Source organism: Nonomuraea roseoviolacea subsp. carminata (assembly GCF_024172185.1).
Lineage (GTDB): Bacteria > Actinomycetota > Actinomycetes > Streptosporangiales > Streptosporangiaceae > Nonomuraea > Nonomuraea roseoviolacea.
The window spans coordinates 6,444,270-6,672,794 of sequence record NZ_JAMZEC010000001.1; the positions used below are offsets into that span (position 1 = coordinate 6,444,270).

General features: G+C 73.2%; 208 protein-coding genes and 1 riboswitch. Of the genes, 114 read left to right on the forward strand and 94 right to left on the reverse strand.

From position 1 onward, the window contains the following. Positions 1-18: 18 nt before the first annotated feature. Positions 19-1,062, reverse strand: a complete 1,044-nt coding sequence (locus tag HD595_RS29805; protein WP_253774756.1) for a S8 family serine peptidase — start codon at positions 1,060-1,062, stop codon at positions 19-21. 222 nt (positions 1,063-1,284) lie between these two features. Here HD595_RS29805 and HD595_RS29810 point away from each other — a divergent pair, with 222 nt between their 5' ends. Further along, positions 1,285-2,469 (forward strand): hypothetical protein, encoded by a 1,185-nt coding sequence (locus HD595_RS29810; protein WP_253774757.1) that lies wholly within the window; start codon positions 1,285-1,287, stop codon positions 2,467-2,469. A gap of 3 nt (positions 2,470-2,472) precedes the next feature. On the opposite strand, the gene HD595_RS29815 is transcribed toward HD595_RS29810, so the two are convergent. From HD595_RS29815 to HD595_RS29825, 3 genes are read right to left on the reverse strand one after another with little or no spacing between them, the layout of a single operon-like run. Then, positions 2,473-3,753, reverse strand: coding sequence for a D-arabinono-1,4-lactone oxidase (locus tag HD595_RS29815; protein ID WP_253774758.1), 1,281 nt, complete (start codon positions 3,751-3,753; stop codon positions 2,473-2,475). A 42-nt stretch (positions 3,754-3,795) separates the two neighbouring features. Next, positions 3,796-4,569: a polysaccharide deacetylase family protein gene (locus HD595_RS29820; RefSeq protein WP_253774759.1), complete on the reverse strand. Its 774-nt coding sequence runs from the start codon at positions 4,567-4,569 to the stop codon at positions 3,796-3,798. Positions 4,570-4,624: 55 nt separating this feature from the next. After that, a complete protein-coding gene (locus HD595_RS29825) occupies positions 4,625-5,827 on the reverse strand; it encodes an MFS transporter (RefSeq protein WP_253774760.1) in 1,203 nt (400 codons plus the stop codon). A 91-nt stretch (positions 5,828-5,918) separates the two neighbouring features. On the opposite strand from HD595_RS29825, the gene HD595_RS29830 reads away from it, so the two are divergent. Further along, positions 5,919-7,118 carry a lytic transglycosylase domain-containing protein gene (locus tag HD595_RS29830; RefSeq protein ID WP_253774761.1) on the forward strand — a complete coding sequence of 400 codons (1,200 nt, stop codon included), beginning with the start codon at positions 5,919-5,921 and terminating at the stop codon, positions 7,116-7,118. A 22-nt stretch (positions 7,119-7,140) separates the two neighbouring features. Here the strand turns inward: HD595_RS29830 and HD595_RS29835 are convergent, their stop codons facing one another. Further along, complete coding sequence (locus tag HD595_RS29835; RefSeq protein WP_253774762.1) at positions 7,141-8,097, reverse strand: ferrochelatase; 957 nt, start codon at positions 8,095-8,097, stop codon at positions 7,141-7,143. Positions 8,098-8,211: 114 nt separating this feature from the next. Between HD595_RS29835 and HD595_RS29840 the strand changes: the two genes are divergently transcribed. Then, positions 8,212-10,200, forward strand: coding sequence for a S9 family peptidase (locus tag HD595_RS29840; protein WP_253774764.1), 1,989 nt, complete (start codon positions 8,212-8,214; stop codon positions 10,198-10,200). Beyond that, entirely contained in the window at positions 10,200-10,988 is a 789-nt protein-coding gene (locus HD595_RS29845) for an inositol monophosphatase family protein (protein ID WP_253774766.1), read from the forward strand. The genes HD595_RS29840 and HD595_RS29845 overlap by 1 nt, the downstream gene beginning before the upstream one ends. 87 nt (positions 10,989-11,075) lie before the next feature. On the opposite strand, the gene HD595_RS29850 is transcribed toward HD595_RS29845, so the two are convergent. Next, a complete protein-coding gene (locus HD595_RS29850) occupies positions 11,076-11,240 on the reverse strand; it encodes a hypothetical protein (protein ID WP_253774768.1) in 165 nt (54 codons plus the stop codon). A gap of 232 nt (positions 11,241-11,472) precedes the next feature. On the opposite strand from HD595_RS29850, the gene HD595_RS29855 reads away from it, so the two are divergent. From HD595_RS29855 to HD595_RS29875, 5 genes are all read left to right on the forward strand, one after another. Next, positions 11,473-12,126, forward strand: a complete 654-nt coding sequence (locus tag HD595_RS29855) for a response regulator transcription factor (RefSeq protein ID WP_253774770.1) — start codon at positions 11,473-11,475, stop codon at positions 12,124-12,126. 88 nt (positions 12,127-12,214) lie between these two features. After that, positions 12,215-13,483 carry a sensor histidine kinase gene (locus HD595_RS29860; protein ID WP_253781361.1) on the forward strand — a complete coding sequence of 423 codons (1,269 nt, stop codon included), beginning with the start codon at positions 12,215-12,217 and terminating at the stop codon, positions 13,481-13,483. A gap of 283 nt (positions 13,484-13,766) precedes the next feature. After that, on the forward strand, positions 13,767-14,066 hold the full coding sequence (locus tag HD595_RS29865; protein ID WP_020542847.1) for a DUF4193 domain-containing protein: 300 nt from the start codon (positions 13,767-13,769) through the stop codon (positions 14,064-14,066). Between the two features lie 88 nt (positions 14,067-14,154). After that, a complete protein-coding gene (locus HD595_RS29870; protein ID WP_308211268.1) occupies positions 14,155-15,087 on the forward strand; it encodes a hypothetical protein in 933 nt (310 codons plus the stop codon). Positions 15,088-15,323: 236 nt separating this feature from the next. Then, positions 15,324-16,760, forward strand: coding sequence for an alpha,alpha-trehalose-phosphate synthase (UDP-forming) (locus tag HD595_RS29875; RefSeq protein WP_253774772.1), 1,437 nt, complete (start codon positions 15,324-15,326; stop codon positions 16,758-16,760). On the opposite strand, the gene HD595_RS29880 is transcribed toward HD595_RS29875, so the two are convergent. Next, positions 16,690-16,977, reverse strand: coding sequence for a DUF4235 domain-containing protein (locus HD595_RS29880; RefSeq protein WP_253774774.1), 288 nt, complete (start codon positions 16,975-16,977; stop codon positions 16,690-16,692). The genes HD595_RS29875 and HD595_RS29880 overlap by 71 nt on opposite strands. A gap of 109 nt (positions 16,978-17,086) precedes the next feature. On the opposite strand from HD595_RS29880, the gene valS reads away from it, so the two are divergent. The 6 genes from valS (at position 17,087) to HD595_RS29910 (ending at position 23,270) form a co-directional block, all read left to right on the forward strand. After that, complete coding sequence (valS, locus tag HD595_RS29885; protein WP_253781363.1) at positions 17,087-19,576, forward strand: valine--tRNA ligase; 2,490 nt, start codon at positions 17,087-17,089, stop codon at positions 19,574-19,576. A gap of 82 nt (positions 19,577-19,658) precedes the next feature. Continuing rightward, entirely contained in the window at positions 19,659-20,864 is a 1,206-nt protein-coding gene (locus HD595_RS29890; protein ID WP_253774776.1) for an AI-2E family transporter, read from the forward strand. Between the two features lie 196 nt (positions 20,865-21,060). Further along, complete coding sequence (gene dut / locus HD595_RS29895) at positions 21,061-21,492, forward strand: dUTP diphosphatase (protein WP_253781364.1); 432 nt, start codon at positions 21,061-21,063, stop codon at positions 21,490-21,492. Between the two features lie 50 nt (positions 21,493-21,542). Further along, the gene (locus HD595_RS29900) at positions 21,543-22,184 is read left to right on the forward strand and encodes a DUF3710 domain-containing protein (protein WP_253774778.1); all 642 of its coding nucleotides are present in this window, start codon (positions 21,543-21,545) and stop codon (positions 22,182-22,184) included. A 29-nt stretch (positions 22,185-22,213) separates the two neighbouring features. Further along, positions 22,214-22,597, forward strand: a complete 384-nt coding sequence (locus tag HD595_RS29905; protein WP_253774781.1) for an OB-fold nucleic acid binding domain-containing protein — start codon at positions 22,214-22,216, stop codon at positions 22,595-22,597. 4 nt (positions 22,598-22,601) lie between these two features. Next, positions 22,602-23,270: a DUF3159 domain-containing protein gene (locus HD595_RS29910; RefSeq protein WP_253774783.1), complete on the forward strand. Its 669-nt coding sequence runs from the start codon at positions 22,602-22,604 to the stop codon at positions 23,268-23,270. A 443-nt stretch (positions 23,271-23,713) separates the two neighbouring features. On the opposite strand, the gene HD595_RS29915 is transcribed toward HD595_RS29910, so the two are convergent. Then, positions 23,714-24,373: a potassium channel family protein gene (locus HD595_RS29915; RefSeq protein ID WP_253774786.1), complete on the reverse strand. Its 660-nt coding sequence runs from the start codon at positions 24,371-24,373 to the stop codon at positions 23,714-23,716. Continuing rightward, on the reverse strand, positions 24,373-25,038 hold the full coding sequence (locus tag HD595_RS29920; protein WP_175588328.1) for a potassium channel family protein: 666 nt from the start codon (positions 25,036-25,038) through the stop codon (positions 24,373-24,375). Before HD595_RS29920 ends, HD595_RS29915 begins: the two co-directional genes overlap by 1 nt. A gap of 101 nt (positions 25,039-25,139) precedes the next feature. On the opposite strand from HD595_RS29920, the gene HD595_RS29925 reads away from it, so the two are divergent. Beyond that, positions 25,140-27,182 carry an APC family permease gene (locus HD595_RS29925; protein ID WP_253774788.1) on the forward strand — a complete coding sequence of 681 codons (2,043 nt, stop codon included), beginning with the start codon at positions 25,140-25,142 and terminating at the stop codon, positions 27,180-27,182. 86 nt (positions 27,183-27,268) lie between these two features. Next, entirely contained in the window at positions 27,269-28,525 is a 1,257-nt protein-coding gene (locus HD595_RS29930) for a class I SAM-dependent RNA methyltransferase (protein WP_253774790.1), read from the forward strand. Between the two features lies 1 nt (position 28,526). On the opposite strand, the gene HD595_RS29935 is transcribed toward HD595_RS29930, so the two are convergent. Then, positions 28,527-29,534: an SMP-30/gluconolactonase/LRE family protein gene (locus tag HD595_RS29935; RefSeq protein ID WP_301309637.1), complete on the reverse strand. Its 1,008-nt coding sequence runs from the start codon at positions 29,532-29,534 to the stop codon at positions 28,527-28,529. Positions 29,535-29,634: 100 nt separating this feature from the next. On the opposite strand from HD595_RS29935, the gene HD595_RS29940 reads away from it, so the two are divergent. The 5 genes from HD595_RS29940 (at position 29,635) to HD595_RS29960 (ending at position 32,882) form a co-directional block, all read left to right on the forward strand. After that, positions 29,635-30,078 (forward strand): MarR family winged helix-turn-helix transcriptional regulator, encoded by a 444-nt coding sequence (locus HD595_RS29940; protein ID WP_253774792.1) that lies wholly within the window; start codon positions 29,635-29,637, stop codon positions 30,076-30,078. 36 nt (positions 30,079-30,114) lie between these two features. Next, the gene (locus tag HD595_RS29945; RefSeq protein ID WP_253774794.1) at positions 30,115-30,783 is read left to right on the forward strand and encodes a DUF6461 domain-containing protein; all 669 of its coding nucleotides are present in this window, start codon (positions 30,115-30,117) and stop codon (positions 30,781-30,783) included. 44 nt (positions 30,784-30,827) lie between these two features. Then, a complete protein-coding gene (locus tag HD595_RS29950; RefSeq protein WP_253774797.1) occupies positions 30,828-31,742 on the forward strand; it encodes a class I SAM-dependent methyltransferase in 915 nt (304 codons plus the stop codon). A gap of 291 nt (positions 31,743-32,033) precedes the next feature. After that, positions 32,034-32,192, forward strand: a complete 159-nt coding sequence (locus tag HD595_RS29955) for a hypothetical protein (RefSeq protein WP_175588333.1) — start codon at positions 32,034-32,036, stop codon at positions 32,190-32,192. A 195-nt stretch (positions 32,193-32,387) separates the two neighbouring features. Further along, the gene (locus HD595_RS29960) at positions 32,388-32,882 is read left to right on the forward strand and encodes a DUF732 domain-containing protein (protein WP_253774798.1); all 495 of its coding nucleotides are present in this window, start codon (positions 32,388-32,390) and stop codon (positions 32,880-32,882) included. A gap of 19 nt (positions 32,883-32,901) precedes the next feature. Here HD595_RS29960 and HD595_RS29965 read toward each other — a convergent pair whose 3' ends face one another. From HD595_RS29965 to HD595_RS29975, 3 genes are all read right to left on the reverse strand, one after another. Continuing rightward, a complete protein-coding gene (locus HD595_RS29965; protein WP_253774800.1) occupies positions 32,902-35,370 on the reverse strand; it encodes a polynucleotide kinase-phosphatase in 2,469 nt (822 codons plus the stop codon). Continuing rightward, positions 35,354-36,931: a 3' terminal RNA ribose 2'-O-methyltransferase Hen1 gene (locus HD595_RS29970; protein ID WP_253774802.1), complete on the reverse strand. Its 1,578-nt coding sequence runs from the start codon at positions 36,929-36,931 to the stop codon at positions 35,354-35,356. The genes HD595_RS29965 and HD595_RS29970 overlap by 17 nt, the downstream gene beginning before the upstream one ends. Before the next feature lie 72 nt (positions 36,932-37,003). Next, on the reverse strand, positions 37,004-37,918 hold the full coding sequence (locus tag HD595_RS29975; protein ID WP_253774804.1) for an LLM class F420-dependent oxidoreductase: 915 nt from the start codon (positions 37,916-37,918) through the stop codon (positions 37,004-37,006). Between the two features lie 118 nt (positions 37,919-38,036). On the opposite strand from HD595_RS29975, the gene HD595_RS29980 reads away from it, so the two are divergent. The 13 genes from HD595_RS29980 (at position 38,037) to HD595_RS30040 (ending at position 57,391) form a co-directional block, all read left to right on the forward strand. Beyond that, positions 38,037-39,197, forward strand: coding sequence for a hypothetical protein (locus HD595_RS29980; protein WP_253774806.1), 1,161 nt, complete (start codon positions 38,037-38,039; stop codon positions 39,195-39,197). Positions 39,198-39,304: 107 nt separating this feature from the next. Then, positions 39,305-40,444 carry a sensor histidine kinase gene (locus HD595_RS46900; RefSeq protein WP_253774808.1) on the forward strand — a complete coding sequence of 380 codons (1,140 nt, stop codon included), beginning with the start codon at positions 39,305-39,307 and terminating at the stop codon, positions 40,442-40,444. Further along, positions 40,441-41,628: a sensor histidine kinase gene (locus HD595_RS29990; RefSeq protein WP_253774810.1), complete on the forward strand. Its 1,188-nt coding sequence runs from the start codon at positions 40,441-40,443 to the stop codon at positions 41,626-41,628. Before HD595_RS46900 ends, HD595_RS29990 begins: the two co-directional genes overlap by 4 nt. Before the next feature lie 31 nt (positions 41,629-41,659). Beyond that, a complete protein-coding gene (locus HD595_RS29995; RefSeq protein WP_253774812.1) occupies positions 41,660-42,259 on the forward strand; it encodes a response regulator transcription factor in 600 nt (199 codons plus the stop codon). Positions 42,260-42,341: 82 nt separating this feature from the next. Next, the gene (locus HD595_RS30000; protein WP_253774814.1) at positions 42,342-43,739 is read left to right on the forward strand and encodes a sugar porter family MFS transporter; all 1,398 of its coding nucleotides are present in this window, start codon (positions 42,342-42,344) and stop codon (positions 43,737-43,739) included. A 99-nt stretch (positions 43,740-43,838) separates the two neighbouring features. Further along, complete coding sequence (gene mug, locus HD595_RS30005; RefSeq protein ID WP_253774816.1) at positions 43,839-44,342, forward strand: G/U mismatch-specific DNA glycosylase; 504 nt, start codon at positions 43,839-43,841, stop codon at positions 44,340-44,342. Between the two features lie 569 nt (positions 44,343-44,911). Next, positions 44,912-51,874, forward strand: coding sequence for a LamG-like jellyroll fold domain-containing protein (locus HD595_RS30010; RefSeq protein WP_253774818.1), 6,963 nt, complete (start codon positions 44,912-44,914; stop codon positions 51,872-51,874). Positions 51,875-51,959: 85 nt separating this feature from the next. Further along, positions 51,960-52,490 (forward strand): hypothetical protein, encoded by a 531-nt coding sequence (locus HD595_RS30015; RefSeq protein WP_253774820.1) that lies wholly within the window; start codon positions 51,960-51,962, stop codon positions 52,488-52,490. A 635-nt stretch (positions 52,491-53,125) separates the two neighbouring features. After that, entirely contained in the window at positions 53,126-53,425 is a 300-nt protein-coding gene (locus HD595_RS30020) for a uracil-DNA glycosylase family protein (RefSeq protein WP_308211373.1), read from the forward strand. Positions 53,426-53,677: 252 nt separating this feature from the next. Continuing rightward, positions 53,678-54,757 (forward strand): polyprenyl synthetase family protein, encoded by a 1,080-nt coding sequence (locus tag HD595_RS30025; RefSeq protein ID WP_253781367.1) that lies wholly within the window; start codon positions 53,678-53,680, stop codon positions 54,755-54,757. A gap of 5 nt (positions 54,758-54,762) precedes the next feature. Further along, the gene (locus HD595_RS30030) at positions 54,763-54,948 is read left to right on the forward strand and encodes a hypothetical protein (protein ID WP_253774822.1); all 186 of its coding nucleotides are present in this window, start codon (positions 54,763-54,765) and stop codon (positions 54,946-54,948) included. Next, a complete protein-coding gene (locus HD595_RS30035) occupies positions 54,948-56,360 on the forward strand; it encodes a phytoene desaturase family protein (protein WP_253774824.1) in 1,413 nt (470 codons plus the stop codon). The genes HD595_RS30030 and HD595_RS30035 overlap by 1 nt, the downstream gene beginning before the upstream one ends. After that, a complete protein-coding gene (locus HD595_RS30040) occupies positions 56,357-57,391 on the forward strand; it encodes a phytoene/squalene synthase family protein (RefSeq protein ID WP_253774826.1) in 1,035 nt (344 codons plus the stop codon). Before HD595_RS30035 ends, HD595_RS30040 begins: the two co-directional genes overlap by 4 nt. A 6-nt stretch (positions 57,392-57,397) precedes the next feature. On the opposite strand, the gene HD595_RS30045 is transcribed toward HD595_RS30040, so the two are convergent. The 6 genes from HD595_RS30045 to HD595_RS30070 form a co-directional block, all read right to left on the reverse strand. Further along, entirely contained in the window at positions 57,398-58,129 is a 732-nt protein-coding gene (locus HD595_RS30045) for a spheroidene monooxygenase (protein WP_253774828.1), read from the reverse strand. A 97-nt stretch (positions 58,130-58,226) separates the two neighbouring features. Then, positions 58,227-59,585 (reverse strand): glycosyltransferase, encoded by a 1,359-nt coding sequence (locus HD595_RS30050; protein ID WP_253774830.1) that lies wholly within the window; start codon positions 59,583-59,585, stop codon positions 58,227-58,229. Next, positions 59,582-61,027, reverse strand: a complete 1,446-nt coding sequence (locus HD595_RS30055) for a phytoene desaturase family protein (RefSeq protein ID WP_253774832.1) — start codon at positions 61,025-61,027, stop codon at positions 59,582-59,584. The genes HD595_RS30050 and HD595_RS30055 overlap by 4 nt, the downstream gene beginning before the upstream one ends. Next, positions 61,015-61,899 carry a carotenoid biosynthesis protein gene (locus HD595_RS30060; protein ID WP_253774834.1) on the reverse strand — a complete coding sequence of 295 codons (885 nt, stop codon included), beginning with the start codon at positions 61,897-61,899 and terminating at the stop codon, positions 61,015-61,017. The genes HD595_RS30055 and HD595_RS30060 overlap by 13 nt, the downstream gene beginning before the upstream one ends. 204 nt (positions 61,900-62,103) lie before the next feature. Next, positions 62,104-62,463 carry a barstar family protein gene (locus HD595_RS30065; RefSeq protein ID WP_253774836.1) on the reverse strand — a complete coding sequence of 120 codons (360 nt, stop codon included), beginning with the start codon at positions 62,461-62,463 and terminating at the stop codon, positions 62,104-62,106. Positions 62,464-62,465: 2 nt separating this feature from the next. After that, the gene (locus HD595_RS30070; protein ID WP_253774838.1) at positions 62,466-62,921 is read right to left on the reverse strand and encodes a ribonuclease domain-containing protein; all 456 of its coding nucleotides are present in this window, start codon (positions 62,919-62,921) and stop codon (positions 62,466-62,468) included. Between the two features lie 317 nt (positions 62,922-63,238). Between HD595_RS30070 and HD595_RS30075 the strand changes: the two genes are divergently transcribed. Genes HD595_RS30075 through HD595_RS30100 form a run of 6 tightly spaced genes read left to right on the forward strand, consistent with a single transcriptional unit; the run spans position 63,239 to position 73,943 of the window. Next, a complete protein-coding gene (locus tag HD595_RS30075; protein ID WP_253781369.1) occupies positions 63,239-64,417 on the forward strand; it encodes an NAD(P)/FAD-dependent oxidoreductase in 1,179 nt (392 codons plus the stop codon). Positions 64,418-64,425: 8 nt separating this feature from the next. Beyond that, the gene (locus HD595_RS30080; RefSeq protein WP_253774840.1) at positions 64,426-70,251 is read left to right on the forward strand and encodes a type I polyketide synthase; all 5,826 of its coding nucleotides are present in this window, start codon (positions 64,426-64,428) and stop codon (positions 70,249-70,251) included. Then, on the forward strand, positions 70,248-70,697 hold the full coding sequence (locus HD595_RS30085; protein ID WP_253774842.1) for an acyl-CoA thioesterase: 450 nt from the start codon (positions 70,248-70,250) through the stop codon (positions 70,695-70,697). Before HD595_RS30080 ends, HD595_RS30085 begins: the two co-directional genes overlap by 4 nt. Positions 70,698-70,714: 17 nt before the next feature. After that, complete coding sequence (locus tag HD595_RS30090; protein ID WP_253774843.1) at positions 70,715-71,524, forward strand: class I SAM-dependent methyltransferase; 810 nt, start codon at positions 70,715-70,717, stop codon at positions 71,522-71,524. A 7-nt stretch (positions 71,525-71,531) separates the two neighbouring features. Further along, on the forward strand, positions 71,532-72,011 hold the full coding sequence (locus tag HD595_RS30095; protein ID WP_253774845.1) for an NUDIX domain-containing protein: 480 nt from the start codon (positions 71,532-71,534) through the stop codon (positions 72,009-72,011). Positions 72,012-72,056: 45 nt separating this feature from the next. Beyond that, complete coding sequence (locus tag HD595_RS30100) at positions 72,057-73,943, forward strand: glycoside hydrolase family 15 protein (protein ID WP_253774847.1); 1,887 nt, start codon at positions 72,057-72,059, stop codon at positions 73,941-73,943. Between the two features lie 27 nt (positions 73,944-73,970). On the opposite strand, the gene HD595_RS30105 is transcribed toward HD595_RS30100, so the two are convergent. Together HD595_RS30105 and HD595_RS30110 are read right to left on the reverse strand one after the other, a co-directional pair. Beyond that, on the reverse strand, positions 73,971-74,516 hold the full coding sequence (locus tag HD595_RS30105) for a DUF1707 SHOCT-like domain-containing protein (RefSeq protein WP_253774849.1): 546 nt from the start codon (positions 74,514-74,516) through the stop codon (positions 73,971-73,973). Between the two features lie 4 nt (positions 74,517-74,520). Beyond that, on the reverse strand, positions 74,521-75,273 hold the full coding sequence (locus HD595_RS30110) for a PadR family transcriptional regulator (protein WP_253774851.1): 753 nt from the start codon (positions 75,271-75,273) through the stop codon (positions 74,521-74,523). Positions 75,274-75,590: 317 nt separating this feature from the next. On the opposite strand from HD595_RS30110, the gene HD595_RS30115 reads away from it, so the two are divergent. The 3 genes from HD595_RS30115 (at position 75,591) to HD595_RS30125 (ending at position 80,257) form a co-directional block, all read left to right on the forward strand. Further along, positions 75,591-76,319: a metal-dependent hydrolase gene (locus tag HD595_RS30115; RefSeq protein WP_253774853.1), complete on the forward strand. Its 729-nt coding sequence runs from the start codon at positions 75,591-75,593 to the stop codon at positions 76,317-76,319. A gap of 252 nt (positions 76,320-76,571) precedes the next feature. Then, positions 76,572-79,364, forward strand: a complete 2,793-nt coding sequence (gene acnA, locus HD595_RS30120) for an aconitate hydratase AcnA (RefSeq protein WP_253781371.1) — start codon at positions 76,572-76,574, stop codon at positions 79,362-79,364. Between the two features lie 215 nt (positions 79,365-79,579). After that, positions 79,580-80,257 carry a sulfite exporter TauE/SafE family protein gene (locus HD595_RS30125; protein WP_253774855.1) on the forward strand — a complete coding sequence of 226 codons (678 nt, stop codon included), beginning with the start codon at positions 79,580-79,582 and terminating at the stop codon, positions 80,255-80,257. A 17-nt stretch (positions 80,258-80,274) separates the two neighbouring features. Here the strand turns inward: HD595_RS30125 and HD595_RS30130 are convergent, their stop codons facing one another. Continuing rightward, complete coding sequence (locus tag HD595_RS30130) at positions 80,275-81,045, reverse strand: class I SAM-dependent methyltransferase (protein WP_253774857.1); 771 nt, start codon at positions 81,043-81,045, stop codon at positions 80,275-80,277. Positions 81,046-81,271: 226 nt separating this feature from the next. On the opposite strand from HD595_RS30130, the gene HD595_RS30135 reads away from it, so the two are divergent. From HD595_RS30135 to HD595_RS30150, 4 genes are all read left to right on the forward strand, one after another. Continuing rightward, positions 81,272-82,381 (forward strand): sugar ABC transporter substrate-binding protein, encoded by a 1,110-nt coding sequence (locus HD595_RS30135; RefSeq protein WP_253774859.1) that lies wholly within the window; start codon positions 81,272-81,274, stop codon positions 82,379-82,381. A 61-nt stretch (positions 82,382-82,442) separates the two neighbouring features. Further along, a complete protein-coding gene (locus HD595_RS30140; RefSeq protein ID WP_253774861.1) occupies positions 82,443-83,207 on the forward strand; it encodes an ATP-binding cassette domain-containing protein in 765 nt (254 codons plus the stop codon). Further along, the gene (locus tag HD595_RS30145; protein ID WP_253774866.1) at positions 83,204-84,469 is read left to right on the forward strand and encodes a sugar ABC transporter permease; all 1,266 of its coding nucleotides are present in this window, start codon (positions 83,204-83,206) and stop codon (positions 84,467-84,469) included. The genes HD595_RS30140 and HD595_RS30145 overlap by 4 nt, the downstream gene beginning before the upstream one ends. A gap of 35 nt (positions 84,470-84,504) precedes the next feature. Further along, the gene (locus tag HD595_RS30150; RefSeq protein ID WP_253774868.1) at positions 84,505-85,758 is read left to right on the forward strand and encodes an ROK family transcriptional regulator; all 1,254 of its coding nucleotides are present in this window, start codon (positions 84,505-84,507) and stop codon (positions 85,756-85,758) included. A gap of 18 nt (positions 85,759-85,776) precedes the next feature. On the opposite strand, the gene HD595_RS30155 is transcribed toward HD595_RS30150, so the two are convergent. Then, on the reverse strand, positions 85,777-86,586 hold the full coding sequence (locus HD595_RS30155; protein WP_253774870.1) for a neutral zinc metallopeptidase: 810 nt from the start codon (positions 86,584-86,586) through the stop codon (positions 85,777-85,779). A gap of 117 nt (positions 86,587-86,703) precedes the next feature. After that, positions 86,704-87,552, reverse strand: a complete 849-nt coding sequence (locus HD595_RS30160) for a neutral zinc metallopeptidase (protein ID WP_253774872.1) — start codon at positions 87,550-87,552, stop codon at positions 86,704-86,706. 147 nt (positions 87,553-87,699) lie between these two features. Here HD595_RS30160 and dxs point away from each other — a divergent pair, with 147 nt between their 5' ends. Both dxs and HD595_RS30170 read left to right on the forward strand, forming a co-directional pair. Then, positions 87,700-89,580, forward strand: a complete 1,881-nt coding sequence (gene dxs, locus HD595_RS30165) for a 1-deoxy-D-xylulose-5-phosphate synthase (RefSeq protein WP_253781372.1) — start codon at positions 87,700-87,702, stop codon at positions 89,578-89,580. Positions 89,581-89,644: 64 nt separating this feature from the next. Then, a complete protein-coding gene (locus HD595_RS30170; protein WP_253774874.1) occupies positions 89,645-91,108 on the forward strand; it encodes an amino acid permease in 1,464 nt (487 codons plus the stop codon). Between the two features lie 52 nt (positions 91,109-91,160). Here HD595_RS30170 and HD595_RS30175 read toward each other — a convergent pair whose 3' ends face one another. From HD595_RS30175 to HD595_RS30185, 3 genes are all read right to left on the reverse strand, one after another. Beyond that, positions 91,161-91,535 carry an SSI family serine proteinase inhibitor gene (locus HD595_RS30175; protein ID WP_253774876.1) on the reverse strand — a complete coding sequence of 125 codons (375 nt, stop codon included), beginning with the start codon at positions 91,533-91,535 and terminating at the stop codon, positions 91,161-91,163. 218 nt (positions 91,536-91,753) lie between these two features. Further along, positions 91,754-93,847 (reverse strand): 3-hydroxyacyl-CoA dehydrogenase NAD-binding domain-containing protein, encoded by a 2,094-nt coding sequence (locus tag HD595_RS30180; RefSeq protein ID WP_253774878.1) that lies wholly within the window; start codon positions 93,845-93,847, stop codon positions 91,754-91,756. After that, complete coding sequence (locus tag HD595_RS30185) at positions 93,844-95,007, reverse strand: thiolase family protein (RefSeq protein WP_253781373.1); 1,164 nt, start codon at positions 95,005-95,007, stop codon at positions 93,844-93,846. Before HD595_RS30185 ends, HD595_RS30180 begins: the two co-directional genes overlap by 4 nt. 280 nt (positions 95,008-95,287) lie before the next feature. On the opposite strand from HD595_RS30185, the gene HD595_RS30190 reads away from it, so the two are divergent. The 5 genes from HD595_RS30190 (at position 95,288) to HD595_RS30210 (ending at position 102,662) form a co-directional block, all read left to right on the forward strand. Continuing rightward, positions 95,288-96,379 carry a hypothetical protein gene (locus tag HD595_RS30190; protein WP_253774880.1) on the forward strand — a complete coding sequence of 364 codons (1,092 nt, stop codon included), beginning with the start codon at positions 95,288-95,290 and terminating at the stop codon, positions 96,377-96,379. Between the two features lie 358 nt (positions 96,380-96,737). Further along, positions 96,738-97,730 (forward strand): LacI family DNA-binding transcriptional regulator, encoded by a 993-nt coding sequence (locus tag HD595_RS30195; protein WP_253774882.1) that lies wholly within the window; start codon positions 96,738-96,740, stop codon positions 97,728-97,730. A 231-nt stretch (positions 97,731-97,961) separates the two neighbouring features. Further along, a complete protein-coding gene (locus HD595_RS30200; RefSeq protein ID WP_253774884.1) occupies positions 97,962-98,768 on the forward strand; it encodes a sugar phosphate isomerase/epimerase family protein in 807 nt (268 codons plus the stop codon). Continuing rightward, on the forward strand, positions 98,765-99,805 hold the full coding sequence (locus HD595_RS30205) for an alkaline phosphatase family protein (protein WP_253774886.1): 1,041 nt from the start codon (positions 98,765-98,767) through the stop codon (positions 99,803-99,805). The genes HD595_RS30200 and HD595_RS30205 overlap by 4 nt, the downstream gene beginning before the upstream one ends. Before the next feature lie 184 nt (positions 99,806-99,989). Then, positions 99,990-102,662, forward strand: coding sequence for a PEP/pyruvate-binding domain-containing protein (locus HD595_RS30210; protein WP_253774888.1), 2,673 nt, complete (start codon positions 99,990-99,992; stop codon positions 102,660-102,662). A gap of 461 nt (positions 102,663-103,123) precedes the next feature. On the opposite strand, the gene HD595_RS30215 is transcribed toward HD595_RS30210, so the two are convergent. The 6 genes from HD595_RS30215 to HD595_RS30240 all read right to left on the reverse strand — a co-directional run bounded on the left by HD595_RS30215 (position 103,124) and on the right by HD595_RS30240 (position 108,579). Next, positions 103,124-103,273 (reverse strand): DUF1330 domain-containing protein, encoded by a 150-nt coding sequence (locus HD595_RS30215; RefSeq protein ID WP_253774890.1) that lies wholly within the window; start codon positions 103,271-103,273, stop codon positions 103,124-103,126. 33 nt (positions 103,274-103,306) lie between these two features. After that, positions 103,307-104,710 (reverse strand): MFS transporter, encoded by a 1,404-nt coding sequence (locus HD595_RS30220; protein WP_253774892.1) that lies wholly within the window; start codon positions 104,708-104,710, stop codon positions 103,307-103,309. Beyond that, complete coding sequence (locus tag HD595_RS30225; RefSeq protein ID WP_253774895.1) at positions 104,707-105,195, reverse strand: MarR family winged helix-turn-helix transcriptional regulator; 489 nt, start codon at positions 105,193-105,195, stop codon at positions 104,707-104,709. The genes HD595_RS30220 and HD595_RS30225 overlap by 4 nt, the downstream gene beginning before the upstream one ends. A 24-nt stretch (positions 105,196-105,219) precedes the next feature. Beyond that, the gene (locus HD595_RS30230; protein WP_253774897.1) at positions 105,220-106,422 is read right to left on the reverse strand and encodes an alpha/beta hydrolase family protein; all 1,203 of its coding nucleotides are present in this window, start codon (positions 106,420-106,422) and stop codon (positions 105,220-105,222) included. Then, positions 106,419-107,378, reverse strand: a complete 960-nt coding sequence (locus HD595_RS30235) for a helix-turn-helix domain-containing protein (protein WP_253774899.1) — start codon at positions 107,376-107,378, stop codon at positions 106,419-106,421. The genes HD595_RS30230 and HD595_RS30235 overlap by 4 nt, the downstream gene beginning before the upstream one ends. Positions 107,379-107,514: 136 nt before the next feature. Then, positions 107,515-108,579, reverse strand: coding sequence for an LLM class flavin-dependent oxidoreductase (locus HD595_RS30240; protein ID WP_253774901.1), 1,065 nt, complete (start codon positions 108,577-108,579; stop codon positions 107,515-107,517). Between the two features lie 178 nt (positions 108,580-108,757). On the opposite strand from HD595_RS30240, the gene HD595_RS30245 reads away from it, so the two are divergent. After that, complete coding sequence (locus tag HD595_RS30245) at positions 108,758-109,138, forward strand: SbtR family transcriptional regulator (protein ID WP_253774903.1); 381 nt, start codon at positions 108,758-108,760, stop codon at positions 109,136-109,138. Positions 109,139-109,163: 25 nt separating this feature from the next. Here HD595_RS30245 and HD595_RS30250 read toward each other — a convergent pair whose 3' ends face one another. Continuing rightward, positions 109,164-109,841, reverse strand: a complete 678-nt coding sequence (locus tag HD595_RS30250; RefSeq protein ID WP_253774905.1) for a TetR/AcrR family transcriptional regulator — start codon at positions 109,839-109,841, stop codon at positions 109,164-109,166. 146 nt (positions 109,842-109,987) lie between these two features. Between HD595_RS30250 and HD595_RS30255 the strand changes: the two genes are divergently transcribed. Then, positions 109,988-110,629, forward strand: coding sequence for an SRPBCC family protein (locus HD595_RS30255; protein ID WP_253774907.1), 642 nt, complete (start codon positions 109,988-109,990; stop codon positions 110,627-110,629). 234 nt (positions 110,630-110,863) lie between these two features. Here HD595_RS30255 and HD595_RS30260 read toward each other — a convergent pair whose 3' ends face one another. After that, on the reverse strand, positions 110,864-111,523 hold the full coding sequence (locus tag HD595_RS30260) for a hypothetical protein (RefSeq protein ID WP_253774909.1): 660 nt from the start codon (positions 111,521-111,523) through the stop codon (positions 110,864-110,866). 127 nt (positions 111,524-111,650) lie between these two features. Here HD595_RS30260 and HD595_RS30265 point away from each other — a divergent pair, with 127 nt between their 5' ends. Continuing rightward, complete coding sequence (locus HD595_RS30265; protein ID WP_253774910.1) at positions 111,651-112,841, forward strand: aminotransferase class V-fold PLP-dependent enzyme; 1,191 nt, start codon at positions 111,651-111,653, stop codon at positions 112,839-112,841. 24 nt (positions 112,842-112,865) lie between these two features. Here HD595_RS30265 and HD595_RS30270 read toward each other — a convergent pair whose 3' ends face one another. Then, positions 112,866-113,192: a rhodanese-like domain-containing protein gene (locus tag HD595_RS30270; RefSeq protein ID WP_253774912.1), complete on the reverse strand. Its 327-nt coding sequence runs from the start codon at positions 113,190-113,192 to the stop codon at positions 112,866-112,868. Between the two features lie 38 nt (positions 113,193-113,230). Between HD595_RS30270 and HD595_RS30275 the strand changes: the two genes are divergently transcribed. After that, on the forward strand, positions 113,231-113,845 hold the full coding sequence (locus HD595_RS30275) for a TetR/AcrR family transcriptional regulator (RefSeq protein ID WP_253774913.1): 615 nt from the start codon (positions 113,231-113,233) through the stop codon (positions 113,843-113,845). A 92-nt stretch (positions 113,846-113,937) separates the two neighbouring features. Here the strand turns inward: HD595_RS30275 and HD595_RS30280 are convergent, their stop codons facing one another. The 8 genes from HD595_RS30280 to HD595_RS30315 form a co-directional block, all read right to left on the reverse strand. Beyond that, on the reverse strand, positions 113,938-114,675 hold the full coding sequence (locus HD595_RS30280; protein WP_253774915.1) for an SDR family NAD(P)-dependent oxidoreductase: 738 nt from the start codon (positions 114,673-114,675) through the stop codon (positions 113,938-113,940). 123 nt (positions 114,676-114,798) lie between these two features. Beyond that, complete coding sequence (locus HD595_RS30285) at positions 114,799-115,233, reverse strand: ATP-binding protein (protein WP_253774917.1); 435 nt, start codon at positions 115,231-115,233, stop codon at positions 114,799-114,801. Then, the gene (locus HD595_RS30290) at positions 115,230-116,117 is read right to left on the reverse strand and encodes an MEDS domain-containing protein (protein ID WP_253774919.1); all 888 of its coding nucleotides are present in this window, start codon (positions 116,115-116,117) and stop codon (positions 115,230-115,232) included. The genes HD595_RS30285 and HD595_RS30290 overlap by 4 nt, the downstream gene beginning before the upstream one ends. A 171-nt stretch (positions 116,118-116,288) precedes the next feature. Further along, entirely contained in the window at positions 116,289-117,155 is an 867-nt protein-coding gene (locus HD595_RS30295) for a sugar phosphate isomerase/epimerase family protein (RefSeq protein WP_253774921.1), read from the reverse strand. Then, the gene (locus HD595_RS30300; RefSeq protein WP_253774923.1) at positions 117,152-118,312 is read right to left on the reverse strand and encodes a dihydrodipicolinate synthase family protein; all 1,161 of its coding nucleotides are present in this window, start codon (positions 118,310-118,312) and stop codon (positions 117,152-117,154) included. Before HD595_RS30300 ends, HD595_RS30295 begins: the two co-directional genes overlap by 4 nt. After that, positions 118,309-119,454, reverse strand: a complete 1,146-nt coding sequence (locus HD595_RS30305) for a Gfo/Idh/MocA family protein (protein WP_253774925.1) — start codon at positions 119,452-119,454, stop codon at positions 118,309-118,311. The genes HD595_RS30300 and HD595_RS30305 overlap by 4 nt, the downstream gene beginning before the upstream one ends. Before the next feature lie 80 nt (positions 119,455-119,534). Continuing rightward, positions 119,535-120,800: a ribonuclease D gene (locus HD595_RS30310; RefSeq protein WP_253774927.1), complete on the reverse strand. Its 1,266-nt coding sequence runs from the start codon at positions 120,798-120,800 to the stop codon at positions 119,535-119,537. A 45-nt stretch (positions 120,801-120,845) separates the two neighbouring features. Further along, on the reverse strand, positions 120,846-121,442 hold the full coding sequence (locus HD595_RS30315) for a DUF3000 domain-containing protein (RefSeq protein WP_175602294.1): 597 nt from the start codon (positions 121,440-121,442) through the stop codon (positions 120,846-120,848). A gap of 523 nt (positions 121,443-121,965) precedes the next feature. Here HD595_RS30315 and hemE point away from each other — a divergent pair. Beyond that, positions 121,966-122,988, forward strand: coding sequence for a uroporphyrinogen decarboxylase (gene hemE, locus HD595_RS30320; protein WP_253774929.1), 1,023 nt, complete (start codon positions 121,966-121,968; stop codon positions 122,986-122,988). A gap of 62 nt (positions 122,989-123,050) precedes the next feature. Here the strand turns inward: hemE and HD595_RS46160 are convergent, their stop codons facing one another. Then, entirely contained in the window at positions 123,051-124,142 is a 1,092-nt protein-coding gene (locus tag HD595_RS46160) for a DUF4349 domain-containing protein (RefSeq protein WP_301309639.1), read from the reverse strand. A gap of 170 nt (positions 124,143-124,312) precedes the next feature. On the opposite strand from HD595_RS46160, the gene hemG reads away from it, so the two are divergent. The 3 genes from hemG (at position 124,313) to HD595_RS30340 (ending at position 127,952) form a co-directional block, all read left to right on the forward strand. Further along, a complete protein-coding gene (gene hemG / locus HD595_RS30330; RefSeq protein WP_253774931.1) occupies positions 124,313-125,719 on the forward strand; it encodes a protoporphyrinogen oxidase in 1,407 nt (468 codons plus the stop codon). A 4-nt stretch (positions 125,720-125,723) separates the two neighbouring features. Beyond that, positions 125,724-126,425, forward strand: coding sequence for a hydrogen peroxide-dependent heme synthase (gene hemQ, locus HD595_RS30335; protein ID WP_253774933.1), 702 nt, complete (start codon positions 125,724-125,726; stop codon positions 126,423-126,425). Between the two features lie 96 nt (positions 126,426-126,521). Further along, positions 126,522-127,952 carry a hypothetical protein gene (locus tag HD595_RS30340; protein ID WP_253774935.1) on the forward strand — a complete coding sequence of 477 codons (1,431 nt, stop codon included), beginning with the start codon at positions 126,522-126,524 and terminating at the stop codon, positions 127,950-127,952. Between the two features lie 185 nt (positions 127,953-128,137). Here HD595_RS30340 and msrB read toward each other — a convergent pair whose 3' ends face one another. Continuing rightward, positions 128,138-128,539, reverse strand: coding sequence for a peptide-methionine (R)-S-oxide reductase MsrB (msrB, locus tag HD595_RS30345; protein WP_253774937.1), 402 nt, complete (start codon positions 128,537-128,539; stop codon positions 128,138-128,140). A gap of 347 nt (positions 128,540-128,886) precedes the next feature. On the opposite strand from msrB, the gene ligD reads away from it, so the two are divergent. After that, the gene (ligD, locus tag HD595_RS30350; protein ID WP_253774939.1) at positions 128,887-129,891 is read left to right on the forward strand and encodes a non-homologous end-joining DNA ligase; all 1,005 of its coding nucleotides are present in this window, start codon (positions 128,887-128,889) and stop codon (positions 129,889-129,891) included. A gap of 236 nt (positions 129,892-130,127) precedes the next feature. Here the strand turns inward: ligD and HD595_RS30355 are convergent, their stop codons facing one another. The 4 genes from HD595_RS30355 to HD595_RS30370 are packed head-to-tail and all read right to left on the reverse strand — an operon-like array spanning position 130,128 to position 134,606. Further along, complete coding sequence (locus tag HD595_RS30355; protein WP_253774941.1) at positions 130,128-131,102, reverse strand: tetratricopeptide repeat protein; 975 nt, start codon at positions 131,100-131,102, stop codon at positions 130,128-130,130. 18 nt (positions 131,103-131,120) lie between these two features. Further along, the gene (locus HD595_RS30360; protein WP_253774943.1) at positions 131,121-132,560 is read right to left on the reverse strand and encodes an aldehyde dehydrogenase family protein; all 1,440 of its coding nucleotides are present in this window, start codon (positions 132,558-132,560) and stop codon (positions 131,121-131,123) included. Between the two features lie 59 nt (positions 132,561-132,619). Next, complete coding sequence (locus tag HD595_RS30365) at positions 132,620-134,077, reverse strand: MFS transporter (RefSeq protein ID WP_301309641.1); 1,458 nt, start codon at positions 134,075-134,077, stop codon at positions 132,620-132,622. A 34-nt stretch (positions 134,078-134,111) separates the two neighbouring features. Beyond that, complete coding sequence (locus HD595_RS30370) at positions 134,112-134,606, reverse strand: cupin domain-containing protein (RefSeq protein WP_253774945.1); 495 nt, start codon at positions 134,604-134,606, stop codon at positions 134,112-134,114. A gap of 108 nt (positions 134,607-134,714) precedes the next feature. Between HD595_RS30370 and HD595_RS30375 the strand changes: the two genes are divergently transcribed. Together HD595_RS30375 and pgeF are read left to right on the forward strand one after the other, a co-directional pair. Next, a complete protein-coding gene (locus tag HD595_RS30375; protein WP_253774947.1) occupies positions 134,715-135,731 on the forward strand; it encodes a LysR family transcriptional regulator in 1,017 nt (338 codons plus the stop codon). An 86-nt stretch (positions 135,732-135,817) separates the two neighbouring features. After that, on the forward strand, positions 135,818-136,525 hold the full coding sequence (pgeF, locus tag HD595_RS30380) for a peptidoglycan editing factor PgeF (protein WP_253774949.1): 708 nt from the start codon (positions 135,818-135,820) through the stop codon (positions 136,523-136,525). A 92-nt stretch (positions 136,526-136,617) separates the two neighbouring features. On the opposite strand, the gene HD595_RS30385 is transcribed toward pgeF, so the two are convergent. Both HD595_RS30385 and HD595_RS30390 read right to left on the reverse strand, forming a co-directional pair. Further along, positions 136,618-137,508, reverse strand: a complete 891-nt coding sequence (locus HD595_RS30385; protein ID WP_253774951.1) for a maleylpyruvate isomerase family mycothiol-dependent enzyme — start codon at positions 137,506-137,508, stop codon at positions 136,618-136,620. Then, positions 137,508-138,068, reverse strand: a complete 561-nt coding sequence (locus HD595_RS30390; protein ID WP_253774953.1) for a sigma-70 family RNA polymerase sigma factor — start codon at positions 138,066-138,068, stop codon at positions 137,508-137,510. Before HD595_RS30390 ends, HD595_RS30385 begins: the two co-directional genes overlap by 1 nt. A 185-nt stretch (positions 138,069-138,253) precedes the next feature. Between HD595_RS30390 and HD595_RS30395 the strand changes: the two genes are divergently transcribed. Next, on the forward strand, positions 138,254-138,679 hold the full coding sequence (locus tag HD595_RS30395) for an OsmC family peroxiredoxin (RefSeq protein WP_253774955.1): 426 nt from the start codon (positions 138,254-138,256) through the stop codon (positions 138,677-138,679). A gap of 59 nt (positions 138,680-138,738) precedes the next feature. After that, entirely contained in the window at positions 138,739-140,862 is a 2,124-nt protein-coding gene (glgX, locus tag HD595_RS30400) for a glycogen debranching protein GlgX (protein WP_253774956.1), read from the forward strand. A gap of 23 nt (positions 140,863-140,885) precedes the next feature. Here the strand turns inward: glgX and HD595_RS30405 are convergent, their stop codons facing one another. Then, positions 140,886-141,287: a hypothetical protein gene (locus HD595_RS30405; protein WP_253774958.1), complete on the reverse strand. Its 402-nt coding sequence runs from the start codon at positions 141,285-141,287 to the stop codon at positions 140,886-140,888. Between the two features lie 141 nt (positions 141,288-141,428). Here HD595_RS30405 and HD595_RS30410 point away from each other — a divergent pair, with 141 nt between their 5' ends. The 3 genes from HD595_RS30410 to HD595_RS30420 all read left to right on the forward strand — a co-directional run bounded on the left by HD595_RS30410 (position 141,429) and on the right by HD595_RS30420 (position 143,762). Further along, complete coding sequence (locus HD595_RS30410; protein WP_253774960.1) at positions 141,429-142,154, forward strand: pyrimidine reductase family protein; 726 nt, start codon at positions 141,429-141,431, stop codon at positions 142,152-142,154. Between the two features lie 148 nt (positions 142,155-142,302). After that, positions 142,303-143,370, forward strand: a complete 1,068-nt coding sequence (locus tag HD595_RS30415) for an ATP-dependent DNA ligase (protein ID WP_420540764.1) — start codon at positions 142,303-142,305, stop codon at positions 143,368-143,370. Between the two features lie 50 nt (positions 143,371-143,420). Then, positions 143,421-143,762 (forward strand): hypothetical protein, encoded by a 342-nt coding sequence (locus HD595_RS30420; protein ID WP_253774964.1) that lies wholly within the window; start codon positions 143,421-143,423, stop codon positions 143,760-143,762. A gap of 85 nt (positions 143,763-143,847) precedes the next feature. Here HD595_RS30420 and HD595_RS30425 read toward each other — a convergent pair whose 3' ends face one another. Next, the gene (locus HD595_RS30425) at positions 143,848-145,212 is read right to left on the reverse strand and encodes an ankyrin repeat domain-containing protein (RefSeq protein WP_253774966.1); all 1,365 of its coding nucleotides are present in this window, start codon (positions 145,210-145,212) and stop codon (positions 143,848-143,850) included. Between the two features lie 150 nt (positions 145,213-145,362). Between HD595_RS30425 and HD595_RS30430 the strand changes: the two genes are divergently transcribed. Next, positions 145,363-146,088 (forward strand): DUF1707 SHOCT-like domain-containing protein, encoded by a 726-nt coding sequence (locus HD595_RS30430; protein WP_253774968.1) that lies wholly within the window; start codon positions 145,363-145,365, stop codon positions 146,086-146,088. A gap of 88 nt (positions 146,089-146,176) precedes the next feature. Here HD595_RS30430 and HD595_RS30435 read toward each other — a convergent pair whose 3' ends face one another. The 6 genes from HD595_RS30435 to HD595_RS46165 all read right to left on the reverse strand — a co-directional run bounded on the left by HD595_RS30435 (position 146,177) and on the right by HD595_RS46165 (position 150,105). Continuing rightward, positions 146,177-146,944, reverse strand: coding sequence for a sirohydrochlorin chelatase (locus tag HD595_RS30435; protein ID WP_253774970.1), 768 nt, complete (start codon positions 146,942-146,944; stop codon positions 146,177-146,179). Between the two features lie 8 nt (positions 146,945-146,952). Next, on the reverse strand, positions 146,953-147,681 hold the full coding sequence (locus tag HD595_RS30440; protein ID WP_175602270.1) for a phosphoadenylyl-sulfate reductase: 729 nt from the start codon (positions 147,679-147,681) through the stop codon (positions 146,953-146,955). A 229-nt stretch (positions 147,682-147,910) separates the two neighbouring features. After that, on the reverse strand, positions 147,911-148,054 hold the full coding sequence (locus tag HD595_RS30445) for an Insertion element protein (RefSeq protein ID WP_175588424.1): 144 nt from the start codon (positions 148,052-148,054) through the stop codon (positions 147,911-147,913). Continuing rightward, positions 148,051-149,724, reverse strand: a complete 1,674-nt coding sequence (locus HD595_RS30450) for a nitrite/sulfite reductase (protein WP_253774972.1) — start codon at positions 149,722-149,724, stop codon at positions 148,051-148,053. Before HD595_RS30450 ends, HD595_RS30445 begins: the two co-directional genes overlap by 4 nt. Positions 149,725-149,835: 111 nt before the next feature. Then, a complete protein-coding gene (locus HD595_RS47295; RefSeq protein ID WP_350809452.1) occupies positions 149,836-149,919 on the reverse strand; it encodes a putative leader peptide in 84 nt (27 codons plus the stop codon). A gap of 60 nt (positions 149,920-149,979) precedes the next feature. Beyond that, positions 149,980-150,105, reverse strand: a complete 126-nt coding sequence (locus HD595_RS46165) for a hypothetical protein (protein ID WP_301309643.1) — start codon at positions 150,103-150,105, stop codon at positions 149,980-149,982. 47 nt (positions 150,106-150,152) lie between these two features. Between HD595_RS46165 and HD595_RS30455 the strand changes: the two genes are divergently transcribed. From HD595_RS30455 to HD595_RS30470, 4 genes are all read left to right on the forward strand, one after another. After that, complete coding sequence (locus tag HD595_RS30455) at positions 150,153-150,941, forward strand: TIGR03084 family metal-binding protein (protein ID WP_253774974.1); 789 nt, start codon at positions 150,153-150,155, stop codon at positions 150,939-150,941. A 54-nt stretch (positions 150,942-150,995) separates the two neighbouring features. Next, entirely contained in the window at positions 150,996-151,391 is a 396-nt protein-coding gene (locus HD595_RS30460) for a YccF domain-containing protein (protein ID WP_253774976.1), read from the forward strand. Positions 151,392-151,433: 42 nt separating this feature from the next. Then, a complete protein-coding gene (locus HD595_RS30465; protein ID WP_253774978.1) occupies positions 151,434-152,411 on the forward strand; it encodes a YihY/virulence factor BrkB family protein in 978 nt (325 codons plus the stop codon). 26 nt (positions 152,412-152,437) lie between these two features. Beyond that, a riboswitch (ZMP/ZTP riboswitch) is annotated at positions 152,438-152,519 on the forward strand. A gap of 25 nt (positions 152,520-152,544) precedes the next feature. After that, a complete protein-coding gene (locus tag HD595_RS30470; protein ID WP_253774980.1) occupies positions 152,545-153,798 on the forward strand; it encodes a serine hydroxymethyltransferase in 1,254 nt (417 codons plus the stop codon). Here the strand turns inward: HD595_RS30470 and HD595_RS30475 are convergent. Then, positions 153,755-154,186 (reverse strand): FAD-dependent monooxygenase, encoded by a 432-nt coding sequence (locus tag HD595_RS30475; RefSeq protein ID WP_308211374.1) that lies wholly within the window; start codon positions 154,184-154,186, stop codon positions 153,755-153,757. The two genes, HD595_RS30470 and HD595_RS30475, sit on opposite strands and share 44 nt — an antisense overlap. Positions 154,187-154,316: 130 nt before the next feature. On the opposite strand from HD595_RS30475, the gene HD595_RS30480 reads away from it, so the two are divergent. From HD595_RS30480 to HD595_RS30495, 4 genes are read left to right on the forward strand one after another with little or no spacing between them, the layout of a single operon-like run. Next, on the forward strand, positions 154,317-154,943 hold the full coding sequence (locus tag HD595_RS30480; protein ID WP_253774984.1) for an FMN-dependent NADH-azoreductase: 627 nt from the start codon (positions 154,317-154,319) through the stop codon (positions 154,941-154,943). Next, positions 154,943-155,428, forward strand: coding sequence for a TIGR03618 family F420-dependent PPOX class oxidoreductase (locus HD595_RS30485; protein ID WP_253774986.1), 486 nt, complete (start codon positions 154,943-154,945; stop codon positions 155,426-155,428). Before HD595_RS30480 ends, HD595_RS30485 begins: the two co-directional genes overlap by 1 nt. Further along, on the forward strand, positions 155,425-156,129 hold the full coding sequence (locus HD595_RS30490; protein ID WP_253774988.1) for a DsbA family oxidoreductase: 705 nt from the start codon (positions 155,425-155,427) through the stop codon (positions 156,127-156,129). The genes HD595_RS30485 and HD595_RS30490 overlap by 4 nt, the downstream gene beginning before the upstream one ends. Beyond that, positions 156,126-156,827 (forward strand): MBL fold metallo-hydrolase, encoded by a 702-nt coding sequence (locus HD595_RS30495; protein WP_253774990.1) that lies wholly within the window; start codon positions 156,126-156,128, stop codon positions 156,825-156,827. The genes HD595_RS30490 and HD595_RS30495 overlap by 4 nt, the downstream gene beginning before the upstream one ends. Before the next feature lie 27 nt (positions 156,828-156,854). Here the strand turns inward: HD595_RS30495 and HD595_RS30500 are convergent, their stop codons facing one another. From HD595_RS30500 to HD595_RS30520, 5 genes are all read right to left on the reverse strand, one after another. Beyond that, positions 156,855-157,403 (reverse strand): RICIN domain-containing protein, encoded by a 549-nt coding sequence (locus HD595_RS30500; protein ID WP_253774992.1) that lies wholly within the window; start codon positions 157,401-157,403, stop codon positions 156,855-156,857. Positions 157,404-157,581: 178 nt separating this feature from the next. Beyond that, positions 157,582-158,244, reverse strand: a complete 663-nt coding sequence (locus tag HD595_RS30505) for a DUF4097 family beta strand repeat-containing protein (RefSeq protein ID WP_253774994.1) — start codon at positions 158,242-158,244, stop codon at positions 157,582-157,584. A gap of 94 nt (positions 158,245-158,338) precedes the next feature. Beyond that, positions 158,339-159,733, reverse strand: a complete 1,395-nt coding sequence (locus tag HD595_RS30510; protein ID WP_253774996.1) for a CHRD domain-containing protein — start codon at positions 159,731-159,733, stop codon at positions 158,339-158,341. 179 nt (positions 159,734-159,912) lie between these two features. Next, positions 159,913-160,635: an anti-sigma factor family protein gene (locus tag HD595_RS30515; protein ID WP_253774998.1), complete on the reverse strand. Its 723-nt coding sequence runs from the start codon at positions 160,633-160,635 to the stop codon at positions 159,913-159,915. Beyond that, on the reverse strand, positions 160,632-161,180 hold the full coding sequence (locus HD595_RS30520) for a sigma-70 family RNA polymerase sigma factor (RefSeq protein WP_235994335.1): 549 nt from the start codon (positions 161,178-161,180) through the stop codon (positions 160,632-160,634). The genes HD595_RS30515 and HD595_RS30520 overlap by 4 nt, the downstream gene beginning before the upstream one ends. A gap of 382 nt (positions 161,181-161,562) precedes the next feature. Here HD595_RS30520 and rsgA point away from each other — a divergent pair, with 382 nt between their 5' ends. From rsgA to HD595_RS30535, 3 genes are all read left to right on the forward strand, one after another. After that, positions 161,563-162,660, forward strand: a complete 1,098-nt coding sequence (gene rsgA / locus HD595_RS30525) for a ribosome small subunit-dependent GTPase A (RefSeq protein WP_253775000.1) — start codon at positions 161,563-161,565, stop codon at positions 162,658-162,660. A gap of 311 nt (positions 162,661-162,971) precedes the next feature. Continuing rightward, a complete protein-coding gene (locus tag HD595_RS30530; RefSeq protein WP_253775002.1) occupies positions 162,972-163,619 on the forward strand; it encodes a phosphoribosyltransferase in 648 nt (215 codons plus the stop codon). Between the two features lie 58 nt (positions 163,620-163,677). Next, on the forward strand, positions 163,678-163,887 hold the full coding sequence (locus HD595_RS30535; RefSeq protein WP_253775004.1) for a hypothetical protein: 210 nt from the start codon (positions 163,678-163,680) through the stop codon (positions 163,885-163,887). Here the strand turns inward: HD595_RS30535 and HD595_RS30540 are convergent. From HD595_RS30540 to HD595_RS30550, 3 genes are all read right to left on the reverse strand, one after another. Continuing rightward, positions 163,874-164,539, reverse strand: coding sequence for a TMEM175 family protein (locus tag HD595_RS30540; RefSeq protein ID WP_253775006.1), 666 nt, complete (start codon positions 164,537-164,539; stop codon positions 163,874-163,876). The two genes, HD595_RS30535 and HD595_RS30540, sit on opposite strands and share 14 nt — an antisense overlap. Next, entirely contained in the window at positions 164,539-165,204 is a 666-nt protein-coding gene (locus HD595_RS30545; protein ID WP_253775008.1) for an SDR family oxidoreductase, read from the reverse strand. The genes HD595_RS30540 and HD595_RS30545 overlap by 1 nt, the downstream gene beginning before the upstream one ends. A 75-nt stretch (positions 165,205-165,279) precedes the next feature. Continuing rightward, positions 165,280-165,753: an ATP-binding protein gene (locus tag HD595_RS30550; protein ID WP_253775010.1), complete on the reverse strand. Its 474-nt coding sequence runs from the start codon at positions 165,751-165,753 to the stop codon at positions 165,280-165,282. 88 nt (positions 165,754-165,841) lie between these two features. Between HD595_RS30550 and HD595_RS30555 the strand changes: the two genes are divergently transcribed. Together HD595_RS30555 and HD595_RS30560 are read left to right on the forward strand one after the other, a co-directional pair. Further along, on the forward strand, positions 165,842-166,777 hold the full coding sequence (locus HD595_RS30555) for a helix-turn-helix domain-containing protein (protein WP_420540724.1): 936 nt from the start codon (positions 165,842-165,844) through the stop codon (positions 166,775-166,777). A 113-nt stretch (positions 166,778-166,890) separates the two neighbouring features. Continuing rightward, positions 166,891-167,124, forward strand: a complete 234-nt coding sequence (locus tag HD595_RS30560) for a DUF397 domain-containing protein (RefSeq protein ID WP_175603780.1) — start codon at positions 166,891-166,893, stop codon at positions 167,122-167,124. Between the two features lie 224 nt (positions 167,125-167,348). Here the strand turns inward: HD595_RS30560 and HD595_RS30565 are convergent, their stop codons facing one another. The 4 genes from HD595_RS30565 to HD595_RS30580 form a co-directional block, all read right to left on the reverse strand. Further along, the gene (locus tag HD595_RS30565) at positions 167,349-167,660 is read right to left on the reverse strand and encodes a WhiB family transcriptional regulator (RefSeq protein WP_101784355.1); all 312 of its coding nucleotides are present in this window, start codon (positions 167,658-167,660) and stop codon (positions 167,349-167,351) included. 101 nt (positions 167,661-167,761) lie between these two features. Further along, positions 167,762-168,631 (reverse strand): sucrase ferredoxin, encoded by an 870-nt coding sequence (locus tag HD595_RS30570; protein WP_253775014.1) that lies wholly within the window; start codon positions 168,629-168,631, stop codon positions 167,762-167,764. 176 nt (positions 168,632-168,807) lie between these two features. After that, positions 168,808-170,418, reverse strand: a complete 1,611-nt coding sequence (locus tag HD595_RS30575; protein WP_253775016.1) for a glycerol-3-phosphate dehydrogenase/oxidase — start codon at positions 170,416-170,418, stop codon at positions 168,808-168,810. Further along, positions 170,393-170,935: a TetR/AcrR family transcriptional regulator gene (locus tag HD595_RS30580; RefSeq protein WP_253775017.1), complete on the reverse strand. Its 543-nt coding sequence runs from the start codon at positions 170,933-170,935 to the stop codon at positions 170,393-170,395. The genes HD595_RS30575 and HD595_RS30580 overlap by 26 nt, the downstream gene beginning before the upstream one ends. A 16-nt stretch (positions 170,936-170,951) precedes the next feature. Between HD595_RS30580 and HD595_RS30585 the strand changes: the two genes are divergently transcribed. After that, positions 170,952-172,541 (forward strand): FAD-binding oxidoreductase, encoded by a 1,590-nt coding sequence (locus HD595_RS30585; protein ID WP_253775019.1) that lies wholly within the window; start codon positions 170,952-170,954, stop codon positions 172,539-172,541. Positions 172,542-172,543: 2 nt separating this feature from the next. Here HD595_RS30585 and HD595_RS30590 read toward each other — a convergent pair whose 3' ends face one another. Next, positions 172,544-172,957 carry a tetratricopeptide repeat protein gene (locus tag HD595_RS30590; protein ID WP_253775021.1) on the reverse strand — a complete coding sequence of 138 codons (414 nt, stop codon included), beginning with the start codon at positions 172,955-172,957 and terminating at the stop codon, positions 172,544-172,546. 121 nt (positions 172,958-173,078) lie between these two features. On the opposite strand from HD595_RS30590, the gene HD595_RS30595 reads away from it, so the two are divergent. Then, entirely contained in the window at positions 173,079-174,587 is a 1,509-nt protein-coding gene (locus tag HD595_RS30595; protein ID WP_253775023.1) for a metallophosphoesterase family protein, read from the forward strand. Positions 174,588-174,614: 27 nt separating this feature from the next. Then, positions 174,615-176,177, forward strand: coding sequence for a bifunctional 3'-5' exonuclease/DNA polymerase (locus tag HD595_RS30600; RefSeq protein ID WP_420540765.1), 1,563 nt, complete (start codon positions 174,615-174,617; stop codon positions 176,175-176,177). A gap of 85 nt (positions 176,178-176,262) precedes the next feature. Here the strand turns inward: HD595_RS30600 and HD595_RS30605 are convergent, their stop codons facing one another. The 6 genes from HD595_RS30605 to HD595_RS46905 form a co-directional block, all read right to left on the reverse strand. Then, positions 176,263-177,429 (reverse strand): MFS transporter, encoded by a 1,167-nt coding sequence (locus HD595_RS30605; RefSeq protein WP_253775027.1) that lies wholly within the window; start codon positions 177,427-177,429, stop codon positions 176,263-176,265. 213 nt (positions 177,430-177,642) lie between these two features. Then, positions 177,643-178,590, reverse strand: a complete 948-nt coding sequence (locus HD595_RS30610; protein ID WP_253775029.1) for an MOSC domain-containing protein — start codon at positions 178,588-178,590, stop codon at positions 177,643-177,645. Between the two features lie 177 nt (positions 178,591-178,767). Further along, the gene (locus HD595_RS30615; RefSeq protein WP_253775030.1) at positions 178,768-181,260 is read right to left on the reverse strand and encodes a serine/threonine protein kinase; all 2,493 of its coding nucleotides are present in this window, start codon (positions 181,258-181,260) and stop codon (positions 178,768-178,770) included. A 143-nt stretch (positions 181,261-181,403) separates the two neighbouring features. After that, positions 181,404-182,801: a YlbE family protein gene (locus tag HD595_RS30620; RefSeq protein ID WP_253775032.1), complete on the reverse strand. Its 1,398-nt coding sequence runs from the start codon at positions 182,799-182,801 to the stop codon at positions 181,404-181,406. After that, positions 182,798-184,291 carry an FdrA family protein gene (locus HD595_RS30625; protein ID WP_253775033.1) on the reverse strand — a complete coding sequence of 498 codons (1,494 nt, stop codon included), beginning with the start codon at positions 184,289-184,291 and terminating at the stop codon, positions 182,798-182,800. The genes HD595_RS30620 and HD595_RS30625 overlap by 4 nt, the downstream gene beginning before the upstream one ends. Beyond that, positions 184,288-185,163 (reverse strand): oxamate carbamoyltransferase subunit AllH family protein, encoded by an 876-nt coding sequence (locus HD595_RS46905; protein ID WP_253775035.1) that lies wholly within the window; start codon positions 185,161-185,163, stop codon positions 184,288-184,290. The genes HD595_RS30625 and HD595_RS46905 overlap by 4 nt, the downstream gene beginning before the upstream one ends. 131 nt (positions 185,164-185,294) lie before the next feature. On the opposite strand from HD595_RS46905, the gene HD595_RS30635 reads away from it, so the two are divergent. The 8 genes from HD595_RS30635 to HD595_RS30670 all read left to right on the forward strand — a co-directional run bounded on the left by HD595_RS30635 (position 185,295) and on the right by HD595_RS30670 (position 194,315). Beyond that, positions 185,295-186,917 (forward strand): PucR family transcriptional regulator, encoded by a 1,623-nt coding sequence (locus tag HD595_RS30635; RefSeq protein ID WP_253775037.1) that lies wholly within the window; start codon positions 185,295-185,297, stop codon positions 186,915-186,917. Between the two features lie 11 nt (positions 186,918-186,928). Beyond that, a complete protein-coding gene (locus HD595_RS30640; protein WP_253775039.1) occupies positions 186,929-187,132 on the forward strand; it encodes an RNA-binding S4 domain-containing protein in 204 nt (67 codons plus the stop codon). 144 nt (positions 187,133-187,276) lie between these two features. Then, positions 187,277-188,671: a uracil-xanthine permease family protein gene (locus HD595_RS30645; protein WP_253775041.1), complete on the forward strand. Its 1,395-nt coding sequence runs from the start codon at positions 187,277-187,279 to the stop codon at positions 188,669-188,671. Beyond that, positions 188,668-189,537: an FAD binding domain-containing protein gene (locus HD595_RS46910; protein ID WP_253775043.1), complete on the forward strand. Its 870-nt coding sequence runs from the start codon at positions 188,668-188,670 to the stop codon at positions 189,535-189,537. Before HD595_RS30645 ends, HD595_RS46910 begins: the two co-directional genes overlap by 4 nt. Positions 189,538-189,604: 67 nt before the next feature. Further along, complete coding sequence (locus HD595_RS30655; RefSeq protein ID WP_253775045.1) at positions 189,605-190,123, forward strand: (2Fe-2S)-binding protein; 519 nt, start codon at positions 189,605-189,607, stop codon at positions 190,121-190,123. Next, positions 190,120-192,483, forward strand: a complete 2,364-nt coding sequence (gene cutA, locus HD595_RS30660; protein ID WP_253775047.1) for an aerobic carbon-monoxide dehydrogenase large subunit — start codon at positions 190,120-190,122, stop codon at positions 192,481-192,483. Before HD595_RS30655 ends, cutA begins: the two co-directional genes overlap by 4 nt. Before the next feature lie 234 nt (positions 192,484-192,717). Beyond that, positions 192,718-193,740 (forward strand): leucine-rich repeat domain-containing protein, encoded by a 1,023-nt coding sequence (locus tag HD595_RS30665; protein WP_253775049.1) that lies wholly within the window; start codon positions 192,718-192,720, stop codon positions 193,738-193,740. A gap of 77 nt (positions 193,741-193,817) precedes the next feature. Further along, positions 193,818-194,315: a hypothetical protein gene (locus tag HD595_RS30670; protein ID WP_253775051.1), complete on the forward strand. Its 498-nt coding sequence runs from the start codon at positions 193,818-193,820 to the stop codon at positions 194,313-194,315. A 142-nt stretch (positions 194,316-194,457) separates the two neighbouring features. Here HD595_RS30670 and cydB read toward each other — a convergent pair whose 3' ends face one another. Further along, the gene (cydB, locus tag HD595_RS30675; protein ID WP_253775053.1) at positions 194,458-195,354 is read right to left on the reverse strand and encodes a cytochrome d ubiquinol oxidase subunit II; all 897 of its coding nucleotides are present in this window, start codon (positions 195,352-195,354) and stop codon (positions 194,458-194,460) included. An 18-nt stretch (positions 195,355-195,372) separates the two neighbouring features. Continuing rightward, a complete protein-coding gene (locus HD595_RS30680; protein ID WP_253775055.1) occupies positions 195,373-196,719 on the reverse strand; it encodes a cytochrome ubiquinol oxidase subunit I in 1,347 nt (448 codons plus the stop codon). 265 nt (positions 196,720-196,984) lie between these two features. Between HD595_RS30680 and HD595_RS30685 the strand changes: the two genes are divergently transcribed. The 3 genes from HD595_RS30685 (at position 196,985) to HD595_RS30695 (ending at position 199,660) form a co-directional block, all read left to right on the forward strand. Then, a complete protein-coding gene (locus tag HD595_RS30685) occupies positions 196,985-197,764 on the forward strand; it encodes an SRPBCC family protein (RefSeq protein WP_253775057.1) in 780 nt (259 codons plus the stop codon). A gap of 255 nt (positions 197,765-198,019) precedes the next feature. After that, the gene (locus HD595_RS30690; protein WP_253775059.1) at positions 198,020-198,916 is read left to right on the forward strand and encodes a hypothetical protein; all 897 of its coding nucleotides are present in this window, start codon (positions 198,020-198,022) and stop codon (positions 198,914-198,916) included. Between the two features lie 75 nt (positions 198,917-198,991). Then, positions 198,992-199,660, forward strand: a complete 669-nt coding sequence (locus tag HD595_RS30695) for a DsbA family oxidoreductase (RefSeq protein ID WP_253775061.1) — start codon at positions 198,992-198,994, stop codon at positions 199,658-199,660. A gap of 13 nt (positions 199,661-199,673) precedes the next feature. Here the strand turns inward: HD595_RS30695 and HD595_RS30700 are convergent, their stop codons facing one another. After that, positions 199,674-200,309 carry a thymidine kinase gene (locus HD595_RS30700; protein ID WP_253775063.1) on the reverse strand — a complete coding sequence of 212 codons (636 nt, stop codon included), beginning with the start codon at positions 200,307-200,309 and terminating at the stop codon, positions 199,674-199,676. Positions 200,310-200,421: 112 nt separating this feature from the next. On the opposite strand from HD595_RS30700, the gene HD595_RS30705 reads away from it, so the two are divergent. Genes HD595_RS30705 through HD595_RS30715 form a run of 3 tightly spaced genes read left to right on the forward strand, consistent with a single transcriptional unit; the run spans position 200,422 to position 204,777 of the window. Next, the gene (locus HD595_RS30705; protein ID WP_253775065.1) at positions 200,422-202,425 is read left to right on the forward strand and encodes a hydantoinase/oxoprolinase family protein; all 2,004 of its coding nucleotides are present in this window, start codon (positions 200,422-200,424) and stop codon (positions 202,423-202,425) included. Further along, positions 202,418-204,226 (forward strand): hydantoinase B/oxoprolinase family protein, encoded by a 1,809-nt coding sequence (locus HD595_RS30710; protein ID WP_253775067.1) that lies wholly within the window; start codon positions 202,418-202,420, stop codon positions 204,224-204,226. The genes HD595_RS30705 and HD595_RS30710 overlap by 8 nt, the downstream gene beginning before the upstream one ends. Beyond that, entirely contained in the window at positions 204,223-204,777 is a 555-nt protein-coding gene (locus HD595_RS30715) for an NUDIX domain-containing protein (protein WP_253775069.1), read from the forward strand. The genes HD595_RS30710 and HD595_RS30715 overlap by 4 nt, the downstream gene beginning before the upstream one ends. 33 nt (positions 204,778-204,810) lie before the next feature. On the opposite strand, the gene HD595_RS30720 is transcribed toward HD595_RS30715, so the two are convergent. Further along, complete coding sequence (locus tag HD595_RS30720; RefSeq protein ID WP_253775071.1) at positions 204,811-205,341, reverse strand: uridine kinase family protein; 531 nt, start codon at positions 205,339-205,341, stop codon at positions 204,811-204,813. 61 nt (positions 205,342-205,402) lie between these two features. On the opposite strand from HD595_RS30720, the gene HD595_RS30725 reads away from it, so the two are divergent. Together HD595_RS30725 and HD595_RS30730 are read left to right on the forward strand one after the other, a co-directional pair. Then, positions 205,403-206,605, forward strand: coding sequence for a CaiB/BaiF CoA transferase family protein (locus tag HD595_RS30725; RefSeq protein ID WP_420540725.1), 1,203 nt, complete (start codon positions 205,403-205,405; stop codon positions 206,603-206,605). Positions 206,606-206,675: 70 nt separating this feature from the next. Continuing rightward, positions 206,676-208,166 (forward strand): acetyl-CoA carboxylase carboxyltransferase subunit alpha/beta, encoded by a 1,491-nt coding sequence (locus tag HD595_RS30730; protein ID WP_253775073.1) that lies wholly within the window; start codon positions 206,676-206,678, stop codon positions 208,164-208,166. A gap of 93 nt (positions 208,167-208,259) precedes the next feature. On the opposite strand, the gene HD595_RS30735 is transcribed toward HD595_RS30730, so the two are convergent. The 5 genes from HD595_RS30735 to HD595_RS30755 are packed head-to-tail and all read right to left on the reverse strand — an operon-like array spanning position 208,260 to position 212,652. Beyond that, a complete protein-coding gene (locus HD595_RS30735) occupies positions 208,260-208,655 on the reverse strand; it encodes a hypothetical protein (protein ID WP_175603752.1) in 396 nt (131 codons plus the stop codon). Continuing rightward, on the reverse strand, positions 208,652-209,098 hold the full coding sequence (locus tag HD595_RS30740; protein ID WP_253775075.1) for a hypothetical protein: 447 nt from the start codon (positions 209,096-209,098) through the stop codon (positions 208,652-208,654). The genes HD595_RS30735 and HD595_RS30740 overlap by 4 nt, the downstream gene beginning before the upstream one ends. Before the next feature lie 9 nt (positions 209,099-209,107). Beyond that, positions 209,108-209,905, reverse strand: a complete 798-nt coding sequence (locus HD595_RS30745) for a carbon-nitrogen hydrolase family protein (protein WP_253775077.1) — start codon at positions 209,903-209,905, stop codon at positions 209,108-209,110. Then, positions 209,865-210,827 carry a DUF418 domain-containing protein gene (locus HD595_RS46915; RefSeq protein ID WP_253775079.1) on the reverse strand — a complete coding sequence of 321 codons (963 nt, stop codon included), beginning with the start codon at positions 210,825-210,827 and terminating at the stop codon, positions 209,865-209,867. Before HD595_RS46915 ends, HD595_RS30745 begins: the two co-directional genes overlap by 41 nt. A gap of 25 nt (positions 210,828-210,852) precedes the next feature. Beyond that, positions 210,853-212,652: an alpha/beta hydrolase gene (locus HD595_RS30755; RefSeq protein ID WP_253775081.1), complete on the reverse strand. Its 1,800-nt coding sequence runs from the start codon at positions 212,650-212,652 to the stop codon at positions 210,853-210,855. Positions 212,653-212,789: 137 nt separating this feature from the next. Here HD595_RS30755 and HD595_RS30760 point away from each other — a divergent pair, with 137 nt between their 5' ends. Then, the gene (locus HD595_RS30760) at positions 212,790-213,956 is read left to right on the forward strand and encodes a pyridoxal phosphate-dependent aminotransferase (protein WP_253775083.1); all 1,167 of its coding nucleotides are present in this window, start codon (positions 212,790-212,792) and stop codon (positions 213,954-213,956) included. A 6-nt stretch (positions 213,957-213,962) separates the two neighbouring features. On the opposite strand, the gene HD595_RS30765 is transcribed toward HD595_RS30760, so the two are convergent. Beyond that, positions 213,963-215,102: an FUSC family protein gene (locus tag HD595_RS30765; protein WP_253775085.1), complete on the reverse strand. Its 1,140-nt coding sequence runs from the start codon at positions 215,100-215,102 to the stop codon at positions 213,963-213,965. Positions 215,103-215,239: 137 nt separating this feature from the next. Between HD595_RS30765 and HD595_RS46920 the strand changes: the two genes are divergently transcribed. Further along, on the forward strand, positions 215,240-215,797 hold the full coding sequence (locus HD595_RS46920) for a TetR/AcrR family transcriptional regulator (RefSeq protein ID WP_253775087.1): 558 nt from the start codon (positions 215,240-215,242) through the stop codon (positions 215,795-215,797). Between the two features lie 30 nt (positions 215,798-215,827). On the opposite strand, the gene HD595_RS30775 is transcribed toward HD595_RS46920, so the two are convergent. Further along, entirely contained in the window at positions 215,828-216,496 is a 669-nt protein-coding gene (locus tag HD595_RS30775; RefSeq protein WP_253775089.1) for an alpha/beta fold hydrolase, read from the reverse strand. A 214-nt stretch (positions 216,497-216,710) separates the two neighbouring features. Here HD595_RS30775 and bar point away from each other — a divergent pair, with 214 nt between their 5' ends. Continuing rightward, positions 216,711-217,805: a barbiturase gene (gene bar / locus HD595_RS30780; protein ID WP_253775091.1), complete on the forward strand. Its 1,095-nt coding sequence runs from the start codon at positions 216,711-216,713 to the stop codon at positions 217,803-217,805. An 88-nt stretch (positions 217,806-217,893) separates the two neighbouring features. Here the strand turns inward: bar and HD595_RS30785 are convergent, their stop codons facing one another. Further along, a complete protein-coding gene (locus HD595_RS30785; protein WP_253781375.1) occupies positions 217,894-218,463 on the reverse strand; it encodes a DUF4240 domain-containing protein in 570 nt (189 codons plus the stop codon). 19 nt (positions 218,464-218,482) lie between these two features. Further along, positions 218,483-219,175, reverse strand: coding sequence for a B3/B4 domain-containing protein (locus HD595_RS30790; RefSeq protein ID WP_253775093.1), 693 nt, complete (start codon positions 219,173-219,175; stop codon positions 218,483-218,485). Positions 219,176-219,378: 203 nt separating this feature from the next. On the opposite strand from HD595_RS30790, the gene HD595_RS30795 reads away from it, so the two are divergent. The 6 genes from HD595_RS30795 (at position 219,379) to HD595_RS30820 (ending at position 224,340) form a co-directional block, all read left to right on the forward strand. Beyond that, positions 219,379-219,921: an SseB family protein gene (locus HD595_RS30795; protein WP_253775095.1), complete on the forward strand. Its 543-nt coding sequence runs from the start codon at positions 219,379-219,381 to the stop codon at positions 219,919-219,921. 86 nt (positions 219,922-220,007) lie between these two features. Continuing rightward, a complete protein-coding gene (locus HD595_RS46925) occupies positions 220,008-220,763 on the forward strand; it encodes a prepilin peptidase (RefSeq protein ID WP_253775097.1) in 756 nt (251 codons plus the stop codon). A gap of 47 nt (positions 220,764-220,810) precedes the next feature. Further along, positions 220,811-221,992, forward strand: coding sequence for a chorismate synthase (gene aroC / locus HD595_RS30805; RefSeq protein ID WP_253775099.1), 1,182 nt, complete (start codon positions 220,811-220,813; stop codon positions 221,990-221,992). Beyond that, complete coding sequence (locus tag HD595_RS30810) at positions 221,989-222,489, forward strand: shikimate kinase (protein WP_253775101.1); 501 nt, start codon at positions 221,989-221,991, stop codon at positions 222,487-222,489. The genes aroC and HD595_RS30810 overlap by 4 nt, the downstream gene beginning before the upstream one ends. Beyond that, entirely contained in the window at positions 222,486-223,562 is a 1,077-nt protein-coding gene (gene aroB, locus HD595_RS30815; protein ID WP_253775103.1) for a 3-dehydroquinate synthase, read from the forward strand. Before HD595_RS30810 ends, aroB begins: the two co-directional genes overlap by 4 nt. Before the next feature lie 7 nt (positions 223,563-223,569). Next, positions 223,570-224,340: an SGNH/GDSL hydrolase family protein gene (locus HD595_RS30820; RefSeq protein ID WP_253775104.1), complete on the forward strand. Its 771-nt coding sequence runs from the start codon at positions 223,570-223,572 to the stop codon at positions 224,338-224,340. Between the two features lie 317 nt (positions 224,341-224,657). Here the strand turns inward: HD595_RS30820 and HD595_RS30825 are convergent, their stop codons facing one another. Beyond that, the gene (locus HD595_RS30825) at positions 224,658-226,742 is read right to left on the reverse strand and encodes an ATP-dependent DNA helicase (protein WP_253775106.1); all 2,085 of its coding nucleotides are present in this window, start codon (positions 226,740-226,742) and stop codon (positions 224,658-224,660) included. A gap of 229 nt (positions 226,743-226,971) precedes the next feature. On the opposite strand from HD595_RS30825, the gene HD595_RS30830 reads away from it, so the two are divergent. Further along, positions 226,972-228,420 (forward strand): chromosomal replication initiator protein DnaA, encoded by a 1,449-nt coding sequence (locus HD595_RS30830; protein WP_253775108.1) that lies wholly within the window; start codon positions 226,972-226,974, stop codon positions 228,418-228,420. The last annotated feature ends 105 nt before the right edge of the window (positions 228,421-228,525 follow it).

Sequence of the window (228,525 nt, forward strand, 5' to 3'; positions counted from 1 at the left end):
TTGTCGTTTCCATCCTTTTCAGAGCCCGCCGGTCCGGAGAGTCCTCGACGGATTCTGGCGAATGGCGGCCGTTCCCGCCGTCCACTTCGGCCAAGAGGCGGAACTGGACGGCCAGGTGGAGGGATGGAGCCCCGGATCAGGGAGGTCGCCGGAGCGGGTGGCCCGGTCGTGGGGGCGCAGGTTCCGGATGGCGGCGGCGGCCTCCTCGGGGCTCGTCGCGACGGGGACGCCGGAGCGGGCGAGCCGCCGCACGGCCGTGTCGAGCGTCGCCGATCCCGTGGCGGGCGACGTCGAGTTCGTGGCGGGCGTCGCCGGTCCCGTGGCGGGTGACGTCGAGCCCGTGGTGCGCGGGTGCGGGGGTGTGCTGGTGACCCCGAGCACGGCGACGGCGGGTTCGCGGGCGTGCCTGCGCACCCAGTCGAGCCCGGCGATCGTGTCCGAGAGGCTGCCGGTCGGGCCGCAGCCCAGCACCCGCACCGAGGCGATCCCGGCCCGCGGCGCCACCCCGTGCTCCCGCCCGGCGACCAGGCGCGCCGCGCGCGTGCCATGGCCGGTGCAGTCGTCCCCGGTGCCGCCCGTGGCGTCGAACGCGTGCCAGGCCCGGTCCCCGAACTCCTCCCGGTTCACCTCCACACCGCTGTCCACCAGGTACACCGTCACTCCGCCGCCGTCCCCGGAGGCATTCCCCGGCGTGGCCTCCCGTTCCGGAAGCGGCCAGGTCGGCACGTCCGGCTCGACGGCCCGTACACGCGAGTCGGCGCGCAGCTCACTGACCTCGGCGGCGGTCAGCCACGTCGCGAACCCCGGCAGCGCCGCCGTGTAGTACCGCCGCACCCGCCAGCGCACCTCGCCGACGAGGTCACGCGCGGCGGCCCGGTCCCGCGCCGTCACGATGTACGGGCGGGCGTTCTCGACCGGGACGGGGCGGCCGGCCACTCCCGAGGCGGGCGTCATCGCGGGGGACGCCACCGTGGCGGCGGCCGTCGCCACGGCCGCGGCGACGTACACGAACCGGACACGGAACGCCGACCTCACCCGGAAGGCGGATCTGACGCGGATCACGTGCCGGACACACGAGACGGGCCGAACACGGAAGAGGGAGCCACGCGTGCACGTCAGGGGGACACGCGGGTCGACGCGCTCGAAGCGCGGGCCGGATCGTCGGGGCACGAGCCCTGAGGGTGCCTGTCACCCACGTCACAGGAACAACAGGACACGCGCTCGCGTCTATTCACAGGAAGCTCTTTACCTAACGCATGACGAGAGAGAGGACTGATCCGAGGCATGGGCGGCGAGCAGCGGAAGTTCGAGCTGAGCGTGCCGCAGATCGGGGGAAGCGCCCTCGCGTCCGTGACGGCCGCGGTGGCGGCGTCCTACCTGGGGGTCGCGGGAACGGTGATAGGCGCCGCCGTGGTCAGCGTGGCCAGCACGGTCGGCACCGCCGTCTACACGCACTACCTCAAGCAGACCGGCGACCAGGTCATCCGGCGCACGTCGATCGTCCGGCGCCGCCAGGAGTGGGAGGACGAGGAGCGGCAGGACGCCCGGCAAGGAGCGCTCGCCACAGCCGTTCAGGCCACCGCTGTTCAGGCCACCGCTGTTCAGGTCGCCGCCGTTCAGGCGACGGCCGCCGAAGCCGGGGCGAATGACGCGACCGTGGTGATGCCGCCCGTCACCGCCTCCGCCACGCCGTCCTCCGCCACGCGTTCCTTCGCGGCGCTCCCGTCCGCCACGCGTTCCTCCGCGGCGCCCCCGTCCGCCACGCGTTCCTCCGCGGCGCCCCCGTCCGCCACCGAGGCGACCGCGCCCCTTCCCGCGCAGGCCGCCGGCGAGACCGCGGTCCTTCCCGCCCAGGTCGCCGCCGAGACCGCGCCCCTCCCCGCGCGACCCGCCGCCGAGACCGCGCTGCTCCCCGCGCAGGCCGCCCCCGAGACCGCGGTCCTTCCCGCGCAGCCCGGCGGCACCGTCACCCCCACCCCCGCCCCCACTCGTGCCTCTCTGCGGCGCGTGCCGGCCTGGGGAAAGGTGGCCGCCGCCGCGGGCGTGGTGTTCGGGGTGAGCATGGGCAGCATCCTCGCCTACCAGGGCCTCGCCCACACGACCGTCCACGAGCAGCTCACCGGCCAGGTGCCCGCCGCCGAGCGGAAGGTCGCGCCGGTACGCCGGGACAAGACCGACCACGACCCCGCCCCACGGGCCACCGCGCCCGCGCCCACCCGGGCCGAGAGCACCGCCGAGCCGGGAACGCCCACCCCGAGCCCCACGCCGACGCCGTCCCGCACCCGGGCCACGAGCACCGCCACGACCACACCCACCTCTGCCCCGACCGGCCCGACGGCCACGCGCACCCAGAGCGGCCCGGCCCGGCCGACCGAGTCCGCCACGAGCGCGCCGCCGGAGGAGCCCACCGAGCCGGACGTGGGGCAGGAGGAGCCGCGGCCCGACACCGACGAGGTCATCCCGCAGTGAGGGTCAGGGGCCGAGGACCTGGTCCAGGTAGTCGTTGGCGAACAGCCGGTCCGGGTCGAGCCGGTCGCGCAGCGCCACGAAGTCCGCGAAGCGCGGATAGACGCCCTTCAGGTACGCGGCGTCCCGCGTGTGCAGCTTGCCCCAGTGCGGCCGCCCGCCCAGCCGGACCATGATCTCCTCGACGCCCTCGAAGTACGCCGGGTGCGGGGTCGGCCGGTACATGTGGCAGGCGATGTAGCCCGTCGCCCGCCCGTACGCGGTGGACAGCCACGCGTCGCTCGGCGGCGACACCCGCACCTCCACCGGGAAGGTGATCTTCCAGTCCATCCGGTCGACCAGGTCGCGCGTCTCGCGCAGGGCCTGGGCGAGGTGCTCGCGCGGCACGGCGTACTCCATCTCCAGGAACCGCACGTCGCGCCGTGAGGTGAAGACCCGGTAGGAGGCGTCGACCGCCTCGGAGTCGCCGAGCGCCGCCGCGCTGACGGCGTTGATGCGCGGGATCAGCCCGGGGAAGCGGGCGCCGGTGGCGCAGGCGGCGCCGAACAGGGTGTTCTCCAGGAAGACGTTGTCCAGCCAGTGCTTGAACGCGCCAGGAGGGCTGGCCGGGCCCGGGTCGCGGTTGTTGGTCTTGACCAGGCAGGTGTCGGTGTGCGGCAGCCAGAAGAAGTCGAGGTGCTCGTTGCCGGCGGTGATCTGGTCGAGCGTGCCGAGGATGCCGGTCAGGGTGGCCCGACGGCGCCGGTTGCGCAGCAGGAACGCGGGCTCCACCCGGAACGTCACGGCGGTCAGCACGCCGAGCGCCCCGAGCCCGACCCGGGCGGCGTCGAACAGGTCGTCGCCGGGGACGGCCGTGGCCAGGGAGCCGTCGGCGAGCACCAGCTCCAGCTCGGTGACCTGGTCGGCGAGCCCCCCGCTGTCGCGGCCCGTGCCGTGGGTGCCGGTCTGGATGGCGCCGGCGACGGTCTGCTCGGTGATGTCGCCCATGTTGGCCAGGGCCAGGCCGCGCTCGTGCAGCAGCTCGTTGAGGAGCTTGAGCGGCGTGCCGGCGAGCACGGTGACCCGGTCGCCGTCGAAGGAGCGCACGCCGGTGAGCGCCGTGGGCCGCAGCAGGAGGCCGTCGGTGAGGGCCACCCCGGTGAAGGAGTGGCCCGTTCCGACCATGCGGACGCGCCGCCCGGCCGCGGCGGCGTCGCGCACCGCGCGCGCGACCTCGTCCGCCGAGGCGGGCGTGCGCACCTCGTGAGGGGTGACCGACTGGTTGCGTGCCCAGTTCGTGAAGACCATGGACGCCCCTCCGAGGCTCGTTCCGTCAAACGTGAACGATACTCAGTTTTCCCAGCCCTCCGGAAGCGGGAAGGCGTCACCGGGCTGGAGATTCTGCCGCTTCACGATGTCGGACACCGTGACCAGGTGGTAGCCCTTGCCCTGCAGCGTCTTGATGAGCGACGGCATGGCGTCCACGGTCTGCTTCACCCAGTCGTGCATGAGGATGATGCCGTCCTGCTGGGCCACCGCGAGCGTCTGCTTCTCGATGGCGCCGACGTTCTTGGTGTCCCAGTCGCGGGAGCCGGCCGTCCAGAGGATGATCGGCATGTCGAACTCGGCGGCGACCTCGGAGACCTGGATGTCGGCCAGCCCGTACGGCGGGCGCAGCAGCTTGGGCTCGACGCCCGCCGCCTTCTTCACGGCGTCCTGGGTCTTCTGGATCTCGGACCGGATGGCCGCCGGTTCGAGCTTGGTGAAGTCAGGATGCGTGTAGCTGTGGTTGCCGACGTCGTGGCCCTCCTGGACCATGCGCTTGACGAAGGCCGGGCGGGCCTTGACGTACTGGCCCTCCAGGAAGAACGTCGCCTTGGCGTCGTACTTCTTGAGCGTGTCGAGGAGCTTGCCCGCGTACTTGCCGGGACCGTCGTCGAAGGTCAGCGCGAGGCACTTGACCTGCTCGCAGTCCACCGGCGTCTTCTTGGCGGCCGGCTTCTTGGCGGCCACCGCCGGCTTGGGGGCCGGCGTGGGGGTCGGGGTCTGGGCCAGCGCGGGCACCGGTGTCAGCGCGAGCGTGACAACCGCGATGGCCAGGAGTGAGCTCTTTTGTCGGGACATAACGAAACGTATCCAATGTGAAGGGTGTTGCGAGGGATGTCCCGACGTTATCGGATCAGCTCTCGGCCGGTGAAGCCGCTTCGGGAAGTCTCAGCAAACCCGAACCTGCCGCGCCCACGAGCGCGGCGAAGAGCGCGGCGGCCAGAGCGAAGAGGTACGCGTCCGACGCGCCGACCGACTCGGTGAGCCGGCCGCCCGCCCACGCGCCGAGCGCCACCCCGAACCCGATGGAGGTGGAGATCCAGGCCATCCCCTCCGTGAGCAGGGACGGCGGCACCAGCCGCTCGGTCAGCGAGAAGCCCGTGATGAGCGTCGGCGAGATCGCCAGCCCGGCCAGGAAGAGGAAGCCCGCCATGACCCACGGGGCGCCGATGAACGTCAGCGGCGTCAGCCCCGCCACGAACACCGCCAGCGCCCGCAGGAACCGCCCGCGCAGCGAGATCCGCCAGTGCCGCGACCCGAACCACAGGCCCGACACCATCGACCCGCCCGCGAACGCCGCCAGCAGGAACCCGGCCGCGCCCTTCACGCCGTGCTCCTCGGCGAACGCCACCGTGATCAGGTCCACCGAGCCGAACACCGCGCCGAGCCCCAGGTAGACGCAGGCCAGCAGGGCGACGCCGGGGATGAGGATGGGCGTGCCGCCGCCGCCCCGGACGGGCTGGACCGGCGGCTGCGTGCTGCGCTGCCCGGCCAGCGCCAGCGACCCGCCGAGCATGCACACCAGCGCCACCGCCAGCCCCGCGAACGGGTTGATCTCGGTGGCGAGGACCGTGACCAGCGCCGGACCCGTCACGAAGATCACCTCGTCCACCACCGACTCGAACGCGAACGCCGTGTGCAGCCGCGGCGAGCCGCCGTGCAGGGCCGACCAGCGGGCCCGCACCATCGAGCCGAGCGACAACGAGGTGGCCCCCACCAGCAGCGCCGCGGCGTACAGCGTCCACTCGGGCAGGCGGAGACCCGCGCTCAGCATGAGCGCGGCCAGCGCCAGCGCGTTGAGCGAGGCGAACGGGGCGATGACGCGCGTCTGGCCGAAGCGGTCCACGAGCCGCCCGCTCATCGGGGCGGCGACCGCGAAGGAGAGGTTCGTGGTGGCGGCCACGGCGCCGGCCGTGGCGTACGACTCGGTCAGGCCCGAGACCAGCAGCACGATGCCGATGCCGAGCATGGACATCGGCATCCGGCCGACGAACCCGGCCAGCACGAATCCCTTGACGCCGGGCCCGTCGAACAACCCCCGGTAAGGCCCGACCACCTCATACCCTCCTGTCGTCGCCGCCCACCTTGGCACGGCGGATGTCCGTTCGGCACCGGATTTTCCCGCCGATTCGGCTAACGTGTCCCGCGTGTCCGATCTTCCCCTCCGCTCCACGCTCCTCGTGGCGGCCACCGTCGCCGTCCTGACGGCGCTCGGCGGGGGAGTGGCCGTGCTGCTCGGCGGAGACCCGCACGACGTCGCGGCCCGCGAGCCCGTCCGGCAGGCCCGCCTCGGCGAACGGCAGCAGGTACGCCTCGACCAGCTCGTACCCACCACCGCGCCCGTCAGCAGCGACACCGGCCAGGCGACCGGCGGCCCCGGCGTGACCGTGACGCCGCCCAGCCTGATCGCCATCGCCCGCGCCGAGGTGCCCAAGCGCGTCCGCCTCGCCCTGGCCAAGGTCAAGCACGTGGAGAAGGTCGCCGTCGTGGACGCGGGCGCCGTCCAGGTGTCCGGGACGCCGCTCAACCTGCTCGCCGTGGACCCCGTCGTCTTCCGGTCGTGGACGCCGAAGGCCGTCGCCGCGCACCCGGGCGTCTGGAGCGCCGTCGGCCGCGGCGAGATGGTCGCCGACGCCGCCGCCACCCGCCGGCTGGGCCTCACCCTGGGCGCGGAGTACCAGGTGGACGGCGGGCCGCGGCTGCGCGTCGCCGCGTCGGCCACGCTCGGCCTGCGCGGCGTGGACGGCCTGGTGAGCACCGAGCGCGGCCAGGAGCTGCGGATGGCCCGCGGCGTCGCGGTGCTGCTGCACGGCAGGGGCGCGATCAGCCGGGCGAGCGTGCGCAGGCTGCTCGGCGCCGGCTCGCAGGTCGTCTCCCTCGTCCCGGAGAAGAGGAAGAAGGTCCGCACCCCCGCCACCGCCCCCACCGCCGGGGCGCCCACGACCGGCCCCGCCACCGGCGGCCGCCCGTCCAGCTACCTGGAGCTGTACAAGCGGTCGGCCACCCGCTGCCCCGGCCTGTCGTGGACGGTGCTGGCGGCCATCGGCCAGGTCGAGAGCTCGCACGGCCGCAACAACGGGCCGTCCAGCGCCGGGGCGCTCGGGCCGATGCAGTTCATGCCCGCCACCTGGAAGGTGTACGGCGTGGACGGCGACGGCGACGGCAAGGCCGACATCTGGAGCCCCTACGATGCGGTCCCGGGAGCGGCCAACTACCTGTGCGCGAACGGCGCCGGCAAGGGCGGCCAGAAGCTGCGCAAGGCGATCTGGTTCTACAACCACTCCTGGGGCTACGTGAACAAGGTCATGGGCGTCGCCGAGGGGTACGCCCGCGCCTACGCGTCCTGACGGGCGGCGGGGCCGGGCGCTCCTAGCGCCCGGCGGGGGCCGGGCGGACCGGCGCCGGGCAGCAGGTCAGCGGGCACGGCACCGGCTCGGGCTCGTCCATGAGCTCGCGCACCATCCGCACGAACGCGGGATGCGTGCCGGCCGTCGCCGCCCGCTCCATGGGCAACCCCAGCTCGGCGGCCACCTGCCGGGCCTCCGTGTCGAGGTCGTAGACGACCTCCATGTGGTCGGAGACGAACCCGATCGGCACCAGCACCACGGCCGGGGCGTCGAGCTTGCGCAGGTGGTCGCACACGTCGGGCTCCAGCCACGGCACCTGCGGCGGGCCGCTGCGCGACTGCCACACCAGGTCCCACGGCTCGGTGCGGCCGAGCGCCCGGCTGACCAGCTCGGCGGAGCGGCGCAGCTGCGCCTCGTACAGGCCGCCCTCGGGCCCGGCGGTGCGGGCCATGCTCACCGGGATGCTGTGCGCCGTGAACACCAGCCGCGCGTCGTCGCGGCCCAGCCGGTCGAGGGCCTGGCGGGTGTGGTCGGCCATCGCCTCGACGAACCCCGGGTGGTCGCCGTAGTGCCGCATCTTGACCAGCTCGGGGCCGTCGTCGAGGGAGATGCGCGCGATGTCCTCGTAGTACTGCCGGCAGCTCGAGTAGCCGGCGAACGCCGAGGTGGCGAACACCGCCGCCCGGCGGACGCCGTCGTCCCGCATCCGCCGCACCGTGTCCTCGCCGAACGGGTGCCAGTTGCGGTTGCCCCAGTAGACCGGCACGCCCGCGACCGGGCGCAGCGCCTCGACCAGCTCGCGGTTCTGCTCATTGATCGGGCTGACCCCGCCGAAGCCCAGGTAGTGCTCGGCCACCTCCAGCAGCCGCTCGCGCGGCACGCCACGGCCCCGCACCACGTTCTCCAGGAACGGCATGACGTCGTCGGGACCCTCGGGCCCGCCGAAGGAAAGCACCAGAAGCGCGTCGTAGTTCCCCACGTGCAAACCTTATGCCCGAGCGCACTCGGTCCCCCCCGCGAGGGAAGGCGGCGGGGGTGAGCGACCGAGCAGCCTCCGCGAAGTGGAGGCGAGGAGACGGGTAGGGTCGGTCGGGTGAGCGCTTTCAACGACATTCGTGACTACGTGGCCATCCCCCGGGTTCTCTCACTGAAGCTCTCGCCGGACGGATCCCGGCTCGTCTCCGTCGTCCAGTCGCTCAACCCCGACGGCAAGTCGTACGGCACCGCGCTCTGGGCGGTCCCGGTCGACGGCGAGCCGTACCGCCTGACGCGCTCGTCCAAGGGCGAGAGCTCGGCCGCGTTCACCGACGCGGGTGACGTGCTGTTCACCTCCTCCCGCCCCGACCCCACGGTCAAGGACGCCGGTGAGGAGGTGCCGGCGCTGTGGCTGCTGCCGCGCGGCGGCGGCGAGGCGCGGCAGGTGGCCGCGCGGCCCGGCGGCATCGCGTCGTTCCGCACCGCGGGCGACGTCGTGGTGTTCGCCTCGGACGTGTTCGACGGCGAGGAGGCGACCGAGGAGGAGCGCCGCAAGGCGCGCAAGGACGCCGGGATCAGCGCGATCCTGCACGAGGGCTACCCGGTGCGCTTCTGGGACCACGACCTCGGCCCCGGCCGCACCCGGCTGTTCGCCGGCCGGCTCGGCGCCGACCGGCTGGAGGACGTCCGCGAGCTGACGCCCGACGCGGGCGAGGCGCTGCGCGACGCCGCGTTCGACCTGACGCCGGACGGCGCGACGGTGGTGACGACCTGGCGGCTGGCGCTGCCGCGCGGCGAGATGCGCACCGAGCTGGTCGCGATCGACGTGGCCACCGGCGAACGGCGCGTGCTGTTCGGCGACGAGGCCCACGACTTCGGCGGCCCGGTCGCGGTCTCGCCCGACGGCACGCGGGTCGCCTGCACGCGCGACCGGCTCACCGCGCTGGAGGTGTCGGCCCGCTCCGAGCTGTGGGTCGGCGACCTGGCCACCGGTGAGGGTCACGTCCCCGCGCCCGACCTGCTGTTCCCGGCGGACGTGGAGTGGGCGCCCGACTCCTCGGCCGTCTATGTCGCCGCCGACCACCAGGGCCGCCGCCCGGTCTTCCGCGTCGCGCTGGGCGACGGCTCCGGCGAGGCCGTCCGGGTCACCGGCGACGACGCCTCGTACCTCGGGCTGAACGCCTCGGCCGACGGCCGGTTCCTGTACGCGCTGCGCAGCGGCGTGGGCGCCGCGCCGGGCCCGGCCCGCATCGACCCGGCGCAGGCCGAGATCGCCGACCTGCCGTCGCCCGCGCCCCGCCCGGAGCTGCCCGGCACGCTCACCGAGGTCTCCGCGACCGCCGACGACGGCGCGACGATCCGCGGCTGGCTCGCCCTGCCGGAGGGCGTCTCGGCCGCCGACCCCGCGCCGCTGGTGGTGTTCATCCACGGCGGCCCGCTCGGCTCCTGGAACGACTGGCAGTGGCGCTGGCAGTCGTGGATCATGGCCGCGCACGGCTACGCCGTCCTCATGCCCGACCCGTGCATGTCCACCGGTTACGGCCAGGACATGATCGACCGCGGCTGGGGCGACTGGGGCCCGCGCACCATGGCCGACCTGGAGGCGATCGTGGACGTCGCCGTGGCCAGGGACGACATCGACGCCGAGCGGACCGCCGCGATGGGCGGCTCCTTCGGCGGCTACATGGCCAACTGGGTGGCCGGCCACACCGACCGCTACAAGGCGATCGTCACCCACGCCTCCCTGTGGAACCTCGACCAGTTCGCCGGCACCACCGACGCCGCGATGTACTGGCAGCGCGAGTTCGGCCCGGTCGGCTCCGAGCGGTACGCCAAGCTGTCGCCCCACCTGTCGCTGGGCGAGATCCGCACCCCCATGCTCGTCATCCACGGCGACAAGGACTACCGGGTGCCGATCGGCGAGGCGCTGCGCCTGTGGTGGGACCTCCAGCGCAGCGAGGTCGAGGCCAAGTTCCTCTACTTCCCCGACGAGAACCACTGGATCCTCAAGCCCGGCAACGTCGTGGCCTGGTACGAGACCGTCCTCGCCTTCCTCGCCCAGCACGTGCTCGGTGAGGAGTGGAAGCGGCCGGAGTCGGTGGCCTGATGCGGGAGTTCGCACGGCTGGCCGAGGACATCGCGCGTGAGGCGGGCGACATGCTGCTCGCCAAGCGGCCGACGATGTCGGAGGTCGTCGAGACCAAGTCCAGCCCCACGGACGTGGTCACCACGCTCGACACGGCGTCCGAGCGGCTGATCCGCTCCCGCATCCAGGAGGCCAGGCCCGGCGACCGGGTCCTCGGCGAGGAGGGCGGCGAGGCGGGCGGCGACTCCGGGGTGCGCTGGATCGTCGATCCCATCGACGGCACGGTCAACTTCCTGTACGGCCTGCCGGAGTGGGCGGTGTCGATCGCGGTCGAGGTGGACGGCCGGGTGGTCGCGGGCGTCGTCAACGTGGTGCCGCGCGGCGAGGTGTTCACCGCGGCGCTCGGCGAGGGCGCCTGGCTCGGCGGCGAGCGGCTGCGCTGCAACACCGGCGTGCCGCTGGGACAGGCGCTGGTCGCGACCGGGTTCGGCTACGACGCCCGGCGGCGCGCCGTCCAGGGCCAGGTGCTGGCCGGGGTGCTGCCGCGGGTGCGCGACATCCGGCGCGGCGGCTCGTGCGCGGTGGACCTGTGCTCGGTGGCGGCCGGCCGGGTGGACGGCTACTACGAGCGGGGCGTCAACCGCTGGGACTACGCGGCTGCCGGGCTGGTCGCGGCCGAGGCGGGGGCGCGGGTGGGGGGCCTGAACGGCAGGCCGGCCTCTCCCGAGCTGCTGCTCTGCGCGGCGCCCGGCCTGTTCGAGGAGCTGCACGACCTGCTCGCGCCGCTCGACCCCGAACGCGACGCCTGAGCGGACCCCCGGCGCGACGCCTGACCGGCCCCGCGTGGACACGCGAACGGCCGGGACCCTTCCGGGTCCCGGCCGTTTCACGAGTGATCAGCAGGGCAAGGGAATGCCGTGATCGTCGGCCAGGCGGCGCAGGTCCTCGATCTCGGCGGTGAGGGTGTCGGCGAGGTAGTCGTCGCCGGCGCTGCGGGCCTCCTGGAGGCCCTGATAAGCCTGGTCGAGGCGGCGTTCGATCGTGGTCGTGAACTCGCCCATCTCACCTACTTTCTGCGGGGTTCGAGCTTCCCGGAGGAGAAGCGGCACCCATGACGGGCCGTGCCCTCATGGCACGGCGATGGGTGTCCCGCAGGCATACCCAGGGCCCTCGCAGTCCGAAACATGAATTCTCGGGGACGCGTCGCGGCAGGTTGGCGGCGCATGCCTTACCGTGCGCTTATCGAAGGCGTGTGCAGAATGAGTGACGAGAGTCGGAGAGAGGTGCACGGGCGTGCGAGTGCTGGTGGTTGAGGACGAGCGGGTGCTCGCCGACGCGATCGCGACCGGCCTGCGGCGCGAGGCGATGGCGGTCGACGTCGCCTACGACGGCGGCGGCGCGCTGGAGCGCACGTCCTACATCGACTACGACGTGATCGTCCTGGACCGGGACCTGCCGGTCGTCCACGGTGACGAGGTGTGCCGCCGCCTGGTGGAGCAGCGCTCGGCCTCGCGGATCCTCATGCTGACCGCCTCGGGCGACGTGGACGACAAGGTGGAGGGGCTCGGCCTCGGCGCCGACGACTACCTCGCCAAGCCGTTCGTGTTCATCGAGCTGGTCGCCCGGGTGCGCGCGCTCGGCCGCCGCTCGGCCCCGGCGCTGCCGCCGGTGCTGGAGCGGGCCGGCATCCGCCTCGACCCGGGCAAGCGGCTGGTGGAGCGCGACGGCAGGGAGGTCACGCTCACGAAGAAGGAGTTCGCGGTCCTGGAGGAGCTGCTGCGCGCCGAGGGCGCGGTCGTCAGCCAGGAGGATCTGCTGGACAAGGCATGGGACGAGAACATCGACCCGTTCACCAACGTGGTACGGGTCACCATGATGACGCTGCGCAAGAAGCTGGGCGACCCGCAGGTGATCGAGACGGTCCCCGGGGTCGGGTACAAGCTGTGACCCGTGCCTTCACGGGCGGGGGCCCGGCGAAGGGGGCGGAGTGAGCGAGAGGCCTGAGCGGCGTGAGACGGCGGTGCCCACGCACCCCATGATCAGCCCGCATTCGGAGCGCGCGGCCACCCGGCCGCACGAGGCGCCGCCGCCGAGCGGCCCGCCGGTCTGGGACGGCCCGCCGCCGCCCGAGTACGCGCCGGTCCAGCGCTCGGCGCGGGAGCGGGTGATGGGGCTGCCCGGCAAGGTCAGTATTCGCTGGCGGCTCACCCTGACCTACAGCGCGCTGTTCTTCGTGGCGGCCGCCGTGCTGCTGTTCTCCATCTATACGATCGTCGGGCGGGCGATCGACGGCGCGTGGCTGCAGCTCGACCTGACCGGTGTCGACCCGATCGACGCGGCGATCGCCCAGCGGCGGTGGAGCATCCAGCAGCAGCAGGCCGTGCACACGGCGCGCGACGCCCTGCTGAGCAGCTCCCTTCTCGCCCTCGTGGGGGTGGGCATCCTCGCCCTCATCCTCGGGTACTTCGTCGCCGACCGGGCGCTGCGTCCGGTGACGCAGATGACCGCCACGGCCCGCAAGCTGTCGGAGAGCAACCTCTCGCACCAGCGCATCGACCTGAAGGGGCCCGACGACGAGCTGAAGGAGCTGGCCGACACCTTCGACGCCATGCTCACCCGGCTCAACATCGCCTTCGACACCCAGCGCCGTTTCGTGGCCAACGCCTCCCACGAGCTGCGTACGCCGCTGACCATCAACCGGACGGTGCTGGAGATCGCCCTGTCCGACCCGGAGGCGTCGGAGGACCTCAAGGCGCTGGGCCGCACGCTGCTGGAGGTCAACGCCCGCAACGAGAAGCTCATCGAGGGGCTGCTGCTGCTGGCGCGCAGCGAGCGGGAGCTGGCGGTGCGCAAGCCGCTGGACGTCAAGGACGTGGCCACGACCGCCGTCGAGCAGGTGTCGCCGTTCGCCGAGGAGGCCGGGGTCACGATCACCACCGAGCTGGTCGGCGCGCCCACCGTGGGCGACCCGGTGCTGCTGGAACGCTCCGTCAGCAACCTGCTGGAGAACGCCGTCAAATACAACGTTCCCGAAAACGGAAAAGTCTGGATTCGGACGGGAATGGTGGACGGGGCCTTGGTTGTTCAGGTGGCCAACACCGGACAGCATGTCCCGGCGTACGAGGTGAACAGCCTGTTCGAGCCGTTCAGAAGGCTCCACGCGGACCGCGTGGACTCAGCCAAGGGAGCGGGTCTGGGCCTGTCCATCGTCCGCGCCGTGGTGCAGGCTCACGGCGGGAATGTGACCGCGGTACCGCGGGAGGGCGGAGGACTTGTGGTGACCATTCGGCTTCCGAGTCGCTGATCCGGCGTGTTGGTCGGGTGGGGGCGTCTCGTTCTTGCCGCACATGTGGTTGGATGTGCCGTCGAACACGGTGGTGCGCGACGCCAGGCTGTGCGTTTGGCCATATTTGGCTAACCATTGCCGATGGCAGAGGGCCCTGGCGTGTTGGGAGGTTCAGTGTTCGTTCAACCGGGGTACCGATGCAAAATCTCCCCGCCGGAGCGGGCACAAGACGCACCTGCCGGACGTTAGAAGACGCGCGATCCGCGCGACGACATATGGATGAGGGGGATGGAGTAGCACCATGGCTACCGACTACGACAGCCCGCGCAAGACAGACGACGACCTCGGTGAGGACAGCCTGCAGGAACTGCAGGCCAGGCGCACCGACAAGTCGTCCGGCAGCATCGACATCGACGAGACCGACCTCGCCGAGTCGCTGGAGCTGCCCGGCGCCGACCTGTCCAACGAGGAGCTCAGCCTGCGGGTGATCCCGCGCCAGGCCGACGAGTTCACCTGCTCGCGCTGCTTCCTCGTGCACCACCGCAGCCAGCTGGCCTCCGAGAAGAACGGCCAGCAGGTCTGCCGGGAGTGCGCGGCCTGACCACGGAGCGAAGGAGCTCGCCCACGGCGGCATGGAACGCCGCCGCACGGGCACCGAGCTGTCGCGACCAGAGGACGGAGGCTTCCGCGTGGCCAGACCGGACAGGCACGAGCAACACGGCGACGAGCGGCACGGCGACGAGCAGCGGGTCGACGGGCGCGTCAACGAGCACGCTGACGCGCCGTACGACCGCGACCACCGGGACCGGCACGACTCGGACCCACGGCCGGACGGCGAGCTCGCCGGCACCGACACGGAGGTCGGCGAGCTCGTCGGCAGGCTCACCGACCCCGCCGACCTGGAGCCGGCCGAGCGGCGCAGGCTGCTCGGCCGACTGGCGCGCACGATCGGCGCCGGCGGCCGGAAGGCGCGGGCCGAGGGCATCGGCCGCGGCCGCTTCCTCGCCGACCTGTTCCTCAACATCGCCCCCCGCATCCCCATCCGCGACCTCCACACCCTCTCCGAGCATCACCACGGTCTGACCGGCGAGCAGCTCGCCGACGACCTCATCCGCACCGCCCAGAAGGCCACCATGACGGTCGGCGCCATCGGCGGGGCGCTCGCCGCGGCCGAGTTCGCCGCGCCGCCCCTCCTCCTGTCGGCCCCCGCCCAGCTCGTGGCCGAGACCATCGTCGTGGCCGCCATCGAGGTCAAGCTCCTGGCCGAGCTGCACGAGGTCTACGGCGTGCGGGTCCAGGGCACCGGCGCCCAGCGCGCCGTCGCGTTCACCTCCGCCTGGGCCAAGCAGCGCGGGATCGACCCCCTCGCCCCCGCGTCCGTCACCCTGGCGCTCGGCGCGGCGACCAAGACCGCCCTGCGCAACCGCCTCATGCGCACGCTCGGCCGTCATCTGACCACACTGGGCCCGTTCCTCACCGGCGCCGTCGCCGGGGGCGCGCTCAACCGGGCGGCCACCAAGAAGCTGGGCGAGGCCATCCGCACGGACCTGCGCGGCAAGCTGCCGCCACCCGCCGAGCGCGGCAAGCTGCCGTCCCCCAAGCGCGGCAGGTCCGGCCACTAGCCGCGGCGCGGCCGAAAGACCTCCGCCGTCCGGTGTGACGGCCCATGCCCTATGTGTGTGATATGTGCGATTCGTGTTTGTTTTCGCAGGTCCTGGGCAGGGTGTGTACGCGCCGTTCCGTATGCCTGCGCATTCTCCCCGAGCGCATGGGGCGGTGATCCGGCGAACCAGGCTCGGAGGCGGGCGCCGGGAGCCGTGTGTGGCGGCTCTCGCAGAGGTGAGCCTAGGAGGACTTGGTGAGTGGCCGTAGCTCGTTCCTGATCGTGGCCAACCGGCTGCCGGTGGACCGGACGATCGAGCCCGACGGAACGGCCTCATGGCGCAGGAGCCCCGGCGGGCTCGTCACCGCCATCGCACCGGTGATGCAGCGCCGTCACGGCGCCTGGCTCGGGTGGCACGGCGCCCCCGACGAGAAGCTGGAACCGCTGGAGCAGGACGGCATGAGCCTGATCCCGGTGCCGCTGTCGGCCCGCGAGGTCGAGCTGTACTACGAGGGTTTCTCCAACGCCACGCTGTGGCCGCTCTACCACGACGTGGTCGCGCCGCCGGTCTTCCACCGCAAGATGTGGGAGGCCTACCGCGCCGTCAACCAGCGCTTCGCCACCGCCGCGGCCGAGGTCGCCGAGGAGGGCGCCGTCGTCTGGGTGCAGGACTACCAGCTCCAGCTCGTGCCCGCCATGCTCCGCAAGCTCCGGCCCGACCTGCGCATCGGCTTCTTCCTGCACATCCCGTTCCCGCCCGTGGAGCTGTTCTGGCGGCTGCCCTGGCGCAAGGACCTCGTCGAGGGCCTGCTCGGGGCCGACCTCGTCGGCTTCCAGCTCCCCGGCGGCGCGGCCAACTTCCGGCGGCTCTGCCGCCGCCTGCTCGGCCTGCCGTACAAGGGGAACGAGATCTTCCTGGAGGACCGGGTCGTCACCACCCAGGCGTTCCCCATCTCCGTGGACTTCGGCGAGCTGGACTCGCTGGTGCGCGAGCCGCACATCATCCAGCGCGCCAAGGAGATCCGCGCCGAGCTGGGCGACCCCGAGCACATGCTGCTCGGCGTGGACCGGCTCGACTACACCAAGGGCATCGGCCAGCGCCTGGAGGCGTTCGGAGAGCTGCTGGAGGAGGGGACGCTCGCGCCGAACGAGGCGGTGTTCGTGCAGATCGCCACGCCCAGCCGGGAGCGGGTCGAGGAGTACAAGCGGCTGCGCGACGACATCGAGCTCCAGGTCGGCCGGATCAACGGCGAGCACGCGATGCTCGGCCTGCAGCCGGTCCAGTACTTCCACCAGTCGTACGGCCGCGAGGAGCTGGCCGCGCTCTACCTGGCGGCCGACGTCATGGTCGTCACGCCGCTGCGCGACGGCATGAACCTGGTGGCCAAGGAGTACGTCTCCTGCCACCAGGACCTGCACGGCGCGCTGGTGCTCAGCGAGTTCACCGGGGCGGCCGACGAGCTGCGCCAGGCGTACCTCGTCAACCCGTACGACATCGATGACGTCAAGCGCCAGATGGTCGCCGCCATGCGGGCCACGCCGCACGAGCTGGCCCGGCGGATGCGCACGATGCGCCGCCGGGTCGCCACCTACGACGTGGACCGCTGGGCGAGCGAGTTCCTCACAGCGCTCGAGTCGCCTGCTGCTTCACCGACCGCCATGCCTGATAGCGCTTCTTGGCAGTCCGATTGACCACGATCTGCGCCACGGACATGCCGACGCCCATGAGCACCGCGTAACCGATCGCCTCACCCATGCTGACCTCGGGGGAGTCCGGGTCGACGGGCGGCTCCTTGCCGGTCGTCTTCACCCAGACGAACCCGAGGGCCTTGCGCGCCACCCACGCGGTCGCCAGTCCCACCAGCCCGCCGATCACCCGCCAGGCCAGGTCCGGCTTCTCATCTGTCATACGGACGTCTCCTTCCCCTGTGTAACGAACCCTAGTCTGCAACGCTGGCGTGGCCCGCGAAGCCGTAGCATATGGAGGCATGACTCAACAGCGACTACGCCATGCCACCATGCCGGAAAAACCGACACTTGACGGCTTGGAGCAGGTATGGGTAGCCCGCTGGGAGGAGGACGGCACCTACCGCTTCGACCGGTCGAAGACCCGCGAGCAGATCTACTCGATCGACACGCCGCCTCCCACCGTCTCCGGCTCCCTCCACGTGGGTCACGTCTTCTCGTACACGCACACCGACACCGTCGCCCGCTTCCGGCGGATGCGCGGGCGCGAGGTCTTCTACCCCATGGGGTGGGACGACAACGGCCTGCCCACCGAGCGTCGCGTGCAGAACCACTTCGGCGTGCGCTGTGACCCCTCGGTGCCCTACGATCCCGGCTTCACACCTCCCGCCAAGCCCGACCCCAAGCGGCAGGTGCCGATCTCGCGGGCCAACTTCATCGAGCTGTGCGAGCGGCTGACCCTCGAGGACGAGAAGGCGTTCGAGGAGCTGTGGCGCCGCCTCGGGCTGTCGGTCGACTGGTCGCTGACCTACGCCACGATCGACGGCGCCGCGCGGGCCGCCTCCCAGCGCGCGTTCCTGCGCAACCTCGCGCGCGGCGAGGCCTACCTCGCCGAGGCGCCCACCCTGTGGGACGTCACCTTCCGCACCGCCGTCGCGCAGGCCGAGCTGGAGGACCGCGAGTGGCCGGGCGCCTTCCACCGCGTCTCCTTCTACGGCGAGAAGGGGCCGATCTGGATCGAGACCACCCGGCCCGAGCTGATCCCCGCGTGCGTGGCGCTGGTCGCCCACCCCGACGACGAGCGCTACCAGCCGCTGTTCGGCACGAGCGCGCTCTCCCCGCTGTTCGGCGTCGAGGTGCCGGTCCTCGCCCACCACCTGGCCGAGCCCGACAAGGGGTCGGGCATCGCGATGATCTGCACGTTCGGCGACCTCACCGACGTCACCTGGTGGCGCGAGCTGGGGCTGCCCACCCGGCCCGTCATCGGGCGCGACGGCCGGCTGCTGCCCGAGCCCCCGGAGGGCGCCGAGCGCGAGCCGTACGAGGAGCTGGCCGGCAAGACCGTCCACAGCGCCCGCGAGCGCATCGTCGAGCTGCTGCGCGAGTCCGGCGACCTCGACGGCGACCCGCGCCCGGTCCAGCGGACGGTCAAGTTCTACGAGAAGGGCGACCGGCCCCTGGAGATCGTCACCACCCGCCAGTGGTACATCCGCAACGGCGGGCGCGACGCCGAGCTGCGCGAGCGGCTGCTGGCCCGCGGCTCGGAGCTGCGCTGGCACCCGGCCCACATGCGGGTCCGCTACGACAACTGGGTGCAGGGCCTGGCCGGCGACTGGCTGATCTCCCGGCAGCGCTTCTTCGGCGTGCCGTTCCCCGTCTGGTACCCGCTGGACGACGCCGGCGAGCCCGACTACACCCGGCCGCTGCTGCCGCCCGAGGAGATCCTGCCGGTCGACCCGTCCTCCCAGGTCCCCGACGGCTACACCGAGGACCAGCGGGGCAAGCCCGGCGGGTTCGTCGGCGACCCCGACGTCATGGACACCTGGGCCACGTCCTCGCTCACGCCGGAGATCGCGGGCGGCTGGGAGCGCGACCCCGACCTGTTCTCCCGCGTCTTCCCCATGGACCTGCGCCCGCAGGCCCACGAGATCATCCGCACCTGGCTGTTCTCCACCGTGGTCCGGGCGCACCAGGAGTTCGGCACGCTGCCGTGGAGCGACGTGGCCATCTCCGGGTGGATCCTCGACCCCGACCGCAAGAAGATGTCCAAGTCCAAGGGCAACGTCACGACGCCGCTCGGGCTGCTGGAGGAGTACGGCTCCGACGCGGTCCGCTACTGGGCGGCCAGCGGCCGGCCCGGCACCGACACGGCCTTCGACACCGGGCAGATCAAGGTCGGCCGGCGGCTGGCCATCAAGATCCTCAACGCGTCGAAGTTCGTGCTCGGCTTCCCCGCCGCCGACGGCGAGGTGACCGAGCCGCTCGACCTGTCCATGCTGGCCGCGCTGGCCGACGTGGTCGACGAGGCCACCCGGGCGTTCGAGGACTACGACTACACCCGGGCGCTGGAGGCCGCCGAGCGGTTCTTCTGGTCGTTCTGCGACGACTACCTCGAACTGGTCAAGGCCCGCGCCTACGAGTCCGACGCGGCGGCGGCCTCCGCGCACGCGGCGCTGCGGCGGGCGCTCGACGCGCTGCTGCGGCTGTTCGCGCCGTTCCTGCCGTTCGTCACCGAGGAGGTGTGGTCCTGGTGGCGCGACGGCTCCGTCCACCGCGCCGCCTGGCCGGCCGCCGAACGCGGTGCCGGCGACCCGGCCGTGCTGGCCGTGGCCTCCGAGGTGCTGCGGCGCGTCCGCAAGGCCAAGTCCGAGGCCAAGCTGTCCATGCGCGCCGAGGTGGCCCGCCTCACCGTGACCGGGCCCGAGGCCGGGCTGGTGCGCCTGGCGCAGGACGACCTGTGCGGCGCGGGCAACGTCGAGGAGTTCGTGCTGGACGACGGGCCCGCGTTCACGGTCGAGGTGGTGCTGGGGGAGACCGCCTGAGGCCGCCGCCGGCGACGGCTCCGGGATGCGCCCGATCGCTTATCGGCGCGCATCCCGGCGCCGGACGTGCCAGTCTGGGGGTGTGCTGAGAGACCGCCCCACCAAGCTCGTGCCTCCCGTGCTGGCCAGGATGGCCGCGTGGTCGGGCTGCCTGATCCTCGTCGGCGTGGTGGTCTACTACTTCGCGCAGGGTGTCGGGCGGCTCAGCTTCGTCGCCCTGCCCGTGGCCATCGCCCTCCTGCTGACCGCGCTGCTGTTCCCGCTCACCAACAGCCTGCGCGAGGCCGGGATGCGCCCCATCTACGCCACCTGGCTCACCATGCTGGTCGCGCTGGCCATCCTGGTCGGCACCGGCTGGCTGGTCGGGGCCCGCGCCACCGAGGAGTTCCCCAACCTCGTCGAGCAGGTCCAGGCGACCTCCCGCGACGTGCAGAACTGGCTGATCACCGGCCCGCTGCACCTCAAGGAGGCGCAGATCACCGGCTACGTCGACGAGATCGCGAACATGGTCAACACCCAGCGCACCGCCATCACCGGCACGGTGCTGACCGCGGGCGCCGTCGCCTTCGAGGTGCTCGCCTCGATCGTGCTGCTGCTGTTCGTCACGTTCTTCCTGCTCAAGGACGGCGACCGGATCTGGTCGTGGTTCCTGCGGGCGTTCGGGGAGATGGCGCCGCGGGTCGACCGCGCCGGCCGCGCGGCGTGGACCACGCTCTCCCACTACGTGCAGGGCACCGTGGCCGTCGCCGCCGTCCACGGCCTCATCATGGGCATCGTGCTGGCCGGCATGGGCGTGCCGCTGTGGGCGCCGCTGGCCGTGCTCATCTTCTTCGCCAGCTTCATCCCCATCGTCGGCATCTTCTTCGCCGGCACGGTCGCCACGCTGGTCACGCTGGGCGCCAAGGGCCCGGTGTACGCGCTGATCTTCCTCGCCATCCTCGTGGTCGAGCAGCAACTGGAGAACCACGTGCTCCAGCCGCTGATCGTCGGCCGGGCCCTCAACTTCCACCCGCTGGCCATCATCATCGTCCTCGCGGTGGGCGGCATCCTCGGCGGCATCGCCGGGGCAGCGGTCGCCGTGCCCGTCGCGGCGGTGATCTACCGGGCGCTGCCCGAGCTGCGCCACGACCAGCCCGCCCTGCCGCCGGGCGAACACGCGGACGAGGACGTGGGGGAGGGGCCGCCGCCGGAGCCCGCCGCGCCGCGCCCCCGCCGTGCCGCCGCACCGGCCGCACCGGCCGCACCCGCCGGAGCCGATCGCGGCGAAAGGCCGGCCGACACCGAGTAACCTCGTCACTCGTGACCCGTACCGCCTGGACCACGCCGTGGTGTGACCGCATCTGCGCCGGAAGGGCGTACCTTGAGGCTGAGGGGCGCATCAGTGCCCCGCAGCACCACGACGAGGTGAACCCGTGACCGCGACCGACCGCGACGCGGCGGGCCCCCGGCCCGCCCCTCCCACGGAGGCCCCGGCCGCGCCCACGCTGGAGATCCTCATCCAGCGGCTCGACCCCGGCCTGCCGCCGCCCGCCTACGCCCACCCGGGCGACGCGGGCGCCGACCTGCACGCCGCGTGCGACGCCGAGCTGAAGCCCGGCGAGCGCGCCGTGGTGCCGACCGGTGTCGCCATCGCGCTGCCGGAGGGTTACGCCGCGTTCGTCCATCCACGCTCGGGCCTGGCCGCCCGGCACGGTGTCACTCTGGTCAACGCGCCCGGCACGGTCGACGCCGGCTACCGGGGCGAGATCAAGGTGACGATGATCAACACCGACGCCAGGGAGCCGTTCCTCGTGCGGCGCGGCGACCGGATCGCCCAGCTCGTCGTCCAGCGGGTGGAGCGGGCCGCCTTCCGCGAGGTGGCGCGGCTCCCCGAGTCGGCGCGCGGAGCCGGCGGGTTCGGCTCGACGGGGCGCTGACCGGGGGCCGAGCAGGGTTCACAGAACGCTGAACAGGGAGAGTGAGAGACGTGTTCCGACGCCGTCGTCGCGAGCAGCCGGAGCAGGCGGCGGCCGACGCCGCGGCCCCGGCCGAGCCCACCCGCGAGTCCGGCCCGTGGGACTCCGACGAGCCCCACCCCGACCACGACCGGATCGACCTCGGCGGCCTGCGGCTGCCGCACAACCCCGACTTCGACGTACGGCTGGCCTCCGTCGGCGACCAGCACATCGGCGTCGTCGTCATCCACGGCGACAGCACGCTGCAACTGCAGGGGCTGGCCGCGCCCAAGTCCATGGGCCTGTGGGACGAGGTCAAGACCAAGATCACACAGCAGGTGCCGGCCCTGGAGGAGCGTGAGGGCCCGTTCGGCGCCGAGCTGCGCGGCGAGGTCACCGCCGACGGCCAGACCCGCCAGGCCCGCTACCTCGGGATCGACGGGCCCCGCTGGTTCCTGCTGGCCGTCGTCCACGGCCCGGCCGCCGCCGACGAGTCGGCCGCGGAGCCCTTCCTCGACTTCCTGCGCGACGTCGTCGTCGTCCGCGGCACCGAGCCGATGGCCCGCGAGGAGCCCATCGTCCTTCGCCGTCCCAACGAGCACGGCGCGCAGAGCGACGACCGGCCGGGCTTCAACCCGTTCCGGCGCGGACCTGAGATCAGCGAGATTCGCTGACGACCTCCCATCGCATAGGCTGATTCATCATGACTACGGCAGGGACTCCCAAACGGGGGTTGCGCGGGTTCTTCAGTCGGCTGGCATCCCCCCAGTCCGAGATCGAGGCGCAGATGCTGCGCGAGGACGCCGAGCAGACGGGCGCGACGCCGATCGCCTCGTGTGGCGGCAGGCGCCGGTTCTGCGTGGCCGGTACGCTACGTACGGTGACGCTGCGGCCGAGGGGCGGCGCCCCCGCGCTGGAGGCGGAGCTCTACGACGGGTCCGACGTGATCGACCTCGTCTGGCTCGGCCGCCGCAGGATCGCCGGCATCGAGCCCGGACGCGTCGTCAAGGCCGAGGGCCTGGTGAGCGTGCAGGACGGCCGCAAGGTGATGTTCAATCCGCGATACGAGCTGCGCCCAGGGAGTTGATCAGGTGAAGGCCGAGGCCGGAGACGCCGCCCACGACACCGTGGAGGCGGCGGTTCGCGCCCAGCTCGCCAAGGCGTTCGGCGGCGTGCGGGGCATCATCGAGGCGGCGGTGCCGACGGCCGCGTTCACGCTGGCCTGGATCACCACCGAGGAGCTGAAGCTCTCGCTGATCATCAGCGTCTCGCTGTCGGTGCTGCTGCTCCTCGCGCGGGTCCTCCAGCGCTCGACGCCGCAGTTCGTGATCAACAGCCTGATCGGCATCGCGATCGGCGCGTTCTTCGCCAGCCGCACCGGCGACGCCAAGGACTACTTCCTGCCCGGCATCCTGTGGAACGGCGCCTACGCCGTGGCCATGCTGCTGTCGATCGTCGCCCGGTGGCCCGTGGTCGGGTTCCTCATCGGCTCGGTGACGGGCGACCCGACCGGGTGGCGCCAGGATCCGGGCGTCGTCCGGCTCTGCTCGCGGCTGACCTGGCTGCTGCTGATCCCTTGTGTGGTGCGGGTCGCGGTGCAGCTCCCCGTCTACCTGTTCGGCGGCGGGGACGAGGCGGTGGCGGCGCTGGGCGTGGCCAAGATCGCCATGGGCTGGCCGCTGCAGATCGCGGCGCTGGCGGCCATGGTGTGGATGCTCGGCCGCGGCCGCACTCCGATCAACCCCGTGGCCCCGGCCTGAGCCTCCCCGGCCTGATCCTCCGCGGCCCGGGTCCGGGCCGCGAGACCTCAGGGGCGAGGCCGGGGGCCCCATGCCCCCGTGGCGGGGACCCCCGGCCTCTTCTCGGAGGCGGCGGCTCGCAGGACGATGCCGTGGGCTCCTGACCGGTCGTCGCCGGTCTCCGGAGCCGGGCACGCCACGACGCTAGCCCGGCGGGGCGGCTGGGCGCGTCGGCGCGGGGTTTGAATCGCGGGTCATCTTTCCGCGGTACGCGGGTCGACCGAACGACTGACCCGTCTTTCCGTGGTACGCGTGCCGACTGGACGACTGACCCGTCTTTCCGCGGTACGTGTGTCGACCGGACGACTGACGCCGTCCTCGTTCGGCGACGGGCCGGCCGTCCGGGCGCCGGCGAGGGCGCCCGGGGCGGTGCCGACGGCGCCGCTGGGGTGGCGGCGCCGGGGTCAGTGCTGCGACAGCAGGTGGGCGAGCTCCTGCTCCACCTCCTGGGTGGCCACGAACAGCAGCTCGTCCCCCGCCTCCAGAGGGTCGTCGTCGGACGGCACCAGCACCCGCCCCTCGCGCAGGATCGCCACGAGCGCCGAGTCGGCCGGCCACGGCACCGAACCGGCCCGCTGGCCCACCACGGGCGCGTCCTCGGCGAGCGTGAGCTCCACCAGGTTGGCCTGCCCCTGCCGGAACGTCAGCAGGCGCACCAGGTCGCCGACGCTCACCGCCTCCTCGACGAGGGCGCTCAGCAGGCGCGGCGTCGAGACGGCGACGTCCACGCCCCACGACTCGTTGAACAGCCACTCGTTGTTGGGGTGGTTGATCCGGGCGACCACGCGCGGCACGCCGTACTCGGTCTTGGCCAGCAGCGACACGACCAGGTTGACCTTGTCGTCACCGGAGGAGGCGACGACGACGTGGCAGTTGTTGAGGCCCGCCTCGTCGAGCGAGGCGATCTCGCAGGCGTCGGCCAGCAGCCACTCGGCCCGCGGCACGCTGTCGATCTTGATGGCCCTCGGGTCGACGTCGATGAGGAGGACCTCGTGGCCGTTCTCCAGCAGCTCGGCGGCGATGGAGCGGCCCACGGCCCCGGCCCCCGCGATGGCGACGCGCATCAGTCGTCCTTCTCCGGTGCGGCGGCCAGCACCTTGTTGATCCGGTCCATGTCGTTCTCGGCGCCGATCACGTGCAGGATGTCGCCCTCCTGCAGCACGGTGTCGTCCGCGACGACCAGCGACTCGCCCATCCGGTTGATGAACGCGGCCCGGCACCGCGCCCTGGGCTCCAGGTCGACGGCGCGCGTGCCGATCCACGACGGGTGGACGGGCACCTCGGCCAGGACGACGCGGCCGGTCGGGTCGCGCCACAGCGGCTCGGCGCCCTCCGGCAGGACCCGCCGCAGGATCTGGTCGGCCGTCCAGCGCACGGTCGCCACCGTGGGGATGCCCAGGCGCTGGTAGACCTCGGCCCGCCGGGGGTCGTAGATGCGGGCCACGACGTTGTCGACGCCGAAGGTCTCGCGCGCCACCCGGGCGGAGATGATGTTGGAGTTGTCGCCGCTGGAGACGGCCACGTACGCGGCGGCGGACTCGATGCCCGCGTCGGTGAGCACGTCGCGGTCGAACCCGATGCCCGTCACCCGCCGGCCGCGGAACCCCGCCCGCAACCGGCGGAAAGCCTGCGGGTCGCGGTCGATGATCGCGACCGAATGGCCGCCGTCCTCGAGGATGTGGGCCAGGGTCGAACCGACCCGCCCACATCCCATGATCACTATATGCATACTCCCCCGCATCTCGCGGTCGGCCGGTTGCTCGACACCAGTATGGCCTGATAGGGGAGCGCTCCGATGCGTGGCCATATCGGAGACTAGGCTCTGGTTACGTGGCGAAGGTGACAGATCTTCTGAAACGCGTCCTGGTGGGCCGGGCGCTGCGCAGCGGACAGCTGCACGAGCAGCTCCTGCCCAAGCGCATCGCCCTGCCCGTGTTCGCGAGCGACGCGCTCTCGTCCGTGGCGTACGCGCCGCAGGAGATCCTCGTCATCCTGTCGCTGGCCGGGGTCTCGTTCTACTCCTACAGCCCGTGGATCGCGCTGGCCGTGGTGGTCGTCATGCTGACGGTCGTCGCGTCGTACCGGCAGAACGTGCACGCCTATCCCAGCGGCGGCGGCGACTACGAGGTGGCCACCACCAACCTCGGCCGCAACGCCGGCCTGACCGTGGCCAGCGCCCTCATGGTCGACTACGTGCTGACCGTGGCGGTGTCCGTGGCCAACGGCGTCGACTACGTGGGCGCCACGATCCCGTTCGTCGGCGAGCACAAGCCCGCCGTGGCCATCGCCATCGTCGTCCTGCTCACCGTGGTCAACCTGCGCGGCCTGCGCGAGTCGGGCGTCGCCTTCGCCATCCCGACGTACGCGTTCATGGTCGCGGTGATCGGCCTGGTCGCGTGGGGCGGGTTCCGGCTGCTGGTCCTCGGCGACGAGCTGCGCGCGCCCAGCGCCGGCTTCGGGATCGTGCCGGAGCAGACCAACCTGACGGCGTTCGCCGCCGCGTTCCTCGTGCTGCGCGCGTTCTCCTCCGGCTGCGCGGCGCTGACCGGCGTCGAGGCCATCAGCAACGGCGTGCCGGCCTTCCGCAAGCCCAAGAGCAGGAACGCCGCCACCACCCTGCTCATGATGGGCGTGGTCGCGATCACCATGTTCGGCGGCATCATCGCGCTCGGCCTGGCCTCCGGGGTGAAGGTGGCCGAGCCGTCCGTGGTGGCCACCGACCTGCTCAAGCCGGACGGCACGCCTGTCGGCCCCGGCTACTACCAGCAGCCGATCATCGCGCAGGTGGCCGACGCGGTGTTCGGCGGCGGCTCGGCGGCGTTCGTGGTGATCTCCGCGGTGACCGCGCTCATCCTGTTCCTGGCGGCCAACACCGCCTTCAACGGCTTCCCCGTGCTCGGCTCGATCCTGGCCCAGGACCGCTACCTGCCGCGCCAGCTCCACACCCGCGGCGACCGCCTGGCCTTCTCCAACGGCATCGTCATCCTCGCCGCGGCGGCCTGCCTGCTGCTGTGGGGGTTCAACGCGGACGTCAGCCGCCTGCTGAACCTCTACATCGTCGGCGTCTTCGTCTCCTTCACGCTCAGCCAGACCGGCATGGTCATCCACTGGACCCGCCTCCTGCGCACGGAGACCGACCCGGGCGCCCGCCACCGCATGCACCGCTCGCGGGCCATCAACTTCTTCGGCGGCATCATGACCGGGCTGGTGCTCATCGTCGTGCTGCTCACCAAGTTCCTGGTCGGCGCATGGATCGTGTGCCTGGCGATGCCGATCCTGTTCCTCATGATGAAGGGCATCCGCCGCCACTACGACAACGTGGCCGCCGAGCTGGAGCTCACCGGCGAGTACGACGCGTCGATGCTGCCGGCCCGCAACCACGCCATCGTGCTCGTCTCCAAGATCCACAAGCCGACCCTGCGGGCCCTCGCCTACGCCCGCGCCACCCGGCCCTCCACGCTGGAGGCCGTCACCGTGGGCGTGGACGACGACGAGTCGCGCCAGCTCCAGGAGGAGTGGGAGCGGCGGGGCATCCCGGTGCCGCTGAAGATGCTGCACTCCCCGTACCGGGAGATCACCCAGCCGATCCTCGACTACGTCAAGACGCTGCGCCGGCGCTCGCCGCGCGACGTGGTGACGGTCTTCATCCCCGAGTACGTGGTCGGCCACTGGTGGGAGCACCTGCTGCACAACCAGAGCGCGCTGCGGCTGAAGGCCAGGCTGCTGTTCAAGCCCGGGGTGATGGTGACGAGCGTGCCGTGGCAGCTGCACTCCTCCGACCGGCTCAAGGGCCGCCCGGAGCCGTTCGCGGCCGGCTCGGTGCGCCGCTCCTGGCAGGACGTCGTCAAGGACCAGGGGATCGAGACCCGCTGACGGCGCCCGCCGCCCGGGCGGCCGTGGCGCCCGGCCGGGCGCCACGAGCGGTGAGGGGCCGGTCGGGCAGGGCATAGGGTGTCGATGTGGAAGCGGAACAGGCATCTCTGGAGCTCACGGTCGGCCCGGTCGCGCACGGAGGCTGGTGCGTCGCCCGGCACGAGGGCCGCGTGGTCTTCGTCCGGCACGCGCTGCCCGGCGAGCGCGTCGTCGCCGCCGTGACCGAGGAGACCACCCGCTTCCTCCGGGCCGACGCCGTGGAGATCCTGGAGCCCTCGCCCGACCGGGTCGTCCCGCCCTGCCCCTACGCCGGTCCGGGCCGGTGCGGCGGCTGCGACTGGCAGCACGCCACCCTGGAGGCGCAGCGCGCGCTCAAGGCCGACGTGGTGGCCGAGCAGCTGCGGCGGCTCGCCGGCATCGACCGCAAGGTCGTGGTGGAGGAGGTGCCGGGCGCTCCCGACGGCCTCGGCTGGCGCACCCGCGTGCAGCTCGCCGTTCGAGGTGACGGCGCGCCGGGCTTCCGCAAGCACCGCTCCCACGACATCCAGCCCGTCGACGCGTGCCTGATCGCCCACCCGGAGGTGGAGGCGGTCGGGGCGGAGCTGCGCGAGTGGCCCGGCGCGGCGGGCGTCGAGGTGATCGCCTCCACGGGCGGCGACCGCGCCGTCGTGGTCAAGCCGCGCCCGCGCCGCACCGTGGCCGTGCCCGACCTCGACGCGCCCGCCTCGATCCTGGTCGACCAGGGCAAGGGCCGCACGGTGCCGCGCCGCGGCCCCGGCGTGCTGCGCGAACGGGTCGGCGACCGGGAGTTCCGGGTGTCGGGCAGCGGGTTCTGGCAGGTCCATCCCGGCGCCGCCGAGACGCTGCTGGACGCCGTCCTGACCTTCGCCGCGCCGGAGCCGGGGGAGTGGGCGCTCGACCTCTACTGCGGGGTGGGGCTGTTCGCCGCGGGCCTGGCCGAGGCGGTCGGGCCGGAGGGGGCGGTCTTCGGCCTGGAGTCGGAGGAGGCGGCGGTCCGCGACGCCCGCGCCAACCTGCGCGACCTCCCGCAGGCGCGGATCGAGCGCGGCCGGGTGGAGGAGGCGCTGGACCGCTTCCAGATCGAGCGGGCCGACGTGGTCGTGGTCGACCCGCCCCGCTCGGGCCTCGGCCGCGAGGTGGTGGACCGCATCGCCGGCCTGGAGGCGCCGCGCGTCGTGTACGTCTCGTGCGATCCGGCGACGCTGGCCCGCGACCTGGCGTGGCTGGCCGAGCGGGGCTACGGCCTGGCCGACCTGCGGGCGTTCGACGCGTTCCCGATGACCCACCACGTGGAGTGCGTGGCGCTGCTCGTCCGCGGGTGAGCTAGAACCCGCGCACCAGGGCGACGGAGAAGGGCAGGCTGGGCGTGCCGTCGCCCATCGGGCCGCCCTTGTCGAACTGCGAGCGCACGACGTACAGGCCGTCCCGGTGCCACGTCAGCGTGGTCGGGAGCTGGAGCGCCTCGTCGGTCAGCCGCCGCTCGACGCGTGCCGCCGTGCCGTCGCGGGTGACCCGCCACCGGCTGATGGTGTCGACGGTGTTGTGCACCGCCCACAGCGTCGCGCCGCGCAGCTCCAGCCCGTCGGCGTGCAGCATGTCGCCGCCCTCCAGCGCCACCTTCCGGACGGCGCGGGTGGTGAGGTCGACGCGGTAGAGGCCGCCGCCCGTCATGTCCGCCGTCAGCAGGTAGCGGCCGGCGGGGTCGGTGACGATCCCGTTCAGCGTGTACGTGCCGGGCGCGCTCCGGCCGACCGCGTCGCTCAGATCCGCGTACGGCGTGAGCGGCGCCCGGCCGCCGTGGGCCCGGGCGAGCTGGCGCGGGGTGACCCGGTAGACGACGGCCCGCGCGCTGTCGGTGAGGTAGGCGGCGCCGTCCGGCGCGATGGCGACGTCGTTGACGAACGTCGGCTCGTCGCCCTCGATCTCGAAGCGGCCGAGCGGCTTGCGGGTGCGCGTGTCGTAGACGGTGACGCCGCTGGTGGAGTCGATCACCCACAGCCGGCCGGCGCGGTCGGCCTCCAGCCCGTTGGCGGTGTGCCGGCCGTCGGCGCCGGCGGGCAGGAAGGTCTCGGCGACCCGCCGCCCGGGCGTCATGCGGAACACGGTGCCGTCGGTGTAGGAGGCGGCGTACAGGTCGCCGGTGCGCGGGTCCGCGGTGACGCCCTCGGGGTAGACCCGGGCGCCGGGCAGCTCGAAGGCGGTGGAGACGGTCGCGGCAGGGGCTGCCACCGGTGCGGCCGGGGCTGCCGCCAGGGCCGCGGGGGCGGTGCCGGCGAGCGCGAGGGCGAGGGTCGTGCCCGCGACGGCGGCGACGGTACGGAGGGAAGGCATGAGTCACTCGCAAGGGTTCGACTATTAGAACGAGTACGTACGATAATTAGAGTTCTAATAGCTGTCAACGATGGCTGAACAGGGTCGTTACCATGCGGAGATGACCTCGATGCCCGTCCCCGAGCGCCTGGGCTTCCACCTGAAGCGGGCGGAGCAGGCGCTCAACGCGGCCAAGAACGCCGCGCTGAGGCCCGCCGGACTCACCGTGCCCCAGTACTCGGCCCTGCTCCACCTGGCGCAGAGCCCGGGCATCTCGGCCGCCGCCCTCGCCCGGGCGTGCGGCGTGACGCCGCCCACCATGAACACCGTTCTCAAGAACCTCCAGGAGCAGGGCCTCATCGAGCGGACGCCGCACGAGTGGCACAAGAACATCCTGGAGACGCGGCTCACCGCGAAGGGCGCGCAGGTGATGGCCGCGGCCGACGCCAACGCCGTACGCGTCGAACGCGGGCTCGCCGGCGCCTTCAGCGACGAGGAGCGCGAGACCCTGATCGCCCTGCTGGGCCGCTGCGTCGAACACCTTGAGGGGGCACGCCCCGCCTAGCGCGCCCGCGACAACTGGGATGATCAAGGAATGGCGATGACGACCGACCCGCTCGCCCCGTACCGCTGGCTCGCGGTTCCGGCGGGGCACGAGGACGACCTGCTCGACGAGATCTTCTGCCTGTCCTTCATCCGTGGACTCGAACCGGCCGAGGTGTTGCGCCGCTTCCCGGCGCCGGAGGCGCGACCGGAGGCGCCCCAAGGGTGGCCGCAGGGGCGGGAGATGAGCCTGGACGAGTACGGTCATGCGGCGTTCGAGTTCGGCGACAGGTACGGCGGCGCGCTGGGCGGCGGACACGTGGGGGTCGTCCGGGCGGGCGACTGGTGCGTGGCCCTCGAACTGTTCGGAGGGGAGGCCGTCCGCGGTGACACCCTGGCGAGACTGTCCTCCGGCTGTGAGGTGGTGGCGGTCTTACGCCACGACTACGCCAACCATCGTGTCGCCTACGCGCTCGACGGCGAGACCGTCACCTGTTTCAATCCCTACATGCCAGACATGCGGTCGGGCAGTGATCCGGATCGGCTCAACGAGCTCATGCGTGAGGTCGGCCTTCCTCCGGAGCCGGCGACCGGGGACGAAGACTGGAACGACCTCTACTCGACCGCGGTCGCGCGGTCGTTCCACCTGGCGGCGCGGATCACCGGTGTCGTGCCCACGCCGCGCATGCTGAGCGGCCCGCTCCTGGTGGGCCCGGTACGGCGGTGAAAATCGGATGGCGCCTCGGGGGCGGGTGTCGTTAGGGTCGCGCCGTGATCTACGAGCATCCCCTGGCCTACCTGCTCGGCGTCGAAGGGGCCGCGCTGCTGCGCTCCTTCAGGGGTGAGTTCGGCCGCGACTTCGTCGAGGCGCGGCTGGCCGAGATCCGTGAGCTCCTCGACGACGACGCGCTGGCGGGCGCGGCCGTCGAGGTGGCGGACGTGGAAGCCGCCGAGGGATACCGCATCTGGTCCGGCACCTACGACGGGCCCAACGGCCTGTTCGACATCGAGGAGCCCGTCGTCGGGCGCATCCTCGACGACCTCCCCGCGGGCGACGCGCTGGACGCGGCCTGCGGCACCGGCCGGGTCGCGGCGGCCCTGGCCCGGCGTGGCCACCGGGTCCTCGGCGTGGACGGCTCGCCGGACATGCTCGCCCGGGCGCGCGCCCGGGTGCCGCAGGGCGTGTTCTCGCTCGGCGACCTGGGCGACCTGCCGGTGCCGGACGGCTCCGTGGACCTCGTGGTCTGCTCCCTGGCGCTGACGCACGTCCCGTCGCTCGGGCCGGCGATGGCCGAGTTCGCCAGGGTCCTGCGTCCGGGAGGGCATGTGGTGGTCTCCGACATGCATCCCGAAGGGGTGGCGCGGGGCTTCGTCCCGCCCGTACGGCTGGCCGACGGGCGGCCGGGCCGGATCGCCACCTACCGTCACGCGGTCGGCGACTACGTGCGCGCCGCCCTGGCGGCGGGGTTGCGGGTGCGCCGCTGTGAGGAGCCGAGGATCGCGGATGCGCCTTCCGCGGCCGAAGCGCCGCCCGCGGCCGCCCCCTCCTCGGAGGAGGTGGCCGAGGTCTGGGACGTGTGGCCCTGGTCGCTGACCGGACTGGTGCCGGAGGCCGCGCGGGCCGCTTACGGCGACGTGCCCGCGATGATCATCTGGCACTTCCAGCTCCCGGCGTCCGGCCACTGACGCCGGACGCTGTACGTTCTGGCCGCCTACCTTCCGCCGGATTCGCTCGGATAAAGGCGGAAATGTGCCGGGCAGGTCTTCACCCGAGGCGCATAGATGGCTCTCCGGGGCGGGGGTGTCTCTACCTGCTCCCCTCGGCGCCAGATGTACCGGAGCCCCGCGCGTGGCAGGCTGACCCACGGTGGCCGGGCCTTCACGGAACGGGGCGACGCGGGCGGCTGCGAGACGTCGTCCGCGCAGGCTCGGAGGCATGGCCACCGGCAGGCAGGTCTCCCGACGGAAGGAGCACGAATGAGCAGCAGTGTCGTGGCGCGCCGGCTCAACGACCACGTCGAGATCCACCACGTCGACCGGCCGGACGTGGTGCTGGAGGTGCCGCGCAAGGACTTCGCCGACCTGATCGCCGCGGTCATGCCGCTGGAGGCCGAGGTCACGGAGTCAGCGGCCTGACGCCCATGGTGCAGGCGGACGTCACGGAGTTCGCGGCCTGACGTCTCATCCCCCCTGCCGAAGCCCCCGCCGGCCACCGGACCGGCGGGGGCTTCTCCCTCTCCCGAGTTGGAGGCAGTCCCTTATCCGCATTTCGGTCGTTCCTTTTCCGGGAAAGCGGACGGCGGCGGTCATGTGGGGCGTACGGTGCGCCCCATGCCTCCTCAACCGCAGGCCCCGCCGCCGCAGATATCCCCGCCGCCCCACCCCGGCCCCGCGCAGGGCCGGCGGGCTGAGAGGCGGGTGCTGGCGCTGGCCGGGACCGCGCTCGTCGGCGTGGTGAGCGTCGCCCTGGTCGTGGCCGGGCTCCTCAGCCCCGGAGCGCCGAGGCCGTCCGCCACCATGGACGCGGGACACGCCGCCATGCCGCTCCCGGCCACCGGCGAGGACGGTCCCGGCCCGCCGCCGCAGCCGAGCCCCGACCCCGGCCGGCGCGCGGCGTTCCTGCACCGGCTCGAAGGCATCGCCCCGTGGCTGGTGCCCGAGGAGGGCACCGCGATGAGGCGGTCCCGCGCCACCTGCCGCGACATCCGTCAGGGCAAGTCGCCGGACGAACTCGTCAGCGACGCCCAGGAACGCTTCACCGACGTGACCAGGCAACAGGCCGGCGAGATCGTCGAGGCGGTCCGCGAGTGGTGCCCCCGCCCGTGAACCGCCCTCGGCGAGGGGCTCACAGGCGCGGGTCCACCGGCTCCGACTCCAGGGCGAGGACCGCGAAGACCGGCTCGTGGACCCGCCACGCCGGCTCTCCCTCGCACAGCCGGGCCAGGGCCTCCAGCCCCAGCGCGTACTCCCGCAGCGCCATCGACCGCTTCTTGCCGAGGAAGCGCCTGCGCAGCACGTCCAGCGACTCGGTGTAGTCCGGCCCGTAGATGATGCGCAGGTACTCCCGGCCCCGGACCTTCACCCCCGGCTGGACCCGCCCCGGCGTGTACGCGGCGGGCTTGACCACCATGCCCTCGCCGCCCTCGGCCGTCAGCGACTCCCACCACGCCACCGCCTCCGCCCGCGACTCCTCCGACTCCAGCGACACGAACCGGTGGCGCGTGTGCGTGATCAGCGGCGAGTCCAGCAGCGCCAGCGTGGACAGGTGCCAGGCGTGCGGCTCCAGCGCCGTGGCCCGCCCCTCGCAGGCGAGGATCTGGAACGGCGCCACCCGCACCCCGTCCAGCCCGTCGACCGGCCAGCAGTACCGGGCGTAGGCGTCGCGGAACAGGGCAGCGTTGGAGGAGCGGCGCCGGGTGCGCGACAGCAGTCCGCCCACATCCAGTCCGCGCCCGGCCGCCGCTTCCAGGGCCGACACGGCCTCGGGCAGCGCCACCCGCGCCGCCGCGCCCACCGAGGCGTACTGAGTTCGGATCAGCTCGCCCGCCTTGGCCGACCAGGGCAGCAGCTCGCAGTCGAGCACCACCCAGTCGGAGCCCAGCTCCGCCCACAGCGGCGCGCACGCCTCCCGCAGCCGCTCCACGAGCGGCCCGTTGTCGGCGAAGAACGGCCGGCCGGTACGCGTGAAGACCGCGCCCGTGCTCCCGTCCATGACGCCGAACCGCTCGCGCGCCGCCTCCGGCGTCCGCGCGAGGACCGCCACGGCCCGCGAGCCCATGTGCTTCTCCTCGCACACGACCTCGCCGACCCCGGCGGCGGCGAACTCCGCGAACGCCTCGGCCGGGTGCTCCAGGTAGCCGTCGAGCGTGGACGTCTCCGGCGGCGCCATCGTCGGCGGCAGGTACACCAGCCAGCGCGGGTCCACCGCGAACCGGCTCATCACCTCCAGCGCGGCGGCGGCGTTCTCCTCCATCACCTTGACCCGGGGACCGAAACGGGTCTCGACGTACCGGGTGCCCCGCACGTCGTCGATGTCCAGCATGCCCGGCTCGCGGGCCGAGGCGGGCGGGTCGCCGAGCGGCTTGACCGGCTCGTACCAGACCTTCCGCGCCGGCACGCTCACCAGCTCCCGCTCCGGGTAGCGCAGCGCGGTCAGCTCGCCGCCGAACACGCAGCCCGTGTCGAGGCAGATCGTGTTGTTGACCCACTCGGGCCGCACGGTCGGGGTGTGGCCGTAGACGACCATCGCCCGGCCCCGGTAGTCGTCGGCCCACGGGTAGCGCACCGGCAGGCCGTACTCGTCGGTCTCGCCGGTCGTCTCCCCGTACAGGGCGAACGAGCGGACCCGGCCGGAGGCCCGCCCGTGGAAGGACTCCTTCAGCCCGGCGTGCGCGACGACCAGCCGCCCGTCGTCGAGCTGGTAGTGGCTGATCAGCCCGTCCATGAACGCCCGCGCCCGCTCCCGGAACTCCGGCGGCTGCGCGGCGAGCTGGTCCAGCGACTCCTGGAGCCCGTGCGTGGCCCGCACGTTGCGGCCGTTGAGCGCGCGCACCAGCTTCTGCTCGTGGTTGCCCGCCACGCACAGCGCCGTGCCCGCCTCGACCATGTCCATGACCAGGCGCAGCACGCCCGGCGTGTCGGGGCCGCGGTCCACCAGGTCGCCGACGAACACCGCCGTGCGCCCCTCCGGGTGCCGCAGCCCCTGCCAGCCGAGCCGCGCGAGCAGCTCCTCCAGCTCGGCGCGGCAGCCGTGCACGTCGCCGATAATGTCGAACGGGCCCGTCAGCTCCCGCTTGTCGGTCCACGCCTTCTCGAACGTGACCGAGGCGCTCTCGACGGCGTCGATCCCGCGCAGCACGTGGACCCGGCGGAAACCGTCCTTGGAGATCTTCGACAGCGAGCGGCGCAGCTCCTTGCGCTGCCGGATCACCACGCCCGGCCCGAAGTCGCGGTCGGGTCGGGCGGCGTTGCGCTCGATCGCCGTCTCCTCGGGCACGTCCAGCACGATGGCGTCGGCCAGCACGTCGTGCCGCCGGGCCAGGTCGATGAGCGCCTTGCGGGCGCCGTACTGCACGTTCGTCGCGTCCACCACGGTGAGCAGGCCGCGCGACAGGCGCACGCCCACGATGTGGTGCAGCAGCTCGAACGCCGCCGGCGTCGCCGCCTGGTCGTTCTCGTCGTCGGAGACCAGGCCGCGGCAGTAGTCGGACGAGATGACCTGCGTCGGCCTGAAGTGCCGGGCCGCGAACGTCGACTTCCCGCTGCCCGACACCCCCACCAGCACCACCAGGGACAGCTCAGGAACGCTGATCACGGGTGAACACTCCCATCTGCGTCGGCGGGCCGACCTCGGGGTCGTCCTCGCCCACGGGTGACAGGGCGACGGTGTAGCCGTGGCGGGCGGCCACCTCCGCGGCCCACGCCGCGAACTCCGCCCGCGTCCACTCGAAGCGGTGGTCGGGGTGGCGCAGCCCGGTCAGGAACTCGTAGCGCACGTTGTACTCGATGTTCGGGGTGGTGACGAGCACGTGCCGGGGCCGGGCGTGGCCGAACACGACCCGCTCCAGCGCCGCCAGGCGCGGCGGGTCCACGTGCTCGATCACCTCCATGAGCACGGCCGCGTCGTAGCCGGTCAGCCGCTTGTCGGTGTACGTGAGCGCCCCCTGGAACAGGGTCAGCCGCTCGCGCTTGGCGGCCGGCATGCGCTCCAGCTTCAGCTTGCGCGCCGCGATGGTCAGGGCCATGGGGGAGACGTCCATGCCGCCCACGCGGGCGAAGCGGGGGCGGGCCAGCAGCGCGCCGACCAGCTCGCCCTGGCCGCAGCCGAGGTCGATGACGCTGGTCGCGCCCAGCTCCTCCAGCGTGCGCAGCACGGCCTCGCGCCGCTTGCCGCTGAGCGACCGCGGCCCGGCGTCCGCCGCCGCCGCGTCCGGCTCGCCGTCGGCGGGGGCCGTATCATCCGGCTCGCCGTCGCCAGGGGCCGTCGCATCCGGCGCACCGTCGCCGGGGGCCGCCGGGTCGTGCTCGACGTCGGCGGAGGGCGTCTCATCCGGCCCGTCCGCGCCCTCGGGCGGGGTGGCCGGGGCCGTGGGGGAGGGCTCCTCCGGGATGGCCGGCTCCAGCGCCTCCTCCGTCTCGTCGCCCAGCTCCGCCAGCCGCGCCAGCGCCGTACGGGCCAGCGTCCACCGCCGGCCGAGGTAGCGCCGGGTGATCAGCGTCCGCTCCGGGTGCGCGCCGAGCCAGCCCTCGCCGGCCCGGACGAGCTTGTCCACCTCGTCCGGCGCGATCCAGTAGTGCTTGGCGTCGTCGAGCACGGGCAGCAGCACGTACAGGTGGTTGAGCGCGTCGGCCAGCCGCACGGTCCCGGTGAGGGTGAGCGTCACGTACCGCGAGTCGCCCCACTCGGGGAACCCCTCGTCGAGCGGCACGGCCGCCGCGGACACCTCCCAGGCGAGCGGCTCGAACAGCCGCCGCGCCAGGTCGGGGCCGCCCCGGCAGGGCAGCGCGGGCAGCCGGACCTCCAGCGGCAGCGGCGCGGCCGCCAGCTCCGGCCGGGCCGCGCACCGCCCCGCCCGCGCGGTGCGGAACACGTCGGCCAGCGCGACGGCCAGCAGCGACGAGGCGGCGTAGGGCCGGTCGTTGACGTACTGCGACAGGCTGAAGTCCGGCGAGCCCTTCCCGCGCGAGCGGGCCAGCGTCACCGGGTCGACCTCCAGGAGGAGGGCGGCGGTGCAGCGCTCCTCGCCCGCCTCCGGGTAGAACACGGTGGCCTTGCCGGACGACTGCCCGAACTCCTGCACCCGGTCGGGATGCTTGTGCAGCAGGAAGCCCAGGTCGGTCGCCGGTCTCGCGGTCGTCGAGATCGTCAGCAGCACCCGCCAAGTGTGCCGGTCCTGGACGAACCACGCCAACCGATATATCGGCTCCACCGGCCTCTCATCAGGACATCAGACGTGCGGCAGCACCTCGGCGGCGATGAGCTCCAGGTGGTCGGCGTCCGACAGGTCCATCACCTGGAGGTACACCCGCTCAGCCCCCAGCTCCCCGAGCCGCCCGAGCTTGTCGACCACCTCGGCGGGAGTGCCGGCGAGGCCGCTGCGGCGCAGGTCGGCGAGGCTCGTGCCGATCGCCGCCGCGCGCCGCTCCAGCTCGGCCTGGTCGCGGCCCACGCACACGGTCTGCGCCGCCGACAGCACGAGCGCGCGCCCGGTCTCCTCGGCCGCCCGCCGTACCCGGTCGAAGGCCGCGCCCGTCTCCTCGGGCGTGTGGAACGGCACGTTGTACTCGTCGGCGTACGTCGCCGCCAGCCGGGGCGTGCGCTTGGCGCCGACGCCGCCGATGATGATCGGCGGGCTCGGGCGCTGCACCGGCTTGGGCAGCGCGGGCGAGTCGACCAGCCGGTAGTAGGCGCCCTCGAACGAGTACGGGCCGTCGGACGTCCAGAGCCCGCGGACGATCTCCAACTGCTCCTCGAACCGGCCGAAGCGCTCCTTCCCCGGCGGGAACGGGATGCCGTACGCGGCGTGCTCACGGTCGTACCAGCCCGTGCCGAGGCCCAGCTCGACCCGGCCGCCGCTCATCTGGTCCACCTGCGCGACGGTGATCGCCAGCGGTCCCGGCAGCCGGAACGTCGCCGGGGTCACCAGCGTGCCGAGCCTGATCCTGGACGTCTCCCGCGCCAGCCCGGCCAGCATCGTCCACGCGTCCGTGGAGCCCGGCCCCGGGTCGCCGGCGGTGATGCGCAGGTAGTGGTCGGACCGGAAGAACGCGTCGAAGCCCAGCCGCTCGGTCGCCTGCGCGACGGCGAGCAGGTCGTCATAGGTGGCGCCCTCCTGGGGCTCCGTGAAGATCCGCAACTTCATGTCGTCATTATCGGCATAGAGCGGACGGCATCCGGAGAACGGCCCCGGCGAAGCCGTCCGGCTTGCTACCGTCGTCGGTCGACGCTCTGTGTGATCGGCCGACGACTCGGGGTGGCGCATGTCTGGTTCGCGGCTGTCCGACGGCAGGCTTCCGCGCCCGCTGGCGTTCCTGGCCGCGCTGGCGCTCGCGGGCGTGACCGCGGTGTCGGTCACGCTGCTGCCGGCCCGCGCCCTGCCCGACCTCGTGCCGCCGTCGATGTCCCCGGCGCTCGCCCGTCCCCGGCCGCCCGGGGCGACCTCGTCCGCCGCCACGGGGCCCGCGTCGTTCGTCCGCTTCGCCGAGCCCGGCCGCGACCAGGGCTTCGACCTCGCCGACGACGCCCGGCGCACGGGGGCGCGCTGGTACGCCCTCGCCCACCTGGTCGCCGGCCCGGCTCCCTGCACCCCCGCCTGGACCACCGCCTCCACACCGTCCTCGAAGACCCCGACCGCGGACGACGCCCCCTCGCCTTCTCCCACCCTCCTGGCGGCCCCGGAGGCGACCGAGGACGGTGACGCCCCGGCCGAGAAGCCCACGACCACGGCCGCGGACGAGCCGGGCGAATCCGCCGGCGACGAGGAACGGGAGCGCGCGCTGGCCACACAGATCCGTGCATTGCGGGACGAAGGGGGCGGCGCCGGCCTCGTGCTCGGCGGCCCGCGCGGCCGTGACCTGGCCGCCGCCTGCCCCACCCCGGAAGGCCTGGCCGCCGCCTACGGCGCCGCCCTCTCCCGCCTCGGCGCCGCGTACCTCGACGTCGAGGCGCGCGACGCCGCCGACCGGCCCGCCGTGGTCCGCCGGGCCCGCGCCCTGCGGCTGCTCCAGCAGCAGCGGCGGCTGCCCGTGACGTTCACGCTGCCCCTGCACGACGACGGCCTGGCCGAACGCGACGTCACCATGCTGCACCTCACCCGCCTGTACGGCGCCGACATCGCCACCGTCAACCTGCTGGCCACGGTCGAGCCGTCCGGCTCGTCCCCGGGCAGGATGCGCCGCGTCGCCTCGGCCGTGCGCGCGGCCGTCCGCCAGGTCGCCCGGGTGCAGGGGCTGGACGGCCCCGCCGACGCCTGGCACCAGGTCGCCCTCACCCCCGTCCTGGACGACGCCGCCGACCTGAACGAGACCGACGCCCGGGCGCTGGCCACGTTCGCCGCCCGCAACGACCTGGCCTGGCTGTCCCTGCGCGGCGCCGAACCGGAGCCCGCCGTGGCCCGCGTCCTGGCGCACACGCTGGCCTGATCCCGGCTGCGCCGCCCCCGGTCCCTTGACGTCCCCGATGCCATGCCTTGTCCCGAACTATAGGATTCCGGCAAGTGAAGATGACGTCGCCGGCGAGGGGGAGGGCGGTGGCAGGCCAGGCGCTCACGGCGCGCAAGGTCCTCGTCCACTGGATGGACGGCGCGGTCGCCCTGATGGCGCTCGCCTTCGTGGGCATGGTGGTGACCGTGGCCGTGGAGGGAAAGGTCTCCGTGCCGCACGCCGTGGCCGCGGGCGTCTGCCTGGTCGGCGTGTGCGGGCTCGTCCCGTTCCTGCTGCGTGAGGCGTTCGACACCCGTCCGGCGCCCAGCGTGCGGCTGGTGGCGGCGGGGCTGCTGGCGGCGGGCGCGGTGGCGCTGCTGCCGCCCGTGTCCACCGCGAGCGGCGACGGGCTGTGGGCGATGGTGACGTACCTGTGGCTGTCGGTGGCGGTGCTGTACCTGCGGGTCTGGGCGGCCGTCTGCACCGGTGCGGTCGTCGTGGCGCTGTCGACCGCCGCGGTCGTCCTCACCACGCGCCAGCCGTGGCAGCCGGTGCTGCTCGTCCAGGCGATCACGGCCGTGTTGATGGCCGTCGCCATGTGGCTGTGGCGGTGGCTGTGGTGGACGATCAGGGACGCCCACGACGGCAAGGAGGCCAAGGCGAGCCTGGCCGTGGCGGAGGAGCGGCTGCGCTTCGCCCGCGACCTGCACGACCTGCTCGGGCACAGCCTGTCGGTGATCTCTCTGAAGAGCGAGCTGGCCGCCAAGCTGGCCACCCGGGACGCGGCCGAGGGCCGCGCGGCGCGGGAGATGGCCGACGTGCGACGGCTGGCCGTGGAGGCGCTGGCCGAGGTGCAGGTCGCCGTGGACGGCTACCGGACCCTCGACCTGGACGAGGAGCTCGACGGCGTGCGAGCCGCGCTGGAGGCGGCCGGCGCCCGCTGCGAGATCGACGCCGCCACGGCCGGCCTGTCGCCCGCCGCCCGCGCGCTGCTCGCCTGGGCGGTCCGCGAGGGGGCCACGAACGTCCTCAAGCACAGCACGGCCACGCGGTGCTCGATCACGATCCGCGACGGCGCGCTGGAGATGCGCAACGACGGCGTCCGCGTCCCCGTCCTCCTGGGTGAGGCGACCGGCGGCAGCGGGCTGCGGGGCCTGGCGGAGCGGCTGGACGCCGCGGGCGGCTCGTTCACGGCCGGGCCGGGCCCCGCCGGCGAGTTCGTGCTGAAGGCGGTGGTGCCGGCGTGAGCGGGGAGGCGAGCCGGATCCCGGCGGGAACCGGATGGAGGGGCGCCGCGCGGACGCGGGCCGGGCGGCTCCGGGCCGGCCGGCTCCGGCTCAGGCGGCCGACGAGGCTGGACAAGGTCCGGTGGCTCATCGTCTACTCCACGGACCTCATCAGCCTCGTCGCCCTGACCGGCCTCCTGGAGCTGTACGTGCGCTGGGAGCGGGGCCAGATGGGGGCGTTACCGGCGATCGCGGTGGGCCTGCTGCTGGTCGTCCTGTTCGTGCTCGCGGCCCGGAGCCTGCGCCTCGCGGTCAGGGGCGGCGACCGGCCCACGGCCCTGCTGTGGGTGTCCGGGGTGGTCGCGCTCGTACTGTCGGCCTTCTTGGTGATCTGGGCGCCGGTGCTGTGGCTGGGCATGCTGCTGCCGTACGCGCGCCGGCGCGTCGTCGTCGCGGCGGCCGTGGCGTCGGTGGTGGCGTTCAACGCCTACCTGGCGCTGCTCGAAGCGGAGGTGCTCTGGGCCGTCGTCGCCCTCCAGACGGGCATCACCGTGTTCGTCCTGGGCTGCGTCGGCGCGAACCTGTGGCTGTGGCGGCTGGCCAAGGAGGCCCACGAGGGCCAGGAGGCCAGGGCGTTGCTGGCCGTCTCCGAGGAGCGGCTGCGGTTCGCCCGCGACCTCAACGACCTGCTCGGGCAGAGCCTGTCCGGCATCTCGGCCGGCGCCGCGCGGGCCGAGGAACTGCTCGCCTCCGACCCGGAGGCGGCGGCCCGGCGCATGTACGAGGTGCGCGACGCGGCGCGGCAGGCGTTGCGCGAGGTGCGCGCGACCGTGCAGAGCTATCGCCGGCTCGACCTGGACGAGGTGCTCGCCAGTGTGCGGGCGGTCCTGGAGGCGGCGGGCGTGCGCTGCGCCGTGGACGCCGACACCGCGGCGCTCGGCCCCGAGACCCGTACGCTGCTCGCGACCGTCGTCCGGGAAGGCGCGACGAACGTGCTCAAGCACAGCAAGGCGGAGCGCTGCACGATCACGATCAAGGATGGGGTGCTGGAGATGTCCAACGACGGGGTGAGCGGCCCGGTGGGCGAGCACGCGCCGGACGGGCTCGGCGGCCTGTCGCGGCGGGTCAGCGCGGCGGGCGGCACGCTGCAGGCCGCCCCCACGCGCGAGGGCGCGTACGTGCTGCGCGCGGCGGTGCCGGCATGAGCACGTGCACGAACGTGAGGGGGATGGCGGGATGACGACGCGCGTGCTGCTGGCCGACGACGAGCACCTGATCCGCGGCGCCCTGGCCGCGCTGCTCGACCTGGAGGACGGCATCGAGGTGGTCGCCCAGGTGGGCAGGGGCGACCAGGTGCTGGCCGCCGTGACCGAGCACCGCCCCGACGTGGCCGTGCTCGACATCGAGATGCCCGGCATGGACGGTCTGAGCGCCGCCGAGCAGATCAGCTCCCAGTGCAAGATCGTCATCCTGACCAGCCTGGGCCGGCCCGGCTACCTGCGGCGGGCGATGGCCGCCGGCGTCAGCGGCTTCCTCGGCAAGGACGCCTCCGCCGAGGAGCTGGCCATGGCCATCCGCAAGGTCCAGTCGGGCGGGCGCTACCTCGACGCCGAGCTGGCCGCCGCCGCGATGGCCGCGGGCGACAGCCCCCTCACCGACCGGGAGCGCGACGCGCTGCGCCTGGCGGGCGACGGCGCGACGATCGCGCGGATCGCGGGCGAGCTGCACCTGACCGAGGGGACGGTGCGCAACTACCTGTCGAGCGCGATGACCAAGCTCAACGCGCAGAACCGGCTGGAGGCCATCCGCACCGCACAGCGCATGGGCTGGCTGTGAGGTCCCGCGTCAAGATTGCGTAAGGCCGACGGTATAGGTGCCTTCTGACGGGTAGATGCCGGTTCCATAAGGAGGGACCGCGATGGCTGCACCCGCTCATCAGGAGAACCTGGGACATGTCGTCTTCATCACCGCCGCGGCGGCCATAGGCGGGTTCCTCTTCGGCTACGACAGCGCCGTGATCAACGGCGCTGTCGTCGGCATCCAGAAGTACTTCCACGTCGGGCCGGTCGAGATCGGCCTCGTGGTGGCCATCGCGCTGCTCGGCTCGGCCCTCGGCGCCTGGGTCGGCGGCAACCTGGCCGACCGCTGGGGCCGCACGCGGACCATGCAGGTGGCGGCCATCCTGTTCGCGATCAGCTCGATCGGGCAGATGCTGCCGTTCAGCGTCTGGGACCTCGGGGTGTGGCGGCTCCTGGCGGGCGTGGCCATCGGCATGGCCTCGGTGCTCGGGCCGGCGTACATCGCGGAGGTGGCGCCGCCCGCCTACCGCGGCCGACTGGGGTCCTTCCAGCAGCTCGCGATCGTGCTCGGCATCGCCGTGTCGCAGCTCGTCAACTACGCGCTGGCGCGGGTGGCCGGCGGCAACGTGAACGACCCCCTGTGGGGGCTGCAGGCCTGGCAGTGGATGCTCGGCGCCTGCGTCGTGCCGGCCCTGCTCTACCTGCTGTTCGCCTCGACGATCCCCGAGTCGCCCCGCTACCTGATCATGGCGGGTCGCACGGAGCAGGCCCGGAAGGTGCTGGTGGAGGTCGAGGGCTCCAGCGTCAACATCGACGACCGCGTCCACGAGATCCAGCACGTGCTGCGCACCGAGCGCCGGCCGACGATGAAGGACCTGCGGGGTCCCGCGCTCGGGCTGCTGCCGATCGTGTGGGTCGGCATCACCCTGTCGGTCTTCCAGCAGTTCGTCGGCATCAACGTGATCTTCTACTACTCGACGGTGCTGTGGCAGTCGGTCGGCGTCACCCAGGCCAACTCCCTGCTGATCAGCTTCTCCAGCTCGGTCATCAACATCATCGGTACGTTCATCGCGATCGCCCTCGTCGACCGGATCGGACGCAAGCCGCTGCTGCTCATCGGGTCGGCCGGCATGGCCGTCTCGCTCGGCACCGCCGCCTGGGCCTTCAGCTTCGCCCGCACGGTGAACGGGCAGGTCTCGCTGCCCGACCCGCAGGGCCTCATCGCGCTGCTCGCGGCCAACGTGTTCGTGCTGTTCTTCGCCCTCTCCTGGGGCGTGGTGGTCTGGGTCCTGCTGGGCGAGATGTTCCCCAACCGTATCCGCGCCGCCGCCCTCGGCGTGGCCGCCGCGGCCCAGTGGATCGCCAACTGGGCGATCACGGTGTCGTTCCCGGCGCTGTCGGCCTGGAACCTGCCGCTCACCTACGCCATGTACTCGGCCTTCGCCGTCCTGTCGTTCATCTTCGTCACCCGGTGGGTGAAGGAGACCAAGGGCCGGCCGCTGGAGGAGATGGGCTGACCTACCGGTGCGCGGCCCCGTTCCGGCCTTCGGGGCGGAGCCGTGCACGGCGGGCACCTCACCGCCACGGGACCGCACGGATCGACTACCCTCCGGGACGTGATCGACGACGTGCTCGGCCCCTCACTGGACGTCCTGTTCTGCGGCATCAACCCCGGCCTCATGTCGGAGGCCACGGGCCACCACTTCGCCCGCCCCGGCAACCGCTTCTGGCCCGCCCTGCACCTGTCGGGCTTCACCCCCCGCCTCCTCGCCCCGTCCGAACAGCACCTGCTCCCGTCGTACGGCCTCGGCATCACGAACGTGGTGGCCCGGGCGAGCGCGAAGGCCTCGGAGCTGACGCGCGAGGAGCTGGTGGAGGGCGGTCGTCGGTTGGAGGAGTTGGTGGCTCGCGTAGGCCCCAAGGTGTTGGCTGTGCTGGGGGTGTCGGCGTACCGGACCGCTTTCGCCCGCCCCAAAGCGGTGGTGGGGTTGCAGGAGGAGCCGGTGGGCGGGGTGCCGGTGTGGGTGCTGCCGAACCCGAGCGGGTTGAACGCGCACTGGACGCTGGCGGGGATCGCGGAGGAGCTGCGGCGGGTCCGCGAGCACATCGACCGGGCGTGATTGGCACGTTCTTACGGAGGGTCACGCACCCGACAGGGCCGGTTTCCGGTTTGTGACCTTTGCCCTCTTGCTGTGCGGATCACGATCTATTTACCTTGATCGTCAGATAGTGATCTGCTCCGAGCCACCTGGCTAGGCACCTGTATGCCGCGGCGGAGAGCGACGTCCATTGTCCTTTGGTCGCCGTTGTTGTGGTTCGGAGTGTGATGACGCATGCGCCGTAGTCTGTCGTGGGCTCGTTCGGCTGCACGGTCTGTTGTCGTGGTGGCAGGGGTGCTGCCGGGGCTGGTCGCGTTACAGGCGCTGCCAGCGTCGGCGACGGTTGCCGCGCAGGTAGCCTTGGCTGCTGACGCTGGGATGGCTCCGGTTCTTCCTCGGCAGATGTCGGGGTCGGCGCAAGGTGTGCCGTCTTTGGTGGCCGCGACGCAGTTGGCGGCGGTGTCGGATCCGGCGGATGGGTGGAAGGCGCAGGTCGCTGCTCCGAAGGGCGCTGTTCCGGCTGAGCAGCGGTTGACGCAGTCGTCCGCAGCGACGACCACGGAATCGACCACGATGATCTGCCGACGGGTGTGCGGAATGCCGAGGCTGCTGACAGTGCGGTGTTGTCAGTTCCGGCGTTCGACGACATCTATCCCCGTAATGGTGAGCTTGTCGACTCGTTGACGCCGGTGTTGCGGGCCTGGGGGCAGAGCACCTCCGGCTCGTCGGTGTCGTACTCGTTCAAGGTTTGTGATGACGAGTCGATGTCCGGCACGGGCTGTACGGCATCGGGCTATGTGGCGGGTAACCGCAACAACTGGAGCGTTCCGGCGGGAAAGCTGGCCTGGGGCAAGCAGTACTGGTGGCAGGTGACCGCACGCGACAACCTGGACAGCTCGACCACCACCTCGCCGGTGCTGACCTTCACCACGGGCGTGCGCCAGCCTGCGGTCACGTCGTGGCTGGGGCGCTCGGGCACCAGCGGCCGGGAGTTCGATCAGCAGTCCGGTAACTACACCACGTCGTTCACCGATCTGTCGGTGGCCACGGTGGGGGCGCCGTTGTCGGTGGTGCGGACCTACAACAGCATGGACCCGCGCACCGACGGGATCTTCGGTGCGGGCTGGTCGACGCGCTGGGACATGAAGCTGGTCAAGGAAGTCCGCGGCGCGGCGACCTCGGCGCTGGTGACGTATCCGGACGGGCGCCAGGTGCGCTTCCGGGCGAACGGCGATGGCTCGTTCCAGCCGCCGCCCGGCATGTACGCCACGCTGGCGCAGCAGAGCGGCGGCACCTGGAAGCTGATGGACAAGCAGGCCACCAGCTACCTGTTCGACGACCAGGGCAGGCTGACCAAGGTGAGCGATCAGCGCAACCGCAGCCAGGACCTGACTTACGGCAGTGACGGCAAGCTGGCGAAGGTGACCGGGGTCGGCGGCAGGTCGCTGACGTTCACCTGGACGGGCAGCCACGTCCAGACGGTGTCCAGCGACGCTGTTGATGGCAAGCCGCTGACGTGGACCTACGGCTATGAGGACAACCGGCTGACGCAGGTGTGCGCGCCGGTGGCGGCGCCGAACTGCACCAGCATCGAGTACGGCAGCGGGTCGCTGTATCGCAGTGGCGTCCTGAACACCGATCCGGTCGGTTACTGGCGGCTGGGTGAGGCGACCGGGACGACGGCCGAGGACGCGGGCACGAGCGGCGGAGATGCGACCTATCAGGGTGTGACGCTGGCCCAGCAGGGGGCGCTGACGGGGACGTCGGACACCGCGGCCAAGTTCGGCCCGGGTGCGGTGGTCAAGCTGCCGTCGCACACGATCGCGCGTCTGGGTGACCAGATGTCGGTGGAGGCGTGGTTCAAGACCAGCCAGTCGGGTGTGATTCTGGCTGCTGGCACGGGCGAGAGCAGTGGCATCGCCAAGGGGGCGATGGTTTACGTCGGCACCGACGGCAAGCTTCGTGGTTCGCTGGACGCGGTCACCGCGCCGATCACCTCCGCGCAGCCGGTCAACAACGACCAGTGGCATCACGTGACGCTGACCGTCTCGGGTGCGAACCAGACGCTGTTCCTGGACGGCCAGCAGGTCGGCACGATGACCGGGCAGGTGACGGCGTGGCGGCAGTTCGCCAGCGTCGGCAACGGTGTCACCGATCCGGCCAAGTCCCCGGCGGTGCCGTCCACGTCGCAGGCTTTCCCGTTCCAGGGGACGATCGACGAGGTGGCGGTGTACGGGGCGCCGCTCACCGCGGCTGAGGTGCAAGGGCATTACGCGGCGCGTGGTGGTGCGCCGTACAAGCTGTCGAAGATCACGCTGCCGTCCGGGCGGGTGTGGGCGTCCAACACCTACGACGACAAGACCGACCGGATCGCCACGCACGTCGACAACCACGGCGGCACGTGGAAGATCGGCCCGATCTCCGTCCAGCAGGAGTACGGCGAGGCGCAGGTCACCGTCACCGACCCGGGCAACAAGACGCTCAAGTACCTCTACGACGCCTGGCGCGGCTACCGTATCCGCGGCGAGACCGACCAGCTCGACAAGACCACCTGGTACGAGTACGACCAGGCGGGCTTCCTGACCAAGGTCATCGACCGCAACGACATCGCCAACGAGATCTACCAGGACAAGCGCGGCAACACTCTCGGCCGCCAGTACTGCCGCGCGCCGGGCGAGTGCGCGATCGAATTCTGGACCTACTACCTCAACGCCAACGACTCGTTCGACCCGCGCAACGACCAGCTGATCGCCTACCGCGACGGCCGCTCGGCCAGCGACACCGACAACACCTTCGCCACCGTCACCGAGTACAACAGCTTCGGCGAGCAGACCAAGCAGACCAGCCCGGCCACGACCGACTTCCCCAACGGCCGCTCCACCTCGATCGCCTACACCGACGGCACGGAGCCTGCGGTCGGTGGCGGGACGACGCCAGCCGGTCTGGTGGCGAAGAAGACCGACGCGCGCAGTAACTCGTGGACGTATCGGTACACGGCGGCGGGTGATCTGGCCGAGCAGACCAACCCGGCGGGGCTGGTGACGAAGCTGGACTACGACGCGATCGGCCGTCTGTTGGCATCCACGCAGGTGTCGCAGGCGCACCCGGACGGGGTGAAGACCACCTTCACCTACGACGGGCTGAGCCGGTTGGTCACGCAGACCGAGCCGGGGGTCAAGAACGAGGTCTCCGGGGTTACGCACACCAAGCAGACGACGTTCGGCTACGACCCGGACGGCAACCAGCTGAGCGAGAAGGTCGCCGACCTGACCGGCGGCGACGCCGAACGCACCACCACCTACACCTACGACACCCACGGCCGCCAGGACTCCATCACCGACCCCGAGGGCGGCGTCGTCCGGCAGGACTGGAACCAGCGCGGCTGGGTGACTCGCGTCACCGACGCCCGCGGCACCGTCATCGACAACGGCTACACCGACCGAGGCGAGCTGGCGACGCGCACGCTGAAGGGGTGGACGGACAGTCCGGTCAACCCGCAGCCGGCCAAGGACGTGGTGCTGGAGTCCCGCGGCTACGACCCCGCCGGGCGGCTCACCTCGACCGTCGATGCGATGGGCCGTAAGACCACCAACGTGTACTGGATGGACAACCGGCTCAAGCAGAAGATTGCCGACGACGCCAAGCTGAACGGCGCCACCACGACCGGCGACGTCGTCCTTGAGGCGCATGAGTACGACCCGGCCGGCAACCTGGTCGAGCAGACCACCGGCGGCGGCCTCACCACCACGATCTATGACTATGACGCCGCCAGCCGGCTGATCGACCAGATCCTGGACCCGGACAAGCTCGCCCGCAAGACCGCGTTCGCCTACGACGCGAACGGCAATGTGCTGCGCAAGACGCTGACCGGCGCCGGCACATCCCGGGCGGAGGTGACCGAGTACGTCTACGACAAGATGAACCTGGCCACCAAGACGACCGTGGAGAACGGCGCCGACGACCTCGTCTCCACCTCTGACTACGACGACCGCGGCCTGGTCGTCGCGGCCACGGACCCGCGCGGCAACGCCACCGGAGCGGACAAGGCCGCCTTTACCTCGACGCTGCGCTATGACGCGATGGGCCGTCTGGTGGAGGCGACAGGTCCGCAGGTGAAGGTGGACAAGGCCGGCTCGTCCAGCGACGTCCGCCCGTCCGCGCGCTATGGCTACGACACGTTCGGTGCCACGACCCATGAGCGGGATGCCGAGGGGCGTACGATCACGTCGGTGTTCGACAAGGCGGGCCGGCTGGCGAGCAAGAGTGCCCCGCCGTACACGCCGCCAGGCGGGGCGGTGATCACGCCGACCACCTCGCATGGCTACGACAAGGCCGGTCAGTTGATCCGCACGACCGACCCGCGCGGCTTCACCAGCACGTTCGAGTACGACCAGTTGGGTCGTCAGGTGCGGGTGACGGACCCGGCGCCGGAGGGTGAGACGCCGGGCCGGTGGGTGGCCGAGTACGACCTGGCCGGCGAGCAGCGCGCGGCCGTGGACCCGACCGGTGCGCGGACCGAGGCGACTTACGACGACCTCGGGCGGAAGATCACCGAGACGCAGGTGGAGCGCAAGCCGTCGGCGGCCGCGTACGTCACGAAGCTGGAGTATGACGACGCCGGCCGTCTGACCAAGTCGGTGGCGCCGGGCAACCGGACCACCACGTACAAGGTGAACGCGGCCGGTGAGATGACCGAGCAGACCGACCCGGCCGCCAACACCACGACAACGGACTACGACCCGGCTGGTCGGCCGACCAAGACCACCAACGTGGCACTCACCACGGCGACGCTGGCCGAATACGATCTGGCCGGCCGCAAGATCGCAATCAAGGACCTGAAGGGCACGACGGTGCTCCGCACGATGAGCACCGGCTACGACTTGGCGGGCAACCCCACCACCCTGACCTCTGGTGAGGGGCACGTCACCAAGCAGACCTTCGACGCCCTCAACCGGCTCACCAGCCTCATCGAGCCGGTCAAGGACGGCGAGACCATCACCACGTCGTTCGGCTACGACGCCACCGGCGCCCGCACCCGTCTCACCGACGGCCGCGGCAACGCCACCTGGACCACCTACAACACTCTCGGCCTGGTCGAGACGGTGACCGAGCCGTCCACCACCGCCCACCCCGACACCGCCGACCGCACCTGGACCGCCGTCTACGACCAGGCCGGAAACCCGACCGCGCTCATCCAGCCCGGCGGGGTGCGCATCGACCGCACCTTCGACCACCTCGGCCGCCTGACCAAGGAAACCGGCAGCGGGGGCGGCGCGGCCAGCGCCGAGCGCACCTTCGGCTACGACCTGGCCGGTCGGCAGACCACGATCGGCGACCTGACCGTCGACTACAACGACCGCACCCTCCCGCTGTCGATCAAGCGAGGCACCGCCCAGCAGACCGGCTACACCTACGACGAGCTGGGCAACCCCACCCAGCGCGTGGATGCAGCCGGCACGGCCACCTTCACCTGGGACAACGCCGGCCGGCTGTGGACCGCCACCGACCCGGTCACCACCCGTAAGATCACCTACGACTATGACCAGGCCAGCCGTGTCAAGACGATGACCGCCAAGGTCGGCACCACCTCGGCCGACACCCAGGTCTTCACCTACGACGACCTCGACCGGGCCAAGACCCACACCCTCAAGTCCAGCACTGGCACGCAGCTCGCGCAGATCACCTACCTGTGGGACAACGACGACAACCTCACCACCAAGACCACCGCCGGCCTGGCCGGGGCGGGCACCAACACCTACGGCTACGACCACGCCGGACGGCTCACCTCCTGGACCGCCCCCGGCGGCGCCAAGACCCTGTACGAGTGGGACGCGGCCGGTAACCGCACCAAGGCCGGCGACAAGACCTACACCTACGACGAACGCAACCGCCTCACCTCAGGGGACGGATCGACGTACACCTACACCCCGCGGGGAACCCTGGCGACGGAGACCAAGAGCGGCGCGACGACGCAGCTGACTTTCGACGCCTTCGACCGCCTCATCGCCGACGGCGACAGCCTCTACAGCTACGACTCCCTCGACCGCATCACCACCCGGACCCGAGGCACCACCAAGCAGACCTTCGCCTACACCGGACTGACCAACCACCTGGCCGCCATCACCGACACCAGCGGCGCAGTCCAAGCCAAGTACGGCCGAGACGCGTTCGGCGGCCTGCTCGGTCAGAAGGAAGGCACCAACCCCGCCTTGTCGACGCTGACTGACCTGCACGAAGACCTGGTCGCCACCTATACTGGTACCGCCCTGGCGACCACCACTGCCTACGACCCCTTCGGCGTCGTCACCGCTCAGACCGGCGTGAAGACCACCCTCGGCTACCAGGGCGCCTACACCGACCCGAACACCGGCAAGGTCAACATGCACGCACGCTGGTACCAGCCAGGAACAGGCTCCTTCACCAGTCGCGACACTGCCACCATCACCCCAAACCCCTCCGTTCAGGCCAACCGCTACACCTACGCCAATGCTTCGCCCCTCACTGGTATCGACCCAACCGGGCATGCCACTGTCATCACTGACGGCGTCGGCTCGATCTGGGATACCCCTAGTTACGCTGGGTCGGCAGTTGGAGGAGCCTGGGGCGCCCCCTACGGCCCCGTCCGCGACGACTACGAAATCGGCGACTGCACCGTTTGTTTGGGTGCAGGCGAAGTTGAGTGGCTTGCCCCCCAGGTCGATCCTGAATGGTATTTCGAAAACTACGTCCTGCGTGACAATCCACTTATGAGCGACGAGGAAGCGAAACGAACCGGCGTCATGCCAAATGGGATGACGGCTCCGAGAGGTTTCTGGGACATGAGCGCCAAGGATCGTGCAGAATTTACGAAGATCGCTTCCTGGGTAAACTTCATAAATCCTTCGATCACGCAGGAGGAGCTTCTCGGTGTCGGAGGAAGGTCGGCTGCTGGAGGTAAAAGTGGGCCGTCCTACTATGACATGTATAAGCAGCTAATACCTTACAAGGGAAACATTGCGAAGGCGGCCAACTACTACAAGGTCAGTCCGACATATTTAGTTGCGGTTCTTGTCTACGAATTGCGGCGCGAGGAAACCCAGCTCTTCATGAAGCATCCGAAAACTACGACGGAACTCACTATGGCGAAACAAGGATGGAATGGTTCTTTTGGATTGGCGCAGCTTGAGCCGTATAAGGTACAATTGGCGCATCAGCACTACTTCCATGTAGGTATCAGTCAAAAGCAAGCTCTTAAGATGATTATACGCGACCCCTTTGCAGCTGCCGCGATGTATATGCGATTCCTGCGCGATACCGTCAAGATTCCTACCGCGAACGGCGGTACAAGAAACATGACCTGGGCGGAAACAGCGGTTGCGTATTGTGGGTGTTCAGGAGCAACACGGAATTCGAGCAACCTCAAGTGGACTACAACTAAACTAGAGAACTGGTTGGGTGGCACCAGCGCTTATCCGCAGACGTCAAGTAGGGTGGAGGCGCGAAAGCGCCGAGAGGCGATGGAGAGAGATGGATGGGCGTCAAATGCGGCGATTGAATATTGGGTGTACGCTTAATCGGCTTGTTTTGCGAAACCTTCTCCCTGTTGACATCGGTGGTGTATGCTGAGTCGGCAATGGCTGCGTTAAGGACAGCGCGGCCGTGTCCAACCGGAACGGGCCTGATTTCGTGATGCTTCTTGAGCGCCACTCTCCTTTGGTCGCAATAAGTGTGGCGATAAAAGTTGCATTAGTTGCTGTTTGTATATTTCCGCTGTTAGCCGGATGTGGATCCTGGCTTCAAAAGCCAATCAGAGTTGAGGAGGGCGCACTTAGCGAAGTGCTTAGCGTGGGCCGCGTTGTGGCGCGAACTACCGAAGATCCCGTATATAATAATACTGTTCAGATCGACGACGTCCTTGTGATGGATGTTGATGCTTCATCTTTCGAGGTGGGCATGGACGTTGCACGTAGGCGACTTGAACAGCATGGGTGGGCCTTCTCAGAGAAAGTTGCAACCCGTACGCTTATGAACTCTACGCGCTGGAAGGATACAAGCTTGACCATCGAGCCATTCCGAAAAGGAACTTCCTATGCTGGCTCCTGGCAGGAATATATCGCCCATAAAGTCCATGTTGAGCCGAATGATCAGAATGGGTACTTGCTTGTAGTGGTCAGTCGCTCGCATTCATGAAGCGACAATGCGTACACCGGCCTGCTGCGAGCGGGATGAAATGGCTAAACGTGCATGTAGTCGCACTATTGTCGCGGTTGACATATGGAAGTTGCGGGGATTGAACAACAGGTTGGCGGTCGGGTGAAGCTGTTCGGCCGGCAGGCCGCGACGATATCGCATCCATTTCACTTGGTATGTATCTTTACGGTGTGTTGATTGGTGCTGCGGGGCGCGGGTTGGCCACGCGGCGCCGGACCACCTCCCACTCAGTAGCCAGCCGAGCCAGCCGACACTCATCCAGCATGCACGTCTCGCCGTCAGGCCCGCGGTATGTCAACGCCTACGTACCACCCTGCTGCCAGGCTCGATGTCACCGGCTGGCCGACATCCACGCGATCCGGAGCCGCCGAACGACCTCCGCTGACGACACTTCCTGAGCGAGCTACTCCACCGCCTGCAGGCGTAATCGCTCCCCTGCTCGCGCTCCTCGAGGGTCGGTCGGCCACCTCACCTAGCGGGCATAACCCGGCCCGCCGCCACCGTCACTACCCCGAATTTTTTGTAAGCCCTACCATTCAACCCCACCAGCTATGGCGCCTTGCCTGGTATTCACACTCCCGGGTTGTGGGTGTTGTTCGGAGCTCTTGACTAACGTGGTGGCGAGGGCGAGCGCGAAGGCGTCGGAGCTGACGCGCGAGGAGTTGGTGGAGGGCGGTCGTCGGTTGGCCGGGTTGGTGGCCGAGGTTCGTCCGAAGGTGCTGGCGGTGTTGGGGGTGTCGGCGTATCGGACTGCTTTCGCCCGCCCAAAGGCGGTGGTGGGGTTGCAGGAGGAGTCGGTGGGCGGGGTGCCGGTGTGGGTGTTGCCTAATCCGAGTGGGTTGAACGCGCATTGGACGTTGGCGGGGATCGCGGGGGAGCTGCGGCGGGTGCGCGAGCACATCGGTCGGGCGTGATCGGCAAGCTCTCGCGTCGGAGGGTCACGCACCCACGAGAGCTCATTCCCTGCTCGTAGCCTGCGCCCTTTTGCTGCCTGACTCACAGTCATTCACCGTGAAGCGACGGTCCGCCCACGCCGACGGCGCGGTTGTCACAGCATGAGATCCGCGTCCACAGCGACGCCCCTATGTGAAACGACCCCGCAGGGGTGCATCCGAACGGCCGTCCGCTCTCGAAGGTCATGGTGACGAGCGGAGGCTTTCGTGACCATGACCGTACTGACCGGCTCCGTCCGCGAGCTGGTCGACCGACATCTGACGGAGATCGTCGAGCGTGCGACGGGTGAGCTCGGCTTCGTGGGGGATGAGGGCGTCGGCACCGTGCGCCGTTTCCTCGCGGACTTCGTCCTGCGCGGTGGTAAGCGGCTGCGGCCGTCCTTCGTGTACTGGGGGCACCGGGCCGCGGGTGGGCGGCCGGAGGAGCTGGACGCGGTGCTGTCGGCGGGGTGCGCGGTCGAGCTCGTGCACGCCTGCGCGCTCCTGCTCGACGATGTCATGGACGAGTCGGGCACCCGGCGGGGACGCGTCACGGCGCACCTGGCGCTGGCCGAGGAGCACCGGCGGGCCGGGTGGCGGGGCGATCCCAGGCGGCACGGGGAATCGGTGGCGACGTTGCTCGGGCTGCTCGCCTACACCTGGGCCGACAGCGCCATGCTCGCCGCGCGCGGGTCGTACCGGGCGTGGGAGGTGTTCACGCGGCTGCGCGTGGAGCTGATCGGCGGGCAGTACCTCGACCTGGTCAACGCCGCCCACGGCCGCGCCACGCGCCGCCGGATCATGGAGATCGCCGCGTACAAGTCCGGAAAGTACACGGTCGAGCGTCCCCTGCACCTGGGGCACGCGCTCGCCGGTGGTGACGGCGCGACGCTCGCGGCGCTCAGCGCGTACGCGGCGCCGCTCGGGCAGGCGTTCCAGCTTCGCGACGACGTGCTCGGCGTCTTCGGCGACCCGGCGCGCACCGGCAAGCCCGCGGGCGCCGACCTGCTGCTCGGCAAGCAGACCTACCTGCTGGCTGAGGCTCGCGCGCGCACCGGCGAACTCGGCGCCGCCATCCTCGGCCCCGTACGCGACGAGGCCAAGGTGGGTGGCGCGGCCGACGTGCGTCACGAGGTGGACTTGGCCGCCGCCCGCGAGCTGATCGTCGGCTGCGGCGCCCTGGAGGCGGCCGAGCGGCGCATCGGCGCGCTGGCGGGTGAAGCGGCGGCGGCGCTCGAAGCGCCCTGCCTGCCCGCCGACGCCGCAGCTGCCCTCGTCGAGCTGGCCCGCCAGGCCACGGAACGGGTGGCGTGATGGTCATGGGGTGGGCGACTTGCCAGGCCGCTGAGCGGGTCGGCGTGATGGTCACGGAGCGGGTGGCTCGTCAGGCCGCTGAGCGGGTCGGCGTGATGGTCATGGAGTTGGTGGCCCTCCAGGCCGCGGAGCCGGGTGGCGTGACGGCCATGGAGCCGGTGGCCCGCCGAGCCGCGGAACGGGTGGCGTGATGGACGTGGTCATCGGGGCCGGGCTGGCCGGGCTGTCGGCGGCGATCCACCTGGCCGCGGCCGGGCGCGAGGTGACCGTCGTGGAGGCGCGCGACGTCCCCGGCGGCTGCTGCGGCACCGCCGAGCTCGGGCCGTACCGCTTCGACACCGGCCCGTCGGTCCTCACCATGCCCGGCGTGCTGGCCGAGGTCTTCGGCGCGGCGGGGGAGGAGCTCGACAGGTGGCTGCCGCTGCGCCGCCTCGACCCCGCGTACCGGTTGCTCTTCCACGACGGCTCCCGGCTGGACGTGCTGCCGGACGCGGACGCCATGATCGGGCAGGTGCGCGAGCTGTGCGGGCCCGCCGAGGCCGAACGGTACCGGCGATTCCGCGCGCTGCTGGGCCGGTTGTTCGCCGCCGAGTGGAACGTGTTCGTCGACGCGGACATGACCCGCCTGCGCGCCCTGGCCAGGCCGGTCGCGCTGCTGCGCCTGGCGGCCATGGGCGGCTTCCGCCGCCTCGACCGGCTCGTGGCCGCCCACCTCACCGACGAGCGGCTCATCCGGGCGCACACCTTCCAGGCGCTGTACGCGGGGCTGTCGCCGCAGCGGGCGCTGGGCGTGTACGCCGTCATCGCGCACATGGACACCGTGGGAGGCGTCTACTTCCCCGAGAGCGGCGGCATGCACGCCGTGCCCGTCGCCATGGCCGCCCTCGCGGAGAAGCTCGGCGCGACGTTCCGGTACGGCACGCGCGCCACCCGCGTGGAGGCCGGCGGCGAAGGCGTCACGGCGGTGCGCCTGGACACCGGGGAACGGCTGGCCGCCCGCGCCGTCGTGGTGGCCGGCGACCTGGTGCGCGCCCACGCGGAGCTGCTGCCGCGGGCCGCGGCCGACTGGCGGCTGCGCCGGCCGCGCTTCTCCCCGTCGTGCGTCGTGACCCACATCGGGCTGGAACGCCCCCTGACCGGCCAGGCCCACCACACCCTGCACCTCGGCAGGCAGTGGGCGCGGACGTTCGCCGCCCTGGAGGCCGGCCGGCCGCAGGCCGACCCCAGCATCCTCGTGACCCACCCCTCCCCGGACACGCTCAGCGTCCTCGAACCCGCGCCCAACCTGCTCGGCCGCGGCTGGGACACCGTGGAGGACCGCCTCCTCGCCCGCCTGGACGCGCTCGGCTACGGCGACCTGTCCCGGGCGCCGCGGCTCACCTGGGACCCCCGCAGGTGGGCGGCCGAGGGCCACACCGCGGGCACTCCCTTCGCGCTGGACCACCGCTTCACGCAGACGGCCTGGTTCCGGCCGTCCGGCGCGGCCCGCCGCGTCCCTGGCCTGCACTTCGCGGGCATGCACACCGCTCCGGGCGTCGGCGTGCCGCCCGTGCTGCTGTCGGGGCGGCTGGCCGCCCGCCGCGTCCTCAAGGAGGCACGATGACCTGCCTGGGCTCCCGGCCCGTCGCCCCGGCCGCCGTCAAGGGCGCGACCGCCTCGGCCGCTGTCAAGAGCGCGACCGCTCCGGCCGCCACCAAGGGCTCGGCCGGTCTTACGGCCGCCGCGGACGGCGCGACCGGGCTGACCGCCGCCTACGAGCGGTGCCGCGCCCTGCACGCCCGCTTCGGCCGCTCCTACTACCTGGCCACGCTCCTCCTGCCGCCCTGGAAGCGCCGCCACGTCCACGCGCTGTACGGTTTCGCCCGGTACGCCGACGAGATCGTCGACTCGTTCACCATGGACGGCGACCGCGCCGGCGCCCTCGGCGACCTGGAGACCCGCGTCGCCGCGGCCCTGGCGGGCGAGCGGTCCGACGACCCGGTCCTGCCCGCGTTCGCCCACACCGTGCGTTCCTTCGGCATCGGCCATGGCGAGGTGGCCGCGTTCCTGCGCTCGATGCGCGCCGACCTGACCGTGACCCGCTACGCCACCTACGACGACCTGCTCGGCTACATGGAGGGCTCGGCGGCCGTCATCGGCACCATGATGCTGCCCATCCTGGAGCCGTTGCCGGGCCGGGAGGCCGCGGCCCGGGAGCCGGCCCGGCAGCTCGGCCTGGCGTTCCAGCTCACCAACTTCCTGCGCGACGTGGCCGAGGACCTCGCCCGCGGCCGCGTCTACCTGCCCGCGGCCGACCTCGACCGGTTCGGCGTCACGGAGGCGGCGTTGCGCGGCCCGCGCACGCCTCCCCAGGCCCGGCGGCTGCTGGCGTTCGAGGCCGGGCGGGCCCGGGATCACTACACCCGGGCGCTGGAGGGCATCCCGCTGCTGACCCCGTCGTCGCGGCCGTGCGTGCGGGCGGCGTACGAGCTGTACGGGGGGATCCTGACGGAGATCGAGCGCGCCGGGTACGAGGTGCTGGCCCGCCGCGCGCGGGTGCCGCGCCGGCGCAGGCTGGCGATCTTCACCAGGAACCTCGTGGCCGCCCGGGCGGCGGGCCGCCGCGAGCGCCGCGTCACCGTGGAGGTGCCTTGACCGCTCTCAACCGGCCAGGGCCAGCGGGTCCGTCCCGTTCCAGGTGCCCTCGCTCCCGTACGGGGCGAAGCGGGCGAACAGCTCCTCGGCGTACCAGTCGTCGCGCCGCACGCGGCCGATGACATCCCGGTGGGCGTTCCCCCGATAGGCGAACCGGCGGACGTCGGCCTCGTCCCGCCACAGGGAGAACGTGGCCTGGCGGGCGAGCGGCCACTCGCCGGCGCCCACGGAGGCCAGGCAACCGGGCTGCCGCAGCAGCTCGCGGTCCACGGACGGGACGGCGCGGTAGAAGGCGACGAGCCGGGCGGGCCGGATCGACGCCCGCGTGAGCACCGCCACCGGGCCCTCATGGCCGCCCGGGGAGCCGGTGACGGCGAACGAGTCACGGCGGCGGCCGTCTCCAGGGGAGCCGGCGGCCACGGGGGCGCGGCCGCCCGGGAAGCGGGTGGCGGTGAACGGGTCGCGTCCGCCCCAGCGGCCGTGCCAGGACAGCGGGGTCAGCCGCACGTGCCAGGACTCCGCCGCCGCGCGTCGCCAGCGCCGCGCGATCGGCGAGCCGCGCAGGAACGCCTCCAGCGCCGCCTCGTCCCGCCACACCGCGAACAGCGCCCAGCGGCGCAGGTCGGCGCCGGGCGTCATGGAGGCGCCCCGGCCCGTGCCGAGCAGCCGGTGGAACGTCAGGCCGCCGGTACGCCGCAGCACCGGCCGGTCGAAGGCCATGTACCGCATGGCGCTCATGTCCGGATACCTGATGAGGTGAAAGGACGCCACCCCGCCGCCCGGCGCGCTCACCGCCCACCACCCGTTCGGCCGCCCGCTCCACCGTCCGGCGCGCTCACCGCTCACCACCCGTTCCGCCGTCCGTTCGATCGCATGTTCCGCCGCTCCCGAGGTCGGTCTCACCGCCGGTCCCATCGGCCGTTCCACCGCTCGTTCCCCCGCCCAGGAGCGGGCCGAGCGGTCGCGGAGGGCCGTAGGAGCGCCCCCGCCAGATGCGGCGCGGCCGGTACGTCGCCCGCGTGAGCTGGACGGCTGTCGCCGGATCGAGCAGCGGCGACAGCAGCAGCCCCGGACCGGGACGCTCGTAGCTGCCGCGCAACGCCCACGCCAGCAGCAGCCGCACCCCGAGCAGCCCCAGGTCGAGCGGCGTGGCCCGGCCCGCCAGCAGCCGTGCCACGGGCAGCGCGGCGGTCAGCCACACCACGGCCAGGTCGGCGGCCTGCCGTCCCCGCCCCGTCACGTCGGCCAGCGCCAGCGTGCGCCCCCACTCCCGCCACACGCCGGCCACCGAGTCGTGCATGTCCACGGTCAGGAGGTCACCGGCGTCCAGGAGCCCGACCCGCCAGCCGTCCGCGGCCAGCGTCCTGGCCAGCGCGACGTCGTCGGCCAGATGCTCGCGTACCCGGGCGAAACCGTCGGCGGCCAGCATCGCGGACCGGTGGAAGGCCAGACACTGGCCGTTGGCCAGGACCCGGTGCGGCGGGGGCGGCGTCGCGGCCCCGATCGGCCCGAGCCGGTAGACGAGCGTCGCCAGGAACGAGGCGTGCAGCGCCTGCTCGACCGGGCCGTCGCAGGCGAACCTCGGCCCGGCCGAGACCAGGTCGAACTCCTCCAGCCCGGCCGCCAGCGCCCCGAACAGGCCGGGCCGCGGCCGGGCGTCGGCGTCCAGCGTCACCACGACCGGGCCCTTCGCGGCGGCCAGCCCCTGGTGGACGGCCCACGGCTTGCCCACCCAGCCCGGCGGCGGCGGCGTGCCGCGGACGACGGTCGCGCCCAGGGACGCGGCCAGCCGCGCCGTGCCGTCCGTGGACTCGTCGTCCACGACGATCACCTCGCGCACGGCCGGATCGGCCAGCGCGGCGGCCACGCACGGCCCCAGCCGCCCTTCCTCGTCCCTGGCCGGCACGACCACCGACACGTTCCCGGCCGGCACGACCACCGACACGTTCCCGGCCGGCACGACCACCGACACGTTCCCGGCCGTCGCGCGCACCGACACCTCCCCGGCCGGTACGACCAGCGACCCTCCGCTCTCCGCGACGGCGGGCACGGGGCGCAGCGGCGGCCTGCGCCGCCGTCCCCTCGCCAGCCGGGCGCAGACGACGGCCCCCGCGACGGCCTGCGCCGCCCCGACGACCGCACCGGCCACCGCCCCGGCCACCGCGGACCACCCCGCGAGCTTCCCGGCCGTCATGAGGCCGCCTTCCCGGTGGGGAAGTCCTCGTCCACCATCGAGGCGACGATCCGCCCGCCCATCGCCACCAGCGGCAGCCCGCCGCCGGGGTGCGCCGAGCCGCCCACCAGGTACAGGCCGCGCCGGGGCCCGCGGTTGGCGGGGCGGCGGAAGGGGGAGAGCCGGCCGGAGTACGCGGTGCCGTAGATCGCGCCGCCCCACGCGCCGTAGCGCCGCCGCAGGTCGGCGGGGGTGAACAGGTCCACGAAGCGCAGCCGTCCCGCCAGGTCCAGGCCGCGCTCGGCGAGCCGTTCGAGCACCAGGTCCCGGTACGACTCCGGCGGCGCCGGCCAGCGGGACGGGTCGCGGGCGGGGACGTTCACCAGCAGCGTCAACGCCTCGGCGCCGGCCGGGGCCTGCGACGGGTCGTCCACCGAGGCGCAGCCGACGTAGACGGTCGGGTCGGCGGACGGCGTCCGGCGCCGGAAGAGGGCGTCGAACTCGGCCCGCTGGTCGGCCGAGAAGAGGATCGAGTGGTGCGCGAGTCCCTCGGTGCGGCCCTCCACCCCGGCCAGCAGTAGGAAGGCCGACGACGACGGGCCGAGCGCGGCGACGCGCCGCAGCCTGCGCCGGTCGGGCAGCAGCCGCCCGTACAGTTCGGCCGCGTCGGTGTTCGCCACGACCACGTCGGCGGCGATCCGCTCGCCGTCCGCCAGCCGGACCCCGCGGACCCGCCGCCGGTCGGCGACGACCGCGTCGACCCGGGCCGACAGCCGCACCTCCACACCGGCCTGCGCCAGCAGGGCGGCGAGGTCGCCGGCGAGACGCGGCAGGCCGCCGGGGACGTACCAGGCGCCGTGGTCGTGCTCGATGGCCGGGACGCAGCCGAGCGCGGCCGGGGCTCGGTACGGGTCGGACCCGGCGTAGGTGGCATAGCGGTTGACGTACTGGCGCAGGCGCGGGTCGCGGAAGAAGCGCCGCGCGAGGCCCGCCAGCGTGCGGCCGGGCGCGACCGCGAGCAGGTCGGACAGGCGCGCGGCGCGCGGGGGACGGTTCAGCGGGCCGTCGAAGAACGTGCGCTCGGACGCCGACAGGCAGCGCCGCGCCCAGGCGTGGAACGCCAGCCAGCGCGCCCCCTCCCCGGGCGCCAGCCGCTCCACCTCGCGCGCCATCCGGTCCGGGTCGCGGTGCGCGGTCAGCACCGACCCGTCGGCGAAGCGGTAGCGGCACAGCTCCCGCACCTCCACCAGCTCGCGTCCCACGCCCAGGTCGCGGAACACGCCGGGCAGCGTGAGCAGCGACGGGCCGAGGGAGAAGCGGAAGCCGTCGCGCCGGTGCTCGGCCAGCTTGCCGCCGAGCCGCGGGAGCCGCTCCAGCAGGGTCACCTCGTGTCCGGACCGGGCCAGCAGCAGGGCACTCACCATTCCGCCCACGCCGCCGCCCACCACGCTCACCGCCGCCACACGTCCTCCTCACTCCCAGTACGCTCCCCGCCCACGGCCCCAGCCTCGGCCCCGCCCACGGCCCCAGCCTCGGCCTCGGCCCCGGCTCCGGCCCGGGCCCTGGCTCTGGCCGTGAGCCCCGCTGTCACCCGTACGACCACGAAAACCCCCATGGCCACCCCGCCGCACACGGCGACCACCAGATCGGGCGGCCGGAACACCAGCGCGAACCCGACCGTCTCCATCACCGCCATCACCCCGTAAACAGCCGCCGGCCCCGCCGCCCCCGACACCTCCGGCAGCAGCCCGTGGATCACCGCCATCACCACCAGCGACACCAGCAGCCACCCCGCGAAGTCGCTCAGCGGCACCCCGCGGTAGAACCCGCCGTCGTGCCAGGTCCAGGACCCGAGGCGCACCATCTGCGGATCGAGGAACAGGTCCCACGCGGTCAACGCCACGGCCCCGAGCACGACGCGCGCGACGTCACGACCAAGGCCGTGCGCGCCGCCACCGCCCGGGGCGATGGCGTACGCGGCCAGCCCCATCCCGCCCCAGGCCACCGGCACGATCACCGGCACGCCCAGCACCTGCGGCTGGAGCACTTCGGTGTAGGAGTAGGCCCCGAACGGCACCCCGGTCGCCACCCCGGCCAGCTCGGCGGCGTACCCGACGGCCGCCGCGGCGCCGAACGCCGCCACGGCCCGCCCCGGCCGGCCGGTCGCCCCGGCCGCGAACGCCACGGACGAGGCCGCCAGCAGCAGCACGACGAGATCCGTCCACCCGCGCAGATCGTCTGTCGCACCACTGACGACCTGCGCGGCGACCATCGCGCCCAGCAGGACCGTTCCGATGATCGAGGGGGCGCGTCGCCGGGCCGAGTCTGCGGTCACGCCCGTACCTTCGGACGATCTCGCCGTCCGGATGCATCGTGGTGCGGCCCACCGGCTCCATGGCCGATCCTCGCCGCCGGCGAAGGTGAGGTGGTCGAGGTGCCGGAGGACGGGCAGGGCGGCGAGGGGGCCGTCGAGCTCGGGCGGTCCGAGGTGCCCGTCGCCGTCGGGGCGCTGGAGGTCGAGTCCGGCGAGACCTTCTGATCACGCGAGCGCCGCGGCGATCCGCCGGCGCAGGTGCGTTTCGTGGTCCGCGTCGGTGCGGAGCGTCAGGGTCAGCCCGGTCTCGGCGGCGTCGGCGAGGACGGCCAGCAGGGTGGCGAGCTGTTCGGGAGGCTCGGCGTCGAGGAGTTCCTCGGCGTGCTCCACGACCAGGGACACCTCCCCGGCGTCACGCAGCGAGTCGGTCAGCGCGTCCCAGTTGCGGCCGAAGTAGCCGGGCAGGCGGAGTGCCCGGACCGCCTCGTCGAAGAAGGCGGTTCTGGTCCGGGCCGCGCGTCCGTCGATGATCGCGGGCGCCGGGCCCGTGGACACGCTCAGCCATGGCGGCAGCGGATCACGCATCTCTACAGTCTGTAGAAGTCGGTGTAGTGGTCGGGCGTGAACCAGGTCACGCGGGTGCTGCGGTCGACGACGATCCGGTAGGCGTCGCGCGCGGCGCCCCGCGGCCGGGAGTACACGTCGTACTCGTCGTACGTGGCGCCGCGGGGGAGGCGGCCTTCCCGGTTCTGGAAGCGTCCGCCCGTGTAGTTGTACGTGCCGCCGGGCCAGGGGTACCAGCCGGGACGGGTGGGGTAGCCCTTGGAGGCCCAGATCGAGCTCGCCGAGCGCGCGTCGGCGCATCGGGAGCGGGAGACCGTGCAGGAGTCGTGGACCGGAGCGTCGGAGGTGACGGAGGCGCAGGCCGCCGCTCCGGTCAGCGACACCGTCCCGGCGAGTACGACCGCGAGCCCCGCCGCCCACCCCGTCCTCCCCGTCCGGGCCGGCCGCCGCCCGGGACCTGGGCGTTCCCTCGTGCGCACGTGACCACCTCCTGAACCGCACCGGCGAACGCCATCAGGACAGCTCGCCCTCGAACGGCATCACATCACGCCGGAAACGACGGCTGCGATGCGCGACACCCCCCGCGCCGAATTCCGATCGGGACCCTTGACGGTCTCGAGCCCCGATCCCTACCATTCAGTAACCTCTTAATGATCAACGCAATCCCCGTTTACGGTTCAACCACTTCCTTTCGCGCGGAAGCGGCCGAGCCGTAGTTCCGTAGGGAAAATGTCGCATGTCAGATGACTATGACGTCGTCATAGTGGGCGGCAGCATCGCCGGATGCGCCGCCGCCATACTCTTCGCGAATCTCGGCGCCCGCGTCGCGCTTCTCGAAAAGCATTCCGGCATGGACGCCTACAAAGTCCTCTGCACCCACACGCTCCAGCCGAGCTGCATGCCGGTCATCAAGACGCTGGGCCTGCTGCCCCTGCTGGAGGAGGCCGGGGCGCGACGGCACGTCACCAGTCTCTGGACGCCCTGGGGCTGGATCGAGCCCCGGGACGAGCCCGGGAAGGAGCCGATCCCGCGCGGGCTCAACGTCCGGCGCCAGACCCTCGACCCCCTGCTCAGGCGGCTGGCCGCCGAGACGCCGGGCGTCGACCTGCGGCTCGGGGACGGCGTCAACGGGCTCCTGGAGGACAACGGCCGCTTCACCGGGGTGAGCACCACCGGCGGCGCCCGGCTGACGGCGCGGCTGGTCGTGGGCGCCGACGGCCGCAACTCCACCGTGGGCTCACTCAGCGGCCTGCCCGTACGGCTGAGTGCCAACAACCGCCTGGGCTTCCTCGCCCAGTACCGCGGCCTGCCGGACGACGGCGCGAGCCGGGTGTGGTTCCTCGACCCCGACACCGCCTTCGCCTTCCCCAACGACGACGGCGTCACCGTGGTCGCCTGCAGCCCGGCCAAGGAGCGCCACGCCGCCGCCTTCCGCGCCGACCCGCAGGGCAGTTTCGAGCGGTTCGTCCGCGCCCTGCCCGACGCGCCCCCCATCGACCGGGGCGAACGCATCTCCAAGGTCATCGGTACGCGTGACCTGCCAAACGTCTACCGCAAGCCGCACGGGCCGGGCCTCGCCCTCGTCGGCGACGCGGCGCTGGCCACCGACCCGCTGTGGGGCGTCGGGTGCGGGTGGGCGTTCCAGTCGGCCCAGTGGCTGGTGGACGCGGTCGGCCCGGCCGTGGCCGGGGGAGGCGACGTGCTCGCCGGGCTCGCGGCGTACGGGGAGAAACACCGCGCCGCGCTCGACAGCCACCACAAACTCATGGAGGACTATTCGGCGGTGCGGCCGTTCAATGTCTTCGAACGGCTGCTGCTTTCCGCCGCGGCCCGTGACGCCGGGGCGGCCCGGCATTACCACGCCTTCGCCTCCCGCCTCATCGACGTCAAGGAATTCGCGTCACCGGGCTCGCTGCTGCGCGCCGCGCGGGTCAACGTTTTCCACCGTCTGCGCAACGCGCCGTCGAACAGCTAAGGATTCCCGTGACTTCTCGTATCGCCGTCGTCGGCATGGCATGCCGTTTTCCCGACGCCTCCACGGCCGGTGAGCTGTGGGACAACGCCGTGGCCGGCCGCCGGGCCTTTCGCCGGCTGCCCCCGGAACGCATCCGGCTGTCCGACTACTGGTCCGCGGACCGCACCGCGCCCGACCATTTCTACACGACCGAGGCGGCGCTGTTACGCGACTGGGAGTTCGACCGGCTGCGGTTCAAGGTGGCGGGGACGACGTACCGCAACACCGACATGGTGCACTGGCTCGCGCTGGAGGTGGCGGCCGAGGCGCTGGCCGACGCGGGCTTCCCCGACGGCAAGGGCGCGCCGCACGAGACCACCGGCGTGGTCGTCGGCAACTCGCTCACCGGCGAGGGCCAGCGCGCCGCCGGGATCAGGCTGCGCTGGCCGTACGTGCGCCGTGTCGTCGCCGGCGCCCTGGAGGGGACGATGGACACCGAGCAGCTCGCCGAGCTGCTCGCCCGCATGGAACGCGACTACAAGGCGCCCTTCCCCGTGCCCGACGGCGACTACCTGGCCGGCGGCCTGTCCAACACGATCGCCGGGCGCATCTGCAACCACTTCGACCTCAACGGCGGCGGCTACGCCGTGGACGGCGCCTGCGCCTCGTCGCTGCTCGCGCTCACCACGGCCTGCAACGCGCTCGTCTCCGGCGACCTCGACGTCGCCGTCGCGGGCGGGGTGGACATCAGCATCGACCCGAACGAGCTGATCGGCTTCTCCCGGGCCGGCGCGCTCGCCGCCGACGAGATGCGCGTCTACGACCGGCGCTCCGCCGGGTTCTGGCCCGGCGAGGGCTGCGGCATGGTCGTGCTGATGCGCGAGGAGGACGCCGTCGCCCGGGGCCACCGCGTGCACGCCCTCGTCGCCGGCTGGGGCGTGTCGTCGGACGGCGCGGGCGGCATCACCCGGCCCGAGTCCGACGGCCAGCGGCTCTGCCTCGACCGCGCCTACGCCCGCGCCGGGTTCGGCATCGACGAGGTGCCGTACTTCGAGGGCCACGGCACCGGCACCGCCGTGGGCGACACCGCCGAGCTCCAGACGATCTCCGAGGCCCGCCGGGCCGCCGCCCCGGACGCGCCGCCCGCGGTCATCGGCTCCGTCAAGGCCAACATCGGCCACACGAAGGCCGCCGCCGGCATGGCCGGCCTGATCAAGGCGGTCATGGCGGTCAACAGCGCGGTGCTGCCGCCCACCACCGGTTGCGAACGGCCGCACAAGCTGCTGTCCGGCGAGTCGCCCGCCCTGCGCGCGCTGCGCAAGGCCGAGCCGTGGCCGGCCGGCGCGCCGCTGCGCGCGGGCGTCAGCGCCATGGGCTTCGGCGGCATCAACACGCACGTCGTGATCGAGTCCCCGCGCCCCCGCCGGCCCCGCCTGGACGGCCGCACCCGCACGCTCATGAACTCGCCCCAGGACGCGGAGCTGTTCTGCCTCGACGCCGACACGGCCGGCGACCTGCGCCACGAGGCCGAGCGCCTGGCCGCGGTCGCCGTGGGCATGTCCCGCTCGGAGCTGCCCGACCTCGCCGCGCACCTCGCGCGCGGGCTCGGCCGCCGGGCGCGGCGCGCCGCGGTCGTCGCCGGGACGCCCGCCGAGCTGGCCGAACGACTGGGCCGGGTCGCCGAGCTGGCCGGGCAGGGCACGGAGCGGCACATCGACCCCGCGGCCGGGATCTTCCTCGGCGCCCTGGGCGAGCTGCCGCGCATCGTGCTCATGTTCCCCGGCCAGGGCTCCGGCACGCGCTCCGACGGCGGGGCGCTGCGCCGCCGCTTCGACACGGTCGACGAGCTGTACGAGACGGCCGCGCTGCCCGCCGGCGGCGACCAGGTCGAGACCGCCGTCGCCCAGCCGCGCATCGTGACCGCCTCCGTCGCCGGGCTGCGGGTGCTGTCCGAGCTGGGCGTCGAGGCCGGCAGCGCGGTCGGCCACAGCCTCGGCGAACTCGTCGCGCTGCACTGGGCCGGCTCGTTCGACGAGAGCGCGGTGCTGCGCCTCGCCGCCGCCCGCGGACGCGCGATGAGCGAGCTGTCCGAGAGCGGCGGGGCGATGGCGAGCATCACCGCCGACCACGACACCGTGACCGCGCTCATCGGCGACGACCCCGTGGTCGTGGCCGGGCTCAACTCCCCGCGCCAGACCGTGGTCTCCGGGCCCGCCGAGGCGGTGACCCGGGTCGTGGAACGGGCGACCCGCCAGGGACTGCAGGCCGTCCGGCTGCCCGTCTCGCACGCCTTCCACTCGCCGCTGGTCGCCCCGGCCGCCGGCGTCTTCGCGGGCACGCTGGCCGAGGAGAGCCCGGCGCCCGTCCGACGGCACGTCGTCTCGACCGTGACCGGGGCGCCGGTCGTCGGCGAGCCCCTCGACCTGCTGCGCGAGCAGATCACCGCGCCCGTCCGCTTCGCCGAGGCGCTCGCCGCCGCCGCCAAGGACGCCGACCTGCTCGTCGAGGTGGGCCCCGGCCAGGTGCTCACCCAGCTCGCGGGCGACATCGTGAGCGTGCCCGCCGTCGCCACGCGCACGGACGACGAGTCGCTGGGCGGCATCCTGCGCACGCTGGGCGCCGCGTTCGCCGTCGGCGCCGCCGTGAAGGTCGGCGCCCTGTTCGAGGACCGCTTCACCCGCCCCTTCGACCCGGCCGCCACGCCCACCTTCATCACCAACCTGTGCGAGGTCGTCCCGGAGATCGACGCCGCGCTGCTGACCGGCGGCGCGGCGGCCCCGGCGGCGGCCGCGGCGCCGGAGCCGGCCGCGGACGACGAGCCGGCCGGCGACCCGCTGCTCCTGCTGCGCCGGCTGGTCGCCGCGCACGCCGAGTTCCCGCTGGAGGCGGTGCAGGCCGACAGCAAGTTCCTGGACGACCTGCACCTCAGCTCGATCGTGGTGGGCGAGATCGTCGGCGAGGCCATGCGCCGCCTCGGGCTGTCCGAGCCCGCCGCGCCCACCGGGTACGCCACCGCCACGCTCGGCCAGGTCGCCGAGACGCTGGAGGAGCTCGTCGCCACCGGCCAGGCGCCGGCCGAGGACGCCGAGACGGCCGCGGCCCGGATCGTCCCGCCCGGCGTCGCGCCCTGGGTGCACGGCTTCGCGGTGGCGAGGAGGGAGAACGGGCCGCCGCGCCGCACGGCTCCGCGCAGCCCCGGCCGCTGGCGCGTCGTCGGCGAGCATCCCGCCGCCGAGGCGCTGCGCGCCGCCCTGGAGGAGGCGGAGGCCGGCACCGGCGTCCTGGCGATCCTGCCCCCGGCGCCGGACACCGCGGACCTCGAAAGGCTGGACGCCGAGCGGCTGGCGGTGCTGCGCGCCGCGGCCGACGCGGTGCTCGCCGACAAGGACGTCACCCGCTGCGCGATCCTCCAGGAGGAGCCCGGCGGAGCCGGCTTCGCCAAGACCCTCCACCTGGAGGCGCCCTGGGTCGCCACCACCGTCGTCACCCTCCCGCTCGACGCCGCCGCGCCCGCGCGAGCCGCCGCCGAAGTCACCGCCACCAGCGGATTCACCGAGGTCTGCTACGACGCGGACGGCACCCGCACCGAGCCCGTCCTGACCCCGGTCGAACTGGACGGCGACGAGATCCCGCTCGGCCCGGACGACGTGCTGCTCGTCACCGGCGGCGGCAAGGGCATCACCGCCGAGTGCGCCCTCAGCCTGGCCAGGGAGACGGGCGCCCGCCTCGCCCTGCTGGGCCGCTCCGACCCCGAGCGGGACACCGAGCTGGCCGCCAACCTGGAACGGATGGCCGCCACCGGTGTGACCGCCCGCTACCTGCGCGCCGACGTCACCGACCCCGCGGCGGTGGCCGAGGCGGTCGCCGCCGTCGAGGGCGACCTCGGCCGGGTCACCGGCGTGCTGTACGGGGCCGGCGGCAACGTGCCCAAGCTGCTCCAGGAGCTCACCGGCGACGACTACACCGCCACCATCGACCCCAAGGTCGCCGGCCTGCGGGCCGTGCTGGCCGCCGTGGACACCGCGGCCCTGCGGCTGCTCGTCACGTTCGGCAGCATCACCGGACGGGCCGGGCTACGCGGCGAGGCCCACTACGCGATCGCCAACGAGTGGCAGAGCGACCTCGTCGAACGGCTGGCCCGCGAGCTGCCGCACTGCCGGTGCCGCGCCGTCGAGTGGTCCCTGTGGTCCGGCGTCGGCATGGGCGAACGGCTCGGCTCGGTGGAGAGCCTCGCCCGCGTCGGCGTCACCACCATCACCCCCGACCAGGGCGTCGCCATGCTCCGCGCCCTCGTCGCCGATTCCGGCGCGCCCGTCGTCACCGTCGTCACCGGCCGCTTCGGCGACCTGCCGACCGTCACCTTCGCCGCCGGCCGCGAGGGCTGCGACGACCTGCCGCTGCTGCGCTTCCTGGAGCGGCCGCGCGTCCACTACCCCGGCGTCGAGCTCGTCGCCGACTCCGAGGTGAGCTGGGCCGGCGACCCCTACCTCGCCGAGCACGTCTTCGGCGGCGGCGAGGGCGCCGTCGTCCCCGGCACGGTCGGCATGGAGATGATGGCCCAGGCCGCGGCCGGCCTGCTCGGCGTGGACGCCGTGCCCGTCCTGGAGGACGTCGAGTTCCTGCGGGCCATCGTCGTGCCCGAGGACGCCCCGGTGACGGTCCGGGTGGCGGCGCTGCGCGTCGGGCCGGGCCGGGTGGCCGCCGTGGTCCGCACCAGCGCGACCAAGTTCCAGGTCGACCACTTCCGGGCGGTCTGCGACTACTCCCGGGGCGCCGGCGAGCCCGAGCCGCTCGGGCTGGTGCGGCGCGACGACGTGGCGCTGCCGCCGATGGCGTTCGAGCCCGCCACGGACCTGTACGGGCCGATGCTCTTCCACGGGCCGCGGTTCAAGCTCGTCGAGAGCATCCACCGCACCGGCGCCCAGCACGTCACCGGCCGGCTCCTGCCCGGCACGGGCTCGGCCTGGTTCGGCCGCTACCTGCCCGACCGGCTGTTGCTCGGCGACCCGGCCGCCCGCGACGCGTACATGCAGCCGATGCAGACCTGCGGGCCGACCGTGCTGGCCATCCCCCTCGGCGTGGACCGCGTCGTGCCCGGCCCCCGCGCGGGCGCGCAGGCCACCGACGTCTACATCCGGCACCGGTACGACGACAAGTGCTGGGACATCGAGGTCACCGACCGCGACGGCCGGGTGGTCGAGACCTGGCAGGGCTTCCGGACGCAGCTCGTCAGCAAGTACGAGGTGCCCCGCGAGTGGGTCCCCGTGCTGCTCGGCTCGTACCTGGAGCACGTGCTCATCGAGCAGGAGCTGGCGGGGCGCGTCGTCCTCGACGTGGACGGCGACGGACTGGAGCGGCGGCAGGCGAGCCTGCTGGCGGTCCGGCGGCTGCTCGGCGCCGAGGCGGAGGTCGTCTGGCGGCCGGACGGCAGGCCCGAGGTGGTGGGCGGAGACACCGTGTCCGTTTCGCACGCCGCCGGCGTGACCATGGCGACGACCACGGCCGGATGCGACCTGGAGACCGTCACCCCCAGGAGCGAGGAGGCGTGGGCGTCGCTGCTCGGCGCCGACCGGCTCGCGCTGGCCGAGACCGTCGCCGAGGAGACCGGCGAGGACGCCGACACGGCCGCCACGCGCATCTGGACGGCCGCCGAATGCCTGGTCAAGGCCGGCCTGCCCGTCGGCACGGCCGTCACCTTCGACTCGGCCAGGGAGGGCGGCTGGGTGGGACTGTCCGCCGGCGGGCGCCGGATCCTGACGCTGTCCACCCGGCTGCGCGGCGTGCCGGCGCCTGTGGTGCTCGCCGTCCTCGCCGAGACCGACCCGGACGCGGGCAAGGCCGGGGAGCTGCGATGAAGGGGGACGCGTACGAGTACCGGCACGTCGTCGGCATCGAGGACACCGACCTGCTGGGCAACGTCAACTACGTCAACTACATCCGCTGGCAGGGACGCGCCCGGGAGATGTTCCTGCGCGACTTCGTCCCGGACGTGGTGGCCGGCTTCGCCGACGGGGTGCGGCTGCTCACGGTGAGCTGCCGCTGCGACTACCTGCGGGAACTCGCCGTGTTCGACGAGGTGGTCATCCGGATGCGGCAGGGGGAGCTGGGCCAGACCCAGTCCGTGATGACGTACGAGTACTGGCGCCAGCTCCCGGGCGGCGGAGAGGAGCTGGTCGCCACCGGCGAGCAGCGGATCGCCTGCGTGCGCCCGGACGAGCACGGCCGCATGGTGCCCGCGCGGATCCCGGAGCAGATGCGGCGCCTGCTCGAACAGGTCCAGAGCCCCGCCACCCGCCGCTGACCCGCGAAGGATCGTTCATGCACGCTGTCGCCGCCACCGCCCGCTGGACCGCCGCCGCGCGGGCCAAGGAGTCGCGCCGCGAGGACGCGATCTTCACGGACCCGTACGCCGAGCAGCTCGCCGGGCAGGAGGGCACGACCCTCTTCGCCCGCTACGACAACCCCGGGGTCGGCGAGTTCATCGCCATCCGCACCCGCTACCTGGACGACCTGATCGGCCATGGGGGTTTCGGCCAGGTCGTGCTGCTCGCGGCCGGCATGGACACCCGCTCCGTACGGCTGCCGTGGCCCCCGGGGACCGTCCTGTACGAGGTCGACCAGGCGGACCTGCTGGCGGAGAAGGACAAGCGGCTCGCCGACCTGGGCGCCCGGCACGCCTGCGACCGGCGGGCCGTCGGCGCCGACCTCACCGGCGACTGGCCGCGGGCGCTGCGCGAGGCCGGCTGGGACCCGTCGGCGCCCACGCTGTGGCTGGCGGAGGGCCTGCTGTTCTACCTGCCGGAGCCGGCCGCCCGCCTGCTGCTCCAACGGGTGGCGGCGGCCGGCGCCCCGGGGAGCGTGCTCGCCGGGGACCTGCTCAGCCACCAGTCCATGGTCAGCGAGTTCTCGAAGGAGGGGCTGCGCCGGCTGACCGAGGACGGCTGCCCGTGGCTGTTCGGCACCGACGAGCCGGAGGAGTTCCTGTCCGGCTGCGGCTGGCGGGTGACGGAGCTGCGGATGCCGGGCGAGGAAGGCGCTTCCTACGGCCGGTGGCCCTGGAACCCGCCGCTGCCCCGCGAGGCCAGGGGCTTCCCCCAGAACTTCCTGTTCGTCGCCGCGAACGACTGACACCGTCGTGACCAGGAACGCGCACTGCTCCTTCTGCGGCACGGCCTTCGCCCCCGGCCAGGCGTGGCCGCGCACCTGTTCAGCCTGCGGCAACACCAGCTACCTCAACCCGCTGCCGGTCGCGGTGATGCTGCTGCCGGTCGAGGAGCGCGTGCTGGTGGTCCGGCGCGCGGTCGAGCCGCACCGCGGGGAGCTGGCGCTGCCCGGCGGCTTCGTGGACCTGGGGGAGTCCTGGCAGCAGGCGGCCGTCCGGGAGCTGCGGGAGGAGACGGGCATCGTCGTCGCCGCCGATGCCGTGCGGCTCCTCGACGTGGTCAGCGCCCCCGACGGGACCCTGCTGGTCTTCGCCCTGGGCCCGCGCGTCCGGGCGGCCGACCTGCCGCCGGTCGCGCCCACGGCCGAGACGACGGAGTGGCTGCTGCTCGACGGGCCGCGGGAGCTGGCCTTCCCGCTGCACACCCGGGTCGTGAGGAAGCACTTCGCGTAGCACCATGGAAGGACAGGACACCCGACGTCCGGGGAGGCCGCCGCCATGGCCACGACATTCGATCACGGTGCATCCGACCACGGGGCATCCGACCACGGGGCATCCGTTCACGGGACCCCGTCCGGGGACGGCGACTCGCGCTACCTGCCGATCGCCGAGCACGGCCTGATCGGCGACCTGCGCACCGTGGCCCTGGTCGGCACCGACGGCACCATCGACTGGTACTGCTGCCCGGCCTTCGACTCGCCCAGCGTCTTCGCCTCCATCCTGGACGCCGACCGGGGCGGCGCGTTCGAGCTGGCCGCCGCCGTACCCGCCAGGACCAAGCAGTTCTACTTCCCCGACACCAACGTGCTGATCACCCGGTTCTTCACCGGCGACGGCGTCGGCGAGATCCAGGACTTCATGCCGGTGACCGTCGACACCGGCGAGGCCGACCGGCACCGGCTGATCCGGCGGGTGCTGTGCGTGCGCGGGGAGATCCCGTTCCGGGCGCGGGTGGCGCCGCGCTTCGGGTACGGGGCGCAGCCGCACGAGCTGTCCCGGCGCGACGGCCTGGTCGTCTTCTCCTCGCCGGACCTGACGCTGGCGCTGACCGCCACGGTGCCCGTCACGTGCGACGACCGCGACGCGCGCGCCGCGTTCACCTTGCGGGAGGGCGAGTCGGCGGTGTTCGCGCTGGACCGGGTGCGCGAGGACGTGGAGCCGCGCGGCTGCCCGCACGCGGAGGCCGAGGACGCGTTCGCCGCCACGGTCGGGTTCTGGCGGCGCTGGCTGTCGGCCTCCCGCTACCGCGGCCGGTGGCGGGAGATGGTGCACCGCTCGGCGCTGACGCTCAAGCTGCTCACGTACGCGCCCACCGGCGCGATCGTCGCCGCGCCCACCACGAGCCTGCCCGAGCAGCTCGGTGGCGAGCGCAACTGGGACTACCGCTACCTGTGGGTGCGCGACGCCGCCTTCGCCGTGTACGCGCTGCTGCGGCTCGGCTTCACCGGCGAGGCCGAGGCGTTCATGGACTTCCTCACCCGCCGCGTCTGCCGCCGCGAGGACGGCCCGTCCGGGCCGCTGCAGATCATGTACGGCATCGACGGCCGCACCGAGCTGCCCGAACGCGAGCTGGCCCACCTGGAGGGACACCAGGGCTCGGCCCCCGTCCGGGTCGGCAACGCCGCCGCCGACCAGCTCCAGCTCGACATCTACGGCGCCCTCATCGACTCGGTCTACCTGTACGACAAGTGGGGCAAACCCATCTCCAGCGACCACTGGGACGACGTCTGCGCCCTGGTGGACTGGGTCTGCGCCCACTGGAACCAGCCCGACGAGGGCGTCTGGGAGACCCGTGGCGGCCGCAAGAACTTCCTGTACTCGCGGCTGATGTGCTGGGTGGCGATCGAGCGGGCCATGCGGACGGCCCGCCGCCGCGGCCTGCCCGCCGACATCCCGCGCTGGCGCGACACCCGCGACGCGATCTACCGGGAGCTCATGCGGCGCGGCTGGTCGCCCAAGCGGCAGGCGTTCGTCCAGCACGAGGACGACGACGTCCTGGACGCGGCCGTGCTGATGATGCCGCTGGTCAAGTTCATCTCGCCCACGGACCCGAAGTGGCTGTCCACCCTCGACGCGCTCACGGCCGACCTGGTGTCGGACTCGCTCGTCTACCGCTACGACCCGGAGGCCAGCCCCGACGGCCTGCGCGGCGAGGAGGGCACGTTCTCGATCTGCTCGTTCTGGTACGTGGAGGCGCTCGTGCGGGCCGGCCGCGTCGAGGAGGCGCGCCTGGCCTTCGAGAAGATGCTCACCTACGCCAACCACGTCGGCCTGTACGCGGAGGAGATCGGGCAGAACGGCGAGCAGCAGGGCAACTTCCCGCAGGCATTCACCCACCTGGCCCTCATCAGCGCCGCCTTCAACCTCGACCGCGCCCTCGGCTGACGGGCGCCCGTCAGCCCCGGGACGAGCTCAGCGGCCGGACTTGCGGCGGATGAGGCCGACCACCATGCCGACGATCCACAGGACGAACAGCACCTTCAGGATGCCCCACCCGCCGAAGACCGCCCCGAGGATCAGGAACACGCCGAGGATGGGCACGAACGGCGGCGGGCCGTGGTGGCGGCGGCCCCCGCGGCGCATGTCGCGGTAGGCGCGGCGCATGTCGCGCTGGGCGCCGTGGACGTGCTCCATCTGCTGCCGGTGGGCGCGCATCGCCGCCTTCCAGTCGTCCATGCCGGGCACGCCGGGCGTACCGGGCGCGGGCGGCCCGGGGTGGACGGCGGGGGAGCCGGGCAGGTCGGCCGTGACGTCCGCGAGGTCGCGGGCGGTCTTGGCGGCCAGGGCACGGTCCAGGCGCTCGTCGAGCTCCTGGTGGTCGAGCCGGCCCTGCGCGAAGTGCTCGCGCAGGGCCTCCATCGTCCGCTCGCGTTCGGCGTCGCCGATGCGGAGATCCTTGGGGTCCATGACCGGGGCCTCCCTCTCTCCGAGCCGGCTGTCCGTTGCGAAGCCGGTCATGCGGTCACTCCTCGCCCGGGTCGCCGTCGGCCAGGATCTGGTAGAGCTTGCGCCGGGTCTCAACAAGAGTCTTACGCGCTTCGCGGATCTGTGCGTCGGATCCGGTCTGGAGAACCTGAACCATCGCGAAAGCGGACTGGCGCGCGATGTCCCACAAGTCGGCCGCGTTGTCGTCGATGTCGGGACGCATCTCGTCCCACGGGGCGCGGATCTCGTCGTTGTGGGACTCGATGTACTGCCGGCCGGCGTCGGTGAGGCGGAAGGTCTTGCGGCCCTCGTTCTCCTCGGCCACGACCAGGCCCTCGTCGGTGAGCTGCTGGAGCGCCGGGTACACGGCGCCGGGGCTGGGCTTCCAGCCGCCCTCGCTGCGCTCGGCGATCTCCTGGATGATCTGGTAGCCGTTGCGCGGCTCCTCGGAGAGCAGCGCAAGGATCGCGGCGCGCACGTCGCCGCGCTTGGCCTTGCGGCCGCGGCCGCCCCAGCCGCGGTGGCCGAACGGGCCGCCGGGACCGAACGGGCCTCCCGGGCCGAACGGGCCGCCACCGCCCCAGGGGCCGCCGCGGCCGAACTCGGGCGGGAACGGTCCGCGCCGGCCGCGATGCCGCTCCTCGTGCGGACCGTGGCGGTGGCGGTGGCCCGCCTCCTCCCATGCTCCTGCCGCGGCCCTGAGGGTGCGGACGGCCTCGCGGGCGGCCCGCTTGAACTCCCGCGCGTCGGGCCACTGGCCGCCCGCGGAGCCTGCGTGTGACATTGCCATGACATGTCCTCCTTTGCGATACCTCGCGACTGTTCGCGATGCTTCAACGATATATCGGAAGAATGTCGTTGGCAACGCCGTGGGGTGAGTGAGGCAGATCACGAAAAAGTCGCGGAATTCGGGAACAGGATCCGGGACGGCGTCGTTGTTCAGGGCAGACGAGGTCGTTCCGCGTCGGCAGGGCTGGGGGGTGCTGTCGCCGTGGAGACGGCCTCGTCTGCGTTTGCGGACCTTCGCGGCCCACCTCAAGGCAGGGTCACGGGAACGTTCCCCGACGGCATGCTCGCCTGTCCCCGCTTTGCCGTACAGTCCGGATCATGATGGGGCACACGCACGCGATGACCGGGGCCATCGCATGGCTGGGGCTCGCGCCGACGCTCGCGGCGCTGCCGATGGTGACGGAGTCGAGCCGGTTCATCGAGACGGGCATCATGGCCAACGCGCTGAGCCCGGCCGAGTTCATCGCCGGGGCGCTCGTCTGCGCGGGCGCGGCCATGCTCCCCGACCTCGACCACCCCAGCGCGACGATCGCCCAGACGTTCGGCCCCGTCACCTGGCTGCTGAGCAAGGCGGTCTGCTGGGTGAGCGGCGGCCACCGCGGCGCCACCCACTCCCTGGTGTTCGCGGTCGCGCTCGGGCTGGGCGCCCACTGGCTGGCCGGCGCCTACCCGATCGGGCGCGACATCCTGGTGGTCCTGCTCATCGGCCTCGCCTTACGCGCCATCGGCATCGGCATCCCCGGCAACAAGATGGGCTCGGCGCTCATCAACGTCGGGCTCACCGCCGGCCTGTACGCCGTCTTCCTCTCCCAGGGGGTGGGGTACGCCTGGCTCGGCATGGCGGTGGCGCTCGGCTGCTTCATCCACGTGTTCGGCGACTGCATGACCGAGCGTGGCTGCCCGGTGCTCTGGCCGATGTCGGTGAAGTTCGTGCTGCCGTGGAAGATCGGCATCAAGACCGGCAAGAAGTTCGAGCAGAAGATCCTCGCCCCCGTGCTCTCCGTCGCCATCATCGGCCTGCTCTTCCTGCGCCTCGGGCCCGTGTGACGCCCGTATGACGCCCGTGTGACGCCCCGGCGGGGCCGGGAAAGCCCGGTTAACTTGATGTCGAGATACTTTCCGGGATATCTTGATGTCGAGACACCGCTGCAACCACCGGTTAGGGTCACCTAACGTGCTGATCAGTCCCGGGGTGCGGCAGGATTCAACTGGGAGCGAATCCGGCATAGCGCGCGCAATGCCGCGGGCAGGCAGCCGCGAGCGTCCCCACGATCACGCAACGGTCTATGGAGGAGGCGAATCACCGTGTCCGCGAACAGCTTCGGCAGCCGTGACACGCTACGCGTCGGCGACGCGTCGTACGAGATTTTCCGGCTGGACGCCGTCGAGGGCGCTGCCCGCCTCCCGTACAGCCTGAAGATCCTGCTGGAGAACCTCCTCCGCACCGAGGACGGCGCGAACATCACCGCCGACCACATCCGGGCGCTCGGCGAGTGGGACCCCAACGCGGCCCCCAGCGTGGAGATCCAGTTCACCCCCGCCCGCGTCATCATGCAGGACTTCACCGGCGTGCCCTGCGTCGTCGACCTGGCCACCATGCGCGAGGCCGTGCGCGACCTCGGCGGCGACGCCTCCCGCATCAACCCGCTGGCCCCCGCCGAGATGGTCATCGACCACTCGGTCATCGTCGACTACTTCGGCCACCCCGACGCCTTCCAGCGCAACGTCGAGCGCGAGTACGAGCGCAACCGCGAGCGCTACCAGTTCCTGCGCTGGGGCCAGACCGCCTTCGACGAGTTCAAGGTCGTCCCGCCCGGCACCGGCATCGTCCACCAGGTCAACATCGAGCACCTGGCCCGCGTCGTGATGACCCGTGACGGCAAGGCGTACCCCGACACCTGCGTCGGCACCGACTCCCACACCACGATGGAGAACGGCATCGGCGTCCTCGGCTGGGGCGTCGGCGGCATCGAGGCCGAGGCCGCGATGCTCGGCCAGCCGATCTCCATGCTGATCCCGCGCGTGGTCGGCTTCAAGCTGAGCGGCAAGCTCCCGGCCGGCGCCACCGCCACCGACCTGGTGCTGACCATCACCGAGATGCTGCGCAAGCACGGCGTCGTCGGCAAGTTCGTCGAGTTCTACGGCGAGGGCGTCTCCTCCGTGCCGCTCGCCGACCGGGCCACGATCGGCAACATGAGCCCCGAGTTCGGCTCCACCTGCGCGATCTTCCCGATCGACGGCCAGACCGTCGACTACCTGCGCCTCACCGGCCGCTCCGAGGAGCAGATCGCGCTCGTCGAGGCGTACGCCAAGGCCCAGGGCCTGTGGCTGGACCCGTCCGACCCCGAGCCGGTCTTCTCCGAGTACCTGGAGCTCGACCTCGGCACGGTCGTCCCGTCCATCGCCGGCCCGAAGCGCCCGCAGGACCGCATCGTGCTGTCCGACGCCAAGAAGGCCTGGCGCGCGGTCGTCAAGGACTACGCGGACGCCAAGGACTTCACGCCCAGCGTGCAGGGCCCCGCCGACGAGGCGTCCGACGAGTCGTTCCCGGCCTCCGACGCTCCCGCGATCAGCCACGACGGCAGCGCCGACCAGCCGCACGCCGCCGCGCTCAACGGCGAGCGGCCGCACAAGAAGGTGCCGGTCACGCTGGCCGACGGCACGTCGTTCGAGATCGACCACGGCATCGTCGCCATCGCCGCGATCACCTCCTGCACCAACACCTCCAACCCGTACGTCATGCTGGGCGCCGCCCTGCTGGCCCGCAACGCGGTGGAGAAGGGCCTGACCCGCAAGCCGTGGGTGAAGACCTCCCTCGCGCCCGGCTCCCAGGTCGTCACCGGCTACTTCGAGCGCTCCGGCCTCCAGCCGTACCTCGACAAGATCGGCTTCAACCTCGTCGGCTACGGCTGCACCACCTGCATCGGCAACTCGGGCCCGCTGCCCGAGGAGATCTCCGAGGCGATCCAGGCCAACGACCTCGCGGTCACCGCCGTGCTGTCCGGCAACCGCAACTTCGAGGGCCGCATCAACCCCGACGTCAAGATGAACTACCTGGCCTCGCCGCCGCTCGTCGTGGCGTACGCGCTGGCCGGCACGATGGACGTCGACCTCGACAACGAGCCGCTCGGCACGGGCGCCGACGGGCAGCCGGTGTTCCTGCGCGACATCTGGCCCTCGCCGGAGGAGATCTCGGCCGTCGTCAACTCCTCCATCGGCCGCGACATGTTCGAGCGCGACTACGCCGACGTGTTCAAGGGCGACGACCACTGGCGCTCGCTGCCGATCCCGACGGGCGACACGTTCGAGTGGGACCCGGACTCCACCTACGTCCGCAAGGCCCCCTACTTCGAGGGCATGCCGGAGAAGCCGGAGCCCGTCACCGACATCGCCGGCGCCCGCGTGCTGGTCAAGGTGGGCGACTCGGTCACGACCGACCACATCTCGCCGGCCGGCTCCATCAAGGTCGGCACGCCCGCCGCGCAGTACCTCCAGGCCAACGGGGTCGAGGTCAGGGACTTCAACTCCTACGGCTCGCGGCGCGGCAACCACGAGGTGATGATCCGCGGCACGTTCGCCAACATCCGCCTGCGCAACCAGATCGCGCCGGGCACCGAGGGCGGCTACACCCGCGACTTCACCCAGGCCGACGGCCCGGTGTCGTTCATCTACGACGCCTCGGTCAACTACGCCGCCGCCGGCACGCCGCTCGTGGTGCTGGCCGGCAAGGAGTACGGCTCCGGTTCCTCGCGCGACTGGGCGGCCAAGGGCACCGCGCTGCTCGGCGTGCGCGCCGTCATCGCCGAGTCGTACGAGCGCATCCACCGTTCCAACCTCATCGGCATGGGCGTGCTGCCGCTGCAGTTCCCGGAGGGCGCCACGGCCGAGTCGCTGGGGCTGACCGGCGAGGAGACGTTCGACATCACCGGGGTGGAGGAGCTCAACAAGGGCGGCATCCCGGGCACCGTGCACGTCAAGGCCGGTGACGTGGAGTTCGACGCGGTCGTCCGCATCGACACGCCGGGCGAGGCCGACTACTACCGGCACGGCGGCATCATGCAGTACGTGCTGCGCTCGCTGCTGGCCAAGTAACACCTGACGCGAGGACGCCGCCTTCGGGAATCCGGGGGCGGCGTCCTCACGTGTTCTCCGCGACTCCCGACCGGGACTCCCACGGCACGCCCATCAGCCCGCGGAGACTCCCCGGCTGGGACTCCCCGCACCGGGCCGCCGTGAGGGGCGGTGATTGACTCGTCCGCGTGACTTCTTCGGAATTAGTGCTCCTTATCGGCTCTGTTGCGGTTTTCGTGGGCGCGATCGTGCAGGGCAGCGTGGGCTTCGGCCTCGGGCTGGTCGCCGCGCCCGTCCTCACCCTCGTCGACCCGGGCGTGATGCCCGGCGCGATGCAGGTGGCGAACATGACGTTGCCGCTGCTGACCCTGGCCGCCGAGTGGCGACGGGTGGACTGGCGCGGGCTCGGGTTCGCGGTCCTCGGCAGACTGCCGGGCAGCGCCGTCGGCGCGGTGATCGTGGTCCACGTGTCGGTCCACGCGCTGGGCGTCCTGGTCGGGGCCATGGTGCTGGTCGCGGTGGTCCTCACGGCGAGCGCTCTGGCCGTCCCGCGCAACGGCGCGACGATCGCGGGGGCGGGATTCGTCTCGGGCGTCACGGGCACGGCCACCGGCATCGGCGGCCCGCCGATCGCGCTGGTCTACCAGCACGCCAAGGGGCCGCAGATCCGCGCGACCCTGGCCATGTTCTTCTTCCTGAGCGCCGCCCAGTCGCTGCTCATCCTGGCCGCGGTGGACCGGCTGCCGGCCCGGGCCCTGGTGACGGGCGGCGTGCTGCTCGTCCCGATGGCGCTCGGCTTCGCCGTGTCGGGGCCGCTGCGGCGCTACCTCGACGGCGGCAAGGTCCGGACCGCGGTCCTGGCGGTGGCGGTCACGTCGGCGGTGGTGCTGATCACCCAGAGCGTGGCGTTCTGACCCGCCGCTCCGGGCGTCTAGCCGGCTTCGAGCACGAAGAACAAGAAGCACAGGAACCTGGTGCGGGTGGGCTCGAATTCGCGGAGCTCCTCGGGGAACAGGTCGCGGGCCTCCGGTGCGAAGGGCGGTTCGCTGATGACGCTGATGCGAAAGCCCGCCGCGGTGAAGGCTTCGGTCATCGCGTGCAGCGGCCGGTGCCAGAAGGTCATCCGGGCGGTCTGCCCTCCCATGGTCCATTCCTCGGTCCGACTGCGGGTCTCGAAGTACTTGGGCTTCTCCCCGGCCATGTGCTGGAAGAGGGTGGTGGAGAAAGGATGGTCGACCGAGACGAGGAGTCTGCCGCCAGGCTTCAGCACGCGTCGCAGCTCGGCCAGCGTCGGTCCCCAGTCCTCCAGGTAGTGCAGCACCAGGGACGCGATGACGTCGTCGAACGCCTCGTCGGGGAAGGGCAGGGGGCCGGCCAGGTCGGCGACCCGCAGATCCGCGTCGGCGCCCAGCCGCTGCCGGGCCTGCTCCAGCATCCCGGCACTCGCGTCGACGCCGGTCACGATGGCCCCTCGATCGCGCAGCTCGGAGAACAGGGGACCGGAGCCGCAGCCGGCGTCGAGAATGCGTCTTCCGGCCACATTCCCGGCGAGCTCCAGCATCGCGGGCCGTTCGTAGTACGCGTTCGCGAGGCTCGTCTCGTTCTCGGCCGCGTACCCCTCGGCGATCATGTCGTAAGCGTTGAGGTGGGAGGGGTTCGCGGTCTCGACGTGATCTTCGGGCGTGGTGGACATGCGGGCCATTCTGGCCCAGCGGCCTCGGCGGCGCGGGCATACGGCAGATCTTGATGGCGCGGAGCTCGCCCGACGTGGGAGGCGGAGGGTCTCCGCCCGGTTGAGGTGACGTTTCTGGATTGTTACTGGGAACAACAAACTGCCCCGCCGGAGGGTCTTCCAATGTGGCCGGAGGCGGAATACGTTGCCGCAAACAACATTCATCCGGGCCCCTCCGGAAGAAAGGACCCTGCACATGCGCAAGGGGATCCTCAGCCTGACCGCCGCGGCCGCCGCGCTCGCCCTCGGTCTCACCGCCTGCGGGGGCGACGGCGGTCAGAGCACGACCGGCGCCTCGGCATCGAGTTCGCAGAAGGCCGCCGGCAAGATCGGCGTCATCCTGCCCGACAGCAAGTCCTCGGCCCGCTGGGAGACGGCGGACCGCAAGTACCTGGAGGAGGCGTTCAAGGCCGCCGGGGTGCAGTACGACATCCAGAACGCCCAGAACGACAAGACCGCCTTCCAGACCATCGCCGACCAGATGATGACCAACGGCGCCACCGTCCTGATGATCGTCAACCTGGACAGCGGCACCGGCAAGACCGTGATCGACAAGGCCCGCTCGCAGGGCGTGGTCACCATCGACTACGACCGGCTCACCCTGGGCGGCGGCGCCGCCTACTACGTCAGCTTCGACAACACCAAGGTCGGCCAGCTCCAGGGCGAGGGCCTGGCCAAGTGCCTGGCCGACAAGAAGGCCGACAAGCCGATCGTGGCCTACCTCAACGGCTCGCCGACCGACAACAACGCCACCCTCTTCAAGGCCGGCTACGACGGCGTGCTCAAGCCCAAGTTCGACTCCGGCGAGTACGTCAAGGGTCCCGAGCAGTCCGTGCCCGACTGGGACAACACCCAGGCCGGGACGCTCTTCGAGCAGATGCTCACCACGCAGCCCAAGATCGCCGGCGTGCTCGCCGCCAACGACGGCCTCGGCAACGCCGCCATCACGGTGCTGAAGAAGAACAAGCTCAACGGCAAGGTGCCGGTCACCGGCCAGGACGCCACCGTGCAGGGCCTGCAGAACATCCTCGCCGGCGACCAGTGCATGACCGTCTACAAGGCGGTCAAGAAGGAGGCCGACGCCGCCGCCAAGCTCGCGGTCGCGCTGGCCAAGGGCGAGAAGCCGGCGGCGAGCGGCAGCGTCAAGGACCCCGAGTCCGGCAAGGACGTCCCGTCCGAGCTGATGGAGCCGGTGTCCATCACGTTCGACTCCGTGAAGGACGTGGTCGCCGACGGCTACGTCACCAAGGAGGAGTTGTGCACGGGCGACTTCGCCGCCAAGTGCACCGAGGCAGGAATCCAGTAACGAAGCTCATCCGGGGCGCGGCCGGGCGACACCTGGCCGCGCCCCTCCCCGAGGGAGACCCATGACCCCCCTGCTCGAGGCGCGCGGGATCGACAAGAGCTTCGGCCCCGTGAAGGTCCTGCACGACGTGACGTTCTCCGCCTACGCCGGCGAGGTGACCGCGCTCGTCGGCGACAACGGCGCCGGCAAGTCGACGCTGGTCAAGTGCATCGGCGGCATCCACCCCATCGACAACGGCGAGCTGCTGTTCGACGGCCGTCCCGTCCAGGTGAACGGCCCGCGCGACGCGGGCGAGCTCGGCATCGAGATCGTCTACCAGGACCTCGCGCTCTGCGACAACCTGGACATCGTCCAGAACATGTTCCTCGGCCGGGAGCGCCGCAGGGGCGTGGTCCTGGACGAGGACACCATGGAGGAGCTCGCCGAGCAGACCCTGAGCAGCCTCTCCGTCCGCACGGTCAAGTCCATCCGCCAGCTGGTCTCCAGCCTGTCCGGCGGCCAGCGCCAGACCGTCGCCATCGCCAAGGCCGTGCTGTGGGACAGCAAGGTCGTCATCCTCGACGAGCCGACCGCCGCCCTCGGCGTCGCCCAGACCGCGCAGGTGCTGGAGCTGGTGCGCCGCCTGGCCGACAACGGCCTGGCCGTCGTGCTCATCTCGCACAACATGAACGACGTCTTCGCCGTCTCCGACCGGATCGCGGCGCTCTACCTCGGCAGGATGGCCGCCCAGGTCAAGACCGCCGACGTGACGCACGCCCAGGTCGTCGAACTGATCACTTCCGGCCGGAGCGGAGACCTCGGCCTCAAGAACGGGGCTGTGGCATGAGCAGCAAGGTCAAGGAACTCCCCGGCGAGGCGGTCGCGGCGGCCGTGCGCTCGCCGTCGATCGCCCACAGCGCCCGCGCCTACACCGAGCGGGTGCGCGCCGGCGACATGGGCGCGCTGCCCGCCGTCCTCGGGCTGGTGGTGCTGTGCACGGCGTTCGCGCTGGCGCGGCCCGCCTTCCTCACCGCCATCAACTTCGCCAACCTCTTCACCCAGGGCGCGGCCATCACCGTGATCGCCATGGGCCTGGTGTTCGTGCTGCTCATCGGCGAGATCGACCTGTCGGCGGGCTTCACCAGCGGCGTCTGCGCGGCCGTCCTCGCGGTCGCCCTCACCAACATGGGGCTGCCCTGGTACGTCGGGGTGCTCGCCGCGATCGTCACCGGCGCGGTCATCGGCACCGTGCTCGGCGCCATCGTGGCCAAGGTCGGCATCCCGTCGTTCGTGGTGACGCTGGCCGCGTTCCTCGCCTTCCAGGGTCTCGTGCTGGTCCTGGTGAACGAGGGCACGAACATCTCCATCAACGACCCGGTCATCAAGGCCGTCGCGCAGCGCAACCTGCCGCCGGCGCTCGGCTGGGCGCTCTACGCGCTGAGCGTGCTCGCGTACGCGGGGCTGCAGGTGGTGCGGGCGCGCAAGCGGGCCGCGCGCGGCCTGGTGGCCGACCCGCCGTCGCTCATCGCCGCCCGGGTGGGCGCCCTGGCGGTCCTCGCGGGCGTGGCGGTGTACGTGCTCAACCTGGAGCGCAGCTTCAACCCGGCGTTCGCCTCGCTCAAGGGCGTGCCGATCGTCGTGCCGGTCATCCTGGCGCTGCTCGTGCTGTGGACGTTCGTGCTGCGGCGCACCGCGTTCGGCCGGCACGTGTACGCGGTCGGCGGCAACGCCGAGGCGGCCCGCCGGGCCGGCATCGCGGTGGACCGGATCCGGGTGAGCGCGTTCGTCATCTGCTCCGCGATGGCGGCCGTCGGCGGCATCGTCGCCGCCTCCCGGGCCAGCTCGGTGGACCCGAACACGGGCGGCAGCTCCGTGCTGCTGTACGCGGTGGGCGCGGCGGTGATCGGCGGGACGAGCCTGTTCGGCGGCAAGGGCCGGGTGCTCGACGCCGTGCTCGGCGGCGCCGTCATCGCGGTCATCGACAACGGCATGGCCCTCATGCAGTACGGTTCGAGCGTCAAATACCTGGTCACCGGCTTCGTCCTGCTCCTCGCGGCGGGGGTCGACGCCCTGGCCCGCAAGCGCGCGGCCGCCGCTGGTCTAAGGTGATCAGCGACTTCCCGTCGTTCAAGGATGCTCAGACGATGCGTGCCGGCCCCTCGCAGGAGGACATCAGGCGCCACAACCTCGGCGCGCTGCTTCGCCATGTCCACCTCGGGGGGCCGATCTCGCGGGCCGAGCTGACCGCGAAGATGGGGCTGAACCGCAGCACCATCATGGCGCTGACCTCCGACCTCACCGCCGCGGGGCTGGTGCGCGAGGAGCTGCCGCGCGAGACCGGGCGGGCCGGCCGCCCGTCGCTGGTGGTGCGGCCGGAGTCGTCGCGGGTGTACGTGTTCGCCTTCGACGTGGGCCCCGACCGGCTGGCCGCGGCCCGGGTCGGGCTGGGCGGGGCGATCCTCGACCGCCGGGAGACGGCGCGCCGGCGCGGGCCGTTCGACCTGGACGAGCTGGCCGGGACGCTGGCCGGTTTCGCCCGGCAGATGCGGCGCAAGACGCGCCCGGACACGGTGTGCGTCGGCGCCGCGGCGGCGGTCTCCGGCGGCGTGCGCAAGGACGACGGCGTGATCATGTTCGGGCCGAACCTGGGCGCGGAGTCGGTGCCGTTCGGTGAGGAGCTGGGCCGCCGGCTGGGCCTGGGGCTGCCGGTGAGCGTGGGCAACGACGCGAACCTGGCGGCGCTGGCCGAGCACAGCCGGGGGGTGGCCGTCGGGGTGCGCGACCTCATCTACCTGCACGGTGACGTGGGCATCGGGGGCGGCATCATCACCGGCGGGCACCTGCTCGGCGGCCACGACGGTTACGGCGGCGAGGTCGGCCACATGGTGGTCAACCCGGGCGGGCAGCCGTGCGGGTGCGGCTCGCGCGGCTGCCTGGAGGCCGAGGTGGGGGAGCGCGCCCTCCTGGAGGCGGCGGGTCGGGTGGCTGCGCGCGGTGACACTCGTGCGAATGCGCTCTCCCACGACGGGGACGGTGCGGGGCGTCAGGGGCGGGACGCCGTGCGGGCCGTGGTGGACGCGGCCGACCGGGGCGACATCGTGGCGCAGGAGGCGCTCAAGCGGGTGGGCGGCTGGCTCGGGCTGGGCGTGGCCAACCTGGTCAACATCTTCAACCCCGAGATGGTGATCTTCGGGGGCATGCTGCGCGAGGTGTACCTGGGGTCGGCGGCCCAGGTGCGCAGCCGGCTCGCGACGAACGCGATGGGCCCGCAGCGCGAGCGGCTGCGGCTGCGCACCTCGGCCCTGGCCGACGACGCGACGCTGGTGGGGGCGGCCGAGCTGGCCTTCGCCCACGTCCTGGCCGATCCGCTGGAGGTCCTGGCCCGCGTCACCGGCTGACTCCCCGGCCCGGGCCGGTCAGGAGACGCGGGCGAGCGATGCCTTCCAGGTGTTGCAGGAGCCGGCCGAGCCGCTGGTGTAGCCGCGGTTCTGCCAGTAGGCGAGGTTGCGCGGCTTGCCGTGCACCTTGCTCTCCTCGGCCTCGCGGACGGCGCCGATCCACTGGTCCCAGGTGATGCCGGGGTCGATGGAGTCGAGCGCGACGCTGTAGAAGACGCCGGCGAAGCACTCGGCCTGCATCTCCAGCCGGTGGCTGACGATGGAGCGGGCGCCGCCGCGGGCCCGCCAGTAGAGCCGGTTCTGCTCGTCCAGCATGCCGGTGAGCTGCTGCACGTGGTGGCCCCACTCGTGGGCGACGGAGTGGGCGATGTTCATCTTGAACGGGTCGGTGAGGTCCCGCTTCATGATGCGGATGGCGACGGTGCGCTGTGCGGGGCAGTACTGGGCGCCGTTGCTGGTGATCCTGCCGCAGACCGACGAGCTGCCCGTCGTGATCGTCACCTTCGGGGAGGTGTAGGCGAGGCCGGCGGCCTTGAACCGGACGGCCCAGAACCGGTCGGCGCAGCGGGCCATCGCCCGGTGGAACGTCTTGAGCGAGGCGGCGCTGCCCTCCCGGATCTCCGGGATGGGGCAGGACAGCGGGGAGGCGGTGCCGGAGCGGTAGATCCGGTTCTCGGCCAGGACGGCGGGGGGCGCCGCGGCCGCGTGGGGGGCGCCGGACGCCGTCTGTGCCGTGGGGGCGCCCGCCGCGGTCTGCGCGCCGGCCGTACCGGGCAGACCGAGGCCCGCGATCACGCAGACCGACGCTGCGACAAGGGGAATACGCACGATCGCGGATACTAGACCAGTTGATGGTGATTTGGTGGGCTGTCTGGGGAAACGCGGGAAAAGCACGGCGCGGCCGCGTCCCCGGGGGACACGACCGCGCCGATGGAGCAGGGCGGGCTAGGCGACCGCGCGGGCCGAGGCGGCCCAGGTGTTGCAGGAGCCGGGGGAGGCCGAGCCGTAGCCGCGGTTCATCCAGAACGCCTGCGAGGAGCCCTTGCCGTGGTCGTTCTGCGGCCAGGCCTTGGCGCCGTTCTTGCGGAACCAGTCGACCGTGTAGTCCCACTGCGCGGGGTCGATCGGGAGGGTGTCCTCGATCGTGCGCATGAAGACGGAGGAGAAGCACTCGGCCTGCAGCTCGGAGCGGCGCGAGAGCTGGAGCTGGCCCGCCTTGGAGGCGCGGGCGCGGGCCGGCCAGTAGTAGCTCCAGATGCCGGAGATGTTCTGCACGTGGTGCCCGTACTCGTGCGCCATCAGACGGGTGATGCCCAGCGCGAACGGGTCACGCAGCTGCGTCTTGGTCACCAGCATGTACATGGTGCGGTCGGTGGAGCAGTAGATGCCGTCGGCGCCCGGGCTCCACGGGCCGCACGGCGTGCGCAGCTTGCGGGTGATGATGCGCAGGCGCGGCTTGCTGAAGGGCAGCTTCGCCTTGCGGAACTGGGTGGACCACGAGGCGTTCAGGCAGTTCGTCACACGGGTCAGGAAACGCTTGTACGCGGCGGTGCTGCCCTTGGGCAGGCCGCCGGGAGAACAGTGGGAGTCGGCCAGGGTGCCCGTCCTGTACAGCGGGTTGGCCGTGGCGGCCATCCGGCCGCGCGGCGGCGCGGCGAGCGTCTGGGCCGTCTGCGCGGGGGCCTGGGCCTGCTGTCCGGAGGAAGCGACGGGTTCGGTCTGGGCTGACGCCGTGCCCACACCCACCAGCGAGACGAGAACGCCGGTGGCCAGGACAGTCGTCAGTTTCCGCATGGGGAGAGTGTTCATAGTGTAGGCAAGACTAGGTCAAGATCGGACAAATGCGTGTGGATTTGACTCGATGGAGTCAGCGGGACGTCCACGAACTAGACTTCAAGCCACTGGTGCCAAGAAGCAGAGGGGATCGCATCCGTGAGCGGGTTGCTGGGCTCGGTTGAGGGACCGCACGACGTCAAACGGCTCGATGTCGAGGAGCTGCCGAGGCTGGCGAACGAGATCCGCGACCTGCTCGTCGACTCCTGCTCGCGCTTCGGCGGGCATCTCGGGCCCAATCTCGGCGTGGTCGAGCTGACCATCGCCCTGCACCGGGTCTTCGACTCCCCGCGCGACCCGATCATCTGGGACACCGGCCACCAGGCGTACGTCCACAAGCTCCTGACCGGCCGCATGGCCGGCTTCGGCGCGCTGAAGCAGGAGGGCGGCCTGTCCGGCTACCCGAGCCAGGCCGAGTCCGAGCACGACTTCGTGGAGAACTCCCACGCCTCGACCGCGCTGTCCTACGCCGACGGCCTGGGCAAGGCGTTCAAGCTGCGCGGCGAGCGCGACCGCACGGCCGTCGCCGTGATCGGCGACGGGGCGCTGACCGGCGGCATGGCCTGGGAGGCGCTCAACAACATCGCCGCGGTCAAGGACCTGCCGGTCGTCATCGTCGTCAACGACAACGGCCGCTCCTACTCGCCGACCATCGGCGGGCTCGCCTCCCACCTGGCCAAACTGCGGGTCACCCGCCGCTACGAGGACTTCCTCGAGTACGTCAAGGAGAAGATCGGCAACGTCCCGGTCCTGTACGACGCCCTGCACGGCTTCAAGAAGGGCGTCAAGGACATCCTCGCCCCGCAGGTGATGTTCGAGGACCTCGGCCTGAAGTACGTCGGCCCCATCGACGGCCACGACGAGCAGGCCATGGAGGCCGCGCTGCGCACCGCCCGCGACTTCCGCGGCCCGGTCATCGTCCACGCCCTCACCCAGAAGGGCCGCGGCTACTCCCCGGCCGAGAACCACGACGAGGACCAGTTCCACTCGCCCGGCGCCTTCGACCGGGTCACCGGCGCCGAGAAGCCCAAGGGCCGCATCTGGACCGACGTCTTCAGCGAGGAGCTGGTCCGGCTCGGCAAGGACCGCGAGGACATCGTCGCGATCACCGCCGCCATGCTCCACCCGACCGGCCTGGCCGCCTTCCGCGACGCCTTCCCCGCGCGCACCTACGACGTCGGCATCGCCGAGCAGCACGCGCTGACCAGCGCGGCCGGGCTGGCGCTCGGCGGGCTGCACCCGGTCGTGGCCGTCTACGCCACCTTCCTCAACCGCGCCTTCGACCAGCTCCTCATGGACGTCGCCCTGCACCGGCTGCCCGTCACCGTGGTGCTCGACCGGGCGGGCGTCACCGGCGACGACGGCGCCAGCCACAACGGCATGTGGGACCTGTCGATCCTGCAGGTCGTGCCCGGCCTGCGCATCGCCGTGCCGCGCGACGGCGAGCGCCTGGCCGAGCTGCTGGAGGAGGCCGTGTCGGTCACCGACGGCCCCACGGTCGTCCGCTTCCCCAAGGGCCCGGTGGCCGAGCCGGTCGAGGCGGCCGGCAAGCTCGGCGAGATGGACGTCCTGCGCGCCGGTGACGCCGACGTGCTCATCGTCGCCGTCGGCCCGATGGCCCGGGCCTGCCTGGACGCCGCGGTGCTGCTCGACGCCCAGGGCATCTCGGCCACCGTCGTCGACCCGCGCTGGGTCAAGCCGCTCGACGAGGCCCTGGTGCTCGCGGCCGGCGCCCACCGCATGGTCGCGGTCGTCGAGGACAACGGCCGCGTCGGCGGCGTCGGCGACGCGGTGGCCCGGCTGCTGCGCGACGCCGACGTGGACGTGCCGGTCCGCACGTTCGGCATCCCGCAGGAGTTCCTGGAGCACGCCAAGCGGGCCGTGATCCTCGGCCGCGTCGGACTCACCGGGCAGGACCTCGCCCGCCAGATCACCGAGGCGGTCGCCCGCCGCGACCAGCAGGTCAGGAGCCCCTCCACCCGCAACTGAGGGTGGCGCCGCCTCGTGCGATCAGGAAAGCATGATGCCCGCGAGGGTGGGCAAGGTCACACTCGTGGACATCCTTCGCACGAAAACGGTTGAGCAGTCCATCAGCGACACCGAGGCACCGGAGCATCGGCTGCGCAAACGCCTGACCGCCGTCGACCTGACCGTCTTCGGCATCGGCGTGATCGTCGGCACCGGTATCTTCGTGCTGACCGGACAGGTGGCCAAGCAGACGGCCGGACCGGCCGTGGCCATCTCCTTCGTCGTCTCCGCGATCGTCTGCGGCCTGGCGGCGCTGTGCTACGCGGAGTTCGCCTCCACCATTCCGGTGGCGGGCTCGGCGTACACCTTCTCCTACGCCACCCTCGGCGAGCTGCCGGCCTGGATCATCGGCTGGGACCTCATGCTGGAGATGGCGCTGGCGGCCGCGGTGGTCGCGGTCGGCTGGTCGGGCTACTTCGCGTCGCTGATGTCCTCGATCGGCCTGCCGCTGCCCGCCGCCATCGCCGGCGACGACCCGGTGGTGAACCTGCCGGCCATGATCGTGGTGCTCCTCCTCACCGCGATCCTGGTGGCCGGCATCAAGCTGTCCTCCCGGGTCAACCAGGTCATCGTGGCGATCAAGGTCGCGGTGATCCTGCTCGTCATCGTGGCCGGGCTGTTCTACATCAACTCGGCCAACTACACGCCGTTCATCCCGCCGGCGCAGGCCACCGAGCAGGTCGCCGGGCTCAAGGCGCCGCTGATCCAGGTCCTGTTCGGCATCACGCCCGTCGCGTACGGCGTGATCGGCATCTTCTCGGCCGCCGCGGTCGTGTTCTTCGCGTTCATCGGCTTCGACATCGTCGCCACCGCCGCCGAGGAGACCATCAACCCGCAGCGCGACATGCCGCGCGGCATCATCGGCTCGCTGGCCATCTGCACGGTCCTGTACGTGGCCGTCTCGCTGGTCGTCGTCGGCATGCAGAACTACAAGCAGCTCAGCACCTCGGCGCCGCTCGCCGACGCCTTCACCGCGGTCGGCCAGAAGTGGGTGGCCGGGCTGATCAGCATCGGCGCCATCGCCGGGCTCACCACCGTGGTCATGATCCTCATGCTGGGGCAGACCCGGGTGCTGTTCGCCATGTGCCGCGACGGGCTGCTGCCCCGCCCGCTGGCCAAGGTCCACCCGCGCTTCGGCACCCCGGCCCGGCTGACCGTCATCATCGGCGTCGTCTCGGCGCTGCTGTCCGGGTTCATCTCGCTGGGCGCGCTGGCCGAGCTGGTCAACATCGGCACGCTGTTCGCGTTCGTGGTCGTGTCGGCCGGTGTGATCATCCTGCGGCGCACGCGGCCCGACCTGCCCCGCGCGTTCCGCACGCCGCTGGTGCCGGTGCTGCCGATCCTGTCGGTGCTGGCCTGCTTCTACCTCATGCTCAACCTGCCGGTCGAGACGTGGCTGCGGTTCCTCATCTGGATGGTCATCGGCGCGGTGCTGTACTTCACCTACGGCTTCCGCCACAGCCGCGTCACGGCGCGGCAGACCCCCTAGCGCGGATGTGGGGCCGGTGCTCCCGGCCCCACACCTCAGTCGGGCGCGCCCGTCAGAAGGCGAACACCCCGTCGCCCGCCGCCTTGGCCCGGCACCGGTTGGCGAACGTCGAGTGCAGGGCGACGTTGCGCCCGCGCCAGTTGCCCTCCACCGACACCCTGTACGGCTCGGAGGTCAGCGGGCAGGTGCCGTTGGAGCGGCGCAGCGCCGACAGCCGCCCCTCGACCGCGCGCAGCCGGTCGCAGGCCACCTCGGGGCTCGGGTGGTCGCCGCCGTCCGGGTCGCATTCCAGCTCGTACGTCGTGGGCGCGTGGCCGTGCTGCGTCACCGTGATCCGCAGGGACGCCCGCGAGTGCGCCGCCATGGCCGGCAGGGCGGCCGCCATCAGGAAGGCCCCGCACAGCGCGGTTACCTTGAGCGATCTCATGCCTGTCCTCTCCGTCGAGGGCACGGCCCGCCCGGATCGCGACCCGCGTGAGAGGTGTGACCGGAGGGGCTGATGTGCCGTCCGTGCACTCGTGTCGTACCCGGCGGCCCCGACGGCGGCGGCCATGGATCGTCCCCGATTCGACCATGTGATGGGGCCGACCGGCAAAGGACGCAGAAAAGGGGACCCGCCCCCGCGGGTCCCCTTCATGCTTCTGGTCAGGCGGGCACGGAGGCCACGCCCGGCGGCAGGAAGCGAGGCCGGGCGAACCCGGCGCGATCCAGCAGCGGCGTGACGCCACCCAGGTGGAACGGCCAGCCCGCGCCCAGGATCATGCACAGGTCGATGTCCTGCGGGGCCGCCACCACGCCCTCGTCCAGCATGATCCGGATCTCCTCGGCCAGCGCCTCCAGCACCCGCCGCCGCACCTCCTCGGCGCTGGACGGGGCCTCGCCGCCCGCGAAGAGCGCCACGGCCTCCGGGTCGAGCGAGAAGTCCGGCGCGTACACGCCGGGCCTGCCCGAGGCGACCAGCTTCGCCATGCCCTCCGAGACGCCGAACCGCTCGGGGAAGGCCGCGTGCAGCGTCTCGGCCACGTGCAGCCCGACCGCCGGGCCGACGAGCTGCAGCAGCGCGAACGGCGTCATCGGCAGCCCGAGGTCGTCCAGCGCGTGCTCGGCCACCTCCAGCGGCGTGCCCTCGTCCACGGCCGCGATGACCTCGCCCATGAACCGGGTGAGCAGCCGGTTGACCACGAACGCCGGGGCGTCCTTCACCAGCACCGACGACTTCTTCAGCGCCTTGCCGACGGCGAACGCGGTGGCCAGCGTCGCGTCGTCGGTCGACGCCCCCCGGATGATCTCCAGCAGCGGCATCACCGCCACGGGGTTGAAGAAGTGGAAGCCGACCAGCCGCTCCGGGTGCGCCAGATCGGCGCCCATCTCGGTCAGCGACAGCGACGAGGTGTTGGTGGCCAGCACGCACTCGGCCGGCACCACCGCCTCGACCTCGGCGAACACCTTCTTCTTGACCGCCATGTCCTCGAAGACCGCCTCGATGACGAAGTCGGCGTCCGCGAACGCGTCCTTGGTCAGCGACCCGGTCACCAGCGCCTTGAGCCGGTTGGCCTGGTCGGCCGAGACGCGGCCCTTGGCCAGCAGCTTGTCCACCTCGGCGTGGACGTAGCCGACGCCCTTGTCCAGCCGCGCCTGGTCGAGGTCCGTCAGGACGACCGGCACCTCCAGGCGGCGGGCGAACAGCAGCGCCATCTGCGAGGCCATCAGCCCCGCGCCGACCACGCCGACCTTGGTCACCTTGCGCGCCAGCGACCTGTCCGGGGCGCCGGCCGGCCGCTTGGCCCGCCGCTGCACCAGGTCGAAGGCGTACAGGCCGGCCCGCAGCTCGTCACCCATCAGCAGGTCGGCCAGCGCGTCGTCCTCGGCGGCGAAGCCCTCGTCGCGCGAGGCCGTGCGGGCCAGCGCCACCAGGTCCAGCGCCCGGTACGGCGCCGGGGAGGCGCCGCGCAGCTTCATGTCCACGAGGAAGCGGGCGTCGGCGACCGCCTTGTCCCAGTCGTCGCCGTCACGCGACGGCCGCTCCACCGTGACCTCGCCCTTGACGACCCGGGCCGCCCAGCGCAGCGACTCCTCCAGGAAGTCGGCCGGCTCGAACAGGGCGTCCGCGACGCCCAGCTCGTACGCCTGCGCGCCCTTGATCATGCGGTTCTGCGACAGCGGGTTCTCGATGATCAGCTTGATCGCGTTCGCCGGGCCGACCAGGCGCGGCAGGAGCTGCGTGCCGCCCCAGCCCGGCACCAGGCCGAGGAAGCACTCCGGCAGCGCGACCGCCGGGACACCCGAGGAGATCGTCCGGTACGCGCAGTGCAGCGCGATCTCCAGGCCGCCGCCCATGGCCGCGCCGTTGACGAACGCGAACGACGGGATGCCCAGCTCGCCCAGCCGCCGGAACACGTGGTGGCCGAGCGCGCCGATCGCGTGGGCCTCCTCGCGCGAGGCGACCGAGGCGGCGCCCTTGAGGTCGGCGCCCACGGCGAAGATGAACGGCTTGCCCGTCACGCCCACCGCCACCAGGTCGTTGCGGGCCGCGATCTCCGACAGCGCGCCGTTGAGGGCGAACAGGCCGTGCGGCCCGAACGTGTTGGGCTTGGTGTGGTCGAAGCCGTTGTCCAGCGTGATGAGCGCCATCGTGCCGGCGCCGTACGGCAGCTCGACGTCGCGGACGAGCGCCTTGGTGACGACCTCGTCGGTGCTGCGCTCGCTCAGCAGGGCGCGCCAGGTGTCGATGTTCGTCATGCCAGGTTCTCCCAGATCACGGTGCCGCCCATGCCCATGCCGACGCACATGGTGGTGATGCCGTAGCGCACGTCGGGGCGCTCGGCGAACTGGCGGGCGAGCTGCGTCATCAGCCGCACGCCCGAGGAGGCCAGCGGGTGGCCGAAGGCGATCGCGCCGCCGTACGGGTTGACCCGGGGGTCGTCGTCGGCGATGCCGAAGTGCTCCAGGAACGCGAGCACCTGCACCGCGAACGCCTCGTTGATCTCGAACAGCCCGATGTCGGAGATCGACAGCCCGGCCAGCCGCAGCGCCCGCTCCGTGGACGGGATCGGGCCGACGCCCATGACCTCGGGGTCCACGCCGGCGAACGCGTACGACACCAGCCGCATCTTTGCCGTCAGCCCCAGTTCCTCGGCGACGTCGCGGGCCGCCACGAGACAGCCGGTGGCGCCGTCGTTGATGCCGGAGGAGTTGCCCGCCGTCACGTGCCCGTGCGGCCGGAACGGCGTCTTCAGCGCGGCCAGGCCCTCCAGGGTGGTGCCGGGGCGCGGCGCCTCGTCCTCCACCGCGAGGCCCCAGCCCTTCTCGGCCGTCCTGATCGCGGTCGGCACCAGGTCGGGCTGGATCTTGCCGTCCGCGTACGCCTTGGCCACCTTCTCCTGCGACAGCACCGCGTACGCGTCGGCGCGCTCCTTGCTGATGGCCGGGTAGCGGTCGTGCAGGTTCTCGGCCGTCATGCCCATGACGAGCGCGCTCGGGTCGACGAGCTTCTCCGACAGGAAACGCGGGTTGGGGTCGACGCCCTCGCCCATCGGGTGGCGGCCCATGTGCTCGACGCCGCCCGCGATGGCCACGTCGTACGCGCCGAACGCGATGCCGCCCGCGACCGTGGTGACGGCGGTCATCGCGCCCGCGCACATGCGGTCGATGGCGTAGCCCGGCACGGACTTCGGCAGCCCGGCCAGCACCGCCGCCGAGCGGCCGATGGTCAGGCCCTGGTCGCCGATCTGGGTGGTCGCGGCGATCGCGACCTCGTCCACGCGTTCCGGCGGCAGGGCCGGGTTGCGCCGCATGAGCTCGCGGATGACGCGGACGACCAGGTCGTCGGCGCGGGTCTCCGCGTACAGCCCCTTCGGCCCCGACCGGCCGAAGGGGGTGCGCACGCCGTCGACGAACACGACGTCACGAGAGGAAGGCACGGGGTTCGCTCCTCGATGCTGGACTGCTGTCGCGCCTATGCTACTCGTCGGTAACTAGGGCGTGGACGCGGGCGGGCGGGAGTCGTGAAACTCCTGGTGCATATGAGGTTGAAAACAATCTCCGAGCATGCTGTGAAATTTCCGGACAAAGATGGGTCGAGTCTGTTAGGAAAGGTCGCGCACAGTTATGCACTAGAGAGGTCACAGAGTGTCGCGCGACGAGAACGATAGGTCGTACGAGGACGGTCAGGCACGGCCGATGAACCCGGAGCTGACCGGCGACGTGCTGTCACCTCGGTACAGCAACGACGACACGGACGAGCAGCCCGCCATCGTGGTCTCGGGCAACGAGACGTACATCATGCCGGCCGACGCCGCCCCGGAGGGCTCCGCCGCGTACCCGGCGCAGGACGGTACGTCGTCGTACGTCCCGCAGGACGGTGTGCCCGCGCACGCCGCGCAGGAGGGGACGGCGGCCACGTACGCCGACCTCCAGCCCGCCGACGACCGTTACGCGGACGCCGAGAGCGGCGCGCACCGCTACGCGGACGCGGAGAGCGGGGCGCACCGCTACGCGGACGCCGACAGCGGCGCCCACCGGTACGCCGGCGAGGCGGACGGCTACGCCGACGCCGACAGCGGCTCCCACCGCCTCCAGGACGCCGGCGACCACGACGACGCCGCCTACCTTCCCCTCGACAAGGGCTACGAGGGGACCCACGGCGAGGAGGGCGGCGACTCGCGGCGCGGCTTCCTCGGCTCCGGCTGGACCGACACGAGCGCCGACTCCGGCGCCGGGGACAAGGAGGTGCGCCGCCGTACCAAGGTGCTGGTGGCCGCCGCGGCCGCCGTCGTCGTGCTCGGCGCCGGCGCGGGCTGGATGCTGACCGGCACCTCCTCCGACGACCCCTGCGCGACGGAGCGCTGCGCCAGCGCCGGCCGCGTCAGCGCGCCGCCCGCCGAGAAGGCCACCCCCGAGTCCGAGGCGACCGGCGAGGCCACCGACGAGCCGGAGGATTCCGCGACGCCCGAGCGGACCACGTCCCGCACCGCCGCCCCCACGCCGACCGCCGTGAAGGTCCGCGTCACGCGCACGCCCGAACCGCGCGTCACGCGCACCCGCGCCAGTCAGCCGACGACCCGCGCCACCACCAGGGCCACCCGGCAGCCGACGACCGTCGACGACGACACGACGCGCGCCGACGAGGTGGGCACGAAGACGTCCGAGCAGCCGCGCCAGCAGCCCACCGCGGACGCGACGACCCAGGCGCCCGCCACCACCCAGGCGCCCGCCCCCGCCCCGACGGAGACCTCGAAGGGGATCTTCGACGTCCTCTTCCCGTGGGCCTGACGCCGCTGCGCCGAGCCGACCGACCTGTCGGCCCGACCGACTTGCGGGGAGAACCGGCTCGCGGGCAGGACCGGCCACGGAGAAAGGCGGCTCGGGAGCAGGACCGGCCATGGGGAGGACCGGCTCGCGGGCGGAGGAGCGGACCGTAGGGTGGAGAACCGGCCTCTTGCGCAGACAGCCGGCCTGCCTGCTGAGCGGAGCGAGCCGACCTGTTGAGCCGACCGCCTGCAGGGGCCGGATCCGGTGTCGCCGGGGGCTCGACAGGCCCCGATCTGGCCTTACGGGGCCGAGCATGTAAGGATGCGGACCCGGGGACCGGTCTGCAAGACTGGGCAACCGCTTTCCGGGAGGTCTCGTCGTGGTCACACTGGAAGACGTCGCCAGGCAGGCGGGTGTCTCGCTGGCGACCGCCTCGCGGGTGCTGAACGGCAGCACCCGCCAGGTGGGCGCCGACCTGCGGGCGCGGGTCGAGCGAGCCGCCGACGAGCTGGGCTACCGGGCCAACATGGCCGCCCAGACGCTGGCCCGGGGCGCCAGCAACGTCATCGGCATCGTCGTCCACGACCTGACCGACCCCTACTTCGCCGCCCTCGCCGACGGCGCCATGCGCGCCGCGGCCGGCGAGGGCCTGCTCGTCATGGTCGGCACGACGCACCGCGACCCCGAGCAGGAGATCGCCTACGTCGCCACCATGAACGCCCAGCGCGTACGGGCCGTCCTCCTGGCCGGCTCCCGCGTGAACGACCCCGAGGTGACCGGCCGCCTGCGCCGCGAGCTGGACCGCTACCGCACCAGCGGCGGCCGGGTCGCCTGCGTCGGCCAGGACCTGCTCGGCGTCGACACGGTGGCGCCCGCCAACTACGAGGGCTCCGCGGCCCTGGCCCGCTCGCTGGCCGGGCTCGGCCACACCCGCTTCGCCGTGCTGGCCGGGCCGCCGCACCTGATGACCGCCCGCGACCGGTGCGCCGGGTTCGTCACCGCCGTCGCGGAGCTCGGACTGCCCGAGCCGCGCGTCGTCCACGGCGCGTTCGACCGCGACGGCGGCTACGAGGCGGCCGCCGAGACCGGCGACGCGACGTGCGTGTTCGCGGTCAACGACGTGATGGCCGTCGGGGCGCTCGCCTCCTACCGCGACCGGGGCGTGCGCGTGCCGGACGACGTCTCCGTGGCGGGCTTCGACGACATCGCCACGCTGCGCGACCATGTCCCGGCACTGACGACCGTGCGGCTGCCGCTGGCCGACATGGGTTCCCGGGCGCTGGAGCTGGCGCTGGCCGCAGGGGAGACGCCGACCGTGGACCACGTCCAGGGCGAGGTGGTCCTGCGGGAGAGCGTCCGGGACGTCAGGTGACGCTGCCGGACGCCGGGTCCTTGCGGGCCGATCCCTGCCCGGGTGGGTGCCCCGCTGCGATGGCGCGGGGGCGGCGCGGGTGACGCGTCCGCCGACGACACGGCGCCCGGTGGGGGCGGCCGGCGTGCCCGCGTGCTTGCGACCGACCAACGCGCACGGTGCGATGGGCCGGCCGCCTTCTGCCACTGCCACAAATGACGACATATCAGGACGGCACATGAGGGGGACAGGGTGAAGCTCGCGGTCAGCACGCTGGGAATGCCCGGGTACGGGCTCGACAGGGCGATCGAGGTGGCGACCGAGCACCGGTGCGACGGCCTCGAACTGCGCCTCCACCCCGACACCGGCGTCCACGGCGGTCTCACCCCCGAGGAGCGGCGCTCGGCCCGCGAGCGCGTGGAGCGGGCGGGGCTGGAGATCTCCGCCCTGGCCGGGTACGTCCGGGTGTGCGAGCCGGGCCCGGACGAGCCCGTCGTGGAGGCGTTGCGCGCGGACCTGCGACTGGCCGCCGACCTGGGCGCGCCCGGCGTCCGGGTGTTCCCGCGCGGCGAGGACCCGGCCGTGGGCGCGCGCCGGCTCCGCGCGGTCTCCGGCATGGCCGCCGACCTGGGCGTCACGGTGCTGGTCGAGACTCACGACGCGATGGCGACCGGCGCCGCCGTGGCCCGGCTGCTGGAGACGGCCGACCGTCCCGGGACGACCGGCGTCATATGGGACCTCCTGCACCCGTGGCGCCACGGTGAGGCGCCCGCCGACACGCTGGCCGCGCTCGGGCCGTGGCTGCGGTACGTGCAGGTCAAGGACGCCGTCTCGGCCGAGGACACGACACCGGTGCCGATGTGGACGGGTTCGGTCCCGCTGGACGAGTGCGGGGAGCTGCTGCGCGCGGCGGGCTACGACGGATGGGTGTCGCTGGAGTGGGAGCGGACCTGGTATCCGCAGGTGGCCCCGGTGGAGGAGATCCTGCCCGGCGCCGCGGACTGGGTCGCCCGCTTCGCCCCCGCCGCCGGTGACGACCGGGTGAGGGACGCCGTATGAGGGACAAGGTGCTGGTCGTCGGGATGGACGGTCTGCGCTTCGACCGCCTGGTCGCCATCCGGCCGCCGGTGCTGTCGGCGCTGATGTCGACGGGCGCGTACGGGACCAGCACGCTCCCGTACGGTGAGCCGGAGGCGCCCCGGACCGAGTCGCCGGGCCAGGTCGTCCCCGAGGAAGCCGCCGGACCCCCCGCGTCCGCACCTCCGGAGGCCGGGCACATGACGCCCGCCCCTCCGGCGCTCAGTGACGCGACCTCCGACTCTCCAGCGCCCACAGCGACGCAGGACACCGCCCGGAACACTCAAGCGACCGACGAGGAATCCGTGCGGATGATCCGGGCGCGGACCGACTCCGGGCCGGGGTGGGCGTCGATCGCGACCGGCGTGTGGCCGGACAAGCACGGCGTCGTGGACAACGGCTTCGCCGCCCCGCAGTTCACCAAATATCCCGACTTCCTGACGCGGGCCCAGGAGGCCCGCCCCGACCTCGTGACCTCCGCGTTCTTCTCCTGGGCCGCCCTCGCCGAGCACGGCGCGTTCGGCCCCGCCATCGGCACCCGGTTCGTGCTCGACGGCTACGCCCTCACCTGGAGCGTCGCCGACCGCCAGGTCGCCGACGCGGCCCGCGACCACCTGGCGGGCGCCGGCCCCGACCTGTCGTTCGTCTACCTCGGCGACACCGACGAGGTGGCCCACGCCCTCGGCCCGCTCTGCCCCGAGTACACCGACGCGCTCCTGCTCCAGGACGCGTACCTCGGCGGCCTGCTCGACGCGATCCGCGCGAGGCCCTCGTTCGGGCACGAGCGCTGGACGGTCATCGTCACCACCGACCACGGCCACGTGGACGCGGGCGGCCACGGCGGCGTGTCCGGCGAGGAGCGGACGGTGTTCGTGATCGGCGCCCGGCTGGGGGAGGACCTCGGCGGCGTACGCCTGCAGAACCCCCGGCCGGTGGACGTGGCCCCCACGGCGCTCGACCGGCTCGGCATCGCCGTGGACCCGGCCTGGGACCTGGACGGAGTACCCCTGGCGTTCTGAACCTCACCGCGACCGGCCGCGACCACGCGCGCCGGCCGGTCGCGACACGTCCAGACGTCACGGCCCGCGATACGCCTTCCCCGGCCGTGACAGGTCCCGGCCAGACGTGTTTCATCAGGTGTTGAATTTCTCGCCGCGAGGAGTGACACTCGTGTCGAGAAGCTGAACGCCGAAGGTGATGCAGATGAACACGGCCCTGGAGTTCTCCGAGATCGACGCCTCCATGCTGGCCCAGGTAGGCGGAAAGGCCGCCAACCTGGGCGAGATGACCAGGGCCGGCCTGCCGGTGCCGCCCGGATGGGTGCTGACGACCGACGCGTACCGCCAGGTCGCCGAGGCCGCCGCCCTGGACGAGGTGATCGCGGAGGGCGGGCCCGGGCTGGCGGCGGCGGCCAGGGAGCGCCTGCTCGCGACCCCCGTGCCGGAGCCGGTGGCCAAGGCGGTCACCGCCGCGTACGAGCGGCTCGGCGGCGGACCCGTCGCGGTGCGCTCGTCGGCCACGGCCGAGGACCTGCCGTTCGCCAGCTTCGCCGGCCAGCAGGACACGTACCTCAACGTCGTCGGCGCGGAAGCCGTGCTCGACGCGGTCCGGCGCTGCTGGGCATCGCTGTGGACCGACCGCGCCGTCGCCTACCGCGCCTCCAACGGCATCGACCACGCCTCGGTACGGCTGGCGGTGGTCGTCCAGGCCATGGTGCAGGCGGAGGTCGCCGGAGTGATGTTCACGGCCGACCCGCTGACCGGACGGCGGCACCGGGCGGTCATCGACGCCGGCCCCGGCCTCGGGGAGGCGGTCGTCTCCGGGGCGGTGAACCCGGACCGGTTCGTCGCCGACCCCGCCACCGGCGAGATCCTCGAACGCCGCGCCGGGGACAAACGCGTGGTGATCCGCTCCCTGCCCGGCGGCGGCACGGAGCGCCTGGACCGTACCGGCAGCTCGGACGAGTTGTGCCTGACGGACGCCCAGGTGCGCGAGCTGGCCGCGCTCGGCGCGCGCGTCGAGCGGCACTACGGCGCACCACAGGACACCGAGTGGGCCGTCGACGCCTCCGGCGCGCTCTGGCTCACCCAGGCGCGGCCCATCACCACGCTGTTCCCGCTGCCCGCGCCCGACCGCGACGGGCTACGCGTCCACTTCAGCGTCAACGTCGCCCAGGGCGTCATGGGCCCGCTGACGCCGATGGGCCTGGCCGGGTTCCAGCTCGCCGCGTCGGGCGCGGCGGGCCTGTTCGGGTACGCCCCGGCCGACCCGCGCCAGGGGCCGGCGTTCATGTCCGTCGCGGGGGAGCGGCTGTGGCTGGACCTCACCACGGCCGTACGCAGCCGGGCCGGCCGGGTCATCCTGCCCAAGGCGCTGACCCTGGGCGAGGCGCGCACCGCCGCCGTCCTGGACGGCCTGTTCGACGACCCCCGGCTGTCGGTCGTCCACACCTCGCGCCGGCCGTTCCTGAAGGGGTTCGCCCGCTTCGCCCGGACCGTCCGCGCGCCGGTCCGGGTGCTGGAGGCGCTGTTCAGCCCGCGCGCCGCCCTGGCGTACACGCGGCGGCTGGGCGACGAGCTCGACCGGCGGCTGCGCGTGCCGGACGACGCCACCCCCGTCCAGCGCGTCGAGCACGCCGAGCGCCTGCTGCGCGGCGCCTTCCCCGTGATCATCTCGATCATGCCGATCGTGATCACCGGGTACGGGCTGTTCGCGCTGGCGTCGCGGCTGTCGGGGGTGCCGATCGCCGACATGCAGAGCGTGCTGCGCAGCCTCCCCGGCAACCCCACGACCGAGATGGACCTGGAGCTGTGGGAGCTGGCCACGCGGATCGAACCGGAACCGTTCCGGGAGCTCCCGGCCGGGGAACTGGCGCGCCGCTACCGCGCGGGCGAGCTGCCCCCGAAGGCCCAGCGGGGCGTCGAGGACTTCCTGCGGCGCTACGGCCACCGGGGCGTCGCCGAGATCGACCTGGGCCTGCCCCGCTGGTCGGAGGACCCGGCGCACATCCTCGGCGTGCTGGCCAACTACCTGCGCATGGACGACCCCGGCGACCTCGCGCCGTCCGTCCTGTTCGCCCGGGGCGAGGCGGAGGCGCGGCGCGCGGTCGAGGAGATCGCCGCCCGGGCCCGCCGCCGGGGCGCCCTTCGCGGCGCGGTCACGCGCTTCGCGCTGCGCCGCACGCGGCTGTTCGGCGGGCTGCGGGAACTGCCCAAGTACTACCTCGTCAAGATCCTCGCCGGGGTACGGCGGAGCATGCTCGTGGTGGGGGAGCGGCTGGTGGCGGCGGGACTGCTGGACGAGGCGGGGGACGTCTTCTTCCTCCGCTTCCAGGAGGTACGGGAGGCGTCGGCAGCCCTGGAGGCGGACGCCGCGCCCCGTTCTGAGGAGCCGGCCGACAGGACGGCTCCCTCCGCTCTCGACCTGCGTGAACGGGTGGCGGCCCGCCGGGCGGCGTACGAGCAGGAGGCGCGGCGCCGCCACGTGCCCCGGGTCATGCTGTCGGACGGCACAGAACCCGAGGCCGTCGCCGCCGCCCGGTCCGGCTCGTCCGGCCCGGCGGACGCGCTCACGGGCACGGCCGCCTCGGCCGGCACCGTCACGGGCCCGGCCCGCGTCGTCCTCGACCCGGTCGGCGCCCACCTGGAGCCCGGCGAGATCCTGGTCTGCCCGTCCACCGACCCGGGCTGGACGCCGCTGTTCCTCACCGCGGGCGGCCTGGTCATGGAGATGGGCGGCGCGATGTCCCACGGCGCGGTGGTGGCCAGGGAGTACGGCATCCCGGCCGTGGTCGGGGTGGCGGACGCCACGCACCGCATCACCACAGGCCGGCAACTGACCGTGAACGGCGCCTCCGGCACCATCACCCTCACCTGACCCACCCCGGGCGAGGGCCTCCCGGCCCTCGCGCTCCCGGGCCCGGCCCGATGCGACAGTTCACTTCGTTCGGGTCATTGCCGGGCAGTGGCTGAAGAGATCGGGAAGCCAGGCCCCGGCCCAGCATGTCCGCGACGGATTCCTCTCGCATGGCAGAGAGCCGGACCATACAGGCGATCAGACCGAAGCCTCGTCGCTCAGCGAAGGCACGGCGCACGGACCAAGGATCATGAGCGAGCCTTCCAAGGTCGCCACCATGACGAAGAGCAAACGGTTGAGCTCAAGGCAGAGCGCGGCGTCATCAGGACGGGCTCTTTGACGCGCACCTCGCGCCAGCTCGGCGGCGGCCCCGCGAGTCGCCGGCGCGGCGCAGGAACCCGGTCGCGTCCGTCCCGGCCTCGGTGACTCTGCGTGCGACAGGTGGGGCGCGGGCCAGACCTTCATCGGCGTGTCCATCCTCGTCAGCGACCATGCGCCACGACCTGACCGCCACGAACGAGGACCCGACCGCCCCCGGCCGCGACGGCCGCACGGGCCAGCTTGTTGTAAGCAGCCAGCTTCTCCGGGTCTGAAATGGTGCGGTAGACGCTGACCCAGTAGCCCTTGGGCATGGAACCTCCAGTGTGACGACGAGTGCATCTGACTTACGGGTTGGTACCGGACGGGCGTCGGCGGGCGAGGGCGAGGCTTGTCAGCGTCGTGATCGCCATGGCGCCGATGCCGATCAGCGCCGCGGTGGTGTAGGCGCTGTCGTCGGGGAAGAGGTGGCCGGGGCCGGTGCCCGCGGCGAGGATCAGGCCGCCGACGGCGCTGCCCAGGGAGTACCCGACGCTGCGGACGACGTAGTTGAAGCTCATGGCGCTCGACGTCTCGCTCTTGGGGGTGACGGCCAGGATGACGCCGGGCATCGCGGCCGAGAAGCCGCCGACGCCGAAGCCGAGCACGCCCATCGCCGCGAACAGGTCGGCCAGGTCCGACCGGGCCGCCGCGAACAGGGCGAACCCGCCGCCGACCACGACGGCGCTCCCGGCCAGGAGCAGGGGGTCGGCGATCCGCGTCCGGACCCGCGGCGTGAGCTTGCCGGCGACGAATCCCAGCACCGAGAACGGGATGAGGACCAGCCCGGCGACGAAGGTCGTCAGCCCGAAGCCGTAGCCGGCGCCGTGCGGCGTCTGCGCGTACCGGGTGATGAGCGTGAGCAGGAGGTACATGCCGATCCCGCCGACGAACATGGCGAGGTTCGCCCCGGCGACCGCCGGGTGCCGCACCGCCCGCACATCGACCAGGGGCGTCGTGCTGCGCAGTTCGATGACGGCCCAGACGCAGAGCAGCACCACCGCGACGACGGCGAGGCCCGCCGCCACGGCGAGGTGCCGGCTCCACAGATCCCGTTCGCCGGCGAGGAACAGCACCAGGAGCAGCGCGGCGGCCAGGACGACCGCGCCCGCCACGTCCACGTGGGCGGAGCGGCCTTCGGGGGCTTGGGGCATGGAGCGCCACGCGGTCAGGAGGGCGGCGGCGGTGACGACCAGGCCGAGGCCGTAGGCGGCCCGTACCCCGCCGAGCTCGGCGAGCAGCGCGGCCAGCGGGTAGCCGACGCCTGCCCCGATGATCGAGACCACCGAGATCAGGGCGATCACGGCCGAGCCGCGCTCCTCGGGGAGGTGGTCCCGGGCCACGCCCATCATCAGCGCCGTCAGCCCGAGCCCGACGCCCTGGGCCGCCCTGCCGGCCAGCAGCCACGCGAACGGCAGCGGCAGCACGGTGAGCGCGCTGCCGGCGACGACGACCGCCAGCGTGGCGAGGATCGTGGCCCGCCGGTGCGGGCCGGCTCCGAGCCGGCCCAGGACCGGCGTGGCGACGGCGCCGCTGAGCAGCGCGACGGTCAGCGTCCACTGCGCGCTGCCGAGCGAGACGTGGAACGAGGTCGCCACGCTGGTGATGAGCGGCGTCCCGAGGCTGGCGACCGCCGCCACGACCAGGGCGATGAACATCAGGGCGGGGACCAGCAGCCGCGCCTCGGAGCGCGCCGCCGGGAACGCCTTCACCGCGACCCCGCCGACCGGCTGCCCGGTCGCTGCTGCGGCCCCTCGCGGTCCTCGCTTTCGAGCTCTGCCAGATGCTTCAGCGCCGGAAGGGCCGCCACCAGCGCCTCGACCTCGTCGGCGGTGAGCTCGCCGATCAACCGCTCGAACGCGTGGACGCCCGCCTGGCGCCGCGTCCGGACATAGGAGGCGCCGGCCTCGGTCAGGCACACCAGCGTGACCCGCCGGTCGGAGGTGTCGCCCCGCCGCTCGACCAGGCCGGACTCCTCCATCACCCGGACCAGGGCGGTCATCGTGGGCTGGGTGACGCCCTCGACCGCGGCCAGATCGGTGATGCGCCGCGGGCCGGTCCGGTCCAGGGTGGCCAGGGTGGCGGCGGACGTCAGGCTCATGTCCCGGGGCAGGCGCCTCACGGCCCTGGTGGCCAGGCTGTAGAGGGCTGCCCCGATGGCGGCGGACGCGCCAGGAGCGGTGTCTTGAAGACCCATACCAGAAGCATAGCGTTTCTATATTTATTCTCTATGGAAATTTCCCGAACGAGCACCCTTCGCCGAGGCCAGGCCTGTTGGCCGGGGAAGGACCTCGTCCAGCCAGCCGCAGATCTCCTGGGCCAGCCGGGTCGGGTTGTTGATCTGGCAGTGCGCGTCGGCGCCGCTGGCCGCGTCCAGTTCGACCAACGCCTTGGTGGCGACCGGCAGGCCGTCGTGCCAGCGGCGGGCCTGCTCCAGGAACGTGGGTGACTCGCCGGTGCCCGCGATGGACAGATAGGCGCAGCGCACCTGAGCCGGGTCGGCGCGGAAGGTCGTCAGCAGCTCGGCGAACTCCTCCGGTGTGGCGCAGCCCGAGCGCCACAGGTACATCTGGAAGCTGTCGCGCATCGCCCCCTCGGTGGCCATCGCCCGTACGACGCCGACCGGCAGGATCTGCCCCATGTCCGAGACCGGGGTGCTGGCCACGCAGGCGGCGAGGCGTCGTTCGGTCATCACCGCCCGGCTGACCATGTAGCCGCCGCCGCTCATGCCGACGATGGCCAGTCGGGCCGGGTCCTGGCGGTACGTGCCGACGAGGTGGTCGACGACGGCTCCGATCGGACGTTCGGTCTCGGCCATGAAGTGCAGCCCGCGCAGCGGCGTGCTGCCCTGCCCGGGCATGTCCACGATCACGGTCGTGTAGCCGCGCTGCCAGGCGTTGTAGCCGATCAGGTGGTACATGTCCTCGCGGCCGGTGTCGCCGCCGCCGATGACGATCAGGGTGGGAGCGTCCGGTCCGGCGTCCAGCCGCAGCCCCGGCAGCGAGTTGCCCTCGAACGGCACCTCGAGGTACTCCAGCGGCAGCCCGAGAAGGTCCACGGCCTCCGCGAACGCCGTCTCGTACTTGCGGATCAGCGGCTCGAACAACTCGCCGCGACCCGCGAACTGCCAGGCCTGCCGATAGCAGTAGTACGCCTTCATCAGCGTCTCTCCGGCGCTGCGCCGCCACCCGCGCCGCCGCCAGGTCTCCGCCAGCTCACGCCGGCCGTCGCCGTACGTTTCGAACTCGCGTACCCAGCCGGCGGTGTCGCCGTCCTTGATCCGCGCGGCGACGTGGAACAGCTCCCCGGCGTCCAGGCCACCGGTCTTGGCGGCGCCGGCCGACCACTGGAAGATGAAGTCCATGTCCGGGTCGTCCAAGTAGTACCGCGTGGAGTCGCTGCGCTGCAGCTTCTTGTCGTTCATGCGGCGAAACTACGGGGGCCGCGGCGCGGCGGGGAGGACAGAAGACGATCAAAAGGGGACAGAACCCGACGCCTCGCGGAACTCGTGCGGGCCGATGCCGTGCCGGCGCACGAACGCCGGCGGAACGCCCTGGCGTCGGAGTACCCCAGGCGTGCGGCGATCGCGCCGACCGGAAGCCTGCGCTCGGCCAGCAGACTCGTCGCCACCTCGTCGCGGACCCGCTCCAGCTCCGCCCGCCAGCTCGTGTCCGCCTCGCGCAGCCGCTGCTGCAGCCGGCGCGGGCTCAGCCCCACGTGCCGGGCCGCCGTCTCCAGCGTCACCGTGCGACCGACGAACCCGTCGGCGAGGAACGCGCGCAGCCGGCCCAGCAGGTCCAGGGCCTGCCGTTCGGACTCCGACAGGTACGCCTCGGCGGGTTCGAGGTCGGTCGAGGCGGCCCAGGTGTACTCGAACAGGTTGACCAGCGTGGCCACGATGCCGGGCTGCCTGATCACGAGCGCGCCCGCGGCGGGGGTGTTCGGGACGAGCGGCACGAAGGCGGTGGCGCGGTCCACGAGGACCATCGTCTGGATCTGTTGAGCGGTGACCCGGTGGTGGTCTCCCGCCCGGTGGAGCTCGGTGAAGTAGGCCAGTTCGCCGGGCATCGCGAGGATGGCGCGGTGGAGGATGGTCCGGTAGCGGATGCCCTTACCGAGGTTGTCCAGCATGCGACGGCGGGCGGCGGGCTCGCCGCCTGCCGGGCGTCGTACGGCGTGCGTGGACAGCACCTCTCCCGCGTGCTCGACCGTGCTCTCGATGCGCGCGTTGACGGCCTCGACGCCCGTCAGCCGTTCGACCCGCTTGGGGTCGAACGCGGCGGCCCACTCCAGGTTGAACCCGGGGGACTGGCCCGGGTCCGCGTCCGGGCCCGCGGAGGACGCCCCGGTGCGGGGCGGAGATTCCGAGCTCGGCATCATGGGACCATCACATCCAGCTCCCTCACCCGCGTCCAACGTGCTCTCCATGGTGGCCCCGATGTGACGATCGCGCTGCCGACGGCGAACCGTGGGCATGCGGCCCGTCATGGTGATCCGAACCGGCCGGCAGGTCCGCTCAGGTGAGGAGTTTCGCGAGCTGGGCCATCTCGGCGGGTGGGTCGATCACCGGCTGGACGAGTAGTTCGTCGATGCCGGCCTGTTCCAGGGTGGTGATGCGGGCGCGGAGGTCGTCGCGGGTGCCGACCAAGGCCAGGGTGTTCATCAGTGAGGGCAGGACCAGGTCCCGGTCCTCCGGTGCGATGCGTCCGAGATAGTTGGGATAGAGCTTGGTGTGCCGGTCGGGTGCGGTGGCGGTGGTGCCGCGCCGGTCGAGGAGCCGCCGCACCGCCTCGCGCTCCTCGGGGCCGAGTCGCTCGGCGAAAGCGCGTGCGTCGGCGGCGGTGTCGGCGGCGAAGACCAGCAGCGACAGGACGATGTGGCCGGTCGCGTCCCTGGCCGCGGCGCCGTGGGGGTCCTCGTCCTCGCCGAGTACATGCAGCGCGGTGACCACGTAGGAGTCCATGCGGGAGCCGGGGTCGCGTGGTGTGTCGTGAGCGGCGCGTCGGCGGGCGTCGTGCAGTGCTCGCCAGGCGGTGGGGTCGAGCAGGCCGAAGGAGATCAGGCCGGTGCCACGGCGGCCGGCGACGGCGGCGGCGTCGGGTCCCAGGGCGGCCACGACGAACTCGATCGGGTCGGCCGTGTTCTCGTGCGCCCCGGTGTGCAGGAATCGGATGGTGCGGAGCCGGTCGCCTTCGCGGTACTCGATCGTGCGCCCGGCGCACAGGTCCTGCAGCGCGGCGGTGAAGTCCTCCATCGTGGCTGCCGTGGTCGGCCGCAGGCCCAGCGTGCGCCGGGCGGTGTTCCCGGTGCCGACCCCGCAGATGATCCGGCCCGGCGCCAGGGCGTTGAGGCTGGCGAACGCGCTCGCGGCGGCCGGGGCCGAGCGCAGCGCCGGTGAGGTCACGCCGATGCCGAGCCTGATGCGGCTGGTGGCCTTCGCACACAGTCCGAGGGCGACGAAGGGGTCGCCGTGAACCATCGGGGTGTCGTTGAGCCAGAAACTGTGCAGGCCCAACTCCTCGGCCTGTACGGCGAGGTCCTCCACACCGGGGTGTGCTGTGGCCACGACGCCTGCACGCATCAGAACCTCCAAGGTGCGGAGAACCGAACGTACCCGAAGGTGCTCTCGAACGCACCGCCCCGCAGGACCCCGGGTGGCGTTGGACTGCGGCCACGCGCGTGCTCTGGTCGGTCATGACGCTCCTCAGCATGGACGTCGCAACCCCAGCGCGGGGGGCGCAAAGACGCGCGACGCAACCTTGCTGGGCGACAGCCTGCGCGGCCTGCTCACCCGCTCCGACGAACTGCTCGCCGCCGCGGCCCCCCACGAAGCCCTGGCCGGTTGGCTCGCCGCCGCGGTCGAGCACGCGATGAGCTACCGAGGCCTGGTCGACGCGCTGGTCGACAGCCTCGCCGACCCCGCCTCCGACCTCCACGCCACCTGCCAGGCCGTCAAGACCGCCGGCGCGCAACTGCTGGACCGGGCGCAGCAGGCGGGGACGATCAGGCGCGACGTGGACGCTTCAGCCCTGTTCTCCCTGATCGCGGCGGTCGCCTGGGCGGCGGAGCGCACCCCTGAGCACCGCGACCCGCTCCTGGCCGTCATGCTCGACGGGCTCGGATCGGGGGCCGGGAGCTGACCGCGCCTCGAAGCCGCGCGGCCGCTCAGCGTGCCAGGAGGTCGTCCAGTTCGGCGGCGAAGAGCTGGGCGGGGTCGATGCCCATCCCGGTGAAGTGGCCGGCCAGCTCCAGGGACAGGACGCCGTGGACCCGGGTCCAGAAGCTCAGGGCCCGGTGCAGGGCGGCGGGCGAGGCGGGGTGGTCGCCGGCCCACTCCCGATGCTCTTCGAGATGCCTGTCGAACGGCGTGGCCGGGCCGTCCGACGGCAGCGCCGCGCAGGCGTCGAGCAGGATCGCCATGATCTCCGAGGAGATGGCCGTGGTGTCGTCGGGCGCGTGGTACCCGGGGACGGGGGTGCCGTAGATGAGGAAGTACCGCTGGGGGTCTGCCAGGGCCCAGGCGCGTATGGCGTGCGCCAGCGCGGCCAGACCGGCGCCCGCGCCCGCGTCCGCGTCCGAGGTGGCGGTGGCGGTGGCGGTCGAGTGCAGGGTGTCGGCAAGGCTGCGGTAGGCGTCGGTGATGAGCTCGGTGATCAGCTCGTCGCGGCCCGCGTAGTAGCGGTAGAGCGCGGGGCCGCTCATCCCCATCTGCTTGGCGATCGCGTTGAGCGACAGCGCGGACGCCCCCGCCGTGGCGATCTGCTCCCACGCGCGTTCCTTGATCTCCGTGCGCACCTGGGCGCGGTAGCGCTCGCGGGGGTTCTTCGTGCCTGTGCTGGTCACCGGCCTGCCGCCTTCCTGGCCAGAGCTACACCGTGGAGATTTAGTTAGAAGCTATCACGAAGCTCGTTGACAGCGATCCTCTCGTCTAGTTATAACTTCTAACGAACGCGTGACTATGTAGCGCAAGCAATGACAAGGGGAACGCCATGTCCAGCATCCGCAGCACCGGTATCCGCGCCGCCCTGCTCACCGCCCCGCTCGTCATCGGCGTCCTCGGTGCCGTCGCCGCGCCCGCCGGGGCCGTCGCGGACCCCGGCACGTCCCTCACCTGCCGCGGTGCCGGGGTCGATCCCGGCGCCCGCGTCCGCCACCGGACCGAGACCCTGATCCACGCGCCGCTGCGCACCGTCTGGAAGCTGCAGACCGACGTGGAGCGCTGGCCGTCCTGGCAGGTCCCCGTCAAGACCGCGGAACGCCTCGACCGCGGCCCCTTCCGGAAGGGTTCGGTGTTCCGGTGGACGACCCCGGTGCCCGCCACTCCCGTCACGCCGGCCACCACCCTGCGGATCACCTCGACGGTCGAGCAGCTCAAGCGCGACTCCTGCATCCGCTGGACGGGTCCCGCGATCGGTGACGGGCTGCGCGTCGACGGCGTGCACGTGTGGACGTTCACCGAGGTGAAGGGCGGCGTCCGGGTGCGCACGGAGGAGACCCACACCGGCGAGCAGGTCGACGCGAACGTCCCCCTCGCGACCCGGCTCCTCGCCCAGGGGCTCGACGCGTGGCTGCGCGACCTGAAGACCACCGCCGAAGCCCGCGCCCGCGCCGAGCGGCGCGGCCACCGCTGACCAGGCGGGCGGGGCCGCACCGTCAGGTGGTGGTCCTGAAGGATCCGGCCGCCGTCGTCCAGGACTCGGAAGACCCGCGCCGCCCATGCCACGTCCCCTGCGTGCTCGCCACGGGCGTACCTCCGTGACCCGGTCCACGAGCGCGTCGCGGCCCGCGAAGCGCGTGCCCTCGATGTCACCGGTGGTCGCGCCCCCCGCATGGCGGGCTCGAACAGCGAGCCGAACAGTGACGCGTCAGGCGGTGTCCGTCCGGTCCAGCCGGATGTTCAGGACCGAGCGGATGTAGACCTCGATGAAGCCCGGCAGCCCTCCCTGGTAGGTGCGTCCGCCGAGCGCTTCGGCGAGGCGTTCGTCCGGCTCCTCGGTCAGGTGGACGATCCGCCACTGGTTCAGCGGCTCCCGCTCCTCGCCGCCGACCGCGTGCTCGATGTGGAACAGCGGCTGCTTCGTCCCCGCCCGCAGTGTGGTCCCGTCCGGCCCGGGCAGCCGGGCCGCGCCGACGAAGGTGACGCGTTGCTCCGCCGGGTTCAGACGGACCCTCTCCAGCACCAGTCCGAAGTCGTCCTGCTCCAGCCAGCGGCGTTGCCGTGAGGCGCGGTCGAACGTCGTGAGGTCGTCCGCGGCGTTCCAGGAGAGGGCGCTGCCCTCCCGTACGACGTGGGGAAGGTAGATGTCGGGATGCCACGCCTTGCGCACCTCGGCGTCCCACAGCATGGTGCGGGTGAAGGTGAGCGGCTCACTCATCCGGTACCGCTCGGCGAGCACGCGGTTGACGTCCACGGGCGGGGGCTCGAAGCGGGTGTGGCGCGGATCGGCCCAGGCCCGGGCGAACTCGTCCTCGACCCCGGCCGGCCCGCCGGGGTCGTCAGAAGAGGTGAAGCCCACCGAACGCATGGTGATCTCCCTTGCGGTCTCGCCAATAATGTTATTCGCATAATCATTATGCCCATAATGATGTCTGGCGGAAGGATTTCGACGACACAGGCTTGCATTCAATTCCGGGATTCTGTATTCAGTTTGTATGAACTGTGCGCAAGAGGTCGACGTCGAGCGGGCGCGGGCGGAGACGCCGGGATGCGAACGCGTGACCCACCTGGACAACGCCGGAGCCTCGCTGCCGCCCGCCGTCGTGACCGACACGGTGGTCGCCCACCTGCGCGCGGAGGCCATGCGCGGCGGCTACCGGGCCGCGGCCGAGGCCGCGCCGCGCCTGGACGCGGTCCGCGCGTCGATCGCCACCCTGCTCAACGCGGACGCCGCCGACATCGCGCTGACCGACAACGCCACCCGCGGCTGGCAGGCGGTCTTCTACGCGCTCCCGTTCGGCCCCGGCGACCGCATCCTGACCAGCCGCGCCGAGTACGCCAGCAACGCCATCGCGTTCCTCCAGGTCGCCGAGCGGACCGGGGCGCGGGTGGAGGTCGTGGAGGACGACCCGAGCGGGCAGCTCGACGTCGAGGACCTGCGGCGCCGCATGGACGAGCGGGTGCGGCTGATCGCCCTGACCCACGTCCCCACTCAGGGCGGGCTGGTCAACCCGGCCGAGGAGGTGGGCCGGATCGCCGAGAGCGCCGGCGTCACGTACCTGCTGGACGCCTGCCAGTCGGCCGGGCAGCTCGACCTCGACGTCGAACGGCTGCGCTGCGACGCCCTCAGTGCCCCCGGCCGCAAGTACCTGCGCGGCCCCCGCGGCACCGGCCTGCTCTACGTCCGGCCCCGGCTGCGCGAGCGGATCACTCCCGCCGTGCTCGACCTGCACGCCGCCACCTGGACCGCCCCGGACCGGTACGAGGTGGAGGGCACGGCGCGGATGTTCGAGACGTGGGAGCGCGACGTCGCCGCCGTCCTCGGGCTGGGCGCGGCCGTCGACCACGCGCTGGGGTGGGGGCTGCCCGCCATCGAGGCGAGGGTGGTCGCGCTGGCGGCCCGCCTGCGCGACGCCCTCCGTGAGGTCCCCGGCGTGAGCGTGCACGACCAGGGGGTACGGCGGTGCGGCATCGTCACGTTCACCGTGGCGGGCCGGCCGGCGGCCGAGGTCCACGGCAGGCTGACGGAGATCGGCGTCAACACGTCCGTCTCGCTGTCCCGCTACGCCCAGTACGACCTGCCGGCCCGCGGGCTGCCCGACCTGGTGCGGGCGTCCGTCCACTACTACAACACCGACGAGGAACTGCACCGCCTCGTGGAGGCGGTGCGGGAGCAGGCCCGGTGAGAAGCCTCCTCCCGCCGGCGCCGGTCAGGCCGGCTCGGTGGGCAGGCCCGCCTCGACCCAGTCCTGGATGCCCTCCTTGTACTTGCGGACATCGGTGTAGCCGAGGGCGGTGAGCCGGTCGGCGACCTGCCCGCTGTTGGGGCACGCCTCGTTGGAGCAGTACGTGACGATCGCCGCGCCGCGGTCGGGGAGCAGCGCGGACGCCTGCGCGTCCACGTCCGCCGGGGTGAGCGGCACGGCGCCGGGCAGGTGCTGCTTGGCGTGGTACTCGCCGCCGAGCGCGTCGACGACCGTCACGGCGCCGGCGTCGAGGGCGGCCTTCAGCTCGTCACGAGTGATGAGCGCGGTCATGGTTCCACCTCCGGGAGAAAACGGACTATAGTCCGGGTATGGCCAAGGACGATACCGGACCGCAGTCCGCTTCTGCAAGGTCGCTGGAACTGCTCATGACCCGCCCGCCCAAGGAACGGGCCGACGCCTCGCGCAACCGCGCCGCCGTGCTGGACGCCGCCGCCCGGCTGTTCGCCGAGCACGGGGTGGAGGGGGTGTCCATGGACCAGATCGCCGCCGCGGCCGGTGTCGGCAAGGGCACGCTGTTCCGCCGCTTCGGCGACAAGGCGGGGCTGGCGGTGGCGCTGCTGGACGCCCGGGAGCGGACGCTGCAGGAGGGGATCCTGCACGGGCCGCCCCCGCTGGGGCCGGGCGCGGAGCCCGCCGAGCGCCTGGCGGCCTTCGCCGACGCGTACCTCGACTACCTGCTGGAGCACCTGGCCGTGATCCGCATGTCGGAGTCCAGTTCGCCCGGCGCCCGCTACCGGCTGGGGGCGTACCGGTTCTGGCACCGGCACGTGGCGATCCTGCTCGACGGCTCGCCCGACCCTGAGCACGCCGCCCACGTGCTGCTGGCCGCGTTGTCCGCCGTGCACGTGACGGCGCTCCTGCCGGAGCTCGGCGAGCGCCGCATCCGGGAAGGGGTGCTCCGGCTGGCCAAGGCCCTGCGCTGAGGTCCACTGACGGCTCCTCCGCGGGCGACGCTGAGGTGCCCTGACGGCTCGCCTCGGTCCAGGCCGAGGCCGAGGCCGGGGTGCCCCGAGGCTCAGCCCAGGGTGGAGAAGGTGGCCTCCGGCTCGTCCCGCTTCGTCAGCAGGCCCCACGCGGCCTCGGCGATCTCGTCGGGGTCGAGGGTCCGCGCCGCGAGGTCGCCGAACGTCCCGGGCTGGGAGGTGATCATGCGGTGGATGTCGCCGCGCTCGACGAGCCCGCCGATGGTCAGCAGGCCCGCGTACACGCCGGTTCCCGCGAGCCCCGCGTTCAGGGTCAGGACGTAGCCGCGCAGCGCCGCCGAGGAGACGGCCAGGGCACCGAGCGGCGGCATGGGGACGGCCCCGCTCAGCCCGCCCGCGAACAGCAGCCCGCCGCGCCCGCGTTCGAGCATGCCCGGCAGCACCTCGCCGACCGCGGCGACGGCCGGGTACACCCAGCCCTCCACCGCCTCCCGCACGCCCTCGACGTCGGCCCGCGTGATCGGCACGGGCATGGCGGCCGGGTCGGCCGCGCCGGGGCCGAAGTAGAGCACCTCGACCGGACCGTGCCGGTCGGTGATCGCGCCGAAGGCGGCGGAGAGGGCGCCGAGGTCGCGCGCGTCCGCCGCGTGCGCGCTGCCCCGCACGCCCTCGGCCGCCAGCTCGGCCACGTACCCGGGGTGCCGGGCCGCGTTGCGCGACACCAGCGCCACGGTGTGGCCCGCGCGGCCGAGCCGCCGGGCGACGGACATGCCGAGCCCGGGGCCGGCTCCGACGACGACGGCCGGGCCACGGGAGGAGGAAGTGGACATGAGTCACCCTTTCTGCGCGTCTGCGGCCACACCGGATAACTTGAGGGTTGTCTCAAGTTGTGTGGCATGCGGACGCTAACACGAACTTGAGGATGTCCTCAAGTTCGGTGCCCGAGAGGGATGTCAGCCGATCGTGAAGTGCAGGCGCGTCGAGGTGCCACCCGCGTGGACGTGCCGGCGCACCACGTCGGTGATCTCGTCCACGAGCATCAGCCCGTGCCCGCGCGACTCCAGGTCGGGAGGCGGCACCCGCACCGCGGCGCCGAAGCGGCCGTCGTCGTCGATCTGGCACACCAGCGAGCCGCGCTCGACCCACATGGTGATCACGCAGCCGCCCGTGGCATGCTCGAAGGAGTTGGTCGCGACCTCGTTGACCGCGAGGACCACGCGTTCGACGCGCAGGTCGGGCAGCCCGGCCGACCGGGCGACCCGGGTGGCGAAGGCCCGCACGTCCTCCAGCTCGCCGACGCTCCTGAACGCGCGCCGGCGCGCGGCGGCGGGAGGGGCGGGAAGGGGCCGGTCGGGCATCGCCGCCGCCTTCTCGGGGGTCGGGTTCATGCCTGGCTCCTCGTGGCGCAGGCCGCGTGGGCCCGGGCCGGGTCGATCACCGCCAGCAGCTCGGCCAGAGCCGGGCGGGCCCCGCGCAGCACGAGCCGTCCCGGCGCGGCGGCGGCCGCGCTCGCCAGCAGACGGGCGATGCCGGTGTCGGCGAACGTCAGCTCCGCCAGGTCCACGACGAGAGGCGCGGCCCCGTCGGGCAGGAACCGGGCGTCGGCCACGAGGTCGTGCAGCACGCTCGCCAGGGCCTCGCTGTTGCTGCGGTCGGCGGCCCCGGCCAGCCGCAGCCCCTCGCAATCCCGGCGGACGCGCAGCATCGGCGCCCACTCCTCGTGGGCGCCCGCCCCCGCCCGCGCCGTGGCCGGGTGGGCGGCGCTGATGTGGTCCAGCTCGGCACTGGTGAACAGCCGCCGGTCGTAGCAGCACAACGCCATCACGTAGCCGCCCGCGAAGATCCGGTTGGCCTGCGCCTCGTACCAGGCGAGCCGCTCGACGCCGGGCGTGGCGCGGACCGTCCAGCCCATGTCGGCGGCGACCCGCAGCGCGCTGTAGCCCTGCCCGCGCGCCCGCGCGATCGCGGCCCGCCAGCCGTCCAGGGCCCGCTCCGCATCGAACGCGCCGCCCGCGAGGTAGGACTTCTCGGCGGTCGTCACCTGGAGCTGGCCGGTGCGCTCCGGCTCGCGCACCTCCACGCCGTACGCCTGCGCCGCCGCCAGGAACGCGTCGGGCAGGAAGGTGTCGGTGAGGTACAGGACCTGCTCACCCCGCGCGAGACCGCCGCGCAGGAAACGGACCAGGGCCGACAGATGGCGCTCGTGGTCGTCGAACGTCCAGCAGACGTGATCGCCGGGGAGCAGGTGGTCGACCGTTGTGGGATGTGCCATGGACAGCGTCTCGCCTTCGGGGGTGCGGCAGGACGGTCAGGCGTCAGGAGAGCCTGGCGGCCGCAGCGGGTTCCTGCCCGCCCACACCCTAACAACACCACCGCCGTCCGAGCGGGCGGCGCCGCCCCCGAGCAGGGCGGCGCCCCATCGGACCGGCCGTCGGACCGGCCGTCAGGACCGCAGGACGACCTCGGCGAAGCGCGCCTTCATGGTGGCCAGCACCTCGTCCGGGTCGGCCGCCCAGACGTCGGCGTTGAAGATCTCGACCTCCACGTCCCCCGTGTAGCCGGCCTCCCGCACGGCCCGGGTGATCGGCGCGAAGTCGATCACGCCGTCGCCCATCATGCCGCGTCCGAGCAGCACGTCGGCCGGCAGCGGGTGCAGGAAGTCGCACACCTGGTACGAGGCGATCCGCGCGCCGGCGCGGGCGATCTGCTCGAACAGCCGCGGGTCCCACCACACGTGGAAGGTGTCGACCACCACCCCGACCTGCTCCACCGGGTACGGCAGGCACAGGTCCACGGCCTGCTCCAGGGTGGACAGGACGGCCCGGTCCGCGCAGTACATCGGGTGCAGCGGCTCCAGCGCCAGTTTCACGCCCCGCTCGCCCGCGTACGGCGCGAGCTCGGCCAGCCCCTCCGCCACCCGCTCCCGGGCCCCGGCGACGTCCCGGGACACCGGGCCGGACAGCGGCTCGCCCGGCGCCACCCCGGGCAGCCCGCCCACCACCATGACCAGGCAGGCCGCGCCCAGCTCGGCCGCCTCGTCCACGGCCCGCCGGTTGTCCTCCAGCGCCGCGGCGAAGGCCCGGCGGCCCTGCTCGCCCGGCAGCCCGCCGGCCGTGAGGAAGCCGCCCCGGCACAGCGACGACACCCGCAGCCCGGCCGCGCGCACCAGCTTGACCGACTCGGCCAGCCCCTGGTGGGCCACCTCCTGCCGCCACAGGCCGATGGCCTCCAACCCGTGCCGCACGCACCCGTCGACGGCCTCGGCCACCGTCCAGCGCCTGGTGGTCCACTGGTTGAGGGAGAGGTTCACAGCCCGTTCACCGCCAGCAGCGCCTTCATGCGGCGCACGGCCAGCTCCGGATCGGCCAGCAGCCCGGCCCGGTCGGCCAGCCGGAACACCTCCGCCAGGTGGGTCAGCGAGCGGGCCGACTGGGCGCCGTTGACCATGGCGAACGCGTCCTGGTGGCCGTTCAGCCAGGCCAGGAAGACGATGCCGGTCTTGTAGTGGTACGTCGGCGTCTCGAAGATCTTGCGCGACAGCGGGACCGTCGGCGCCAGGATCTCGTCGTAGCGGGCCAGGTGCCGCTCGCGCTCCTCGCCGGTCGCGGCCTCGGCGGCGTCCAGCGCCCGCAGCGCCGCGGCGGCGGCCGGCGCGATCGCGTCGAAGATGCCGAGCAGCGCGTGCGAGCCCGACCTGATCAGCGACGGGTAGTTGAAGTCGTCGCCGGTGTAGAGGCGCACGCCCTCCGGCAGCGCGGCGCGCAGCGCGACCTCGTGCTCCTCGTCCAGCAGCGACACCTTCACCCCGTCCACCCTGTCCGGGTGGGCGTGGACGAGCTCCAGGAACGCGCGGGTGGCGGCGGCCACGTCCCGCGAGCCCCAGTAGCCGGCCAGCCGCGGGTCGAACATCTCGCCGAGCCAGTGCAGGATCACCGGCCGCTCGGCCAGGCCGAGCAGCTCGCCGTACACCTGGTGGTAGTCCGCGGGGCCGGCCGCCGCGCGGGCGAGCTGGCGCGAGGCCATGACGATCACGCGGGCGCCGGCCGCCTGCACGGTCTCGATCTGCTCGGCGTAGGCGGCGGTGACGGCCTTCAGGTCGTCGGCGCCGGGGGCGTGGTCCGTGCCGGCGCCGCAGGCCACCAGCTCGGCCGGGTCGCCGAACGCGCGCGCCTCCTCGGCGCTGCGCCGGATGAGCTCCTTCGTCGCGGCCCAGTCGAGGCCCATGTTGCGCTGCGCGGTGTCCATCGCGTCGGCGACGCGCAGGCCGTGCGACCACAGGTGATGGCGGAAGCGCAGCGTGGCGTCCCAGTCGACGGCGGCGGGGGAGCCGGGCGTGTTGTCGCCGAGCGGGTCGGCCACCACGTGCGCCGCCGCGTACACGACGCGGCTCGCGGCCGGGCCGTCCGGCACGGGCCAGGCGACCGGCTCGCGCAGCTCGTACGCGCCCCCGGGCAGGTCGATCCTCACAGCTGCGGCACCTCGATCCGGCGGCCCTCGGCCGACGAGCGCAGGCCCAGCTCGGCGAGCTGCACGCCGCGGGCGCCGGCGGCGAAGTCGTACGGGAACGGCGCGTCCTCCAGGACGTGCCGGACGAACAGCTCCCACTGGATCTTGAAGCCGTTGTCGAACTCGGCGTTGTCGGGCACCTCCTGCCAGCCGTCGCGGAAGCGGGCCGTGACGGGCAGGTCGGGGTTCCAGACGGGCTTGGGGGTGGCCGCGCGGTGCTGGACCCGGCAGTTGCGCAGGCCGGCGACCGCGCTGCCCTCCGTGCCGTCCACCTGGAACTCCACCAGCTCGTCGCGGTTCACGCGCACGGTCCAGGAGGAGTTGATCTGCGCGATCACGCCGCCCTCCAGCTCGAACACCCCGTACGCGGCGTCGTCGGCCGTGGCCTGGTAGGGGTGGCCCTTCTCGTCCACCCGCCGCGGCACGTGCGTCACGGCCTGGGCGTAGACCGAGCGGACCCGGCCGAACAGGTTCTCCATGACGTAGTGCCAGTGCGGGAACATGTCGAGCACGATGCCGCCGCCGTCCTCGGCCCGGTAGTTCCAGGACGGGCGCTGCGCCTCCTGCCAGTCGCCCTCGAACACCCAGTAGCCGAACTCCCCGCGCACCGACAGGATCCGGCCGAAGAAGCCGCCGTCGATCAGCCGCTTCAGCTTCAGCAGGCCCGGCAGGAACAGCTTGTCCTGGACCACGCCGTTCTTCACGCCGCGCGCCGTGGCGGCCTCGGCCAGCGCCACGGCCTCCTCGACCGACTCGGCCGTGGGCTTCTCGGCGTAGATGTGCTTGCCCGCCTCGATCGCCTTCAGCACGGCCTTGACCCGGGCCGAGGTGACCTGGGCGTCGAAGTAGATCAGGTTGTCGGGGTCGGCCAGCGCGGCGTCGAGCTCGGTCGTGTGGTCGGGGATGCCGTGCCGGTCGGCCAGCTCGGCCAGCTTGGCGGCGCTGCGCCCGACGAGGACCGGGCGCAGCCTGACGCGGCTGCCGTCCGAGAGCGTGACGCCGCCCTGCTCGTTGATGGCCAGGACGGACCGGACCAGGTGCTGGCGGTATCCCATCCGTCCGGTGACGCCGTTCATCACGACGCCGATCGTGCGCACGCTCATGGGGGTCCTTTCGGGGAAAGCGCTTTCCCGAACGGTAAAGCCGAGCCGCCGGAGGCGTCAAGTGCCGTCGGCGGCTGGTGTTAGAGCTCGCCCTTGGTCTCCAGCCGGGCCAGGGACCGGGCCAGCGGGCGGGCGGTGAGGGAGAGCTGCCACTCGCGGACGCCGAGCTCGCGCAGCCGCTCGGCCACGCTCTCCTCGGTGATCTGCTTCGGCGGCTCCCAGGTGAGCCGCCGGACCGCGTCGGGCTGCAGGAGGTTCTCCGTCGGCATGCGGTGCTCGTCGGCCAGCGCGGCGACCACGGCGCGGGCCGCGGCCAGCCGCTTGGCGGCGGCGGGGTCGCGGTCGGGCCAGCGGTTGGCCGGCGGCGGGCCGTCGCCCGGCGTGCTCGGCTGCGGGAGCTGCGTGTCGGGAAGCGCCCGGGCCCGGCTGACCGCGCTCAGCCACTCGCTCATGTAGCGGCGGGCGCTGCGGCCGGTGAACGGCGCGATCTCCGTCAGCGCCTTCTTCGTGCGCGGCACGTCGAGGGCGGCGGCCACGATCGCCGAGTCGGGCAGCACCCGGCCGGGCGCCAGGTCGTTCTCGCGGGCGATCCGGTCGCGCATCGTCCACAGCTCGCGCACGATCGCCAGCGCCCGCACGTTGCGCACCTTGTGGATGCCGGACGTGCGCCGCCACGGGTCGGAGCGGGGGACGGCGGGCGGCGTGCGCAGCACGGCGGCGAACTCCTCGCGCGCCCACTCCAGCTTGCCCGCCTCCTCCAGCTCGGCGTGCAACCGGTCACGCAGCTCGACGAGGACCTCCACGTCGAGCGCGGCGTAGCGCAGCCAGTCCTCCGGCAGCGGCCGGGTCGACCAGTCGGCGGCCGAGTGGCCCTTCTCCAGCCGCAGCCCCAGCACCATCTCCACCATCGTGCCGAGCCCCACCCGCTCGTAGCCGAGCAGCCGGCCGGCCAGCTCGGTGTCGAACAGCGCCCGCGGCCGGAACCCGACCTCCAGCAGGCACGGCAGGTCCTGCGAGGCGGCGTGCAGCACGACCTCGGCGCCCGCCACGGCCGCGTCCAGGCCCGACAGGTCGGGGCAGGCGATCGGGTCGATCAGCGCGGTGCCCGCGCCGGCCCGGCGCAGCTGCACCAGGTAGGCGCGGTTGCCGTAGCGGTAACCGGACGCGCGCTCGGCGTCGACGGCCACCGGCCCGCTGCCGCGCTCCACCGCCGCGACCACCTCGGCCAGCGCGGCCGCGTCCGACACGACCGGCGGTATGCCCTCGCGCGGCTCCAGCAGCGGCACGACCGGGCGCTCCGCGCCGGTGGCGACGCCGCCGCTGTCCACGGTTCGTTCTTCTGTCATGAGTTCACCGCTCTCATGACGGGGATGACGTGTCGACTGGTGCCCTCACTTCGTACGGTCACTCTCCGGATCTTCGCGCCTGCGGGGGAGGGGCGCCACATCGGGCGGAAGCGGCGGGATCCCCGCGGCCACGCACATGAGGTCGCACCAGGCGGCCACGTGGCCGGAGAGGTCTTCCTGGGTGGGGGACCAGGAGGCCCGCAGCTCCAGCTCGGTGGTGACCGGGTCATCGGCCTTGTTGCCGAACCCCTCGGACACCGCCCTTGTCACCGTACCGCCGGCCGCCGAGTAGTCGGCGTGGTGGGCGTCCAGGGCCTCGGTCAGCCAGCTCCACGCCACCGGGCCGAGCAGCGGGTCGGAGGTGATCTCCGGCTCCATGTCGGCGCGCACGTAGGCCACCAGCCGGAACGGGCCGTCCCAGCCGCGCTGCCCGTCGGGGTCGTAGAGCAGGATCAGCCGGCCCACGGCCAGCTCGTCGTCGTCGCGGTAGACCGACGCGCCGACGGCGGCGGACCAGGGCGCCAGGCGCTGCGGCGCGGGCAGGTCCTCCAGCTCGATCTCCGGCCTGACCTCGACCTGGCGCAGGCTCTCGGCCGCGCGCCTGAACGCCGGGGGAGCCGGCGGCCGGTCACTCGAGGTCATGGTCGCAGCGTAGGCCGGGGCCTGGGGGAACGGGACCACGGGGGTGCTCATCGTGCCTGCTCAACCCGCTGCCGCAACCCGCTGGCGGGCGGACGGTGACGGGATGCGCCACGACCCGGCGGCGGCGCCGGTCACAGGCCGGGGCGTGGCATCGGGGACGGCCGTGGGGACGGCGCCTGCGGCGGCGCCGGTCATCGCACCTGTCATCGCAACGGGGCCTTTCTTCGGATCGTGGCTCCGACGTTGGCACGCCTGACCGACAATTCCCCGCAACGCGCTCGGCGTGTCCCGAAAGTGGATGCTGAATCGGTGCCGCGCGGTCGCTTGGCGAACATTTGGTCCAGTCAAGACCGGCATTCTGGTCGCCCATGGGGTGTGTTCGACCCGCGTGAGCGCCCAGGGCCCGGTCAGCCGGTAAAACTCCATCTGACTATTCGATCATGATTTGGGGTGTTCAACGCATACTTTTCCGACAGCTCGTGCCGATGCGGGGACCGGCGCGAGGTCATGGCACCCTTGGAGGGTGAATCTCGCCGACTCAGCGTTCCTGCGCGCCTGCCGCCGCCAGCCCGTCCCGCACACCCCGGTCTGGTTCATGCGGCAGGCCGGCCGGGCGCTGCCCGAATACCACACGGCCCGCGGGGGCGTGCCGATGCTCCAGGCGTGCGCCACGCCCGACCTCGTCGTCGAGATCACCATGCAGCCGGTCCGCCGCTACGGCGTCGACGCGGCCGTCTTCTACAGCGACATCGTCGTGCCGCTCAAGGCCATCGGCGTCGACCTCGACATCAAGCCCGGCGTCGGGCCGGTCATCGCCCAGCCGATCCGCGAGGAGGCCGACCTCGACGCGCTGCGTCCGCTGGAGCCCGACGACGTCCCCTACATCACCGAGGCGATCCGGGCGCTGACCGGCGAGCTCGGCGGCACGCCGCTCATCGGCTTCGCCGGCGCGCCCTTCACGCTCGGCGCCTACCTCATCGAGGGCGGCCCGTCCCGCAACCACGACCACACCAAGGCCATGATGTACGGCGCGCCCCGCCTGTGGCACGCGCTGATGGACCGCCTGACCGGCATCGTCCTGGCCCACCTGCGCCTCCAGGTCGAGGCGGGCGCCTCGGCCCTCCAGCTCTTCGACTCCTGGGTCGGCGCCGTCGCCCCCGCCGACTACCGCGAGTACGTGCTGCCCTACACGCGCCGCATCTTCGAGGGCCTGGCCGACCTCGACGTGCCCCGCATCCACTTCGGCGTCGGCACCGGCGAGCTGCTCGGCCTGCTCGGCGAGGCGGGGGCCGACGTGGTCGGCGTCGACTGGCGGGTGCCGCTGGACGAGGCCGCCCGCCGGGTCGGGCCCGGCAAGGCGCTGCAGGGCAACCTCGACCCGGCGATCCTGCTCGCCCCGTGGGAGGCGGTCGAGCGCAAGGCCCGCGAGGTGCTGCGCGAGGGGCGTCAGGCCGAGGGGCACGTGTTCAACCTCGGGCACGGCGTGCTGCCCTCCACCGACCCCGACCAGCTCAAGCGGCTGACCGACCTGGTTCACGAGTCCTGACCCGCCCGGCCGTCCGCCCGCGCAGGACGCGGCGGGAACGGCCGGCCCGGCCGTCCGCTCGCTCAGGACGCGGCGGGAGCGGCCGGCCCTGGCGGAGGCGGCGGCTCGGGGCTCTCGCCCCGCACGGCCGGTGCGGCGCCTTCGGGTCCGGCGGATGGTGCGGCGTTCTCCGGCCTCACCGGTGGCGGGGGCGGCGGGAAGCCGCCTCCGGGGCGCGCGGGCGGTGGTGGCGGGACGGCCCGGCGGCGGCCGCTGCGGCGCGCCAGGAAGACGACCAGCGCGACCACCGGCGCCACGAGCAGCAGCCAGGGCAGCAGCACGCCCAGCACGGTGAGCGCCACCTTCACGAACGACACCAGCGCCTTCCAGCCCGTCGCCAGCCCGCCGAGGAAGCCCGGCGGGTCCTCCGACGGCGGCTCGACCACCGTGACCGGGCCGACCACGTTCAGCGTGAGCGTGGCCATGCTCACCTGCGTCGCCAGCTCCTTCTGCTGCGCCTGCAACGACTCCAGGTCCGCCTCGCGGGCCGCGATCTCCCGCTCCACCTCCAGCACCTGGCCGATCGTGTTGGCCTTCTTCAGCAGCGTGCGCAGCGAGTCCAGCGCCTGCTGCGCCGACCGGAGGCGGCTGTTGACGTCGGCCACCTGCATGGTGACGTCCTCGGTGCCCTGGTCGAGCGAGAGCTGCTTGCCCAGGTCCCGGCCCAGGCTCGCCAGCACCTCCGCGTACCGCGCCGGCGGGATCTTGAACTCCAGCTCGGCGCTGCCGTCGCCGCCGTCGGACGAGTTCGTCTGCTCCTTCGCCAGGTAGCCGCCCGCGCCCGTGACGACCTGCTTGGCCTTCTGGACCGCGGCCGTGACCTCCTTGGCCCGCACCGTCATCCTGGCGACGTAGACGACCTGCCGCTCCTGGGCGGTGACCGCGACGTCCGAGGCGATGTTCTTGCCGGCCGTCCGGCCGGCCCCGTCCTGGGCCTCGGGCCGGCGGGTCGCCTTCGCGGCGCCGTCCGCGGCGACGGCGGGCTCGTCCGCCGGGGAGGCCTGCGCCCCGGACGTGGAGCGCAGGTTCGAGCTTCCGCCGCAGCCCGTCAGGCCGGTCAGCAGCAGGGCCGCGCACGCGGCCGCCAGCGCCGTGCCGTACTGGAATCTCCTCATGCCCTTGTGACGGATCGCGCCCTGGAGGGGTTTGATCGAATCCGTCACGGTACGGTCACGTGCGCGCGTCGGCGGCGAGCGATCCCGGAGCCGGAGACGGCGGCGTCCGGCCGGGTCGGACCGCGCCCCGGGCGGCCGGGCGGAGCGCGGAGACGGTAGCGTCTGGAGGCGTGGAACGGAATCGGGCGCACGTGGTCGTCGTCGGCGGCGGGATCTCCGGTCTGGCCGCGGCATGGCACCTCCGCCAGGCGGGCGGCGATCGCATCAGGGTGACGGTCCTCGAAGGCGGCCCCCGCGTCGGCGGCAAGCTGCACGCCTCCGAGGTCGCCGGGATCAGCGTCGACGCGGGAGCCGAGGCCGTCCTGGCCCGGCGGCCCGAGGGCACGGAGCTGGCCAAGGCGGTGGGGCTCGGCGACGACCTGGTCGGTCCCAGCTCGGCGCGGGCGGCCGTGCTCAGCCGGGGCACGCTGCGGACCATGCCCAAGGCCCAGGTCATGGGCGTGCCCGCCGACCTGACCGAGCTGGCGAGGTCCGGCATCGTCTCGCCCGGCGGGCTGCTGCGGGTGCCGATGGACCAGATCCTGCCGCCCACCCTCGTCCGCACCGACGTGTCCGTGGCCGCCTACATCCGCGCCCGCATGGGCGGCGAGGTGCTCGACCGGCTCGTCGAGCCGCTGCTCGGCGGCGTCTACGCGGGCCGCTCCGACCGGCTGTCGCTGGAGGCGACGATGCCCCGGGTGGCCGCCGCCGCCCGCTCCGAGCGGTCGCTGCTGAACGCCGCCCGCCAGATCGTCGAGGAGGCGCCCAGCGCCGGCGGGCCCGTGTTCGCCACCCTGCGCGGCGGCCTCGGCGCCCTGCCCGAGACGGTCGCCAAGGCGTCGGAGGCGGAGATCCGCACCGGCGTGACCGTCCGCGAGCTGCACCGCACCGCCGAGGGCTGGCGGCTGGTGACCGGGCCCGTGCCGCGGCCCGAGGTGGTCGAGGCCGACGCCGTGATCGTCGCCACCCCCGCCACCGCGGCCGCCCGCCTGCTCAAGGCCGAGGTGCCCAAGGCGTCGGCCGAGCTGTCGCGCATCGAGTACGCCAGCATGGCCATCGTCACGCTCGCCTACGCCGCCGAGGCGTTCCCCGAGCCGCCCGGCCAGAGCGGCTACCTGGTGCCGCCCGTCGAGGGCAGGCCGGTCAAGGCCGTCACGTTCAGCTCCGTCAAGTGGCCCCACCTGGCCGGCGACGGACTCGTGCTGCTGCGCTGCTCCATCGGCCGCATCGGCGAGGAGCACCTGCTCCAGCGCGACGACACCGAGCTGGTCGCGCTCGCCATGGCCGAGATGGCCGACGTCATGGGCGTGCGCGGGCTGCCCCTCGACACCCGGGTCACCCGCTGGGGCGGCTCCCTGCCCCAGTACAACGTGGGCCACCTCGACCGGGTCGCCCGCGTCCGCGCCGCCGTCGCCGTGCAGCCCGGGCTCGCGGTGTGCGGGGCCGCCTACGACGGTCTCGGCGTACCGGCCTGCGTCGCCACGGCCCGCACGGCCGCCGCCCGGATTCTGGACCACCTGTCCCTGCGGGGAGAATAGAGCCATGACAGAGGGCGCACCGCGGCTCAAGGCCCGCGATCTCAACCAGGTGATCCGCTACACGATGTGGTCCGTCTTCAAGGCGTCCGGGCCCCTGCCCGCCGAGCGCGAGGGCATCGGCGCGGAGGTCGGCGAGCTGCTGGAGCAGGCTGCGCTGAAGGACGTCGTCACCCGCGGCGTCTACGACGTGGCCGGGTTCCGCGCCGACGCCGACTACATGTTCTGGTGGCACGCCCCCACCCCCGAGGACCTGCAGGACGTCTACTCCCGCTTCCGCCGCACCGAGCTGGGCCGCCACAGCGAGCCGGTCTGGTCGGCCATGGCGCTGCACCGGCCGGCCGAGTTCAACAAGTCGCACATCCCCGCGTTCCTCGCCGAGGAGCAGCCCCGGGCGTACGTGAGCGTCTACCCGTTCGTCCGCTCCCTGGAGTGGTACCTCCTGGACGACTCCGAGCGGCGCGCCATGCTCGCCGAGCACGGGCAGATGGCCCGCGGCTACCCCGACGTGCGGGCCAACACGGTCGCCTGCTTCGCGCTCAACGACTACGAGTGGATGCTCGCCTTCGAGGCCGACGAGCTGCACCGCATCGTCGACCTCATGCGCGAGCTGCGCGCCGCCCAGGCCCGGCGGCACACCCGTTTGGAGATCCCCTTCTACACCGGCGCCCGCAAGCCGATCACCGAGCTGGTCGCCGCGCTGCCGTAGAACGGTCAAGGGGAAGTTGGCGATCCCCCTGCATTGATCTACCCGCTGCGTCAGACTCGGGGTTGACGGCGGGTTGTCACGTTCCAGGGGGGCGCCTTGACCATGGGCTGGGGCAGGCACGGAAGGCATCCGTACGGTGACGGTCCGTGGGACGGGCTCCCGCCCGGGCTGCTGCCGGAGGACCTTCCGTACGGGGACGACGAGGCGGTGGCCAGCGCGTGGGAGCGGCTCGTCGGGGGGTGGAGATGCGGGACGGGCGACGGGTGGCCCGACGGGGACGGCTCGCCCGGCTGGGAGCCGGACGCGGCGACCGCGCCGTTCCGGTGGGAGGACTCGTACGACGAGAGCGCGCGACACGACGAGGCCGGGCAGCATGACGTTCCCGGGCGGCATGACGAGGCCGAGGGATACGACGGGATCGGGCGGCACGACGAGGCGCCGGGGCGCGATGAGGTCGGGCGGCGCGAGCAGGCAGGGCGCCATGAGAGGCGGGCGACCGGCCGGATCGCCCGGCGGATCGGTCGCCGTGTCGCCCGCCGCGTCGCCCGGCGGATCGGTCGCCGGGCCGGTCGGCGGGGCGATCAGCGGCCCGGGCGTGCGGACAGGCAGGGGCGCAGGCATGCGCGGGTGTCCGGGGCGCGCGGGCGGCGGGGCGTGGCACGCAGGGCGTGGCTGGTGTGGGTGTCGGCCGGTTCGGTGCTGCTGGCGGGCGGGGTGGCCCTGCTCGGCGGCGGGCCTCTCGACGCGGTCTTCTCCGCGAACGGGGAAACGGGCAGGGGCGACGGCGGCCGAGGGACCGCGCCCGGGGTGAGCCGTACCGCGGCCCGAGCCCTGAGCCCGGAAACCGGCGACGGCCCACACGGCGGCACGCCCGGAGACGGCGTGCTCGCGGACGGCGCCCGGCAGGACGTGACCGGGCAACGTGCGGCGGGACAGCCCGAGGCCGGAGGCCGCGCGGATGTGACGGGCGGCGAACCGGCGGCCCGTTCGACCGTCCGGCAAGCGCCTCCTCCCGCGGCCCCATGGGCACATGGCGCCTCGCCCCGGGCCACCTCCACCTCTCGACCGGCGACCCGTCCGACCGCCCCCTCGGCAGCCAGGACACCGGCCACCCCCTCGGCCGCCAGGACCCCGGCGACCCGGCCGTCCCCCGGCACAGGGACGGACGGAGCGGTCCCCACCACCGCGACACCCCCGCCCGGCGGCACCGCGACGACCGGTCGGACCGCGACCGAGTACTTCCGTACCCGATGGGGCTCCCGGGACGACGCCGCCCGGCACCTCACCGACATCCGCACCATCGGCGGATATCTCCGCATCTACACGGACCTGCCCGAGTCGGCGGCCAACTCCGCCGCCGCCCTCACCCTCTGCTACCGGGGCCTCGAATACCTCCGCCGGACGGGCGCGGCGCACCCCGTGGTGTTCGTCCAGGCGCGGTTCGGCGAGAACGGCAACCCGGTGCTGGCCAACATCCTGGGCCCGGCCGACCCGACCTGCCGCGTCACGCACCCCGACCCCGGCTGAACGGCCGATCCCGGACGCGGGGCCGGGTCAGCGGACGCGGACGCGGGTCTTCCAGCAGACCTGGCAGCGTTGCGTGATGACCCGGCCGATGGCCTCGACCGTCACCCACCGGTGACGCAGATGCGCAAGGGTCACCACGCGCTCCTACCCGTGCCGGACGGACGGTACGCGCCGCCGCCGCCCGTTCACTCCTTCGGCTGGAGCCGCAACGACACGGAGTTGATGCAGTAGCGGTCGTCGGTCGGCGTGGGGTAGCCCTCGCCGTGGAAGACGTGGCCGAGGTGCGAGTCGCAGCGGGCGCACCGCACCTCGGTGCGGACCATGCCGAGGCTGCGGTCCTCGATCAGCCGCACGGCGTCCGAGTCCGACGGCGCGAAGAAGCTCGGCCAGCCGCAGTGCGACTCGAACTTGGTGTCCGACCGGAACAGCTCGGCCCCGCACGCGCGGCAGGAGTACACGCCCTCGGTCTTGGTGTCGACGTACTCCCCGGTGAACGGCCGCTCGGTGCCGGCCTCCCGGAGGACGTGGAACTCCTCGGGGGAGAGCTGGACCCGCCACTCGGCATCGCTCTTGACCACCTTGTCCATGTATCCAGCGTACGAGATGCGGCAAAAAGAGATCTCCGTTGGGGGAAGCATCCGTTCTGGGGGGTATTCGCGTCTTTGTAGGCAAGGGGGTGTCATCGCCTCCTGCTCTGGGTGGGATCACTCGCCTGATCGCCCGAGCGGCACAGCCCACGCCCGTGCTGGCGCCGCGCGGTGCGGTCCGCGCTTGTCCGGGCGGCGCGCCAGCGCCCGTACGAGCCGCGCACGCGGGTGATCTTCAGGTCCGTCCCGTCGAGCCCTCGGTCCCGCCACCGAGGCGGGCTCCGGGACGGACCCGCCCACCCGGGGGTTCGCGGGCTTTGTCGGTGGGCCGGGGTAGGTTCGGTGGCATGGCATCGCCGTACATTGAGCTCGAGGTGGGGGAGCGGACCGTCAAGGTCACCAACCCCGACAAGGTGTACTTCCCGGAGATCGGGGTCACCAAGCGCGAGCTGGTCGAGTACTACGTGAGCGTCGGCGACGGCGTGCTGCGGGCGCTGCGGGACCGCCCGACCAACCTCAAGCGCCACCCCGACGGCATCCACACCGAGGCGATCTACCAGAAGCGGATGCCCGCCAAGCACCCCGACTGGCTGCAGACCGTGACGGTCACCTTCCCCAGCGGGCGCCAGGCCGACTCGCTGCGGGTGACCGAGGTCGCCGCCGTCGCCTACTGCGCCAACCTCGGCACGGTCGACTTCCACCCGTGGCAGGTGCGCGCCGCCGACGTGGAGCATCCCGACGAGCTGCGCGTCGACCTCGACCCGCAGCCGGGGCTGGGGTTCGACGCGGCGCGCCGGGCCGCGTCCCTGACCCGTGAGGTGCTGGCCGACCTCGGCATGACGGGGTTCGTGAAGACCTCGGGCAACCGCGGCGTGCACATCGCGGTCCGCATCGAGCCGCGCTGGGACTTCGTCGAGGTGCGGCACGCGGGCATCGCGCTCGCGCGGGCGGTCGAGGAGCGCGCCCCCGACCTCGTCACCACCGCGTGGTGGAAGGAGGAACGGGGCGAGCGGGTGTTCGTCGACTTCAACCAGAACGCCCGCGACCGCACGGTCGTCAGCGCCTACTCGGTGCGGGCCCGGCCCGCCGCGACCGTCTCGGCGCCGCTGACGTGGGAGGAGCTGGAGGACGCCGACCCGGCCGACTTCGACGTGCGCACCATGCCGGCCCGCTTCGCCAAGGTGGGCGACGTGCACGCGGCCATCGACGAGCGGGCCCACTCGATCGAGCCCCTCCTGGAGCGGTACGCCGAGGACGGCCGGGGCGACCTGCCCTACCCGCCGAACTACCCGAAGATGCCCGGCGAGCCGCGGCGCGTGCAGCCCAGCAAGGCCCGCCCCGGCGGCGACTGACCGCGGTCCCGGCACGTGGTTGCGGGGGCGCCGTTCCGCACGGCCGGCCCCCTCCGATCGCCGGGGCGTTCGGGCTCTACCGGCCGTGCGGCCTTTCCGTCGCGCCCGGAGTGCGGGCGCGTGTCTGGAAGGTAACCCAGCGTCCGGGGCTACGGAGGCTTGCCTGGGTTGAGGGATCTTCTACCGGGAGGGGCGAACTTCTACCCGCCGGTGGGGTTTTCTCCTCCCGGGAGGCGTCAGGCGTCGCCGAACTCCAGCCGCAGCGCCCGGGTGAAGTCCGCGACCGCCTCCTCGTGGCGCTCCAGATCCTGGAGGATCTCGCCGCGCACCCGGAACGCCCACACGTACTCGGGGTCCAGCTCGATCGCCCGGTCCAGGTCGCGCAGGGCCGCCTCGTCGTCGCCCAGCTCGCTGAGCACCGCGCCACGGCTGCCCAGCGCCCGGTCGTTGTCCGGGTCCAGCTCGATCGCGCGGTTCAGGTCCGCCAGCGCCTCGTCGTAGCGGTCGATCATGCGGTACGCCTCGCCGCGCCTGCTGAGCGCCCGCGCGTACTCGGGGTCCACGCCGAGCGCCCGGGTGTAGTCGTCGATGGCCTCGGCGTAGAGCTGGAAGCGCTGGTACAGCTCGGCCCGGGCCAGCCACGGGTACGCCTGGTCCTGGTTGAGCGCGATCATGCGAGCGTGGACGTCCAGGGCGGCGTCCATGCGGCCGAGGTCGGCCAGGGCGTCGGCCTTGCCCTCCAGCACCCAGAACGACTCCGGCGTCAACGTCAGCGCGTGGTCGAAGTCGGTCAGCGCCTCCTCCAGCCGGCCCAGCGCCGCGTACACCTGGCCGCGCGAGCCGAGCGCGTACGCGCTGTCCGGCTCCAGGCGCAGCGCCTCGTCGAAGTCGGTCAGGGCCGCGTCGAACCGCCCGATCAGCCGGTGGCTCTCGCCGCGCAGCCGCCACGCGCGGGCGCTGTCCGGATCCAGGGCGATCGCCTCGGTCAGGTCCGCGATGGCCGCGTCGTGGCGCGACAACGCCACGTACGACTCGGCCCGGCTGCGCAGCACGGACGCCCGCGAGCGCGCCGCCTCCTCGGACAGCTCCACGGACACCCGGGAACGCGCCGCCTCTTCCGGCAGCCCCTCGGGCGCCGGGCCGTTCCCGGCCGTGGCGCCCGTCCGGGCAGGCTCGCCGTCGATCTCCTCGCTGATGATCCCCTCGCTCATGGCCGGGAATCTATCTGACTAGATCTGAATGACGGCGGCCTTTTCCCGGGTGTACTCGAGGACACCGTCGTGCCCGTACCCGCTGTCCTTCACGCCGCCGAACGGCAGGCCCGGCGGCATCTGCCGGAACGTGTTCACCCACACGGTCCCGGTCCGCAGGTCCCGCACGAACCGGTGGGCGCGTCCCAGGTCACGCGTCCAGACACCCGCCGCCAGCCCGTACGCGGAGTCGTTGGCGACGCGCAGCGCCTCCTCGTCCGTCTCGAACGGGATCGCCACCGCCACCGGACCGAAGATCTCCTCCTGGCAGACGCGCAGCCCGTTGTCCGTGGTCGTGTACAGCGTGGGCGACACCCAGTAGCCGCCGGGCAGGTGCGGCACCGCCTCGGCGCCCCTCCTGCCGCCGAAGACCAGCTCCGCGCCCTCCTTCTCGGCCAGGTCCAGGTACGATGTGACCCGCTCGTACTGGCCGCGCGACACGATCGGCCCCATCGTGGTGTCCAGGTCCAGCGGGTCGTCGAGGACCAGGCCGGACGCGACGCGCTCCATCCGTCCCAGCATCTCGTCCCAGATCGAACGGTGGATCAGCATCCGGGAGCCGGCCACGCAGACCTGTCCCGCGTTGCCGGTGTAGACGGAGTTCACGGTCAGGCCCTGGGTGGCGGCGTCGAGGTCGGCGTCGGGGAAGACGATGTTCGGCGACTTGCCGCCCAGCTCGAACGTCATCGGCTTGAGCGCGTCGGCCGAGGCCCGGGTGATGACCTGGGCGGTGGCCGTGGAGCCGGTCAGGCTGATCTTGTGGACGCCGCGGTGCCGTACGAGGGCGTCGCCGACCTCCTCGCCCACCCCGCTGACGATGTTGAGCACGCCGGGCGGGAACACCTCGGCCAGCAGCTCGCCCAGCCGCAGCACCGACACGCTCGCCTGCTCGGCCGGCTTGACGATCACGGTGTTGCCCGCCGCCAGCGCGTAGGCGGCCTTGGCGGAGAACGTCGAGATCGGGGAGTTCCACGGGATGACGCACAGGGCCACGCCGTACGGCTCGCGCCGGGTCATCCCGAGCGTGTCGGGGCCGAGGATGACGGTGTCGCCCTTGACGGCGTCCAGGCATTGGCCCGCGGCGAGCTGCCACAGGTACGCCATGCCGGGCAGGTCCTTGGTGAGGGTGTCGCGCAGGATCCGGCCGTTGTCGCGGGTCTCCAGCCGGGCCAGCTCCTCGGCGTGCTCGGTGAAGACGGCGCTCACCTGGCGCAGGACGTGCGCGCGGGCCAGGGCGGGCAGGGCCGACCAGCGGGGGAACGCCTTGCCCGCCGCCTCCACGGCCGCCTCGGCGTCCCGGGGGCCGCTCGCGGGGACGCGGGCCCACACCTCCCCGGTGGCGGGGTTGACGGAGTCCATGGTCCTGCCGTCGGCCGCGGGGACCAGCCGGCCGCCGATGAGGTTGCGATAGTCGCTCACTCGACCAAGCATATGCTTGCTTGACTACGGGTGCCAGCGCGAGCCGCGCGTGGTGGCCCTCACGCGTGCGACGGCCCCGAGGGCGGTGCGGGCGACGCGGTGTCGGCCGGAGGCGCCGTGGTGCCGGCCGGTGGCGGTGCCGGGGCGTCGGCGCGGGCCCGGGTGGCGACGGCCACGAGGGCGGCCAGCAGGGGGAAGAGCGCCACGACCACCGGCGCCCGGGACGTGCCCAGCCACACCGCCGACGCCGCGGTGACGGCCGACCCCAGCCCGCCGCCGACGAAGAACGTCAGGTTCAGCAGCCCCATGCCCGCACCACGCAGGGCAGGCGGCAGCCGCGCCGACAGGTCGCCGATGATCACCACCTGGGTGAGGGCGAACGCGGCCAGGCACAGCGAGGCCGCGGCCACGGCGGGCCAGGGACCGCCCCGGCCCGTCGCCGTGACGGCCAGAGCCGCTGCCGCCGCCACCGCGGTGCCGGCCAGCACCAGCCGGCCGCCGCGCGCCGAGAGCAGCCCGGCCCGGCGCGACAGCACCGCCCCGACCGCCGCCCCGGGAAGCAGCGCGACACCGATGGTCAGCACGCTCCAGCCATGGACTCCGGCCAGGATCTGCGGGATCACGTACATGGCGGCGAACAGGCCCGCGAAGACGCCGACGCCGATCGCGGCCCCGATCCGGTGGACCGCCGCGCCGACCAGCGCGCGCGGGACGAAACCGTCCGGCCGCCGCGCCACCCGCCACACGAGCGCGCCGCTCGCCGGCACGAACCCCGCCACGAGCCCCAGGACGACGGGCCCGCCGAGGCCGAGCGTCCTGGACTGGACGATCACGAGCAGGGTGCTCACCGCAGCGGTCAGCGCGGCGGCCCCGGCGACGTCGATCGGGCGGCGCGAGCCCGGCCGTACGGCCAGCCGGAGGCAGAAGGGGGCCGCCACGACCGACAGCACCGGCAGCACGAGGGTGACCCGCCAGCTCAGCCAGGTCGTGACCACGCCGCCGAGCAACGTGGCGACGGACGCGAAGACCGCCATCACCATGCCGTAACCGGCGAGCACCCGGCCGCGTTCACCGGGGTCCACGCCCGCGAGCAGGGCGGCGCCGACCGCCGCCACGCCCCCGGACCCGGCCGCCAGCAGCAACCGCCCGCCGACCAGGACACCGAGGGAGGGCGCCGCGAGGCACACCAGCGCGCCGGCGGCCAGCAGCAGCGACGCGGCCGGCAGCGCGGCCCGCGCGCCCCTGGAGTCCGCCAGCCGTCCGAAGACGGCGGTGCCGACGCCGAGCGCCAGCGCGTGCGCGGTGAGGACCCAGGCGACCTCGGCGGGGGCGGCTCCCAGCGCGGCGGCCACCTTGGGCAGCGCCACGGCGGCGGCCGTGACGCCGAAGACCGACGGGCCGAACAGCCCGCCGAGCCGCACGGCCGTCGACAGCGGCCCGATCCGCCCACCCGAGGCCGTGCCCGTGCCCGCGCCCGCGACGACGGGGGCTGGGACGGGGGTGGGTGTGGAGGTCATCGGGCGGCCTCCGAGCACGGGGCAGGTGCGGGGGTCATCGGGCGGTCCCCGTGGACGGCGAGCCATCCGCCTGCACGAAGTGGACGTCGTAACGCTCCTGCTCCGCCAGCAGGCCGTCGAAGGGCTCCAGGCCGTGCTGGACGCGCCCGAGCCGCCGGAAATACCCGAACCGGTCGACGCCCGGCGTCAGCACGGCCAGCAGGTCCGCCCCGGCGTCCGGCGCCGCCCGGAACGCGTGCGGCACCCGCGGCGGCACGACGACCAGGGCGCCCCGGGTGACGGTCAGCCTCTCCTCGCCGAGGAGGAACTCCAACGTGCCGTCCAGGACGTAGAACAGCTCGGTGGACAGCGCGTGGTAGTGCGGCCTGGCGCCGTCGCGGCCCCGCCCCAGGGCGAGCCGGTTGGCGCCCAGCGCGCCGGCGGTGTCGCTCGCGTCGGCGAGCAGGGTGAACGCCCCGCCCGCCGGCAGCTCGACCGCCTCCGCGGCCCCCGCGGGCACGACAAGGGCCTGTGACGTGGTGAAAGTCATCCTCAGCTCCTTCCAGGATCGGGATCCATTGCAGTCCGGGAAGACAGCGCGAACCAGAAGCGGTTGTCACCTACAGCCATCACCGATCGAGATGAATCGAGGGCGTGGGTGGAGCTGAGGCAGCTCGCGTATTTCGTGGCGGTCGCCGAAGAGGGCGGCTTCGGCCGCGCCGCCGAGCGGCTGAGCATCGTGCAGTCGGCCGTGAGCCAGCAGGTCCGCCGGCTCGAACGCGAGCTCGGCGTGTCCCTGTTCACCCGGACGACCCGGCGCGTGCACCTGTCCGGGGCGGGCGAACGCCTGCTGCCCGAGGCGCGGGCCGTGCTGGCCGCCGCGCACCACGCCCGGCAGGTCGCCGCCGACGTGCGCGCGGGCAGCGACGGCGTCCTGCGGCTCGGCATCGTGCAGGGGCCGGGCGACCGGGTCTACCGCACGCTCGGGGCGCTGGCCGATGTCGCGCCGCGCCTCCAGGTCCGCCCGCGGCGCCTCCCCCTGCCCGATCGGCTGGCCGCCGTACGCTCGGGCGAGCTCGACGCGGCGCTGGTCCGCGCGCTCACCGACGCCCCCGGCCTGGAACTGCTGCCGGTCTGGACCGACCCGCTGTACGTGGCCCTGCCCGCGGAGCACCCGCTGGCGCGGCCGGCCGAAACCTGGTCCGAGGAGCCGGCCGGGTACCCGCTGGCGCGCCCGGCCGGAGCCCGGGCTGAGGAGTCGGTCGGGCATCCGTCGGCGCGTCCGGCCGCAGCCCAAGTCGAGGAGCCGACCAGGCTCCCGTCGGCGCGTTCGGCTGGGCTCCGGATCGAGGACCTGGCCGGGCTCCCTCTCCGGCTGGCCCCCCGCGAGGGCAACCCGCCCTTCCACGACCTGATCATCGGCGCCTGCCGGGCGGCCGGGGTCAGTCCGCCGCTCGGGCCGCCGTTCACGACGTTGCAGGAGACCCTGACCGACATCGGCGTCGCCGCCCCCTCCTGGACGGTCTTCTACGAGGTGGCCGGCCTGCCGGACGTCCCCCGCGTGGCCGTCCGGCCGCTCGCCGGGCACTCGGTGACCACCTCGCTGGCCGTCCTCCCGGGCGTGCCCGCGCCCGCCGTCCGCCACCTGCTGCACGCCCTGACCCGGGTCGCCTGACCGCAGCGCCCGCCTCCGCCGACCCCGGCGCCCGGGGCGGCTGACCCCGGCGTCCGGCTCGGTGGGGCCGCACTAGGATCAAGGGCATGGAGCTGGCGCCGGGGGTCCACGTCGCGTTCACCGACCGCCACGGAGGCGTGAGCGCGCCCCCGTACGGGTCGCGCAACCTCGGTGGCCTGGTCGGCGACGACCCCGAGGCCGTCCGCGCCAACCGCGCGGGCGTGGCCGCCGAGCTGGGCGTGCGGGCCGTGGTGTTCATGCGCCAGGTCCACGGCGCCGACGTCGCGTACGTGAGCGAGCCCTTCGGCGACGACCCGCCCCCGCTGGACGGCGTCTTCACCACCGAGCCGCGCCTCGCCCTGGCCGCCCTCGGCGCCGACTGCCCGGCCGTGCTGGTGGGCGATCCGGAGGCGCGGATGGTGGGGGCCGCCCACTCCGGCCGTCCCGGCACCGAGGCGGGCGTGGCCACGGCGCTCGTCGACGCCATGACCGCCAAGGGCGCGGCCCCGGAGCGGATGACGGCGATCGTCGGGCCGGGCGCGTGCGGCCGCTGCTACGAGGTGCCGGCCGAGCTGCGCGAGCGCGTCGCCTCCCGGGTGCCCGCCACCTGGTCCACCACCTCCTGGGACACTCCGGCGCTCGACCTGCGGGCCGGCATCGAGGCGCAGCTGCGCGCCGCCGGCGTGACCGACGTGCGCCACGACGCGCGCTGCACGATCGAGTCGCAGGAGCTCTACTCCCACCGCCGCGAGCAGCCCGGCGGCCGCTTCGCCGGCCTCATCTGGCTGGCCTAGCCGCCCCGCCCGACCACGCGGCAGAAGACCGTCAGGCCGCGCGGGAGAAGACCGCCCGGCCGCGCGTCACAGGACCGGCCGGCCGGTGCGCGTCAGGGGCCCGCCAGGGCGGGAGCGGTGCGCAGCACGTCGCGCGCCAGCCCCACATCCCCCTCCAGCTCCGCCGCGAACGACTCCGGCTCCCCCCGCCCGCCCAGCAGGAAGCAGAACTCCACCACGTCCGCCGTGATCCGCGCCTGCGGCTCACGCGCCCCGGTGTCGGCGACTCCCAGGGGAACGTGCCACTCGCCGCCGCCCGCCCCCGTCAGCGTGAGATGAACGGCCCGCCCCGCGCCGTCGAGCCCCGACAGCAGCATCGTCCACGGCAGCAGCCGCGCGCACAGGTCGGCCGTCGGGTGGATGTGTTCGGGCACCGGGTGCGGCAGCCGCAGCGCGGCCGCCCGGGCGGCGTCGTCGGCGTGGATCCACGTCTCCAGGGTGCGGCCCAGCACGTGGTCGCGCACCGCCGTCTCCATGCCGTCGAGCGTCGCCGGCGCCTCGGGCGCGAGCGCGGCGAGATGCCGGCACAGCGCGTCGGCCTGGGCCCGCCAGTCGCGCCGCGTCTGCTCCGGGCTGCGGGCCCGTTCGTGCGCCTGCACGTCGGCGGTGCGGCCCAGCGCGTCGGAGGCCGTGATCGGCGGCCCGAGGACCGGGGCGCCCACCGCGGCGGCGAGCAGGCCGTCCTTGGCCGCCAGATGGGCGACGAGCTCCTGCAGGTTCCAGCCCTCCACCACCTCGCGCGACCAGTCGTCGTCGCCGGCCGAGGCGAGCAGGGCGTCCATGGCCGCCACCCGGCCCGCGTACGGCCGCGCCCAGGCGGCGGTGGGGGCGGCCGGGCGGCGCCGGGCGCGGGCGCCGGCGAGGAGCTGCGGGCGCAGGGAGCCGGCCGGCGCCTCGGCGTCCTCCGTCAGCGCGTCCAGGTAGAGACGGTCCACGGGCTCCATCACACCTCCTCCTCTGCCAGCGCGTCGGCCAGGCGCCGCAGCGCCAGCCGGATCCGCGACTTGGCCGTGCCCTCCGGCACGCCCAGCTCCTCGGCCACCTGCCGGTACGTCCGGCCACCGTAGTAGGCCAGCTCCACCGCCTGTCTCAGGCCGTCGGGTAAGGCCGTGACCGCCCGCCGCACGCGCTCGGCCTCGTCGGCGGCCAGCACCGTCTCCTCCAGCCGCGGGGGCGGCGGCTCGAACAGCCGGGGGCCCAGCGTGGAGACCCGGCGGCGCTCCTCGGCCCGCACGTGGTCGACCGCGCGGCGGTGGGCGATCGTGGCCAGCCACGCCCGCAGCGTGCCCCGGTCGGGATCGTAGGCGAGGGGACGCTCCCAGAAGATCAGGAACACCTCCTGCGTGATGTCCTCGGCGATCACCCGGTCCCTGGTGACGCGCAGCGACAGACCGAAGATCAGCGCGGAGAGGTGATCGTAGACCTCCCCGAGTGCGGCCTCGTCGCCGCCGACCACCCGCTGGTGCAGCAGGCGGTCGTCGTACGGCGCCTCCACTGGCACCACGCTCCCGACGATCTCCCGATGATCCGGACCAAGGCGGCCGGTGCGCCGCGACCCGAGCATGCCACTATTCGCGGCGGAAGGTGAGCCGGATGAACCCGGTCCGGCCCCGGGTTCACGGCTCCGGCCAGGGGAGGGACAAGCTCACGGTAGGGTCGTAAGTCCACCAACGAGAGGGAGGAAGCGTCATGGCAACCACCCGCACCGCCACCACGCAGTGGAAGGGCGCCCTGATCGACGGCTCGGGCAACGTGTCGCTCGACACGTCCGGCGTGGGCACGTTCGAGGTCACCTGGGCCTCGCGCTCCCAGGAGGCCGGCGGCAGGACCTCCCCCGAGGAGCTCATCGCCGCGGCCCACTCCTCGTGCTTCTCGATGGCGCTCTCGCACGCCCTGGCCGGCGCCGGCACGCCGCCCGAGACGCTGACCACCAGCGCCGACGTCACCTTCCAGCCGGGCGAGGGCATCACCGGCATCGTCCTCACCGTGCGGGGCCAGGTCCCCGGCGTCACGGCCGAGCAGTTCCAGGAGGCCGCCGAGACGGCCAAGGCCAACTGCCCGGTGAGCAAGGCCCTCGCGGGCACGACGATCAGCCTGAACGCGCAGCTCCTCTAGCGAGATCGTGATCGCGAGCGCTCTGGCGTGATCGCGGTCGCGTGGGACAATCGAGTCACATGCGAGATGTCTGGCCGGGCGAGCCGTACCCACTCGGCGCTACCTGGGATGGCGTGGGCACCGGATTCTCGGTGTTCTCCGAGGTGGCCGAGCGGGTAGAGCTGTGCCTCTTCCACGATGACGGGTCCGAGGAACGCGTCGACCTGCCGGAGGTCGACGGGTTCGTCTGGCATGGCCACCTTCCGGGCGTCATGCCGGGACAGCGCTACGGCTACCGCGTCCACGGGCCCTACGAGCCGTCGCGCGGCCACCGGTGCAATCCGGCCAAGCTGCTGCTCGACCCCTACGCCAAGGCCATCGACGGCGACCTGACCTGGAACGAGGCGCTGTTCTCGTACGAGTTCACCGACCCGGCCCGGCTCAACCTGACCGACAGCGCCCCCTTCATGCCGAAGAACGTGGTGATCAACCCGTTCTTCGAGTGGGGCAACGACCGGCCGCCGCGCATCCCGTACCACGAGACGGTGATCTACGAGGCGCACGTGCGCGGCCTGACCATGCGCCACCCGGCGGTGCCGGAGCCGCTGCGCGGCACCTACGCGGGCGTGGCGCACCCGGCGATCATCGACCACCTGCTGTCGCTCGGCGTGACGGCGGTCGAGCTGATGCCGGTCCACCACTTCATCCCCGAGCACTTCCTCGTGGCCCGCGGGCTGACCAACTACTGGGGCTACAACACCGCTGCCTACCTCGCGCCCCACGGCCGCTACTCCAGCGCCGGCACGCGCGGCGAGCAGGTGCAGGAGTTCAAGGCCATGGTGCGGGCGCTGCACGAGGCGGGCATCGAGGTGATCCTCGACGTGGTCTACAACCACACCGCCGAGGGCGACCACATGGGCCCGACGCTCGGCTTCCGGGGCATCGACAACTCGGCCTACTACCGCCTGCACGACGGCGACCGCCGCTACTACCTCGACTACACCGGCTGCGGCAACTCGCTCAACGTCCGCTCGCCGCACGCGCTCCAGCTCATCATGGACTCCCTGCGCTACTGGGTGCTGGAGATGCACGTCGACGGCTTCCGCTTCGACCTGGCCTCGGCGCTGGCCCGCGAGCTGCACGACGTCGACCGGCTGAGCGCGTTCTTCGACCTCATCCAGCAGGATCCGGTGATCTCGCAGGTCAAGCTCATCGCCGAGCCGTGGGACGTCGGGCCCGGCGGCTACCAGGTGGGCAACTTCCCGCCGCTGTGGACCGAGTGGAACGGCAAGTACCGCGACATCGTGCGCGACTTCTGGCGGGGCACGCACTCGGCGCTGCCCGAGTTCGCCTCGCGCCTGACCGGCTCGGCCGACCTGTACGCCACCTCCGGGCGCCGGCCGGTGGCCTCCATCAACTTCGTCACCTGCCACGACGGGTTCACCCTCACCGACCTGGTCTCCTACGACCGCAAGCACAACCTCGACAACGGCGAGGACAACCGCGACGGCACCGACGACAACCGCTCCTGGAACTGCGGCGCCGAGGGGCCGGTCGAGGACCCCGAGATCGTCCGGCTCCGTCACCGGCAGCGGCGCAACTTCCTGACCACGCTGTTCCTGTCGCAGGGCGTGCCGATGCTGTCGCACGGCGACGAGATCGGCCGCACGCAGCGCGGCAACAACAACGCCTACTGCCAGGACAACGAGATCGCCTGGATCGACTGGTCGCTGGTGCACACCGAGACCGACCTGCTGGAGTTCGTCCGGACGCTGTCGCGGCTGCGGCGCGAGCACCCGGTCTTCCAGCGCCGCCGCTTCTTCCACGGCCGTGACTCCGAGGACGGCCGGCGCGACCTGGTGTGGCTCACGCCCGCCGGGCAGGAGATGACGGCCGGCGACTGGCACACCGGCTACGCCAAGTCGCTGACGGTCTACCTCAACGGCGAGGGCATCACCGAGCCGGGGCCGCGCGGCGAGCGGATCGTGGACGACTCGTTCCTGCTGCTCATCAACGCCCACCACGAGGACATGACGTTCACGCTGCCGGGCGAGGAGTACGGCGCGACCTGGCTGCCGGTGCTCGACACCAGCTACGAGTCCGGCCAGGACGAGCCGTTCCCGGACGAGGCCCGGCTGCCGGGCTCGCAGGTGGCCGTGACGTCGCGCTCGATCCAGGTGCTGCGCCAGCCGCAGGGCTCCTGAGCCGTTCCCCGCGGCCCGCGGGGTCAGTCGCCCATCAGGGCCGCGGTGATCAGCGCCAGCGCGAACGTGACGACCCCGCCGAGGCCGTGCAGCGCCACGGCCAGCACGGGGAAGCGGCGCTCGGCGCCCCGGGCGTGCCGGCCGCCGCCGAGCCAGCGGGTGAACATGACGAAGCCCAGCAGCGCGGCCACCGCCAGCACCCCGAAGGCGGTCCACGCGAGCGCCGCGGACCCGGTCAGCAGGTACCCGAACCAGCAGACCAGCGCCCCGGCGGCCAGCGTGGGATGGGAGAAGACCAGCGCGACCGGGAAGCGGGTGACCTTGGTGGCCTGCTGCCGCAGCCCGCCGCCCGACAGCCACAGATAGAGCAGGTACGCTCCGGCGAGCGCGGTGCAGATCCATGTCACGGCAGTGGCGAGCCCCACCCGGGCCTCCTTCGGTCCCCGACCCCAGACGACACGTTAAGCGCATCACTCCACGTATGCCATTCGTTACGCCAAAGTGCGATGTCTCGGGCAAAGGCCGCCTGACGGCCGGTTGTCGGAGGCGTGTGCCAAGGTAGAGGAGTGCGTCGCATCTATCCGGACATACAGGACGATCCACCCATCGAGCTGGCCTACGCCTACCCGCCTGACCGGCCGTGGCTGCGCGTCAACATGGTCGCCAGCGCCGACGGCGCCGCCTGGATGAACGGCCTGTCGGGCGGGCTGTCGGGCAAGGCCGACAAGCGGATCTTCGGCGTGCTGCGGGGGCTCGCCGACGTGGTCGTCGCCGGCGCCGCCACCGTGCGCGCCGAGGGCTACGGCCCCGCCCGGCCGCGCGAGTCGTGGCGGGCGCTGCGCGAGGGACGGCCCGAGACGCCGCCTCTCGCGGTGGTCAGCCGCAGCCTCGACCTCGACCTCGACGGCCCGCTGTTCACCGAGGCGATCTCCCGGACGATCGTCGTCACCTGCGCTTCCGCCCCGGCCGAGCGCCTCGCCGCGGCCAAGTCCGTCGCCGACGTCGTCGTCGCGGGCGAGGAGGTGGTCGACATGGGGACGGCCGTGCGCGAGCTGCACGAGCGGGGGCTGACCCGGGTGCTGTGCGAGGGCGGGCCGCGGCTCAACGCCCAGCTCGCCGCGGCCGGGCTGCTCGACGAGCTGTGCCTGACGATCAGCCCGCTGCTGCTCGGCGGCGGCGCGGCGCGCATCCTGAACGGCGAGGCGGCGCTGGTCGGCCTCGGCCTCGGTCAGGTCCTGGAGGAGGACGGCGTGCTGTTCTGCCGGTACACGAGGGAGCCGAACCATGACTGACCCCACCGAGCCCCCGGCCGCCGCCGAGCCCGAGCCCCGGCTCCAGGACGCCGCGCCCACCGCGCCCACCGGGCCGCCCGCGGCCCCCGGGCCCGAGGCCGAGCCGGAGCCGGTGCCCAACCTGCCGGTCCGGCCGCCCGTGGCGCCCATGCTGGCCAAGCCGGTCAAGGCCATGCCCAAGCAGGACGGCACCCTGTTCTACGAGCCCAAGTGGGACGGCTTCCGCTGCATCGTCTTCCGCGACGGCGACGAGGTCTACCTCGGCAGCCGCAACGAGCGGCCGTTCACCCGCTACTTCCCGGAGCTGGTCGAGGCGGTCAAGGCCGAGCTGCCCGAACGGGTCGTGATCGACGGCGAGATCGTGCTGCCGCGCGGCTCCCAGCTCGACTTCGACGCCCTCCAGCAACGCATCCACCCCGCCGCCTCGCGGGTCAGGATGCTGGCCGAGCAGACGCCGGCCTCGTTCGTCGCCTTCGACCTGCTGGCGCTCGGCGACGAGTCATACCTCGACCTGCCCTTCGCCGAGCGCCGCGCCCGCCTGGAGGGCGTCTTCGGCCGGGCCGGCCACTCGGTGCGGCTCACGCCCGTCACGCGCGACGACGGGCAGGCGGGGGAGTGGTTCGAGATGTTCGAGGGGGCGGGGCTCGACGGCATCATCGTCAAGCCCGGCGACCAGCCCTACGTCCCCGACAAGCGCACCATGTTCAAGGTCAAGCACGAGCGCACGGCCGACGTCGTGGTGGCCGGCTACCGCGAGCACAAGACCGGGCCGATCGTCGGCTCGCTGCTGCTCGGCCTGTACGGGCCCGACGGGCGGCTGCACCACGTGGGCGTGGCCGCCTCGTTCCCGATGGCGCGCCGGGCCGAGCTGGTGGAGGAGCTCAAGCCGTACCTCGCCGAGCTCAGCGAGCACCCGTGGGGGCACTGGGCCGAGCAGGCGGCGGCCACCGTCGGCCAGCCGGCCGCCGGTCCGGCCACGGGCGGGCAGCGGGTCCCCGGCGCGATCTCGCGGTGGAGCGCGAAGAAGGACCTGTCGTTCATCCCGCTGCGGCCCGAGCTGGTCATCGAGGTGGCCTACGACCAGATGGAGGGCGACCGGTTCCGGCACACCGCCCACTGGCGCCGCGCAAGGCCCGACCGCACGCCCGAGTCGTGCACGTACGAGCAGCTTGAGCGGCCGGTCTCGTACAACCTGGACGACATCCTGGCCCGCTGAGTCGCATCTGTGCCTTGCCGAGACGGACGCATCACGCTATATCTCGACACATGAGCACCGGTGATGAGCTTCGTGCCGCCGTGGCCGCCCGCCGCGACCTCGGCCCCGACTTCGAGGACGCCCTCATCGAGTCGTTCCTCGACAAGATGGGCAAGGAGGTCGACCGGCGGGTGGACGAACGGCTGGCCGCCATCCCGAAGGCCGAGGAACTGGCCGGACGGTCCAAGGCCGCCTACGGCCAGCGGCTCGCGCTCGCGATCGTCTCGCTGAGCCTGGGCACGGTGGCGACGATCGCGCTGAGCATCCAGGGCACCGCCGTGTGGGGCATCCTGGGGATCTGGTTCGCGATCATCGCGGTCAACGGCATCTTCGGCACCGAGCGCCGCCCCTGACCCGGAGCGGGGCGGCGTCCCCGACCCGGCGCCGGGCGGCGTCCCCGACCTGGCGCCGGGCGGGCGCCGGTGCCGGTGCCGGCTGTCAGGCGTCCGGGCTCAGCTTGAGCCGCGCCTCGGTGACGAGGTCGCGGGCGTAGTCGTCGTCGCTCTCGGCCAGCACCCGCTCGACGCCCCGCGCCGCCCGGGCGTCCCCGCGCTCGGCCAGGCCACGCGTGGCCTCGGCGACCGTCCGCAGGTCGGTGTCGTCCAGGCGGGCCGCCAGCGCCTCACGGATCTCCGGCGTGTCGGCCTCCAGCGAGGCCAGGCCCGAGGTGGCCCAGTCGCGCACCTCCTCGTCGTCGTCGCGGGTCATCGCGACGAGCAGGGCCAGCCCCTCGGCGTGGTCGGGCGGCAGCACGTCGGCCAGCGCGATCGCGTCGGTCATCGTGCGCCGGTGCCCCGGCCGGTTGACGATGTCGAGCACCTGCGGCAGCGCGCGCGGGTCGCCCTGGTGGCCGAGGGCCGACAGCACCGACCTGAGCACCTGCGGGTTGCTCTCCGTGGTGGCCATCCGCTGCAGCAGCGGCAGCGTCCGCTCCAGGTACGGCTTGCCGCCGTCCTCGTCCACGCCGTACTGGGCGATCGCGTCCACGCCGAACTCCCGCTCCCGGGCGTCCTCGCTCGCGCACAGCCGGGCCAGCGCCTCGTAGGTCTCCTCGTCGCCCCGCCGCCCCAGCGCGTCGGCCACGATCCACCAGGTCTCGGCGTCCTCGTCGGTGTCGCGGTGCGCCAGCGCCCGCGCGACCAGCCGGTCGACCGGCGCGTGGACGCCGGTGGCCTCCTCCAGCAGGGTGGCGATCGCCGCGTGCCCGCGCTGCGCCTGCACCTGCTCGCTCTGCTCGCCGTCGGCCGAGCGGCCCGCCACGGTCACCAGCTCGGTGCCGTCCTTGGCGAACTGCCGGGCCACCACGTACTCCCAGTCGTCCTGCCCGATCTGGTCGAGCAGCGCGCTCTCCAGGTGCACGCCCACCCAGTCGGCCGCCACGTCCAGCGGGGTGTCGCCGTCGCCGTCGTACTTCGTCGCGTCGGCGCCGCTGTCCAGCAGCACCCGCACCACGCCGAGCGCGCCGCGCCGGGCGGCGAGCGTGAGCGCCGTGTCGCCGTCGTCGTTCGTGACGTCCACCTCGGCCCCGGCCTCCACCAGGAGCCGGGCGGTGTCGGCGTGGCCGTTGGCCGCGGCCCACAGCAGCGCGGTCCAGCCGCCCTCCTCGCGGCCGTTGACGTCGGCCCCGGCGGCCAGCAGCGCCCGGGCGGCCTCGACCCGGTCCCACGAGGCCGCCGCGCACAGCGGCAGCCCCTCGTCCTCTCCCTCGCTCGGCCGGTTGGGGTCGGCGCCCCCGGCGAGCAGCTCGCTCACGGTCTCCGACTCGCCGTTCAACGCGGCCCGGTAGAGCTTCTCCTCATGCATGCATCGGACACTAGCCCAGCTCAACCCCCACCCCGGACCGCCACCGCCGGGCGCACGGTTCGGAGCATGGTCCGAAAGGGGCACGGTGCACGGCGGTGTTCCTCCCGGGGGAGGAGGAGACGGCCGGCGAAACGCGATATGTTGCGTCTCATGACCGACCCTGGAGGAGTGCGCGCGTCCGACGCCGAGCGCGAGGCCGTCGTGGAGCGACTCCGCGTGGCCTCCGTGGAGGGCCGCCTCTCGCTGGCCGAGCTGACCGACCGCACCGAGGCCGCCTACAGCGCCGCCACCCACGCCGAGCTGGCCCTGCTCACCGAGGACCTGCCGGACGCCGGGCCGGCCGCGGCGTTCCCCGCCGCCGTCCCGCGGCCGGCCGAGCGCAGAAGGCGGTGGTTCGTGGGCGTGATGGGCGACACCAAGCGGCGCGGCGCCTGGCGGATCGACCAGGAGCTCGGCGCGGTGGCCGTGATGGGGGACGTGCTGCTCGACCTGCGCGAGGCCGAGGCCCGCACCGACGTGGTGGACATCACGGCCGTCTCCGTGATGGGCGACGTCAAGATCATCGTCCCGGACGGCGTGCACGTGGACCTCGACGGCATGGCCGTCATGGGCGACAAGCGGGTGGACGTGCTGCAGGCGGCCCCGGGCATGAACGTGCCGGTGGTGCGGGTCCGCGCGTACGCGGTGATGGGGGATGTGAAGGTGGTCGGCGACTCGCGCGCGCAGCCGGTGCGGCGCGGGTTCGCGGCCTGGCGCGAGCACTGGAGGCGGCTGCACGGCGACGACTGGCGCGACGGCAACCGCGGCCTCCTCGGCGACGACGGCAACCGCGGCCTCCCCGGCGACGACGGCCGCCGGGGCCCGCTCGGCCACTGACCGCCCGCGCTCAGGCCGCCCGCGCTCAGGACCGCCCGTGCCCGGGACCGCCCGCGCTCAGGACCGCCCGTGCTCAGGCCGCCCGTGCTCAGGAGGCGGCGGCCTCCGCGGGTGCGCGCAGGGCGGCGTCGTAGCGTTCCAGCAGCACCCGCGCGATCTCGGGGGCGGGGCCGAGCACGTCGGCCACCACGTCGGCGCCCGCGGCGAGCGTCGCCCGGCGCACCTTGTCGGCGAACAGCCCCGGAGCCAGCAGGTACGGCGCGACGGCCACGCGCGGCGCGCCCGCCTCCCGCAGCAGCCGCACCGCCTCCTCCGGCGTCGGCGTCGCGGCCGACGCGTACGCCGGGACGACGCCCCACCAGCCGCCGGACAGCGCCCACTCGCCGGCCACGCGCGCCACGACCGCGTTGGCCCGGGCGTCGCTGGAACCGGCCGACACCAGCACCACGGCCGTCCCGCGGTCGCGCGGCGCCACCCCGGCCTCGGCCAGGCGCCGCTCCAGCGCGCCCACCAACAGCGGGTGCGGCCCGAGCGTGGCGCCGTAGCGGACGCGCAGCCGCGGCTCGCGCGCCCGCACCTCGTTCAGCGCCGACGGCAGGTCGACGCGCGAGTGGTACGCCTCGGTCAGCAGCAGCGGCAGCACCACGGCCTCGCCCAGCCCGGCCAGCGCCTGGCCCAGGCTCGGCGCGGCGTGGTCCAGGTAGGCCGAGCGGACCGGCAGGCCCGGCCGGGCCCGCCGCACCTCGTCCAGCAGCGCCTCCACGACGGCCGCGGCGCGCGGGTCGCGCGAGCCGTGCGCCACCGCCACCAGAGGCGGCCGCGGGCCCGCCCCGTCTGCCAACGGGGCGGGCCACATGCCGGGGACTACAGGTGAATGCCGCATTCGACCTTCCCCAGCCCCGCCCAGCGGCCGCTGCGCGGGTCCTCGCCCTCCGCGACCTGCCGGGTGCAGGGGGCGCAGCCGATCGAGGGGTAGTTGTCGTAGTGGAGCGGGTTGATGAGCACCCCGTTGTCGGCGATGTAGTTGTCGACCTCCTCCTGGGTCCACCGCGCGATCGGGTTGACCTTGACCATCTGCCGCTTGGCGTCCCATTCGACGACCTTGGTGCCGGCCCTGGTGGGCGACTCGTCGCGGCGGATGCCGGAGATCCACGCGAGGTACGGCTCCAGCGCGCGGTTGAGCGGCTCGACCTTGCGCAGGTAGCAGCACAGGTCGGGGTTGCGGCCGAACAGGCGCGGGCCGAGGTCGCGCTCCTGCTCCTCGACCGTGCGCGACGGCTTGATGTCGATCACGTTGACGTCGTAGACCTGCCGGACGGCGTCCCGGGTGCCGACCGTCTCGGCGAAGTGGTAGCCCGTGTCGATGAACAGCACGTCCACGCCGGGCTTGACCCGGCTCACCAGGTCGATGAGCAGCGCGTCGCTCATCGACGAGGTCAGGCACAGCCGGTCGCCGAACGTGGCCGCCGCCCAGCGGATGATCTCGCGGGCGGGCGCGTCCTCCAGGAACACGGCGGCCGACTCGACGATGTCCTGCAGGTCGAGGGTGCCGCGCTGACTCCGGAGTCCGACCTCGATGTCCACCAGCGTCATATCGTCTCCCATGAATCGCCGGAAACCCCAGCGAGGTTCGTAGTAACGTCGCCCTCGTGCTTGGGCGGATGTTGCGTCCGGGCACCTACCGCCGGGCTGGCGGGATGTGAAGCCTGTGGAGGCCACGTAAGTCCCTGGCTCGGGTTCGTCCCGGGGGCAGTCGCCGGTGAATCAGGAAGGCTCGGCCTGCGAAGGTCGTGAGCCCATGGCTTCGGCCGTGTGGCGGAGGTCAAATGTTCACTCCGATCCCCAGGAACTTCAGCTTGAAAGCGCGGGCGCAGGAGCGGCAGTACCAGCCGCCGTCACCCTCGTACGGTTCGAGGTCCTCGTCGCCGCAGTACGGGCAGTGGAACGGGACGGCGCGCTCGCTCATCGCAGGTCCGCCTCGTCGGCGCGCTGCACCCAGTCGGCGAAGGACTCGCCCTCCTTCTTCTGGGCGTCGTAGTGGGTGACGACCCGCTCCACGTAGTCGGGCAGGGCCGCCGCCGTGGTCTTCAGGCCGCGCACCTTCCGGCCGAAGCCGGGGTTGACGCCGAGCGAGCCGCCGAGGTGGATCTGGAAGCCCTCGACCTGCTCGCCGTTCTCGTCCACGACGAGCTGCCCCTTGAGGCCGATGTCGGCCACCTGGATGCGGGCGCAGGAGTTGGGGCAGCCGTTGACGTTGATCGTCAGCGGCTCCTGGAAGCCGGGCAGCCGCCGCTCCAGCTCGTCGATGAGGTCGGACGCCGTGGCCTTGGTCTCGACGATCGCGAGCTTGCAGTACTCGATGCCGGTGCAGGCCATGGTCTGGCGCCGGAACGTGGACGGGTTGACCTGGAGGTCGTTGGCCTCCAGCTCGGCCACCAGCGACTCGACCCGGTCGGGCGCGACGTCGAGGATGACCATCTTCTGCTCGACCGTGGTGCGGACCCGGCCGGAGCCGTGCCGCTCGGCGATGTCGGCGACGAGGTGCAGCTTGTCGCCGTCGAGGCGGCCCACGCGCGGCGCGAAGCCGACGTAGAAGTTGCCGTCCTGCTGCGGGTGGACGCCGACGTGGTCGCGGCGCGAGCCACGCGGCTGGGCCGGCGCGGGCCCGTCGGGCAGGGGCTCCTTGAGGTACTCGGTCTCCAGCACCTCGCGGAACTTCTCGGGCCCCCAGTCGTTGACGAGGAACTTGATCCGCGCCCGGTGGCGCAGCCGCCGGTAGCCGTAGTCGCGGAAGATGCCGGCCACGCCGGCCCAGACCTCGCCGACCTGGTCGGGCCGGACGAACACGCCGATCCGCTTGCCGAACATCGGGTTGGTGGACAGGCCGCCGCCCACCCACAGGTCGTAGCCCTTCTCGCCGCTCGGCAGCTCGACGCCCACGAACGCCACGTCGTTGATCTCGTGGACGGTGCAGTGGGCCGGGCAGCCGCTGATCGCGGTCTTGAACTTGCGCGGCAGGTTGGAGAACGCCGGGTCGCCGATGTACCGGTCGTACACCTCCTGGATCTGCTCGGTGGCGTCGAGCACCTCGTCGGTGTCGATGCCGGCCAGCGGACAGCCCAGGATGACGCGCGGGGTGTCGCCGCACGCCTCGGTGGTGGACAGGCCGACGGCCTCCAGGCGCTCCCAGATGTCGGGCACCGACTCGATCTCGATCCAGTGGAGCTGGATGTTCTGCCGGTCGGTCAGGTCGGCAGTGCCGCGGCCGTACAGGTTGGAGATGTCGGCGATCGCGCGGAGCTGGCGCAGGTCGAGCAGGCCGCCGTCGATCCGGACGCGGAGCATGAAGTAGCGGTCGTCCAGCTCCTCCGGCTCCAGGATCGCGGTCTTGCCGCCGTCGATGCCGGGCTTGCGCTGGGTGTACAGGCCGTACCAGCGCATGCGTCCGCGCAGGTCGGCCGGGTCGATCGAGTCGAAGCCGGCCTTGGAGTAGATGTCGATGATCCGCTGGCGGACGTTGAGCCCGTCGTCGTTCTTCTTGTTCTCCTCGTTCTTGTTGAGCGGCTCACGGTAACCGAGAGCCCATTGACCCTCGCCGCGCGGGCGCTTGTGGTGCCGGCTGGCAGGAGTGCTCATGGCGCGTCCTTCGCATCATGGGCGCGCTCGTACTTCCTCCCGCCTCGTCGTCGAGTGCGGGGGTAGCGAAGAGGAGTGCGACGCCCTCAGGTGAGAGAAATCCGGGGATGATCAGCGGGCGTCACGACAGATGGCGCTGCGGACACGCTGAAGGTCGACGTGGCGTCGGCCGACGAGCATGGGGTCCGCTGGCATGTATATGAAGATACTCGCGCTGTCCGAGATGTCCAACAACGGTCCAGACTCTGGACGCGATCATCCCTGGCGGGGCCAGTCCAGCGGGGACTCGTCCTCCTGGGGTTCCGTCTGGTGCTGGCAGTCGCACCACGAGCCGCCACGGCACTCCTCGTGCCGCCGCTCCTTGCAGCTCTCGCAGATCACGCTCCGCATTATTCCCCGTAGAACACCGTTCGGTTAGGGTGGCGGGCATGGACCTCATGGGCGAGCTGCTCGCCGACCTGCGCGCGGAGACCGACTCGCTGGAGGCCCTGCTCACTCCGCTGAGCCCCGCCCAGTGGGAGCTGCCCACCCCCGCCGAGGGCTGGGCGGTGCGCGACCAGGTCGCCCATCTCGCCTGGTTCGACGACGCGGCCCGCACGGCGGCCACCGACCCCGCCGCGTTCCGCGCCTCGCTCGACGGGTTCGCCGTCGAGGCCGGCACGGTGGACGAGCTGGCCTTCCGCTCGCGCGGCATGCCCGTGGCCGAGCTGCACGCCTGGTTCCGCGACGCCCGCGCCCGCAGCCTGGAGGCGTTCGCCCGGCTCGGGGCGCGCGACCGCGTCCCCTGGTACGGGCCCGACATGTCGGCCGCCTCGTTCGTCACCGCCCGCCTCATGGAGACCTGGGCGCACGGCGAGGACGTGGCCGCCGCGCTCGGCGTCACCCGCGAGCCGACCGCCCGGCTGCGGCACGTGGCCATGCTCGGGGTCAGGGCCCGCCCCTACGGGTTCGCCGTGCGCGGGCTGCCCCTCCCGTCCGAGCCCGTACGGGTGGAGCTGACGCCTCCCGGCGGCGGCGAGCCGTGGACCGCGGGCCCGCTGGACGCCCCCGACGTGGTGCGCGGGCCCATGCTCGACTTCTGCCTGCTCGTCACCCGGCGCGTCCACCTCGCCGACACCGCCCTGGAGATCACCGGCACCGCCGCCCGCGCCTGGGCGGAGGTGGCCCAGGCGTTCGCCGGTCCCCCCGGCGCGGGGCGTGCGCGCAGGTCGGGGTAGGTTCAGGGGCATACCGGATGCCGCGTGGCGCACGTCCGGTGACAAGCTGTAGCCATGCGCACGATTCTCAACGTCATCTGGCTGGTCTTCGCCGGCATCTGGCTGGCCCTCGGGTACGCCCTGGCGGGGATCGTCTGCTGCGTTCTCATCATCACGATCCCGTTCGGCATCGCCTCGTTCCGGATCGCCGCGTACGCGCTGTGGCCCTTCGGCCGCACGGTCGTGCGCGACCCGCAGGCCGGGGTGTTCTCGCTGATCGGCAACATCATCTGGTGCGTGGTCGCCGGGATCTGGCTGGCCATCGGCCACGTCCTGACCTCGATCCCGCTGTTCCTGTCGGTCATCGGCATCCCGCTGGCCATCGCGAACCTCAAGCTGGTGCCCGTCTCGCTGCTGCCGCTCGGAGCGCGCATCGTCGACAACGACCAGGGCAGGGTCATGGGGACATAAGCTGTCCGGAAGAGTCACTGCGAAAGCTTGGTCCTGGTGCCCATGACCTCCACCGACCTGCCCACGCGGGCGAGGAAGCGCATAGCCTCCCACGCCCGCGCCGGGCTGAGCCGGGTACGCGGCACGAAGGCGTGGGCGATCGTCCGCGACGCGGTCGACGCCGGCGTCACCTACCGGGTCACCGGTCTGGCGGGCGAGGCGGCCTTCTTCGCCCTGCTGTCGCTGCCCCCGTTCGTGCTGGGCGTCATCGGCGTCATCGGCAAGCTCGGCACGTGGCTCGGCCAGGAGACGGTCCAGCAGGTGCGGGCGTGGGTGGTCGAGCAGGCCGGCGTGCTGTTCACCAAGGACGCCATCGACCGGGTCGTCAACCCGCTCATGAACGACGTGCTGCGCGACGACGCCAGCAAGGTCTCCATCATCTCCCTGGGCTTCCTGCTGTCGCTGTGGTCCGGCTCGCGGGCCCTGTACGTGTACGTCGACCTCATCTCCGTCGCGTACGGGCTGGGCGAGGCGCGGGGCATCGTGCGCACCCGCCTGATGTCGTTCGGCCTCTACGTCGTCGGCCTGGCCGTCGCCATCGTCGTCATGCCGATCCTCGTCATCGGCCCCACCCTGCTCAAGGACGCGCTGCCGGCCCAGTTCGGCATCCTCATCGACGTCCTCTACTGGCCCGTGGTGATCATCGGGTCGGTCGCGTTCCTCACCGTGCTCTACCACGTCAGCGTGCCGGTGCGCACCAAGGTCTACCGGGAGCTGCCCGGGGCCGTGCTGGCGCTGTTCCTGTGGATCGTGTGCGCCGCCGTGCTGCGCGCCGTGCTGGCCGCCTGGTTCTCGCCCGTCTCCGTGTACGGCTCGCTGGCCGCGCCCATCGCCGTGCTGCTCTGGCTGTACATCACGGCGCTGGCCGTGCTCATCGGCGCCATCCTGAACGCCGAGGTGGACAAGTGGTGGCCGGGCACGGGGCGGGCCCGCCCACCGGACGCAGACGTCACGCGGGACGCGGCCGTCACGCGCGAGTGAGCCGGGAGCACCACTTCCGCTATCGTCTGTAGGGTCGCGACTGGCGCATGAGGTGGGCTGACCACCGGGGAGCGAAGGGAGCGGAGGCCGTGCGCCTGGGTCTTCGCCTGATGTCAATGATGACAGGGGAGTCATGAGTTCTCTCGCTAGCGTCGACCCGCGGATCGCCGAGCTCATCCAGGCCGAGGAGCGCCGCCAGGCCGACACCGTCAAGCTGATCGCCTCCGAGAACTACGTCTCCAAGGCCGTCCTGGAGGCGACGGGCACCGTCCTGACCAACAAGTACTCCGAGGGCTACTCCGGCAAGCGCTACTACGAGGGCCAGCAGGTCATCGACCAGATCGAGACCCTGGCGATCGAGCGGGCCAAGGCGCTGTTCGGCGTCAACCACGCCAACGTCCAGCCCTACTCCGGCTCGCCGGCCAACCTCGCCATCTACATGGCGTTCCTGCAGCCGGGCGACACCGTCATGGGCATGGGCCTGCCGTTCGGCGGCCACCTCACCCACGGCTGGTCGGTCTCGGCCACCGGCAAGTGGTTCACCCCGGTCCGCTACGGCGTGCGCAAGGACACCGGCCGCGTCGACCTCGACGAGGTCCGCGAGCTGGCCCTGGAGCACCGGCCGAAGCTCATCTTCTGCGGCGGCACCGCCATCCCGCGCACGATCGACTTCGAGGGCTTCGCCGCGATCGCCCGCGAGGTGGGCGCCGTGCTGGCCGCCGACATCGCGCACATCGCCGGCCTGGTCGCGGGCGGCGCGCACCCGTCGCCGGTCGGTCACGCCGACGTGATCTCCACGACCACCCACAAGACGCTGCGCGGCCCGCGCGGCGCCATGCTCATGGCGAGCTCCGACGAGCACGCCGCCGCGCTCAACAAGGCGGTCTTCCCCGGCCTGCAGGGCGGCCCGCACAACCACACCACGGCCGCCATCGCCGTCGCCCTGCACGAGGCGTCCACCGACGCCTTCAAGGCGTACGCCCACCAGGTGGTCGCCAACGCCAAGGCGCTGGCCGAGGAGCTGGGCAGCCGCGGCTTCGACCTCGTCTCCGGCGGCACCGACAACCACCTGATCCTGCTCGACCTGACGCCCAAGGGCATCGGCGGCAAGCCGGCCGCGCAGGCGCTCGACCGGGCCGGCCTGGAGACCAACTACAACACGGTCCCGTTCGACACCCGCAAGCCGTTCGACCCGTCCGGCATCCGCATCGGCACCCCGTCGGTCACCTCGCGCGGCATGGGCGAGGCGGAGATGCGGCAGATCGGCGCCTGGATCGACGAGGTCGTCACCGCGCTGGCCAAGGGCGACGCCGAGGACGTCATCACCCGCGTCCACCACGAGGTCAGCGAGCTGACCGCCAAGTTCCCGGCGCCGGGCCTGTCCTGACTCTCACCTGGCGCGGTGGGCGCGCGGGTGCGCCCCGTCCACCGCGCCAGGACGCCGGCCAGGCCGGCGCCTCCTCCTCGATGATCGGGGTGTCGCGGGAGAGCCGCTGCTGCTCGGCCCCGTAGAACAGAAACCCGTAGAACAGAAACCGGTGGACGCCGCCCGTGACGTCGGCGACCGCCGAGAGCAGCTTCCCGTCCGGACCGGGAAAGCCGATGCCCGGCGGCTTGCGGACGATGCCGCGCCCGCCGTCGCGGCCCACCGGGAAACGGGCCGTGAGCCGTGACTCGCCGCCCGGCCCGAGCAGAGCCGCCTCGACCCCGTCGGCGTCCTGCGTCAGCGCCGTCACCTCGCTCCCGCGCGGCACCTGGCCGCCGAGCGCCTTGATTCTCCCCGCGCCGCGTCAGCCGTTCGGCGACTTCCCGCGACGCTACTTGACCGAACCGGACCGGAGTCCGTATCTTGGCGTCATCCGCTAACCGGACCACAGTCCGCTCGTTTGAAGGAGTCGGCACGCCATGGGCAAGCTGTTGCACATCTCCGCCTCGCCCCGCGGCGAGGCGTCGGAGTCGTTGCGGATCGCGCGGGTGTTCACGGAGACGTACCAGGAGACTCACCCCGGCGACGAGGTCGAGCACTGGGACCTGTGGGACGGGTCGCTGCCGGACTTCGCCGTCGGGGCCAGGGCGAAGATGACGGTGTTCGGCGGGAACGAGCCGCAGGGCGCCGAGGCCGAGGCGTGGGACGCGGCGCGCAGGACGTTCGAGCGCTTCGACTCCGCCGACCGGCTGCTGTTCAGCGTCCCGATGTGGAACGCGTCGGTGCCGTACGTGCTCAAGCAGTTCATCGACGTCGTCAGCCAGCCCGGCTGGATCTTCACCGTCGACCCGGTGACCGGGTACGGCCACCAGCTCGCGGGGCGCGGCAAGCGGGTCGCCGTCGTCTACACCAGCGCGGTCTGGGGACCGCCGCTCGGCCCGGAGTTCGGCAGCGACTTCCAGTCGACGTTCTTCGACGACTGGCTGCGCTGGACCGGGCTGACCGACATCCAGGACATCCGGTTCCACCCCACCCTCACCGGCGACTGGGACGAGGCGCGGCGCGCGGCCGACGCGCGCGCCCGCGACATCGCGAAGGTCTTCTGATGGCTCTGTCCGAGGCGGAGGGGCTGCGGCTCGTCCGGGAGTACGGCGCCGCGGACCGGTGGCTCGCGGTGCTCGTGACGCTGCGGCCGGACGGGCAGCCCTCCGTCAGCGTCGTCAACGCCGGGGTCCTGCCGCATCCGGTGACCGGGGCCGCCACGGTCGCCTTCGTGGCCCGCGGGGGCACCGCGAAGCTGGCCAACCTGCGCCGCGACCCGCACGCCACGCTCGTCTTCCGGGCCGGATGGGAGTGGGTCGCCGTCCGGGGGGCCACCGAGCTCGCGGGCCCCGACGACCCGCTCCCGGGGCTCGGCCCCGACCGGCTGCCGGCGCTGCTGCGCGATATCTACCACGCGGCCGGCGGGCATCACTCCGACCTGGCCGAGTACGACCGCGCGATGGCCGAGGAGCGCCGTACGGCCGTGCTGCTGCGCCCTGCCCGATTCACCACCAACCCGTCCGGTACTGAACATCAGGAGCACGGATGACGACAGACGCTTCCGCGACGCCGCCCGTCGCGGCCGGCACCGTGCAGGTCTGGTCGGACCTGCTGTGCCCGTTCGCCTACGTCGGCCTGCTGCGGCTGCGCCGGGCGCGCGAGCGGCTCGGGCTGGACGGAGCCGTGCGGCTGGAGCACCGGACGTTCCCCTTGGAGCTGTTCAACGGCCCGCACCCGCGCCGCGGCACCGACACCGAGGCCGTCGGGCTGGGGCAGATCGAGCCCGAGGCGCAGTTCCGGGTCTGGACCGCCGCCGACGACCTCTACCCCCACACCGTGCTGCTCGCCGCGGAAGCCGTGCACGCCGCGAGCGCGCAGAGCCGGGCGGCCGGAGAGGAGCTCGACCTCGCGCTGCGCCGGGCGTTCTGGACCCACTCCCGGTCGATCAGCCACCGGCAGGTCATCCTGGAGGTCGCGGGCGACCTGGCCGACGGCGTCGTCGACGTGACCGAGCTGGCCGCAGCCCTGGACAGCGGCCGGCACCGGGCCGACGTCATGCGCGACTTCGCCGTCTCCCGGACCGACGCCGTTCCCGGCAGCCCGACGTTCCGCCTCCACGACGGGACCACCGTCCACAACCCCGGCATCCAGGTGCGCTGGGAGGGCCCATGGGCGGCCGGCTTCCCCGTCGTCGGCTCCCACGACCCCGGCGTGTACGACGACCTGCTCCGACGAGCCGCTCAGCCGTGACCGTCAGGGCCGTGCTGCGGCGGGTCGTCGTCGGCGTGCTGGAGACCAACTGCTGGATCCTGCACGCCCAAGGCGACCGCCGGGCACTGATCGTGGACCCGGGAGACGAGCCGGGGCGCGTCCTGGACGCCGTCGCCGACCTGGACGTGGTCGCCGTGCTCCTCACCCACGCGCACTTCGACCACGTCCTGGCCGTGCCCGAGGTGGTCGAGGCGCTGGGCGTCCCGGTCCTCGCGCACCCCGCCGACCAGCCCGTATGGCCGAACGAGGTCGCGACCGCTCGCCGCACCGGCCACTGGGACGCGGGCACCGCGACCGCCGACCTCCTCGCGCGCGACCCCGCCCGGCTGGCCTTCCCCGGTGACCTCCGGCTGTGGGACGGCGTGACCGTACCGGTCCTGGACGGCGAGACCCTCCACGTCGGCCCCCTGCCGGTCCGCGCCCTGCACACCCCTGGCCACACCCCGGGTGGGCTGACCCTGGCCGTGGACTCGCACCTGCTCACCGGCGACACCCTGTTCCCCGGCGGGCCGGGGCTCACCGGCCCGCCGCTGTCGGACTTCACGGTCGTCATCCGGTCCGTACGCAGGCTCCTCGCCTTTCCCGGCGCGACCCGCGTCCATCCCGGGCACGGCCCCGACACCACCGTCGCGACCGAACTGCCGCACCTCGACGAGTGGATCGCCCGCGGCTGGTAGCGTCCGCGCCGCCGGAAGCCCCTGGGCTCAGCCGTAGTAGTCGCGGATCTCCCAGAAGCGGGACGGGTGACTGTCGCAGGTGTACTGGACGGCCTCGATGTTGTTGTCGGTGCTGACGCCGCCGGCGATGGTCAGGCACTTGCCCGTCTGGACGTTCCGGAACTGGACGTGCTGGCCCGACTGAGTGCCGAGCGCCCAGTAGCGCGACGGGTGGCTGTCGCAGGTGTACTGGAGGGCGACGACGTTGTTGTCGGTGCTGACGCCGCCCGCGATGGTCAGGCACTTGCCCGTCTGGACGTTCCGGATCTGCAGGTACCCGCTGGAGTAGCCCCAGACGTCCCAGCGGCGTGAGGGGTGGCTGTCGCAGGTGTACTGGACGGCGTGGACGTTGTTGTCGGTGCTGACGCCGCCGGCGATGGTCAGGCACTTGCCGGTCTGCCAGTTCACGAGCTGGACGTTCGACGCCGCCCAGACCGCCGCGTGGGACGGGGCGGCCGACGCCGGGACGGCGGTGGCCGCGCCGAGGGCGAGCAGGGGAGCGATGAGGACTGCCGTGCGAAGGATGTGTGACTTCATGTGAGCCAGCGTGCGGGCGCGGAGGCGGCCTGGCTTGAGTACCGCGTACTCAAGGTGACGAGCGCATCGTCGATCACGCGGTCAGCTCCATGCCCGGAACGGCCCCGGTCCACGTGGATGGACCGGGGCCGTTCGATCGTCGCCGGGCTTGGTCTGCCTCTCCTTCGGAGGCCGCTGGTCACAGGCTGCGGGCGGTGATGTCGCCGTTGGAGGTGGTGGCGTGGATGTCGAGTGCGGGGGAGCCGTCGTTCTTGAGGGAGTTGCTGACGCGGCCGTGGGTGGTTCCGGCGTCCAGGGAGGCCGAGACGCCGGCGGCGGCGGTGATCGAGATGTCGCCGGACTGGGTGCGGAGGACGACCTTGCCGCCGGTGGCCTCGGCGATCCGGATGTCGCCTCGGGCGGTGGTGATCTCGGCGGGGCCGGCGAGGCGGGCGACCTCGACGTCGCCGTCGGTGGCGGTGAGGCGCAGGCCGGCGGTCTCCTCCAGGGTGATGTGGTGGTAGGCGCCGTCGAAGGTGACGTCGCCGAGGCGGCCGGTGGTCCGGAGTTCGGCAGCTTCCGTCCTGGCCTGGACGCCGGATCCGGCGGGCAGGTGGATGGTGACCTCGACGGCTCCGGTGGGGCCGAGGTACGGGTTCTTCGTGGGGGTCTCGATCCGCAGGACGCCGTCGGCGTAGCCGGCCGTGGTCTGCTCGGCGGCCTTGACGTCGCGGCTCTTGGAGGTGTCGGCGGGCCGGATCTCGACGGTGGTGTCGGTGCGGTCGGCGGCGACGAGGTGGACGCGGCCGGCGGGGACGGTCAGGACGGCGGTGATCGGGGCGGTGGTGGCGAACGTCTGCATGGTGTGCTCCTTGTGCTGTGTTCTTTCGAGATCCACCATCGCCGACCGCCCTGATACCGCCCTGTCGCCGTCCTGACGCCCCCGCTGACATGCGTCAGTTCAGGAACAGGTAGTCCGCCTTGTAGGGGACGCCCGCCTTCGCCCCGGGCTTGCACGAGCCGGTCGGGGCGAGCCCGCCCTCGGTGTTGAGCCGCAGCACCTGCGTGACCCCCGCCAGCAGGCCGCCCTTCGCGCCCGACGGGGTCGCGGCCAGCACCAGCTCGGGGATGGCCCGCTCGCCGTTGGGCGTCTTGGTGACGACCTTGCCGCGCACCGCGCTGCCGTCCGGGGCGATCCACTGCGGCGGCCCGGCGGCCGGGGTGACGAACGAGTGCGCGATGCCGCGCCGCAGCGAGGCCCGCACGCCGTACTGGGTGAAGGCGTAGCCGCCGCCCGGCTGCTTCGTGCAGGCGTAGATCTGGGCGCCGCGCAGCACGTCGGCCGTGACCGCGCGCGGGTGGGCGAACGGCCGGCCGGACAACTGGCCGCGCACCGCGCCGCCGCCGAACTCGGTGGTGTGCAGGTTGCTGTAGTACCTGCCCGGGTGGGCGGCGATGCGCCGGACCACGGCGGCGGGCACCTCGGCCTCACCGGCCACCCCCGTGATCCCGGCCGGCAGCCCCTTCGGCGCGGCGAACAGGTCGGCCACGACCGCGCCGTTGCGGCCCCGCGCGCCCTTGTGGATGTGGCCGTTCGTCACGGGCGCGAGCCCCGACCAGAGGGCGGTGTAGCCGACGGTCCCGCCGTGCGGGCGCAGCCACCACACGGCCCGGCCGTCCTTGTCGCCCCGCCTGGCCCCGTCCTTGGCCTGGACCTCCTGCGCGCCGTCGGCCCGCGAGCTCAGCGTCGCCCGGTTGCTGCCCTGGAGCACGCCGTCGAGGTCGGCCGGGGCGGCGAGCCGGTGGAGCTGCCCGCGCACGGCCCCCTTGGGGTGGCGGGCGTCGTGCACGTTGGCGTAGAAGCCGCCCGGGTCCTCGACCAGCGCCCGGACCAGCTCGGGGTCGGCGTCCACGGCGCCGCTCACGCCGAGCACGCCGGCGGGCAGCGGCTTGGTGAGGAACTCCAGCCGTACGTCGCCGTTCGCGCCGCGCGCGCCGAGGTGGATGTGGGCCGCGGTCGGGGAGCCGATCTTGTTCCAGCGGATCGCGAAGGCGACCCGGCCGCCGCCGACGCGGAGCACGACGGTGGCGCGGCCGTCGGCGTCGCCCTTGACGCCCACCTCGTTCGCGCCGCGCAGCCCGGCGGCGAGGTAGACGTCGCCCGCGTCGGCACGGGACACGGCCGCCTGACCTCCGGCCGCGCGGGACGTGGGCGGCGAGGTGGTGGCGGAGGCGGGCAGGGCGGTGGAGGCGAGGGCCGCCGTGAGCAGTCCGGCGGCGACGACGGCGCCGGTACGGGGGAGCCTGAGGCCGCGGGTGGGCCGGGAGCTGGGCATGACAGAGCTGGACATCGCGAACCTCTGCATTCGGGCGTTCGGGCGTTCGATTCGGTACGGCAGGCAGTACGAGGCCCGGACGCGCTGAGGTTCAACCCGCGAATGTGTAAAAGTACCGACAGACCACAGGGCACGAAAAATGCCCTCCCACCATGGGTGAGAGGGCATCGGGCACGCGCTTCCGGGCGCGGACGTCACACGTTGACGGTGAGCAGTTTCTGCCCCGCCGAGGTGACCACCTCGAAATGGTCGATCTTCTCCAGCGGATCAGGGCTTCCCCCGTGCGTGTACAGCGGCTCGGGCTGGCCCGGCACCCCGTAGCCCGCCGACGGCACGGCCCACCCCGTCATGACCCGCCGCTGCCCCGACTTCGACACCGACACCAGCTCGCACTCCAGCGGGCCCTTCACGCCCGACAGCTTGAGCGCGGCATGGGTGCCCCACGCCTTCGACTCGATGACCAGGCCGCCCGTCACGCCGGCGGCGCCGGTGCCGGCCACGGGTGTGCCGTCGGCGTAGAACTGCTCGGCCGGGCCCAGGTGGTTGTGCTGCCCGGACGCCGCGACCGCCGGCGCCCCCGAGTCGCCGAGCTGGGTGCCGATCGTCAGGCCGCCCGCCACCAGCGTCACCGCGGCGGCCATGCCGATCACGATCGTGCCCCTGCGCGCGCGGCGGTCGGCCGCCCGCTTGCGCCGCATCAGGTCGACGACCTCCGCCTCGCCGCGCGACGGCGGCGGGCCGAGATCCTCCAGAGGGCCGATGCCGACGAGCGCGCCCGCCACCCCCGACAGGTCGGCGAGCTCGGCGGCGCACGGCGGGCAGGTGGCCAGGTGCTCCTCGAAGGCGGCCTTGTCGTCGTCGTCCAGCAGGCCGAGGGCGTAGGCGCCCACATCGGTGTGCTCCACTCGCGACGTCACGCCGTCACCCCCCTCTCCTCCAGTGCGACGCGCAGGGCGCGTACCGCGTAGTACACCCGGGACTTCACGGTGCCCACGGGAATCCCGAGGGCCTCGGCGGCGTCGTTCACCGACCGGTCCCGCAGGATCGTCTCGTTGAGGATCTCGCGGTGCGCCGGTGACAGCGCCCTCAGCGCGTCTGACACGAGCACCTGGTGCAGCAGTCCCTCCATCTCGTCGGGCACGGGCACGCTCTCCAGCGGCCCGTCGCCCGACTCCTGAGGGCGGGCGTCCCTGCGCCGCCGGTCATCGATGACGATACGTCTCGCCACGGTCGCGAGCCAGGGCATCAGCGAGACCGATGCCGGGTCCAGCCGCTCCGCGCTGCGCCAGGCCCTGATCATGGTCTCCTGCACGACGTCCTCTGCCCACTGCCTGTCACCCCCCGTCAGCCGTACCACGAAGGCGAGCAGCGGTCCGTGGTACTCCCGATAGAGAGCCGAGACGACGAGATCGTCGTCGGGCCGCACACGCCTGATCCAGTGGCTCAACCGTGGCTTGCCCATGAGGCCGGCTCCCTCGGCCGAGGGTGGGGGATACGTGCTGGTCCGCATCATTCCCCTTTCTCGAGCTGTCGGCAGGAAGTACGGCCGGCGCTCCGGCCGGGGTTCAACGACACGCCGAGAAATATGCGATTGCGCCCGGACGGGGCAGCTGCGTAGAGTCTCCGCGACGCCCGAACACCGGTGCGTCGGCGCGGCCCCCTGCGGTGGCCGCGCGGCGTGGAGAGATCGCGGAGCGCGTCGTGCGCGGCCGCGGTGCGAGAAGAGGAGGTGGAGACCATGCGGATTGTTCTGTTCCGCCTGCGTGCCGTCCACTTCCGGGTGTCCGCCTGAGCCACCCGGCCATCCCTTCTCAGCAACTCTTCACAGCAGAGGAATCACTCCGTTGTCTTACGATCTTTCGCTGCTCGGCTGGACCGCGTCCCGCGCCGCCGAGCTGCCCGCCGGCACCGTCCCCGGGCGCGTCGCCCGCGTGGACCGCGGCGCCGCCGAGGTGATCACCGAGGACGGCCAGCACCACGCCCGCCACTCCGCGCGCGTGCGCCGGGCGTCCGCCGAGGACCCGGTCGCGCTGCCGTGCGTCGGCGACTGGGCCGCGCTGCGCCCGCTGCCCGAGGGCCGTTACGAGCTGGAGGCCGTGCTGCCGCGCACCACGGCGTTCGTCCGCGGCGGCGTCGGCCGCGTCTCGCGCGGCGGCCTGTCCGGCGACGGCCAGGGCCAGGTCCTGGCGGCCAACGTCGACGTCGTGTTCGTCGCCGAGCCGTCCATGCACGCGACCGACTTCGCCGACCTCGGCCGCATCGAGCGGCTCGTGGCGCTGGCCTGGGAGTCGGGCGGCACGCCGGTCGTGCTCGTCACCAAGGCCGACCTGTTCGAGCAGGGTCTCGACGACCTGCTCGCCGACGTCCACACCGCCGCGCCGGGCGTGGACGTGCACGCCGTGTCCTCGCTGCGCGGCGAGGGTGTCGAGCTGGTGCGGGAGTACCTGGAGGGCTCGCGCACCGCCGTCGTGCTCGGCCCGTCCGGCGCGGGCAAGTCCACGCTGGTCAACGCGCTCGCCGGCGACGTCGTGATGGAGACCCAGCAGGTACGCGCCGCCGACGGGCGCGGCCGGCACACGACGGTCCACCGGGAGCTGATCCCGCTGCCCGGCGGCGGGCTGGTCATCGACACGCCCGGCATCCGCCGGATCGGCCTGTACGAGATGCACGAGGGCGTGGACCTGGTGTTCTCGGACATCGACGAGCTGTCGGCCCGGTGCCGCTTCCACGACTGCGGGCACGACTCGGAGCCGGGCTGCGCGGTGCTGGCCGCCGTGGAGAGCGGCGACCTGCCGGAGCGGCGGCTGCAGAGCTGGCGCAAGCTCCAGCGGGAGGCCGCGTGGATGGCCGGCCGCACGGACGCCCGGCTCCGCAAGGAGCAGCAGAACCGGTGGAAGATCATCCACAAGGAGATGCGCCGCTCGGGCCGCTCCCGCCCCTGACCCGTCCCGCTCCTCGCGCCGGTGTGTGCGGACGGCTCGTCCGCATCCGCGTGCGCACGTTCATGGCGCGGCCGTCCTGCCCGCATGCGTGCGCACGTTCATGGCGCGGGCGTCTTGTCCACGCTCACGCGGCGAGCAGATCGGGAGCCCGGCCGCACGTGTACGCGGGGAGCGGGTCGGCCGGGCTCGGCCGCACGTGCACGCGGGGAGCGGGTCGGCCGGGCCGGTCTGGTCGCAACGGGTACGCCGGTGTGCGGAGCCGGGCGGATGCGTGGGCGGGGGAGCGGTGCCGGGCGGGGTAGGACCAGGGCATGGACGTGTTCGCGGACCGGGCCGAGGCCGGTGAGCTGCTGGCCGAGCGGCTGCGCGACCTCCGCGACCCCGTGGTCCTCGCCCTGCCCCGGGGCGGCGTCGCCGTGGCGCTGCCCGTCGCCCGGCGGCTGGGCGGCGTGCTGGACGTGCTCGTCACCCGCAAGATCGGCTATCCGCCGATGCCCGAGCTGGGCGTCGGCGCGATAGCCGAGGGCGGCGAGCCCGTGCTGGACCTGCCGCTGCTCGCCCGCCTGGGGCTGCAGCCGTCGTCCGTGGCCGGCGTCGTCGAGGACGAACGCCGCGAGCTGGCCCGGCGGGTACGGGTCTACCGGGGCGACCGGCCGCTGCCTGAGCTGACCGGGCGCGAGGTGGTCGTGGTGGACGACGGGCTCGCGACCGGCGGCACCGCGCGGGCGGCGCTGCGGGCCGTGCGCCGGGCGAAGCCGGCCTGGCTCACCCTGGCGGTGCCCGTCGGGGCCCGCGAGACGGTGCACGCGCTGCGGGAGGAGGCCGACGACGTGGTGGTGCTGGCGATGCCGCCGGACTTCCGCGCGGTCGGCCAGTGGTACGTCCACTTCGACCAGCTCAGCGACGCCGACGTCCTCGACCTCCTGAACCAGGGCAGGGAAGGAGAGCCGAGCCCCTAGCCGACCCTCGGCAGGGATCGTCTTCGCCACCATCGCCCTGGCCGGTGCGACGCTCAGCGTGCCGGCCCACCGGCGGGAGACGTCCGGGGCCGAGGAGGTCTCCACGGTGTCCCACCACGTCACGGTCCTGCGCCAGTGCGGCATCGTCTCCACGCGCATCGACGGCACGGCGCGGCCGAGCCGGCTGCGCAGGGACGACCTGGAGCGCCGCTTCCCCGGGCTGCTGGCCTCGGTCCTGCCCGCGGGCCCGCGCGTCAGAAGCTGCTGAGCCGCCAGGCTCTCGGCGCGACCGCGGAGTTGAGCTGGAGCAGGACGATCAGCACGATGCTGACGTACGTGTTGATCACCGACAGCGCCACGGCCACCGCGTACAGCCCCTGGTAGCCGATGATCCGGCGCCGGTGCGCCAGGCGCGTGTCGCGGTCCACGTCCGCCTTCAGCAGCCCGGCCCGGTGCCCGTACGTGATGCTCGCCAGCAGCATCGCGCCGAGCAGCAGCAGGTCCAGCCAGTAGACGGCCAGCGCGAGCCGGTACTCGATGTACTCGCCGAGCAGCGCCGTCGAGAACGGCATGAGCGAGACCGCGGCCAGGAACGCGAGGTGGATCCACGTCAGGTGCCGGTCGGCCCGTTCGAACTGGTTGAGCTGCGTCTGCTGGCCCACCCAGAAGATGCCGAGCGTCAGGAAGCTCATGACGTAGGCGAGCAGCTTCGGCGCGAGCAGCGCGAGCGCGTGCCAGAGCTCCTGCTCCGCGCCGAGGGCGCCGCCCTCCCAGACGGGTCCCTGGTGGTGGACGGTCTCCATGACCGGCACGTGCAGCTCCAGGACCAGCAGGGTCATGGCGATGGCGAACACGCCGTCGCTCAGCCCGGCCAGCCGGCCGATGCTGCCGCCGGAGAAACGGGTGTAGAGGGCCGGCATCAGGCGGGCTGGCCGGTGGGACGCACGACCACCGTGTTCACGTCCACGCCCTCCGGCTGGGCCAGCGCCCAGGCGACGGCGTCGGCGATGTTCTCGGCGGTGAGCAGCGGCCCGTCGGGGCGGCCGTCCGGCCAGAACGCGGTGTCCACCCGGCCGGGCGCGATCAGCGTCACGCCGACGCCGTCGCCGGTCACCAGCAGGCGGGTGTTCTCGGCGAGCGCGGTCACCGCCCACTTCGTCACCGAGTACATGTTGCCCGGCGCGTGGCGGAACCCGGCGACGCTGCCGATCAGCACGATCCGGCCGCGGGTCTCGCGCAGCGCGGGCAACGCGGCCTTCACCAGCAGCGCCGGGCCGAGGACGTTGGTGAGCACCATCTCGCGCAGCCGGTCCGGGTCGGTCTCGGTGAACGGGCCGTGCGTGGAGAAACCGGCGTTGGCGACCACGTGGTCGAGCCTGCCGTACTCCTTGACGGTCGCCTCCACGGCGTCGCGTACGGAGTCGTGGTCGGTGGCGTCGCCGGGCAGCCGCAGCACGCCGGGAACCTGGGCGAGCCTGGCCTCGTCGCGGCCGGTGACGGCGACCGCCTGCCCGTCGGCGACCAGCCGTCGCGCGAGGGCGAGCCCGATGCCGCTCGACCCGCCCGTGATCAATGTCGTCTTCACCGGGCACACAGTAGGGGCACAGCCCCCCAGGGGCCAATAAATGCCTTGATGGCAGGTCAGAGGTAAGGCGATCGCTTACGCGGCGAGGACGGCCCAGACGACTTTGCGCCGGGTGCTGGAGACGACCCAGCCCCACGTCGTGCAGATCGCCTCGACCAGTCGTAACCCGCGCCCGAACTCGGCGAACAGGTCGGGGCGGACCGTGACCGGCGCGGCCGGGCTGCGGTCGGTGACCACGCAGGCCAGCTCGGCGCCGTAGGCCAGCAGCCGCAGCTCGTCGATGCCGCCGCCGTGGCGCATCGCGTTGGTGACCAGTTCGGAGACCACGAGCTGCGCCTCGAACGCCACGGCCTCGGACCCCCAGTCGGTCAGCGTGTGGTCGACGAAGCGCCGCGCCGAGGAGACGCACGCGGGCTCGACCAGCCCGTGGAAGGGGAAGACCACGTCGCAGGGCGTCGGCAGCCCGCCCAGCAGGACGGACGCCAGCCATTCCGGCGGCCGGGCCCCCGCCGCGGCGGCGGCGTGCGGCCGTGCGTCGAAAGTCGTCATCGTGGCCCCCGATGCGCGGTCTGTTAAGTGATCCACAGCCATCTTTACGGCATGCGCTTTCCGATGCAAGACTTTTCATCGTTTACAGATGCAAATCGCATCTGCACGTGCAGATGATCTAGGAGCGGACGGAGTGAGCGCACCGAGCGCGGAGGGGCGGGTCCTCGGCTTCACGCCGGGGAGCCCGACGGTGCTGCGGATCCTGCTGGGCACCCAGCTGCGCAGGCTCCGCACGGAGAAGGGTATCTCGCGCGACGACGCCGGATACGCGATTCGCGCTTCTCATGCCAAGATCAGTCGGCTGGAGCTCGGACAGGTCAGCTTCAAGGAGCGCGACGTGGCCGACCTGCTCACCCTGTACGGGGTCACCGACGAGGCCGAGCGGGCCCCGCTGCTCGGGCTCGCCCGGCAGGCCAACGCCCCCGGCTGGTGGCACAAGTACGGTGACCTGCTGCCTTCCTGGTTCGAGGTGTACATCGGCCTGGAGGGCGCGGCCTCGGTCATCAGGACGTACGAGAACCAGTTCGTCCCCGGCCTGCTCCAGGCGCCCGGCTACGCCCGCGCGGTGATCCGGCTGGCGCACGAGGCGGCGCCGGAGGAGGAGATCGAGCGGCGGGTGCGGCTGCGCACCACGCGGCAGCGCCGCCTGGAGGGCGAGGGCGCGCTCACCCTGTGGGCGGTGATCGACGAGGCGGTCGTGCGGCGCGCGCTCGGGGGCCCCGAGGCGATGCGCGAGCAGATCGACCACCTGCTGGAGATGACCGCCCTGCGCAACGTGACCGTGCAGGTGATGCCGTTCGACCGGGGCGGGCACGCGGCCGCCGGCGGGCCGTTCAGCATCCTGCGCTTCCCCGAGCGCGACCTGCCCGACGTCGTCTACATGGAGCAGCTCACCAGCGCCCTCTACCTGGACAAACCCGCCGAGTCCGAGAACTACACGCGGGTGATGGACCGGCTGAGCATCCAGGCCGAGTCGCCGGCGCGCAGCAGGCGTTTCCTGGAGGAGCTCCGCGCGTCGCTGTGACCCACCCCATAGGGGGGAATTTGGCCATCAGGCGGGTGGCCGGCCGCGCGCTGCCGTAGTCTCAGCTCGCAAAGCACGGATGCACGTGCATTTGCAAGCGAGGAGCTTCTTCCATGCATGGGTTCCGCAACGGAACGCCCGCCGGCCGTCTTCCCGTCGTGTGGCGGAAGAGCAAGCGGAGCAACCCCAACGGCAACTGCGTCGAGGTGGCCACCCTTCCGACCGGGGAGATCGCGATGCGCAACTCGCGCTTCCCCGACGATCCCGCGCTCGTCTACACGCGCGCCGAGATCACCGCGTTCGTCCTGGGGGCCAAGGACGGGGAGTTCGATGACCTGATCGTCTGATCCGCATCGTCATCCGCGAGAAACGGGGGTTTCCGGGAACGACGAGAGCCCGGCGCCGAGGGAAGGCGCCGGGCTCTTTCGCGTGCTCGGGTTGAGAATCCTGCCTGATCATGCAGTTGTCCCGACCGGGTTCGCCGGGGTCCGGCGGGGGGCCGGGCCCCGGTTCATCGGGACAACTGCGGGATCACGCGGTGCTCGTGGCGCGCTCGCGGCGGCCGGGCGGGTCAGGCGGCGGAGATGCCGGCGCTGGCGGCGCGGCGCATGCGACGGCGACGCTCGGAGGCGCGCTCGTCCTCGTTGAGGCCGCCCCACGTTCCGTACTTCTCCGGGCGGGACAGCGCGTAGTCCAGGCACTCGGTGCGGACCGGACACTGCGCGCAGATCGCCTTGGCCTTCCGCTCGCGAACGTCGCGCTCGGGCTGGCGCTCCCCGTCGGGGCCGAAGAAGAGTACGAGGTCCTCACCCCGGCACGCGGCATCATCCTGCCAACCCCAGCTGGGGCGCGGGCGGGCGAGCTGCCGACGTACCTGAGACATGAGAAAACCACCTTCGTGAGAGGTATTTCGGTAATTGAGCCGCATTGGACGCTTTCGGCGTCACTGTTCCAACGCAAGGAGGGGCCGTGATGTTCCCACAGTCAGGTGAGCGCCGGCGTGGCGTACCGCACAGGCGAGAGCCTGTCCAGCGAAACCAGCCGGTAGGTGGTGATCGTCTCGGCGCAAACCGTGCCGCACGGCGCTCGGAACGCCGAGGGCGTGACCACAACCCGGAGCCGGACGTCGCCGCAGCGCACGATGGCGTGGGTGACGTCGCCGTCCAACCTGGAGGATTCCACGGCCACTGCGCCGACAGAGCACTCTCCCGTATGGGCTCGGGCGAAGTGCTCGACGGCTTGCAATGGCTCAGGGATGCCTGCGCGTCCCCGGTAGCGGTCGAGAATGATCTCGCCCGACCGGTACGCGTTCGCCGCTGCGATCGCAGCAGCCTGAGACATGCTGCCGTAGAAAATTCCGTGTGGCAAGCACACGAGGTTGGCGGCGTAGCGATCGCCGCCAACGTGTGACGTTTCCCATACTCTGTCCGGCCAAACCTCGGCCAGGTCACGAGCGAGGGGTAGTCCAATGCGGGCGCAGCACGCATTGCGCTTGGCGTGCGTGCAGACCAGAAATACCGGCTCGTCTTCAAGTATGCAGGACTCCGGGACCACTCCGGCCACCAGCGCGTCCAGGTCAAGATCGTCCGGACCTGCGACGACGCCCGAGGCCAGCCACGGTTCGGGGCCCGCGCCGTAGGCGACTAGCACACGCAGGCCCTGCCCCGCCTGACGGGTCCGGCGGCCGGGGCGGCGGATCAGCTGCGGCCGTACGCCGCGCTCCAGGGCCCGCTCGACGAGCCGCGCGACGTCATGCGGGAGCTCCAGGTTCTCCAGGTGGGAGGGCCACGCGCCGGAGTACTCGACGAGCAGCCACAGCCGGGCTCCCACGGTGGCGCTGGCCAAGGTGGGCACGGTGCCGGTGTGGCACCCGTCCGGATGTTCGCAGCCCCTGGCCAACGCTCCCCCTCCGCGCCCGTACGACGTCGCCTGCCCGATATTAGGTAAGACTAACCTAACGGTAAGGCGGGGCCGATGCGGGGATTCCGCCCGACGTGTCCCCGTCGAGTCGGGCGGCCCGGCGCGTGACGTCAGGCGCCCGGCGGCTCCCCGGCGGCGGCGCGGGCCAGCATGGCGCGGGCGGCGGGCAGCGCGGCGGCGCGGTCGGCCGCGACCAGCCCGACACGGGTGCGCCGGTCCAGCAGGTCGCCCTCGTCCAGGGCCCCCTCGTGCAGCGCCGACCAGAGCAGCTCGCCCGCCGTGACGCCCGCCCCCACCTCCTCCGGGTACGCCCGGACGAGCGGCAGCACGGCGGCCGCCTCGGCGCCGTAGCGCTCCACCAGCCGCGCCGGCGGGCCTTCCCCGGCGCCCGACGCGCCCCGCGTCGGCAGACCGTCCGCGGCGCCGGACACCCCCTGCGCCGGGAGGGCGCCGACGAGCGGCAGGCGGGCCGTGCGGCACGGCCCCGCGCCGAGCCCGGCGGCGGACACGGCGCGGTCCACGGCGTCCTGCGCCATCCGCCGGTACGTGGTGAGCTTGCCGCCCACGACCGTGACCACCGCGTCGCCACGAGCGCCCCACCGGCCCCTCTCGCCCCCGAGGACCGCGTGGCGGCGGGAGAGGTCGGCCGTGCCGCCTTCGCCCGCCAGCAGCGGCCTCAGGCCCGCGTAGGCCCCGGCCACGGCCTCGCGGGGGAGCGGGACGTCCAGCACCGCGTTGAGGAGGCCGAGCAGCGCCCTGACGTCATCCTCCGGCGCCTCCGGCACGTCGGGCACGGGCCCGTCCACGGGCTCGTCCGTCAGCCCCGCGTACGCGCGCCCGTCGGGCTGGGGGAGCAGGAGCGCGAACCGGTTGCCCGCGCCCGGGATCGGCAGGTGCAGCCCCGCCGTGAGCCCCGGCAGCGTCCCCGGCGCGAGCACCAGGTGGGTGCCCCGCGACGGCCGCAGCCGCACCCGGGGGTCCAGCCCGCCCGCCCACACGCCGGTCGCGTTGACCACCACCCTGGCGCGGATCTCGAACTCCTCCCCGGTCAGCTCGTCGCGCGCCCGCGCCCCCCGCCCGGTCAGCTCCAGGACCCGGCACCGGGTCAGGATCCGCGCGCCGTGCGCGGCGGCCGTGCGGGCGAGGGCCACGACCAGCCGGGCGTCGTCGAGCAGCCGCCCGTCCCACGACAGCAGCCCGCCGCGCAGGCCGTCCGGGCTGAGGAACGGCGCCAGCCGGCGCGTCCGTGCGGCGTCGAGGCGCGACGGGCCGGGCAGCAGGGGCCGCGGCGTGCGCGCGGCGGCGCGCAGCGCGTCGCCGAGCCGGTAGCCCGCCATGACCGCGGCCTCCCGCGCCCGCGAGACGTCCCCGGTCAGCGGCAGCACGTACGGGTGTGCCCGGACCAGGTGCGGCGCCGTGTGCCGCAGCAGGACGCCGCGCTCCACGGCGCTCTCGTGGGCGATGCCCACCTCGCCCTTGGCCAGGTAGCGCAGCCCGCCGTGGATCAGCTTGGAGCTCCACCGGGACGTGCCGAAGGCGAGGTCGTGCGCGTCCGCCGCGACCACGGACAGGCCGCGCGCGGCGGCGTCCAGGGCCGCGCCCGCGCCCGTCGCGCCGAGGCCCACGACGAGCACGTCGGCCGTCTCCTCGGCGCTGCGCGCCAGCTCCGCCCGCCTCCTGGGGGCGTTGAGCGAGCTACGGATGTCGATCGAGCTGTCCAAGGTATCCCTCCAGCAGGGCCGCGAGCTCGGCGTCGAGGTCGTCCAGGGTGACCCCGCCGTCGCCGCCGGGGCCGGTCATCGCGGGCGCCGAGATCAGGAACGACTGCGCCACCAGCAGGACCGCCCGCGCCGTGCGCGGATCGCCCGTGACGCGTTCGAGCAGGGTCAGGACTGCGTCGTGGGTGGCGCCCCTGCGGTGCAGCAGGTACGGCAGGAGCAGCTCTGGGTCCGCCTCGACGATCTTGACCCAGAGCGGGTGGGAGCGCAGCCGCCGCACGCCCTCCACCACGGCGGCCACCGGGTCGGACAGGTCCAGGTCCTCCACCGCGCGCAGCCACTCGCGCGTCATCAGGTCGGCGACCAGCGACCGCACGTCCGGCCAGCGCCGGTAGAGCGTCATGCGCGAGACCCCGGCCCGGCGGGCGACGTCGGTGAGCGTGGTCCGCCGCACCCCGTAGGCCAGCACGCAGTCACGCGCCGCGTCCAGAACGCCGTCATTGTGACGAATCGCCGTCATGTGTCACAGTGTAGACATGTCCGCTGAACCCATGCTCTGGTCCGGCTGGGGCGACCCCGCCCTCGCCCGCGAGCTGCCCGGGCCGGTCCGCGAGCTGCTGCGCGACCTGCTCGGCGTGCGCGGGCCCGCCGCGCCGGCCGTGCCGCTGGAGTCCGTACGGCTGCCGGAGACCACGCTCGACGGCCGCGTGCTGGAGGCCCTGGCCGGGATCGCCGGAGCCGGGCACGTGCTCACCTCGCACGAGGCGCGCGTCCGGCACGCCCGCGGCAAGTCGACGCCCGACCTGCTGCGCATGCGCGCCGGCGACGCCCTGGACGCTCCCGACGCGGTCGTGCTGCCCGGCTCCCACGCCGAGGTGGCGGCGCTGCTGGAGCTGTGCTCGCGCGAGCGCGTGGCCGTCGTCCCGTTCGGCGGCGGCACCTCCGTCGTGGGCGGCCTGACGCCCGACCGCTCGCCCGATGCCGCCGGCGCGGCGTTCGCGGGGGTCGTCGCGCTGGACCTGTCCCGGATGAACCGGCTCGTCGGGTTCGACGCCGAGTCGCGCGTGGCCGAGCTGGAGCCCGGCCTGCGCGCCCCCGAGGCGGAGCGGCTGCTGGCCGCCCACGGGATGACGCTCGGCCACTTCCCCCAGTCGTTCGAGTACGCCACGCTCGGCGGTTTCGCGGCGGCCCGGTCCAGCGGGCAGGCGTCCGCCGGGTACGGCCGCTTCGACGACATGGTGGTCGGCCTCACCGCGGCCACCCCGACCGGCACCCTGGAGCTCGGCCGCGCCCCACGCTCCGCCGCCGGGCCCGACCTGCGCCAGCTCCTGCTCGGCTCCGAGGGCGCCCTCGGCGTCATCACCTCACTGCGCCTGCGGGTCCGCCCCGTGCCCGCCGAGAAGGTCTACGAGGGCTGGCGCTTCCCGACGTTCCGCGAGGGCGCCGCCGCGCTGCGGGCGCTCGCCCAGGACGGACCGCTGCCCACGGTGCTGCGGCTGTCGGACGAGACCGAGACCATGGTCGGCCTGGCCCGCCCGGACGCCCTGGGCGGCGGCGGGGCCGGATGCCTGGTGATCGCCGGCTACGAGGGCGCGTCCGTCGCCGCCGCCCGGGCCGGGGCCGGCGCCGTGCTCGCCCGCCACGGCGGCGAACCCCTCGGCGAGGAGCCGGGACGGGCCTGGGAGCGCGGCCGCTTCTCCGCGCCGTACCTGCGCGACTCGCTGCTGACCGCCGGCGCGACCGTGGAGACGCTGGAGACCGCCTGCTTCTGGTCGGGGCTGCCCCGCCTGTACGACGCGGTGCGGCTGGCGCTGCTCGGCGCGCTCGGCTCGCCGCTGGTGATGTGCCATGTCTCGCACGTGTACGAGACGGGCGCGTCGCTGTACTTCACCGTGGTGACGGCCCAGGACGGCGACCCGGTGGAGCAGTGGGCGACGGCCAAGCGGGCCACCCTGGAGGCGATCGCCGGCGCGGGCGGCACCGTGTCGCACCACCACGGCGTCGGCCGCGACCACCGGGAGGCGTACGCGGAGGAGCTGGGGCCGGTGGGCGTGGAGGCGCTGCGCGCGGTGAAGGCGCGGCTGGATCCGCGCGGCGTGCTCAACCCCGGCGTGCTGGTCCCCTGAGGTCAGGGGGGCGGGTCGGCCGCGGCCCCGGCCTCGCGCGCCGCGGCGGCCGCCTCGCTGTAGCGGTGCAGCTCCTCGTACGTCTCGGTCAGCGTCGCCAGGCACATCACCAGCGCCGGGCCGCCGAGCGGCCGGGCCAGCGCGACGGCCTCCAGCGCGTACGGTAACGCCTCGTCCGCCCGCCCGCGCCCGAGCAGCACCCGGGCCATCGCCCGCAGGGAGCGCACCAGCAGCGGCGTGTGCGTGAGCGGATCCCGGCCGGCCAGCGCGCGGCTGCGCTCGACCGCCTCCCCGACGCCGCGGACCCGCGCCCGGCTCCCGCGCCACCGCGTGTGCGCGTACGCCAGTAAGCCCTCGACGGCGGCCACCTCCGAGGTGTCCCGCCGGGTCGCATCGTCCGGACCGTTCCGGGCCATGGCAGCCCCTCCCGCGGCCGACAACCGCTTGCTTGGGGCGTGAGGCTACACAGGGGAACCTTCCGTGTCGAGAGCGGCACGGAGCGTTCGGGATGCGCGCCGGAAAGATCACGGTAAAGATATGGTCATGGTGGAAGCGGCGGCCGAACGCGGAAAGCAGCTCTCGTCCCGGGTGTCCGAAGAAGGGGCGGGCTGGACCTGCGCCCGGATCGGCACGTTCGACGCACTGCGTCCCAAGACCAAGGGATTCACCTGGTTCGATCCCCGCACCCTCCTGCGGTCGCGCAACGAGATCCTGGCCGGGCTGTTCGGCGACCCGTCGCCCGAGGTCCGCGAGCGCTGGGTGAGCGGACAGCTCGAGGGCGGCGCCGACCCCGGCTTCCGCATCAGGACCGGCCTCGGCGGCTCCTTCGACTTCCTGCTGCTCGGCGACACCGGCGAGGGTGACGCCTCCCAGTACGCGGTCGTGCCCGGCCTGCTGCGCGTCGGCCAGGGCACGGCGTTCGCGGTGGTGGCGAGCGACGTCATCTACCCGGCCGGATCAGGCAACGAGTACGGGGACAAGTTCTTCCGCCCGTACCAGGACTACGACGCCCCCATCTACGCGATCCCCGGCAACCACGACTGGTACGACGGGCTCGGCGGCTTCATGCGGGTCTTCTGCGACGCGCCCCCGCTCAAGCCCCGCCCGGTCACCGGACGGCTGCGCGGGCTGCTGTGGCGCCGGCCCGAGACCATCGACGAGCCCCGCCTGGCCGAGGCCCGCAAGCTGCGCGCCCGCCCCGCCCAGCAGGCCGCCGGCCCGGCCGCCCAGCCGGGGCCGTACTGGGCGATCGAGAGCGACAGCCTGCTCGTCGTGGGCGTCGACACGGGCATCAAGGGCCTCATCGACCGGCGGCAGACCGCCTGGTTACGCGAGGTGTCGCTGGACCCCAGGCCCAAGATCCTCGTCACCGGCAAGCCCATCTACACGCGCAACGAGTACAAGCCCTCGCCGCTGGAGGAGGGCGGGACCATCGACGACATCGTCCGCGACCCCCGCCACCGCTACGTGGCCGCCATCGGCGGCGACGTCCACAACTACCAGCGCTACCCCGTGCGGGTCGGCGACCGGGTCATCCAGTACGTCGTCTCCGGCGGCGGCGGCGCCTTCATGCACGCCACCCACACCATCGACCGGGTGGACGTCGCCGGCGTCCACGAGGACGACTTCAGGTGCTACCCGCTGCGCGGCGACTCCCTGTCGTTCTACAGCCAGCTCTACGCCCGGCGGCTCGGCATGAAGTGGCTCTACCTCACGCCCGCCGAGGCGGCCTGCGTCATGTCCGAGCACATCGGCGCGACTCCCGTGCGGCCCGTGGCGTCACCGGTGCGGATGACGGCGCGGATCAGGTGGGCGGCGCGGCTGCTCGGCGGCCGGCCGTGGCCGCTGCGGCTGCCGGTCGGCCGGGTCTTCCACCGCTACCTGTCCGAACTGTCCGACTGGGACACGCCCCCGTTCTTCAAGCAGTTCCTCCGCCTCTCCGTCACCCCGGACACGCTCACCCTCCGCTGCTTCGCCGCCACCGGCTGCCTGGACCAGGAGCTGGAGCCGCCGCTGGAGGACGAGGTGCGGATCGCATTGTCGTAGGCGCCTGGCACGCTGGGGGGCGTGTACGTGGTGGTTGCGGGGGACGAGGTGCTCCCCCTGGGGTCTTCCGATGTCACGAGCCCGGCTGATCCGGCAGCGGTCGTGCGGGAGATGGAGCGCGAGCGGCCCCGCTGGGTGTGGGCCGACACCCGCGAGGACTACGTGCCCCTGCTGCGCGCCGGCGTGCGCGTCTCCCGCTGCCACGACCTGGCCCTGACCGAGGGCCTGCTGCTCGGCTTCGAGGGCCGCCACGGCGAGCCCCGCTCCGTCCGGGCCGCCCACGCCCGGCTGCGCGGCCTGCCGGTGCCCGAGGAGCGGCCCAGCGAGCCGGACACCCTGTTCGCGCCCGAGCCGCCGTCCGCCGACCTGGTGGCCGAGGTGCTGGCCGACCAGTTGCGCCGCATCGAGGCGCTGCCCGACCCCGGCCGCTTCCGGCTGCTCGTCGCGGCCGAGTCGGCGGGCGCGCTCATCGCGGCCGAGATGGGCCACGACGGCATGCCGTGGCGGCGCGACGTGCACGACGCGCTGCTCGCCGACCTGCTCGGCCCGCGTCCTGTGCACGGCATGCGGCCGGCCCGGCTCCAGGCGCTGGCCGACGAGGTGTCGGCCGCGTTCGGCCACCCGGTCAACCCCGACTCGGTGCAGCAGCTCGTCAAGGCGTTCAAGGGGGCGGGCGTCGCGCTGAAGAGCACCCGTTCCTGGGAGCTCAAGCAGGTCGACCACCCCGCCGTCGCGCCCCTGCTCGCCTACAAGGAGCTGGCCCGCCTGCACAGCTTCCACGGCTGGACGTGGGCCGACCAGTGGGTGCGCGGCGGCCGGTTCCGCCCCGAGTACGTGGTGGGCGGCGTGGTGTCCGGGCGCTGGGCCACCTCGGGCGGCGGGGCGTTGCAGATCCCCAAGGTGATGCGGCGGGTGGTCGTGGCCGACGACGGCTGGACGCTCGTCGTGGCCGACGCCGCCCAGCTGGAGCCGCGCGTGCTCGCCGCGATGGCCGGCGACGTCGGCCTGGCCAGGGCGGCGGGCGAGATCGACCTCTACTCGGCGCTGGCCCAGGCGTTCGGCGGCGACCGCGGCCACGCCAAGATCGCGATGCTGTCCGCCATGTACGGCGGCACCAGCGGCGACGCCCCCAAGCTGCTGGCCATGATGCGCCAGCGCTTCCCCCGCGCCTACCAGTTCGTCGAGGACGCCGCCAAGGCGGGGGAGGAGGGGCGGCTGGTGCGCTCCTGGCTGGGCCGCACCTGCCCGCCCCCGTCCGAGCGGTGGCGCGGGCTCGTCTCGGGCCCCGAGGGCGGCCGGGCCGCGCGCGACCGCGGCCGGTTCACCCGCAACTTCGTCGTGCAGGCCACGGCCGCCGAGTGGGCGCTGGCCCTCATGGCGGTGCTCCGGGGGCTGCTGCCCGACCCGGCCAGGCTGGTGTTCTTCCAGCACGACGAGGTCATGGTGCACTGTCCCCTGGAGCAGGCGCCGGAGGTGGCCGAGGCGGTGTCCGCGGCGGCGGAGGAGGCGACGCGGCTCATGTTCGGCCGCACGCCGGTGCGCTTCCCCATGGAGGCGGTCGCGGTCTCGTCCTACGCCGACGCCAAGTGAGCCATCGAGGCGTGAGTCCTACGCCGTCGGCGCGCGACGCACCGGGGAGGCTCTACGCCGCGGGCGCGTGACGCACTGGGAGGCTCTACGCCGCGGGCGCCTGACGCCTGGTGAGGACCAGCCAGAGGGCGGCCACCGTCACCATCAGCCCGACCACCAGCCCCAGCACCCCGTACGACAGCCCGCCCACGATCGCGCCGGCCACGACCGTGCCGGTGGCGCCGCAGACGTTCATCAGCAGGTCCGACAGGCCCTGCACGGCGGGCCGGCGCTCCACCGGCACCGACTCGCTGAGCAGCGCCGACCCGGCGACCAGCCCGCACGACCAGCCGAGCCCGAGCAGCACCAGCGCCGTGGTGACCTGCCACACGCGGTGGCCGGCCGTGCCCGCCAGGCACGCGGCGCTCAGCAGCAGCGACATGCCGAGCAGCAGCACCGGCACCTTGCCCGCCTTGTCCGACAGCCAGCCGACCACGGGCGACAGGACGTACATGCCGGCGATGTGCAGGCTGATCACCAGGCCGATGACGTCGAGGGCCGAGCCGTCGTGGTGCAGCTTCACCGGGGTCATCGACATCACCGACACCATCGCGGTGTGGCTGACCGCGACCATGACGAGCGCCCGCCGGGCCATCGGCGTGGAGCGCAGCGTCTCCCACGCCGGGCCGATCGTCCGCACGCGGCCGGCGGGCACGGGGCGGGCGCCGTCGCGCTCGCGCGCCAGCTTGAGCGGGTCGGGGCGCAGCCCGGCCGCCACGATCACCAGCGCCCCGGCGAACGCCAGGGCCGCGAACGCGAACGGCCCGGCCTTGTCCACCAGGCCCAGGTCGATGCCGATCCGGTCGGTGGGCTGGGCCAGGTTCGGCCCGGCGACGGAGCCGACGGTGGCCGCCCACACCACGAGCGACAGGTGGCGGCCGGCGTGCCCCTCGGGCGACAGGTCGGTCGCGGAGTAGCGGGCCGCGAGGTTGCCGGCGCTGCCGCCGCCGACCAGGACGAGTCCGGCGAGCAGGAGCGGCCAGCTGCGGATCGAGATGGCGGCGACGGACAGCACGCAGCCGGCCAGCGCCGCCACGTACGCCAGCGACAGGCCGGCCCGCCGTCCGCCGCGCGCGGCCGCCTTGGCCGCCGGGAGCGCCAGCAGCGCCGCCCCGAGCACGGTCGCGGTGCCCGCGAAGCCGCTGATGACGGTCGAGCCGGACAGCTCGTCCACCACCACGGAGCTCAGCGCCAGGCCGACCGCGACGCCCACGCCGCCGACGATCTGCGCGCCGGACAGGACGGCCAGGGTACGACGCTGAATGCGGCGAATATCCTCACTGGAGGAAATCGATGATGATTTTGTGGGGGCGCTGGTCACCCGTGAAGTCTCCCATAGCCCACAAGATCCTCCCAAAGAGGACAAGGCGCCTTTCGACTGCCGGCCGGCCCTATTCCGCGCGTTCCGGCGTGTTCCGCGGCGGGGTCAGAGCACGGTGACCGGGTCGCCCTGGGTCAGGACGCCGGGGCCGTCCGGGATGAGGTTGACGCCGAACCAGACCTTCCCGTCCCACCGGCGGTGCCGGGCGAGCGTGCGCGTGGGCTCCTTGCCCTTGGCGAGCGTCACCGGGTCGATCGTCGGCAGCACGCAGCGGTCGCAGCCCTTGCTGACCCGGAAGTCCACCTCGCCGATCCGCACCCGCTTCCAGGTGTCCTCGTCGAACGGCTCCGCCACGCCGTCGATCACCACGTTGGGCCGGAACCGGCGCATCGACAGCGGCGGCCGGGGCTCCTCGCCCCGCTCGGCGGCCGTCTCGGCGACCCAGGCGTTGAGCCGGTCGAGGGAGGCGGTGGTGGTGAGCAGCAGCGGGTAGGCGTCGGCGAGGCTCACGCGGTCCTCCGGCCGGCTGTAGAGGGGATCGACGGGACGGCCGCGCGGGTCGTCCTGCCAGGCCAGGCGGACGGGCTCCCCGAGCAGCTCCGACAGCCACGCCGCCGCCGCGTCGCCGCAGTCGGCCAGGTCCAGGACCTCCTTGGGGTAGGCCACCGTGATCCTGCGGCCCGTCCGACCGGGCTCCCCGCCGGGGATGACGCGCAGGGGCGCGGCGTGCGGCCCGGTAAGGGTCAGCGCGCCGCTCGCGCTCGCGCTCGCGCTCGCGGTCCCGGCCCCGGCCCCGGCCTCGGCGAGCGCGCCGCCCGTGGTCGCGTCTCCGGTGAGCGGGCCGCCCGCCCGCGCGTCCCCGTCAGGGCCGTCGAACCGGGCCGTGCACGCGAGCAGCCGCGCGTGCGTGCGCGCCGTCAGCACCTTGCCGTCGCCGCCCACCACGACGAAACGCCGGTCGCCGGCGAGCCCCCACGGCTCCACCACGGCCCGCCGCACCTCGTGGCCGCTCGTGGACTTCACCGGGTAGAAATGGATGCTCGCCAGCCTCATGCGTGGACGGTACCGCACGGCCCACGCCGCCCCGCGCGGCACCCGCCGCCCCCGGTCCTCCCGGCGGGACGGGCTCCCGGGTTCCGGCCGGGACGGGCTTCGGGAGGCGTCACGGGCTTCGGACGGGACGGGTTCCGGGGGCGCCAGGGCTCCGGACGGGAGACGTTCCCGGAGGCGTCAGGACGTCGGGCGGAACGTCTCCAGGAACACCTTGCGCGTCTGGGCCTGGTCGTCCCAGTTCAGCTCCGGCATGTCGAACGTGATCTTGAATGCGGTCTTGTCGTCGATCGTCACGTACCGGGTCAGCGCGTGCATCGGGACGCCGTTGGAGCGCGTGTAGGTGTACTCCCAGTCCGCGGCCTTCCACGTGCGGAACTGCGCCGCCTGGAGCTGCACCTGGATGTAGCCCTCGACGCCGCCGTCCGCCTCGGCCCGGCCCAGCTCGCCCAGGCCGCCGTCCTGCTGCGGCGGCACCGGCTCGACCACGATCCGCATGCCCGAGTCCTTCGGCCCCGCGAACGTCGTCCCGTCGCCGGACGTGGCCGGCTTCCAGGCGGCGGGCACGGCGGCCTTGAAGCCCGGCGGCGTGTGCTCCTTGTAGCCCTCGGGCACGGCCGCCACCTGAAGCGGTGCCGCGGTCTCGGCGGGCTCCGAAGTGGCCCCCGAGGTCGCCGACGTCGCCGGCGACGGGGGAGGGGAGCCCGAGCCGGACGCGAGCACCACGGTGGCCGTCACGACGGCGCCCACGGCGGCCACCGAGGCGAGGACCAGGCGCAGCGTCGGCCTACCGTCGCGAAGCCACGGGCCCTCGTCGTCGCTCGGCCGCCGCCTGCCCTTCCCCGGGCGCGCGCCGTCGCCGGGCGGCGCGGACGGGCGGCGCCGCCGTACGTCGGCCGACAGGTCGCGGGAGTGCTCGCGCAGGTGGTCCTCGGAGGCCAGCGGCCAGGGGGCGGCGCGGCTGTCCGTGGTCAGCGGCAGGATCGGCTGCGGTCCCCGGCGCGGGCCGGACAGGGCGTTCGGGCCCGGAGGGTCGCCGAAGAGGGCGGCGGCGTCCAGGCGCTCGTCCGTGCCGGCGGCGGCCTGCAGCCGCCCCGCGAGACTCGGCGAATCGCCCGCCCCCGCGGTTCCGGGAGTCCCCGCGGTGGAGGGGCCGGAAAGGCCGGAGCCGCCGGGCCTTCCCGAGAGCGCGTCAGGGCCGGAAGCTCCCGCGGGTCCGAAGCCGTCCGAAGTCCTGAAGCCGCCCGAAGCCCCCGAAGTGCCTGGAGCGCCGAAACCGCCCGAAGCATCCGACATGCCGGTGAAGCCGCCCGAAGCCGCCGACGGGCCGGGCGCTCTGAAGCCGCCCGAGGCGTCCGGCGTACTTACCAAGCCGCCCGGAGCCGCCGACGGGCCCGGGGCTCTGAAGCCGCCCGAGGCGTCCGGCGTACCTGCGAAGCCGCCCGGAGCCGCCGACGGGCCCGGGGCTCCGAAACCGCCTGAGGCGTCCGGTGGGCGAGGGGGCAGGGGTCCCGACGCGCTGCCGAAGGCGTCGAAGCCCTGGGGCGGCGCCGGGATCCGGTCGGTGGGGTGACCTCCCGACGCGCCCCCCAGTGAGTCGTAGCCCCCCGCGTACGGCCCCGCCGCGTCGCCCGAGCCCAGGCCCGGGTCGTACGGCACGCGCACCGGCCCCGACGGTGTCTCCACGATGCGCGAGGGCATCGGCCCGGACGGCGGGTCGAGCGGCGGCAGCAGCCCGGACGGCGCCGGGTCGGGCTGCGCGGGCAGGGGCGACGACGGCGCCTCCGGGTTGCGCGGCCGGACGGAGCCGTTGGACAGCAGGATGTGTTCGAGCGCGTCGGTGACCTGCCCGGCGGTGAGCCGCTCGGCCGGGTTCTTGCGCAGCAGCCCCTCGATGACGGGCAGCAGCGCCCCGGCGCGCTGCGGCCGGACCGGGTCCTGCGTCAGCACCGCGCCGAGCACGGCGATCGCGTCCGGCCCCTCGTACGGCGGGCGTCCCTCGACGGCCGCGTACAGGGTCGCGCCGAACGACCACAGGTCGGCCGCCGCCGTGATGGCCTGGCCCGACAGCCGCTCCGGCGGCACGTACGCGGGCGAGCCCATGAGCAGCCCCGTCTGCGTGATCGTGACGTCGCCCTCGATGGCGGCGATGCCGAAGTCGGTGAGCACCACCCGGTCGGCGGTGAGCAGCACGTTGCCCGGCTTGACGTCGCGGTGCAGGATGCCCGCCGCGTGGGCGTGCCGCAGCGCGTCGAGCACCCGGATGCCGATCTCCGTGGCCTGCGCCACCGGCAGCGGGCCGCTCTGCCGTACGGCCTGCTCCAGCGACCAGGCGCGGAACAGCTCCATGACGATCCAGGGCCGGCCGTCCTCCTCGACCACGTCGTGGACGGTCACGATGCCCGGATGCGTCAGCCGCGCGGCCGAGCGGGCCTCGCGCAGCATGCGCCGGTAGGCCACCTGCTTGCCCGCGTGGTCCAGCCCGAACGGCAGGATCAGCTCCTTGACGGCCACGTCACGGTCGAGCAGCACGTCGTGCGCCTGCCACACCATGCCCATGCCGCCCCGGCCGACCGGCGACATCAGCCTGTAGCGCCGGCCGATCAGGCGTCCCTGGTTCTGCGACACGTCCCCCTGTGTGCCGGGCCCGCCGAGCAACCGGTCGGCTGCCATTTCCGCCCCCAAAGTTCTCCCGCCTCATGGGTCACATGCGTCGCGCCGCGCTTCCAGATTATGAGGTTCGACACGATATAGGCACGCCATTCCGGAACGGAAGCAGCATCAAGTCCTGACAAATCCCATTACGTCCGGAAATATCACTGATCAAATGGATCAAGTGCTGATTCCGCGAGGGCCAGCAAAGCGCTCGTGAACGCCTCCACCGGCGGGCTCACCAGCCCCGCCCCGACCTGCCCCGTCCCCGCCACACGCCCGGCGATGCCGGTGTTGACGACCGGCAGCAGCCCCGTCCGCGCCACCAGCGTGACGTCGATCCCGACCGGCGTCCCCCGGAAGCCGAGCGCCGGGATCTGGTACGCCGGATGCTCGGCGAGCGTGATCTCGTACATGGACCGGGTCGCCGCCACGGCGTCGGCGACCTCGCCGCCCACGAACCGCACGATCGCCGGCGCCGCCGCCATCGCGAACCCGCCCAGCCCCGCCGTCTCGGTGATCGTGGAGTCGCCGATGTCGGGGTTCGCGTCGGCCGGCCCGTACGCGCCGAGGTAGAGCCCGTCCGGCACCCCCGCCGGTCCCGTGAACCACCGATCGCCCAGCCCGGACACCTGCACGCCGAAGTCGGTGCCGTTGCGCGCCATGGCCACGACCAGCGACGAGCCCGGCACGTCGCGCGCCGCGTCGGCCGAGACCTTGGCGGCGGCCATGGCGGCGTTGAGGAAGAAGTGGTCGTTGCCGCCGACGAAGCGCAGCACCTCGGCGGCGTGCCCCGGCGCCGCGTTCACCACGTACGGCGCCAGCTCCCGCAGCAGCAGGGAAGTGGCCGCCCGGTTGCGGTTGTGCAGCTCGTCGCCCATCTGCAACGCCTGCGCGGCCAGCGCCCGCAGGTCGATCGGCCCGGCCAGCTCGACCGCCGCCGACAGGACCGGCCCCAGCACGCGGTCCATCCAGCCGAGCCGGTCGAGCACCTCCGGGCCGTACGCGCCGTAGCGCAGCACCCGGCCGAGCCCCTCGTTCAGCGAGCAGTACGCGACGCCCTCGTGGACGTCGTCGCGCACCTCGAACATCCACATCGACGGGCTCACCACGCCCGCCATCGGGCCCACGGTGCGATGGTGATGGCACGGCTCCAGCCGCACCGCGCCGGACTCCAGCCGGGCGCGGGCGTCCTCCTCGGCGAGCGCGTACCCCTCCAGCAGCATGGCGCCGATCAGCGCGCCGCGCATCGGCCCCGACGCGCGTTCCCAGTCGAGGGGCGGGCCCGCGTGCAGGAACATCGGCTGCGGCAGGTCCAGCAGCTCCGAGGCGCGCCGCACGCCGACCAGCAGCGGGCGGGACGACGTCAGCCGGTGCACGGCCCGCTCGTTGGCGGCGCGCCGTCGCGGGTCGGCGAGGACCCGCGCGAGGGCGCCGGCGGTGCCGGGCAGCGGCGGCCGCCAGTCGACGGGGGTGGTGGGGACGGCCTGGGCGTCCAGGGCCTCGCGCAGCAGGTCCACGCCGGCGGTGACCACGTGGGGCGGGCCGGAGAGCAGGGTCATCGCAGGTCCCTCGCGTACCGGGCGGCCTGGGCGTTGGACACGAAGACGGACGCGCCGGCCTCGCGGAAGGCGGCGGCCTGCCGGTGCAGGCCCTGCGGGTCGCCCTCGGTGCCGACGAGCGCCACGACCACGGCGGCGGCGGGGCAGCGGGCCACGGCGGGCGCCAGCGAGGCGGCCGGGTCGGGGTCGGCGCCGTGGCCGAGGACGACGTCGAGCAGCGCCACCTCGCCCGGGCCGACGCGGGCCAGCGCGTCCAGGCGCAGCGCCGGGTCGATCAGCGGATGGGCGCGGCCCCGCGTGTAGGCGTCGTCGCCGAAGTCGACGAACTCCCCGGAACCACGACCGGAAGCCTCGCCGGAACCGGTGCCTGCGCCGGCCTCGGACCCGGACTCGGACCCGGACCAGGACCCGGGCGCGGCCCCGGACGCGGACGCCGCTCCGGGCCCGGACGCGGCGATGGCGGCGGCCTCGGCGCACAACGTCCCGCCCGCGTACAGGCCCCTGACCGCGCCCGGCTTCGGCGGGCGGCGCGCGGGAGCGGGCCACGAGGGCCAGGCGGGCACGGGCGTGCCGAGCGCGCGCAGGACCCGCTCCGCCGCGTCCGTCAGGTCGTCGCGCCCGGTCAGCGCGGGCACGACCGGCGTGCGCAGCGACTCCACCACCTCCTGGACGGCCCGCGCCACCTCCGGGTCCGGCGGCTTGGACACCAGCACGATCAGCTCGGTCGCCGGGTCCTCGTCGAGCAGCCGCAGCGCCCGCACCGCCGACAGCCCGCCCACCTCGCGCGACAGATCCCTGCCGCCGACGCCGAGCACGTGACGCACGCCGACGCCGGCCAGGTCCAGCAGCGAGGTCACCTGCTGCGCCCCGGTGCCGGACGCGGCGACCACACCCACCGGCCCCGGCCGCAGGACGTTGGCGAAGCCGAGGCCCACCCCGGCGATCACGGCCGTGCCGCAGTCGGGCCCCATGACGAGCACGCCGTGCTCGGCGGCCAGCCGCTTGAGCAGCACCTCCTGCCACACGGGGACGCCGTCACTGAAGATCATCACGTCGAGGCCCGCCTCGACGGCGTCCACCGCCTCCGGCAGGACGTGCTCGCCGGGCACCGAGATCAGCGCCACCCCGGCGTCCTCGCCCGCCCGCGCGGCGGCCGAGCGGGTGGTGCGCGGAGGCGGCCCCTCCGCCCCGGCCAGGCCGTACGAGGAGGAACCGGACGAGCCGCGCGCGGACGACAGGGCCGACAGCAGCCGGTCCAGCTCCCGCTCGGCCGCCGCGACGTCCTGGCCACGCAGCGCGACGAGCAGGTCGGCGGGCCCGGCCGGCGGGGGGTCGAAGCCGAGGTCGCGGGCCATGGCCAGGTTGAGCTCGGTGGCCATGGCGACCAGGGCCACGTCCATGCCCGGCAGGTCGGACAGGGCCCGGCTGACCCGCATGAGCGTCACGGAGTCGTGGTACACCCCGGCCCGCACCACGACCGCCGAGCTCACGCGTACTCCCGCGACCGGAAGGAGCCCGAGGGGCAGAAGGAGAGAACGGAGCGGGCGCCGATCCCGATCCCCTGCGCGAGGTCCGACCCCGACGTGTGGCCGAGGCGGTGCAGGCGGCGCAGGGCCGGCTCCAGCGGCCCGCGGCCCGTCAGCGCCCGCAGCACCGCGGCCACCTCCGGGCTCGCCTGTCCCAGCGCCGCGCAGTGCAGCAGCGTCGCCGACAGGGGCGTGGTGCGCGTGCGCGCGTCGTACGTGACCGTGGCCGCGAGCCAGTCCGCCAGCCACACCGCCCGGCCGGCGCCCGTGGCCGCGCCGAGCAGCCGCAAGGTCACCATCAGCCCGGCCAGCACGTCGTCGCCGCTGGGCGTCAGCCCCGGGCCGAGCCCGACCAGCCGCTCGGCCGCCGTCAGCACGTCCAGCAGCCGCCCGCTCGCGCACCCGGACGCCAGCAGTTCCACCGCCGGCTCGCCCGCCAGCGCGGGCTCCCCGGCCGTCAGGCCGGCCGCCGCCTCCCGCAGCGCGGCCGGGTCCGCCTCGCCCAGCGGCGGCGCCGGATCCCACCACCGCGACGCGCGCAGGCTGAGCCGGCCCAGCCGCACCGCGCCGTCGCCCACGGACGCGTCGTCACCGACCGTGAGCCGCGGCGGCTCGCCCGCGAGCAGCACCGCGTTCGGCAGCCGGGTCGCGCCCGACGCGAGCAGCGCGATGACCGACGGCTCCCGGTCCGTCCTGACCTGGAGGTAGGCCCCGGCGGGGAAGGCGGCGAGCACGCGGGCCGCGCGGCGCGGCGCGTCGAGCAGCGGCCGGACCGCCGTGCTCGCGGCCCCGGTCGCGTGGACGTGCGGCCGCCTCGCGCGTGTACCGACGGTCACCGGACCTCCTCACCGCCTCTGGGCCTTGACGGTAGGACGACCGTTCAACCACGCCGTACGGAGAAATTTGCCAACAGTGCGCGAGAAGGTTGGCTCTTCCTGACAGACGCGTCCCGGGTCACAATCACCCCATGGAACCCCCCGTCCGCCCGGCCAGCACGGGAACGATCATCCATGGTCTGTCCGTCGGGGAGGTGCTCGGCGTCTCGACCCTCGCCCAAGCCCGGCTGATCGCGGGGGGGAGCGGCCTCGGCCGGATCGTGCAGCGCCTGAACGTCATGGAGGTGCCCGACGTCCTCGCCTGGGTCAAGCCGCACGAACTGCTCCTCACCACCGGCTACCCGCTGCGCAACACCCCCCAGTCGCTCGGCCGGCTGGTCGCCGACCTCGACGAGCGCGGGCTGGCGGCGCTGGCCATCAAGCTCGGCCGGTACGTGGACGAGCTGCCGGACGAGATGGTGGAGCAGGCGGACCGGCTGGGGTTCCCGCTGATCCAGCTCCCCGACGACGTCGGCTTCGACGACATCCTCAACCAGGTGCTGACCGACATCCTCAACCGGCAGGCGGCCGTGCTCGCGCGGGGCGAGGAGGCGCACCGGGCGCTGGTCCAGGTGGTGCTGGCCGGCGGCGGGCTCGACGAGGTGACCGAGGGGGTGGCGGGGCTGCTCGCCGTGGCCGTGGCGGCGGTGGACGGCGCCGGTCGCGTGCTCGCGACGGCCGGGCCACCGGACGACGTGACGGCCCTGCGCGAGTCGATCGCCTCCGACGGTCCCGCCGTCCCGCCCCAGGCCGTCCCGCCGGCGAACGCGCAGGCCGGGGGACGGGACTTCGTCTCGGTGCCCGTCGTCGCCGGCGGCCACCACCACGGCCGGATCGTCGCCTACAGCCCGTCGGGCGCCATCCGCGACACCGACGTCGGCATCCTGGAACGCGCCGCCACCGTCGCCGCGCTCGTCGTCACCCGCCAGGAGGCGGTCAACGCCGTCGAGAGCAAGTACCGCGCCGACTTCCTGCGCGACGTGCTCACCGGCCGCGCCGGCTCGCCCGAGCGGGTCACCGCGCGCGCCCGCGCGTTCGGCTGGGACCTCGAACGGCCGGTCACGGTGCTGGTGGCCGAGCTCGACCCCGACGGCGACGAGCGCACCGCCCAGGACCGCCTGGTCACGAGCTGGACCGCGGCGACCCGCCGCCACGACCCGCGCGGCGCCGTCGCCGGCTTCTCCCACGAGGTGGTCGCCGTGCTCGACGCCAGGGTGGACGCGGCCCGGGTCGCCAAGGACGCGGCCTCGGCCTTCTCCGACACGCCGCCGGCCACGTTCTCCACCGGCACCTCCCGGCCCTCGCCGGGGGTCGCGACGCTGCCCGAGGCGTACGCGCAGGCCCTGAAGGCGGCGCGCGTCGGCCGCCAGCTCCACGGGCCCGGCGCGGTCGCCCACTTCGACCAGCTCGGCGTCTACCGGCTGCTCTCGCTGGTCAACGACACGGCCGAGCTGCACGCGTTCGTCCGGGAGACCCTGGGGCCGCTGGCCACCGACGACGACGCCGAGCACGCCGACCTGCGGCGCACGCTCCAGGTGCTGCTGGAGACCAACCTCAACGTGGCCGAGACGGCGCGGCGGCTGCACTTCCACTACAACACCCTGCGCTACCGCATCGGGAAGCTGGAGCGCCTGCTGGGCAACTTCACCGACGACCCGCACCTGCGGCTCAACCTCACGCTCGCGCTGCACGTCCTGCGAATGCGCGGCATCTAGGCTTGGGTGTCGTGGAATTCGAACTGCGCTCCGAGTACATCCCGCTGTGCGACCTGCTGAAGTACTGCGGGATCACCGAGACGGGCGGCATGGCCAAGCACCTGGTGGCCGAGGGCATGGTGCTGGTGGACGGCGAGGTGGAGCTGCGCAAGACCGCGAAGATCCGCTCGGGTCAGGTGGTGAGCGGCGAGGGCTTCAGCATCCAGGTGCGCTGAGCGCCACCGTCCTTCCCACGCGAACTGACCTCGCCGTTCAGGTGCGACGGCGTGAGTGCGGGGAATGCTGGTGCTGGACGTGAATTTGGCAGATCATGCCCGTGTGCGGCCGCTGCCCGACGGCCCGGCTGAAGAGGGGCTTTCATGGTTTTTGGCTGGACCAAGCACGGCGACGGCAAGCATCTGGCTCCCGGCGAGGTGGTCAGGCCGGACGAACGGCTGACCTGGCCGCGCATGATCGGCTTCGGCGCGCAGCACGTCGTGGCCATGTTCGGCGCCACCTTCGTCTTCCCCCTGGTCATGGGGCTCGACCCGAACATCGCGATCATGATGTCCGGCGTCGCGACGATCCTGTTCCTGCTGATCGTCAAGGGGCGCATCCCCAGCTATCTCGGCACCAGCGCCTCCTTCGTGGGCGGCGTGCTCGCGATCCGGGCGGTCGCCGGCGGCGACACGGCCGGGGCCGACGCCGTCGTCACCGGCGCCATCCTCGTCGCGGGCCTCGTGCTCGCCCTGGCCGGGCTCGCGGTGTCCTTCCTCGGCGTCCAGATCATCCACAAGATCTTCCCGCCCGTCGTCACCGGCGGCGTGGTCATGCTCATCGGGTTCGGGCTGGCGTACGTGGTGGCCGACGTGTACTGGCCGCAGGACCAGTGGATGGCGCTGGTCACGATGCTGGTGACGTTCGTGCTGGTGGTGGCGTTCAAGGGGTTCGTCGGCCGGATCGGCATCCTCATCGGCCTGGTGCTCGGCTTCGTGCTGTCGTGGGTGGCCGACAAGGTGTTCGGCAAGGTGCCCGCCTACACCGACGGCGCGCTCAGCATCGCCCCCCACTACCGGGTGGACCTGAGCAAGGTCGCCTCGGCGCCGTGGGTGGGGCTGCCGGACTTCCACCTGCCCGACGTCCGCTTCTCCGCCGTGCTCCTCGTGCTGCCCGCGGTCATCGCGCTGATCGCCGAGAACATCGGCCACGTCAAGGCCGTCGGCGAGATGACCGGCGCCGACGTCGACCCGTACGTGGGCCGGGCCATCGCCGCCGACGGCGTGGCCACCGCGGTCGCCAGCGCGGTCGGCGGCTCGCCCACCACCACCTACGCCGAGAACATCGGCGTCATGGCCGCCACCAAGGTCTACTCCACGGCCGCCTACTACATCGCCGGGCTGATCGCGATCCTGTTCGGGCTGAGCCCGAAGTTCGGGGCGCTGGTGTCGGCCACGCCGTCCGGCGTGCTGGGCGGCGTCACGGTCATCCTGTACGGCATGATCGGGCTCCTCGGCGCCAAGATCTGGGTCGAGAACCGGGTCGACTTCTCCGACCCGCTCAACATGGTGCCCATCGGCGCCGGCATCATCCTGGCGGTCGGGCCGGTGAAGTTCCTGATCAGCTCCGACTTCCGGCTGGAGGGCATCGCGCTCGGCACCATCGTGCTGGTGGCGGGGTACCACCTGCTGCGGGTGATCTCCGGCCGCCCGGTGCCCGTGCCTGAGCGGGCCGGCACACCCGGCACGACCGGCGACGACGGGAGGGACGCCGGGTGAAACCGCCGCCGTTCACCTACCACGCCCCCCGCGACCTGGACGAGGCGCTGGACCTGCTGGCCGAGGTGGACGGCAAGGTGCTCGCCGGCGGCCAGAGCCTGATCCCGCTGCTCAACATGCGGCTGGCCGCCCCCGCCCACGTCGTGGACGTCAACCGCCTGCCGGGCCTGTCCGGGATCGAGGCGGGTCCCGAGGGTGTGACCGTGGGGGCGCTGGCGCGGCAGGCGGAGGTGGCGCGCGCCGGCGTCCATCCGCTGCTCGGGCAGGCGCTGCGGCTCGTCGCCCACCCGGTCATCCGCAACCGCGGGACGGTCGTGGGCAGCCTGGTCCACGCCGACCCGGCCGCCGAGCTGCCGGCCGTGCTCGCGGTGCTGGGAGGGTCGGTACGGCTGGCCCGCCGCGCCCCCGGCGGTACGGGAGTGCGGCAGGTGGCGGCGGACGCGTTCTTCGCCGGGCCGCTGGAGTCGGCCGCCGAGCCGGGGGAGCTGGCCGTGTCGGCGTTCTTCCCGGCGCTGCCCCCGAGGTCGGGGTCGGCGTTCGAGGAGGTGGCCCGGCGGCACGGCGACTACGCGCTGCTGGCCGGCGTCTGCGCCGTCGTGACGCTGGACGAGGACCTGCACGTCGCCGCGGCCCGTGTCGCGTGCGTGGGCGTCGGCCCGGTGCCGGTCGTGGCCGACGTGAGCGAGGTGTGCGGGCGCCGGCCCGCCGCCACGGTCCCGTGGGAGGCGGTCACCGAGGCCGTCCGGCGGGCGGTGGAGCCGGAGGACGACATCCACGCGAGCGCCGCGTACCGGCTGCACCTGGTGGGCGTCCTGGCCGAGCGGGCGCTGAGGGAGGCGGCGGCCCGCGCGGCGGCCCCGCCGTGACGGAGACGGACGTGCGGGACGTGCGGCTCAACGGGGAGCGCGCCGCGAGGCGCGGGTGAGGAGAGCGGTGGAGCACGAGATCACGCTGGTCGTGAACGGCGCCGCCCGCCGGGCGCGGGTGCCGGGGCGGCGGCTGCTGTCCGACTGCCTGCGCCACGACCTGGGCCTGACCGGCACCCACGTCGGCTGCGAGCACGGCGTCTGCGGCTGCTGCACGGTCCTGCTCGACGGCGAGCCGGTGCGCTCCTGCCTGACGCTCGCGGTGACGGTGGACGGCCGGGAGATCACCACGGTCGAGGGGCTGGCCGGGCCGGACGGGCTGTCGCCGGTGCAGCGGGCGTTCGAGGAGTGCCATGCCCTCCAGTGCGGCTTCTGCACACCCGGCTTCCTCTGCACGGTCACCGCGCTGCTGCGCGACAACCCCGCCCCGGCCGAGGACGAGGTGCTGGACGGCATCTCGGGCAACCTGTGCCGCTGCACCGGCTACCAGAACATCGTCAAGGCCGTCCACCGCGCCGCCGACCTCCTCGCCGAGGAACGGGCGCCGTCCGCCGGGGAGCCGCCGCGGGACGGGGAGGCGTCATGAGCACCAGGTTGTTCGGCGAGCCGGTGCGCAGGCGCGAGGACCGGCGGCTGCTCACCGGCCGCGGCCGCTACGTCGACGACCTCGGGCCGGACGCCCTGGCCGCCGCGTTCGTCCGCTCACCGCACGCCCGCGCCCGCATCCGCGACATCGACGTCTCCGCAGCCCTCGACGTCGAGGGCCTGGTCGCCGTCTACACCTGGGAGGACTTGCCCGAGCGCGTCGGACGTCCCCTGCCGCTGCTCATCCCGCACCCCGCGCTCACCCACGGCCGCACCGCGTACCCGCTGGCCCGCGACGTCGTCCGCCACGTGGGAGAGCCGGTCGTCATGGTGGTCGCCGCCGACCGCTACCTCGCCGAGGACGCCTGCGCGCTCATCCACGTCGACTACGAGCCGCTCAAGCCGGTCGTCGGCCTGGAGGAGGCGGCGCACGGCGCCCGGCTCGTCCACGACGACGTGCCCGGCAACGTCGGCGCCCGCCTCCTCCAGGAGGTGCCGGGCCGCGACGGCAGGAGCGCCCGCGAGGCCATCGAGGAGGCGCCGCACACCCTGGCCTTCCGGCTGGACATCGAGCGCAGCGCCAGCATGCCGCTGGAGGGCCGCGGCGTCCACGCCCGCTGGGACGGCACCGACCTGCGCGTCCACTCCAGCACCCAGACCTCGACCAGCGTCCGGATGGCCGTGGCCGCCGCGCTCGGCCTGCCGCTGCCGCACGTCGAGGTGATCGCGCCGGACGTGGGCGGCGGGTTCGGCGTGAAGATCGTCCATCCGTGGCCGGAGGAGATCCTCGTGCCGTGGGCCGCGATGACGCTCGGCCGCGAGGTCAAGTGGACCGAGGACCGGCGCGAGCACTTCGTCTCCTCGGCGCACGAGCGGGCGCAGGTGCAGTACGTGCGGGTCGGCTTCGACGACGACGGGCGGGTGCTCGGGCTGGACGTGACGATCCTGCACGACCACGGCGCCTACACCCCGTACGGGATCATCGTGCCGATCATCACCTCCACCCAGCTCCTCGGCCCGTACAAGATCGGCGCCTACCGGGTCGAGTTCTCCTCGATCTACACCAACACCGTGCAGGTCACGCCGTACCGGGGGGCGGGCCGGCCGCAGGGCGTGTTCTGCATGGAACGCACCATGGACAAGATCGCCCGCCATCTCGGCAAGGACCGCACCGAGGTGCGCCGGGCCAACTTCATCGAGCCAGACGAGTTCCCGTACGACCAGGGCATGATCTTCCAGGACGGCCGGCCGCTCGTTTACGACAGCGGCGACTACCCGCGGATGCTGGCCATGCTCAAGGAGCTGATCGGCTGGGACGCGTTCGAGCGGCGGCCCGGGCGCGGCATCGGCGTCGGCTGCTACGTCGAGGGCACCGGCGTCGGCCCGTACGAGGGCGGCCACGTGCAGGTCACCTCCGACGGCCGCGTCCACGTCTCCACCGGCCTCACCTCGCAGGGGCAGGGGCACGAGACGGTGTTCGCGCAGATCGCCGCGAGCGAGCTGGGCGTGCCCATCGAGCGGATCTCGGTGGTGACCGGCGACACGCGCCGGTTCGGCTACGCGGTGGGCACGTTCGCCTCGCGGGCGGCCGTGATGAGCGGCAACGCCATCGCGCTGGCCTGCCGCAAGGTGCGGGCCAAGGCGCTGCGCATCGCGGCCGACGCGCTGGAGGCCGACCCGGCCGACCTGGAGATCACCGACGGGACGGTTCACGTCGTGGGCACGCCGTCGGCGTCGATCCCGCTGGCCACGGTCGCCGTGCTGGCCAACCCGCTGCGCTACGCCTTCGACGAGGAGGCCGCGCGGGCCACCCAGTTCGCGGGCGCGTCCGCGCCGGACCGGCCGCCGGTCGCCGAGGGCGACGAGCCGGGGCTGGAGGGGCGCGACTACTACTCGCCGATCCGCTCCACGTTCGCCGCCGGGATGCACGCGGCGATCGTCGAGACCGACCCACTCACGGCCGAGGTCCGGGTGGTCAGGTACGCGGTGATCCACGACTGCGGGCGGCTGGTCAACCCGATGATCGTCGAGGGGCAGATCCACGGCGGCGTCGCGCAGGGCGTCGGCGGGGCGCTGTACGAGCGCATGGTGTACGACGGCGACGGGCAGCTGCTCAACGCCTCGTTCATGGACTTCCTCATGCCGTACGCCACGGAGATCCCGCGCATCGAGACCGGCCACCTGGAGACGCCGTCGCCGCTGAACCCCCTGGGCGTGAAGGGCGCGGGGGAGGCGGGGGTCATCCCGGTGTCGGCGGTGATCGCCTCGGCCGTCGAGGACGCCGAGGGCTTCCCCGTGGACCGGATGCCGATCTCGCCGTCGGAGCTGTTCGACCTGCGGCGGAGGCACGCGACCGGTTGACGGCCCGGGGGCGGCCGGCCCCCTGGCGGCGCGGCGGATGAGGGACGGCCTGCCATCTGCTGGCGCGGGATGGTGAGGGGGCGGCCTGCCATCTGGTGGCACGGGCGGGTGAGGGGGCGGCCTGCCATCTGCTGGCGCGGGCGGGTGAGGGGACGGCCGGCCATTCTGCTGGCGCGGGTCGGTGAGGGGACGCCCGCACGCGGCGCGCCCGGCCACGTGAGATGATCGGCCACCATGACGGGGCGGGATGACGACGGCGGTGACCTGGCCGGGGCGCGCGTGATCGACCTGGCGTGGAAAGAGCTGTCCGAGCTGCCCGGCTGGATCGGCGGCCTGACGCGCCTGCGCGAGCTGCGGCTCGACGGCAACCGCCTCACCTCCCTGCCCGCGCTGACCGGCCTGGCCGATCTGCGCGCGCTGCACCTCGACGGCAACCGGCTGACCGCCGTCCCGGACTGCCCGCCCGGCCTGGAGACGCTGTTCCTGTACGGCAACGCCCTCGAAGCCCTCCCCGAACGGTTCGGCGGCCGGCTGCGGCACCTGTCGGTGGGCGGCAACCGGCTGACCGCCCTCCCCGCGGGGCTGTGGGACGAGACCGGGCTGGAGTCGCTCAACGTGGCCGAGAACCGGCTCACCGAGATCCCGCCCGCCATCGGCCGGCTGACCCGGCTGCGCATGCTGGACCTCGGCCACAACCAGCTCACCTCACTCCCGTCCGAGCTGGGCGGCCTCCCGCTGACCGACTACCTCTACCTGAGCGACAACCGGCTCACCGAGGCGCCCGCCTGGCTCGGCCGGCTCGACCGGCTCGCCTACCTCGGCCTCACCGACAACCTGCTGACCCGCCTGCCCGAGGAGATCGGCGGGATGGCGGCGCTGGTGGAGTTGCGGCTGTACGGCAACCGGCTGGAGGAGCTGCCCGGCTCCATCGGGCGGCTGGGCCGGCTGCGGGAGCTGCACCTGCGCGGCAACCGGCTGACCGCCCTGCCCCCGGCGATCGGCGACCTCGCCGGGCTGCGCCACCTCGATCTGCGCGACAACCTCCTCGGCGGGCTGCCGGAGGAGATCGGGCGGCTCGACCGGCTCGCCACGCTCGACCTGCGCAACAACCGCCTCAGGCGGCTGCCGGACGGCCTCGCCGCGCTGCCCGCGCTGGAGAAGCTCGACCTGCGCTGGAACAAGCTCGATGCGGACGGGGACGGCGAGCCCGAGCCGCTGCGCCGGCTGAGGGAACGCGGCTGCGTCGTCCTGACGTGACCCCACCGACCTGAGGCAGTCCGATTTCCGTGCGGAACGGGCTGAACCGCCCCCGCAAAGGGTGCGTATCTCGGCACATGACGACACTTCCACGTCTGGCCGCCTCTGCGCTGCTGGTCGGACTCGTCGCCGCCTGCTCGTCCGGCGGGGCCGGGACCGGCGGCGGCCAGCTCGCCGCCGGGGCCCAGCAGGGCGCCGCCAAGGCCGCCGCGCCCGCGAAGATCTACACGGTCGAGCAGCTCGCGGCCAAGGTCGGCTGCAAGCCCGTGATGCAGGTCGACGCCGCCGACATCCGCACCGGCTACTGCAAGACCAAGGTCGGCGAGTTCTTCGTCAACACCTTCAGCACCGAGCAGGGCAAGGACGAGTGGATGGACCGGGCGCCCGAGTACAACCCGCACCTGGTCGGGCCCCGGTGGACCGTGCTGTCCAGCCTCAAGGTGCTGCGCGCGCTGCAGAAGCCGCTCAACGGCGACCTGCACCTCAAGGACCACCGCACCAAGTCGCCGACGCCGTCACCGCCGGCGCAGGACGACGGCGGCGACACCGGAGACACCAGGGGCAGCGGCTACTGACGGCGCTCCGGCGGCCGCGACCCGCGCGGCCGCTGACGAGCCGCGACATGCGCGTCCGCTGACGGGCCGCGACGTGCGCGCCCGCTGATGAGGCCGCTGACGAGGCCGCGACCCGCGCGGTCGCTGGAAGGCCGCCGCGAGGTCAGCGCGGCAGGGCGACCCGCTTGCGGAACACCCAGTACGTCCACGCCTGGTAGGCGAGCACGAACGGCAGCGTGATGAGGCCGATCCAGGTGAGCATGGTCAGCGTGTAGGGGGCGGAGGCGGCCTCGGCCAGGGTGAGGCCGGGCAGCGGCGCCTGCTTGAGGCGGAGGAACACCGCCGCCGAGGTCAGCGCGATGCCCGCAGCCGTGGCCGTGAACGCCCAGCCCTCGCGCCGCCGCCAGATCAGCGCGACCGCCGCCGCCAGCGCCGCCATGGCCGCCAGCGCCGGCACCGTGGCCGCGCCGGACATCGAGGCCAGCGTGGACAGGGCCACCACGGCCAGCGGCAGCGCCACCGCGCCCGTCGCCAGCGCCGCCACGCGGGCCCGCCGGCGCACCCGGCCCTCGGTGCGCAGCGCGAGGAAGACCGCGCCGTGCAGCAGGCTCAGCGCCAGCGTGAACGCCCCGCCGAGCAGCGCCGGGAGCGCGCCGTCGAGCAGCAGGCCGGCGAAGACGGCGCCCCACAGGAACGCGGGCAGCGCGCTGCCGACCACGATGCCGAGGTCGCACCACGCCGGGTTGGCGACCTTGCCGCGCCACTCCAGCCCGACGCCGCGCACGATGAGCCCGGCCAGCACGAGCACCACCGGCAGGTAGAAGGAGCTGAACAGCCCGGAGTACCAGGCGGGGAAGGCGGCGAACATCGCGCCGACCGCCGTGATCAGCCACACCTCGTTGCCGTCCCACACGGGGCCGATGGTCTGCAGGCTCTGCCGCTGCTCGTCGTCGTCGCCGCCCACGAACGGCGCCAGCATGCCGACCCCGAAGTCGAAGCCCTCCAGCACGAAGTAGCCGGTCCACAGGAAGGCGATGACCAGGAACCACAGGTCGATCACGGTCTTCTCCTCGGAAGATCAGTACATCAGGGACGGTTCGCGGCGCTCGGCCGGCACCTCGGCGGGCGCGGGCTCCTCGGGCCCCCGGCGGACGTGCCGCACGAGCAGGACGGCCTCGGCCACGGCCAGCCCGCCGTACAGGAGGGTGAACAGCGTCAGCGACAGGGCGACCTCGGTGAGGCTCACGCCGGGCGAGACGCTGGCGGCGGTGAGCAGTTCGCCCGCGACCGTCCAGGGCTGGCGGCCGACCTCGCTCAGCAGCCAGCCCGCGATCACCGCGAGCAGCGGCAGCGGCAGCGCGAGCACGAACAGCCGGGCCAGGAAGCGGGGCATCGGGCGGCGGCGCCGGGTCAGCCACAGGCCGAGCACCGACAGTCCCACGGTGCTGAGGCCGAAGGACAGCATCACCCGGTAGGACCAGAACACCACGTTCTGGTCGGGGCGGTAGTCGCCGGGGCCGAACCGCTCCTCCAGCCTGCGCTGGATGTCCTCGGTGCCCTGGACGGTCGCGTCGAGGTCGCCGGTCGACAGGAAGCTGAGCACCTTGGGGATCTCGATCCCCGGCACGAGGGTGAACCCGGCGCCCGCGGTGTCACGCTCCAGGCCCTCGGCGGAGGCCAGCTTCATCGGCTGCTGCTGGTAGGCGAGCTTGCCGGACAGGTCGCCGCTGCCCGCCACGACGAGCCCGGCCACCGCGGTCATGACGAGCGCGGCCCGCGCGGCGCCGCGCCACATGCCGTCGCGGGTGCGCAGCAGCCACCAGCAGCTCACCGCCAGCACGAAGCCGCCCGCCACGATGAACGCCGCCCCGATCACGTGGGGCACCTGGGCGAGCGCGGTGGAGTTGGTGAGCACGGCCCACAGGTCGGTCATGCGGGCCCGGCCGTCGACCACCTCGTAGCCCACCGGGTGCTTCATCCAGGCGTTGGCCGCGAGGATGAAGTACGCCGACAGGTTGGAGCCGATGGCGGCGGCCCAGATGCACGCCAGGTGCACCCGCTTGGGCAGCCGGTCCCAGCCGAAGATCCACAGCCCCAGGAACGTGGATTCCATGAAGAACGCCAGCAGCGCCTCCATGGCCAGCGGCGCGCCGAACACGTCGCCGACGAAGGTGGAGTACTCACTCCAGTTCATGCCGAACTGGAACTCCTGCACGATGCCGGTCACCACGCCCATGGCGAAGTTGATCAGGAAGAGCTTCCCGAAGAACTTGGTCAGCCGCAGGTAGTGCTCCTTGCCCGTGCGGTGCCAGGCCGTCTGCAGTCCCGCCACGAACACGCCCAGGCCGATCGTCAGCGGCACGAACAGAAAGTGGTACACGGTGGTCACCCCGAACTGCCACCGCGCCAGGTCTAGTGCGTCCATCTTCCCCTCGCCGTCCGGCGCTCTACAGGCCGTAGTACATCTACTTAAAGTAGTACTACAAGCTGTAGAGCAACGCGCTGCGATCTTCGTCACAGCACGCTCTCCTCTCGGTGTCTCCGAGGATGTCGCAGCGGGCGGGGGCCCCGCGTCAGCCCGTGGGCTGATTCCCGGCTAAGCCCCGCGACGGGCCCCGGGGCGCGACGCGTACAGGTGTCTGGCAGGTGTTGCCCTTATCGCGGGGGAGGTCCGTGCCTATGGTGGCGATGTGAAGGTCGCAGGGAGCGCCGTGATCGGCGTCGAGAGAGATCGGGTGTGGGCCGCGCTGCGGGACCCGGCGGTGCTGGTACGCACCATCCCGGGCTGCGAGCGGCTGGAGGAGAGCGGGCCCGACACGTACCGGATGACGGTGAACGCGGGCGTGGCCTCGGTGCGGGGCGTCTACCAGGGCGAGGTGGCGCTCGCCGACCCGCTCGCGCCGGAGAGCTTCGTGCTGCGGGCGCGCGGGCAGGGCGCGCCGGGGACGGTCGACGCCACGGTGCAGGTACGGCTCAGCGAGGTGGACGGGGGCACCCGGGTCGACTACGACGCCGACGCCGTGGTGGGCGGCATGATCGGCGGGGTAGGGCAGCGCATGCTGGGCTCGGTGGCGCGCCGCACGGCGGGGGAGTTCTTCTCGGCGGTGGACCGGCTCCTGCGCGGTCCCGCCGAGGTGTCCGCCGCCGAGCCGTCCGCCGCGGAGGTGCCCGTCGCGCGGGTGCCGGTGGGGACGGTCGCCGCCGGAGGATCGTCCGTGGCCGGGCCGTCCGCCGGAGGATCGTCCGTGGCCGGGCCGTCCGCCGGAGAGTCGTTCGCCGCCGAGCCGGCGACGGCGGTCACCGGGCGGCCGGCCGTCTACGAGCGGCCTGTGGGGGAGCGCCCCGCCGGGGCCCGCACGGAGACGCGGCCGTGGGTGATGCTGGCCTCGTTCGGGACGGGCGCCGGGGTGGCGCTGGCGGGCGTCGCGATCGGCTGGCTCCTCGCCCGCTCGGGCCGCCGCCTCCACTGACCCGGCGACGGGCGCGCGGGGACGAGCGCGGAAAAGGCGGGCGCGAGAAAGGTGCGCGTGGGAAAGGCAAGCATGGGGAAAGGCGGGCACGAGGAAGGCGGGCGCGGAGGGAAATGCGGGCCTGCGGGGAAAGGCGGGCGCGGGGACACGGAAGGCGGACACGGGGAAGGCAGGGCGGGAAACGGAAGGCGGGGGCCTGCGGGTATGGGGGTTTCGGCTCTCGCGGAAAAGGATCTCCGGGCGTAGCGTGGCGGTATGCGGCAGGCACATGCTGAAGACGCGAGGACCGAGGCCAGGAGAGTCGTACGCAACCTGTTGGGCGCGGAGCGCCCCACGGCCGAGGCGCTGGTCGCCGAGGCCCGCGCCGAGCTCGGTGACGAGCGCACCGGCCGCTGTCTCGACCTGGCGCTGGGCGCCGGCCTGACGAGACGCTCGGCCGAGCTGGCCGCCGTCGCCGCGCTGCTGGTCGGCACGCGTGACCTGGGCGCGCAGTGGTGGGGACGGCCGCGCGGCGGCAAGCTCCCGGCGCCGGACGAGGTGCTCGGCACGGCCGTGGCGATCGAGCCGTGGACCGATCTGACCGCCCTGGAGATGCTGGCCGCGTGGATCGCGGACGACGCCGCCGACGCGCTGTGGGGCCCGCCCGTCGCCGAGGTGGACCTGAACTCGTGGCAGGCCGAGGACCGCTTCGACCTGCCCGGCGGGGTGCGGCCGGGGGACCGGCTGGTCGTGCACTTCGACGCCGGCGGGCGGCTGGACGCGGTGGTCACGCGCCGGCCCGACGACGAGCTGGGCTCCAACCTCGACTTCCAGTCGCTGCGCTACTCCCGTCCCGCCGAGGCGCAGTGGAGCTGGGGCGTGGCCGCCGGCCTAGGCCCGCACCGGCTGCCCGGCGAGGACCCCGACCCGTACGCCCGCGAGGTCGACGCGGACGCGGCCCAGATCCTGCGCGACTGGGCCGTGCGGCACGGCGCCACGCTGGAGCAGGCGGGCGAGCCGTGGCGGACGGTCGGCGACGTGGTGGCGGCCATCGAGCGGGCCGACTGGATGTGGCGCAGCGGCGAGTGGTTCGGCTGGTGGCGCGGGGCGTCGGCGCTGGTGGACGACTCGGCGTACCTGCCGTTCCGGCTGGAGGAACTGGCCTCCGGCTGAGCTGCGGCTGAGCTCGGGCTGGGCTTCGGCCGGGGGGCCGGAATGACCGCGGTCGCGGGGCGGTTGGCGATGTGCATGAAGGTGGAAATATTCTCCGACGTCGTCTGCCCGTGGTGCTACATCGGCCACACCCGCTTCGCCCGCGCGGCCGAGCGCTTCCGTGCCCGCGGTGGCACGCTGGAGATCACGATGCGGCCGTTCCAGCTCAACCCGGACGCCCCCGCCGAGGGCGAGCCGCTGCTCGACGCGCTGGCGCGCAAGTTCGGCCCGAACGCGGCCCAGATGACCGGCCGCGTCACCGAGGCGGCCGCCGGCGACGGCCTGGAGCTGCGCTTCGACCACGCGGTCAGCGCCAACACCTTCGAGGCGCACCGGCTGGTCGAGCTGGCCACCCGCCAGGGCCGCGGCGAGGAGATGGCCGAGCTGCTGTTCCGCGCCCACTTCACCGACGGGCTGAACGTCGGCGACCCCGAGGTGCTCGCCAAGCTGGCCGCCGAGGCCGGGGTGCGCGACACCGGCGAGGGCGCCGACGAGGTGCGCGAGCAGCTCTCCCGGGCCGCGGCGCTCGGGATCAGCGGGGTCCCTCTCTTCCTGTTCGAGGGCCAGTTCGCGGTGTCGGGCGCCCAGCCGGAGGAGACGTTCGACGCCGCCATCGCCGAGGTGGTCGAGCGGATCGGGCAGACCCCCCTCACGCTGCTGGCCGCCCCCGCGGACGGCTGCGACGACGGCTCCTGCGCCGTCTGACAGGCCCCGAGGATCAGGCGGTGCCCTCGCCCAGCAGGCCGGAGCGGTGGTGGCGGCGGCAGAGCACCTGGTAGCGGACCGGCGAGCGGTCCGTGTCGCCGATCACCACCTGCTCGCCCGTCCGCACCAGCTCGCCGCCCACGATCCGCCCGTTGAGCAGGCCCGGCCGCCCGCACCAGCACAGCACCTCGACCTGGAGCCGGCACACCTCGTCGGCCAGCTCGAACAGCCGCTGCGCCGCCGGGAACATCACCGACCGGAAGTCCGAGGCCAGCCCGAACGCGTACACGTCCACGCCGTGGTCGTCCACCAGGTCGGCGAGCTGCTCGATCTGCGCGACCGTGTAGAAGCACGCCTCGTCGCAGATGACATAGTCGACGGGGTCGTGCGCGGTGACCAGCGCGACGAGGTCCAGGGAGTCCTCGACCTCGATCGCCTCCAGGCCGAGCCCTATCCTGCTGGTGACCTGGGGCCCGCCGGACCGGTCGTGCTTGGTGAGCACGAGGCCGCGCCTGCCCTGGCGGCTGTGGTTGTAGTTCATCTGCAGGGCCAGCGTGGACTTCCCGCAGTCCATGGGTCCGAAGAAGAACTTGAGCACCGCGTCGCGGGCACCAGGAGGAACGGGGGACAAGGCAGACAGGTCGGTCACGGGGTGCCACCTTAGCGGGCTTGGCGTGTTCCCTGACCTCATGGGAGATTTCTCCCCTGAACCTCAGGAGGAAGCGTGGTCGCAGACAGGGGCCGGTCGGCGTGGGGGCGGCATGCGTGACGTGCGCATCGGCGTCGACACCGGCGGGACCTTCACCGACGTCGTGGCGGTGGACGAGGGCACCGGTGAGATCGTCACCACCAAGACGCCCTCCACGCCGGCCAACCCGGCCGACGGCTTCGTCACGGGCGTGCGCAAGCTGGGCGAGCTGGACGTGACCTCGGTGGTCCACGGCACCACGGTGGCCACCAACCAGCTCCTGGAGGAGCGCGTCGAGGGGCTCGGGTTCGTCACGACCGAGGGCTTCGAGTTCGTCCTGGAGATCGGCCGGCAGAGCGTCCCCGACGGCTACGGCAACTCCTACTTCTGGGTCAAGCCGCCGCGCATCGTCCCCGTCCACCTGGTGCGCACCGTCGGCGGGCGGCTCGACCACACCGGCGCCGAGGTCCGCCCGTTCGCCGAGGACCAGGCCGTCGAGGCGGCCCGCTGGTTCCGCTCCCGCGGCGTCACCGCGATCGGCGTCTGCTTCCTGCACTCCTACGCCAACCCGGAGCACGAGCGGCGCATGCGCGACGTGCTGGCTCGCGAGCATCCCGACGCGGTCGTGTCGATCTCCAGCGACGTGCTGCGCGAGTACCGCGAGTACGAGCGGTCGGTCACCACCCTGGTGGACGCCGCGGTCAAGCCGGTCATGCGCCGCTACATCGCCGACCTGTCGCAGCGCCTCGGCATGCCGTTCTCGGTGATGAAGTCGAACGGCGGCGTGCTGTCGGCCCGCGAGGTCGTCAACCAGCCGATCAGCACCGTGCTGTCGGGGCCGGCCGCGGGCGCGCTCGGCGCCGCGATGCTGGCCGCCAACGCCGGGCACCCGTCGGTGATCACGCTGGACGGCGGCGGCACCTCCACGGACGTCGCCGTGGTGATCGACGGCGAGCCGTCCGTCACCACCGAGGGCACGGTCGGCCGCTTCCCGGTCAAGATCCCGATGATCGACATCGTGACCGTCGGCGCGGGCGGCGGCTCGATCGCGTGGATCTCGCCCGAGGGCACGCTGAAGGTCGGCCCCCGCTCGGCCGGCGCCGACCCCGGGCCGCTCTGCTACGGACGGGGCGGCACCGAGGTGACGGTCACCGACGCGCACGTCTTCCTCGGCCGCATCCCGCCGCACCTGCTCGGCGGCGAGATCCCGCTGGACGTGGACGCGGCGCGGGCCGGCGTCGAGGCCCTGGCCGGCAAGCTCGGCCTCAGCCCTGAGCGCACCGCGACGGGCATCCTGGAGATCAGCGCCTTCAACCAGAGCAACGCGATCCGGCAGATCACGGTCAAGCGCGGGCTGGACGTGCGCGACTTCCCGCTCGTGACGTTCGGCGGGTCGGGCCCGCTGCTGGCGTGCCGGCTCATCGACATCCTGGGCCTGCCCGCCGTGGTCGTGCCGCCGGAGCCGGGCAACGTCTCCGCGTTCGGGCTGCTCACGGTGGACGTCAAGAACGACTACGTGCGCACGCACGTGACCCGCGACCTGTCGCTCCAGGCCGCGGCGCGGATCTTCGGCGAGCTGGAGGGCGAGGCGGCCGAGGCCCTGGAGCGCGAGGGGTTCGACGAGCCGGTCCACGCCCGCAGCGCCGACCTGCGCTACTACGGCCAGGCGTACGAGGTGCGCGTCCCGGCGCCGCCGGGGCCGATCGACGAGGCGTGGCGCGCGCAGGTGGTCGAGCGCTTCCACGACGCCCACGAGCGCCTGTACGGCTACGCCTACCGCGACGACCCGCGCCAGGGCGTCGAGTGGGTCAACCTGCGGGTGTCCGGCATCGGGCCGATCGCCCGGCCGCCGATCCGGCGCCGGCCGTACCCGCGGACCGAGGCGGTGAGCGCGACGCGGAAGGTGCGTTTCGAGGAGGAGCACGACACGCCGATCCTCCAGCGGGCCGCGCTGGAGAGCGGGGCCGTGGTCGAGGGCCCGGCGGTGATCGAGGAGTACGGCTCGACCATTCCCGTCCATCCGGGGTTCACCGCGACGGTGGACGCGTACGGCAACGTGGAGGTGCGGCGTGGCTGACCCGATCCTCGTCGAGATCGTCGAGGGCACGCTGGCGTCGGTGGAGAGGGAGGTCGAGACCGCGATCGCCCGGACCGCCCGCTCGCCGATGATCCGCGACGCCCACGACTTCCGCGCGGGCATCCACGACGCGCGGCTGCGCAAGCTGACCGGGCGCTCCTACAGCGCGCTCGTCCAGCCGGTCGTGCGGGACTTCCCGGTCGAGACGATGCGGCCCGGCGACGTCTACTTCCACAACGACGTCTACCTGTCCGAGGGCGGCATCGGCCACCTGCCCGACCTGTGCGTGACGGTCCCGGTCTTCCACGAGGACGAGGTGGTGGCGTTCGTGCAGGCGTTCGGCCACCACGACGACATCGGCGGCTCCGTGCCCGGCTCGATGCCCTCCCACGCGCGCAGCGTGTACGAGGAGGGGCTCATGGTCCCGCCGATCAAGCTGCGCGACCAGGGCGTGCCGAACGAGGCCGCGTTGCGCATCATGACCCGCAACTCGCGCATGCCCGACTCGCTGGCCGGCGACCTCGACGCCGAGTGCTCGGCCTGCCTCATGGGCGCGCGCCGCCTGGGCGAGCTGTTCGACCGGTACGGCCGGGCCGCCGTCGAGGAGTGCTTCGACGCGATCATCGACAAGACGACCGAGACGTTCCGCCGGGAGCTGCTGTCGAAGATCCCCGAGGGCGTGTACGTGTGGGAGGACTACGCCGAGCACGACGGCGTGGACGAGCCGCGCCTGCACACCCAGCGGATCACGCTCACCGTGGACCACGCCGCCCGGTCCCCGCTGACGATCGACTTCACCGGGACGTCGCCGCAGGCCAAGGGGCCGATCAACCACGCGGGCGACTACGCCGACGGCGTCTTCCTCAAGAAGTGGCTGGCCCCGGTGCTGCGCAACCTCGCCGACACGCCGGAGCGGATGGCCGAGCTGGACGTCAACGAGGGCGTCGTCCCCCTCATCACGATGATCTTCCCGGAGAAGGGCACGCTGCTCACGCCGGTGTTCCCGGCCCCGACCAACGCCCGCACGTTCGTCATCCTGCGCCTGCTCGGCGTGCTGGCCGGGGTGCTGGCCAAGGCCACCGGGGGCCGCATGCCGGCCGACCAGGAGACGATCCGCTACACCGGCGTGCACGGCCTGGACGCCGACGGCGCGCCGTACCTCATGCGCGAGGTGCTGGGCGGCGGCTCCGGCGGGCGCTGGTACGCCGACGGGGAGGACACCATCCACGTGGTGCCCGACTCGCGCAACATCCCCGTCGAGTTCGCCGAGGCGCGCTGGCCGTTCCGGGTCGAGCGGCTGGCGCTGGCCTGCGACTCGGGCGGCCCGGGCCTGTTCCGGGGCGGGCTCGGCTACGACAAGCACATCCGGATGCTGCGCGACGCCTCGTACATGTCGGTCGCCGACCGGTCGATCCTGTCGTGCTGGGGCGTCAACGGCGGGCTGGCCGGGCGGCCGTTCCGGGTGGAGATCGCCGGCAGGGAGATGGACGGCCTGGTGGACGACCACCCGGTGCAGGCGGGCGAGGTGATCCGCATCCGCACGACGGGGGGCGGCGGCTGGGGCTCGCCGTACGACCGCGACCCGAGGGCGGTGGCGGCGGACGTGCGCGACGGCAAGGTGTCGATCGCCGGCGCGCTCGGCGACTACGGTGTGGTGCTGGACGGCGACCGCATCGACGAGGAGGGCACGGCACAGTTGCGCGCGAACCTGCGGCCTCCGGCGGGCCGTTTCTTCGACCGGGGTCCCGGCTACGCGCGGCTGTCCGGGGGCCGCACCCACGCGGAGGTGGACGACCTGTGACCGGCGCCGACGGTTCGACGATCCGGCAGATCACCACCAAGGTCGTCTACTCCAACCCGTGGATGACGGTCCGCGAGGACGAGGTGGAGCGGCCCGACGGCTCGCGCGGCCTGTACGCCTACATCGACAAGCCGGACTTCGTGCTGGTCATGCCGTGGGAGAACGGCGGCTTCCACCTGGTGGAGGAGTACCGCTACCCGGTGCGCCGGCGCACGTGGAGCTTCCCGCAGGGCTCGGCGCAGGCGAGCACGCTGGAGGAGGAGGCCCGGCTGGAGCTGGCGGAGGAGACGGGGCTGCGCGCCGCGCACTGGCGCTGGCTCGGCGCGCTGGACAACGCCCACGGGGTGGCCACCCAGCGGATGCACGCGTACCTGGCGACGGGTCTCGAAGCGGGGCCGCCGCGCCGGGAGCACACCGAGCAGGACATGCGCCAGCGGTGGGTGAGCCGGGCGGAGTTCGAGAAGATGGTGCGGGCGGGCGAGGTCACCGACTCGGGGTCGGTGGCGGCGTACACGCTGCTGCTGATGAGCGGCGGGCTCCCCGACTCCTGATCTACTTTGTAAAGGCGCCCGGCCGGGCGCCGCTCAGGTGCGGTGGACGAGGTCGGCGCGCTCGCGGGTGCCGTCCTCGGCGAACCACGCCTCCTCGGCCTTGAACCAGGCGTGCCACGCCTGCTCCAGGCCGGGCCCGTCGCGATGGAGCACCCGCCGCAGCCGCACGTCCGGCGGCGCCTCGACCCAGACGGTGAACGCGGTGAGCGGGGCGGCGGAGCGGCGCGCGGTGCCGACGCCCTCGATCACGAGCACGGGGGCGACGGGCACGGGGACGGTCTCGGCGTAGGCGCCGCGCGTCCAGTCGTAGCGGCGGTAGGCGCCGGGCCGCCCGGCGGCCAGCGGGCGCAGCACGCTCTCCTCCAGGGCGGCGAACCAGGGGCCGGGCCCCTCCTCCCACGGCACGGGGAAGTCGTCGCTGTGGACGACCTGGCAGTCGAGCGCGGCGGCGAGCCGTCCGGCGTAGGTGGTCTTGCCGGACCCGGCGGGGCCGTCGACGGCGACCAGCCGGACCGGCCCGCACGACGGTTCGAGCGCCCGGATGCGGCGGGCCAGGGATTGCACGCACCCAGGGTAGGTGACGTGGGGCGGATGGGGGGAGAATGACGGTTCACCCCCGGAACGCGTGCTGGAGGATGACGTGCTCGGACCGCTCGACGACATCGTGGTCCTGGACCTGTCCAGGGCCCTGGCGGGTCCGCACGCGGCGCAGATGCTGGGGGACCTGGGCGCCAAGGTGATCAAGGTCGAGCATCCGGAGGGCGGGGACGAGTCGCGGCACTGGGGCCCGCCCTTCGTCGGCCCTGATCACGATATTTCGACCTATTTCCTGGCGGCGAACCGGAACAAGGAGTCCATCACCGTCGACCTGAAGTCGGCCGAGGGCAGGCGGCTCGTCGAGCGGCTCGTCCGGCAGAGCGACGTGCTGGTGGAGAACTTCCGCACCGGCGTGCTGGACCGGCTCGGCCTCCCGGTCGAGCGGCTGCACGAGCTGAACCCGCGCCTGGTCATCCTGTCGATCACCGGGTTCGGCCACGACGGGCCGGAGGGCGGCCGGCCGGGCTACGACCAGATCGCCCAGGGCGAGGCGGGCCTGATGTCGCTGACGGGCCCCTCGCCGGACGAGCCGTACCGGGTGGGCGCGTCGATCGCCGACCTGCTGGCCGGCATCCACGGCGCGTACGGCGTGGCGGCGGCCCTGTACGAGCGGCGGCGGACCGGCCGGGGCCGGGTGGTGCGCACGTCGCTGCTGGCGGCGGTGACCGGGGTGCACTCCTACCACGGCACGGCGTGGACGGTCGGCGGCACGGTGCCGGCGGCGGGCGGCAACCACCACGCCACCATCACCCCGTACGGCTCGTTCCGCTGCGCCGACGGCATGCTGCAGATCGCGGCGGCGAACGAGGGCCAGTGGCGCAAGGTGGCCGCGCTGCTGGGCATCGACCCGGAGCAGCCGCGTTACGCCTCCAACCGCGAGCGGCGGGCGCACCGCGACGAGCTGGTGGCGGACATGGAGCGGGCGCTGGCCGCCCACGACCGGGGGCACTGGCTGGCGCGGCTGGCCGAGGCGGGGGTGCCGGCGGGGGCGATCAGGTCGCTGGACGAGGTCTACACCTGGGACCAGACCCGTTCGCAGGGTCTGGTGGTGGAGGTGGAGCATCCGGTGCTGGGCCGGATCGAGCTGCCGGGGCCGCCGCTGCGCTTCGAGTGGCCGGCGTCCGGTGGGCCGGAGCAGGCGGAACGCGGCGAAGCGCGGCACTCGGCGCCGCCGCTGCTGGGCGAGGACGGCGCGGCGGTGCTCGCCTGGCTCGAAGATCGCGAGAGATGACGGCCGCGCCGGGGCACCGGCCGGCCCGTTCGTGCGTCAACATTGCAGCAGTGCTTGACACGAAGGAGCCATGGTGAGCCGTCCGGACGCGCGCACGCTGATCGACACGGTCCTGGACAAGGGGTCGTGGACGTCGTGGGACGTGCCGCCGGCCGATCCGGCCGCCCCGGGGTCGTCCTACGCCGAGGAGCTGGCCGCCGCGCGGGCCAAGTCGGGCTACGACGAGTCGGTGATCACCGGTGAGGGGCTGCTGGACGGGCGGCGGGTCGCGGTGGTGGCCAGCGAGTTCTCGTTCATGGCGGGCTCGATCGGGGTGGCGGCGGCCGAGCGGATCACCGCGGCGGTGGAGCGGGCGGCGCGGGAGCGGCTGCCGCTGCTGGCGGCGCCGGCCTCGGGCGGCACGCGGATGCAGGAGGGCGCGGTCGCGTTCGTGCAGATGGTGAAGATCACCGCGGCGGTGCAGGCGCACCGGGCGGCGGGGCTGCCGCACGTGGTGTATCTGCGGCATCCGACGACGGGCGGGGTGTTCGCGTCGTGGGGGTCGCTGGGGCACGTGACGGCGGCCGAGCCGGGGGCGCTGATCGGGTTTCTCGGGCCGAGGGTGTTCGAGGCGCTGCACGGCTATCCGTTCCCGGAGGGCGTGCAGCTCGCGGAGAACCTGTTCCGGCACGGCCTGGTGGACGCCGTGGTGCCGGCGGAGGAGGCGCGGGAGCTGGCGGCGCGGGCGTTGTCGGTGCTGTGCGCCGACACGTCGGGGCTGCGGCCGGGGGAGCCGCCGGAGGAGGACCTGCGTCCGGTGGAGGCGTGGGAGGCGATCAGCCGGTCGCGCCGGGACGACCGGCCGGGGGTGCGGTCGTTGCTGAAGCTGGCGGCGCGGGACGTGACGCCGTTGAACGGCACGGGCGCGGGGGAGAACGACCCGGGGTTGCTGCTGGCGCTGGCCCGGTTCGGCGGCGCGCCGGCGGTGGTGCTGGGGCAGGACCGGCGCAGCCAGCGTTCCAGCGCGCCGCTCGGCCCGGCGGGGCTGCGGATCGCGCGGCGCGGCATGCGGCTGGCGGCGGAGCTGGGGCTGCCGCTGGTGACGGTGATCGACACGGCGGGGGCGGCGCTGTCGAAGGCGGCCGAGGAGGGCGGGCTGGCGGGGGAGATCGCCCGGTGCCTGGCGGACATGGTGTCGCTGGACGCGCCGACGGTGTGCCTGCTGCTGGGGGAGGGGGCGGGGGGAGCGGCGCTGGCGCTGCTGCCCGCCGACCGGGTCCTGTGCGCGCAGCACGCGTGGCTGTCGCCGCTGCCGCCGGAGGGCGCCTCGGCGATCCTGTACCGGTCGGTGGACTTCGCGCCGGAGATCGCGCAGGCGCAGGGGGTGCGGGCGACGGACCTGCGCCGGGCGGGGATCGTGGACCGGGTGATCCCGGAGCGGCCGGACGCGGCCTACGAGCATCGGGCGTTCTGCGAGCGGGTGGGGCGGGCGCTGGAGCACGAGATCGCCGGGCTGCTGACGCAGCCGGTGGAGGGCCGGCTGGCGACCCGGCTGGCGCGCTACCGCAACCTGGGCCTCTGATACGGCCCGCGTCCCCGGTCGGGTGGCCGGGGGCGCGGGGTGAGCGGCTGCGCGCGGGTCGGGGCGGGCCCGGACGCGCGAAGGCGCGGGCGGTCAGGGGACGGGGATGCGTTCCACGCGGATGGAGAAGACCTCCTCGCGGGGCACCACGACCTCGTAGGCGCCGTGGTCGACCATCCAGTAGCCGAGGGCCTCGGCCTTCATGCCGCTGTGGCCGAGGTAGGCGATGTGCAGGCCGTCGTCGTCCTCGTCGAGCACGACGCAGGGCTCGCCGCCGAACGCGCCGACGGTGCGGATGAGGACGAGCCATTCCAGCTCGTCGCGGCGCACCTCGCGCCGCCAGTAGCCGGAGGCCGCCTCGAAGCCGTCGAGTTCGTCCTCGCTGAACAGGACGACCTGGTCGCTTTCGGGGCCGAGGGCGGCGGGGAGGGTGTGCTCGCCGAAGCGGGCGATGAACCCGGACGCCACGGGGGTGAGTTCGTCGTTCATGCGGCGGGCCGCCAGGTGAGGCCGTCGTAGGCGGCGAACGGGTGTTCGCCGTCGTCGGTGAGGTGCACGATCTCGGCGCCGGCCGGGATCGGCATGGGAATGGTGTGGAACTGCGGCACCACGTGCTGGGTGGAGGTGGTGAACCCGTTGCCGGCGAACGGCGGCACGTCACTCCAGTCGCCGCCCATGTGCGGGCCGTACGGGACGACGTAGGTGTCGACGTCTCGCGCGTGCCACCGCATCACGTACAGCTCGGGCACGTCGGCGGTGAGCTCGGACCCGTCGAAGGACAGGTCGAGCCCGAGGTAGAGGTCGCGGGGCGTGGTCAGCCGCGCGCAGTCCTGCACGCGGTAGACGTACCCGGAGATCACCGTGCGCTTGCCCGACAGATAGGGGACGAGCAGACGCGGCGGGACCACCTTCTGCATGTGCGTTCTGCTCACCCGTTCATTTTACGATCTGTTGACCCCCAGAACGCGATGTTCGAGGCAGGGGAGTGTGGCGCGGGCCGCGGCGGTGGTCTCGGGGTCGATGGTGACGAGCTGGACGCCGGGGGCGGTGCCGAGGTCGGCGCGGGCGACGCCGAGCGGGTCGACGAGCATGCTGCGGCCGACGCCGAACCCGTCGCTCGACTCGGCGGGGTTGGGCGCCTGGCCGACGGCGACGGTCCACATGGTGTTCTCCAGGGCGCGGGCGCGGACCAGGGTGACCCAGTGGTCCTCCTTGAGCGGGCCCGAGCCCCAGGCGGCGATGACGGCGAACAGATCGGCGCCGCGGTCGACCAGCGCCCTGGTCAGCTCGGGGAAGCGCAGGTCGTAGCAGGTGACCAGGCCGACGCGCAGCCCGGCCAGCTCGGTGACGACCGGTTCGGAGCCGGGGGCGACGAGTTCGGACTCGCGGGCGCCGAAGGAGTCGAACAGGTGGATCTTGCGGTAGGCGGCCGTGAGGCGGCCGTCGGCGTCGAGCGCCACGGCGGTGTTGTGGACGCGGCCGTCGGCGCCGCCGGGCTCGAACACCCCGGCGATCACGGCGGTGCGGTGCTCGCGGGCGGCCTCGGCCAGGCCGGTGACGAACGGCCCGTCGAGCGGTTCGGCCAGCTCGGTGATGCGCCTGCCGTAGCGGGTGAGCGTGGCCTCCGGGAAGACGGCCAGGTCGGCGCCCTCGGCGCGGGCCAGCGCCTCGCGCGCCCGCTTGAGGTTGGCTCCCGGGTCAGGGGAGACGGGGATCTGGCACAGCGCGATGGTGGTCACGGCCCGACTCTAACCCGTTGGGCACCCGTTGGAACCAGGTCAGGCACCGCCAGGCCCACTCCAGCGGGCCGTACCGGTGGCGGGTCAGCCACCAGCGGCTGAACAGCGCCTGGGCGGCGACGGTGAGCGCGGCGACGGCGACGACCGACCAGCGGGTGCGGTCGGCGTGGACCAGGGGAGCGGTGAGGACGACGACGGCGGTGCCGGTGAGGTAGTTGGTGAGCGCCATCCGGCCGAGCGGCTCCAGCACGCCGGACAGGCGCGCGCCGGGGCGGGTGCGCAGGAGAAGGAGGAGGCCGGTGGAGAGGGCGGCGGCGCCGGTGAGCGCGGCGACGGTGTAGACGGTCCAGACGCGGGGGTCTCGGGGGGTGGTCCAGCTCTTGCTGGTCGCCCAGGCCAGGACGAGCAGCGCGGAGGCGAGGGCGCTGACCGCGAAGAACGGCGGCAGGAGCCGCGCGGGCGGCCGGAGCTGCATGAGGGCCATGCCGAGCACGAACATGCCGGGGATGAGCAGGACGCCGCCGCCCGCCCAGACGCCCCAGACGGTCACCCCCGCGGCGAGCAGCAGAAAGGGAGGCCCGGCGGACAGGAACGAGGCGGGCAGCAGTAACGCCAGGCCGTAGAAGGCGTAGTCGGTCAGCACCTCGCCCTCGTAGAAGGCGTGCTGGGCGAGGCCGAAGCAGAACAGCCAGAGCAGGCGGGCCACCAGCCTCAGCCGGCCGGCGCGCCGGAGGAAGAGCACGACGCTCATGCCGAACAGCAGCGAGAAGATCGGATAGAACCGGCTCTGGAACAGGGCCTCGATCGTGCTGTCGATCCCGGTGCGCGGCTTGTGGGGGGCGTGCTGCCAGGTGTTGACGAGCATGATCCCGGCCACCGCGAAGCCGCGGAGTGCGTCGAGGGCGCGGATGCGGGGGGTCACGGCGGCCAGGACAACTCACCTCATGTCACAGGAACCAGGCGAACCACCATATGAGGAATCCCGCTCCGGTGAGGGCCGCTCCGGCCCGCCACCAGGTCCGGCGCAGGGCGAGGTCGGCGAGCGTGAGCGCCACGGCGCCGGCCGCGAGCCAGCCGTACGCGGTGACGGCCGACGGCAGGCCGACGGCGAGCGCGATCTCGTTGCGGCTGATCAGCCCGTACGCGGACTGGACGAGCAGGCCGACGGCGGCGGCCCCGGCCAGGCCGGCGAACGCGGCGAGGGCCCGGCCGCGCAGCGCGCCCGCGACGAGCTGGACGAGCGCGACGAGCGCGAACAGGGCGAGCGGGGCGGCAAGCCAGGGGGAGCGGGAGATCGCGTAGGGGGCGCCGGTCACGTGCAGGTCGCCGGCCGCCAGCCGGGGCGGCACGCCGCTGTCCTGCCCCGCGCAGCCGGTGCCCGCGGCGGAGGCGGGAGTCCGGGCGCTCCCGCCGGACGTGTTGGTGGTGGCCGTGGGAGCTTCGACGAAGGCGGCCATCAGGCGGCGGGCGCAGGCGTCGGCCAGGAACACCGCGTGCCCGGTGCCGTCGAACTCGACGAAGCGGGCGTCCGGCAGCGCCTCGGCGGCCGGGCGGCTGGTGCGGGGCGGGGTGGTGGGGTCGTACCGGCCGCCCACCACGAGGACGGGGGCCTTGGTGGTGGCGGCCGACGGCTTGGCGGCGGGCAGTTTCCAGGCGGCGCAGACGGCCTTGTCCATCTCCACGGTGAACAGCCGGGACGGGGCGGCGAAGGTGTTGGCGGGGATCTCGTCCTGGCACTGCACCGCCTCGTACAGGCCCAGTTCGTGGGAGACGAGCCCGTCGCCCACGGCGTCGGCGAGGGGCCGCAGCGGTTCGTGGCGCCCGGCGGCGAGCGCGGCGACCAGCGGCGCCGAGACGGCGACCACGCCGGTCTCGTGCAGCGCCTCGGCCATGACGGTCGCCACGTCGTCGCCGTCGAGGCGGGCCGCGACCTCGGTGCCGCGCAGCGGGTCCACGATGGTGACGCGGGCGGGCGCCGCGTCCAGCCGCCTGGCCGCGGCGTCGAAGCTGTCCTTCAGGCCGAGGTGGGTGAGGGTGTCGTCGAGGTTGCGCCGGGCGTCGTCGTACCAGGCCACGCTCTGCGGCAGGAACGAGTCGAGCAGCACGGAGCGCGTGCCTGCGGGGTCGGCCGCGGCGGCGTCCACCATGACGCGGGTGGAGTAGCTGACGCCGAACAGGTTCCAGGAGGGGTAGCCGAGCGCCGCGCGCAGGGCGACGACGTCGGCGGCGATCTCCTTGGTGGTGTAGCCGCGCAGGTCGACGCCCTGCTGTTCGAGCCGGGCGCGGCACCTGCCGGCGGCCGCGGCGGTGTCGTCGGCTGCGGTGGTGAGCCGGTCGAGCACGGCCTGCGCCAGTTCGGGGCAGCCGAGCCGCGGCCAGGAGTACCTGCTGCCGCGCTGCTCGACGGTCACCACGTCGCGGTCGGGGAACATCTGGCTGAGGAAGCCGGTGAGCTGCAACGACGCCGAGCCGGGGCCGCCGCTCATGTAGACGACGGGGTCGGGTCTGCGGGCGGGGGCGGTGGAGCGGTGGACGGCGTACCCCACCTTGATCGTGCGGCCGGGCGCGTCGCGGCGCTGCGGCACCACGAGGGACCCGCACGTGGTGCCCGGCGGCACGGCGACCGGGCACGGCCCGGCCTCCAGCGCGGCGCTGGTGCCGGGCGGGAGGGTGGGGGTCGGCGCGGGCGTGGGGGGCGTCGGGGGCGTGACGGTCAGGGCGAGGGCGAGCAGGACCCGGGTGATCACGACGTCGAGACTAGAGCAGCCGGCGCCGCCCGCGCGGGGCCCGGCGCAATCAGTTCGGGCCGGGCCCGGCGCGATCGGTTCACGCGGGGGCCGCGCGCGATCGGCTCGGGCGGGAGCTCGCGGACTATGGTGGTCACGTGACGGAACCACTGGTCTCGCGGATGCGCGCGTTCGGGACGACGATCTTCGCCGAGATGAGCGCGCTGGCGCTGCGCACCGGCTCGATCAACCTGGGGCAGGGATTCCCGGACACCGACGGGCCGGCGGCGATGCTGGAGGAGGCGGTACGGGCGATCAGGTCCGGCGCCAACCAGTACCCTCCGGGGTCGGGCGTGCCGGAGCTGCGGCAGGCCGTCTCCGAGCATCGGGCCGCCCGTTACGGTCTCGACTACGCCGCCGACGGCGAGGTGCTGGTGACGGTCGGCGCGACCGAGGCGATCGCGGCGGCGATCCTGGCGCTGTGCGAGCCGGGCGACGAGGTGATCGCGTTCGAGCCGTACTACGACTCCTACGCCGCCTCGATCGCGCTGGCCCAGGCGCGGCTGTCGGCCGTGACGCTGCGCCCCGTCGAGGGCCGCTTCACCTTCGACCCGGACGAGCTGCGCGCCGCCGTCACCCCGCGGACCCGCGCGATCCTGGTCAACTCGCCGCACAACCCGACGGGCACCGTGTTCACGCGCGAGGAGCTGACGGTCATCGCGGAGCTGTGCCGGGAGCGCGGGCTGGTCGCGATCACCGACGAGGTGTACGAGCACCTGACGTTCGACGGGGTGGAGCACGTGCCGCTGGCCACGCTGCCCGGCATGCGCGAGCGCACGGTGATGATCTCCTCGGCGGGCAAGACGTTCTCCGTCACGGGCTGGAAGACGGGCTGGGTGTGCGCGCCCGCCGAGCTGGTGCGAGCGGTCTCGACCGTCAAGCAGTTCCTGACGTTCACGGCGAGCGCGCCGTGGCAGCTCGCGGTGGCCCACGGCCTGCGGCACGAGTCGGCGTGGGTGGCGGAGCTGCGCGGCGGGCTGCAGGACAAGCGCGACCGGCTGATGGAGGGGCTGGCGGCGGCCGGGTTCGCGGTGCTGCGCCCCGCGGGCACGTACTTCGTGCAGACCGACATCCGGCCGCTGGGCTTCACCGACGGGCTGGAGCTGACGCGCCGGCTGCCGGAGCTGGCGGGTGTGGTGGCGATCCCGACGCAGGTGTTCTACGACCATCCGGAACGGGGCCGGCACTTCGTGCGGTTCGCGTTCTGCAAGAAGGAAGAGGTCATCGACGAGGCGGTCGCCCGGCTCAAGCGCCTGTCGGGCTGAGCCCGCTCAGCCCCGGGGACGCTCCTCGCGGCCGGGCGCCGGCCGGCTCTCATGGGCGGCGTCCTGCCGGTCGGGGGGCTCCACCGGGGGCAGGGCGGCGCCGGCGGCCTCGTGGTCGGCGCCGGTGGCCAGCATCAGGTCCACCACGATCGATCGGACCTGCGCCAGGATGACGTCGGCGGAGAACCCGAGCCGCTCGGGCCGCTGCCGTCCGGCGGTCGCGACGAGGGCCTGCCGGGCCAGCGCGGGGTCGCGGCCCGCCGCCAGCTCCAGTTGCAGCAGCAGCGCGGCCTCCGACACCTCGCGCAGGGAGGCGGCCAGCGAGACCGGCGGGGGGCTGTCCTCGCCCAGCGACACCAGGGTGCGGCGGGCCAGCACGCGGGCGTTGCGCAGCGCGTGGTCCATGGGCACGGCGGCCTTCTGGTAGCGGGCGAGCCGGGCGCGGCGGTGCCAGTGCAGGGGCGAGATCAGGGCGATCTCCTTGCTGGTGGTCAGCGCCTGCTGGAAGTCCTCGATGGTCGACTGGGTGCGGCGTCCCTCGGCCAGCGCCTCGGCGGCCAGGTCGGCGTCGTGGCGCTCGATGGCGTCGGCGGCCCGTTCCAGGACCGTGGACAGCGCGTCGAGCACCGCGGAGGCGTGCTTGGCGGCGAGCGTGAACGGGCTGATCGGCAGCAGCGCCACCGCGGCGACGGCGATCAGTCCTCCGGTGAGCGCGTCGAGCATGCGGTCGAGGCCGCCTCCGCCGGCTCCGGGCAGGAGCGTGGCGACGAGCACCGCCGACGAGCCGGCCTGGCCCACGAACAGCGCGCCGCCGTTGAGCAGCACCGCCGTGCCCATGGCCAGCGTGACGACCAGGGCGATCTGCCAGGGCCCGGTGCCGATCCAGGCGACGAGCAGGTCACCCACGCCGACCCCGAGGCTGACGCCGACCACCAGCTCGATGACGCGGCGCAGCCGCTGTCCCAGGCCGACGCCGAGGCAGATGAGGACGGAGATGGGCGCGAAGAACGGCCGGGGATGGCCGAGCAGGTGGACGGCCGCCGTCCAGGCCAGCCCGGCGCCGACGGCCGACTGCGCGATCGCGGGCCCCATCAGCCCGAACGCCGCCAGCCTCTCCCGCATGTGATCGCCGAGCCTCGTTGCCACCCCTCCACCCTGGCGGATCTTTATGACATTACGGTCACACCACGTACCGTAGAAGATACCCATCCGTAACTCTCGGACTCGGTGGCCGTCGTCCGCCGCCGGTCCGGCGGACGACGGGAGCGCCTTATCGTCGAGGCGTGGAACCAAGTCGAGGCGTGGAACCGAGGAGCCGGGAGGGCACGCGCCGGCGCATCCTCGACGCGGCCTGCCGGCTGTTCGCCGAGCACGGGTACGACGAGGTGACGATGCGCATGCTCGGCGCCGCGGCGAACGCCAACATCGCCCTCATCAACCGGTATTTCGGGTCCAAGCGGGAGCTGTTCGCCGAGGTGCTGGCGCAGCAGGGGCGCTTTCCCGGCGTGCTGGACGAGGGCGACGACCTGGCGGTGCGGCTGGCCGAGGACGTGGCCGACCGGCTGGCCGCCGAGGGCGACAGCCCGGTCATGGCCACGCTGGAACGTTCGGCGTCCAGTCCGCAGATCCGCGGGCTGGCCCACGACCGGGTCCGCACGGCGCTCCTGGAGCCGCTGCTGGCCCGGGTCGGCGGGGAGGAGGCCGAGCTGCGGGCCGCGCTCGCGACGATGATCATCCTGGGGAGCGGGCGGTTCCGGTACCTGTTCGGCCCGATCTCGCCGGGGACGCGCGAGGAGACGGTGTCCCGGTTGACGCGGGTGTTCCGCGCCTGCCTGAGCTGACCCGCGTTCACCTTCACCGGGAGAGGGCGGTCACCCGGCCAGGAACTCGTCCACCACCCGCCGGAACTCGCGCCGCGCCGAGACGTGGATGAGGTGCCCGGCCTCGATCGTGACCAGCCGCGCCCCCGGGATCAGCTCGGCCAGCCGTTCCGACCGGAACGGGCTCGCCGACCCGCCCGACAGCACCAGCGTGGGCGCCGTGATCTGCCGCAGCCCGTCGCGCCAGGCCGGGTCGGGGTCGGCGAGCTGGGGCTCGGTCTGGTGCATCATCCGCCAGTCGAAGCCCGTCGAGTCGTCCTCCACGAGAGGCGGGCGGCCCTCCAGCGGGTACGGCTGCGGCGGGTCCTCCAGCACCAGCCGCCCGACCAGGCCGGGATGGCGCATGGCCAGCAGGTAGGCGACCACGCCGCCCAGCGAGTGGCCCACGACCACGGCCCGGTCGACGCCGAGGTGGCGCAGCAGCCCGGCGACGTCGTCGGCCATGTCGGCGACGGCGTACGAGCCGGGGTGCTCGCTGGCGCCGTGGCCGCGCAGGTCGGGGGCGATGACGTGGTGGCGGGCGGCGAAGTGCTGGGTGATGCCGTTCCAGTCGTTGTGGTCGGCGGTGCGCCCGTGCAGCAGCACCAGGGCGGGGGAGGCGGGGTCGCCCTCCTCGCGGAAGGTCAGCTTGATCCCGTTGACGGCCGCTTCGCGTATCACAGCCGAGACCCTATAGCCCCCCGTGCCCTGCCCCATATGAGCCGACATTGGCAGACATTGCCCATGAAAGGGCGGCAGCGGAATGAGTAGCGTCGCCAGGGACGGGCCGGCGGGTTTGGCCTGATGTTTGCGCGGGCCTGTGACGCGCCCGCCGGACGGCCGGGTATCTCGCCCGGGGAACCGACCCGGGCAGGCGTGGAGAAAGGGCGGACCGATGCCGGATCCGATCGAAGTGCGCAAGGTGCCGATCGAGAGCGTGACCGACGCCTCCGGCCTGGCCCGGCTCATCGACGACGGCGTCATCGAGGCGCACCGCGTGCTGGCCGTCATCGGCAAGACCGAGGGCAACGGCGGGGTCAACGACTACACCCGCATCCTGGCCGACCGCGCGTTCCGTGAGGTGCTGGCCGCCAAGGGCCATCCCGCGCCCGAGACGGTGCCCCTGGTGTGGTCCGGCGGCACCGACGGCATCCTCAGCCCGCACGCCACGGTCTTCGCCACCCTCGACCCGGCCGGGGCCGTGCCGACGGACGAGCCGCGCGTGTCGGTCGGCGTGGCCATGAGCGACGTCATCCTGCCGGAGGACATCGGCCGGCCCGCCATGGTGGAGAAGGTCGCGGCGGGCGTCCGCGAGGCCATGAAGATCGCCGGGATCGACGACCCGCGCGACGTCCACTACGTCCAGACCAAGACCCCGCTGCTCACCCTGGCCACCATCACCGAGGCCAGGAGCCGCGGGCAGGACACGGCCATCGAGGAGACCGGCCCCTCCATGGACCTGTCCAACTCCACCACCGCCCTCGGCATCGCCGTCGCCCTCGGCGAGATAGAGCCGCCCCGGGCCGACCAGATCCACAAGGACCTGTCCCTGTACTCGTCGGTCGCGTCCTGCTCCTCGGGGGTCGAGCTCGACCGGGCGCAGATCGTCCTGGTCGGCAACGTCCGGGGGATCGGTGGCCGCTACCGGATCGGTCACAGCGTGATGAGGGACGCCCTGGACGCCGACGGCATCTGGGCGGCCATCCGCGACTCCGGGCTGGAGCTGCCCGACCGCCCGCACCCCTCCGACCTGGGCGACCGGCTGGTCAACGTCTTCATGAAGTGCGAGGCCGACCCCTCGGGCCGGGTGCGGGGGCGGCGCAACATCATGCTGGACGACTCCGACGTCCACTGGCACCGGCAGATCAAGGCGGCCGTGGGCGGGGTGGCGGCCTCGGTGACGGGCGACCCGGCGGTGTTCGTGTCGGTGGCCGCCGTCCACCAGGGCCCCTCGGGCGGCGGCCCGGTCGCCGCCATCACCACCCACTGACCGGCCCGGCGCCCGTGACCGCCCCAGCCTCGTGCCCGTCCCGGCGCCCTGCCCGCGCGGGCGTCAGGGGCGGGCCACCGCTGGAGTATCAGTCCAGGAAGATCCCGGCGAGGCGTGGCAGGCGGCGACGCATCTCATCGCCGTCGGCGACGTCCCACCGCACCCCGGCCGGCTCGGTCATGGCCCGCAGCGGGCGGGCTTCCGGGGAAGCCGCCAGCGCCTCGTCGAGCCCGTCCGGTTCACCGGTGAGACGTCGGTAGGCCCGGTGGGCCACCCGGTTGAAGTCCTCGTTCCCGATGAGCACGTCCCCGCCGTCCCGCACCGCCGGATGGTCGGCGAGAGAGTCCGGATCGGCGAGCGCGCGCTCGTACCAGTGCCGGCCGAGCGAGATGAGGCCCTCGCGGAAGTCCATGAACCCGTCGTCGGACCACCAGCCTTCGATGAGGAACGCCGCCGCCCACAGTTCGTACCGGTAAGCATGGTCGCGCAGCTGCCACTGGCGCAGGGAGAACTGGACGATCTCGGCAGGCGTGCGGCTCACAAGCCGCTCCTCGCACGCGCGCCCGATCGCGTCGCGCCGATCGTCGAAGTCCAGGTCCAGCGCGTCGACCTCGGCGCACGCCTCGTCCATCAGGGCCCAGAACTCCTCGACATCCATCACGGCTGTACTGGGCCCTTCAGAAGGTGAAGCGACGAGCGGACGGCGTCAGCACGGCCGTCTTCGAGGCGGCACCCCAGACGGCGTCCAGCTCGCCCGCGAGAGTCTCCACGAGCCGCGCCACGTCGCTCGCCGCCGTCTCGTGCAGGGCCTCCGCGACCACGAGCACGGAACGGGTCGAGTCGCGCACGGCTGACAGGCCGCTCTGCCGGTTCGTCCAGCGCCGGGCGTGGGCGCGGCCGGCGCCGTCGGCGAAGATCACCTCACCGGGCGCCGGATGCTCGGTCTCGCCGGAGAAGGTCAGGTACGTCTCGTCGCCCCCGGCGTGCCGTACCTCCAGGAAGTCCGTGACGTGCTCGACGTCGAAGACCGCCACCGGGATCGCGTACGCCACCGACACCGCGTTGCACAGGTCGATCAGCGGGTGGATGCGCGGCAGCGATCCCTCCTTGCGCAGACGCCGCAGCAGCGACTCCGAGGCGCAGCGGTACTGCGTCGGCTTGAGGCCCATCCGCCCGAACGCCCGCCGCCACGCCTGGATCTCCGGCAGCTCTCCCTCCGGCGAACCCTCCAGCCGCCTGGCGGCCGTCGCGGAGAACTCCGCCACCCGGGCGTCCACGGAGACGTCCGGCCGGATGCCCTCCGCGTACAGCACCGCCGGAGCCAACTCCGGGAAGTCGCGCCAGATCGTGTCCGCATGCTCGAACCGCACGGCCACCTCCAAGATCAAGAGAGTCCAGCCTACCGGGCGGCGCCTACGGTCCATGAGGCCGACACCCGCACACCACCGCGATGTCGACGAGAGCGGCGGATTCGGGGAGAGGGGTGTCCTCAGGAGGTCCGGCGTGTCGGGCCGTGAGCAGGAGCGCGGGCGTGTTCCGGAGGCGGGGGAGGGCGGCGGTAGTGTCGGGAGCTGTGCCGAGCATCCCGCAACCTCTCGACCCGGACGACGACGGCAGCGCCGCGCCCGCCCTGGCCGCTGCCCTCGCCTCCTACCAGCAGGGCACGGCCGGTCCTGGCGACGTGCTGGCCGCCCTGACCGGGGCCCGGCTCCTCGTGCCCGTCGTGGCCCTGCTGACCGAGTCCGAGGTGGGCGAGCACGGGCTGCGCCAGGAGAAGGAGAGCGAGATGGCGCTGCCCAAGCTCGTCGGAAAGGACGGCAGGGAGGCGGTGCTGGCGTTCACGGGCACGGAGGCGCTGACGCGGTGGCGTCCGGACGCCCGGCCCGTGCAGGCGACCACCCCGCAGGTCTGCCAGGCGGCGGCCCATGAGCGGGCGGCGGCCGTGGTGGTGGACGTGGCGGGGCCGGTGCCGTTCGTGATCGAGGGTGAGGTGCTGGAGGCGCTGGCCGCGGTCGCCTCGGGGACCCTGGATCAGGTTCCGGGGGTCACGGTCGCCCGCATGCGGCCCGATCCGGCGCCCCGGCGCCGCCGCTGGTTCTCCCGCAAAGCCACCTGACGCCCCGGTCTGTGCCTGGTGACCGGCGGGGGACGGGTGCGTGAAGAAGGCCGCGCGGAGCGGGCGCGTCGCACTAGGGTCGCCCTGTGGCGGGAGTGGTGGCACTGGCGGCGCTGGCCGGCCTCATCGCCGGCCCCTACGTCCGCGCCCTGGCGAGCGGCTTCGGCCCCGCCCCCGACGCGCCCTCCGACGCCTCCGACGCGCCCTCCGACGCCCACGCCGCGCCTCCTGACGCCCACGCCGCGCCTCCGGACACCTACGCCACACCTCCGGTCGCCCAGACCACACCCCCGGACACCCGCGCCGAAGCCAGAAACGCCTTCGCTCGGGCCCTGCGCACCACGCCCCTCCCCGCCTGGCCGCCGTACCTGGAGGTCGTCACCGCCGCCGTCGCCGCCCTGGTCACCTGGCGCGCCGGGCTGCCCTACCTCTACCTCGCCCTGGCCGGCACCACTCTCGCCGTGATCGACTGGCGTACCTCGCGGCTCCCTGACGCCGTCACCCTGCCCTCGTACCCGCTGCTGGCGCTCAGCCTGATCCCCACCGGCGAGCTGCCGCGCGCCCTGCTGGGCGCGGCGGCGCTGACGGCCGTCTACGGCGCGCTGTGGCTGGTCAGGCCCGCCGCCATGGGGTTCGGCGACGTCAAGCTGGCCGGGCTCGTCGGCATGGCCGCCGCCGCGCGCGGCTGGGAGGCGTGGGTCGTGGCCGCCGTCGCCGGGCAGCTCCTCGCCGCCCTGTACGCCCTCGCGCTGCTCCTGACGCGGCGGGCGAGCCGCGACACCGAGTTCCCGCTCGGGCCCTTCATGCTGCTCGGGGCTCTGGCCGCCGTGTGTCTCGCCTGATGAACGTTCGGCCATCCCACCGGCCGGGACATGGAAGACTTGTACGCATGTTGCGCTGGTTGACCGCCGGAGAGTCCCACGGGCCGGAGCTCGTTGCCATCATGGAGGGCCTGCCGGCCGGGGTCGAGGTGACCACGGCCGCCATCGACGAGGCGCTGCGCCGCCGCCGTCTCGGCTACGGCCGCGGCGCCCGGATGAAGTTCGAGCAGGACCAGGTGACGATCGTCGGCGGCGTCCGCCACGGCCGCACCATGGGCAGCCCGGTCGCCGTGCGCGTCGGCAACACCGAGTGGCCCAAGTGGGAGAAGGTCATGGCCGCCGACCCGGTCGACCCGGCCGAGCTGGAGGGGCTGGCGCGCAACGCGCCGCGCTCGCGGCCCCGGCCCGGCCACGCCGACCTGGCCGGCATGCAGAAGTACGGGTTCGACGACGCGCGACAGGTCCTCGACCGGGCCAGCGCCCGCGAGACGGCGGCCCGGGTGGCGCTCGGCGAGGTGGCCCGGCGCTTCCTCAAGCAGGCGCTCGGCGTCGACATCGTCAGCCACGTCACCGAGATCGGCGGCGCCAGGACACCGGCCGAGACCCTGCCCGGCCCGGGTGATCTGGCCCGGATCGACGACGACCCGGTCAGGTGCGCCGACCCCGAGGGCAGCGCCGCCATGGTCACCGTCATCGACCAGGCGCACAAGGACGGCGACACGCTCGGCGGCGTCGTCGAGGTGCTCGCCTACGGCCTGCCGCCGGGCCTCGGCAGCTACACCCACTGGGACCGCCGCCTCGACTCCCGGCTGGCCGGGGCGCTCATGGGCATCCAGGCGATCAAGGGCGTGGCCGTCGGCGACGGGTTCGAGACCGCCCGCCGGCCCGGCTCCCGCGCCCACGACGAGATCGAGTACACCACCGAGAACGGCGTCAAGCGCGTCACCAACCGCGCGGGCGGCATCGAGGGCGGCATGACCAACGGCGAGATCCTGCGGGTCAGCGCCGCCATGAAGCCCATCTCGACGGTCCCGCGGGCGCTGGCCACGATCGACGTCAGGACCGGCGAGGCCGCCAAGGCCCACCACGAGCGCTCCGACGTGTGCGCCGTGCCGGCCGCGGGCATCGTGGCCGAGGCGATGGTCGCGCTCGTGCTGGCCGACGCCGCGCTCGAGAAGTTCGGCGGCGACTCCGTCGAGGAAGTCGCCCGCAACCTGTCCGGCTACCTCTCCTCCATGGTGATCAAGTGACCAGAGCCGTGCTGATCGGGCCGCCCGGGTCCGGCAAGACCACCCTCGGCCGGCTGCTCGCCGAGCGGTACGGCGTCGCCTTCCGCGACACCGACGCCGACGTGGAGGCCGTCGCCGGCAAGCCCGTCTCCGACATCTTCGTCGAGGACGGCGAGGAGCGCTTCCGCGAGCTGGAGCGCGAGGCCGTGCGCCGGGCCCTGGCCGAGCACGACGGCGTGCTGTCGCTCGGCGGCGGCGCCGTGCTCGACGAGGGCACGCAGGCGCTGCTGGCCGGTCAGCCCGTCGTCTACCTCCAGGTGGGGCTGGCCGACGCGGTGCAGCGGGTCGGTCTCGCCGCGGCCCGGCCGCTGCTCGTGCTCAACCCGCGCAGCCGGCTCAAGAAGCTCATGGAGGAGCGGCGGCCGATCTACGAGCGGCTCGCCGTCCTGACCGTCGTCACCGACCAGCGCGCTCCCGCGGAGCTGGCCGACGAGATCGTGAAGGGACTGGCGTCATGACCGCGACCAGGATCACCGTGCGCGGCGACAGCCCGTACGACGTGGTGGTCGGCACGGGCGTGCTGGGCGAGCTGCCGGCGCTGCTCAAGCCGGGGGTGCGCACGGTCGCCGTGGTCCACCCGGCCGGGCTGCCGGAGATCGCCCGCCCGGTGTGCGCGTCGCTGTCCGACGCCGGGTACGACGTGGTCGCGCTGCCCGTGCCCGACGGTGAGCAGGCCAAGACCGTCGAGGTCGCGGCGCAGTTGTGGTCGGCGTTCGGCCGCTACGGCGTGACCCGTTCCGACGCGGTGGTGGGCGTCGGCGGCGGGGCCACGACCGACCTGGCGGGGTTCGTGGCGGCCACGTGGCTGCGCGGCGTCCAGGTGGTGCTGGTGCCGACGACGCTGCTGGCCATGGTCGACGCCGCCGTCGGCGGCAAGAACGGCATCGACACGCCCGAGGGCAAGAACCTCGTCGGCACGTTCCTGCCTCCCGCCGGCGTGCTGTGCGACCTGACGACGCTGGCCAGCATGCCGCGCGCCGACTACGTCGCGGGCCTGGCGGAGGTCATCAAGGGCGGGTTCATCGCCGACCCGGTCATCCTCGATCTCGTCGAGCAGGACCCGGCCGGCGCCGCCAGCCCCGAGGGCCGCCACACGCGCGAGCTGATCGAACGCAAGGTCCGGGTCAAGGCCGACGTCGTGGGCGCCGACCTGCGCGAGGCCGGGCTGCGCGAGATCCTCAACTACGGCCACACCCTCGGCCACGCCATCGAACGCGCCGAGCACTACCAGATGCGCCACGGCGAGGCCGTCGCCATCGGCATGGTCTACGCGGCCGAGCTGTCCCGCCTCGACGGCCGCGTCGGCGCCGACCTGGTCGAGCGCACCCGGTCCATCCTCACCGCCGTCGGCCTGCCCACCGGCTACCGCGCCGACGCCTGGCCGCGCCTGCGCGACCACATGCGGCTGGACAAGAAGAACCGCGGCGCCAAGCAGCGCTTCGTGGTCCTCGACGGGCTGGCCAGGCCGGGCCGCCTGGAGGACCCGTCGGAGGAACTGCTCGAAGCCGCCTACCAGGAGATCTCCCGCTGACACCGTCATGAGACATTACGGTTCTTTCGTCGCGCTCGGCGACAGCTTCACCGAAGGGCTCAACGACCCCGGCCCCGGCGGCCGCTTCCGCGGCTGGGCCGACCGGGTCGCCGAGCGCCTGGCCGAGGACGACCCCTCCTTCCGCTACGCCAACCTCGCGGTGCGTGGCAAGCTCCTCGACCAGATCGTCGAGGAGCAGGTGCCGCTCGCCGTCGAGATGGCGCCAGACCTGGTGAGCCTGTGCGCCGGGGGCAACGACCTGCTGCGGCCGGGCAGCGACCCCGACGTCATGGCCAAGACCCTCGCCCGGGCCGTGCGCGACCTGCGGGCGTGCGGGGCCGACGTGCTGCTGTTCACGGGCGTCGATCCGCGCGACACGCCGCTGATGCGGCGCCTGCGCGGCCGCTTCGCGATCTTCTACCTGCACATCCGCTCGATCGCCGACCTGTACGGGGCCAAGCTGGTCGACCAGTGGTCGATGCAGGGGCTGCGCGACTGGCGGGCGTGGAGCGAGGACCGGCTGCACATGAACGAGGACGGCCACCGGCTGGTCGCGGCCCGCGTGCTGGACGTGCTGGGCGTGCCGTTCGACGACTGGCGCAAGGTGTGGCCGGAGCGCACCACCGACCCCCGGGTGCGGCGGCGCGAGGACGCGCAGTGGGTGCGCGAGTACCTGGTGCCGTGGGTGGGGCGCCGCCTGCGCGGCACCTCCTCGGGCGACGGCCTCGACCCCAAGCGCCCCGAGCTCGCTCCTTGGGCCTCTGACGACGTCCTCTGACGTCTTCCGAGGTTCCAGGACGTTCCCCTACGTCCCCCGACGTCCTCCTGAGGGTTTTCTGACGTCCCCTGACGTCCTTCTGAGCGTTTCCCTGACCTGCCGAGCCGGGCCGCCGCACGGGCCCGAGGTTTTCCTGGCCGCGAGTACGGCGCCGGGCAGGTCTGGCCCGCGAATGCGGCCGCCCGGGCGGGTGAGGCTCGCCAGTACGGCGCCCGGGCGGGTGAGGCCCGCGAGTGCGGTGCCCGGGCGGGTGACGCCTGCGCGTACGGAGGCGCCTCAGGATCTTCCGTGCCCGGCGACAGCGGGGAGGGACGTCGTCAGGACGGCTCGGTGGCCAGGCGCTTGAGGGCGGCCCGGGGGACGGCCGGGTCGGTGGTGCGCCAGAACGGCGGCAGCGACCCCAGCAGGAACCCGCTGTAGCGGGCCGTCGCCAGCCGGGGGTCGAGCACCGCGATGACGCCCTTGTCGTGCTGCGAGCGCAGCAGCCGCCCCGTGCCCTGGGCGAGCAGGAGCGCGGCGTGGGTGGCGGCGACCGACATGAACCCGTTGCCGCCCTTGGCCGCCACGTGGCGCTGCCGGGCGGAGGTCAGCGGGTCGTCCGGGCGCGGGAACGGCACCCGGTCGATGATCACCAGCCGGAGCGACGGCCCCGGCACGTCCACGCCCTGCCACAGCGACAGCGTGCCGAACAGGCAGGTCGGCTCGTCCTCGGCGAACTGCTTGACCAGCAGCATCGTCGAGTCGTCGCCCTGGCACAGCAGCGGCACGTCCAGCCGGTCGCGCAGCGCCTCGGTCGCGGCCTTGGCGGCCCGCATCGAGGAGAACAGGCCCAGCGCGCGCCCGCCGGCCGCCTCGATCAGCTCGGTGATCTCGTCGAGGTACGCCTGGGGGAGCCCGTCGCGGCCGGGCTGGGGGAGGTGCTTGGCGACGTACAGGATGCCCGCGCGCTGGTGGTCGAACGGCGAGCCCACGTCGATGCCCTGCCACTCGCCGGCCTTGGCGGCCTGGGCGGGCTCGGCGCCGGAGTCGCCGTCGGAGCCGTTGGTGCCGGACCCGACGACGCCGGGGCCGGTGGCGCTCGGGCCGGTCAGGCCCCACTGGCGGGCCATACCGTCGAAGGTGCCGCCCAGGGCGAGCGTGGCCGAGGTGAGCACCACCGTACGGTCGCCGAACAGCCGCTCGCGCAGCATGCCGGCCACGCCCAGCGGCGCGACGCGCAGCGTGGGCGGGCGCCGGTCGCTGCCCGCGTCGAGCCAGACCACCTCGGCCCGGTCGGCCTCCGTGGCGTGGCCGTAGGCCTCCAGCATGCGCACGGCCGTGTCGTGCACCTCGTCCAGCGCCGTGAAGGCGGCCTTGCGCTGACCGGCGCGGTCAGGGTCGTCCTTGTCGGCGCCGCGCGGCCCGAGCGCGGTGACGCAGCGCGCCGCGGCGTCGCGCACCAGCGCCAGCGTCATCCCGAGCACCTGCGGCAGCTCGTCGACGCGGCCCGCCGGCGCGGCGGCCAGCAGCGCCTTGAGGTCCTCGCCGGCCTCCATGAGCTGGTCGGCGATCGGCTGCTCGATGAGCCGCCCCACCCGTCGTACGGCCAGCATGACCGACGTCTCCGACAGCTCCCCGGTCACCACGGACGTCACCCGGTCGACCAGCTCGTGGGCCTCGTCGACCACGACCGTGTCGTGCTCGGGCAGCACCGGCAGCTCGCCCATGGCGTCGATGGCCAGCAGCGCGTGGTTGGTGACGACGACGTCCACCTCGCCGGCGCGGGCGCGGGCCATCTCGGCGAAGCACTCGGCGCCGCTGGGGCAGCGGCTGGCGCCCAGGCACTCCTGCGCGCTGACGGAGAACTGCCGCCACGCCTGCTCGCTGACGCCGGGGACCAGCTCGTCGCGGTCGCCGGTCTCGGTCTCCTCGGCCCACTCCTGGATGCGCTGGACCATGCGTCCCGTGGCGCTGACCTCGCGGGGGTCGAAGAGCTGGTCCTGCTCGTCCTCCTCGGGCCAGCCGGCGGTGGCCTTGTAGCGGCACAGGTAGTTGCGCCGGCCCTTGAGGATGGCGAACGTCGGCTCGTGCGGCAGCTCCTTGGCCAGCGCCTCGGACAGGCGCGGCAGGTCTCGGTCGACGAGCTGGCGCTGGAGCGCGATGGTCGCCGTGGAGATCACCACGGGCTTGTCGGTGTCCATGGCGTGCCGGATGGACGGGACCAGGTAGGCCAGCGACTTGCCGGTGCCCGTGCCGGCCTGGACCGCGAGGTGCTCCTTGCGGTCGATGGCCCGCTGGACGGCGTTGACCATGGTGATCTGGCCCTGCCGCTCGCTCCCTCCGAGAGCGTTGACCGCGATGCTGAGCAGTTCGTCCACTGCAGGGAGATGGGAGTCCGGCACGGCAGTAAACGCTACCCGCATTCGCGGGTCCACGGCGCCGAACGCGGTGTGATCGGCCATGCGCATCCCGGCGTTCGCGGGACACACCCGGCGGCCCTCATGGCACACTGAACGACCGGGACTCCAACTGGTCTTCCTAGTGTGACCAGATGGGTCCAGGATGGGGATGGTAAATCCGGTAAATCCGGTTAAGTAGAGTTATCCGGGGTTGAGTGGACGAATAAGGGCTGGTTATCGCAGGATGTCCCCTATGTCGGAAGTTGTCCCGTTGCCGTCGTTCGGCGAAGTGTTCTTCGATGCCCGGGGGCAGGAGCGGTGTCTCCGGGTCACCTGGCACGAGGGCACCCTCGTTCTCAGCCTCTGGCGGGGAGAGATGTGCACCGCCAGCTTCCGCATGCCGATGGACGACGTCGGACGCCTCCTCGACACCCTCGACGACGGCTTCGCGGAGGCCGCCGGCGAGCAGCCCGCCGCGCCCGCCCAGCAGGACCCGGGCACCGAGGTGATCCCCGGCACCGGCCAGTACCAGCGGCCCCAGAACCTCACGCCGCCGCCGGTCCCGCAGCAGCCCGAGGAACGCCCCACGGCCACCCTGTCGCCCACCGACGTGCTGGTCGCGCGCGGCACCCCGCCGCGCCAGGACAAGCTGGTGGCCTCCTACAGCGAGCCGCCCGCCCAGCGCGACCCCTACGCCGACTCCTCCGCCGGCCAGTACGGCGACTCCTCCCCGTACGCCGACACCTCGGCGGGCCAGTACGGCGACCCCTACGCGGACACCTCGGCCGGCCGGCGCGACGCCTACGCCGACTCCTCGGCCGGTCACTACGCCGACTCCGGTCAGTACGCCGACTCCCCGGCGGGCCAGTACGCCGACCCGTACGCCGACACCTCCGCCGGCCAGTACGGCGAGCGGCCGCCCTTCAGCGGCCCCCAGTACGCCGACCCGTCGGCCGGCCGCTCCCCCTCCGGCCGGCAGTACGCCGACCCGCAGCGCCAGGAGCCGTTCACCGGCCCCCAGTACGTGGACGACACCCCGAGCGGCCCGCAGTACACCCTCGACCCCGACCCCTTCTCCGGCCCGCACCCGGTCGCCGGTGAGCCGCGCTACCAGCTTCCCCGCGAGCGCCAGGCGCCGCCCCACTCCACCGACCCGCTCGGCTTCCCCTCGCAGGCGTCCGACCCGTTCGGCGGGCGGGGACTGGACGGGCGGGGGCAGGACCGGCACGGCCGGGACCGCCACGCCCCCGACGACCTCGGCTACCAGCAGCAGGCGCGCGCCGCCGAGCCCGCGGCCGACCTCGGGGCCGCCGGTCTCGGCACGCCGATGCACGGCATCCCCGGCGCCGGGCGCCGCCGCTCCATGCCGCAGCGGGCCGCCGCCCGCCGCTCCGACCCGGAGCCGTACCCGCAGCAGGAGCCGTACCAGAGCGGCGACTCCTACCGGGTCCGCGACGGGCACGCCTCCTTCGACCAGCCCTCCCCGGCCCGCGACTACTCCGGCCAGGACTACCCGGCCTACCCGCCGCCCGCCAACCCGGTGGACCCGCTGCTCGCGCTCGGCACGCCGGAGCCGGGCCAGGCGTACCGGCACGACGACCCGCTCTCGCGCCCGTACGTCGGTGACCCCATGTTCTCCACGGGCGAGCGGCTGCGCCCGGACCAGCAGTACGACGACCGGGACGACCGCCGCGCCTGGTGACCCGGCGCCCTCGCGCGGGAGGCACGTGACCCCGTCGCGGCCGGGCACGGCATGATGGAGGCGGCGCGTTCCCCGGCGGGGAGGCCGTCCCGGCGGTGGGGGCGG

Excerpts from the sequence above, each read along its gene's own strand:
- HD595_RS29810 (WP_253774757.1), top strand. The coding sequence starts at position 1,285 with ATGGGCGGCGAGCAGCGGAAGTTCGAGCTGAGCGTGCCGCAGATCGGG.
- HD595_RS29815 (WP_253774758.1), bottom strand. The coding sequence starts at position 3,753 with ATGGTCTTCACGAACTGGGCACGCAACCAGTCGGTCACCCCTCACGAG.
- HD595_RS29820 (WP_253774759.1), bottom strand. The coding sequence starts at position 4,569 with ATGTCCCGACAAAAGAGCTCACTCCTGGCCATCGCGGTTGTCACGCTC.
- HD595_RS29845 (WP_253774766.1), top strand. The coding sequence starts at position 10,200 with ATGCGGGAGTTCGCACGGCTGGCCGAGGACATCGCGCGTGAGGCGGGC.
- HD595_RS29850 (WP_253774768.1), bottom strand. The coding sequence starts at position 11,240 with ATGGGCGAGTTCACGACCACGATCGAACGCCGCCTCGACCAGGCTTAT.
- HD595_RS29860 (WP_253781361.1), top strand. The coding sequence starts at position 12,215 with ATGATCAGCCCGCATTCGGAGCGCGCGGCCACCCGGCCGCACGAGGCG.
- HD595_RS29865 (WP_020542847.1), top strand. The coding sequence starts at position 13,767 with ATGGCTACCGACTACGACAGCCCGCGCAAGACAGACGACGACCTCGGT.
- HD595_RS29880 (WP_253774774.1), bottom strand. The coding sequence starts at position 16,977 with ATGACAGATGAGAAGCCGGACCTGGCCTGGCGGGTGATCGGCGGGCTG.
- valS (WP_253781363.1), top strand. The coding sequence starts at position 17,087 with ATGCCGGAAAAACCGACACTTGACGGCTTGGAGCAGGTATGGGTAGCC.
- HD595_RS29905 (WP_253774781.1), top strand. The coding sequence starts at position 22,214 with ATGACTACGGCAGGGACTCCCAAACGGGGGTTGCGCGGGTTCTTCAGT.
- HD595_RS29915 (WP_253774786.1), bottom strand. The coding sequence starts at position 24,373 with ATGCGCGTCGCCATCGCGGGGGCCGGGGCCGTGGGCCGCTCCATCGCC.
- HD595_RS29920 (WP_175588328.1), bottom strand. The coding sequence starts at position 25,038 with ATGCATATAGTGATCATGGGATGTGGGCGGGTCGGTTCGACCCTGGCC.
- HD595_RS29935 (WP_301309637.1), bottom strand. The coding sequence starts at position 29,534 with ATGCCTTCCCTCCGTACCGTCGCCGCCGTCGCGGGCACGACCCTCGCC.
- HD595_RS29940 (WP_253774792.1), top strand. The coding sequence starts at position 29,635 with ATGACCTCGATGCCCGTCCCCGAGCGCCTGGGCTTCCACCTGAAGCGG.
- HD595_RS29945 (WP_253774794.1), top strand. The coding sequence starts at position 30,115 with ATGACGACCGACCCGCTCGCCCCGTACCGCTGGCTCGCGGTTCCGGCG.
- HD595_RS29955 (WP_175588333.1), top strand. The coding sequence starts at position 32,034 with ATGAGCAGCAGTGTCGTGGCGCGCCGGCTCAACGACCACGTCGAGATC.
- HD595_RS29960 (WP_253774798.1), top strand. The coding sequence starts at position 32,388 with ATGCCTCCTCAACCGCAGGCCCCGCCGCCGCAGATATCCCCGCCGCCC.
- HD595_RS29975 (WP_253774804.1), bottom strand. The coding sequence starts at position 37,918 with ATGAAGTTGCGGATCTTCACGGAGCCCCAGGAGGGCGCCACCTATGAC.
- HD595_RS29980 (WP_253774806.1), top strand. The coding sequence starts at position 38,037 with ATGTCTGGTTCGCGGCTGTCCGACGGCAGGCTTCCGCGCCCGCTGGCG.
- HD595_RS29995 (WP_253774812.1), top strand. The coding sequence starts at position 41,660 with ATGACGACGCGCGTGCTGCTGGCCGACGACGAGCACCTGATCCGCGGC.
- HD595_RS30000 (WP_253774814.1), top strand. The coding sequence starts at position 42,342 with ATGGCTGCACCCGCTCATCAGGAGAACCTGGGACATGTCGTCTTCATC.
- HD595_RS30025 (WP_253781367.1), top strand. The coding sequence starts at position 53,678 with ATGACCGTACTGACCGGCTCCGTCCGCGAGCTGGTCGACCGACATCTG.
- HD595_RS30030 (WP_253774822.1), top strand. The coding sequence starts at position 54,763 with ATGGGGTGGGCGACTTGCCAGGCCGCTGAGCGGGTCGGCGTGATGGTC.
- HD595_RS30035 (WP_253774824.1), top strand. The coding sequence starts at position 54,948 with ATGGACGTGGTCATCGGGGCCGGGCTGGCCGGGCTGTCGGCGGCGATC.
- HD595_RS30040 (WP_253774826.1), top strand. The coding sequence starts at position 56,357 with ATGACCTGCCTGGGCTCCCGGCCCGTCGCCCCGGCCGCCGTCAAGGGC.
- HD595_RS30045 (WP_253774828.1), bottom strand. The coding sequence starts at position 58,129 with ATGAGCGCCATGCGGTACATGGCCTTCGACCGGCCGGTGCTGCGGCGT.
- HD595_RS30050 (WP_253774830.1), bottom strand. The coding sequence starts at position 59,585 with ATGACGGCCGGGAAGCTCGCGGGGTGGTCCGCGGTGGCCGGGGCGGTG.
- HD595_RS30065 (WP_253774836.1), bottom strand. The coding sequence starts at position 62,463 with ATGCGTGATCCGCTGCCGCCATGGCTGAGCGTGTCCACGGGCCCGGCG.
- HD595_RS30085 (WP_253774842.1), top strand. The coding sequence starts at position 70,248 with ATGAAGGGGGACGCGTACGAGTACCGGCACGTCGTCGGCATCGAGGAC.
- HD595_RS30090 (WP_253774843.1), top strand. The coding sequence starts at position 70,715 with ATGCACGCTGTCGCCGCCACCGCCCGCTGGACCGCCGCCGCGCGGGCC.
- HD595_RS30100 (WP_253774847.1), top strand. The coding sequence starts at position 72,057 with ATGGCCACGACATTCGATCACGGTGCATCCGACCACGGGGCATCCGAC.
- HD595_RS30105 (WP_253774849.1), bottom strand. The coding sequence starts at position 74,516 with ATGACCGGCTTCGCAACGGACAGCCGGCTCGGAGAGAGGGAGGCCCCG.
- HD595_RS30110 (WP_253774851.1), bottom strand. The coding sequence starts at position 75,273 with ATGGCAATGTCACACGCAGGCTCCGCGGGCGGCCAGTGGCCCGACGCG.
- HD595_RS30115 (WP_253774853.1), top strand. The coding sequence starts at position 75,591 with ATGATGGGGCACACGCACGCGATGACCGGGGCCATCGCATGGCTGGGG.
- HD595_RS30130 (WP_253774857.1), bottom strand. The coding sequence starts at position 81,045 with ATGGCCCGCATGTCCACCACGCCCGAAGATCACGTCGAGACCGCGAAC.
- HD595_RS30135 (WP_253774859.1), top strand. The coding sequence starts at position 81,272 with ATGCGCAAGGGGATCCTCAGCCTGACCGCCGCGGCCGCCGCGCTCGCC.
- HD595_RS30140 (WP_253774861.1), top strand. The coding sequence starts at position 82,443 with ATGACCCCCCTGCTCGAGGCGCGCGGGATCGACAAGAGCTTCGGCCCC.
- HD595_RS30145 (WP_253774866.1), top strand. The coding sequence starts at position 83,204 with ATGAGCAGCAAGGTCAAGGAACTCCCCGGCGAGGCGGTCGCGGCGGCC.
- HD595_RS30150 (WP_253774868.1), top strand. The coding sequence starts at position 84,505 with ATGCGTGCCGGCCCCTCGCAGGAGGACATCAGGCGCCACAACCTCGGC.
- HD595_RS30160 (WP_253774872.1), bottom strand. The coding sequence starts at position 87,552 with ATGCGGAAACTGACGACTGTCCTGGCCACCGGCGTTCTCGTCTCGCTG.
- HD595_RS30175 (WP_253774876.1), bottom strand. The coding sequence starts at position 91,535 with ATGAGATCGCTCAAGGTAACCGCGCTGTGCGGGGCCTTCCTGATGGCG.
- HD595_RS30180 (WP_253774878.1), bottom strand. The coding sequence starts at position 93,847 with ATGACGAACATCGACACCTGGCGCGCCCTGCTGAGCGAGCGCAGCACC.
- HD595_RS30190 (WP_253774880.1), top strand. The coding sequence starts at position 95,288 with ATGAACCCGGAGCTGACCGGCGACGTGCTGTCACCTCGGTACAGCAAC.
- HD595_RS30205 (WP_253774886.1), top strand. The coding sequence starts at position 98,765 with ATGAGGGACAAGGTGCTGGTCGTCGGGATGGACGGTCTGCGCTTCGAC.
- HD595_RS30210 (WP_253774888.1), top strand. The coding sequence starts at position 99,990 with ATGAACACGGCCCTGGAGTTCTCCGAGATCGACGCCTCCATGCTGGCC.
- HD595_RS30215 (WP_253774890.1), bottom strand. The coding sequence starts at position 103,273 with ATGCCCAAGGGCTACTGGGTCAGCGTCTACCGCACCATTTCAGACCCG.
- HD595_RS30225 (WP_253774895.1), bottom strand. The coding sequence starts at position 105,195 with ATGGGTCTTCAAGACACCGCTCCTGGCGCGTCCGCCGCCATCGGGGCA.
- HD595_RS30230 (WP_253774897.1), bottom strand. The coding sequence starts at position 106,422 with ATGAACGACAAGAAGCTGCAGCGCAGCGACTCCACGCGGTACTACTTG.
- HD595_RS30235 (WP_253774899.1), bottom strand. The coding sequence starts at position 107,378 with ATGATGCCGAGCTCGGAATCTCCGCCCCGCACCGGGGCGTCCTCCGCG.
- HD595_RS30240 (WP_253774901.1), bottom strand. The coding sequence starts at position 108,579 with ATGCGTGCAGGCGTCGTGGCCACAGCACACCCCGGTGTGGAGGACCTC.
- HD595_RS30255 (WP_253774907.1), top strand. The coding sequence starts at position 109,988 with ATGTCCAGCATCCGCAGCACCGGTATCCGCGCCGCCCTGCTCACCGCC.
- HD595_RS30260 (WP_253774909.1), bottom strand. The coding sequence starts at position 111,523 with ATGCGTTCGGTGGGCTTCACCTCTTCTGACGACCCCGGCGGGCCGGCC.
- HD595_RS30265 (WP_253774910.1), top strand. The coding sequence starts at position 111,651 with ATGAACTGTGCGCAAGAGGTCGACGTCGAGCGGGCGCGGGCGGAGACG.
- HD595_RS30270 (WP_253774912.1), bottom strand. The coding sequence starts at position 113,192 with ATGACCGCGCTCATCACTCGTGACGAGCTGAAGGCCGCCCTCGACGCC.
- HD595_RS30275 (WP_253774913.1), top strand. The coding sequence starts at position 113,231 with ATGGCCAAGGACGATACCGGACCGCAGTCCGCTTCTGCAAGGTCGCTG.
- HD595_RS30280 (WP_253774915.1), bottom strand. The coding sequence starts at position 114,675 with ATGTCCACTTCCTCCTCCCGTGGCCCGGCCGTCGTCGTCGGAGCCGGC.
- HD595_RS30285 (WP_253774917.1), bottom strand. The coding sequence starts at position 115,233 with ATGAACCCGACCCCCGAGAAGGCGGCGGCGATGCCCGACCGGCCCCTT.
- HD595_RS30290 (WP_253774919.1), bottom strand. The coding sequence starts at position 116,117 with ATGGCACATCCCACAACGGTCGACCACCTGCTCCCCGGCGATCACGTC.
- HD595_RS30305 (WP_253774925.1), bottom strand. The coding sequence starts at position 119,454 with ATGAGCGTGCGCACGATCGGCGTCGTGATGAACGGCGTCACCGGACGG.
- HD595_RS30310 (WP_253774927.1), bottom strand. The coding sequence starts at position 120,800 with ATGACAGAAGAACGAACCGTGGACAGCGGCGGCGTCGCCACCGGCGCG.
- HD595_RS30315 (WP_175602294.1), bottom strand. The coding sequence starts at position 121,442 with ATGACCTCGAGTGACCGGCCGCCGGCTCCCCCGGCGTTCAGGCGCGCG.
- HD595_RS46160 (WP_301309639.1), bottom strand. The coding sequence starts at position 124,142 with ATGAGGAGATTCCAGTACGGCACGGCGCTGGCGGCCGCGTGCGCGGCC.
- hemQ (WP_253774933.1), top strand. The coding sequence starts at position 125,724 with ATGACAGAGGGCGCACCGCGGCTCAAGGCCCGCGATCTCAACCAGGTG.
- msrB (WP_253774937.1), bottom strand. The coding sequence starts at position 128,539 with ATGGACAAGGTGGTCAAGAGCGATGCCGAGTGGCGGGTCCAGCTCTCC.
- ligD (WP_253774939.1), top strand. The coding sequence starts at position 128,887 with ATGGCATCGCCGTACATTGAGCTCGAGGTGGGGGAGCGGACCGTCAAG.
- HD595_RS30355 (WP_253774941.1), bottom strand. The coding sequence starts at position 131,102 with ATGAGCGAGGGGATCATCAGCGAGGAGATCGACGGCGAGCCTGCCCGG.
- HD595_RS30365 (WP_301309641.1), bottom strand. The coding sequence starts at position 134,077 with ATGACCTCCACACCCACCCCCGTCCCAGCCCCCGTCGTCGCGGGCGCG.
- HD595_RS30370 (WP_253774945.1), bottom strand. The coding sequence starts at position 134,606 with ATGACTTTCACCACGTCACAGGCCCTTGTCGTGCCCGCGGGGGCCGCG.
- pgeF (WP_253774949.1), top strand. The coding sequence starts at position 135,818 with ATGGAGCTGGCGCCGGGGGTCCACGTCGCGTTCACCGACCGCCACGGA.
- HD595_RS30385 (WP_253774951.1), bottom strand. The coding sequence starts at position 137,508 with ATGGAGCCCGTGGACCGTCTCTACCTGGACGCGCTGACGGAGGACGCC.
- HD595_RS30395 (WP_253774955.1), top strand. The coding sequence starts at position 138,254 with ATGGCAACCACCCGCACCGCCACCACGCAGTGGAAGGGCGCCCTGATC.
- glgX (WP_253774956.1), top strand. The coding sequence starts at position 138,739 with ATGCGAGATGTCTGGCCGGGCGAGCCGTACCCACTCGGCGCTACCTGG.
- HD595_RS30415 (WP_420540764.1), top strand. The coding sequence starts at position 142,303 with ATGCTGGCCAAGCCGGTCAAGGCCATGCCCAAGCAGGACGGCACCCTG.
- HD595_RS30420 (WP_253774964.1), top strand. The coding sequence starts at position 143,421 with ATGAGCACCGGTGATGAGCTTCGTGCCGCCGTGGCCGCCCGCCGCGAC.
- HD595_RS30425 (WP_253774966.1), bottom strand. The coding sequence starts at position 145,212 with ATGCATGAGGAGAAGCTCTACCGGGCCGCGTTGAACGGCGAGTCGGAG.
- HD595_RS30430 (WP_253774968.1), top strand. The coding sequence starts at position 145,363 with ATGACCGACCCTGGAGGAGTGCGCGCGTCCGACGCCGAGCGCGAGGCC.
- HD595_RS30435 (WP_253774970.1), bottom strand. The coding sequence starts at position 146,944 with ATGTGGCCCGCCCCGTTGGCAGACGGGGCGGGCCCGCGGCCGCCTCTG.
- HD595_RS30440 (WP_175602270.1), bottom strand. The coding sequence starts at position 147,681 with ATGACGCTGGTGGACATCGAGGTCGGACTCCGGAGTCAGCGCGGCACC.
- HD595_RS30445 (WP_175588424.1), bottom strand. The coding sequence starts at position 148,054 with ATGAGCGAGCGCGCCGTCCCGTTCCACTGCCCGTACTGCGGCGACGAG.
- HD595_RS30450 (WP_253774972.1), bottom strand. The coding sequence starts at position 149,724 with ATGAGCACTCCTGCCAGCCGGCACCACAAGCGCCCGCGCGGCGAGGGT.
- HD595_RS47295 (WP_350809452.1), bottom strand. The coding sequence starts at position 149,919 with ATGCCAGCGGACCCCATGCTCGTCGGCCGACGCCACGTCGACCTTCAG.
- HD595_RS30455 (WP_253774974.1), top strand. The coding sequence starts at position 150,153 with ATGGACCTCATGGGCGAGCTGCTCGCCGACCTGCGCGCGGAGACCGAC.
- HD595_RS30460 (WP_253774976.1), top strand. The coding sequence starts at position 150,996 with ATGCGCACGATTCTCAACGTCATCTGGCTGGTCTTCGCCGGCATCTGG.
- HD595_RS30465 (WP_253774978.1), top strand. The coding sequence starts at position 151,434 with ATGACCTCCACCGACCTGCCCACGCGGGCGAGGAAGCGCATAGCCTCC.
- HD595_RS30470 (WP_253774980.1), top strand. The coding sequence starts at position 152,545 with ATGAGTTCTCTCGCTAGCGTCGACCCGCGGATCGCCGAGCTCATCCAG.
- HD595_RS30480 (WP_253774984.1), top strand. The coding sequence starts at position 154,317 with ATGGGCAAGCTGTTGCACATCTCCGCCTCGCCCCGCGGCGAGGCGTCG.
- HD595_RS30485 (WP_253774986.1), top strand. The coding sequence starts at position 154,943 with ATGGCTCTGTCCGAGGCGGAGGGGCTGCGGCTCGTCCGGGAGTACGGC.
- HD595_RS30490 (WP_253774988.1), top strand. The coding sequence starts at position 155,425 with ATGACGACAGACGCTTCCGCGACGCCGCCCGTCGCGGCCGGCACCGTG.
- HD595_RS30500 (WP_253774992.1), bottom strand. The coding sequence starts at position 157,403 with ATGAAGTCACACATCCTTCGCACGGCAGTCCTCATCGCTCCCCTGCTC.
- HD595_RS30505 (WP_253774994.1), bottom strand. The coding sequence starts at position 158,244 with ATGCAGACGTTCGCCACCACCGCCCCGATCACCGCCGTCCTGACCGTC.
- HD595_RS30510 (WP_253774996.1), bottom strand. The coding sequence starts at position 159,733 with ATGTCCAGCTCTGTCATGCCCAGCTCCCGGCCCACCCGCGGCCTCAGG.
- HD595_RS30520 (WP_235994335.1), bottom strand. The coding sequence starts at position 161,180 with ATGGGCAAGCCACGGTTGAGCCACTGGATCAGGCGTGTGCGGCCCGAC.
- HD595_RS30530 (WP_253775002.1), top strand. The coding sequence starts at position 162,972 with ATGGACGTGTTCGCGGACCGGGCCGAGGCCGGTGAGCTGCTGGCCGAG.
- HD595_RS30540 (WP_253775006.1), bottom strand. The coding sequence starts at position 164,539 with ATGCCGGCCCTCTACACCCGTTTCTCCGGCGGCAGCATCGGCCGGCTG.
- HD595_RS30550 (WP_253775010.1), bottom strand. The coding sequence starts at position 165,753 with ATGACGACTTTCGACGCACGGCCGCACGCCGCCGCCGCGGCGGGGGCC.
- HD595_RS30555 (WP_420540724.1), top strand. The coding sequence starts at position 165,842 with ATGCAAATCGCATCTGCACGTGCAGATGATCTAGGAGCGGACGGAGTG.
- HD595_RS30560 (WP_175603780.1), top strand. The coding sequence starts at position 166,891 with ATGCATGGGTTCCGCAACGGAACGCCCGCCGGCCGTCTTCCCGTCGTG.
- HD595_RS30565 (WP_101784355.1), bottom strand. The coding sequence starts at position 167,660 with ATGTCTCAGGTACGTCGGCAGCTCGCCCGCCCGCGCCCCAGCTGGGGT.
- HD595_RS30580 (WP_253775017.1), bottom strand. The coding sequence starts at position 170,935 with ATGACGGCGATTCGTCACAATGACGGCGTTCTGGACGCGGCGCGTGAC.
- HD595_RS30585 (WP_253775019.1), top strand. The coding sequence starts at position 170,952 with ATGTCCGCTGAACCCATGCTCTGGTCCGGCTGGGGCGACCCCGCCCTC.
- HD595_RS30590 (WP_253775021.1), bottom strand. The coding sequence starts at position 172,957 with ATGGCCCGGAACGGTCCGGACGATGCGACCCGGCGGGACACCTCGGAG.
- HD595_RS30595 (WP_253775023.1), top strand. The coding sequence starts at position 173,079 with ATGGTCATGGTGGAAGCGGCGGCCGAACGCGGAAAGCAGCTCTCGTCC.
- HD595_RS30610 (WP_253775029.1), bottom strand. The coding sequence starts at position 178,590 with ATGAGGCTGGCGAGCATCCATTTCTACCCGGTGAAGTCCACGAGCGGC.
- HD595_RS30615 (WP_253775030.1), bottom strand. The coding sequence starts at position 181,260 with ATGGCAGCCGACCGGTTGCTCGGCGGGCCCGGCACACAGGGGGACGTG.
- HD595_RS30620 (WP_253775032.1), bottom strand. The coding sequence starts at position 182,801 with ATGACCCTGCTCTCCGGCCCGCCCCACGTGGTCACCGCCGGCGTGGAC.
- HD595_RS30635 (WP_253775037.1), top strand. The coding sequence starts at position 185,295 with ATGGAACCCCCCGTCCGCCCGGCCAGCACGGGAACGATCATCCATGGT.
- HD595_RS30645 (WP_253775041.1), top strand. The coding sequence starts at position 187,277 with ATGGTTTTTGGCTGGACCAAGCACGGCGACGGCAAGCATCTGGCTCCC.
- cutA (WP_253775047.1), top strand. The coding sequence starts at position 190,120 with ATGAGCACCAGGTTGTTCGGCGAGCCGGTGCGCAGGCGCGAGGACCGG.
- HD595_RS30665 (WP_253775049.1), top strand. The coding sequence starts at position 192,718 with ATGACGGGGCGGGATGACGACGGCGGTGACCTGGCCGGGGCGCGCGTG.
- HD595_RS30670 (WP_253775051.1), top strand. The coding sequence starts at position 193,818 with ATGACGACACTTCCACGTCTGGCCGCCTCTGCGCTGCTGGTCGGACTC.
- HD595_RS30680 (WP_253775055.1), bottom strand. The coding sequence starts at position 196,719 with ATGGACGCACTAGACCTGGCGCGGTGGCAGTTCGGGGTGACCACCGTG.
- HD595_RS30690 (WP_253775059.1), top strand. The coding sequence starts at position 198,020 with ATGCGGCAGGCACATGCTGAAGACGCGAGGACCGAGGCCAGGAGAGTC.
- HD595_RS30695 (WP_253775061.1), top strand. The coding sequence starts at position 198,992 with ATGAAGGTGGAAATATTCTCCGACGTCGTCTGCCCGTGGTGCTACATC.
- HD595_RS30705 (WP_253775065.1), top strand. The coding sequence starts at position 200,422 with ATGCGTGACGTGCGCATCGGCGTCGACACCGGCGGGACCTTCACCGAC.
- HD595_RS30730 (WP_253775073.1), top strand. The coding sequence starts at position 206,676 with ATGGTGAGCCGTCCGGACGCGCGCACGCTGATCGACACGGTCCTGGAC.
- HD595_RS30735 (WP_175603752.1), bottom strand. The coding sequence starts at position 208,655 with ATGAACGACGAACTCACCCCCGTGGCGTCCGGGTTCATCGCCCGCTTC.
- bar (WP_253775091.1), top strand. The coding sequence starts at position 216,711 with ATGCCGGATCCGATCGAAGTGCGCAAGGTGCCGATCGAGAGCGTGACC.
- HD595_RS30785 (WP_253781375.1), bottom strand. The coding sequence starts at position 218,463 with ATGGATGTCGAGGAGTTCTGGGCCCTGATGGACGAGGCGTGCGCCGAG.
- aroC (WP_253775099.1), top strand. The coding sequence starts at position 220,811 with ATGTTGCGCTGGTTGACCGCCGGAGAGTCCCACGGGCCGGAGCTCGTT.
- aroB (WP_253775103.1), top strand. The coding sequence starts at position 222,486 with ATGACCGCGACCAGGATCACCGTGCGCGGCGACAGCCCGTACGACGTG.
- HD595_RS30820 (WP_253775104.1), top strand. The coding sequence starts at position 223,570 with ATGAGACATTACGGTTCTTTCGTCGCGCTCGGCGACAGCTTCACCGAA.
- HD595_RS30825 (WP_253775106.1), bottom strand. The coding sequence starts at position 226,742 with ATGCGGGTAGCGTTTACTGCCGTGCCGGACTCCCATCTCCCTGCAGTG.
- HD595_RS30830 (WP_253775108.1), top strand. The coding sequence starts at position 226,972 with ATGTCGGAAGTTGTCCCGTTGCCGTCGTTCGGCGAAGTGTTCTTCGAT.